Annotated in this window: 164 protein-coding genes, 1 rRNA gene, 5 pseudogenes and 6 riboswitches; of the genes and pseudogenes, 117 read left to right on the forward strand and 53 right to left on the reverse strand. The window is 50.1% G+C overall.

Features of this window, described 5'->3' with window-relative positions:
* Nucleotides 1-601 (forward strand): annotated as a pseudogene (locus tag AC0YNV_RS29855) (transposase); the annotation flags it as partial.
* Nucleotides 602-1,180: 579 nt separating this feature from the next.
* Here AC0YNV_RS29855 and AC0YNV_RS29860 read toward each other — a convergent pair.
* Nucleotides 1,181-2,069 (reverse strand): annotated as a pseudogene (locus AC0YNV_RS29860) (IS110 family RNA-guided transposase); the annotation flags it as partial.
* Nucleotides 2,070-2,903: 834 nt separating this feature from the next.
* Between AC0YNV_RS29860 and AC0YNV_RS29865 the strand changes: the two are divergent.
* The 4 genes from AC0YNV_RS29865 to AC0YNV_RS29880 all read left to right on the forward strand — a co-directional run bounded on the left by AC0YNV_RS29865 (nt 2,904) and on the right by AC0YNV_RS29880 (nt 7,071).
* Nucleotides 2,904-3,911 carry a LacI family DNA-binding transcriptional regulator gene (locus AC0YNV_RS29865; protein ID WP_475771281.1) on the forward strand — a complete coding sequence of 336 codons (1,008 nt, stop codon included), beginning with the start codon at nt 2,904-2,906 and terminating at the stop codon, nt 3,909-3,911.
* 125 nt (nt 3,912-4,036) lie between these two features.
* On the forward strand, nt 4,037-5,314 hold the full coding sequence (locus AC0YNV_RS29870; RefSeq protein ID WP_475771282.1) for an ABC transporter substrate-binding protein: 1,278 nt from the start codon (nt 4,037-4,039) through the stop codon (nt 5,312-5,314).
* Nucleotides 5,315-5,380: 66 nt separating this feature from the next.
* On the forward strand, nt 5,381-6,247 hold the full coding sequence (locus tag AC0YNV_RS29875) for a carbohydrate ABC transporter permease (protein WP_475771283.1): 867 nt from the start codon (nt 5,381-5,383) through the stop codon (nt 6,245-6,247).
* Entirely contained in the window at nt 6,247-7,071 is an 825-nt protein-coding gene (locus tag AC0YNV_RS29880; protein WP_475771284.1) for a carbohydrate ABC transporter permease, read from the forward strand. The genes AC0YNV_RS29875 and AC0YNV_RS29880 overlap by 1 nt, the downstream gene beginning before the upstream one ends.
* A 703-nt stretch (nt 7,072-7,774) precedes the next feature.
* On the opposite strand, the gene AC0YNV_RS29885 is transcribed toward AC0YNV_RS29880, so the two are convergent.
* Nucleotides 7,775-8,467, reverse strand: coding sequence for an FMN-dependent NADH-azoreductase (locus AC0YNV_RS29885; protein WP_475771285.1), 693 nt, complete (start codon nt 8,465-8,467; stop codon nt 7,775-7,777).
* 908 nt (nt 8,468-9,375) lie between these two features.
* Here AC0YNV_RS29885 and AC0YNV_RS29890 point away from each other — a divergent pair.
* The 4 genes from AC0YNV_RS29890 to AC0YNV_RS29905 all read left to right on the forward strand — a co-directional run bounded on the left by AC0YNV_RS29890 (nt 9,376) and on the right by AC0YNV_RS29905 (nt 15,533).
* Nucleotides 9,376-12,027 carry a hypothetical protein gene (locus tag AC0YNV_RS29890; protein ID WP_475771286.1) on the forward strand — a complete coding sequence of 884 codons (2,652 nt, stop codon included), beginning with the start codon at nt 9,376-9,378 and terminating at the stop codon, nt 12,025-12,027.
* Nucleotides 12,028-12,046: 19 nt separating this feature from the next.
* Nucleotides 12,047-13,609, forward strand: coding sequence for an extracellular solute-binding protein (locus AC0YNV_RS29895; RefSeq protein ID WP_475771287.1), 1,563 nt, complete (start codon nt 12,047-12,049; stop codon nt 13,607-13,609).
* Between the two features lie 89 nt (nt 13,610-13,698).
* Complete coding sequence (locus AC0YNV_RS29900; RefSeq protein WP_475771288.1) at nt 13,699-14,649, forward strand: ABC transporter permease; 951 nt, start codon at nt 13,699-13,701, stop codon at nt 14,647-14,649.
* Between the two features lie 2 nt (nt 14,650-14,651).
* Nucleotides 14,652-15,533, forward strand: coding sequence for a carbohydrate ABC transporter permease (locus AC0YNV_RS29905; RefSeq protein ID WP_475771289.1), 882 nt, complete (start codon nt 14,652-14,654; stop codon nt 15,531-15,533).
* Nucleotides 15,534-15,707: 174 nt separating this feature from the next.
* Here the strand turns inward: AC0YNV_RS29905 and AC0YNV_RS29910 are convergent.
* Nucleotides 15,708-15,826, reverse strand: a pseudogene (locus AC0YNV_RS29910) (IS30 family transposase); the annotation flags it as partial.
* A gap of 10 nt (nt 15,827-15,836) precedes the next feature.
* Between AC0YNV_RS29910 and AC0YNV_RS29915 the strand changes: the two are divergent.
* From AC0YNV_RS29915 to AC0YNV_RS29935, 5 genes and pseudogenes are all read left to right on the forward strand, one after another.
* A pseudogene (locus AC0YNV_RS29915) lies at nt 15,837-16,175 on the forward strand (transposase); the annotation flags it as partial.
* A 318-nt stretch (nt 16,176-16,493) separates the two neighbouring features.
* Complete coding sequence (locus AC0YNV_RS29920; RefSeq protein ID WP_475771290.1) at nt 16,494-17,891, forward strand: hypothetical protein; 1,398 nt, start codon at nt 16,494-16,496, stop codon at nt 17,889-17,891.
* 64 nt (nt 17,892-17,955) lie between these two features.
* Nucleotides 17,956-20,244: a helix-turn-helix domain-containing protein gene (locus AC0YNV_RS29925; protein WP_475771291.1), complete on the forward strand. Its 2,289-nt coding sequence runs from the start codon at nt 17,956-17,958 to the stop codon at nt 20,242-20,244.
* Between the two features lie 850 nt (nt 20,245-21,094).
* Nucleotides 21,095-22,726, forward strand: coding sequence for a spore germination protein (locus AC0YNV_RS29930; RefSeq protein ID WP_475771424.1), 1,632 nt, complete (start codon nt 21,095-21,097; stop codon nt 22,724-22,726).
* Between the two features lie 130 nt (nt 22,727-22,856).
* A complete protein-coding gene (locus tag AC0YNV_RS29935) occupies nt 22,857-23,069 on the forward strand; it encodes a hypothetical protein (protein ID WP_475771292.1) in 213 nt (70 codons plus the stop codon).
* A gap of 222 nt (nt 23,070-23,291) precedes the next feature.
* Here AC0YNV_RS29935 and AC0YNV_RS29940 read toward each other — a convergent pair.
* The 6 genes and pseudogenes from AC0YNV_RS29940 to AC0YNV_RS29965 form a co-directional block, all read right to left on the reverse strand.
* A pseudogene (locus AC0YNV_RS29940) lies at nt 23,292-23,678 on the reverse strand (transposase); the annotation flags it as partial.
* 524 nt (nt 23,679-24,202) lie between these two features.
* Entirely contained in the window at nt 24,203-24,784 is a 582-nt protein-coding gene (locus AC0YNV_RS29945; RefSeq protein WP_475771293.1) for a TetR/AcrR family transcriptional regulator, read from the reverse strand.
* A 245-nt stretch (nt 24,785-25,029) separates the two neighbouring features.
* Nucleotides 25,030-26,121: a GerAB/ArcD/ProY family transporter gene (locus AC0YNV_RS29950; protein WP_475771294.1), complete on the reverse strand. Its 1,092-nt coding sequence runs from the start codon at nt 26,119-26,121 to the stop codon at nt 25,030-25,032.
* Nucleotides 26,121-27,179, reverse strand: a complete 1,059-nt coding sequence (locus AC0YNV_RS29955) for a Ger(x)C family spore germination protein (RefSeq protein WP_475771295.1) — start codon at nt 27,177-27,179, stop codon at nt 26,121-26,123. Before AC0YNV_RS29955 ends, AC0YNV_RS29950 begins: the two co-directional genes overlap by 1 nt.
* A gap of 26 nt (nt 27,180-27,205) precedes the next feature.
* On the reverse strand, nt 27,206-28,678 hold the full coding sequence (locus tag AC0YNV_RS29960) for a spore germination protein (RefSeq protein WP_475771296.1): 1,473 nt from the start codon (nt 28,676-28,678) through the stop codon (nt 27,206-27,208).
* 165 nt (nt 28,679-28,843) lie between these two features.
* Nucleotides 28,844-29,956, reverse strand: a complete 1,113-nt coding sequence (locus AC0YNV_RS29965; RefSeq protein ID WP_475771425.1) for a GerAB/ArcD/ProY family transporter — start codon at nt 29,954-29,956, stop codon at nt 28,844-28,846.
* A 154-nt stretch (nt 29,957-30,110) separates the two neighbouring features.
* Here AC0YNV_RS29965 and AC0YNV_RS29970 point away from each other — a divergent pair, with 154 nt between their 5' ends.
* The 3 genes from AC0YNV_RS29970 to AC0YNV_RS29980 all read left to right on the forward strand — a co-directional run bounded on the left by AC0YNV_RS29970 (nt 30,111) and on the right by AC0YNV_RS29980 (nt 34,021).
* Entirely contained in the window at nt 30,111-30,515 is a 405-nt protein-coding gene (locus tag AC0YNV_RS29970; RefSeq protein ID WP_475771297.1) for a hypothetical protein, read from the forward strand.
* A 272-nt stretch (nt 30,516-30,787) separates the two neighbouring features.
* Nucleotides 30,788-32,857: a serine hydrolase domain-containing protein gene (locus AC0YNV_RS29975; protein WP_475771298.1), complete on the forward strand. Its 2,070-nt coding sequence runs from the start codon at nt 30,788-30,790 to the stop codon at nt 32,855-32,857.
* A gap of 207 nt (nt 32,858-33,064) precedes the next feature.
* Entirely contained in the window at nt 33,065-34,021 is a 957-nt protein-coding gene (locus tag AC0YNV_RS29980) for a phytanoyl-CoA dioxygenase family protein (RefSeq protein ID WP_475771299.1), read from the forward strand.
* Between the two features lie 322 nt (nt 34,022-34,343).
* Here AC0YNV_RS29980 and gcvPB read toward each other — a convergent pair whose 3' ends face one another.
* The 3 genes from gcvPB to gcvT are packed head-to-tail and all read right to left on the reverse strand — an operon-like array spanning nt 34,344 to nt 38,335.
* On the reverse strand, nt 34,344-35,807 hold the full coding sequence (gcvPB, locus tag AC0YNV_RS29985; protein ID WP_475771426.1) for an aminomethyl-transferring glycine dehydrogenase subunit GcvPB: 1,464 nt from the start codon (nt 35,805-35,807) through the stop codon (nt 34,344-34,346).
* A 50-nt stretch (nt 35,808-35,857) separates the two neighbouring features.
* On the reverse strand, nt 35,858-37,216 hold the full coding sequence (gcvPA, locus tag AC0YNV_RS29990; protein ID WP_475771300.1) for an aminomethyl-transferring glycine dehydrogenase subunit GcvPA: 1,359 nt from the start codon (nt 37,214-37,216) through the stop codon (nt 35,858-35,860).
* A 6-nt stretch (nt 37,217-37,222) separates the two neighbouring features.
* Nucleotides 37,223-38,335 carry a glycine cleavage system aminomethyltransferase GcvT gene (gcvT, locus tag AC0YNV_RS29995; protein WP_475771301.1) on the reverse strand — a complete coding sequence of 371 codons (1,113 nt, stop codon included), beginning with the start codon at nt 38,333-38,335 and terminating at the stop codon, nt 37,223-37,225.
* Between the two features lie 107 nt (nt 38,336-38,442).
* Nucleotides 38,443-38,540: riboswitch (glycine riboswitch) on the reverse strand.
* A 3-nt stretch (nt 38,541-38,543) separates the two neighbouring features.
* Nucleotides 38,544-38,648: riboswitch (glycine riboswitch) on the reverse strand.
* Between the two features lie 135 nt (nt 38,649-38,783).
* Nucleotides 38,784-38,902: riboswitch (glycine riboswitch) on the forward strand.
* A 295-nt stretch (nt 38,903-39,197) separates the two neighbouring features.
* Here gcvT and gcvH point away from each other — a divergent pair.
* The 4 genes from gcvH to AC0YNV_RS30015 all read left to right on the forward strand — a co-directional run bounded on the left by gcvH (nt 39,198) and on the right by AC0YNV_RS30015 (nt 43,692).
* The gene (gcvH, locus tag AC0YNV_RS30000; RefSeq protein ID WP_475771302.1) at nt 39,198-39,590 is read left to right on the forward strand and encodes a glycine cleavage system protein GcvH; all 393 of its coding nucleotides are present in this window, start codon (nt 39,198-39,200) and stop codon (nt 39,588-39,590) included.
* Nucleotides 39,591-39,838: 248 nt separating this feature from the next.
* On the forward strand, nt 39,839-40,864 hold the full coding sequence (locus AC0YNV_RS30005; RefSeq protein WP_475771303.1) for an alpha/beta hydrolase family protein: 1,026 nt from the start codon (nt 39,839-39,841) through the stop codon (nt 40,862-40,864).
* Nucleotides 40,865-41,302: 438 nt separating this feature from the next.
* Nucleotides 41,303-42,298, forward strand: a complete 996-nt coding sequence (locus AC0YNV_RS30010) for a copper amine oxidase N-terminal domain-containing protein (protein ID WP_475771304.1) — start codon at nt 41,303-41,305, stop codon at nt 42,296-42,298.
* Nucleotides 42,299-42,678: 380 nt separating this feature from the next.
* Complete coding sequence (locus tag AC0YNV_RS30015; protein ID WP_475771305.1) at nt 42,679-43,692, forward strand: aldo/keto reductase; 1,014 nt, start codon at nt 42,679-42,681, stop codon at nt 43,690-43,692.
* A gap of 110 nt (nt 43,693-43,802) precedes the next feature.
* Here AC0YNV_RS30015 and AC0YNV_RS30020 read toward each other — a convergent pair whose 3' ends face one another.
* Complete coding sequence (locus AC0YNV_RS30020) at nt 43,803-44,915, reverse strand: AbrB family transcriptional regulator (RefSeq protein ID WP_475771306.1); 1,113 nt, start codon at nt 44,913-44,915, stop codon at nt 43,803-43,805.
* 233 nt (nt 44,916-45,148) lie between these two features.
* Here AC0YNV_RS30020 and AC0YNV_RS30025 point away from each other — a divergent pair, with 233 nt between their 5' ends.
* Nucleotides 45,149-46,036: a TetR/AcrR family transcriptional regulator gene (locus AC0YNV_RS30025; RefSeq protein WP_475771307.1), complete on the forward strand. Its 888-nt coding sequence runs from the start codon at nt 45,149-45,151 to the stop codon at nt 46,034-46,036.
* A 54-nt stretch (nt 46,037-46,090) separates the two neighbouring features.
* Here AC0YNV_RS30025 and AC0YNV_RS30030 read toward each other — a convergent pair whose 3' ends face one another.
* Nucleotides 46,091-46,969 (reverse strand): helix-turn-helix transcriptional regulator, encoded by an 879-nt coding sequence (locus AC0YNV_RS30030; protein WP_475771308.1) that lies wholly within the window; start codon nt 46,967-46,969, stop codon nt 46,091-46,093.
* A 112-nt stretch (nt 46,970-47,081) separates the two neighbouring features.
* Between AC0YNV_RS30030 and AC0YNV_RS30035 the strand changes: the two genes are divergently transcribed.
* From AC0YNV_RS30035 to AC0YNV_RS30060, 6 genes are all read left to right on the forward strand, one after another.
* Complete coding sequence (locus tag AC0YNV_RS30035) at nt 47,082-48,212, forward strand: glycoside hydrolase family 88 protein (protein ID WP_475771309.1); 1,131 nt, start codon at nt 47,082-47,084, stop codon at nt 48,210-48,212.
* A 521-nt stretch (nt 48,213-48,733) separates the two neighbouring features.
* A complete protein-coding gene (locus tag AC0YNV_RS30040) occupies nt 48,734-49,501 on the forward strand; it encodes an ABC transporter permease (RefSeq protein ID WP_210044810.1) in 768 nt (255 codons plus the stop codon).
* 27 nt (nt 49,502-49,528) lie between these two features.
* Nucleotides 49,529-50,416 carry a carbohydrate ABC transporter permease gene (locus AC0YNV_RS30045; RefSeq protein ID WP_210044811.1) on the forward strand — a complete coding sequence of 296 codons (888 nt, stop codon included), beginning with the start codon at nt 49,529-49,531 and terminating at the stop codon, nt 50,414-50,416.
* Nucleotides 50,417-50,472: 56 nt separating this feature from the next.
* Complete coding sequence (locus AC0YNV_RS30050) at nt 50,473-52,101, forward strand: type 2 periplasmic-binding domain-containing protein (protein ID WP_475771310.1); 1,629 nt, start codon at nt 50,473-50,475, stop codon at nt 52,099-52,101.
* Between the two features lie 352 nt (nt 52,102-52,453).
* Nucleotides 52,454-55,549 (forward strand): alpha-mannosidase, encoded by a 3,096-nt coding sequence (locus AC0YNV_RS30055; protein WP_475771311.1) that lies wholly within the window; start codon nt 52,454-52,456, stop codon nt 55,547-55,549.
* 39 nt (nt 55,550-55,588) lie between these two features.
* Nucleotides 55,589-57,787 carry a heparinase II/III domain-containing protein gene (locus AC0YNV_RS30060; RefSeq protein WP_475771312.1) on the forward strand — a complete coding sequence of 733 codons (2,199 nt, stop codon included), beginning with the start codon at nt 55,589-55,591 and terminating at the stop codon, nt 57,785-57,787.
* A 78-nt stretch (nt 57,788-57,865) separates the two neighbouring features.
* On the opposite strand, the gene AC0YNV_RS30065 is transcribed toward AC0YNV_RS30060, so the two are convergent.
* Entirely contained in the window at nt 57,866-59,449 is a 1,584-nt protein-coding gene (locus AC0YNV_RS30065) for a response regulator transcription factor (protein ID WP_475771313.1), read from the reverse strand.
* Between the two features lie 37 nt (nt 59,450-59,486).
* The gene (locus AC0YNV_RS30070) at nt 59,487-61,193 is read right to left on the reverse strand and encodes a sensor histidine kinase (protein ID WP_475771314.1); all 1,707 of its coding nucleotides are present in this window, start codon (nt 61,191-61,193) and stop codon (nt 59,487-59,489) included.
* Between the two features lie 225 nt (nt 61,194-61,418).
* Between AC0YNV_RS30070 and AC0YNV_RS30075 the strand changes: the two genes are divergently transcribed.
* Both AC0YNV_RS30075 and AC0YNV_RS30080 read left to right on the forward strand, forming a co-directional pair.
* The gene (locus AC0YNV_RS30075) at nt 61,419-61,730 is read left to right on the forward strand and encodes a DUF1806 family protein (protein ID WP_475771427.1); all 312 of its coding nucleotides are present in this window, start codon (nt 61,419-61,421) and stop codon (nt 61,728-61,730) included.
* Nucleotides 61,727-62,443: a PIG-L family deacetylase gene (locus AC0YNV_RS30080; RefSeq protein ID WP_475771315.1), complete on the forward strand. Its 717-nt coding sequence runs from the start codon at nt 61,727-61,729 to the stop codon at nt 62,441-62,443. Before AC0YNV_RS30075 ends, AC0YNV_RS30080 begins: the two co-directional genes overlap by 4 nt.
* Before the next feature lie 87 nt (nt 62,444-62,530).
* On the opposite strand, the gene AC0YNV_RS30085 is transcribed toward AC0YNV_RS30080, so the two are convergent.
* Nucleotides 62,531-63,691, reverse strand: coding sequence for an acyl-CoA dehydrogenase family protein (locus tag AC0YNV_RS30085; RefSeq protein WP_475771316.1), 1,161 nt, complete (start codon nt 63,689-63,691; stop codon nt 62,531-62,533).
* Nucleotides 63,692-63,833: 142 nt separating this feature from the next.
* Nucleotides 63,834-64,046 (reverse strand): hypothetical protein, encoded by a 213-nt coding sequence (locus AC0YNV_RS30090; protein ID WP_475771317.1) that lies wholly within the window; start codon nt 64,044-64,046, stop codon nt 63,834-63,836.
* A 387-nt stretch (nt 64,047-64,433) separates the two neighbouring features.
* Here AC0YNV_RS30090 and AC0YNV_RS30095 point away from each other — a divergent pair, with 387 nt between their 5' ends.
* The 3 genes from AC0YNV_RS30095 to AC0YNV_RS30105 all read left to right on the forward strand — a co-directional run bounded on the left by AC0YNV_RS30095 (nt 64,434) and on the right by AC0YNV_RS30105 (nt 69,968).
* The gene (locus AC0YNV_RS30095; RefSeq protein ID WP_475771318.1) at nt 64,434-65,441 is read left to right on the forward strand and encodes a zinc-dependent alcohol dehydrogenase; all 1,008 of its coding nucleotides are present in this window, start codon (nt 64,434-64,436) and stop codon (nt 65,439-65,441) included.
* 125 nt (nt 65,442-65,566) lie between these two features.
* Nucleotides 65,567-66,445: a helix-turn-helix domain-containing protein gene (locus tag AC0YNV_RS30100; protein ID WP_475771319.1), complete on the forward strand. Its 879-nt coding sequence runs from the start codon at nt 65,567-65,569 to the stop codon at nt 66,443-66,445.
* A 292-nt stretch (nt 66,446-66,737) separates the two neighbouring features.
* Nucleotides 66,738-69,968 (forward strand): CheR family methyltransferase, encoded by a 3,231-nt coding sequence (locus tag AC0YNV_RS30105; protein ID WP_475771320.1) that lies wholly within the window; start codon nt 66,738-66,740, stop codon nt 69,966-69,968.
* A 134-nt stretch (nt 69,969-70,102) separates the two neighbouring features.
* On the opposite strand, the gene AC0YNV_RS30110 is transcribed toward AC0YNV_RS30105, so the two are convergent.
* On the reverse strand, nt 70,103-70,990 hold the full coding sequence (locus AC0YNV_RS30110) for a hypothetical protein (RefSeq protein ID WP_475771321.1): 888 nt from the start codon (nt 70,988-70,990) through the stop codon (nt 70,103-70,105).
* A gap of 471 nt (nt 70,991-71,461) precedes the next feature.
* On the opposite strand from AC0YNV_RS30110, the gene AC0YNV_RS30115 reads away from it, so the two are divergent.
* From AC0YNV_RS30115 to AC0YNV_RS30145, 7 genes are all read left to right on the forward strand, one after another.
* Nucleotides 71,462-71,776 carry an antibiotic biosynthesis monooxygenase family protein gene (locus AC0YNV_RS30115; protein WP_475771322.1) on the forward strand — a complete coding sequence of 105 codons (315 nt, stop codon included), beginning with the start codon at nt 71,462-71,464 and terminating at the stop codon, nt 71,774-71,776.
* A gap of 126 nt (nt 71,777-71,902) precedes the next feature.
* Nucleotides 71,903-72,361, forward strand: coding sequence for a hypothetical protein (locus AC0YNV_RS30120; protein ID WP_475771323.1), 459 nt, complete (start codon nt 71,903-71,905; stop codon nt 72,359-72,361).
* Nucleotides 72,362-72,607: 246 nt separating this feature from the next.
* Nucleotides 72,608-73,516, forward strand: a complete 909-nt coding sequence (locus tag AC0YNV_RS30125; RefSeq protein ID WP_475771324.1) for an ABC transporter permease — start codon at nt 72,608-72,610, stop codon at nt 73,514-73,516.
* Complete coding sequence (locus AC0YNV_RS30130; protein ID WP_475771325.1) at nt 73,517-74,389, forward strand: carbohydrate ABC transporter permease; 873 nt, start codon at nt 73,517-73,519, stop codon at nt 74,387-74,389.
* Between the two features lie 38 nt (nt 74,390-74,427).
* Nucleotides 74,428-75,951 carry an extracellular solute-binding protein gene (locus tag AC0YNV_RS30135; RefSeq protein WP_475771326.1) on the forward strand — a complete coding sequence of 508 codons (1,524 nt, stop codon included), beginning with the start codon at nt 74,428-74,430 and terminating at the stop codon, nt 75,949-75,951.
* Between the two features lie 160 nt (nt 75,952-76,111).
* Complete coding sequence (locus tag AC0YNV_RS30140; RefSeq protein WP_475771327.1) at nt 76,112-78,487, forward strand: helix-turn-helix domain-containing protein; 2,376 nt, start codon at nt 76,112-76,114, stop codon at nt 78,485-78,487.
* A 30-nt stretch (nt 78,488-78,517) separates the two neighbouring features.
* On the forward strand, nt 78,518-80,062 hold the full coding sequence (locus tag AC0YNV_RS30145; RefSeq protein WP_475771328.1) for a sulfatase: 1,545 nt from the start codon (nt 78,518-78,520) through the stop codon (nt 80,060-80,062).
* 143 nt (nt 80,063-80,205) lie between these two features.
* On the opposite strand, the gene AC0YNV_RS30150 is transcribed toward AC0YNV_RS30145, so the two are convergent.
* Nucleotides 80,206-81,408 carry an ROK family protein gene (locus AC0YNV_RS30150; RefSeq protein WP_475771329.1) on the reverse strand — a complete coding sequence of 401 codons (1,203 nt, stop codon included), beginning with the start codon at nt 81,406-81,408 and terminating at the stop codon, nt 80,206-80,208.
* Nucleotides 81,409-81,697: 289 nt separating this feature from the next.
* Here AC0YNV_RS30150 and AC0YNV_RS30155 point away from each other — a divergent pair, with 289 nt between their 5' ends.
* Both AC0YNV_RS30155 and AC0YNV_RS30160 read left to right on the forward strand, forming a co-directional pair.
* Entirely contained in the window at nt 81,698-82,333 is a 636-nt protein-coding gene (locus AC0YNV_RS30155; RefSeq protein WP_475771330.1) for a chromate transporter, read from the forward strand.
* Nucleotides 82,334-82,366: 33 nt separating this feature from the next.
* Complete coding sequence (locus tag AC0YNV_RS30160; RefSeq protein WP_210044830.1) at nt 82,367-82,897, forward strand: chromate transporter; 531 nt, start codon at nt 82,367-82,369, stop codon at nt 82,895-82,897.
* Between the two features lie 266 nt (nt 82,898-83,163).
* Here AC0YNV_RS30160 and AC0YNV_RS30165 read toward each other — a convergent pair whose 3' ends face one another.
* Complete coding sequence (locus tag AC0YNV_RS30165; protein WP_475771331.1) at nt 83,164-83,592, reverse strand: hypothetical protein; 429 nt, start codon at nt 83,590-83,592, stop codon at nt 83,164-83,166.
* 7 nt (nt 83,593-83,599) lie between these two features.
* Nucleotides 83,600-83,764: riboswitch (cyclic di-AMP (ydaO/yuaA leader) on the reverse strand.
* Nucleotides 83,765-84,163: 399 nt separating this feature from the next.
* Nucleotides 84,164-84,361: riboswitch (cyclic di-AMP (ydaO/yuaA leader) on the forward strand.
* A 92-nt stretch (nt 84,362-84,453) separates the two neighbouring features.
* Nucleotides 84,454-84,638, forward strand: a riboswitch (cyclic di-AMP (ydaO/yuaA leader).
* A gap of 116 nt (nt 84,639-84,754) precedes the next feature.
* On the opposite strand from AC0YNV_RS30165, the gene AC0YNV_RS30170 reads away from it, so the two are divergent.
* The 20 genes from AC0YNV_RS30170 (at nt 84,755) to AC0YNV_RS30265 (ending at nt 114,415) form a co-directional block, all read left to right on the forward strand.
* Nucleotides 84,755-85,165, forward strand: a complete 411-nt coding sequence (locus AC0YNV_RS30170; RefSeq protein WP_210044839.1) for a hypothetical protein — start codon at nt 84,755-84,757, stop codon at nt 85,163-85,165.
* Between the two features lie 120 nt (nt 85,166-85,285).
* Entirely contained in the window at nt 85,286-85,363 is a 78-nt protein-coding gene (kdpF, locus tag AC0YNV_RS30175; RefSeq protein WP_379114309.1) for a K(+)-transporting ATPase subunit F, read from the forward strand.
* Nucleotides 85,364-85,403: 40 nt separating this feature from the next.
* Nucleotides 85,404-87,083 carry a potassium-transporting ATPase subunit KdpA gene (kdpA, locus tag AC0YNV_RS30180; RefSeq protein WP_475771332.1) on the forward strand — a complete coding sequence of 560 codons (1,680 nt, stop codon included), beginning with the start codon at nt 85,404-85,406 and terminating at the stop codon, nt 87,081-87,083.
* Nucleotides 87,084-87,104: 21 nt separating this feature from the next.
* Nucleotides 87,105-89,138, forward strand: coding sequence for a potassium-transporting ATPase subunit KdpB (gene kdpB, locus AC0YNV_RS30185; protein WP_475771333.1), 2,034 nt, complete (start codon nt 87,105-87,107; stop codon nt 89,136-89,138).
* Between the two features lie 47 nt (nt 89,139-89,185).
* Nucleotides 89,186-89,800: a potassium-transporting ATPase subunit KdpC gene (kdpC, locus tag AC0YNV_RS30190; RefSeq protein ID WP_475771334.1), complete on the forward strand. Its 615-nt coding sequence runs from the start codon at nt 89,186-89,188 to the stop codon at nt 89,798-89,800.
* Between the two features lie 120 nt (nt 89,801-89,920).
* Entirely contained in the window at nt 89,921-92,245 is a 2,325-nt protein-coding gene (locus tag AC0YNV_RS30195; RefSeq protein WP_475771335.1) for a histidine kinase, read from the forward strand.
* A gap of 76 nt (nt 92,246-92,321) precedes the next feature.
* Nucleotides 92,322-93,272, forward strand: coding sequence for a magnesium/cobalt transporter CorA (gene corA, locus AC0YNV_RS30200; protein WP_475771336.1), 951 nt, complete (start codon nt 92,322-92,324; stop codon nt 93,270-93,272).
* 314 nt (nt 93,273-93,586) lie between these two features.
* Nucleotides 93,587-95,344 carry a sensor histidine kinase gene (locus AC0YNV_RS30205; protein WP_475771337.1) on the forward strand — a complete coding sequence of 586 codons (1,758 nt, stop codon included), beginning with the start codon at nt 93,587-93,589 and terminating at the stop codon, nt 95,342-95,344.
* Nucleotides 95,341-96,774 (forward strand): helix-turn-helix domain-containing protein, encoded by a 1,434-nt coding sequence (locus AC0YNV_RS30210; RefSeq protein ID WP_475771338.1) that lies wholly within the window; start codon nt 95,341-95,343, stop codon nt 96,772-96,774. The genes AC0YNV_RS30205 and AC0YNV_RS30210 overlap by 4 nt, the downstream gene beginning before the upstream one ends.
* Nucleotides 96,775-96,952: 178 nt before the next feature.
* The gene (locus AC0YNV_RS30215; RefSeq protein WP_475771339.1) at nt 96,953-98,713 is read left to right on the forward strand and encodes a type 2 periplasmic-binding domain-containing protein; all 1,761 of its coding nucleotides are present in this window, start codon (nt 96,953-96,955) and stop codon (nt 98,711-98,713) included.
* A gap of 95 nt (nt 98,714-98,808) precedes the next feature.
* Nucleotides 98,809-99,708 carry an ABC transporter permease gene (locus AC0YNV_RS30220; protein WP_210044848.1) on the forward strand — a complete coding sequence of 300 codons (900 nt, stop codon included), beginning with the start codon at nt 98,809-98,811 and terminating at the stop codon, nt 99,706-99,708.
* Nucleotides 99,709-99,725: 17 nt separating this feature from the next.
* Nucleotides 99,726-100,613, forward strand: a complete 888-nt coding sequence (locus tag AC0YNV_RS30225; protein ID WP_475771340.1) for a carbohydrate ABC transporter permease — start codon at nt 99,726-99,728, stop codon at nt 100,611-100,613.
* Nucleotides 100,614-100,866: 253 nt separating this feature from the next.
* Nucleotides 100,867-101,961, forward strand: a complete 1,095-nt coding sequence (locus tag AC0YNV_RS30230) for a zinc-dependent alcohol dehydrogenase (protein ID WP_475771341.1) — start codon at nt 100,867-100,869, stop codon at nt 101,959-101,961.
* 478 nt (nt 101,962-102,439) lie between these two features.
* A complete protein-coding gene (locus AC0YNV_RS30235) occupies nt 102,440-104,149 on the forward strand; it encodes a peptide ABC transporter substrate-binding protein (protein ID WP_210044851.1) in 1,710 nt (569 codons plus the stop codon).
* 134 nt (nt 104,150-104,283) lie between these two features.
* The gene (locus AC0YNV_RS30240; protein ID WP_475771342.1) at nt 104,284-105,210 is read left to right on the forward strand and encodes an ABC transporter permease; all 927 of its coding nucleotides are present in this window, start codon (nt 104,284-104,286) and stop codon (nt 105,208-105,210) included.
* A gap of 6 nt (nt 105,211-105,216) precedes the next feature.
* Nucleotides 105,217-106,131 (forward strand): ABC transporter permease, encoded by a 915-nt coding sequence (locus tag AC0YNV_RS30245; protein WP_210044853.1) that lies wholly within the window; start codon nt 105,217-105,219, stop codon nt 106,129-106,131.
* A 13-nt stretch (nt 106,132-106,144) separates the two neighbouring features.
* Nucleotides 106,145-107,173 carry an ABC transporter ATP-binding protein gene (locus AC0YNV_RS30250; protein ID WP_475771343.1) on the forward strand — a complete coding sequence of 343 codons (1,029 nt, stop codon included), beginning with the start codon at nt 106,145-106,147 and terminating at the stop codon, nt 107,171-107,173.
* Nucleotides 107,166-108,122, forward strand: coding sequence for an ABC transporter ATP-binding protein (locus tag AC0YNV_RS30255; RefSeq protein ID WP_475771344.1), 957 nt, complete (start codon nt 107,166-107,168; stop codon nt 108,120-108,122). Before AC0YNV_RS30250 ends, AC0YNV_RS30255 begins: the two co-directional genes overlap by 8 nt.
* A gap of 489 nt (nt 108,123-108,611) precedes the next feature.
* Nucleotides 108,612-113,606, forward strand: a complete 4,995-nt coding sequence (locus tag AC0YNV_RS30260; RefSeq protein WP_475771345.1) for a CehA/McbA family metallohydrolase — start codon at nt 108,612-108,614, stop codon at nt 113,604-113,606.
* A gap of 95 nt (nt 113,607-113,701) precedes the next feature.
* Nucleotides 113,702-114,415 (forward strand): hypothetical protein, encoded by a 714-nt coding sequence (locus AC0YNV_RS30265; protein ID WP_475771346.1) that lies wholly within the window; start codon nt 113,702-113,704, stop codon nt 114,413-114,415.
* A gap of 89 nt (nt 114,416-114,504) precedes the next feature.
* Here the strand turns inward: AC0YNV_RS30265 and AC0YNV_RS30270 are convergent, their stop codons facing one another.
* A complete protein-coding gene (locus AC0YNV_RS30270) occupies nt 114,505-115,269 on the reverse strand; it encodes an SDR family NAD(P)-dependent oxidoreductase (RefSeq protein WP_475771347.1) in 765 nt (254 codons plus the stop codon).
* A 265-nt stretch (nt 115,270-115,534) separates the two neighbouring features.
* Between AC0YNV_RS30270 and AC0YNV_RS30275 the strand changes: the two genes are divergently transcribed.
* The 8 genes from AC0YNV_RS30275 (at nt 115,535) to allC (ending at nt 125,491) form a co-directional block, all read left to right on the forward strand.
* Nucleotides 115,535-116,446, forward strand: a complete 912-nt coding sequence (locus tag AC0YNV_RS30275; RefSeq protein WP_475771348.1) for an ArsR/SmtB family transcription factor — start codon at nt 115,535-115,537, stop codon at nt 116,444-116,446.
* 349 nt (nt 116,447-116,795) lie between these two features.
* Nucleotides 116,796-118,556 carry an ABC transporter substrate-binding protein gene (locus AC0YNV_RS30280; RefSeq protein ID WP_475771349.1) on the forward strand — a complete coding sequence of 587 codons (1,761 nt, stop codon included), beginning with the start codon at nt 116,796-116,798 and terminating at the stop codon, nt 118,554-118,556.
* 59 nt (nt 118,557-118,615) lie between these two features.
* Nucleotides 118,616-119,569: an ABC transporter permease gene (locus tag AC0YNV_RS30285; protein WP_210044861.1), complete on the forward strand. Its 954-nt coding sequence runs from the start codon at nt 118,616-118,618 to the stop codon at nt 119,567-119,569.
* A gap of 16 nt (nt 119,570-119,585) precedes the next feature.
* Nucleotides 119,586-120,512 (forward strand): oligopeptide ABC transporter permease, encoded by a 927-nt coding sequence (opp4C, locus tag AC0YNV_RS30290; protein ID WP_475771350.1) that lies wholly within the window; start codon nt 119,586-119,588, stop codon nt 120,510-120,512.
* 13 nt (nt 120,513-120,525) lie between these two features.
* Nucleotides 120,526-121,509, forward strand: coding sequence for an ABC transporter ATP-binding protein (locus AC0YNV_RS30295; RefSeq protein ID WP_475771351.1), 984 nt, complete (start codon nt 120,526-120,528; stop codon nt 121,507-121,509).
* Nucleotides 121,502-122,467: an ABC transporter ATP-binding protein gene (locus AC0YNV_RS30300; RefSeq protein WP_475771352.1), complete on the forward strand. Its 966-nt coding sequence runs from the start codon at nt 121,502-121,504 to the stop codon at nt 122,465-122,467. The genes AC0YNV_RS30295 and AC0YNV_RS30300 overlap by 8 nt, the downstream gene beginning before the upstream one ends.
* A 339-nt stretch (nt 122,468-122,806) precedes the next feature.
* On the forward strand, nt 122,807-124,177 hold the full coding sequence (locus tag AC0YNV_RS30305; RefSeq protein ID WP_475771353.1) for an allantoinase: 1,371 nt from the start codon (nt 122,807-122,809) through the stop codon (nt 124,175-124,177).
* A 30-nt stretch (nt 124,178-124,207) separates the two neighbouring features.
* Nucleotides 124,208-125,491: an allantoate deiminase gene (gene allC, locus AC0YNV_RS30310; protein WP_475771354.1), complete on the forward strand. Its 1,284-nt coding sequence runs from the start codon at nt 124,208-124,210 to the stop codon at nt 125,489-125,491.
* 569 nt (nt 125,492-126,060) lie between these two features.
* Here allC and AC0YNV_RS30315 read toward each other — a convergent pair.
* Nucleotides 126,061-127,002, reverse strand: a complete 942-nt coding sequence (locus AC0YNV_RS30315; protein WP_475771355.1) for a helix-turn-helix transcriptional regulator — start codon at nt 127,000-127,002, stop codon at nt 126,061-126,063.
* 111 nt (nt 127,003-127,113) lie between these two features.
* Between AC0YNV_RS30315 and AC0YNV_RS30320 the strand changes: the two genes are divergently transcribed.
* The gene (locus tag AC0YNV_RS30320; RefSeq protein ID WP_475771356.1) at nt 127,114-127,848 is read left to right on the forward strand and encodes an alpha/beta fold hydrolase; all 735 of its coding nucleotides are present in this window, start codon (nt 127,114-127,116) and stop codon (nt 127,846-127,848) included.
* A gap of 312 nt (nt 127,849-128,160) precedes the next feature.
* On the forward strand, nt 128,161-129,027 hold the full coding sequence (locus tag AC0YNV_RS30325; protein ID WP_475771357.1) for a BclA C-terminal domain-containing protein: 867 nt from the start codon (nt 128,161-128,163) through the stop codon (nt 129,025-129,027).
* Between the two features lie 177 nt (nt 129,028-129,204).
* On the opposite strand, the gene AC0YNV_RS30330 is transcribed toward AC0YNV_RS30325, so the two are convergent.
* The 4 genes from AC0YNV_RS30330 to AC0YNV_RS30345 form a co-directional block, all read right to left on the reverse strand.
* A complete protein-coding gene (locus AC0YNV_RS30330; RefSeq protein WP_475771358.1) occupies nt 129,205-130,236 on the reverse strand; it encodes a YheC/YheD family endospore coat-associated protein in 1,032 nt (343 codons plus the stop codon).
* Between the two features lie 418 nt (nt 130,237-130,654).
* A complete protein-coding gene (locus AC0YNV_RS30335; RefSeq protein ID WP_475771359.1) occupies nt 130,655-131,761 on the reverse strand; it encodes a glycoside hydrolase family 88 protein in 1,107 nt (368 codons plus the stop codon).
* A 51-nt stretch (nt 131,762-131,812) separates the two neighbouring features.
* A complete protein-coding gene (locus tag AC0YNV_RS30340; protein ID WP_475771360.1) occupies nt 131,813-133,600 on the reverse strand; it encodes a cache domain-containing sensor histidine kinase in 1,788 nt (595 codons plus the stop codon).
* A 26-nt stretch (nt 133,601-133,626) separates the two neighbouring features.
* Nucleotides 133,627-134,886, reverse strand: a complete 1,260-nt coding sequence (locus tag AC0YNV_RS30345; protein WP_475771361.1) for a response regulator — start codon at nt 134,884-134,886, stop codon at nt 133,627-133,629.
* 120 nt (nt 134,887-135,006) lie between these two features.
* Here AC0YNV_RS30345 and AC0YNV_RS30350 point away from each other — a divergent pair, with 120 nt between their 5' ends.
* The 7 genes from AC0YNV_RS30350 to AC0YNV_RS30380 all read left to right on the forward strand — a co-directional run bounded on the left by AC0YNV_RS30350 (nt 135,007) and on the right by AC0YNV_RS30380 (nt 142,704).
* Nucleotides 135,007-135,960 carry a carbohydrate ABC transporter permease gene (locus AC0YNV_RS30350; RefSeq protein WP_210044874.1) on the forward strand — a complete coding sequence of 318 codons (954 nt, stop codon included), beginning with the start codon at nt 135,007-135,009 and terminating at the stop codon, nt 135,958-135,960.
* Nucleotides 135,957-136,799, forward strand: coding sequence for a carbohydrate ABC transporter permease (locus AC0YNV_RS30355; protein ID WP_210044875.1), 843 nt, complete (start codon nt 135,957-135,959; stop codon nt 136,797-136,799). Before AC0YNV_RS30350 ends, AC0YNV_RS30355 begins: the two co-directional genes overlap by 4 nt.
* Nucleotides 136,800-136,960: 161 nt before the next feature.
* A complete protein-coding gene (locus tag AC0YNV_RS30360) occupies nt 136,961-138,262 on the forward strand; it encodes an ABC transporter substrate-binding protein (protein WP_475771362.1) in 1,302 nt (433 codons plus the stop codon).
* Nucleotides 138,263-138,273: 11 nt separating this feature from the next.
* Nucleotides 138,274-139,104, forward strand: a complete 831-nt coding sequence (locus AC0YNV_RS30365) for a sugar phosphate isomerase/epimerase family protein (RefSeq protein WP_475771363.1) — start codon at nt 138,274-138,276, stop codon at nt 139,102-139,104.
* Between the two features lie 31 nt (nt 139,105-139,135).
* Nucleotides 139,136-140,320 carry a Gfo/Idh/MocA family protein gene (locus tag AC0YNV_RS30370; protein ID WP_475771364.1) on the forward strand — a complete coding sequence of 395 codons (1,185 nt, stop codon included), beginning with the start codon at nt 139,136-139,138 and terminating at the stop codon, nt 140,318-140,320.
* Between the two features lie 522 nt (nt 140,321-140,842).
* On the forward strand, nt 140,843-141,835 hold the full coding sequence (locus AC0YNV_RS30375; RefSeq protein WP_210044879.1) for a Gfo/Idh/MocA family protein: 993 nt from the start codon (nt 140,843-140,845) through the stop codon (nt 141,833-141,835).
* Nucleotides 141,835-142,704, forward strand: a complete 870-nt coding sequence (locus tag AC0YNV_RS30380) for a sugar phosphate isomerase/epimerase family protein (RefSeq protein ID WP_475771365.1) — start codon at nt 141,835-141,837, stop codon at nt 142,702-142,704. Before AC0YNV_RS30375 ends, AC0YNV_RS30380 begins: the two co-directional genes overlap by 1 nt.
* 46 nt (nt 142,705-142,750) lie before the next feature.
* Here the strand turns inward: AC0YNV_RS30380 and AC0YNV_RS30385 are convergent, their stop codons facing one another.
* Both AC0YNV_RS30385 and AC0YNV_RS30390 read right to left on the reverse strand, forming a co-directional pair.
* Entirely contained in the window at nt 142,751-143,395 is a 645-nt protein-coding gene (locus tag AC0YNV_RS30385; protein ID WP_475771366.1) for a PadR family transcriptional regulator, read from the reverse strand.
* Nucleotides 143,396-143,400: 5 nt separating this feature from the next.
* Nucleotides 143,401-144,978, reverse strand: a complete 1,578-nt coding sequence (locus AC0YNV_RS30390; RefSeq protein ID WP_475771367.1) for an MDR family MFS transporter — start codon at nt 144,976-144,978, stop codon at nt 143,401-143,403.
* 316 nt (nt 144,979-145,294) lie between these two features.
* Between AC0YNV_RS30390 and AC0YNV_RS30395 the strand changes: the two genes are divergently transcribed.
* A complete protein-coding gene (locus AC0YNV_RS30395; protein WP_475771368.1) occupies nt 145,295-145,960 on the forward strand; it encodes an HAD family hydrolase in 666 nt (221 codons plus the stop codon).
* Nucleotides 145,961-146,210: 250 nt separating this feature from the next.
* Here the strand turns inward: AC0YNV_RS30395 and AC0YNV_RS30400 are convergent, their stop codons facing one another.
* The gene (locus tag AC0YNV_RS30400) at nt 146,211-146,981 is read right to left on the reverse strand and encodes a helix-turn-helix domain-containing protein (protein ID WP_475771369.1); all 771 of its coding nucleotides are present in this window, start codon (nt 146,979-146,981) and stop codon (nt 146,211-146,213) included.
* Between the two features lie 117 nt (nt 146,982-147,098).
* Here AC0YNV_RS30400 and AC0YNV_RS30405 point away from each other — a divergent pair, with 117 nt between their 5' ends.
* From AC0YNV_RS30405 to AC0YNV_RS30415, 3 genes are all read left to right on the forward strand, one after another.
* Entirely contained in the window at nt 147,099-147,980 is an 882-nt protein-coding gene (locus AC0YNV_RS30405) for an AraC family transcriptional regulator (protein WP_475771370.1), read from the forward strand.
* A gap of 110 nt (nt 147,981-148,090) precedes the next feature.
* Nucleotides 148,091-148,948 carry a phytanoyl-CoA dioxygenase family protein gene (locus AC0YNV_RS30410; RefSeq protein WP_475771371.1) on the forward strand — a complete coding sequence of 286 codons (858 nt, stop codon included), beginning with the start codon at nt 148,091-148,093 and terminating at the stop codon, nt 148,946-148,948.
* Between the two features lie 203 nt (nt 148,949-149,151).
* Complete coding sequence (locus tag AC0YNV_RS30415; protein WP_475771372.1) at nt 149,152-150,810, forward strand: SGNH/GDSL hydrolase family protein; 1,659 nt, start codon at nt 149,152-149,154, stop codon at nt 150,808-150,810.
* Between the two features lie 139 nt (nt 150,811-150,949).
* On the opposite strand, the gene AC0YNV_RS30420 is transcribed toward AC0YNV_RS30415, so the two are convergent.
* From AC0YNV_RS30420 to AC0YNV_RS30430, 3 genes are all read right to left on the reverse strand, one after another.
* The gene (locus AC0YNV_RS30420; RefSeq protein ID WP_475771373.1) at nt 150,950-151,297 is read right to left on the reverse strand and encodes a hypothetical protein; all 348 of its coding nucleotides are present in this window, start codon (nt 151,295-151,297) and stop codon (nt 150,950-150,952) included.
* 26 nt (nt 151,298-151,323) lie between these two features.
* Entirely contained in the window at nt 151,324-151,749 is a 426-nt protein-coding gene (locus AC0YNV_RS30425; RefSeq protein WP_475771374.1) for a hypothetical protein, read from the reverse strand.
* A gap of 368 nt (nt 151,750-152,117) precedes the next feature.
* A complete protein-coding gene (locus tag AC0YNV_RS30430; protein WP_475771375.1) occupies nt 152,118-152,327 on the reverse strand; it encodes a small acid-soluble spore protein Tlp in 210 nt (69 codons plus the stop codon).
* A 204-nt stretch (nt 152,328-152,531) separates the two neighbouring features.
* Between AC0YNV_RS30430 and AC0YNV_RS30435 the strand changes: the two genes are divergently transcribed.
* The 7 genes from AC0YNV_RS30435 (at nt 152,532) to AC0YNV_RS30465 (ending at nt 162,440) form a co-directional block, all read left to right on the forward strand.
* Nucleotides 152,532-153,821: a DEAD/DEAH box helicase gene (locus AC0YNV_RS30435; protein ID WP_475771376.1), complete on the forward strand. Its 1,290-nt coding sequence runs from the start codon at nt 152,532-152,534 to the stop codon at nt 153,819-153,821.
* A gap of 205 nt (nt 153,822-154,026) precedes the next feature.
* Complete coding sequence (locus tag AC0YNV_RS30440) at nt 154,027-155,643, forward strand: response regulator (protein WP_475771377.1); 1,617 nt, start codon at nt 154,027-154,029, stop codon at nt 155,641-155,643.
* Between the two features lie 19 nt (nt 155,644-155,662).
* Nucleotides 155,663-157,528, forward strand: coding sequence for a sensor histidine kinase (locus AC0YNV_RS30445; RefSeq protein WP_475771378.1), 1,866 nt, complete (start codon nt 155,663-155,665; stop codon nt 157,526-157,528).
* A gap of 100 nt (nt 157,529-157,628) precedes the next feature.
* Complete coding sequence (locus AC0YNV_RS30450; RefSeq protein ID WP_475771379.1) at nt 157,629-159,050, forward strand: ABC transporter substrate-binding protein; 1,422 nt, start codon at nt 157,629-157,631, stop codon at nt 159,048-159,050.
* A 78-nt stretch (nt 159,051-159,128) separates the two neighbouring features.
* Complete coding sequence (locus AC0YNV_RS30455; RefSeq protein ID WP_475771380.1) at nt 159,129-160,031, forward strand: carbohydrate ABC transporter permease; 903 nt, start codon at nt 159,129-159,131, stop codon at nt 160,029-160,031.
* Nucleotides 160,032-160,037: 6 nt separating this feature from the next.
* On the forward strand, nt 160,038-160,871 hold the full coding sequence (locus tag AC0YNV_RS30460; protein WP_475771381.1) for a carbohydrate ABC transporter permease: 834 nt from the start codon (nt 160,038-160,040) through the stop codon (nt 160,869-160,871).
* Between the two features lie 102 nt (nt 160,872-160,973).
* Entirely contained in the window at nt 160,974-162,440 is a 1,467-nt protein-coding gene (locus AC0YNV_RS30465) for an alpha-amylase (RefSeq protein ID WP_210044902.1), read from the forward strand.
* 100 nt (nt 162,441-162,540) lie between these two features.
* Here AC0YNV_RS30465 and AC0YNV_RS30470 read toward each other — a convergent pair whose 3' ends face one another.
* Nucleotides 162,541-162,936, reverse strand: a complete 396-nt coding sequence (locus AC0YNV_RS30470) for a winged helix-turn-helix transcriptional regulator (protein ID WP_475771382.1) — start codon at nt 162,934-162,936, stop codon at nt 162,541-162,543.
* A 178-nt stretch (nt 162,937-163,114) separates the two neighbouring features.
* Between AC0YNV_RS30470 and AC0YNV_RS30475 the strand changes: the two genes are divergently transcribed.
* The 4 genes from AC0YNV_RS30475 to AC0YNV_RS30490 all read left to right on the forward strand — a co-directional run bounded on the left by AC0YNV_RS30475 (nt 163,115) and on the right by AC0YNV_RS30490 (nt 169,065).
* Nucleotides 163,115-163,888, forward strand: coding sequence for a DODA-type extradiol aromatic ring-opening family dioxygenase (locus AC0YNV_RS30475; RefSeq protein ID WP_475771383.1), 774 nt, complete (start codon nt 163,115-163,117; stop codon nt 163,886-163,888).
* A 236-nt stretch (nt 163,889-164,124) separates the two neighbouring features.
* Nucleotides 164,125-165,762, forward strand: a complete 1,638-nt coding sequence (locus AC0YNV_RS30480) for a response regulator (RefSeq protein WP_475771384.1) — start codon at nt 164,125-164,127, stop codon at nt 165,760-165,762.
* A complete protein-coding gene (locus tag AC0YNV_RS30485; RefSeq protein ID WP_475771385.1) occupies nt 165,755-167,554 on the forward strand; it encodes a sensor histidine kinase in 1,800 nt (599 codons plus the stop codon). The genes AC0YNV_RS30480 and AC0YNV_RS30485 overlap by 8 nt, the downstream gene beginning before the upstream one ends.
* A complete protein-coding gene (locus AC0YNV_RS30490) occupies nt 167,551-169,065 on the forward strand; it encodes a DUF3502 domain-containing protein (protein WP_475771386.1) in 1,515 nt (504 codons plus the stop codon). The genes AC0YNV_RS30485 and AC0YNV_RS30490 overlap by 4 nt, the downstream gene beginning before the upstream one ends.
* Nucleotides 169,066-169,290: 225 nt before the next feature.
* Here AC0YNV_RS30490 and AC0YNV_RS30495 read toward each other — a convergent pair whose 3' ends face one another.
* Both AC0YNV_RS30495 and AC0YNV_RS30500 read right to left on the reverse strand, forming a co-directional pair.
* Nucleotides 169,291-170,913: an MDR family MFS transporter gene (locus AC0YNV_RS30495; protein WP_475771387.1), complete on the reverse strand. Its 1,623-nt coding sequence runs from the start codon at nt 170,911-170,913 to the stop codon at nt 169,291-169,293.
* An 8-nt stretch (nt 170,914-170,921) separates the two neighbouring features.
* Nucleotides 170,922-171,365: a MarR family winged helix-turn-helix transcriptional regulator gene (locus tag AC0YNV_RS30500; protein WP_475771388.1), complete on the reverse strand. Its 444-nt coding sequence runs from the start codon at nt 171,363-171,365 to the stop codon at nt 170,922-170,924.
* A 344-nt stretch (nt 171,366-171,709) separates the two neighbouring features.
* Between AC0YNV_RS30500 and AC0YNV_RS30505 the strand changes: the two genes are divergently transcribed.
* Both AC0YNV_RS30505 and AC0YNV_RS30510 read left to right on the forward strand, forming a co-directional pair.
* A complete protein-coding gene (locus AC0YNV_RS30505) occupies nt 171,710-173,734 on the forward strand; it encodes a Na+/H+ antiporter (RefSeq protein ID WP_475771389.1) in 2,025 nt (674 codons plus the stop codon).
* Nucleotides 173,735-173,774: 40 nt separating this feature from the next.
* Nucleotides 173,775-174,230 carry a MarR family winged helix-turn-helix transcriptional regulator gene (locus AC0YNV_RS30510; protein WP_475771390.1) on the forward strand — a complete coding sequence of 152 codons (456 nt, stop codon included), beginning with the start codon at nt 173,775-173,777 and terminating at the stop codon, nt 174,228-174,230.
* A gap of 92 nt (nt 174,231-174,322) precedes the next feature.
* Here the strand turns inward: AC0YNV_RS30510 and AC0YNV_RS30515 are convergent, their stop codons facing one another.
* Complete coding sequence (locus tag AC0YNV_RS30515; RefSeq protein WP_475771391.1) at nt 174,323-176,404, reverse strand: ABC transporter ATP-binding protein; 2,082 nt, start codon at nt 176,402-176,404, stop codon at nt 174,323-174,325.
* 14 nt (nt 176,405-176,418) lie between these two features.
* Nucleotides 176,419-178,161 carry an ABC transporter ATP-binding protein gene (locus tag AC0YNV_RS30520; RefSeq protein ID WP_475771392.1) on the reverse strand — a complete coding sequence of 581 codons (1,743 nt, stop codon included), beginning with the start codon at nt 178,159-178,161 and terminating at the stop codon, nt 176,419-176,421.
* A 583-nt stretch (nt 178,162-178,744) separates the two neighbouring features.
* Between AC0YNV_RS30520 and AC0YNV_RS30525 the strand changes: the two genes are divergently transcribed.
* The 4 genes from AC0YNV_RS30525 to AC0YNV_RS30540 all read left to right on the forward strand — a co-directional run bounded on the left by AC0YNV_RS30525 (nt 178,745) and on the right by AC0YNV_RS30540 (nt 183,257).
* A complete protein-coding gene (locus AC0YNV_RS30525) occupies nt 178,745-180,109 on the forward strand; it encodes a spore germination protein (protein WP_475771393.1) in 1,365 nt (454 codons plus the stop codon).
* Nucleotides 180,110-181,189, forward strand: coding sequence for a GerAB/ArcD/ProY family transporter (locus tag AC0YNV_RS30530; protein ID WP_475771394.1), 1,080 nt, complete (start codon nt 180,110-180,112; stop codon nt 181,187-181,189).
* A complete protein-coding gene (locus AC0YNV_RS30535) occupies nt 181,179-182,300 on the forward strand; it encodes a Ger(x)C family spore germination protein (RefSeq protein ID WP_475771395.1) in 1,122 nt (373 codons plus the stop codon). The genes AC0YNV_RS30530 and AC0YNV_RS30535 overlap by 11 nt, the downstream gene beginning before the upstream one ends.
* A 159-nt stretch (nt 182,301-182,459) precedes the next feature.
* Complete coding sequence (locus AC0YNV_RS30540) at nt 182,460-183,257, forward strand: lipid II flippase Amj family protein (protein WP_475771396.1); 798 nt, start codon at nt 182,460-182,462, stop codon at nt 183,255-183,257.
* A gap of 116 nt (nt 183,258-183,373) precedes the next feature.
* On the opposite strand, the gene AC0YNV_RS30545 is transcribed toward AC0YNV_RS30540, so the two are convergent.
* Nucleotides 183,374-184,498, reverse strand: a complete 1,125-nt coding sequence (locus AC0YNV_RS30545) for a GntR family transcriptional regulator (protein ID WP_475771397.1) — start codon at nt 184,496-184,498, stop codon at nt 183,374-183,376.
* Nucleotides 184,499-184,862: 364 nt separating this feature from the next.
* Between AC0YNV_RS30545 and AC0YNV_RS30550 the strand changes: the two genes are divergently transcribed.
* From AC0YNV_RS30550 to AC0YNV_RS30580, 7 genes are all read left to right on the forward strand, one after another.
* Complete coding sequence (locus AC0YNV_RS30550) at nt 184,863-185,816, forward strand: ABC transporter permease (protein ID WP_475771398.1); 954 nt, start codon at nt 184,863-184,865, stop codon at nt 185,814-185,816.
* Nucleotides 185,817-185,833: 17 nt separating this feature from the next.
* Nucleotides 185,834-186,727: a carbohydrate ABC transporter permease gene (locus tag AC0YNV_RS30555; RefSeq protein ID WP_475771399.1), complete on the forward strand. Its 894-nt coding sequence runs from the start codon at nt 185,834-185,836 to the stop codon at nt 186,725-186,727.
* Between the two features lie 123 nt (nt 186,728-186,850).
* Entirely contained in the window at nt 186,851-188,479 is a 1,629-nt protein-coding gene (locus AC0YNV_RS30560; protein ID WP_475771400.1) for an extracellular solute-binding protein, read from the forward strand.
* Between the two features lie 81 nt (nt 188,480-188,560).
* Nucleotides 188,561-191,320 (forward strand): alpha-mannosidase, encoded by a 2,760-nt coding sequence (locus AC0YNV_RS30565; protein WP_475771401.1) that lies wholly within the window; start codon nt 188,561-188,563, stop codon nt 191,318-191,320.
* 97 nt (nt 191,321-191,417) lie between these two features.
* On the forward strand, nt 191,418-194,423 hold the full coding sequence (locus AC0YNV_RS30570) for a sugar-binding protein (RefSeq protein WP_475771402.1): 3,006 nt from the start codon (nt 191,418-191,420) through the stop codon (nt 194,421-194,423).
* A 73-nt stretch (nt 194,424-194,496) separates the two neighbouring features.
* Nucleotides 194,497-197,226 carry a glycoside hydrolase family 38 N-terminal domain-containing protein gene (locus tag AC0YNV_RS30575; protein WP_475771403.1) on the forward strand — a complete coding sequence of 910 codons (2,730 nt, stop codon included), beginning with the start codon at nt 194,497-194,499 and terminating at the stop codon, nt 197,224-197,226.
* A 69-nt stretch (nt 197,227-197,295) separates the two neighbouring features.
* Nucleotides 197,296-197,565 (forward strand): excalibur calcium-binding domain-containing protein, encoded by a 270-nt coding sequence (locus tag AC0YNV_RS30580; protein ID WP_475771404.1) that lies wholly within the window; start codon nt 197,296-197,298, stop codon nt 197,563-197,565.
* A 263-nt stretch (nt 197,566-197,828) separates the two neighbouring features.
* Here AC0YNV_RS30580 and AC0YNV_RS30585 read toward each other — a convergent pair whose 3' ends face one another.
* Entirely contained in the window at nt 197,829-198,377 is a 549-nt protein-coding gene (locus tag AC0YNV_RS30585; RefSeq protein WP_475771405.1) for a DUF6022 family protein, read from the reverse strand.
* A gap of 13 nt (nt 198,378-198,390) precedes the next feature.
* A complete protein-coding gene (locus AC0YNV_RS30590; RefSeq protein WP_475771406.1) occupies nt 198,391-198,801 on the reverse strand; it encodes a MarR family winged helix-turn-helix transcriptional regulator in 411 nt (136 codons plus the stop codon).
* A 271-nt stretch (nt 198,802-199,072) separates the two neighbouring features.
* Here AC0YNV_RS30590 and AC0YNV_RS30595 point away from each other — a divergent pair, with 271 nt between their 5' ends.
* Nucleotides 199,073-200,644, forward strand: a complete 1,572-nt coding sequence (locus AC0YNV_RS30595; RefSeq protein ID WP_475771407.1) for an FAD-dependent oxidoreductase — start codon at nt 199,073-199,075, stop codon at nt 200,642-200,644.
* 111 nt (nt 200,645-200,755) lie between these two features.
* Here the strand turns inward: AC0YNV_RS30595 and AC0YNV_RS30600 are convergent, their stop codons facing one another.
* From AC0YNV_RS30600 to AC0YNV_RS30610, 3 genes are read right to left on the reverse strand one after another with little or no spacing between them, the layout of a single operon-like run.
* Nucleotides 200,756-201,586: an aldo/keto reductase gene (locus tag AC0YNV_RS30600; RefSeq protein WP_210044920.1), complete on the reverse strand. Its 831-nt coding sequence runs from the start codon at nt 201,584-201,586 to the stop codon at nt 200,756-200,758.
* Between the two features lie 46 nt (nt 201,587-201,632).
* The gene (locus tag AC0YNV_RS30605) at nt 201,633-201,947 is read right to left on the reverse strand and encodes a hypothetical protein (RefSeq protein ID WP_475771408.1); all 315 of its coding nucleotides are present in this window, start codon (nt 201,945-201,947) and stop codon (nt 201,633-201,635) included.
* The gene (locus tag AC0YNV_RS30610) at nt 201,944-203,047 is read right to left on the reverse strand and encodes a branched-chain amino acid aminotransferase (protein ID WP_475771409.1); all 1,104 of its coding nucleotides are present in this window, start codon (nt 203,045-203,047) and stop codon (nt 201,944-201,946) included. The genes AC0YNV_RS30605 and AC0YNV_RS30610 overlap by 4 nt, the downstream gene beginning before the upstream one ends.
* 125 nt (nt 203,048-203,172) lie before the next feature.
* Here AC0YNV_RS30610 and AC0YNV_RS30615 point away from each other — a divergent pair, with 125 nt between their 5' ends.
* The 5 genes from AC0YNV_RS30615 (at nt 203,173) to AC0YNV_RS30635 (ending at nt 208,661) form a co-directional block, all read left to right on the forward strand.
* Nucleotides 203,173-204,069: a LysR family transcriptional regulator gene (locus AC0YNV_RS30615; protein ID WP_475771410.1), complete on the forward strand. Its 897-nt coding sequence runs from the start codon at nt 203,173-203,175 to the stop codon at nt 204,067-204,069.
* Between the two features lie 224 nt (nt 204,070-204,293).
* A complete protein-coding gene (locus tag AC0YNV_RS30620; RefSeq protein WP_475771411.1) occupies nt 204,294-204,683 on the forward strand; it encodes a hypothetical protein in 390 nt (129 codons plus the stop codon).
* A 10-nt stretch (nt 204,684-204,693) separates the two neighbouring features.
* Nucleotides 204,694-206,580: a transglycosylase domain-containing protein gene (locus AC0YNV_RS30625; RefSeq protein WP_475771428.1), complete on the forward strand. Its 1,887-nt coding sequence runs from the start codon at nt 204,694-204,696 to the stop codon at nt 206,578-206,580.
* A 235-nt stretch (nt 206,581-206,815) separates the two neighbouring features.
* Nucleotides 206,816-207,679: a helix-turn-helix transcriptional regulator gene (locus AC0YNV_RS30630; RefSeq protein ID WP_475771412.1), complete on the forward strand. Its 864-nt coding sequence runs from the start codon at nt 206,816-206,818 to the stop codon at nt 207,677-207,679.
* A gap of 94 nt (nt 207,680-207,773) precedes the next feature.
* Nucleotides 207,774-208,661 (forward strand): phytanoyl-CoA dioxygenase family protein, encoded by an 888-nt coding sequence (locus AC0YNV_RS30635; RefSeq protein ID WP_475771413.1) that lies wholly within the window; start codon nt 207,774-207,776, stop codon nt 208,659-208,661.
* Between the two features lie 233 nt (nt 208,662-208,894).
* On the opposite strand, the gene AC0YNV_RS30640 is transcribed toward AC0YNV_RS30635, so the two are convergent.
* Nucleotides 208,895-209,233 carry an ArsR/SmtB family transcription factor gene (locus tag AC0YNV_RS30640; RefSeq protein WP_210044927.1) on the reverse strand — a complete coding sequence of 113 codons (339 nt, stop codon included), beginning with the start codon at nt 209,231-209,233 and terminating at the stop codon, nt 208,895-208,897.
* Between the two features lie 308 nt (nt 209,234-209,541).
* Here AC0YNV_RS30640 and AC0YNV_RS30645 point away from each other — a divergent pair, with 308 nt between their 5' ends.
* Nucleotides 209,542-210,897 (forward strand): glycosyltransferase family 2 protein, encoded by a 1,356-nt coding sequence (locus AC0YNV_RS30645; protein WP_475771414.1) that lies wholly within the window; start codon nt 209,542-209,544, stop codon nt 210,895-210,897.
* A 137-nt stretch (nt 210,898-211,034) separates the two neighbouring features.
* Here the strand turns inward: AC0YNV_RS30645 and AC0YNV_RS30650 are convergent, their stop codons facing one another.
* From AC0YNV_RS30650 to AC0YNV_RS30685, 8 genes are all read right to left on the reverse strand, one after another.
* Nucleotides 211,035-211,337 (reverse strand): DUF2642 domain-containing protein, encoded by a 303-nt coding sequence (locus AC0YNV_RS30650; RefSeq protein WP_475771415.1) that lies wholly within the window; start codon nt 211,335-211,337, stop codon nt 211,035-211,037.
* Nucleotides 211,338-211,600: 263 nt separating this feature from the next.
* Nucleotides 211,601-212,032, reverse strand: coding sequence for a GNAT family N-acetyltransferase (locus AC0YNV_RS30655; RefSeq protein WP_475771416.1), 432 nt, complete (start codon nt 212,030-212,032; stop codon nt 211,601-211,603).
* Between the two features lie 8 nt (nt 212,033-212,040).
* Nucleotides 212,041-213,099: a pseudaminic acid synthase gene (pseI, locus tag AC0YNV_RS30660; RefSeq protein WP_475771417.1), complete on the reverse strand. Its 1,059-nt coding sequence runs from the start codon at nt 213,097-213,099 to the stop codon at nt 212,041-212,043.
* Nucleotides 213,092-214,162: a UDP-2,4-diacetamido-2,4,6-trideoxy-beta-L-altropyranose hydrolase gene (gene pseG / locus AC0YNV_RS30665; RefSeq protein WP_475771418.1), complete on the reverse strand. Its 1,071-nt coding sequence runs from the start codon at nt 214,160-214,162 to the stop codon at nt 213,092-213,094. The genes pseI and pseG overlap by 8 nt, the downstream gene beginning before the upstream one ends.
* Before the next feature lie 26 nt (nt 214,163-214,188).
* Nucleotides 214,189-214,920, reverse strand: coding sequence for a cytidylyltransferase domain-containing protein (locus AC0YNV_RS30670; RefSeq protein ID WP_475771419.1), 732 nt, complete (start codon nt 214,918-214,920; stop codon nt 214,189-214,191).
* 17 nt (nt 214,921-214,937) lie between these two features.
* Nucleotides 214,938-216,113 (reverse strand): UDP-4-amino-4,6-dideoxy-N-acetyl-beta-L-altrosamine transaminase, encoded by a 1,176-nt coding sequence (gene pseC / locus AC0YNV_RS30675; protein WP_475771429.1) that lies wholly within the window; start codon nt 216,111-216,113, stop codon nt 214,938-214,940.
* Between the two features lie 41 nt (nt 216,114-216,154).
* Nucleotides 216,155-217,987 carry a capsular polysaccharide export protein, LipB/KpsS family gene (locus AC0YNV_RS30680; protein ID WP_475771420.1) on the reverse strand — a complete coding sequence of 611 codons (1,833 nt, stop codon included), beginning with the start codon at nt 217,985-217,987 and terminating at the stop codon, nt 216,155-216,157.
* A complete protein-coding gene (locus tag AC0YNV_RS30685; protein WP_475771421.1) occupies nt 217,984-218,763 on the reverse strand; it encodes a glycosyltransferase family 2 protein in 780 nt (259 codons plus the stop codon). The genes AC0YNV_RS30680 and AC0YNV_RS30685 overlap by 4 nt, the downstream gene beginning before the upstream one ends.
* 334 nt (nt 218,764-219,097) lie before the next feature.
* Between AC0YNV_RS30685 and AC0YNV_RS30690 the strand changes: the two genes are divergently transcribed.
* The 3 genes from AC0YNV_RS30690 to AC0YNV_RS30700 all read left to right on the forward strand — a co-directional run.
* Nucleotides 219,098-219,778, forward strand: coding sequence for a Na-translocating system protein MpsC family protein (locus tag AC0YNV_RS30690; RefSeq protein WP_475771422.1), 681 nt, complete (start codon nt 219,098-219,100; stop codon nt 219,776-219,778).
* An 88-nt stretch (nt 219,779-219,866) separates the two neighbouring features.
* Nucleotides 219,867-221,120, forward strand: coding sequence for a sensor histidine kinase (locus AC0YNV_RS30695; protein WP_475771423.1), 1,254 nt, complete (start codon nt 219,867-219,869; stop codon nt 221,118-221,120).
* 452 nt (nt 221,121-221,572) lie between these two features.
* A 16S ribosomal RNA gene (locus tag AC0YNV_RS30700) occupies nt 221,573-221,682 on the forward strand; the annotation flags it as partial.

Raw genomic sequence — 221,682 nt, forward strand, 5'->3', positions numbered from 1 at the left:
ACTGATGAAACGGCATGCTGGTGAGCGAAAAGCCCGAGCCCTTATCGCTCTTGCTAGCCGTTCTGTGGGTTCTAAGCAGGCCTTGCATGCCTACAAGCTTCACTTGAAGCAGCTTCTCGATGAGTACGATCTTGCTTGCCTGCAGTTAGAAACAGTAGAGACGGAGATTGTTGCCGTTTTAGAACGGATTCCATTTGCGAAATTTATGCTTGCTGTCAAAGGGATTAATGCCATTTCACTAGCCGGTATTCTGGGTGAGGCAGGGGATTTAAGCGGCTTTGTTCATGGGAATGCCTTACTGCGGCATGCCGGTCTCAATCTCGCAGAAGCCAGCTCAGGCAAATGGACGGGACAGATGAAGATTAGCAAACGAGGACGATCTCGCCTTCGACGATTTATCTTTATGATGACGATGAGTTTAGTCGCGAACAATCCGGAGTTTAAAGCGATGCATGCCTACAATGTATAGGTAAAGAAGATGAAGAAGATGAGGTCCATTATGAAGTTATGCGGCAAATTAGCAAGAATATTAGTTGGAATGGCTCGCAGCGGCGAGGCCTACAACGCTCCTAAAACGATGCCGATCCAGCAAGCAGCTTAATCGATACTTATTACCGTTATGTTGCACGAATTTTGGCTTATTCGCGGGATTTCAAAGAAAGCACGGCGTACCGGATGCGTTAAACCAAAGGGCACCGACCCGTAACGATAGCAAGACCGGCCTCCACCCCTTGGACAGGTGTAACGAAGGAATGAGAGGGCATAGACCCGTTGAGACATGGGAGTGAGAACCTCCAGGGGCGGCGTGGAGAATACGTGCAGGATATGGAAGAATATGGGGTTTCAATCTCCCCCCTCTATTTCCTCACGCCTTCATGTTGTCCAGGTCTATGAAGTGGTCACCCGAACGTCCTTCATACATGTCTAACAAGGGTGAAATCCTGCGAATAAGCGAGCATTCGTGAGAAAACTTAATCGTACCGAGGGAGCTCAATAAACTCGAAGAAACGGCAGTCAGCTAAAGGCTGTCGTTTTCTCAACTAAACCAGCTAATATCTTGTCAAGATTTTTCAATAAAAGCTGGGGAAGATGACGCTATACTAATTAGTATGCATGCCAAATAACCCTCCAATGATGAGTTGGAAGGTTTTTCACGGGTTTCGTTTGTTTTCCAATTAAATTAACTCGAGGAAAGCTTCTTTCCGTTAAGCATGGCAAAGATCCAATGCAGCAACTTGTTCACACAGGCGATCATCGCTACTTTGTGGGGTTTCCCCTCAGCCATTTTTTTGTCGTAAAAGGCTTTGAGTTTCTTACTCCCGGTACGCCTCAGCCCGCACAGTACCGCCATGTACAAGGCATGCCTGAGTCTGCTGGAGCCACGTTTTGTGATCCGATTCATTGTGGCAGTAAACTTACCCGAGATATGAACACTAGGATCAACGCCAACGAAGGCAACGAGCTTCTTTGGGTGATTAAACCGATCGATCTCACCAACTTCAGAGATAATCGTTGCCGCGATTTTTTCTCCGATGCCGGGGATGGATTGAATAATCTCATATTCCTCTACTTCATTAGCGAGAGTATCTATTTGCTTTTCGAGGGTCGATAGATGCTCTTTATAATGGAGCAGCATGCTGCTGTACATATGCATACACACAAATGACTTTGGTAGGGTGCTTTGCGAAATGGATTTCGAATTGCCGCTGCCATAAGGAGCTGTGCCTTTTCTCTAGCCCATTCTTCCGTGCGGCGAGTACATAAAGCCGCAATCCTCTCCGTTAATTTAGCTTCTCCGGCACTAAAAGTACAGCCTCAGACGCCGGGAATTCCAACAAGGTTTGCAGAGACACCGCAGCGTACAAAGCCCCGTATACGCCCTTAAACTCTGGGAACACCTGATCGTATACCGCTTGGAATTGAAGTTTGATCTGAACAAACTGACCCGTTACCGATTCATGTTGTCTTGTAAGATGGCGGAGGTTTAATAATTGCACTCCTCTAGTCTTAGTATCATACCAAGGTATAATATTGTCTAACCAAGTTAGGTGAGAACATAACAAAAATGATATAGACTTGTACGAACCACCAAACATCATTAAAGGAGTTTTCGAGTCCTAAAATATTCAATAACAACCGGGTAACATCGATTGTAAATGCTCCGGTTGCCAACCCGATCGGCAGGAAGATAGCCAGGACGACCCACACGTTGACATACAAATTTAAGACGCTCTTCAAGTTCTTTCCTAGTCGTTCGATGGAAGTGCCTACGGCATAGTTGAAAACGATTAGCACGAAAAAGGTGCGAACTACCCCTGACAACTACTAACATAACATCGTCCTAGACAGCCTTCTAAGGTATGTTCGAGCCATCCATGATCCTACCAAAACCGTTCAGAAGCCCACACAGCTCTTTTCATGTCTCATTTTAATTTGCCAACAAGCATACTTTTCGGCACGTTGAAAAATAGGCTTGTTTTGCGTGCCAAGATATCATAAAATAATTTTTGGTATGTTCCATGAAATGATCTATTGGGACGAAATATGGAGGGGGTATTGACGAGTTTCTGCAAAATATCAGAATCCAGAGCGGCAGTATAACGTCGTCAATAATCACATCCATTTGTTGGCTAACGAAGCACGATAGCAAATAACCTAAACAACGACAAGGTTGCCGATCGTTCTCCGAGGCAGCCTCGTTGTGGTTTCAAATAGAGAGTTTCCAACGTTCTCCGACCCGCAACGAGGACATCACAACACGTTCTTCTACCTCATTCCTATAAGCCATATTCAGGATTCCGTCGTAGACGGACAGGGTATCAATAATTAACGGGTTGACAGATGTGAGGGACATACTTATTATTTAAGTAAACGTTTACGTTCAAAGTAAAGAAGGTTTTGATATGATACCAACCATTAAAGATGTAGCAAAAGCAGCTAATGTTTCAGTCGCTACGGTTTCAAGAGTTCTTCATAATCTCTCAGGTTACTCGGATAACACAAAACAAAAAGTGTTAGAAGCGATTGAGGAGCTAGGGTATCAGCCCAATGCCATTGCAAGGGGACTGATCAATAAGCGGACCCAAACGATTGGCGTTTTATTTCCTAATGTCTCTAGCCATTTTTCCGCCGGTTTGCTGCATGGGGTCGAGGAAGTTGCCCATGAAAAAGGCTTCAGCGTAATCGTATGCAATACGGATGGAAAGAGGACGATGAAATATTTGCAGGTGCTTCGGGAGAAGCAGGTAGATGGAATTGTCTTCGCGAGTGAGGAACTGAAGGATGAATATTATCAGGTGCTCAAAGACATGAGAGTTCCTGTCGTTCTGGTGAATAACCAATCTCACAAACACTTGATTCCTTATATTAAAGTGGATGATCGTCAAGCCTCTTATCAAGCGACAGAATATTTGATTCAGAAAGGCCATCGCGAAATTACCATGATTGCTGGCACGCAATCGGATCCCATAGCGGGACTTCCCCGGGTAGAAGGATATTGTCAGGCTCTGTCGGATAACGGCATTGCATTCCATGAATCTCGAATCGCCTACGGTGATTTCCTCTTGGAAGGCGGCCGTAAAGCGATGAGAAAGCTGCTGGATGAGGTAGCACCGTTTACAGCCTTGTTTGCGGCTAGCGATGAAATGGCGATTGGAGCCATGGGAGTCGCGCTCGAGAGGGGTATCCGTATTCCTGAAGACCTATCCATCATCGGTTATGATGACCTCGTTATCGCCCAAATGGTGTTTCCTGCTCTGACGACCATTCATCAACCATTGAATAATATGGGAAAGTTGGCTTCAGAGAAGCTCATTTCAATGATCGAGACCTCGAATCCCGTAACGAGCAGCATTGTGATGCATCATATTGTGGAAAGGAAAACTGTTAGGGAATTGAAACCTCACCTTTAGGGAATCATTAATAAGGAAGATATTCCGTTTTTTAGCGTTGAATCAGAGTTTTTTAAGGTGGTGAGGTTATCGATAGGTAATCGTTTACGTAAACAATTTAACATAAAACTTGGAGGGTAATGGACATGCGAAAGATAACATCGATAGTTCTTGTAAGCGCACTCCTTTTGTTGGCACTTGCCGGATGTGGAAGCAGTACGAAGGACAATAACGAGGGAAGCACCAATGCTGGGAGTTCCGCTGCCGGGGCTGACACCGGGAAAACAGTAAAACTGGAATTCTTCCAAAACAAGCCGGAAGCGAAAGCAACCTTTGACAAATTAATAAAAAAATTCAACGACGCCAATCCTAACATTGTCGTAACCCAAGTGAACCCGCCGGATGCGGAAACCGTCCTTAAAACTCGAGTGGCGAAAAAAGACGTACCCGACATCATTGGAATGGGTGCGACGGCTACTTACGCGCAGCTGGCCAATTCGGGATTATTCACAGATTTTACCGGTGATCCATTAACTACTAACCTTCAGCCCGCATACGTCGATATGTTGAAGAAATTAACGGGATCAGACCAACTGAATGGAATTCCGTTTTCCGCCAACGCAAGCGGGATCATTTATAACAAACAAATTTTCACGGACCTGGGTCTAACGATTCCTACAACCTGGGATGAATTAGTCACGATGGCTCAAAAAATTAAAGATGCCGGTAAAACTCCCATCTACATGACGAACAAAGATTCCTGGACGGTACTTAACTCATTCAACTCCCTTTCCTCCATTGTTGGAATCGATTTTTATGCAAAACGTGCGGAAGGCTCCGTTAAATTCGACAGTCCCGAGTTTCGTGAAGTCGCCGACAAGCAGTTGAAGCTGCTTGACTTCGGCCAGAAGGATATGGCAGGAAAGACTTACAATGACGGTAATGTCGCATTCGCTAAAGGCGAATCCGCCATGTATTTGCAAGGGGTATGGGCGATTCCGGAAATTCTCAAAGCCAACCCACAAGTTCAACTGGGCGTCTTCCCGTTCCCGGCAACGAATGATCCTGCTCAGAATAAAGTACTCTCAGGTGTGGATACGCTGTTGACCATTTCCAAGGATACCCCGAATCCAGAAGAAGCCAAAAAATTCATCACGTTCCTTCTGCAGCCTGAAAATATCCAATCGTACATCGATGAGCAAAAAGCATTCTCTGCTATAAAAGGCGTGAGTCAATCCGATGCAAGCGTGCAAGGTCTGAATACTGCATTCGAAAGCGGCAATATCGTTGATTTCTCGGATCATTACATTCCGACCGCTGTTAAAGCCGACACGATCATTCAAAGCTTTTACGCAAAGAAAGACGTGGATGCTTATGTGAAAGAGCTTGATACCGAATGGGATAAAGTTGCAAGTCGTAAGTAAGATTGCGGCTAAGATGGAGGAAGAGCGTCGTATGACGCTCTCCTCTTTTAACTAAGGAGGTTCATCATGACCAGACGACAAGCCGCGTTCTATAGTATGACCGTTCCGGCGCTTCTCCTGTTTTTCCTACTCCATACATATCCGGCCTTGCAAGGCATTTTTTATTCCTTTACGAACTGGGATGGTTTCAGCGAAGGATACCGTTTTATCGGATTTAACAATTACACCGCTTTGTTTAAGGACGACAATGTTCTAAACTCCTACTTATTTACTTTTAAGTATGCTCTAGTCATCACCGTCTTAATTAACGTCTTGAGTCTATTGATTGCACTCGGCCTCAACTCGCGCATTAAATTCCGCAATTTATTTCGAGGCATTTATTTTTTGCCTAATATTCTTGGGGTTCTAATCATTGGTTATATCTTTAATTACATTTTTTCTAATGTCTTCCCTCTGCTTGGGGAGAAATTAGGCAGCGATGTCCTGTCCTCCAATATTCTGGGCAACGAAAAATGGGCATGGGTAGGAATCGTCATCGTATCTGTCTGGCAGGGTATCGCATTTAACACGATTTTGTATTTGGCAGGACTTCAAACGATTCCGAAGGATCTCTACGAAGCATCTGATTTAGACGGTGCCGGAAAGTGGACAACGTTTTGGAAAATTACATTCCCTATGCTTGCTGGCTTTTTCACGATCAATATGGTGTTAGCCATGAAAAATGGCCTAATGGTGTTCGACCAGATCGTGGCTCTTACCGGCGGAGGTCCCGGCCGGGCGACTCAATCGATTGCTTTGTTGATTTACCAAGGAGGCTTTCAAGGCGGCGAATTCGCCTATCAATCCGCCAATGCCGTCATTTACTTTATCGTGATCGTCGCCATTTCCATTACCCAGCTTAAATTTTTGCAGAAACAGGAGATGGAATCGTAATGAACAAAGAACATTCCACGAACTGGGGAGTCACGTTATTAATCGCCATTGGTTCTGTGTTGATATTAATTCCATTATATATGACGATATCCATTGCCCTTAAGAACCCCGAGGAAATGGCGAATTCGATCTTTGCGCTGCCTACGGGGCTGCACTTCGAGAATTTCGCAAATGCGATCAAAGCGACGAATTTCTTCGGCGCTCTCAAGAACAGCACGATCATCACCGTATGTTCCGTGGGTATCATACTGCTCACTAACTCGCTCGTTTCTTACGCGGTTGCCCGCAATATGGACAAGAAATTTTTTAAGGGGCTTTACTTTTATTTTATCAGCGCGATGTTCATTCCGTTCCAAATCATTATGCTGCCAGTGGTCCAGCTGACGACGAAATTGCATATGAACAACATCCCCGGATTGGTCATCCTTTACATTGTTTATGGACTCGCATTCAATGTATTCGTATATGTCGGGTACATTCGCTCCATTCCGATTGAACTGGAAGAAGCAGCTACGGTAGATGGCGCTAGCACATATGGAACATTCTGGCGCGTGATTTTCCCTCTACTTGCGCCGATTAACGCAACGATAGCCATTTTGAGCTGTCTGTCGACATGGAATGATTTCATGCTGCCGCTTATCATTTTGGGTAAGCCGGAATCCTATACGCTTCCGCTCGTTCAGTATGTTTTCCAAGGACAGTTCAGCACTGATTTCAACCTTGCCTTCGCTTCCTACTTGCTTGCGCTGGCACCGATGGTTGTCGTCTATTTGTTCGTTCAGAAATGGATTATTAACGGGATTACCCAAGGCGCCGTGAAGTAAGAGATCAGAGATCGGCGGCAATAAATAGGAGATTTATTAAGAAGAGAACATGGTGGAAAGAAAGCGTCGTCCAATCACGACGGGCAGCCATTAGAATCGACGAGGGTTCCAAAGTCACCGAGCCATAGTCCCATTCCAACCCGCTAGCTATGCGGGTCTTTTTTTATTTTCGTCATCACCCAGATCGTCTATGACAATAAAGGTCAAGGAAGCCGCTCATTGGGCGCGTTCAACTGCCGTCATTTCCCGGGCCAGGTGCAGCTGACGTTATGACCGTTTACATTCATCGCCTATCTATCCTCCGTAAATGGGTAATACCAGCGTAACTGACACCACTTGCAATCGTATGGATTAAATTGCGAATTTATTAATTAACTCGTTATATTCGATTTGAGCATCCGTAATTGCCAGCTTCGAATAAACTTCCAACGATCAGAGCGTCATCGATGCCTTGCTTTTTAAGCCAGGTCAAAATGGCGCAATTTGTGGGAAGATAGGTTTATCTTACGAATGCCTCTATCCGTGTATTTCTTCTTCCAGGATGACTCGAACAAATAGTAAACGATTAATATTATGAGCTTAGAAATCACAGCTTCTACGTACCATGAGTAACCGTTTTTAATCACGTTGGTAACTATTCATTCAGATGCAGACATTATCAATAGAGAAGCGATCATTTCCTTTCGGAAACGATCGCTTTATTTTATCCTCGACTATAGAGATGGTCACAAATGGCATTAGATACGGCTAGACAGTTACTTTCTTTGCCAGACGCGCTGCCGCTTTCTTGGGCCTCATTTTTTGCTTTATCCAGCACGTTTGCTTTGTCAAGCAAGTTTGTACCTTGAGCTCGGATAATTTGGTAATCCTTAACGCCGAGGAAGTTAAACATAGATTTGAGGTACTTGTGTGAGAATTCGTTATCTGCATACCAGTCGTTATTCGTGTAGATACCGCCACTTCCTTGAATCACGAGTAGACTACGTCCGTCAGTTAGCAAACCTACTCCGCCATTTTCCGTATATTTGAACGTTTCGCGGGCGATCATGATGTTATCCATGTAATCCTTAAGCCGGGAGGGGATATTCCAGTTGTGAAGCGGCATGATGATCACGTATTTTTTCGCGCTATTGAATTGCTGCAAAATTCCGTTCATTTTGATGCTAACGCGTTTCTCTTCGTCCTTCAACTCTCCACCAGATGCAAATTTCCCCCAAGCGCTCAGAACGGTGCTGTTAACTTCCGGAATTTCTTCGCCATACAGATCAATTTGCTCGATCGATTCGTTCGGATTCATCTTGCGGTAGTTCTCAATAAAATGTTTGCCGACTTCAAGACTAACTGAATCAGGGGAATCAACAGTGGCATGCGCATTGATAACAAGTAATCTTTCCATTTTCCCACTCCTAAATTTGTTTTTAATTGGCGATGTATTTAGTCGCCGATACCATTCGACTCCAATATACAGCAATGCCGATTTTCCAGTGCTAGAACATTAAGGATAAGGGCTATCCATATCGCAATCGCGACTGTTCAGACTGTACAGTTTCCACGAGCTCCTGCTCAATTAATTTAGTTATGCTCCAAGCCGAAGAGACTATGCAAAATTATTTACGCAGTAAGAAATTGTCCTGGCTGGAGGAGGAGTTGGATTCTGTTTTGCCCGCGGAGACACGTAAGGATGCACGGGCCTTCTTTGCAAAGGACGATTCCATAAACAAAAGCGAATAAAAATATCAATAATGAGCATAACATCCGCAATATACAAAACATAGCAGACCGACGTTCAGGGCAATATCTAGCATCGGCAGGCGACATCTGGGACGCCTTTGTAACTTTAAAAATTCTTAAACTTCGTAAGATAAGCAATTAATTTTAAAAAATTAAAATTTAGTCATTTGCCGGTTATACAGTTAATGGAGGGTGTTTATGAAAAGATGACAGTTGTCTTAATTTACGGTTACTACCCTGAACTGAGTCCGAGTAAGTGTGACTGGAAACACTTAACGAGGCTGGTGTTACACTAGTCGATTCTGGGCACATGCCCGGCGCAAATATGACGAAGCGTTAAAAGCGTTGCCGGAAAAGAAGGGGTAATTGGACATGGCGGCGGGTCAGGGCTGATGTAACGCACAATATTTTCTTTAATGATTATGATCTTGTTAATAAATGCTTATTTGCCCACCAAAGTACTTAACGCCTGAAATATAAAAAAACAAAAATGATTATAGACGGTAATTTAGGAAAAAAAGTACACTTTGCATGAAAGCCAAAGAGACGATTCCTAATTAAAGGAGGAGAACAATGGTTCAAGAAACGTTTGATCAACATGTTGCGGTAGTTTGGGGTTCAACTGATACGGTTGCTTCAAAAAGAGCAGTAAACTGGGCTTTGGGATACTTCGTGAATTCATTAAAAAAGCATGACGTCGTCTTATATGAGGCTAATCAAGTGGAAGATGTTCCGCGTGGTGTACTGTGTGTTATCGTATCAGATATGAATACACAGCCAGCTCAACAAATTGTCCAAAAAGCTGGAGTTACCATTCCCGACAGAGCTGAATCATTTGGCATTGTCAGAGAACTATGGAACGGACATCCCTGCTTAGTTGTGTCCGGAACGGATACTCGGGGCTTTGTCTACGCTTTGCTTGAACTTGCAGATCGAGTAAATCATTGCTTTGATGCAGTTGGTGAATTAAATAAGATCACTCGTCTTGTGGATCAGCCGACCACTCCCATTCGCAGTGTAAAGCGACTTTTTTCCAATGAAGTCGAAGACAAACCTTGGTTTTATGATAAGAACTTCTGGAATGAATACTTGACGGAACTAGCCACTCACCGGTTTAATAAATTTAACTTAGCTTTAGGTATGGGACATGATAACGGTCATGATCCGAATATGCAGGATAATTACTTTTGCTTTGCGTATCCGTTCTTTGTCTCTATTCCTAATTATAACGTTTATGCTCGAAGGCTTCCGACCAAAGAGCGTGAACATAATTTGGAAATGCTTCGGTTTATTAGCCGAGAAGCTAAGCGCAGAGGAATTCAGTTTCAGTTAGCCCTTTGGACTCATGATTACAACATTAGTGATAGCCCCGATCTCAACTATGTTATTGAAGGTATTACTCCAGAGAATCACCCAGCCTATTGCCGTGATGCATTGGCCGCTTTACTAAATGAATGTCCAGATATTGATGGAATTACATTAAGGGTTCATTATGAAAGTGGAATTCCAGAGCCCGCGCATGAGTTTTGGAAGGTTGTTTTAGATGGAGTTCTCCAAACGGGACGACAACTTGAGATCGACCTCCACGCAAAGGGAATATATAATGAGATGCTTCAAGTGGCGCTGGATACGAAAATGCCGATTATAGTTTCCGCCAAATACCATGCAGAACATATGGGATTACCATACCACCAGGCTGCAATTCGGGAACTAGAACGGGTCGTGCCGGAGTCAACAGGGCTTCCTAAAGAATGGTCAACAACCTTTGGGGAAAGACGATATACCCGCTATGGATATGCTGACTTTTTACGAAATGACCGTCCTTATGGTTTAATATATCGAATTTTCCCAGGAACACAGCGACTATTGTTGTGGGGGGATCCTGCTATTGCTGCGGGTTATGGACGCTATGGAAATTTCGACGGTAGTCAGGGAATAGAAATTATGGAACCGCTTAGCTTTAAGGCAAGAAAAGGTTCTGGATACCCGGACGCACGAGACCCATATGCTGATCCCGCTCTTCAACTAGGGAACAACGATGCTTGGAAGAAGTATTCTTATTATTATAGATTATGGGGTAGACTACAGTACAATCCGGAGGCCGATCCTGAAACTTGGCACAGATACCTTAAGAGTGAATTTGGTGAAGCTTCCAAAGCTTGTGAAGAATCACTTGCTTTCGCGAGTCGAATTCTTCCACTTATCACTTCTTCCCATCTTCCTTCTGCAGCACATAATGGCTATTGGACAGAAATGTATACCAATATGACCTTGATCAAAGGGGGAAAACCTTCACCTTATGGAGATACCCCGAAGCCTAAAACATTTGGCTCAGTTAGTCCATTAGATCCTGCCCTCTTTTATGGTATAGACGAATTTGCGGATGACATTTTGCAGGGCAAACCCAAAGGTAAGTATTCTCCAATTCATGTTGCCAACCGTCTTGAGCATTTGGCAAATAAGGCGGAACTTCAATTGAAAGAAGCAATGGCAGTCATCCATGATCCCCAGTTACCTTCTTTCCGTCGATTATACATTGATGTTGCTGCTCAAATCGGAATAGGCCGTTTCTTTGCAAATAAATTCCGTGCGGGAGTAGCATACGCACTGTTTGAGCGTACAGCCAACCAAGAATTACTTCAGCGAGCAATAAGTTCTTACAATGCAGCAAAAAATGCATGGCTCCAAATTATAAATGCAACCAAAGACGTATACCGAGAAGACATTACATTTGGCTTTAAATCTCACATGCGAGGACATTGGAAAGATCGGCTGAGAGATATTGAAGATGATATTACTGCTTTGGAATCAAAATATAACCAAATAAAAGAGCAAAGCACTAACGAAAATAATGAAATTAAAGACGTACTGGAAGGTTTACAAATTGACTCTACGCTGACTCGCCCAGACTACTATCATTCTCAGCCCGGACCTTTCCAAAGGGGAGAACAGGTAGAGATTAAAATTAAGTTTCCAGACGATAGTAAAGGGATACGTGTAACCTTGCACTACCGTCATATTAACCAATCTGAAACGTATGTTGTAGCGGAAATGCAGGGAGCGGAAAACGAATATAAAGCGGAAATCCCAGGTAACTACACAGATTCAAATTACTCGCTCATTTATTTTTTTGAATTGATAAATGGCGCGGGAGAGGCCTGCATTGTCCCGGGATTTGAAGAGGATCTATCCAATCAACCTTATTTTACGCTGAGTCAACAATAAAACATGAGGAGGTCCGACTATGACTTTCAAGCGCGGCATTAGCTTGATGATTGCCTGCATGATGTTTATCACAATATTAGTGGCTTGTAGTAGTGGTACGGAGACAAACACGACAAGCAGCTCGGCTCCTGATTCAAATAATTCCAATAATGGTAAAGACGAAACGAAAAACTCAACAAATGCATCAAAAGAAGAACCGCTTAAACTTAATATATTTAATTTGTTCGATGGGAATGAGCCACCAGTTAATGGAGAAGTTCTGAATCGAATTCAAAAATTTACAAACACCACTTTGCAAATCAACTGGGCTCCCGGAAGTAATTATTCAGAAAAGGTTAACTCCATTCTAGCATCAGGTGACTTACCTTCATTGTTACTGATTACAGATCAAAAAGCACCTACCGTTGTTAATGCTATACAAGCAGGAGCATTTTGGGAAATCGGTCCGTACCTAAAAGACTTTCCTCATCTAAACAAAATTAATCCACTAGTTCTCGATAACATTAAAGTGGATGGAAAGTTATATTCGATTCCGAGGACACGTCCGATTGTGAAGGATGGGTTTATATTTCGCCAAGACTGGTTGAATGATCTAGGCCTACAGCGACCGCAAAACTTAGATGAGCTGTACAATGTCATTAAAGCGTTTACACTAAATAATCCTGATAAAAACGGACAGAATGACACCGTAGGTCTCGCAGAAATGAAAGACCTTAATCGGTTTGATTATCTCGTGACGACCATTGGAGGCGGCAACGGTTGGGATGTGGTTGATGGCGAGGTAACACCGACCATGTTCTCCAAAGAATATTTTAGAGTCCTGGATTTTTACCATAAATTATATGCAGAAAAGTTGATGAACCAGGATTTTGCTTTGATTGACTTAGCAGGAATATGGGATCTTGTTAATAAGAATAAAGCGGGGATGATTTTTTCCGACCCAGAACAGATCACCTATTTCGATCCTTTGAAAAAAATTGAACCCAAGGCTGTTATGGGGACTTTCGCTGGTTTGGAGAAAGAAGAAAAGGGTGTTCGGTCCAAACTGAATACCGGCAATAATGGCAGCTTCTTTATCTCGAAATCAGCAGTTAAAACGGAAGCAGATTTGAAACGGGTCCTGAAATTTTTGGATGATTTGTGTAGCGACGAAATTCAAAATTTATTTGTCTGGGGAATTGAAAATGTTCATTACACCATGCAGGATGGTAAAGCCACTCGCACACCCGAACAGAATGATGCTTACCAGAAGGAGGTTTATCGCTGGGAACGTGGTCTTAGAATTAGAGATATTAATGAGGCAATAGAAGGAAATCTTACCCAGGAACAAACAGAATACAATCAGGTCATTAAAACCATGACAGAAAAGCTGGTCCCGAACCCTGTAATTACCTTCATTTCTCCAACTTACTCACAAAAAAGTGGACAGATGGACATAATATGGAAGGATGCACGGACGAAGTATATACTGGGACAAATCGATAAAAAGGGATGGGACCAGGCTTTAGAGGATTGGGAAAACGCAGGCGGTAATCAAGTCATAAAAGAAATGAACGATTTGTATGCGAAGGCCGCAAAGTAATCGAATTAACTGAATTTTTTCTGAGGTTTCTTCTCTGGACTTAAGGGTTCAGAGAAGAAACTTCGAATATGCTTCAAGGAGGTGCGTTGATGGAAATAAAGCAGCAAATCACACAGAGCAAAAAATATTGGACTTGGGGAAGGAAAGTACAACAGATTTATAAGCGCAAATGGCTGTACATGTTACTATTACCTGGATTTATATATTTTATAATATTTAAATATTTGCCGATGTGGGGGGTATTGATTGCCTTTAAAAATTACTTGCCCTACACAGGTTTCCTCGGAAGCCCGTGGGTAGGATTTCAACATTTTGAACGTTTATTTATGGACCCGACGTTTTGGGCTCTGTTTCGGAACACCTTTATTCTTTCTATTTTAAATATCCTATTATTTTTTCCGCTTCCTATTATTATAGCTTTGTTATTAAATGAGCTGAAAAATGAATTGTTACGACGTTTTGTTCAGACCGCTATTTACGTACCGCATTTTATTTCGTGGGTCGTTGTAGTAGGAATGACATATGTACTCTTAGACATGGATAAAGGCATTGCTAATCAACTAATTACTACATTTGGTGGAGAACAAATTAACTTTTTGCTAAGTAAGGAATGGTTTCGACCTTTATATATTATGGAGATTATCTGGAAGGAAACAGGGTGGGGAACCATCATTTTTATGGCGGCTCTTTCTGGTATAGATCCATCCCTGTATGAAGCATCTAAAATAGATGGCGCCAATCGATGGCAGCAGCTGCTGCATGTTACCTTACCGGCCATTCGCAGTACCATCGTAATCCTGCTTATTTTGCGGTTGGGTACTTTCTTAGATACTGGTTTTGAACAAATCTTTCTAATGATGAACGCCACGAATAGGGAAGTAGCAGAAGTATTTGACACCTATGTATACGCTATTGGTTTGCAGCAGGGACAATTTAGTTATAGTACAGCAGTCGGACTATTTAAATCCGCTTTTGGTCTGATTCTAATTGTATTTGCCAACTCATTTGCGAAAAGGCTTGGTGAAGAGGGGGTGTTATAAACATGCAGCGGCAAGAATCGTGGGGTAGTCGTTTGTTTGACTTGGTGAATATCGTAGTGAGCATATTAATTGCTATGATCACATTTCTACCATTTTTATATATTATCGGCTCTTCTTTTACGGCTACACAAGAATATTTAAGTAAACCAATTGTTTGGTTTCCAACCCAGTTTTCACTTGATGGATACCGATATATATTCTCCACAAGTACATTTACGAACAGTATAGGAATATCCATTTACGTCACGGTATTAGGTACACTATTGAATTTAGCATTTACCTACACCATGGCTTATCCGCTGGCCAAAAAAGACTTAATCGGCCGTCAATATTTGATGGGTTTTATCGTTTTCTCCATGTTATTTAATGGAGGCATGATACCAACGTACTTGATTGTAAAAAGTGTAGGCATTCTGAATACGCTGTGGTCCTTAATGCTTCCAGTTTTAATCAGTGCATTCAATTTAATTATTATCAAAAACTTTTTTCAACAAATACCGGAGGAACTGGAGGAGGCATCTCGGATAGACGGATGCAGTGATCTTGGTGTTTTAATCAGAATTATTCTGCCTTTATCCAAACCTGTCCTTGCGACGTTTGCTTTATTTTATGCGGTCGCTCATTGGAATACGTTTTTTCACGCGATATTGTATATCAACGATAACCAGCTCTGGCCCGTTCAAGTATGGCTAAGACAGGTTGTCATTACTTCATCCGGTGGACTGGGGGATCTTAATGCAGTAGATAGTGATTTCGTTACTCCTCCCTCTAATATCATCAAGATGGGAGTCATCGTAGTAGCTACAATACCGATTTTGATCGTTTATCCGTTTTTACAAAAGCATTTTGCCAAAGGTGTTCTTCTTGGCTCAGTTAAGGGTTAAGAAAGGATGGATTATCATTGAACAATTTCATGAGTAGCTTACGGGGAACGCCTTATTGGTCATTAATTGATGGATTGTAATAGTAAGTGCGACAGCTAAAAACAAAGAAGTACATGAATGGATTCGTGTAAAATGAAGTCATTACAACAACCATTTTCACAGGAGGGTTCTCGAACGATCGATGGAGGAGTGATGACGACCAAGTTGCTGACCATGGCTCTCGTCGACCAACCAAGCCGATGCAACGTCTCTAGTTGCCCACATTCGATTATGCTAAGATGGGAGTAGCTCATGTTGGGTTAACTCGATACGGTCTTGCCCAGTTGTGGGCAGAGCAAGGCTTTGCGCAGCTACCTTCATTGAGCGAAAAACTCTGCTCTCTACTTCGCTGTGAAAATGTCGGATCGCACAGCTCGATATTATGGTTTACTTTGCAGATGCCGTATTCATCTTGACAGCGTGGTTCCAATGAGAATGCCAATGGACTGCTACGCGACTTCTTCCCTGAAGGATACGATTTGCTAGGGTATCGGATGAAGAACTGGCAGAGGCTATTCGCCTCATCAACCATCGCCTCCGTAAATGTCAAGCTGGAAATCTGCTTACGAAGCATTCACGGATGAGCTGTCGCACTTAGCTTGACAATCCGTTAATTCAATAACGAGTGTAAAGGGATATTTCCGGATCAAGATCATATTTTGCTTGGAATGCTCCCGGGATTTTGAAAATTCTCACCCCCAGTTGATCTTTGGAAATTGAAGTTGCACGGATTAGGTTACGTGCGAACAACTCCAATGTAAGGCCTGACGGGAAATAGCTAGCATTCATGGTGAATACGCTTACAGATAGACCAGGGTATGGCCGCGGACTAGGCTTGCTTAGTTTGGATGTCAGAGCAATGGGAATCGCCTATCCCCCAAAAAAGGTAAGAGTTACGGATTTCTGAGGAGGTGAGTGCTGATGGGATCTGATAAATTTGTTGGCATCCAACTTGGGTCACACAGTGTCTTTGATGAAGGAGCAGATCATTGTCTAGATATCCTTCAAGAGACAGCTGGTGTCAATGCTGTTTTTGTCTATCAGAATCATTATTTCAATTTTGTCAGACGAGAACAGGATGCCTTGGCAAACGACCACGGTCTGAAAGCAAAGTCCGATCTGGACCGAAACCTGACAATGTTATGGAATTCTCCTGATGAAAAATATTTCGCTGGCACTTTTTTGCGACATCAACGATCGCCAGATAAAGAGATGTATGCGGACCAAGATGTGTTTGCTGAAGTGATACCTCCTGCTCATAAAAGAGGGATTAAAGTATATGGACGTATTTTGGAACCGTTCAACAGTATAACATCCAGATACTTGGACAATTACATCAAAATATTATCCGTTGATTTCAACGGAATGATTTATGAAAACCCTTGTTGGAATAATGAGAATTACCATAACTGGTGGTTATCCACCATAGAAGATCTGTTTAAGCGGTATCCATTGAATGGATTTAAATATGGTTCAGAACGACCAGGGCCGATATCACAACTGCTTGGAGGGAAGCGGGTAGGCTGCTTCTGTCAAACGTGCCAGGCAAGAGGGTACCAACAGGGAATTAATGTAGAGAGAGCAAAAGTAGGATTTCAAGTCCTCTTTGAATGGATTCGTGATTTGAAAATGGGAAGAGCTGATGCTTCAGAAGGCATCATCCTTACTACCTTGCGCATTTTTATGGAATATCCAGAGATTCTACAGTGGGATAAATTCATGCATGAATCTCGCGAACAATTGACTGCTAAGCTTTCAGGTGCTGTGAAGCTACTAAATAACGAAGCTGAATTCGGAGTTCACATTCATCAATCTATTAATACGTGGGATATATCTTATAAGATACGTCTAAATTATACTGATATGAGTAAATATGTAGATTTTATTAAGCCTTCTGTATATTTTGATATAGCAGGGCTTCGATTAAGGGAATATTTAGAACGAAAGGCGGAAACTATTATGCAAGAGCTAACGCCAAATCAAATCCTTGACCTGTTTTATACTGTGTTGGGTTATAAGGCTGATACTCAGCCGGGTTGGGAACAATTAACTGAGCAAGGCCTCTCGGAACATTATACGTATAGAGAAATAAAGCGCTGTGTTGATGCCGTAAAGGGTAATGCAAAAGTATACGCTGGCGTTGGTTTCGATGTCCCTTGGAAAGAATCGTATTTTGAGAGCAAACCCGATGCGGTTTACACACATATTTGTAAGGCATTAGAAGCGGGAGCAGAAGGAGTACTTCTATCACGGGAATATGACGAAATGCGTCTAGAAAATCTCAAAGCGGTGGGCAAAGCAATTCGAAATTCAATTTAAAAACAAAATGGTAAAGCTGTTGGGCACTTTTGAGAAGGATGATGATAGGTAGGGTGATAGTGAAATGAAAAAATATTTTTCGATGTATTTCACTCAATTATTACTGCTATGTCTTCTAATCGGCTCGATTCCGATTGTTGCCCAAACTTTCTTCTCTTACATAAAGTCATCCAATTTAGTTCGAGAAAAAGTGGAGCAGAGCAATGTATCCTTCCTAAGGCAATCACAGATGCATATCGAACAACGCTTGCAAAACATTGAAACTGGAATCATTCAGTTCTCTAGCTCCCCCGTTGTCAGCCAATCTATGCAAACCGCATTAACCTCAAAGCAATTTTTATTAGCAAACGAATTATTCAGCGGCATCTCAGAGCAGCAAATTTTTCAATATGGGGTTCAAAATATTTTTCTTATCAATACTAATTATAATTGGATTTTGGATACGGGAGTTCATAACTTAATTGAAACGGGGAAGAAGGCAGTGTATCTTCAGTTACTTCAAGATTCCCGTCCCTCATTTTGGATTATGAATGATGAATATTTACCTCCTTACGTAGGTGGGGATAATTCGAGACAGCATTTGTTGCTAGTTCAAAAACTTCCGATATGGTCGAAGTCCCCACAGGGACTAGTTATTGCTGAACTCTATGCTGACGAATTAAACAAGATCCTCATTAATGAAGGAGACAATCGCATCACTCTTGTTTTAGACGAAAATCATCGCATTATTGCCCACTCACCGACGGACCAATTTCGGTTATATACGAATTTAGAGGCATTAGAAAAAAACGAATTAGAATTAACGAAAGAAGGTTATTTTGAGGAAAACCTATTTGGTACTGTGAGGGGGATTAATTATGTAAGATCAACTTACAACGGATGGACGTATTTATCCATTATTCCTTTAGGAGAACTTAAACGAGAAATACGTAGTGTGGGCTTTTTATCATTAATATTTGCAACAATTATCCTGTTGTTTACTTTCATAATTTCCTACTTCGGAACCAGACGCATGTACGCTCCAATCAACTTAATGATGAAACAATTGACGATTTTAGACCCGAAGGTTAAGAAAAAAAGAAACGAATTTGAAATCATTAGAGAAAGAATTGGTTTTATTCTTAAAGACCATAAAGCCATGGACGAGAAGACACAATATTATTTCAATCATCTGAAAAACTATTTTATCCATCGTTTGTTGAAAGGGGACCATCTGAGTGCTTCTGATACATACGAATATATGAATCGGTATAATCTTTCAGGTGATTGTGAAAGGTTTTCCGTAAGTGTTATGCAGATTGAAGATATGGATAAATCCCGTTATTCTCAAAAGGATCGAGATTTACTTATGTATGCTGTTCAAAATATTGCTGAAGAATTGTTTACAAGTGATGTCCGGTTTGGATCGGTGCTGGTAGATCATTATTTCGTAGCTATTTTCAAACATAGAAGTTCTTCTCCTGAACAGATTAAAAAAGAGGTATATGACATAGCTGAGAAAATTCAAGCAACTGTATCTAAATATTTAAAATTAGTCCTAAGTGTTGGGATTAGTCGTCCTTATGAATCTATCGAAGCTTCGCACCAAGCGTATAAAGAAGGTTTGGAGGCTTTAAAATATCAGGTACAATTCGGGAGGAAGGCTGTACTCTATTTGCAGGAATTACAACCTGCTGAACAAAATGTCGTTCGATATCCAATACCTCAGTTACAAATATTGAGCGAATCCATAAAAGTTGGAGATGCTAAGCAAGCAAAGGAGACATTGCATAAAATTGTATGGGAGTTACCTAATGAAAATGTAACTTTACAGGAATACCGATTTGTTTTACTGCGTTTGGTCATCGATATTCTTAAAATACCTGCTGATCTCGACATTTCCACTTATAATATAGTGAAAGAGGATATCATTGAGATTGACCATATCCTAACTAAAACGCGTGAAGAAATGGTGAACTGGCTAGATCTCGAATTAGTCAATCCGATAATTAAAGCCATTCATTCAAACCGAAATGCACAACGTATTCGCATTATCGACGAAGTAATCCGTATTATTCGTTTAGAATATGAACAGGATCTGACATTAGAATCTGTATCGGCGCGGTTGGATGTTCATCAGATGTATATAAGAAGGCTGATGAAACAAGAAATGGGGACTAGTTTCAGTCAGTATCTCTCGAATTTTCGACTTCAAATCGCGAAAGAATGGCTTGCAAACACCGACATGAAGGTTTTAGATATTTCAGATCGTTTATGTTATAACAATCCTCAAAACTTTATTCGATATTTCCGTAGGATGACAGGTATAACACCAGGACAGTATCGGGAGGACATAAGCACCTCTAAAAGATAACCTGTTCCATTTCGTTATAGAAGACATCCATTTCGGCTGGAATGGACCGAACTGACGGAATTCCGACCTTCATAAGCAATAGGCGGGAGATTCGGGAGGAAGAGTTGACGTCAGGATAACCTGTGCATTCCTGTTGGCAGCTGGAGAAGCACTGCAAGGTATGCGAAGTGGTTACTATAGCGTTCCTTTCGATCTTCTTCAGTCTAATATCTGAACTGATTTTGTGAGGTATTTCGCTCAACTAACTGGGCATGATAGCTCGGCACATTCAGACTTCAGACTAGACGATTAATCCCCGATGGCTAGTGACCATCGGGGTTTTTTGTTTATTTTTGAGATGCTGTTCCACAAAAACGCATTCTTCGGGGGGAACATCGGTGAAGGTTTGAATAATCGGTTGTCGAATAGTCCGGCCTTCATGGAGCCGCCATTCTGTAAAGTGAAAATGTAATGTATGACGTAACGCTACGATAAAGGGAGAGAGTTGGTTGTGGTTTTCGATGGAGGCATATGCGAACTGCTCCGAATGGTTACAGGTCCAAGACACATTTGCTAAGTATAGTCGGCCTTCCGGCAGGGTATATACGTAATGTAAGCCACCCACACCGTGCGTGAGCATAATACGAACCAGCAGGATAAGGATATAAAGGAATACTGGGGAATGCACGCATAATCGGGAAATAAAGTGGAAGCCTATTAGAATAAAGAATATACGAAGATCCATTCTGGCATTTGAGGGGGGATGTATTTGTCCGTGTGGGAATCCATGATTAATAAATCCAGACAACGATCCAATCAGATCCAAGACTCCAATCAGCCACAAACACTTTCTGTTCCACCCAACAAGATCATGGAACAGTTAAAGGATGAACCTACTCATCAGTCGATTGACGAAATGGTGCTTTTCATGCAGGAATTGCTGAAGAACAGCGATGACTTCGTTATCCGCTTATTCGATATTCACGGCTATTATCCGGCAGTTCTGTTCTATTACTTTAGTTTGGCGGACAAAACAGAAATCATTGAAGATGTGCTGTGGCCTCTAATGAAAATTGTGGAGACGGAAGAGGAGGATCGTAAAAGTCCGAAGCAGCTCGCTGACATGATAAAACGTCAGATACTAACGTATAGTCCAATCAAGACAACTTCCAGGCTCAGCGAGCTGGTGGATGGGGTTTCCAGAGGTTCATTGGTTCTGGCTATAGATGGCCTGGATGAAGTATTCATTATGCGTTGCACGAACATTGGGAAAAGGGCGATAAATCAACCTCCGACCGAACAGGTGATTCAAGGACCCAGAGAAGGCTTCATCGAACATCTGACCGATAATCTGGCTTTGATCAGATATCGGCTGATGACGCCTGATTTGCGGGTGAAGGTTATGACTCTTGGTCGGGTGACCAAAACTGACGTAGCGATTACCTATTTGGATGGAATTGTGAATCCGGAGCTGGTTGAGGAAGTAGAAAAGCGATTATCCAATATTGATATCGATGGAATCATGGATGCCGGGTACCTGGAGCAGTTCATTGAGGATAACTATCTGTCTCCTTTTCCCCAGGTTCAAAATACGGAGAAACCGGACAAGGTAGTCGCCAATCTACTCGAGGGCAGAGTTTCCATCCTGGTTAACGGAACGCCTTTCGCGCTTATTGTGCCAGCTGTGTTTAATCAGTTCTATCAGGTAACGGAGGACTATACAACGCGCTTTCTGCAAGGAAGCTTTATCAGGCTGGTTCGCGTGATTGCTTTGTTGTTCTCCCTGATTTCTCCTGCTTTGTATGTTGCCATCATCTCCTTTAATCCCGAACTAATCCCGACGGAGTTCGCGGTTGCCGTAGCGGGGGGAAGAGCCGGGGTGCCTTTTCCAGCGTTTATTGAAGTACTCATTATCGAGATATCGATGGAGGTGCTGCGTGAAGCAACTATTCGGCTGCCCCAGCAGGTTGGGGGAGCATTATCGATTGTAGGTGTGCTGATTATTGGCCAAGCCGCGGTTGCTGCCGGATTCGCAAGTCCTATTACCGTTGTCGTTATCGCGCTGACAACGATCGGGTCGTTCGCAACACCCGCCTATAATTCCGCGTTCGCACTGCGTATGCTCCGATTTCCGCTCATCCTCATGGCTGGCATGTTTGGTCTTTACGGTGTGGTGATTGGTTTGATTGTAATCGGGAATCATATGCTATCCTTGAAATCCTTTGGAGTACCGTACATGAGTCCGGCGGTTCCGGTTGAGTTGCAAGGGTTCAAAGACTTGGTTACACGTGCTCCAATCTGGTCGATGAAGAAGAGGCCTACCATGCTGCTTTCTCCTGATCCGACCCGAGTAGGGGGAAAGTCGGAGCCCAATCGTAGAGAGCAATCAAATGTACTTGATCCGATGCAGGAGCAGAATCGGAAGGGAGGGATCAGTACAGGACCTAGTCAGGTAACCCTGATTCAGGAGAAGCCATTATCACAAGAACCATCAATGGGGTAGGTGTGCTGGAACTTCCCCGGATGGCGGAAAGTCCCATATATCGGAGGAAACAGCTATCAGTTTGATGTTAGCTCCTTCGAGAACTTTCTGGACACGGTAACTATTTCTCAACAATTCGCACTATAGGATGATGATTCCGCTGCGCTCAATCAGCCAGCTGATCGGTGCAAAGGTGGGCTATGCTATCAAGAGCGAGACAGCCACGATCAGTATGGATGGTAAGACGGTCAAGCAATGTACATACATAAAACAAAAATGCCACACTTTAGGGGGCATTCAATGTATGTATGTATGTATATATGTATGTATGTATGCGATGCCGATAAAAGTGGTCAACCAGTAAAAACTGGCTGACCTCATAATACGAACGGGTACGATAGCTCAATAAACAGTTAATGAAGCTGCCGGCAAGAACGGCAGCTTCATTACGTTAAACCAGCTAATATCTTGTCAAGATTTTTCAATAGCCTTGAGCGAAATTGATGCTATACTAATTAGTATGCATGCCAAATAACCCTCCAATGATGAGTTGGAAGGTTTTTCACGGGTTTCGTTTGTTTTCCAATTAAATTAACTCGAGGAAAGCTTCTTTCCGTTTAAGCATGGCAAAGATCCAATGCAGCAACTTGTTCACACAGGCGATCATCGCTACTTTGTGGGCTTTCCCCTCAGCCATTTTTTTGTCGTAAAAGGCTTTGAGTTTCTTACTCCCGGTACGCCTCAGCCCGCACAGTACCGCCATGTACAAGGCATGCCTGAGTCTGCTGGAGCCACGTTTTGTGATCCGATTCATTGTGGCAGTAAACTTACCCGAGATATGAACGCTAGGATCAACGCCAACGAAGGCAACGAGCTTCTTTGGGTGATTAAACTGATCGATCTCACCAACTTCAGAGATAATCGTTGCCGCGATTTTTTCTCCGATGCCGGGGATGGATTGGATAATCTCATATACCCAGACCGATTACGTTCATTCCTGCATCACCCTTCATACCTGTATTTGCCGGTAGCCCCCTAGTCCTTCTTGCAATGTCATAGCTTCGCTTGTTATTCGAGATCGTTGTCTCAACCAGCCTCAAACATGTTTCTACAAGTAGGGGGGTGAACAGTTTAGCACACGTGATCACGGCCCCACGGGCAGTTACGTTCGACCCCGGCTACCGTAACTAAGCCTCTTAAAGACAAAAGAGGTCAACCAGTAAAAACTGGCTTACCTCATAATACGAATGGGCAGTTTAGCATTGTAACAGGGATTGTGATTGAGAACCCGAATAACTAAGGGAAATGGAAAGCGCCATCGTTGCTTCAAAATCAATTGGTTAAATGACCTTCGTTGTGAGGCTGGAGCAGCATTATACATTTTCAATTCCATAAAAAGAAATTAGGCTTCCATTAAAAAATGGCAGCCTATTGATGTTTGTTTCAAGATGAGTTATCGCCCTTTTGTTATCAGGTAATAAAAGGCGACGTTTATTGTTATGCTAGTCCTGCAAATAATGTATCCAAAACACGGTTTGCAAATTCAATTCGTTCTTCTTGAGACTCCTCTTTACCTAAAAAGTTCAACTGGAACGCATGTTGAAAGCAACTACCCAGCAATAAATCCGCTGCGGCTCTCGAATGTATTTCCCCCCGGATTCTGCCAAGGTATTTCTCTTTCAACAAATAGGCTTCCACGGCTTCGTTAGCCCTGTGCGGACCTTCGTTTCGCAATGTAAAACCTTCTCGGTGACGATGCAAAATTTCAGGTTCCGAGAAAATAGAACAGATCAAGGACATGGAATTGTTGAAATCCTCCAGCGCCGCAAGAGCTACCTGCTCTAAGTTTTTTCGCACCGTTTCGTTACCAGCAAGGCTCTGTAGTGATGTTAAGGTACTCATAAAATTTTTCAATTGTCCCCGTAAAACATGGAGAAATATATCTTCTTTGCTTTTAAAATGATTATATAACGATCCTTCAGAGCAACCGGCTGCCCGAGCAATTTCCTTAGTCGTAGTTTTGGCAAGTCCGTTTGTTAATAACACTCGCTCGGCTGAAAGCTTCGGCTTCCGTGACAACGGCGAAATCTTCGAAGATGAGCTAATAACCGCATTGCGACTCTTCAATGCACCATTTGGAGTATGCACCCCATGAAAGCTAATTTGTATCCATTTCTGGGTTCTTAAGGCTCAACTAACGGGCACAAGAACTCAATAAACCACCAGAATGAGGCTGCCGGATAAAACAGCAGCCTCATTGCGTTAAGCGGGCAGGATAATGAAATATAACCTTTTGGCAGAAGCACAATAAATCAGTTTCTAAATTATTTGACAACATCGGATTTGGAGTTTGATGCAACGCGACTGATTATAAATAGTAAAGGGATATAGGCAAAGATGAAATAAAATCCTAAGTCATTTATGATTTTTTCTAATGCCCCGATCTGCGTTTGTTCTTTGAACGTAAGCGCGGCGATGAAAAGGGCTGCCAGTATAACGGGTAGAGTCAGCCGGGGTTTAAGCGTAGCAACTCTTTTCATAATTCTAGTACAGCACCATATAGGGATACAAACCGTCGGGATGATAACCAAAAGCCACAAAAAAATAAAAAGGTTTTCGAACCTTGCAATGAAGGATAACTCGACGATTTTCGTCATCGCCAAGGTTGGCCAAATCGTATGTTTCAGCAGTCCCTGACTAAAAAACATCAGGGTTGCAATGATTATAGCCGTATGTTTGAATGTAGTGAAAAGCAAGGCGAAATGAGCCCATTTTACGTTTTTTTCGGGTAATTTTAAGAAAGGGAAGTAAATAAGCAAAGTTTCAAGTCCGAAGAAAATGAAACTGGAGGATTTAGATCCTTCAAGCAAATCAAGAAAAGAATGATTGAGTATAGGCAATAAATTATGGAGATTGCCTTGTCGCATCGGGAAGTAAAGCAAAAAGAGTAAGGGGATCAAAGCCCCGAAAAAGCTAAACCCGGCAACAACCCTGAACCCGCCGGATACGACATAATAAATGATGCAAATTAAGAGCCCGGCCAAAGCCCATGTTCTAACGGTTGGAAATACCCACACTTGAATGATTTCAATGTAAGTTCGGAAGTAAAATAGAGCCATTATGAAATAGTATCCGATTAATAGCAGAGAAACGGCATTGCCCATGAAGCTGCCGAGGATCTTTCGATGCAAGTCAATTACATCTTTAGCCGGATTGCCGAGCATCTTATAAACCATCCAGATGATTAGATGCAGGCTCAAACCCATGAGGATAATCGATATCCAGGCATCTTGACCGGCATCCTCAAGGACAAGACTTTGAAAATTTAGAATGTTAGCGGCCGTTTGGGAAACGCCGATTAAGAAAAATACAAAGTATCCGGAAATCGTGTAATTTTCCTTTACCCGATTCTGCACTAATGACCAACCCCTGAGTGTAAAATAATAATCTTCGTCTTCACTTCAAAATCCAGATTAGGGTAAATTGTTTCATTAAATCCGTTCTCGCTATACGTTCTATGCTGCCTCCTGTATTGCTCTCCGAAGCCGATAGGGTCGACGTTGTTCTTTTGTAGACGGATTAGCATCGTTTTAATTTCCGAAGCGAATTTTTCTTCGATTTGCGTCTTTACTTCATGAAAGTCGTCTTTTTTCTGAATGTTTATTTTTTTCGGAAATTGTCTGGGTACTATGGTTAACTTAAGGGATATCGTTGCCTTTCCGTTTTGCGCGATGGCTATTTTTCTCTTTCCGTGCAGAATGATAAAGGAATACATCTCTTTTGGACCGGTCTTGAAATCATATTCGCCTCTCAGGGCTCTGTCTTTAAGAAGCTTTAAATATAATCCTTCTTCGTTGTTTAACCAAAGCTTCAATTCTTCTCCTTTAAAGACACCTACACCATCCATATGCAATAAGCCCTGATCTATATTGATGACAGGTAAATAAATATCCTGGCCTTCTCCATAATACTGATTAACGAATGAATGATAATTTGTCATCGGCGTATTCCCATGGTACATGTTTTGTTCGATCAGCTCTGACAAGAAAAAGGGTGGTTTCTTTAAGCTCTCGGATATTATCGAGCTTGCCTTTTGTTTGGTGATAACAATGGTAGCATTGCTGCTTTTAATGGATTCCCGATTGATGATGTCGGCAAGCTCAGCGATGGCTCCTCTTGCGAATTTTTCGCTAATGACCAATGTGCGCATTTGACCGATTTCGATAGGCTGTGAAGACTTGGCAGCTATAGCTGTGAAAATCCCGTAAATGATTTTCGACTCCGCGGTTAATGGCGATACGAATTGTTTCCGGGAAGCTTTTATATACGTAGGATAAGAAGCGCTCATCTTATACGTTTCTCCTTCGATGTCTACTCCCATGCTTTGGATGATATTAATCCGGTCGATTATCTTCTCTTGCGCGCAGCCGGATAACAGGCAGCAGCAGAAGAGAGCCAGGATATGCCGTTTCATGATTTCATCCTCCTGTCCGCACAATACTATTCATTATTATAGTCGTCGCCGATATCTTTATTTTTTTGTACGGAATATCTTATTGCCGAGAGCGGACGCGTAAATAAAAATCGTTTAGAAGTAAGAGTGAAGGAAGAGCGGATAAAACTGTCGCTGAAGCCTTTGTGGCGAAAAGGGAACAGGGGCACGATATACGGCGTACCCAACGATTTCAATCGCAATAAATGGCCTAAAATAAACATTAACCCAATTATTATGCCTAAACCGCCCCACAAGGATGCCAAGACAATCAAGGGAAAACGCAAAAAGCGTATCGTGTTGGACATCTTGAAAATAGGCGTGGTAAAGGAAGCCAATGCCGAAAGAGAAACGATGATGAGCAAAATATTACTGGTTAAAGCGGCTTGCACCGCTGCTTGCCCAAGTATGATACCTCCTACAATGCCCAACGTTTGACTGACTTTTGTAGGCAATCTGGACCCGGCTTCGCGCAGCAGCTCGATGGTTATTTCCAAGAACAGGACTTCCAGCAAAGGAGGAAAGGGAACGTTTATCCTGGATTCGATTATCGGGCCTAAAAGATCCCTGGGAATGACGATATAATGAAAGGAAAGAATCGCAACATATAGGGAGCTTGCCAGAATCGAAAACGCAACCCCAAAATAACGTATGAGACGAAAGAACGAACCCAAAATCCATGGCAAGTAATAATCTTCGGGAGAAATAATAAAGCTAAATAAGTTGACGGGTCCCGCAGTTACTATAGGAGAACCGTTGCATAAAAGGGATACTTCCCCGCTTATCAAGGAATACATTATCCTGTCCAGGCGTTCAGTGGACAAAAATAACGGGAAGGGAGAATTCGAGTTGTCTGAAATAAGTTGTTCCAGAACAGAACTGTCAAATACCACGTCAAAATCCAGATCCAAGAGCCTCTGCCTTAATGTATCAACATGTTGAGGATTGGTAATGCCCTCCAAATAAGCGATAACGATTCTCGTTTTTGAAATCGAACCAACGATGTGTTCCTCAAATATGAGTTTTTCGGTTACAAGCCCTCTTCGGAGTAAAGCCATATTGGTATCTATATTTTCGACAAAACCGATTTTCGGACCGATTACGCTGTATTCATTTTCGGTATCATTATAATCACGCTGCCCCAGGTTAAAATCCGCGATGTCCACTATTAGTCCTTCATTCAGATGGGGTTCCATTTGAAGAAAGATTGAACCGCGAGCCAACCTTTGTAAAATTTCTTCGAGGTTTGAAGAAGCCTTGATTCCTTCAATGGGAATCAAGGCTTTTAGATCATGCAAATTATTGATTTCACAGCTCGATATTTGAAAGAAAGAGAGTAAATCATGGTGAAATTGTTCATGGTTTATAAGCGTTTTATAGTACGAAAAATGAAGAAGCTTATCTTTTATGCTTATGGTTATCTGTCGAAAATCATCTGATTTTGAGAGCTCTCTTAAAGCTTTATGTATATTGGGGAGCATAAGACGTACCACCTGTCTAAGAAAAGTAATTCGTCTTATTATGAGGTTCTGAAGCTGAAGTTATACCCGTTATTTTACAATAGAGCAATCAGGTAAGGGATAGTGATGAATTTGAGCTGAAGCGGCGACCGTCTGCTGAGAATGACCCATAGAACCAAGAATATGCTAACTTTTCCCGCTGCTGTCCCGGATAATATCCGGTTCTCCCCTTTTTTTACGAATGACCGCCATAATCCACAATAAAGCCGGATACCCGATCGTAATAAACAGTCCTATTTTTCCGACAAATTCAAGAATCTGGTACATTTGAAGAATGTTTTGCGGCAGCATGGCGATCAGAAAGATAAAAGGGAGTATAAAATAAACGAACATTTTATGATCACGCAGATGAAACATATAGGTCAAGGATCTGATGATAAAATAATAACCGGAGAACAGCGCCGTGAACACATTGGCCACGAATACCGCCAGAAGCGCCGCATCCAGCCGCTCCAATATATTGGCCGGAACCGAGGTTGTTTTTGCCAATTCCAAGGTGGGCCACATCAATAATTTGACTTCCTCAGGTCCAAATACGGCTACAGAAGCAATGACGATGAGTACATATGTGCCGCTCGGAACTACCCAGCCCCAAAGCATGGACACATAGGCTCTCTTGGGGGAGCGCATGAATGGGATGACCAGCGTCATGATGAATGAGCCTTGAAACAAGGCGGCAATCATTAATATCCCGGAAAACAATTGATGATGCTCGTTTCCCCATATCGGGAGCAAGTTCAGAATATGGGAATTTTTCAAAGACAAGCTTATAACTGTAATACCTGGCACCAAAATAAAAGGCATATAAAAAAGATGGGTATTGACGAAGGTCACAATGTCGGTTCTTGCGTAGATTGCGGCAAGCAGCAGCATGACAAGGACAGTCACTTCCAAGGGAGTCTGTCTTAATAGGGATGTGACGACAACTTCTCCGAATTCCCGGGAAATGAGCGCAGTCCATACGGTGAAGAACGAAACGATGCTCAGGCTTGCCACAAATGCGGTACCCCTTCCCAGAATATCCTCGCTGTACTGCATGATCGATTTTTCAGGAAAACGTACGCCAAGTACTGTAATAAGAAGCAGCCCGAACAATCCGACCAATGCCCCGAGTAATGTGATAAGCGGAGCTCCCGTATCAGCAGCAAAAACGGCAAGACGGGGAAGCGCGAATACGCCGGCTCCAACCGTTGTACTAATCAGAACTGCTGTCACCTGGATCGTTGTGAGTTGACGCATTTCCAAGTTGATTTTCTCCTTCCCAGAAACAAGAAATGATACAGGTAGGCTTCCATTTTTTTCATCCAAATATGTATCGCAACCCTGTTAATGGCGATTGAATACAAAAAATTGGGCACAATATGTAAAACATTTCTGTCGAAGAGGGATCAAATTGAAAAGAATTATGAACCGTGAGAATTACAAAAAATCTGTTGATGCTCTATATAAGCTTTCCTCCTGGCTGCACTTTGGGATCTACATCCTTATTCTCATTGCGTTGTGCCTTGGTATAGTTGGATTCATTAGCAAATGGTTTACATTATTAAACCAACCGTCTGATGTTCTGAATGATTTTCACCAAGTAGCAGAGGATATTTTTTCGTTGATCCTGGTCTTCGAAATAATGGAATTGCTGCGGCTGCGGAACCCCATGCGTCTCACAGATATTTTCTTAACGGTATTGGCACGTAAAATGCTTCTATCGCCAGAGGAAAACAACCTCATTCTTTTGCAATCCATTTCGTTTTGCCTTGTTCTTGTGTGCAGGATAGTATGCACCCGGTTTATGAAGGAATAAATACGCTTCAAAAAATGTAAAGGTCAGCCGGAGATTTCTGGCTGGCCTTTCTTAATGATCGGATCGGGAGAGGACCAGTCTGATAGAGTAATTTTGACTCGAACCTTATCAGAGCAACATTAATATTTTTACAGACACTTCAAATAATGGACTCTTTTAGGACGCTCTTGCGTATTAAATATAGATTCTGCCCCAAGCGTATGCTTTCGAAGGAGGATGGTCGATACGGTAAGCATCGCAAACAAACTATTTTACTATTTTAGGAGGTTCTAATGCGAAAAAGAGGATTGTGGATGACGGCTGCGGCACTTGTGGTGTCGCTGCTGATACCGACGGGAGCTATGGCTGCCGGTCAAAGCGATACGCCCGACTATGAGGCCACGCGGAAGGCTGCTGCTGAGAAAGCCGAGCTGCTTACTGGAACTTACAATACGACAAGCGTTCAGTATGCCCTTATTGATCAAGGCAGCATTGTCATCTCCGGCGAGTCCGGCCGCAACGACGAGCAGGGAAAAAAGCCGCTGACGGAGGACACGATGTACGGCATCGGTTCGACAAGCAAAATGTTCATAACGGCGGCCGTGATGAAGCTGGTAGACGAAGGGAAAATCGATTTGGACACGCCTGTCGTTCAGTATATCCCGGACTTTACGATGCAAGATGAGCGTTACAAGCAAATTACGCCGCGCATGCTGCTGAATCATTCATCCGGACTTTACGGTTCGACGCTAACCAACGCTTTTTTATTTGAAGACGACGATACTTACGCGCACGATATGCTGCTGAAGAAATTGGCGGATCAGAAGCTGAAGGCCGATCCCGGCGCGTATTCGGTTTACAGCAACGACGGGTTTACATTAGCTGAGCTCTTGGTAGAGCAGGTCAGCGGCATGGACTTCACCTCGTATATTCATCAATATTTTACGCAGCCGCTGGGAATGTCCAATACCAAGACCCCGCTGGATCAGCCTGACACATCCCGCATGGCGGGACTTTACTTCCCTACATATCAGGGACAGCTGCCGAACGAGACAGTCAACGTTATCGGAACCGGCGGCATCTACTCTACGGCGGAGGATTTGGTCCGTTTCTCGCAAATCTTCACCGGACAAGCCGAAGGCATACTCTCAGAAGATTCGGTAACCGCTATGGAACAGGAAGAGTATATGAGAGGAATGTGGCCCGAGGATGCGGATACGTCTGTCAATTACGGGCTTGGATGGGACAGCGTCAATTTGTTCCCGTTCGGCAATTACGGCATTAAAGCGCTGACGAAGGGCGGAGACACGATTCTCTATCACGCCTCGCTCGTCGTGCTTCCCGAGCATAACATGGCGGCTGCAGTTCTCTCTTCCGGCGGCGCCAGCACAACGGATCAGCTGCTGGCGAATGAAATTCTGCTGGGAGCGCTGCAGGAAAAAGGCGTCATTGCCGAAATCAAGCCTGAGAAGTCGTTCGGCGCTCCAGTGAAGGCGGCCATGCCGGCGGAAATAATAAATGAAGCGGGAATATACGGAGCGACGAATCAAGTGATCAAGGCAGACATCAGCAAGGAAGGCGAACTGTCCGTATCATCGGTGCAAATGCCGGAGGCTCCGGCAGAGAAATATGTGTATACAGCGGATGGATCGTTCATGAGTGCGGATGGAAACACGAAGCTCAGCTTCATGAAGGAGGAGAACGGACATACGTATCTGTGGATTCGGGCATATGTCTCGCTGCCGGGTCTTGGCCAGACGGCTTTGTCGCACTATTCCGCCGAGAAGCTTGAAGCCAACAGCATAACGGAAGAATCCGCTGCAGCATGGAAGGAGCGCAGCGGCAAGAAATATTACCTGGTCGATGAGAAATATACCTCGCTTGCGTATTTGCTGCTGCCGACCCTCAAGTTGGACTTGTTTCAAGAAACGCCAGGTTATGTGCTGGACCAAAAAATAACCGGTCCGAACACATCGGCCGGCGACTTGCAGATTCCGACGATGGCTGGCAGAGACACCCAGGCGTTTACCTTCTATAAAGAGGATGGAATCGAGTACCTCGAATCCGGAGGAAGCCTCTATGCGAGTGAAGCCGCCGTGAAGCCGATCTACCCGGGCAAAAAATCGACAGCGACGATCCCGGCGAGCGGTCTTGCCAAGTGGTATACGGTATCCGGCAAAGCCGCGGGCAAGACCATACAGGTGAAGATGCCTGCGCACGGCTCGTTTGCCATATATGACGAACAGGGTACATGCGTGAACTACAGCGTAATCAGCGGCAATCATAAATTCGTACTGCCTGAGAACGGCTCTATTGTTTTTGCCGGCGAAGCCGGATCGAAAATAGATATTTCCATAAAATAATACCTAAAACCAAAGAGGGGGATTGTCTGCTGTCCAGACATCTCCCTCTTTCGTTATGCCGGAATGTTGTTAATGAAATTTACTGGAAAATATTAGACATAACAAGTCATAAAACCGTTAATCCAATCCTTTTATTGCGTAGTGAATGCGGGGAGTACGTTTTATAGTATAAGTACGAGGTCAGCATTCACGATAGGATGTGGGATAATGAAAACTAAAGTGTTAACAAAATCGCAAATCGAGCAATTCATCGAACTCGGATATGTTCATCTGGAAGAGGCGTTTCCGCGCAAGTCGGCGCTTGCCGCGCAAGATTTTCTCTGGACAGAGATAGAAAAGCAGGGTGTGAAGAAGAATGACCGCTCTACCTGGAACCAGCCGATGGTGCACATTAAGGAACAGTTTGACGCAGAGGAATTTCAAGTATGCAACACCATGAGGCTGGCCAACGCCATTGAGGATGTGGTCGGAGAAGGCCGTTGGAAGGAACGCTCCGTATATGGGCAGGACGGTGACAAGACGCAGTGGGGCTGGTGGCCGATCAACTTCGCATCAGGAGCGGACATCCCTTGGGATGTGCCAACTAAGGGGTGGCACTGGGACGGAATGATGCGTCCGCATTACGTTGACAGTCCGGAGCAGGGCTTATTGCTGCTGTGCGTATTCTCGGAGATAGGCACACACAGCGGAAGCACACTGGTTGCCGAAGGTTCTCATAAAGTCGTCGCCAATTTACTGGCAGAACATAACTACGGTCCTATGGCAGGTGAAGCTATTCAAATAGCCAACCGCTCTCACCCCTGGTTAAGGGAGCTGACGGATACAAAAGAAAGTGATGCGGCGGTAGCTGATATTTATGCGAACGACACGGCTGCAGCGGCTGTGCCCGGAAGTAGTGACCGTATTAAAAGGTTCATGGAGCAAACGCATGTGGACAGCAACGGGGTTCATCTGCGGGTGGTTGAGACGCCTGCATCTCCTGGCGATGTGCTGCTCTGCCATCCGTTCCTTTATCATAGCGCGTCGCAGAATCATTCCGGGGTACCCCGATTCATGTGCAACCGTGCCACTCCCCTGGACAAGCGGATGAATTTGAACAGAGCGAATGCTGAAGATTATTCTCCGCTTGAGATCAGCGTCCTGCGTTCAATAGAGCGGACTTGAACCGCCTCATACACTCCAGGCTTTAATCAATAAGCCGCCGTTTCCTTCGGGAGATGAGCGGCTGTTTACTTGTTTATTGCCAATGGATTCCGCAGAAGTCCTCCATACAAAATGCCCCGCGCACAGCATTCGTCGCCAAGGGCCAAAGTTCACTCATTCCTTGAGGACACCGCTGAGGGCGGGGCATTGTTTTAACTATCAGAAAGTATAAAATTTGGCCTCTACTTTTCAGATAATTTTGAGGAAGATACTAACTTTTGCCGCCAAAAGACGGCTTCTGTCGTTTCTTCTTGGTGTTATGAGTATATGCTCCTTTAATTTGTCAGCTGCATGAACAGTTCAAAACAGGCTTGCGTGCTGCTGTCGTCTCGTCCAGTCTGCGGACAACCGTGTTATAGGGCGCGTTGATGACGAGCTCCGGGTTTGTCCTGGCTTCTTCAGCAATCCGGATCATGGTATCAATGAAGCCATCGAGCGTCTCTTTACTCTCGGTTTCGGTAGGCTCAATCATAATACACTCCTCCACGTTAAGCGGGAAGTATATGGTCGGCGGGTGGTATCCGAAGTCAAGCAGCCGCTTGGCAACGTCCAGCGTCCGAACGCCGAAGGCTTTCAGGCTGCTCCCCGACATAACGAACTCGTGCTTGCATAGGCCTGGATAGGGAATCTCGTAATGCGAAGCAAGGCGGTGCATCATATAGTTGGCATTTAGAACCGCGCATTCGGATACACGCCGCAGCCCTTCCGGACCGTATGTCCGGATATAGGTATACGCGCGGACTAGAATGCCGAAGTTGCCGTAAAAGGCTTTGACGCGGCCAATCGATTCGGGACGTTCGTAATCAAAGAAGTATGATCCGTTTTCTCTGCGGCTGACGAGAGGCTTCGGCAAGAAGGGGATAAGAATGCTCTTCACGCCGACCGGACCCGAACCGGGGCCGCCGCCGCCATGCGGCGTGCTCATCGTCTTGTGCAGGTTAAGGTGCACGACGTCGAACCCCATATCGCCCGGACGGGTAATTCCCATAATGGCGTTAGAGTTTGCACCATCGTAATAGAGCAGGCCGCCCGCCTGGTGAACGATCTCAGCGATCTCCACAATCTGCTCCTCAAACAGGCCGAGCGTGTTTGGATTGGTAAGCATCAGGGCTGCAGTATCACTGCCCACCTCCGCGCGAAGGGCATCCAAATCGACCATGCCGCGTTCATTTGACTTGATCGTAACCGTCTCGAAGCCTGCGACGGTCGCACTTGCCGGATTTGTTCCGTGCGACGAGTCGGGAACGATCACCTTTGTCCGTTTATCGCCTCTGCTCTCGTGGTAGGCGCGGATCATCATCAGGCCGGTCCATTCGCCGTGGGCGCCCGCCGCAGGCTGCAGCGTCACCTGGTCCATGCCGGTCAGTACAGCGAGATCATTTTGCAGCGTGTACATAATCTCGAGCGCACCCTGGATGCTTTCCTCCGGCTGATATGGATGTATCTTGGCGAAGCCGGCAAAGCGCGCTGTATCCTCGTTGATTTTGGGATTGTACTTCATCGTACAGGAGCCAAGGGGATAAAAGCCGTTGTCTACGCCGAAGTTGCGGCGGGACAGCTCGGTGTAATGACGGATGACGTCCACCTCATACACTTCAGGAAGCTGCGCGGGGACCGCCCTTAGCATCGAAGACGGAATATATTCAATATGATCCGCTTCCGGCACGTCGCAAGGCGGGAGAGAATAGGCCGCGCGGCCCGGCTTGCTCAGTTCGAAAATAAGTAATTTTTCATGTTTCGCAGACATCTGGTTCACTTCGTTCCTGTTCGTATCGCCGGTGCCCGACGTTGTCGTTGTCATATCGATTCCCCCAGTCGGCTTACAAAGCTGTCGATTTCGGTACGGGTGCGTTTTTCAGTGACTGCGACCAGCATATGCCCTTCAAGCTCCGGATAGGTGAGACCCAGATCGTAGCCGCCGAGAAAGCCGGATTCGAGGAGCTTCAGATTTATATTTTTCACTGACGCCCCGTCCGGAAGCTTTACAACGAACTCGTTGAAGAATGGAGTGGAGAACGGAAGCTTGTATCCGGGTTGCTGCTTAAATTGTTGGGCGGCATAGTGTGCCTTCTGCAGGTTCAGGTTGGCCGCTTCCCGTAAGCCTTCCTTGCCCATTGTCGATAAGTAAATGGAAGCGCACAGGGCGAGCAGCGCCTGGTTCGAGCAGATGTTGGAGGTCGCCTTCTCGCGGCGGATATGCTGCTCCCGTGCCTGAAGCGTCAGCACAAAGCCGCGTTTGCCGTCGATGTCGGTCGTCTGACCGACGATCCTGCCTGGCATACGGCGCATGAGCGGCTCCGCGACAGCGAAAAAGCCGCAGGTAGGACCGCCGAGCGATTGCGGGATACCTAGCGGCTGCGCATCGCCGACGACGATGTCTGCGCCGACCTTGCCAGGCGCCTCGAGCAGACCAAGTGACATCGGATTGGCGCTGACGACGAATAGCCCTTTAACTCCATGAATAATCGGCTTGATGGCGGAGAGGTCTTCGACAGAACCGAAAAAATTTGGCGACTGGATGAGCACCGCCGCCGTCTTTGAGCTGACGGCTGCCTGAAGGGCAACGAGGTCAGTAACGCCGTTTGCATAGCCGATCTCCAGGATCTCCAAATTCAGGCCCTTGGCCATGGTTTGCACCATTTGCCGCGCTTCAGGGTGGACGGTGCGTGAGATGACGAGCTGTTTTCTTTTCGTCGCCCCGGCAGCAAGCGCACCGGCTTCGGACAGGGCAGTAACCCCGTCGTACATGCTCGCGTTGGCGACAGTCATACCGGTCAGTTCACAAATATACGATTGAAATTCGAAGATAGCCTGAAGCTCGCCCTGGCTTATCTCTGGCTGGTAAGGCGTATACGCGGTATAAAATTCGGAGCGTGAGATCATATGGTTGATGACAACCGGAATATGGTGATCATATATGCCGGCTCCGAGGAAGCTCTTATAGCGGTCCGTGTCGGCGTCCCGGCCGGCCAGCTCCTTCATATGCTCAAGCAGCGAAAATTCGTCGAGTGCGGAAGACATAGGCAGCACCCCACGGTATCGGATCGATTCGGGAATATCGCGGAACAATTCCTCTGTCGTTGAGGCGCCGACCGTCTTCAGCATGTCGGCTTGGTCCTGATCGGTCATCGGAATATAACGGTGAATACTGGTCATTATCGATCACTCCTTTGGATGCCTTTTATAAAATGGCGTCTTGACGACCTCAGCCCTCAGCCGCTTGAAGCGAATTTCTACCCACAGCACAGTTCCGGGATAGGCATAGTCACTATCGATCAAGGCAAGACCCAGATTGCGTTTCAACGTCGGGGACTGGGTTCCCGATGTGACTTCGCCAATCAGAGAGTCATTCATGTAGACGGGGTAATGAGAGCGGGGAATTCCCCGGTCGATCATTTCAATGCCGACCAGTTTGCGGCGGAGACCTTCGTTTTTTTGCCTGAGCAACGCATCGCGTCCAATGAACATTTCCTTGTCAAGCTTGACGAAATATCCGGCGCCCGCCTCAAGCGGCGTAATCGTCTTCGAAAGTTCCTGTCCGTACAGCGGCAAGCGGGCTTCAAAGCGAAGGGTATCGCGCGCTCCTAACCCGGCAGGAACCAGTCCGTGCATCTCGCCTGCAGCCATCAAAGCATGCCAGACATCGCCAGCCCGCTCCGCTGCCACATAGATTTCGAAGCCGTCTTCGCCGGTGTAGCCTGTTCGGGATACAAGCGTGCTTGCGCCGGCAATAGATACCTCATTCCTGAAGTGGAAGGGGGCCAGCTCGAACACCGCCGCTCCGATTCCTGCGGATGCAAGGACAGCGGCCGCATTAGGCCCCTGCAGGGAAAGCAAAGCCATCTTGTCGGAAATATTATCCAGAATGACGTCTCCGATCAAATGTTCCCTCAGCCACTCGAAATCCTTGTCGATATTGGATGCATTCACGACAAGCATATATTGATCCGCTGTTAGCCTATAGATAAGCAAATCATCGACCACGCCTCCATCCGGATAGCACATCAGCGTGTATTGCGCCTGTCCGTCTGCCAGCCTCGACACGTCATTCGTCGTCATTTTCTGCAGAAAGCCTTCCGCGAATTGACCGGTTATCATAAATTCACCCATGTGCGAGACGTCAAATAACCCGGCTTGCCGCCGCACGGCGTCATGTTCTGCCTGAATGCCGGAGAACTGTACCGGAAGCTCCCATCCGCTGAAGTCGATGCAGCGGATACCCGGATAGCCGGCATAAACCGGGTATAGCGGGGTTTTTCTTATTAATTCGGTCATCCTCATTCACTCCTCTTTTGGTTCGTGATTGCAGGCCAATGCAAATAAGGACAGAAGCAAAAAGAATGCCGCACAAAGTAGAAGTTACTTTCTTGCGTTTCTTTTTGCTCTGTCCTTTGTACCTGAGAGTTACCCCGAATAATAGATCCGGCTTTCCCCTTGGGTGACGCCGGCCTTTACAGGATGCCGTGCGTTCTCTCCAGAGTCGCGTCCGATAAATGTCCTTTTGCCTGAGAGATTCACCTCATGTGAGGTTTACTCCTTCGGCGCCGCCTCCATCCTGCCGATGGGCGATCTCTCCCTTTATCATCATCCGCTTATTTGGTTGTCATAGTATATTCTTACAGATTTTAAGAGTGTGAGTCAACAAAATATTTTTTTATAAAAAATATTCGTCAGATTTATTGACATGGTGGTGTACCTGCATTAATCTATAAACGATTAGCGGATGACGATGGCAGGGAGAGACCAAGCGGGTGTAACGACCCGCCGGCACCGAAGGGGCAAGTCGACAAGGCCAGCCAGCCGATCGATTAATCTCTCAGGTAAAAGTACCTTCATCCGACGCAACTCTGGAGAGTGCAAACTTGAGGGAGCGCAAGCGGTAATGACGCTTAAACTCTCAGGTACCCGGGACAGAGAACACGGCATAAAGCCTGTTCTCTGTCCTTTTTTGAAATCTTAGAAAGTATAAACTACCTCCACACTTGCTTCCATTACAGAGGGAAGAAACTTGCTGCCGCTGTCAACAGGACGGCGAAGCCGTTTCTTCTTGTGTATGAAAACGACTTACGTCAGATGCCTGGTTCCGGCAGGATCAGTCTCACGGCTTTGGACAAATAATCAAAAAGAGGGTGCAAATATGAGCGAGGTAAAAGCAGGGCTGCGGTATTCGGAGGAGCATGAGTGGGTTGAGGCGCATGGAGCCACGGTACGAATTGGAATAACGGACTTCGCGCAAAATCAGCTCGGAGATATCGTGTTCGTGGAGCTGCCAGAGGTCGATGCCCAGCTGGAAGCCAATCAGCCAATGGGAACGATCGAATCGGTCAAAACCGTTTCCGATCTATTCAGCCCCGTAAGCGGTAAGGTAACGAAAGTGAACGAGAGTCTGCTGGACTCACCGGAAAAAGTGAATGAAGATCCTTACGGCGAAGGCTGGATTATTGAGGTTGAGGTGGATGGTGATGCCACGGAAATGGTAGCCGGACTTCTGAGCGCGGAGAGCTACGAAAAGTTCATTGCTTCCAACTGAGTAGGAATGGAGATATTGTAAGGATTTGAGGAATGCCCATTCGCCTGGGGGCGGATGGCTTCCTCGAAGAACATAAGGAATGATCCGGCTCCACTATTTTGTAAACGATTTCAATCCCGGCCTCTCGTTCCTGATTCCACCGGACAGCTGTCCCAAATAAATGCTTCCTGACTTGAAGGGATTGGTCTATCAATCTCGAATGAGTTTCGAAGGATGAATTTGAGTACTAGAATGCAGGAGGGATTTTTATGTGGAACCCGGATTTGTATCTGAAGCAATTATATGACAGTATCCAACCCGTTGAAAGCTTTCGCGCGGATTCGCAGCAGGAATGGGAGGAGTGGAGGAGTCGTCTGCGGAAACGATTGGTTCAATTGCTGGGCGGATTCCCCGAAGAGGTGCCAAGTCTTTCGCCGGTGCTGCTGGAATCCGAGGATTGCGGAACGTATATTCGTCAACGCGTTCAAATTCAGACCTATCCACAGCTGTATATGCCAATCTATGTCCTTATCCCGAAAGAAAGCAATGGCCGACCAGGGGCGGTTATCACCTGTCACGGGCATGGATATGGCAGCAAGGATATAGTGGGTCTCAATCCCGACGGCACGAAAAAAACGGGCCATCCAGGGTACCAGAAGGATTTTGCCGTCGAGCTCGTCAATCAGGGTTTTCTCACCATAGCGCCTGAGCTGCTGGGATTTGGGGACCGTAAACTAAAGGAGGATGAGGATGCCCAGGCTTCGAACTCCTGCCATAAGCTATCAACCTTTCTTCTGGCAGTCGGCCAAACGATGGCGGGTTACCGGGTATTTGAGACGCTGCGGTGCGTGGATTATCTGTTCACCCGTCAAGATGTTGATCTGGAGCGTATTGGATGCATGGGCATCTCCGGCGGAGGTCTCGTATGCTCGTATGCGGCCGCCATCGATGACAGAATCTCTGCTGCGGTAGTAAGCGGGTTTACCAACACCTTCAAAGACAGCATTTTATCCATCCATCATTGTGTCGACAATTATGTCCCGGGATTGTCTCTAACTGCAGAAATGCCTGATCTGCTCAGTCTCATCGCCCCCAGGCCTTTACTGATTGAAGCTGGAACGCAGGACCCGATTTTTCCTGTTCAAGCCACCAGGGAAGCTTATGGGAAGCTTCAAAGCGTTTATGAATTATTGGGAGCTGCTGACCGTCTTGAATTGGACCTCTTTGAGGGAGAACATGAAATATCGGGCAGATTAGCCTACAACTGGTTTCACCGCCAGGAGCATAATTTGTGAAGGTTTTAATTGCGAATTATTTCTATTGAACCTTCTCGGCAAAAAGGAAACTAATTTAGAAACTTAGCTTGCTTGGGCATATCGGTAGGGGACTAATCGAACGACGAACCCTAATTTAACCAATAAACGGAAAACAGACCGATTTGAAATAGATATCGGTCTGTTTTTCCATGGAAATGGAAGAAATCACGCGGTTATATTTTAGCTTAGCAGCGCTCACGAACGAATTTGGCCAAATTCCGAGCTCGATTTTCTGGTCACTGTTCAGTGAAAATAAACTGTTAGACTGCCGATAAGCGTTAAGCCAACTGGCAGATTAATTGAGTAATCTCCTTTCCAGAAAGGCTGTTTTTTGGAACCTTTAACTGGTTAGCTGCGTCTAAAATGCATGGTGAACGGCTGTTGCAATAATCACAACTTAAAAGGAGAATCACAGTGATGAGGATGGCTCGAAAAAGAATTACTGTTGCGTTCGCCACGCTCTTATTTGCGGGCGTACCGTTCATGACGTGGCTGGGAATGACGACGCAGGCCGAAGCCGCCTCAGCCGGCGTTCAAATTACGGTAATGGGAAAGGCGGTACAATCGGATTTGCCGTTGATTATCGACCGGGGACGGGTGCTTATACCGCTGCGCGTGGTTGCTGAAGCATTCGGAGCTGCGGTGCAGTGGGATGCCAAAACAAGTACGGTGACGGTTCGCAGGTGGTCCGATACGGCCCAGTTCAAATCGAACAGTCAGGTCGCCGTTATCGACCGTGAGATGTCCGGCGGCACAAGTCACAGCACCGTGCAGCTTGATGCTCCAATGAAGATGTACAATAACCGGGCGTATGTGCCGCTGCGGTTTCTCGGTACCCAGTTCGGCTATAAAGTAACCTGGCACGACCATATCGCCGCCCTTGACTCGAAATTGAGTGCGAAGGATCAACGTACATTGTTCGAGGGTGACCTTAAGGATGCGCGAAAGATTGCGAATGGCCTTGGTGGCGATCTGTATTATACGCATGATCCGCTCACGCCGCGCAGCTATGTTGGCGATAGGGACGGCGTTACGACGCTGTTTCCGGAAGGCGAAGCGCTCCGTTTCTATAGGTTCGAGGACGATATTGTATCGCAGGTCGAAATCAAGGACGATTTCGCCTTGGTAACCTGGCAGGGGCGCCTAAACTGCACGGCATGCACCAAAGAAAATGCGTTTCAAAGCTTCATGAATCAGCAATGGACCGACGGTCAAGGTATCGCTCCGAAGCCGAGTGGAGATTACGTATATTCCCATTTTCGAATTTTTGGACCAGAAGGCTGGTCGGAATACGGCTATGTAGATGCGGACGGGAAATTGACGCAGACGGGCTACAATCACGGGGAAACAAAAACCGGAACGCTGGAAATCATGAAGACCGGCGAGCAACGTACCGATTCCGTCATTAAGTGACGGACTAAGTAAATGGTACGATAGATGCTGTGGTAACCAGTCCTTTGAGGGGCTGGTTTTATTTCTTAAAACCGAGGGACGGGTACGGCCGGGCACACCACGGACAGCCGGACAGGACCGGGGTTTTCGCTTTATTCCCCTTTATGAGATCAAGGATGAGATCTATACGGTTTATTTTCCAAGCGGAAAATCTGAGCGGATAGACAAGTAGATAGGAAATAATTCTTGACATGGAGCATACTCCATCAGATAACATTTGTAAATGAAAGCAAGCAAGCTAAACCGGATCGTCAAGGAGCCGGGAGAAGAACGAGGGATGGAGCCTGCATTCCCTTGGGAATAATGTACGGCAAGATCGTAAAAATAAGGAGGAGAAGCCTATGAAGCATAGAATTCTCGGCGGAACCGGCATATCGGTTAGTGAGTTCACGCTTGGAACGATGATGTTCGGAGCAATGGGCAATCCTGATCATGACGAGTCGGTGCGCGTTATCCATACGGCTTTGGACGCAGGAGTCAACTTCATCGACACGGCTGACGTCTACTCCAGAGGTGAGTCGGAGGAGATCGTCGGCAAGGCGCTCAAGGGACGCCGGCATGACGTGGTTCTCGCAACGAAGTTCGGTCTGCCCATGGGCGAGGACCTCAACCAGCGCGGGGGCTCGGCCCGGTGGATCAAACGCGAAGTAGAAGACAGTCTCAGGCGGCTCGGCACGGATTATATCGATCTCTACCAAATCCACCGTCCGGACCCGAATACCGACATCAGCGAGACGCTGTCAGCGCTCACGGATCTGGTCCGGGCCGGAAAAGTGAGAGCGATTGGCTCATCCACCTTCCCTGCCGAGCTGATCGTTGAGGCGCAATGGGCGGCACAGCGCGGCGGCTGCCAACGCTTTCTAACGGAGCAGCCGATGTATTCCATTTTTACACGGAAACTCGAAGCCGCGGTGCTGCCAACCGTGCAGCGCTACGGAATGGGTGTGCTCACGTACAGTCCGCTGAACGGCGGTTGGCTATCCGGGCGTGCTGATCAAATGGCGAGTCACCGGGCGTCAGGAAGACCGACACTTTACGATCCGGCGATACCGGCCAACCAGGTCAAAGCGGAAGCTCTGCGGAAACTTACCGCTCTTGCCAATGAGGCGGGGCTGCCGCTGCCGCATCTTGCGCTGGCGTTCGTCCTCTCGCATCCGGCAATCACCTCGGTGATCATCGGCCCCCGCACGCAGGTGCAGCTTGAGAGTCTTCTGGCTGGCGCGGACCTGGAATTGAATGGGGAGATGCTCGACCGTATCGATGAGATTGTCCCTCCGGGCACGGACCTCAATCCGTCGGACAACTACGCCGCTGAACCGCCTGCTCTTACAGATAAGCGCCTGCGGCGCAGGTGATTTCTTCAAATTGATGGCAATAAGTACAGCCCCCAGCTTGCTGACAAGCAGGGGGCTGTTTTGAATTTTACTTATGAAAAGCATGCTTCTCCCGAAAGGCCGATGATCCGTCAGGACGTCTTTTCCGCTGCCCTGCGCCGAAGCATTCCTTTGAAAATAACCTTCAGCACCGGCGGCACGACCAGAAAAATAAATAAGGTCCGGAATAGCTGGTAACAGGTTACGAATGAGAGATCGGCATCCAGCTCTTTCGCAATAATTCCCATCTGATCCATCGCCCCCGGCGAAAGGCTTAAAAAGCTGGTCGAGAGCGGTATCGTATGCAGCCCGGTCAATATGAGGCTCAGAACAACCGAGCAGACCAGCAGTGCAATTCCGCTCAATAAGGCAAGCACAATGATTTTAAATTTATTCTTCAATTTCTCGGGCTGCAGGATAAGACCGAGATATCCGCCGATCAACAGCTGAGAAATGCTCACCAGCGATGGTGGAAGGGCAGGTCCTGAAAAACCGGATAGATGCAGGACAATCGTTGCAAACATCGGCCCCAGTAAAAATGCGGTTGGAAATTTGATTTTTTTCCAGAGCAGCGCACAGCCTGTACACACCACGGCATAAACCAAAATGTGGGGAAATAATCCTCCCCAGCTCGCTGCTGCTGCAGATTCTGCACCAGGAGGCGAATGCTGGAGCGAAGTTCCGAATAACGGACTAAAAATCAGCAAAGGGACAAAGAATATGATCATAATAATCCTGGAGATTTGCATAAAAGTGATAACCGTCAAATCAACGCCTTTTATCTCCTCAGCCAAGGCGATCATTTGATTCAGTCCCCCCGGGATACTTCCCATCAATATGGTTGGAAAATCCAGACCCGAGAATTTCGCCACCAGCCAGGCAATCAGATAAGAGCAAATCAACAGCAGGACGGTAAGCAGGATCATCGAAGGCAGCTGCTTTCCAATTAGCCTGAACGTATCAAGCGTGAATGACAGCCCAAGCAAATAGGCTACGATGATCATTCCGGTATCGCGCATTGGCCCCGGCCAATAGGGCTTTACGGCTGTAAACAGCCGCGAACCGGCAAAAACAACAATCATGGGGCCGAGAAGCCAGGGAATGGGACAATGAATCCATTGAAACAGGAAACCGCCAATAACGGCAAGCACGACGGACAACAGAATTTGCACCCATTTCATATGAAACCAGTGCTGGTCTTTCATGATTGATCACTTCTTTTCGTTTGTTTCTGGCTCCTTCAGGCCTGAAGTCAGTGTCGATTTCAAAGACTTTCAATTTGTTTTATTGAGCGGATTGCCTCATCCATATCGGGCGATATTCTCAGGTTTCGTTCCTTAGAACTCATGAGTTCATTATATGACTATAGAGTTTTATGTGTCAATTCCTTTATTGACCCTGCCGTCGAGGCATGTCAGAATAATAAGGGGTGAATGTTATGGAAGAGTTTGAAGAATTGAAGAGACAACAAATTTTACATACGGCCAAAGCCGTTTTTATAGAAAAAGGCTATTTCTCCGCTTCGATGAAAGATATAGCGGAAGCGTGCGGCATGGCCAAAGGCAGCATCTATAAAATTTTCGATTCCAAAGAAGATTTATTTACGGCGGTTTTCGAGGCTTGTCATCAAACCATGTTTGAACAAGCCAGGGAATTGGACCGTCTCCAGCATAATGACGTTCCGCCCAAGGAGATATTACGGCGCAAGATCGAATTCCAGCTCCAATATACGTTTGAAAACTTCTTTTTCATGAGCGAGTTCAGAGAACTGCCTATTACTAATAACGAGAAGTTCATTGTGGCCTGGAAGAACAAACGGGCCGCACTGCTTACCTGGCACCGCGATTGTTTTCATGAAGCTTACGGGGATCGTATTGAAGATTATATCTGGGATATCGTGGCTATATTTAGAGGACTGCAGAAGGAGTATATTGCCTTTGCGCATCAGAGGGTGATTGCGCTGCCGATGTCAGAGCTGGCTTTTTTCTTCGTTGAACGAATGGACGCTGTTGTCAGCGATATGTTACGGAGTAAAACCAAGTCTGTACTGAACGGGACCAATATTTACTTTAACCATATCAATCCTGCAGATCCGCACACGCAAAAGGAAACGGTTCACGATTTTCTGAATGCCTTCGCCGCCAGGATCCAGGAGCTGCAAAAGCCGGAAAATGCCCGCCAGGAGCTGCAGGAAGTGATCGGTTTGCTGCAGCAGGAGCTTAAGCAGGAAGCTCCCAATCGGACCTTGGTTCATGTATATACAACCTTTCTTGAAACGGCTGTGGAACTGAGGCCGTATGTCAGGCAGCTTAACCTGCTGATTTAGAGGCGGGTTGTTCCTGCTTATTGATGGATAAGAAGGGCAATGCAGCGTCAATCCTTACATCTTTACCTGTAAATCGTGAATGGTTCTCCGGTAATTTTCGGGAGTGATCCCTTTATTCTTCTTGAACATCTGGCAGAAGTAGGATGAACTCAGGCCGCCCACCTCAAACGCAATTTCCCGGATCGTTTTGGAGGTGTTTGCCAGAAGCGAGCAAGCCTCCCTGATCCGGCGGAACGTAATATGATCCGAGAGGGTAATGCCTGTGGACGCTTTGAACAAATGCGACAGATGATACGGGGACAGGAACAGATCATCGGCCATTTCTTCCAGGCGGAAGGGGCGGTGATAATTTTTTTCCACCCATTCCGTTATGTTCTCCACATGTCTTAAAGCACGCGGACTTGCATGGGCACCGGCACCGGAAAGACTTTCCGCAAATACGTTTTGCTGCAGAAAACGAAGCAATCTCAGCATGACAAGACCAAAGCTTTCTTCATACTCTGCAGACGGGGCATGACGAATCTGCTGCACTTCTTCCAAAATGCCGGTCAGAGGATATCCTTCCTGAAGAGAAAACACCTGTTTAGGCAAATTGCCCTTCCACAGTCTTTCATAAAACCGCAGCAGACCGGGAAAGGGAGCCAGATAAGCGGACAGCGAATGAGGATCAAAGGTCAGATTGGTACGCACATATAGAGAATTGGAGCTGGAAGGCACATCGACAAGATGCAGCTGATAGGGCTGAATCCAGATCACGGTTCCCCTGCCAAGCGGATAATATTTGCCCTCCAGCATAACCTCGCCTTCGCCTTCGTAAATATACAGCATTTCAATTCCCCGGTGGGCATGGTACCAGCGGGATTTTTCCGTTTTTTGCTTATAGCTGTAGGAGAATGACCCTAATTCAAACTCGATCCGCTGCAAGAAGGACATCAGGCAGGTTTCCTTTCAAATTCGCAATTTACCTATATAATAGCACAACAAATCAACGGTAGACTGCTCCTATAATAGGTGCTGAAAGTAAAAAAGCACATAGGAGGCATTCATGAGCTGGAAAACCGCAATCGAACAAACCATCCTTTCAACAACCGCCAATATGAACCGTTTCAAGGACAAATTTCCGCATGTAAGCAATGGGGACGGCAAGTATGAGCTAGTGAACAATACAGGCTGGACGGAAGGCTTCTGGTCGGGGATCTTATGGTTGAGCTATGAATACAACCAGGATCAGGCGATGCGTGAGGCTGCTGTTCAAAGCGTTGCTTCCTTCAAAAGAAGAATGGAGCAGGGGAGTCATCTGGGTCATCACGATATCGGATTTCTGTATTCCCTGTCCGCCAAGGCGCAGTGGATTGTGGAGCAGGATGAATCCGCCAGGGAATTGGCCCTGCAGGCAGCGGATGTTCTTATGAAACGGTGGAGGCCGGAATCGCAGCTTTTCCAGGCATGGGGACCGGAAGGAGATCCGGAGAACGGCGGCCGGATCATAATCGATTGCTTGATGAACCTCCCGCTGCTGTGCTGGGCCACCGAACAGACGGGAGACCGGAAATATGCGGAGGCAGCCTATATCCATGCCGAGAAGAGCAGGCGCTTTCTTGTACGTGGGGATGACTCCTCCTACCATACGTTTTATTTTAATCCGGTGACAGGCGATTCCATCCGCGGTGGAACACATCAGGGCTTCAAAGACGGTTCGACCTGGACCCGTGGCCAAGCCTGGGGGATTTATGGCTTCGCGTTGGCTTACCGCTATTTCAAGGAGCCGCAGTTTCTGGAAGCGTCCAAACGGCTCGCGCGGTATTTCATCGCCCATCTGCCCGAGGACCATGTGGCCTACTGGGATTTCGACGCTCCTCAGACCGCTGGCACTCCAAGGGACAGCTCGGCTTCCGCGATTACCGCATGCGGCCTGCTCGAGCTTATCGAGCACCTGCCGGACGATGATACGGAGCGGGAATTCTTTCTGACGGCGGTGCAGCAGTCCATGACTTCCCTTATTAATCATTACTTTACAGCCGGAGACAGGGACGAGCAAGGCTTCCTGAGACATGGCTCGTATTCCGTGAGAAGCGGCGCATCGCCCGATGATTTCGTGATTTGGGGCGATTATTTCTTCCTTGAAGCGCTGCTGCGGCTCGACAAAGGGATTCCCGGTTACTGGTACGGACGCTAATCCAGGTGAATTGTGGCCCGCAAGAAGGACGCTTTGCAAAAAGCGGCTCTCTTGCGGGCCGTTTTTGCATGACCAGGCCCACGCCGATTTTGAGGACGGATGCGGAAGGGCGGAGCAGGGGAAATAGTCTGGAGATGCGCAAGGAGTAAAAATACATCAAGTTTTGTAAAGAAAAATCATTCCTTTAAAATATGAAAGCGTTACAATAAATACAGGCAATGAAGTGAAGGGAAAGAAACGAAAGCGATTCCATTGCTGAGTGGACAGATTCATGCGGCATGAAATATAAGCGCTTTCTTAAGGTTAACAAACAAGAGAGGCAGGAGATGAGCGTGAGTGCAGTAAATGGGGGAATTGGATTAAATATCCATAATTCTAAAAAAAGAACAGGCATACTTCCAACTTTAATGAAGCAGAGATTTCTATTCTTGCTGCTGCTGCCCGGTCTCATTTATTTCTTACTGTTTAGATACGGTCCGATGTATGGCATTCTTCTTGCTTTTAAGGAGTATGACCCGCAGGTGGGCATATTCGGAAGTCCGTGGGTAGGCTTCAAGTATTTCCACCAGATGTTTGAAATGAAATATTTTTGGACCGTCACGGGAAATACAGTGAAAATTAGTCTGTTGAAGATTCTCGTAGGTTTTCCTACACCGATCATTTTTGCCCTGCTGTTGAATGAACTGGTTTCCAACAAATTCAAGCGCATTGTGCAAACGATTTCATATCTTCCGCATTTTCTTTCCTGGATTATTGTAGCGGGCCTGATATTTCAACTGGTATCGCCAAGCTACGGTTTATATGGATTATTGGCGGATACCTTTAGCTGGAAGCCTCAAGTGCTGCTCGGCGACAGCAAATCTTTTCTGCAAATCTTGCTGGTTTCCAATGTATGGAAGGAAATCGGGTACAGCAGCATCATCTATTTAGCCGCCATTGCCGGGATAAACACGGATATGTATGAATCTGCGACCATCGATGGCGCAGGACGGTTTAAACAATGTCTATATATTACGATCCCCAGTATATTGCCTACCATAGCCATGCTTTTTGTCCTTGGACTCGGCGGGATTCTGGACGGCGGCTTCGATCAGATCTTTAACCTTTACAATTCCATGGTCATGCCAACGGCTGATATCATCGATACATTTGTATACCGGGTCGGCCTTGTGGAAATGCAATACAGCTTCTCCACGGCAGTCGGCATAGCGAAAAGCGTTATTGCGCTCATACTTGTATTGGCTGCCAACTGGATCGTAGGCAAGCTTTCTAATTATACGGTCTTCTAGCTTTTAACGGAATAAAGGAGTGTACACATGAAAAAAAGCATAGGGGCAAGAGCATTTGATATTTTTAATATCTCCCTAATGGTGTTCATATGTCTGACTGTTGTATTTCCATTCGTCCAGCAAATCGTGATTTCGCTTAGTCCGTCCAATGAATCGGGCGAAATCGGCCTTCACCTGTTTACCAGCAACCCTACCTTTGACTCCTATACGCAGATTTTTGCAACGGGCTCCATATTGGAAGCCTATTACTGGACCATCCTGCGCACCGTGCTGGGAACCGTTCTTACGGTTGTGGTTTCGGCCATGCTTGCCTATCCGCTGTCGAAAAGATATCTGCTCGGAAGAAAAATGTGGATGGGCTTGATTATTTTCACGATGTTTTTTGGAGGCGGACTGATTCCGACCTATTTGCTTGTGAAAGAGCTGCATATGCTCAACTCGATATGGTCACTGGTACTTCCCGGGCTTTGCAGTGCGTATACCATCGTAATCATCCGCAATTTCTTCACTTCTTTGCCTGTTGAGGTTGAAGAGAGCGCTTATATGGATGGGGCCAATGATTTTACCATTTTCTTCAAAATTGTTTTGCCGCTGTCAACGCCTATTATCGCAACCATAACCTTGTGGTCCCTGGTAGGCCAATGGAATGCCTGGTTCGACGCGATGATTTATATATCGAATGGCGAAATCAAGGTATTGCAAATCCTCTTGAGAGATGTGCTTAATAATGCCCAGGATGCTGCGATGGCGAGTGTAAGAGGAGGAGAGATCGTAGACAGCTCCGGGCAAAATTACACCGCGGAATCGGTAAAAGCGGCCATACTGCTCGTTACTACCCTCCCGATCATTATGGTTTATCCTTTCCTGCAAAAATATTTTGTCAAAGGGATTATGATCGGCGCCGTAAAAGGTTAATTGGGCTTCAATGTCTTCACATATAAATCATATCCAAGAAGAGGGGAAAATCATCGATGAAAAATGTCAAATGGCTTTCAGCATCACTTTCTATGGTCATTGCCGGCACGATTGTTATTTCGGGTTGCACGTCATCGAGCAATAACAAGAATCAGGCTGCAGATCCGGCAGTGCAGGCGGCGGACACACAATCAAGCCAGACCAAGAACGATTACACCGTCAATGTATTTACCACAAGAATTCAGCCTGATCCAAATTCTGAAGTCATGAAGCAGGTGAATGAAAAGCTTGGTCTCAATCTGAAAATAACCGCCGTTCCCGATGCCGATTACGATACCAAGCTCAACCTCTTCGTGGCATCGGGCGATATGCCTGATGTGTACAGCGGCTATACATCCAGCAGCGACGCTCTCTTTAACACAGCCGCAAATTTGACGGAAGACGAAGTCAAGCAGTATGCCCCCAATATCTATGCGTCATTTGTCAGCAGAGCGGGCGCTCAAAAAGACCATGTCCTGGATTTATGGTCCAAGGACGGGCAGCTTAAAGGCTTCAGCAATGGCGCTCTGGGCAACTCCTTGCCCTATGGCGTTGCGGTCCGTTCGGATATATTGGCGGAGCTTGGGGTCGGTATGCCCAAAACGATTGCGGATTGGGATAATGTGTTGAAAAAGTATAAGGAGAAATATCCCGACAATTACCCGATCACCGTTCAAAACGGCGGAGAAGGCCAGGCAATGTATTACTTCCTGTCCGCATATGGCGTAAGGCGCGACGCATGGGTCTACAAGGATAACACGATTCAGTATGCGCCATTTATGCCTGGAATGAGAGATGCGCTTATTCAGCTTAACAAGTGGTATGAAGCCGGTTACATCAACCCTGAATATTATACGATGTATCAAAACACATCGGCGCCGGTGAATGAATTTGTAAAGGGAAATGCGCTCTTTTACCAATACTACAACACCACTTTCCAGATAAGCCCGCCTTTCGATGAAGGAAGCATCGGCGCCCAGTTAACGGCCAATTTCCCGAATGCCAAGCTCGAATGGGCGCCATTCCCAACCCTGGGAGACGGAAGCAAGGCGCTTGTTGCGAATGCACCGATGTTCACGAATATAACCTTCTTCAGCAAAAAATTAGAGCAGGACAGAGACAAGCTGCATACCATCCTGACAGCATGGGATAAAATATTCAGCGATCCGCAGATGTATACGCTTGTCAAATATGGCTTGAAGGATACTCATTATACGACGGTTAACGGCGCTATGGTTACGAAGCAGGAGTTTTCAACCAATGACGCCAAAGCCAAAGAAGGCTTCGGATGGCCCTTCAACAGCGGGTTCGATGCGACAGATGAAGTGAACAAAGTCGTTCTTCCTCCTTTTGTTCAAGAAAACAGGCAGAAGCTGCTCTTTGACGATAACGGATTATACAGCCAGAAGAATGTCGATTATCTGGTTACAACGGATAAACCGACAGTAGAAGGCCCGATTACGTCCGAAGCCGGCGAAAATCTCGATGTCCGCAACCAAACGTACCTGACCCAATGGAACACCATGTTCACCTCCGTCATCGTGGGCGAGAAGAAAATCGAAGATTTTGACAGCTTTATTGCGGATTGGAAAAAACAAATCGGCGATGAGCTGGTCTCAAGCGCCAACAGATTGTATAACAAGTAAGTCCGGTGATTAACCGGCGGAGCAGCATGGTTTTAAAGGTTTTAGGTCGTTTTTAATCAAAAAAAGGTAGTATGAGATCAGCTTTCTACCGATCTCATACTACCTTTATATTTCTCGCAAACCGGTGAATAACAGGCGGAGCAGGCGGAAACAGTCTGGAGAAGCGCAAGCTGAAAGCTTTCGCAAGAAAGCTGCTTCGGAAGCATCCACTTACGACCTTTGTACCCCGAACAGCTCCTCGACAAGTGACAAGCGGCTAACCCGCTTGTAACACTTGCGAGTATCGGAAGACGTTTCCGCAAGAGCAGCCCGTCCTTTTCACCGTATCAGTAAACGAAATGAGGAGATAGATATGCTGAACGAAAAACAGACCGAACGAATGCTGGGTAAGCTGAAACGATTTGAGCACACGATTGAACCCTACATCTTCACCAAGGTGGATACCTTCGAGGTTGAAATGTACCGGACGCCGGAAAGACTCCATCAAATACCGCAAAGCCATCTGTTCAGCAGGGCCGATTCAGGCGAGAGCTGGGGCGGCGAGGGGAACTATTGCTGGTTTAAGGGCGAGTACCGGGTGAAGGACGGATTGGAGCATCAAGCCCTCTTTCTTAAACCGCATGTCGGAGGACATGAATCGCTTCTGTGGGTCAATGGATCGCCTTTCGGGATATTTACGGCAAGCCATGGCAATCACTACTGCGATCTGCTCAAATCAGATGCAGAGCGCGGAGAAATCATCGACATTGCATTGGAATCCTATGCAGGTCATTTCTCCATTGCGAGCCAGCCCCTGGCCGCAACACCGCGCTCCGATTATATGCACAAATACATATCAATGGAAATCTGCGTGAAAAACGATAAAATGGCGGATTTTTACTTCGATCTGAAAACCTTCAATCAAATGGCCGGCGCATTGGACAAGAACAGCTTTGTCAGGGCCAACATCATCAAAACATTAACGCAGATCCATGAGATTCTTTATTATTCTCCCGACAGTATCGAGCAGGAAATATTCAATGATGCCGTCAGACAGGCCAGCCAATTAATCAAAACCTTATATCAATACAAGAATACCTCACTCGCCCCCGTAGCGGCCGTTATCGGCCATTCCCATATGGATACGGCATGGCGCTGGACCATCGAGGAAACAATCAAAAAATGCACCCGCACCTATTCCAATCAAATCAGCTTGATGGAGCAGTATCCGGAGTACAAATTTGTACAGAGCTCCGCTTATCACGGAAAGTTGATCAAGGACCATTATCCCGAGTTGTTCGAAAAAATAAAAGCTGCGGTAAAAGCGGGCAGATATGAACCGAATGGAGCAGTCTGGATTGAGTGCGACGGCAATCTGGTAGGCGGGGAAATGATGCTGCGGCAGTTTCTGTGGGGGCAGCGGTTTACCCGGGAGCATTTCGGCTACACGTCCAACTGCTTTTGGCTGCCGGATACGTTTGGATACAGTCCTTCCATTCCGCAAATTATGAAGGGCTGCGGGGTCGATTATTTCCTTACGACCAAAATGGCATGGAACGATACGAATAAATTCCCTTACGATACCTTTTACTGGCAGGGACTGGATGGTACGAGAGTGCTGACGCACTTGAACAAAACCCATTTGTGGCCGGATCCGGAAACCTGCATTGACTCCGTATTTGACGGCCATAAATCGAGAGACGCAATAACCGACAAGACGGTATCGAATATGCGGCTGCTGGCGTACGGTTACGGCGACGGCGGAGGAGGGCCGCAATTTGAAATGATTGAGATGGCCCGGAGATCGGCCGATCTGGAAGGTTGTCCGAAGGTGGAGACGATGTTCGTGGGCGAATTTATGCAAAGGCTGGAGCAGTCGCTGACAAACCCTTCCGTATATGCGGGCGAGCTCTATCTGGAGCTTCACCGGGGAACGCTCACGAACCAGCATACGATTAAACGCAATAACAGATTGTCGGAAGTACGGCTGCATGATCTGGAATATCTCACCGTCCGGAACGCCGTCCATCATGATGCCATATGCATCGATACGCATATCAAGCCTCTTGTCGAGACGCTTCTTGTCAATCAATTTCATGATATATTGCCAGGCACGTCCATTCCGGCGGTCCATGACCGGAGCATCGAGGAAACAACGCATATCATTCAAGCCGCCGATGAATTAATCAGACAGGCCGTTCCGGCCAAAGCCGCGGAGAACAGCATTTCGGTCCTCAACACCTTATCCTTCGACCGCAGCGATGTCATCTATCTGGATGATGTGGAGGGGTATATTGTAAAAGGAGGCTACAAACAGCAAATTGTAACGGATATTTCGGGCTATCGCAAGCTGGCTGTTTCGGGCGTAAAGCTGGAAGCTCTATCCTCCGCAGTGCTTGAACGGGTGGAAGGCTATCCCGCTGAAGGCTCCTGCTTTACCTATGACGGCACTGTCCTGGAAACGCCATTATACAAAGTGGTTCTCGATGAGCGAAAATACATGGCGTCCATTATCGACAAGAGTCTGAACAGGGAGCTGAGAGGCCAGGGCTATGCCCTGAATACGCTGCTTATCGCCGAGGATGTGCCCACAGCCTGGGACAGCTGGGACATCGACGCCGATATTGAGCTTAAGTTCAAGGATAGCGCTGTTCTTCTGGGTAGCGAAGTCATATCGGATGGTCACGTCGAGTTCAGAATCCGCAACCGCTATAAGCTGACCGCCAAATCAAGCCTGATTCAGGACATGATTTTTTACAGCGGCAGCAGGCAGGTGAAATTCGAAACCTTGATGGATTGGCAGGACGATCACAGACTGCTGAAGACCGTATTCGATACGAGTGTGTTTGCGGATTTTGCGAGACAGGAGCTGCAATTCGGGTACATCAAGCGTCCGACAACACGGAATACGGATATGGAGAAAGCAAAGTTCGAGGTTTGCAACCACAAATATACCGATCTTTCGGAAAACAGATACGGCGTCAGTATCTTGAATGACTGCAAATACGGCATATCCGTCCATCATTCACAGCTTGCCTTGACCTTGCATAAAGGCGGCTGCCGTCCGGATTACCGCGGAGACAAGGGGGAGCATATGTGCTCCTATGCTTTTCTGCCGCATAACAGCGGATTTGATGCGGATTCCGTAATCAAGCCCGCCCACGAATTTAATTACAAGCCGCTTATTATTCCGGGCGAATGCAGCTTTGAAAAGTTTATCAGCGTCAGCGCGCCCAATATCATCATTGAGGCGATCAAGCCATGCGAAGATAATGATAAAGCCTATGTAATCAGGCTGTATGAAGCGGAAGGCACGTATACGAATTCATCTTTGGTCTTCGGTCAAGCTGTCAGGCGGGCCGCAGTGACCAACATGCTGGAGGAAGAAATTCAGGAGCTGGAGGATAAGAATGATATGCAGCTGAGCTTTAAGCCGTTTGAGATCAAAACGATCAGGATCAGCTATTAAAGCCTGGAAACGGCTTTGGACGAAAGAGGGAGGATGAATATGTTATTTGATCATCATTCGATCGCGCGGATTCGGGACGCTATCCGTAAGGATCCCTATGCGGCCAATAGTTTTGAGCTGCTGAAAAAAGACATCCTGTCCGTTGATTATACATTTGTCCAGGAGAAGCATAAGCTTCTTCTGGAATTAAACCATCGGGCGGCTGACGAGGAGAAAGCGTATTATGAACGTACTGCCTTGACAAGAGAGCTGTCGGAATTAAGCGTCAACGCCTCTTTTCTTTATCTTCTCGAACCTGACAGCAGCCTTCTGTCGATTGTGAAAGGATTGATTTCTGCGGTATGCAGCGCTGACAGCTGGTCCAATCTGGGGCCAAACTTCAAGGTGTGGAAGTCGGATCTGACTACGGCTGATATAGGCGTGCATATTGCGATTGCATTAGAGAATATAAAAGCTCAAATGCCGGAGGAGTATATTCAGGAAGTAACCTCTAGATTGCTCCATAACAGCTTTTATCCCTTGTACGAGGAATGGCTGTCACCGGAAAACCATGTGAATGCTCTGGATACGATGGGGCATAACTGGTGGAATGTCTGTATAAGCGGAATGGGCGTAGTTTTACTTACAGCCGGTAAAAGCAGAGTCCCCCAATTTGACTCCTGCCTGGATCAAATTATGGATTCGTTAAGAGAATGGATGAATTACCCCGGGAATATCCTGCAAAATAAAAAGGCCAATTTCGGAAGTGACGGGGACTACATAGAGTATGTCGGGTATTTTATGTATGCCTTCTCCAATTACTGTACATTCAATGAAATGTTGAAAAAAGATGATCGACTGGATGCTTTGGATTTCAGCGAGTTGGAGGAAAAGACGGCGGATTTCTATTCATCCTTTTTTCATAGACTGTGGGATGGACCGAGGCTTGCCGATTTTGGAGACATCTCTCTTCAAGTTGAGAAGCACAGCCAGTATATTTTTTATTTATGCGGCAAATTCAACAAATCGTGGACGCAGGAGAACTTCAAACAACTGAACGCCCGGCTTGCTTTGCCTTATGAATTTTATTTTTACAATCCCGATATAGCCTCGAGCGGTTGGCTGCCGCCCAGAGAAAAGATCTTTCATGATACGGGATATGCCATCATACGCAGCGGTTTTACGGCGGACGACACTTCTTTTATGATGAAAACGGGAGAAAGCTGGAATCACAATCATGATGATGCCGGAACGTTCGAGCTTGCCTGCAGAGGACAGCTGTTTATAACGGATTCGGGCAACTGCAGCTATGGCGATCCGAATTATGTGCAGTACTATATTAAGCCCCAAGCGCATAATGTGATCCATTTCAACGGCGGTCAGGAGCCGGACGATATCAGATATCATGGCACCAAGTATATGGGCAATTTCCCGGCCTTTCTGTCGACGGAACAGTATAAATATCTTCTCGCGGATTGCGCCGGCCCCTTCATTAACCAGTTCCAGCGATATTACCGCCATGTCATCTTTATCAAAGATATGATTGTCATGATCGACGATCTGTTTACCTATGAAGAGGGAAATCTGCATTATAATCTTCATGTGAACGGGAAAGTGGAACTGGATGCGAACCTCGCTGTTCTGACCAGCCATGGCGTACAGCTTGAAATACACAGCTTGTTCCCGCGAAATAAAGAGTGGCAGCTGCAGTCCGGATATGCCCATGAAATCAAGAACGGAGGTTCCGCTGCACCGGTCCAGCCGGAGGTTGAATATTTGCAAATATCAACGCCTACGGAGGAACGGCGGGAGAAGTTCATTCATTGCTTCAAGCTGCCTTCGGGCAGCACCAGCGAGGTTCGAATCACGGCTGACGAGGGCGAATGGGCCAAGGAAGTCATTATTGAAAGAGAAGACGGCACGGAACGCATCATATACAATATGAGCGCAGACGGAAGAGTCATGCATCAGAATTCCTCCCTTACGTACAAAAATATAGAGACAGATGCGTTTATCATTTACATCAAGAGCAGCCATGACGGTAAAATCCTTCAAGTCGCGCAGCATAATGGCAGCCTGTTGAAAATTGACGGCATTTGTTACATCTCTTCCATGCTTAAAAATGACAGCCTGTTGAATCTGGAGGACGGCAGCATTACGGTACACAACACTTCCGATGCCAGCTGTTATTTTAAGACCTCGCCGGCGCAGCCCGGAAAATTCAAACTCAAGGCTGGCACAAGCACTATAAAAATCTAGCACGCCGGAGATTACAAGCTGCTCGCCTAAACCGCAATACAAAAAATCTGCCGAATTTGACTTCGGCAGATTTTTTTGTTATTCCCGCCCATCCATGAACTGCTTCGGGCTTTTTCCCGTAATTTTTTTGAAGGTTCTGCTGAAATGCTCTGGTGAAGTATAGCCTACTTTTTCACAGATTTCATATATTTTCAGATTCGATGTTTTGATGAATTCGATCGCTTTGGTAATTCGGATATGCGCTAAATAATCGATGAAATTGGTATTCTCTGTTTCCGAGAAAAGGCGGCTGAGATAACTGCTGTTGATATTAAACTTAAGGGCGACAGATTGCAGGCTGATATCGCAGGTATAATTCTCTTCAACAAAGTGCTTTACCTGATTGATGACCGAATTCTCGCCCTTGCGGGCCTGAACCCGCGACATGACGGAAGCAAGCCACTTGTTCAACGAGTTCAGGTCGCCGTAAAATTTCAAATGCTTTTCATACTCATTGCTTAAAGCGCGAATTTCGCCATGCAGTCCATTTTGCAGCGCAAAGTCGATCAGGATAAAATGATATTTCATATAAAGGTCCATAATGGCATGAATATGGCTGGCGTTCACAGATCCGGGAACGACCATAATTTTGCTTATATCCGCTTTGCCGTTATCAAAAAGGATGGAATTGAGCAGCTTCTTCAGTATGGAAATTTGCTTCATAACATCGATTTCCAAAGGAGGCGTTTCATCCAATTGTGCCGTATACCGGATGATCGACCCGTTGCCTGCAACAAAACAGTAATCGGTGGAAATCCGCGCCTCATGAATGAGCTCGGGAAGCCGGGCGAAATCAGAAGCGATACGGCTCAAGCCCAGATTAATATTGAAGCCTGGGGGACGAAAGCTGTCATATACATGTTTTAAATGTTTCATGATCGAAGAGTCTGATTCCTGCCTGGAATAGAGCAGAAGGATTAAATACTCATAGGGTGAAGTCTGAACAATTTCATAACGCACTTCACTCCCGGGGGCCAGCAGCTCTTCGGTATGGGATAGATATTCTGAAATTTCATGCTTGAAGGATGCTTCGGGAAGGGCGGCATGAATATCCATTTTATTCAGTTTCAATATCGCCAGCGCTAATCGTTTTTGTTCATTTTTGCACAGTAATTCCTGGAGAGTACCGATATCGCTAGTCTTTATATTTCCCGCAGCCAGCCTGCTGAGCAGGTTTTCCTTCATTAGTTCTCCGCTGGAATAGGGCTCCGCTTCCCGGCTGGAAGTGTCCGGCTTGAATTCAAGTCCGGCTGCAGAGGTTTTGCTGTCGTGTAATCGCAGATTGGACAAGGTATTATAAATATGATCCTCAGTCATCTCGGACTTCAATAAATAATCTTTGGCGCCAAGCATGAACGCTTCCTTGACTAAATGAAAATCGTCATAGGCGCTGATGACCATAAAGTTTAATTCGCTCCGGATGGCTAAAGCCTCTTTGATCAGAACCAGTCCATCCATGACCGGCATCCTCAAATCAGTAATAACCAGCTCTATGCTGCTGTCCTCAATGATCCGCTTATAGGCGTCTTCGCCATTGAAGAACTCGCCCACCAGCTCCAGCGATAATTCCTTCCAATTAATCATGCTTTTGATCATCTGTCTGACATAGGGCTCATCATCCACAATAATAACGTTAACCGTGATCCTTCACCCGTTTCTATTAGGAATAGTTTTCGATGTGTTCAAACGAAATGGGAAGCTCATCCTCGATATTCTTTAGTACAGGCAAAATGATTTTCACGTTGGAATATTCGCCTGCTGCGCTTTCCAGCTCGATTCCATAGGGCTCTCCGTATTGGAGTCTGATTCGTTTATGAATATTGACTAAACCGATCTGCAGGGAATCCGAAACAATCGTTGAATTATGCTCCAATATATTCTCCATGATAGAGTCCGCAATACCGACCCCGTTATCGTAAACAGAAATGATATGGATATGATTATCTTTTAAATAGGAAGAGATGATGACGCTTGCAAAAGCCCCCGAGTTTAATTTCTGATTTAATCCATGCATGATGGAATTCTCGACGATAGGCTGCAAAATCATATGGGGCACAAACAAATGTTGTGTGTTTTCTCCTATATTATACGCTACATTTAATTGGTTATCATACCGAAGCTGCTGCAAAATAATATAGTCCTTGATGTTTTGGATTTCTTCCCCCCATTGAATAACATGGCTTGTATGGCTCAGGGTATTCCGAAGCAGACGGCTCAAGGTTACCAGCATCGTGGCCGTTATTTCATCCTTGTGATTCATGGCAGAGAAGCGGATGGAATTGATGGTGTTATATAAGAAATGCGGATTGATCTGATATTTGAGCATGTCAATCTCGGACTTTCGCTTCTTGCCTTCGATTTCAATCGTAAGTGTAAACAGATTGTCAATTCTTTTTACCATCTGATTAAATCCGCTGATGATTTCCCCGATTTCATTTTTTGAATGCTGTACGATTTCAATTTTAATATTCTTCTCGCCAACCTTTTTCATGGCATGGGCCAGGCGCTTGATGGGAAGTATAATCTCTTTGGAAATAAAGAAAGAAAACAGGAACATGATGATCAGCAGACCCGCTATCAGAAAAATGGTAAAGAAAATAATGGATGAGGATGCTTTTGTTACATGCTTGGATGGAGACAGCTGAACGATATGCCAATTGGAAGTGGTTGAAAAGCTCTGTAAAACGAGATAGTTATCGATATATTTCGTATGAGTTGAATTTTGATCGGAAGGCATCTGTTGGATAATTTTATTAAAATGCTCTTCGCTTGTCTGGGGAACGCTGTCATTGCCGGCAATTATGTTACCGTTTCCATCAATAACTCGAATGATGCTGTCCGCAAATCGAAGATGATCGTTTAACAGATCGGTAATCTTTTGCTGATTAATCAGGATGACAAATTGACAGATGCTCTCCGTCGGGTTGTTACCAATGATGTCATAGATGTTTTTAGTAATGATCGTATAATTCCCGTCGAACAAACCGAAAGGGCTGGACTGATTGCTGAACCAGTGCATGTTGGGCGTATTTTTTGTATTTACAATAATTGGGTTATCTTCGAAATTATTCATAATGGATACAAAATCCTTATAGCTGTATACGACCCGCCCGTCAATAACGACCATTGCGGCAGAGATCACATCGTCCGTTGCAAACAAGCTTTTGATTTGCGGATCAAGATTAATCGCACCGCTGTACTTGGCCTGCTGGATCTTCCCATTCTTCATATCATTGGATGTGGAGATCACCGCATTGTAAAACGTGGTGGAGTTGGACAGGATATCGGTATATTTTTGAAACCTTGTATACAAATTATCGAGGGAAGACTGGCTTTGCCGCATATCAAATGAAATCGTATTGACCAAATCCTGCTGCGTGTTTGTCTTGATATTATAGTAGGAGTAATAGGAAAGAGCCAAAAGCGGTATTACGGAAAGAAAAAGATAATATAAAAAAAATTGGGTTTGAATTTTGGTTTTGATCGCAATCAGCTCCATCCTTTGTATGAATATGAAACAGATTTCATATGAATATTGTGATATTATTATGTTGCAATAAAAAATCCCTTTAAGAAAAGAGAACCAAACGTGATGATCAAAATAATCAAGCCTCAGGTGGAGGCCGAGCTTCGAACCTTCGTCGGGGCTGACGCCTATATTCACAGCGAGGCGACTTCATTTGTTTTCGTCCGCAATTTCAAGGTCAAGGTTACCCATGCGTACGTGGCTGGGGATGGTCCCTTTCGCGCCGCAATTCGCTTCGATGGACACGGGTGGCTCCGTATGGAAGCCCTCACACATTATGAGGTAGACGGGAACGGCCGTCTTCTGCTGGCTGGCTATGACGACAGAGGGCGGATGAATGTCGCCCTGCACCTGGGAAAGGAGCCATTTCCGGAATGAACAACATCGAAAAAGCACCATTGCGCAAGCTTCTGGCGGTTTTTGCGCATCCTGACGACGAGTCGTTTATTTGCGGCGGCACCCTAGCGAAATATGCCAGCGAAGGAGTCGACATTACGCTGGTGAGCGCCACCCGTGGCGAAATGGGGCGCCGAATGGGCAATCCGCCGTATCTCAACCGGGAAACGATGGCAGCCGCCCGCGAAATAGAGCTGCAGCAAGCGTGTACAAGCCTGGGTATCGGGCGTCTGATCTTCCTCGATATCCGCGACAAGACGGTTGAATTTGCCGATGAGGCCGAGCTGACGGCGCGAATTGCCGGCTTGATCCAAGAAGTCGATCCGGACGTCATTCTTACTTTTCATGAAAAGCTGGGCGGACACCCGGATCATTGCGCGATCGGAAAAGCGACGACAGCCGCTTTTCAACAAACCGGGCAAAGGGGAAATCTGTACTTCATTACGTTCGGCGATGCGATGGAGCGTCCGGAGCGGTACGGTTATACCCGCAAAGACGTCGTCAAAATCGACGTGCATGCTCATCTGGAGGCGAAGCTTGCGGCATTCCGCGCCCACCGCTGCCAGACCGAAATCGACGAATGGGTATGGCAGCCGGATCAAGAGGCGCTTGCCAGATTCGGCGGACATGAATATTTTCTCAAGGGAAACACTGGGGAACGGGCGCAAGCTCTCCATGATTTGTTCAACGCATAACACTTGAATTTCTATAGTTCAGAAAGAAGAAACTTGCATCGTCCAAAGGATGAAGCAAGTTTCTTTTTGCAGCGTTTCCTCCCCGTGTCACAGGGACTTCTCGCCTAAAGCGGCAGCGGCCAAGCTGTTAAGGACCATATTATCCATCGGCGGATTGTGCAGGCCGGCGCGAACGTCCCGGTAGTACCGTTCCAGGGGCTGCTTGCGGGACAAGCTTGAAGCACCGACAATCCGCATCGCGAGGTCCACGATTTTGAGGGCGTTATTGGTGACTGCATACTTGGCCAAGCCGAGCTCCGGTTTCAGGGAGGGCCGCGTCTCCTTCTCCCGGTCCCAGCGGTCCGCCGCTGCATACAGGAGCGAACGGGCGGTTCTCAGTTCGACTTCCATCTCCCCGATCAAGTGCTGGACCGAGGGGATAGAGGCGATTGGTTCGGCCAGGCTATTTGGACGGTAGGAGCGGGCAAATTCAAGGGCGTAATCCCGTGCAGCCAGGGCAATGCCCATATAGCATGCCGGAATATGCAGCAGCCAGCCGCCCCCGTCGTCCATGCCTTTTCCGGAAAGCCGCATATCCGTGCCTGCAAAAACCTCGTCCAACACCACATCATGGCTCCCGGTTGCGCGCATCCCGAGCGTGTCCCAGGTTTCCACAACGGTCACCCGGTCTGTCCGATGAACAAGAAAGTCGCCCGTACAATCTTCATCCGGGATATAAGCCGATACGACAAAACGGTCGAGAATCGGCGAAAGCGTGCTGAACGTTTTGCGCCCCGTAATCCGCCATCCACCCTCTATGGCGACTGCCGTTGTCTCGGGCCGTCCGCCCCGGCTGGGACTGCCGGTTGCCGCTTCACTGGCAAAGGTATTGATCATGGTCCCATCCTTCACGATAGAGCGGCACAAATCGGCAAAAATGTTCTGCGGCCATTTTCGGGTTGTCCGGAGATGAAGAACCTGCCCGATATGCCATCCGACGGCCAATGCGGTCGAACCATCCCCATACGCGAGCCGTTCCTGCAGCATCACGAGGTCGTACAGCGAGAGCCCGTCCCCGCCGAATTCCTGAGGGACTGTCAGCTTTAAATATCCGGCCTCCCGCAGGTCGGCAAAATTCTCAAACGGGAAAGATCCTTCATGGTCATGCCGCGCGGCCCTTTCCGCGAAACGGGCAGCCAGCTCCTCTACTTTGCCGGCCCGCATCCGCTCTTCCTCACTGCGAATATATTGATCAATATATCGAATCATCAGTCACACGCTCCTTCCCTCTTATTATACCAATTGGCACAGGGTCATGTACAAATTGAAAGAGTGCTCCAAGCGCGGTTCAAAAGAAAAAGCAGCATCCCCGGAGTTCCTCCCGGGATGCTGCCTTTGCGGTAATAACCGCCTAGTGTCTGTACGGATCCGGCGGCACAATCTTGATGATGGGAAGGTACGGATCTGGTGGTACCATGATGGGAAGGTACGGATCCGGCAGAACAAGCACGATGACCGGGGGATTGCGATCGGGTGACAGGAGGGCGTCCGATGCAAAGGCCAAGCCTGCGGTTGATGCAAAAAGTCCAACTGCCACCGTAAAAACAACCATTATCTTTTTCATTTGTTCATTCACCTCTTTGCGTTATGTGTTCTCTTCTGTAAAATACTTTACTCGCGTAATAATGGGTTGGCTATACTCAAAGAATTGAGTATATCTATCCTGCTCTTGTGGAAGTAAATTGGACGGATGTTTCGGCAGCATACTGGAACTATGATGCGATTATGGAAGCCTCCATCCCTCATCGGTTCGGAAGTCTGGGGGACGGTATGGAGAACTGGACGGAGTAGAGCTCAAGTTTTAAAAGAATAGCCCAAGTCCGAATCCCCTGCTGAATCCCTTTTGCCGGATCAATCGGTTTTTTCGATAAAAAATCAGAGTTCTCCTCAAAGACTTCCCTTCAAAAAACAATTATATTGTAAGGAGACCAAAAATAAGGGAGCGCTTACAATGGAGAATAAAAAAGTTGTTTTCGTCAAACCGTGGCAGGTTGAAGTGGTGGAGGAGGCATTTGATCCGCCTCCCATTCTGGCTGAAGAGGCAGTCGTGAGGAAGCTGTTTACGCTGATCAGTCCAGGAACGGAACTGGCCTGCTTGTCCGGGGACGAGAGCTGGTTTCAGATGCCGGGAACGCCGGGCTACGCCTCGGTCAGCGAAATTGTCGAGATGGGAGAAGGGGAGTCTGCCCTGCGGAAAGGGGACATCGTTTTTCATTACGGGGATCACTCGAGGTATCAGGCCGTTTCGACCCGCGGAACGTTCCTGAAGGTCCCGGAAGGGCTGGACTTGCGGTGGGTGCCTTTTACGCGCATGGCTACGGTGGCCGCTACCGCCATTCGGGTGTCCAATATCGAGCTTGGCGATTATGTGAGTGTTACGGGGCTCGGACTGGTTGGAAATATGGCAGCCCAGCTGGCCGGACTGCAGGGGGCTAATGTTATTGGAATTGACCTGTCCCGCAAAAGGCTTGAAATTGCCGAACGCTGCGGATTATTCGATACGTACAACAGCGGTGAAGGGGGAGCCAAGCGGAGGGTGGAGGAAAGGACGGACGGAATCGGCGTCTCCACACATATTGAAGCCACGGGCATTGCCCGGGTTGCCGCTCAGAGTCTGGACTGGATCGCCAGATTAGGGGAGATCGTGTTCCTGGGCAGTCCAAGGGGGGAATTTAATACCGATTTGACTGATGTGTTAAACTATTGCCATCTTTATAACCGTGGATGCATTACATTCAAAGGGGCTCACGAGTGGCGTTATCCCGTTGAGCCGAATGAATTTCTCAAGCATTCCCTGGTGCGCAACTCGCAAATTGTATTCGAGCTTATGAAACGCGGCAAGCTGCAGATTGAGCCGCTGATCAGCCATGTGCTGAAACCGGAGGAAGCGGCATCCGCATATGAAGGATTGCGGAATGACAAGGATCAATACCACGGGGTTTTATATGATTGGACCTGATTCCGCCGGCTTGGCAGAATAGGCTCCTTTTCTTTTATAATAGTGATAGGAGACAATCGAATGTGAAGCCTGCCGCGCAGGGGCGGATCAGTATCACAGGTGAAGCGGGTTCGGAGGGATAGACGATGGAAGCATGGATGAATACGATTTCTCCCTTTGTGAGAAAGGTCAAAATTCTGAAATCCTCCTCCCTGTCGGGAGAATGGGTGGATTATGATCATGTGTTTACGTACATCGAGCAGGGCGAAGCGGATTTTATATTGAACGGGGTGAAGTATCTCGTTCAAGAGGGCGATGTTCTCCTGATGAGTCCATTCATGTCACATATCATCCGCACGACATCGGCTGCTCCTGTTATTCAATACATCTTTCATTTCGATCTCTACTATGACGGCGAGCGAAGCGCCTGGACGGAAACCGGAATCACGATGGACAAGCAGAGACAAATCCCGGAACGTGAGATGCGGATGGCTAGCCTTCTGCCCATCTCCCACTTGCGTCCGGCAGACCGTATAGACCTGAAAAGAAGCTTCCTCATGATGCACAAAGCATCCCTTGATGAACGCGGGAATAACGCGCTGCTCATGAAGGCGGTTTGCATCGAGCTGCTGTTCCTGTTCTTAAAAGGCCAGATTAACAGCGGCTCCCATGAGGGCAAGATGACCAAAGGCTGGCTATTCATTGAGAGAACCATCAGCTTCATTAACGGGCATTACTGGGATCCGCAGCTGGACAATGCTTCCATTAGCAAGCATGCCGGCATCTCGACCAATCATTTATCTTTTTTATTTAAGGAGCAGCTGAATATTACGATTCACAAATATTTGACGCATGTCAGAATCGAACAGGCCAAGCAGCGAATTCTTGAGGGCGGGAAAACGCTGACCGTTATTGCCAGGGAAGTAGGATTCTCGGGCATTCACCTGTTCAGCCGCGCCTTCAAGGCAATGGTCGGTGTTACACCCAGTCATTTTCAAGCTTCGAACTCTAAATTATGGAAATGAATAAACATTAACTGGCGGAGCAGGCGGAATATGCGCTGTTGACTTCACGAATGGCGCATACAGTTCAGAACTTTATTTTCAGTTCCGGACTGTCAATTATCGACAAAAAACTATAGTCATGGTAAACTGATTAAGCGACAAGAAATTATGGTCAATCGGATCGTATTCTATTCAACTGCATACTATGATGTTCCTGAAATAAAGTACTGCTGCTTTATTTCTTTTTTTATTTTGAGAGTGATGATAATCAAGCGTAATGAAGTGTCAACGGAAAGGAAAATGATCATGCCTAATGGAAACAACCGTAAACCATGAGAGTGACTCTGCAAATGATCGGATAAAAGAATTTAGCGTAGTCGGCATCGCCGCTTCACCAGGGAAGCTGGAGGGTTTGGTCCAATTTTTGCGGCATGTGGATCTCATCCGCGGTCTTTCCTATATTATTGCGCATCACGATGGGGCACAATCGAAAGACTTTCCGCTGGCACAGCTCTCCAAGCATACAAAGAAGCAAATTTTTTATGCGGAAGACAATATGGAAATCCGGCCGGATTGTATTTATTTACTGCCCCCTCAGCAGGATTTCAAATTCCGCTCGTGGAAAATATTCCTAAACAACTATCCTTCCGTTGAAGCTGAAAATCAGCTCTTGCCTGCCGACCGCTTTATGCTGTCGCTTGCCGAAAGTTTTGGAAGCAATACGATCTGTATCCTCTTGTCCCGGGAAGGTGTCGACGGAGCAGTGGGAATTGATGCGATCACAAGAGCCAACGGGCTGGTGATGGTGGAGGAAAAAAACACGGTCAGCTCCATCCGTTCCGCGGGTAAAGAGCTGGAAGTCGACTGGAATGATTATTTTCTCGCTCCCGGGGATATGCCTCAGCACATTCTGGAGTATATCGGATTTTATACGAATCAGACCAAAGACTCCATTGCCGAAGAGCTCAGAACCTTGTTTGCGATTCTGAAGCAAGCTTCGGGCGTTGATTTCTCCATATACAAGCAGGCCAGCATTATGCGGCGTCTGCAACGGCGGATGGGGATTCAGGAGCTCGATAATCTCAAGGCATACAACTATTTTTTATATCATCATTCGGATGAGGTCCTCGCGCTGCAAAAGGATTTATTGATTGGGGTGACGCAATTTTTTCGGGACCCGGGCGCCTATACGGCTCTATATGAAAAGGTGCTTCCTGCGATCTTCGAGCAGCAGGGGGTTGAGAAACAAATCCGGGTCTGGGTAGCGGGCTGCTCTACCGGTGAAGAGGTATATTCGCTCGCGATCCTCTTCTCCAAATATATGGAGGAAATTGAAGAAACTTTTGAAGTCAAAATATTCGCGACGGATGTGGATCAGGATTCTATCCGCTTCGCAGGCAAAGGCATTTACCCCGAATTCATCTCCAAAAATGTACCGCCGGAGTATTTGCAGGCTTATTTCACCAGCCAGGGAAATGAATATAAAATAAATAAAGAAATCCGGCAGATGGTGATTTTTGCCCAGCATAATTTACTTCATGATCCCCCTTTTACTCAGCTGGATTTGGTCTCTTGCCGCAATCTGTTAATTTATTTGCAGCCCGAAATCCAGCAAAAAGTGATAGCCCAGTTTAATTTTTCCTTGAAGCCGGAGGCCTACTTATTTCTGGGGCCCAGCGAGACATTGGGGAAATTAACGAAATTATTTAAATCCCTGGATAACAAATGGAATCTTTATCAACATAAATCTTCTACATCCACACCTGGCGAATACGGACAGGAGAATACAGAGAATAGGAAGAGGCTTAATCACAAAAATAAAGTAATCTCCAGATTAAGGGAAAATGAACGAATTCATAAATTGGATACAATTTCTGCGAGGTTGATCGAAGAATATGTAGGCGCATGCATTATTATCGATCAGAACAACGACATTATCCATATCAACGGCAATGCCAATCAACTCCTTATCATCCCGAAGGGGAAGCCAACCCATAATCTATTGAAAATGGTGCCGGAATATTTGGCGGTGATCATTGAAACCGTACTGCATAAAGTAAGAAAAGAACTGAAGGAAGTCGTGTACCGGGATATTGCGATCAAAGACAGCTTCAAGGGGCACTCCATACATATAAGGGCGAAGTCGTTTGACGTCGATACGATCAACGATAAATTGATGATCCTTTTTTTCGAAGAAGCGGAAATGCAGCAGGAAGAAGCTCCTGTTCACGTCAAGATGGAGATTCAAGCTCCAATTAATCTTCAATCGGAAACGGAGATCGAGCAGTACATCCATGAATTGGACAGGGAACTGGTCAATGCCAAGCGATCTCTGCAGGCTGCCAACGCCAAATTACAAATTTCCAATGAAGAGCTGGAAACCTCCAATGAAGAGCTCGGTATGACTAACGAGGAATTGATCGTTTCCAATGAGGAATTGCAAAGCACCAATGAAGAGCTGCAATCGGGAAACGAAGAATTGCTGGCGGTGAATCACGAGTACCAATTCAAGATTCAGGAATTGACCGATTTGAACCTGGACATGTCCAACTTTTTCAACAGCACCAATGTAGCGACTGTTTTTGTGGATGCCAAATTGATTGTCCGCAAAATTACACCTGCCATGACCAAAGAGATTCATTTGGGAGAATTGCTTATAGGACAGTCCATCGCCGAGATCTCGCCGCATCTCAAATATGATCAATTGGTGGCTGATGCGAATAAAGTTCTTCTCGCGGGCGTGACGATAGAGAAAGAGATCCAGAGCAGCCTGGACGGTAAGTGGTTTCGTTTGAAAATACTGCCTTTTCTTACGTTTGACTCTGTCAATCAAGGAGTTGTTATCACATTTATTGACATTACGGAGCTCAAGAATGCGAGAATGCCCGATTTGCACACCTCTGAGGTGCTTACGACCGTGAGCCTTCTGGCAGCGAGAATTGCACAGGAGATACGCAATCCGTTAACGACGCTTAAGGGGTTTACGAAAATGCTTGTGCCGGGTTCAGCCAAAATACAGCATATTGAAATCATGTCCACCGAACTGGAACAAATTGAAGCGATTACCGATGAATTGCTCATTCTTGCCCGCCCTCAAAATCTGCATTTTGAGAAAACGGATCTCATCCTCATTTTACAGGATGTGATTTTACGCTATGAACTGGAGGCCGCTGCAAAAGGCGTGGACATCATTACGAAATTTGCGAATCAGATCCCCCTGGTCCGGTGTGTACCCAATCAAATCAAACTCGTGTTCAGCAATATTCTTAAGAACGGCATCGAAGCTATGACGGAAAGCGGAAATTTGTTCATCAAGGTGAAAGTCGATGCGAATGAATCGGTCATTGTCAGCTTCAGCGATACGGGCATCGGTATTCGCGAGGAGGAGATGGCCAAGCTAGGGGATATCTTCTACACGACGAAAGAAGAGGGCTTAGGGTTAGGCTTGTTGATATGTTATAAAATTGTTGAGAATCATCACGGCAGTATATCGATTAAAAGCAAATCGAACAAAGGGACTCTTGTAGAGGTTAGCCTGCGCTAAATTTCTTCAAAACCGTGACTGGCGGAAGGCAGAATTCGTGCTTCGCGACAAATGCATAGCGGGCAATTAAAGAGGGACGCCGGATTATTCGGCGTCCCTTTCTTTGCATGAGGCTATGGGGAAGAGCAAATTGTTTAGTAGCGGTCCAGAATCATTTGGGTTTTCAATTCATCGCCGGCCAGGAACCAGCCCTGCTGCGTCAGCTCGTTTTGGAGCTGCGTTTTCAGCGAAGCGGCATCCGTGCGGCTGTCGGTCTTGAATGAAGCTTCGGCAATATAATCATAGCCGCTTCCGTCAGCTTGAAGGATTTCATACACTTCGATGTCGATGTCGTCACCGCTCCATGTGCCGGTCCAGCGTTTGCCGTCAACCGGTCCGTACAGATGGGCATCCTCGAGCAGATCGGTGCCCCAATTGCTCGAGCTCCAGTCTTCGAATTTGCCGGGAGCTTCATCAATCGCGATGTCGATCGCATCGTCCTTGGAGAGGTTGTCCATGCCGTCATACCCGTCTTGATCGACCGACTTCTTGTTGCTGAAGCTAAGTGTCTGCTTTTGATAGCCCCAATCAACCTGTGCGTCGTAATCGTCCTCGCCGGCATCGAAGCCGTCAAGTGCTGCTGCCGCCAATGCGGCGTCAATATTGCCATTTGTAATCGGATAGCGCTTCTTGTAGGTCAATTCGAATTCCTTGTCGTCGAAATCTTCCATCTTACGCACCCGGACGTTCCAGCCTTCAGCGTTCAGATCCTGATCGTCCGAGTCCAGAAATTCCGTGCTCATCTTGGTCTTTGTGCTTGGCATACCGAAATGGCTTCTCACACTGCTGCTCAGATCGTGGTTCGAGTCGAGCACAGCGCCTGGATTAAGCATCAATTTGACTTCATAATCGGGAACGGCCGGTGAAGGAGCGGCTGACGCCTGATGGCTGTTGAAGGACAGAGTAAGCGTGCTGAGCAGAGCGGCAGCGAGGATTGCAGATTTGGCGGTTTTGAGCAGGCGGAATTGACCTTGTTCGAACATTATAAATGCCTCCTTGGATTGTGGGCGGGCTTCCCGTCCCATTGTTGTTACTGCTGTAAGGCTTGGCCGGATCGGTCGGCAGGAATGCTTACTGTCCGGTCGGCTCTCCATGAATCAGGCGAAGACGCTGTTGACGCCGGTACCAATGCCGGATCGGCCGGTGCCATGCCATAAATTCAAGCGGTTTCATTCATAAATGGACATCTGCCGGTTTGGCGGCGGGCATTCCCTCCTTCAGGACAGGCTGTAATCGGTACTGTCTTAGCATAAGGGAGCAGTGTTAGCCAAAGGTTAACGCTATGAGAAGGTTTTATTAAGTAAAATCTAATAATATATATATTAGTATAGATGTTGTCTATATTAATTTCCTTTTAAATGGTAATCAATAGATATCTAAGGATCCCCGATCTGTTTCTTGTAGTATAATCTGACGTATACAACTGACATCTATAATAGAAGGAGATGATAGCAATGGTTCCAGAAACAAACGGATCGTATTATGCCGTCATATTCTCAAGTGAGCGTACAGAGGGGGATAACGGATACAGCATCATGGCTGATAAAATGGAGCAGTTGGCTGGCCAACAGCCTGGTTTCATCGGGGTGGAAAGTGTACGGGATTCCTCGGGAGCCGGGATCACAATCTCCTATTGGGAAAGTCTGGAGGCAATAAGGAACTGGAAGCAAAATCCGGCTCACCTTGCCGCCCAGGAGAAGGGCAAGCAAGAATGGTATCAAAATTACAAGGTTAAAATTTGTAAAGTTGAAAGGGAGTATTCTTTTTAACGGGGAAGCAGTCCTGGAGGACCTGGATGAAGGGGTCTCGCGATTATTTCTGCATGAATAATAAGTTATCTGACCATACTTGAAATTAATGAGACAGCCGCGTTAATGGAGATGAGGTGCAGAATTTTGCTGTTTATGACAATCGCAACAATCCTGGCCATTCTTGTTGTCTGGTTTATGCCCAAACGGCTGACCCGGCAAGAAATGTACTGCACATGGTTGTTTATGGTGGTTGCAACACGTACCGCTGACCAATTGCTGGACCTCTACTTCAAACTTTATAATCAGCTTGGCCCTGGCGTAGAATGGCAGGCCGTTGTGCTCCAGTCTATTTTTCCAGGGGCGGTAGGAATACTGATCCTGAATTTTATGCCAGAGAGCAGCCGGCATTTTTTCTACTATCTGATCGGATGGACGCTTCTATCCGTTGCGTTTGAATGGTTAACTTTGCGGGTCGGTTATTTGACCTATATCCACTGGCTGCTTTGGTATTCAGCCGGTGTGTATATCATCGGGATTATTCTGCTGCGGCTGCATCTTTCTTTTTTACGAAGAAACAGAAAAGCCGTCATTTATAATGATTGACTTCAGCGGGAAGAATCGCTGATGCCCGCCTGGCCGGATGGATTCCGGTCGGGCTTTTTGGTATGGATGGAAGCGGATCTCCGGGGAATGAAGGGAACAATCCAATCGCAGAATTCCGGGCATGGGAGAAAAGTCCAATGCGATAAAAAGTGCAAGACATGGCTTGCAGGCCGGGAGAAATGTATGATTGCCGGCAAGAACCGCTCTCTCCTATGATTGCGCTATAACGTGATGAGGAGGAGCACCATGACCAGCAGTTGGCTGTATTCGTTGAAGCGTGATAAGTATTTATATATTTTGGCGCTGCCGGGGGTTTTATTTTTTCTGATGTTCAAATACGTGCCCTTATGGGGACTCAGCATTGCCTTTAAGGATTATTCTCCCTATCAAGGCATCCTGCAAAGCCCGTGGGTGGGCCTTGAGCATTTTCAGCGTTTCTTCTCCAATCCCGATTTTCTGAATCTGTTCAGAAATACATTGGCCATCAGCTTCATGAATCTGTTTCTGTTTTTTCCCCTCCCGATCGTGCTGGCGATTCTGCTGAACGAGCTGCGGAATCAACGGTTCAAGAAAACGATCCAGACCATCGTGTATATGCCCCACTTTTTGTCGTGGGTCATTATTGTCGGCATCACCTTTCTGCTGCTCTCCCAATCGGAGGGTGTGATCAACGAATTGCTGGCCGCGGCGGGATTTGCGAAAATCGACTTTTTGACCAATCCGCGTTTGTTCTGGATCATCCTTACGATTCAAAACATCTGGAAGGACGCCGGATGGGGGACCATCCTGTTCCTGGCGGCAATTGCGGGTACCGATCCGCAGTTATATGAAGCGGCGAAGATGGACGGGGCCGGCCGGTTCCGCCAAATGTGGCATATTACGCTTCCATCCATCCGCAACGTCATCGTTATTCTGCTGATCCTCCGGATTGGGCATACAATGGATGTCGGCTTCGAGCAGGTCTTTCTGATGATGAATGGCGCTGTTTCCGATGTGTCGGATGTCTTCGATACGTACGTCTATCGTGCCGGTATCCAGCAGGGTGAATTCAGCTACAGTACGGCGATCGGATTCTTCAAATCGGTCACGGGCCTCATTCTGGTAATTGCCGCTAACCGGTTTGCGAAGAAGATGGGCGAGGAAGGGGTGTATTAGATGAAGCCAACCGTGGGAGACCGCTTGTTCATTACGGCCAATGCCGGCATTTTGTCGATTATCGGGCTGGTTACCCTGTTCCCGCTCTACTATGTATTTGTCGTGTCGTTCACGGACCCGCAGGAGTATATCGACAGAGGTTTTGTGCTGTTTCCACAAGCCTGGAGCACGCTTTCGTATCAATACATTTTCTCCACAAAAGCATTCGTCAATGCGATCGGTGTCAGCGGTATTCTGGCGACTGCCGGCACGGCGGTTTCGCTGCTGCTGACATCCAGCTTCGCTTATACGCTGTCGCGCAAGAGACTGAAGGGCCGCAGGATCCTGATGCTGCTGGTGCTGCTGACCACGCTTTTCCAAGCGGGCATTATCCCTGACTATCTGCTTGTCAAGGAGCTCGGCATGATCAACAGCATCTGGTCCCTGATCATTCCGGTCATGACCAGCGGCTGGTTCGTACTTCTGATGAAGGGCTTTTACGACAGTATCCCGGATGCGCTGCAGGAGGCTGCGACCATCGACGGGTGCAATGAAATCGGCGTATGGATGAGAATCATTCTGCCGCTGTCCATACCGTCCATGGTGGCCTTTGGCCTGTTCTTCGCGGTGGGGTATTGGAACACTTTTTTTAACGCGATGCTGTATATCAACGACTATACGAAGTGGCCCTTGCAAATGCTGCTGCGCAACATGATCGTCGATTCATCGACCTCGATGGGAGGTTCGATGGCGTTGGGCAACGATTTGCAGCTGCCGAGCGAGACGATCAAGATGGCGGCGGTCGTCGTGGCCACTGTCCCCATTCTTATGGTATATCCATTCCTGCAGAAGCATTTTGCAAAAGGAGCCATGATCAGCTCCGTGAAGGAATGAGATCCTATACAATAGAAACAATAGAGGAGGAGTCATCCATGGCAGGAAAGAGCAGGATCACAATGCTCTCATGTGTAATCATCATGGCATTATTACTGGCTGCTTGCGGCCAGAACGGAAATCAGGAGAACCAGGCAGCAAACGGGGAAAGCAGCAGCAAACCGGTCGAAATCAGCATTATGTCGGACTATTTCAGTCCGGAGCCGCCAAGCGACCAGGATCCGATCCGTCAGGAAATCGAGAAGAAAACGAATACGAAGCTGAACATTACATGGGTATCGTCCAACAACTTTACCGACAAGACGAATGTGACGCTGGCATCGGGCGACATGCCGGAATTGATGCTGCTCCGCAGTCCCTATCAGGCACAAGTCAGGAAAATGGCCGAGCAGGGCGCTTTCTGGGATCTTACGCCTTACTTGAAGGACTACAAGAATTTGAGCGCCTTCCCGGAGGAAAGCTGGAAGAACACGAGCCTGAACGGCAACTATTACGGAATCCCGTTCGTCCGTCCGCTCTTCGGCACGGAGGGAATGCCGATTGTCCGCAAGGACTGGCTCGATAAGCTGGGCCTCCAGCCGCCCAAAACCCTGGATGACATGTACAATGTCATGAAAGCGATCACGGAGAAGGATCCTGACGGCAACGGGAAGAACGATACGGTAGGACTGACCGCCAACGTGACGCAGACGGATATGGGCAGCCTGTCATGGGTAGAGAATGTCATGAACGGAAACTACGGCAAGTGGAAGGATCAAGGCGGCAAGCTGATCGATACGACGTTCGAGCAGGGAACGAGAGATGCTCTCCTGTGGCTGAACAAAGTGTACAAGGAGGGCCTGCTGGCTGCTGACTTCCCGACGCTGAAGAATACACAGGTAAGGGAAAGCATCACGACCAATAAAGCGGGAATATTCGCCGATGCGATCAAGCCGACCTGGCTGCTTACCGGTCAAATGCGCGCGGCGAATCCGCAAGCGGATTTATTGTACCTGCCTTATCTGGAAGGTCCCAAGGGGAAATTCGCTCCGAAGGGCAGCGGCGCATATGGCTTCTGGGTCATTCCGAAGACCGTGCCGGAAGCGAAGATGAAGCAGATTCTGGCTTTCATGGATTACGGAGCTACAGAGGAAGGCAGCGTCATGGCGAACTTCGGGATTGAAGGCGAGCATTATCATGTCAAGGACGGCATGTACCTGTTTACGGAGAAAGCAAAAGAATACACCGGCGTCATTTTCCCGATTTTCCAAAGCATCGACAAGTACGCCTTCGCATACCAGACCGGTATTCCGGAGGATTTCCTGAAGCGCAACATGTCCATCATCGACGAGCAGGCCAAGGATGGCATGGCGAATCCGTCCGTCGGTCTGAACTCCGATACGTACAACAAGGTCGGAGCCGATTACGACAAGCGCACGCAGGATATGAAAGTAAAAGTCATCCTGGGCCGCGAATCCATTGAAGCTTGGGACAAATATGCAGCCGATCTGAAGGTGGATCCCCAGTATCAGCAAATCATCAGCGAATTTAATGAAGATTATCAGAAGAGACAAGGCAGCTAGGCACTGCTTTTGCGAAACAGCTTCACGGGACGGGGCAGGGCAATTTTCAGCCCTGGAGACACCAAAGGACGTCGCAGTTTCTTCTTGGCGGTCATGGTGGGTTCAGAGATTTGGTGATAGAATGGCGTTAGCTTGAGCCGAAAAAATGGAGAGATCGCACTTGAAAAATTGGAAGGCCGCCTTTCATTCGTTCCGTATATCATCGCTGTTTCGCAAACGGTTTTACCGGAGAAGCCTCGTCCTTGTTCTATTGGCAATCTGCCTTCCCACCATCGCTGTGGGCAGCGGCGTGAAGTGGATCGGCACCCGGCAGATGGAGAAAATGGTGCTCTCCTCCCGTCAGCACCAGGTAGCCCAGACTGCGGTGCGCCTGGACGATTCACTGTCGTTTCTGGAGAAAGCCGCCACGCAGTGGGCATTCAATCCGGAGTTCGGACTGAAGCTGAAGAACCTGGAGACTCAGTACGATTACGAGTTCATCCGCAGTATCTATACGAATCTGCTGCTCCTGAAGGAGTCCAATCCGTTAATCGAGCAGGCGGATATTTATTTGGATCGTCCAGGCGTCGTATATTCGGACAGCAGTGGAACCTTGGCCCTGGGGGATGACGACAAGCTGCGGTTCCATGAATTATTGAATAATCCGCAAACAGCCTTCTGGCTTCCGGGGTTTCTCCCGGCAGCGAATACCGGCTCGGGAAAAGAGACGCTTACGCTTGTCTATCAATTGCCGGCGAGCAGCGACGTCGAACCGTTCGGCGCTCTGCTTGTGCAGGTGAACCGGGGCCAGGTTTCCCGGATGCTAAGCGGCTCGACATTGGATGAGAACAGCGCCGCGTTCCTGTTCGACGATTCGGGGCAGCCGATTGGGAGCTCCACGGAGAAGGCGCAATCGCTGCAGCTGCAAAGCGGGTTGATAGAGCGTATCGGCAGCAGCGGGAAGGCCGGCGGCTCTCTGATTTATGAAGCGGACCGGAGCATGTATTCCGTCACTTACACAGTCTTCAAGCGGTTGGGCAAATATTGGACCTATGCGAGCGTCGATTCGCTTGAAAAAATCAATTCTCCCGTTGTGGCAGCCTCCAATTTCGTTTATTTATTCGGCGGGGCGGGGCTGCTTCTGGCTATTGCGGTTGCTTTCCTGGTGTCCCGCAAGCTGTATCAGCCCATTCATACCTTAAACAAAATGTTCGGGATTCATCTCTCGCCTGGAAGCGAAACGGCGGATGAGGTTGAGTTTATTACGGAGCAGTGGAAGCATTTGAACTTCCAGAGCCGCGCGCTGGAGGATCGTCTTCAGAAGCAGCTTCCGGTGATGAAGGAAGGCTTCCTACTTCAGCTGCTGCAGGGCCATTTTCAATTATCCAGGCCTGATGAGCTGAAGGAGAGGATGCAGCTTTTCGGTTGGAACACAGAGCGGCCAGGGTATGCCGTTCTTGGTATTCAGATGACAGGATCGCCGCAGTCCAAGGAGCGGTTTCATAAAGGGGATCAGGAGCTTATCTCGTTCGCAGCCGTGAACATGGTGGAGGAAGTGCTCAAGGATCGCGAACTGCGGAGCGAGGTTATCAATCTTCACGATCTCTCCATTGGCGTCATTCTGGAATATCCGCCGGATGAATCTCCCGATGGCAGAAGAAACGATTTGCAGCTTCTTGCCGAGAGGCTGGTGGATATCATTTACCAATTTCTGCAGATGCCCACTACGTTATGCATCAGCCGTCGGATAGAGACCGTGACCGAAATCCCGCAGGCATGGGAGGAAGTGAACCGGCTTGTCCGCTATCGGAATTTATACGATTCCAAGCAGGTCATTCAAGCGGAGGATTTTATGCCGCAGCTAAACGATGGGATACGCTACCCTTTTGCAGCAGAATCCGAGCTGATGCAGGCCATCCGCAATTTGGACGAGAAGCTGGCCGCCCAGGTTCTGGAGACGTTCTGCAGTGAGCTGGAGGCCAATACGACGAAGGAATATCTGTTTCAGCAGGGGCTTCTGCAGCTGCTGGGCAACCTTAGATTCGGAATGCTGAAGGCGGGCTACAACCCTTTTGAAACAGAGCCCTTCAGTCTCCAGGAGGAGCTGGATAGAGGCATTGAAACCTCAGAGATCGCAGCTCTGCTCAGAGAGCGGGTCATCAGCCCGTACATCCGGAAAATCAGACAGGAATCCGAGGATCAGGACAGCCGGTTGAAGCTGACGATTGAGCGGATTGTGGAGACGATCCACAGCCGGTATGGCAATGCGGATCTCTCGCTCGACATGCTGGCGGATGAGCATGAGCTGACTCCGCTTACGCTGAGCAAAGCCTTTAAGAAGATAACCGGCATCAACTTTGTAACCTATGTAACCGACGTCCGTCTTAACAAGTCGAAGCAGCTGCTCCTCGAAACAGACAGCAAAATCAATGATATCGCGGAGATGGTCGGCTATCAGCCGACCTACTTCAACCGCATTTTCAAGAAGAGCGAGGGCATCACCCCTAGCCGGTACAGGGAAATGATGCAGGATGAGGGGCAGAGGCACAAGCTGTAAACCGCTTGATCAAAAGGAGGCATTCCTGATATGAAAGCCGTCATGTTGATGTTTGACTCATTGAACCGGCATATGCTGGCCCCGTATGGATGCGATTGGGTTCATACGCCGAATTTCCAAAGACTGGCCGAGCGCTCCGTTACGTTCGACCGGTGCTACTCGGGAAGTCTTCCGTGTATGCCGGCAAGAAGGGATTTACAGACAGGCCGCTGCAGCTTCCTGCACAGAAGCTGGGGGCCGCTTGAGCCCTTCGACGATTCGATGATCGAGTGCCTGAGGAAGAGCGGGGTATATACCCATCTCACAACCGACCATACGCATTATTTCGAGGATGGAGGCGCCACCTACCATACCCGTTATAACACCTGGGAATATGCGCGGGGGCAGGAGGGAGACCCCTGGAAAGGACATGTGGGGAATCCGGAAATACCGGAGAGCCTGAGCGGACGGACCGGCGATTTATGGCGGCAGGACTGGGTCAACCGCCAGTACCTGGATGCCGAAGAGAAGCAGCCGCTCGCGGTTACGGTCGACCGGGGCATCGAGTTCATGGAGCGGAATCACGATCAGGACCGCTGGTTCCTGCAAATCGAAGCGTTCGATCCGCATGAGCCTTATTTTACGCAGCAGAAGTACAAGGATTTGTATCCCCACTCCCCGATCAGCAAGCATTTTGACTGGCCGGATTATGGGAGGGTCAAGGAGCAGCCGGAGGAGGTGCAGCACGCTATCTTCGAGTATGCCGCGCTGGTCAGCATGTGCGATGCGCATCTGGGCAGGGTGCTGGACACGTTCGACCGTCTCAATCTATGGGAAGATACGCTGCTGATCGTCAATACGGATCATGGCTTCCTGCTCGGGGAGCATCAGTGGTGGGGGAAAAATATTCAACCGTTCTATAACGAAATCGTGAATATTCCGCTGTTCTTGTGGGACCCCAGAAGCGGACAACATAACCGGCGTTCCGATGCGCTGGTGCAGACGATCGATCTGCCTGCGACGCTGCTTGACTTCTTCGGCGCCGATCTGCCGGCGGACATGCAGGGGAGGCCGATCAATGAGGCAGTCGTTCAGGGCAGTGCAATCCGGGAAGCAGCACTGTTCGGGATCCATGGCGGCCATGTCAATTGCACGGACGGGCGGTATGTATATATGAGAGGGCCGAAGGATGCCGGCAACCGGCCGCTGTACGAGTATACGCTGATGCCGACCCATATGAACCGGATGTTTGCTCCCGGGGAATTCGAAGGTCTGGAGCTTCAGGCGCCGTTCTCCTTTACCAAGGAGTGTAAAGTGATGAAAATTCCGGGCCATACATTCGTCAATCCTTACCAATATGGAGATCTATTGTTTGATCTGAGTCAAGACCCGAAGCAGGAGACGGTTATGGACGATCCGGAGGTCGAAGCGCGAATGGTTGGATTGCTGGCCGGACTGATGAGGGACAATGACGCACCACTTGAGCAGTTCGAACGGTTAGGGATACCGGTGGACGGAATCGTTACAGCAGAGGAAGTAATCCGGGAGAAGGAACGGAGAAGACGGCAGGACGCAGAAACTGGAGGAACAACGTAAAGGAGCTGGGCGGCATTCGGGGAAAGTGCTCAAAAGCCACCATGGCACAGAATTGCTTGCGGACTAACCGGACAGCCCATTTAAAAAAATCCTGAAAGGCCCGGGGAACAATTCTTGGGGCCTTTCGTCTTGCGTACTGATCCTTACAGCTCCATACTGTTCCTTACGATCAGGGCGGCCCCGGTAACAACCGCATCCTCCTTCAGCTGGCCTTTCGAGAACCTGGGCTCATAGGCTGGATAATTATACGTGTTTTGCCTGGCAATCTCCGTCGCGGTCTGATAATACATGGGGTTGGAATTAATCAGAGCGCCGCCCAGGATGACCTGCTCCGGAAGAAAAATATTAATCAGATTGGCAAGTCCCACGCCAAAATAAACGGCGGATTGGTGGAACATTTCCCGGACGGAAGGGTTGTCGGATGACAAGGCCTGCACCAGGATATCGAAGTTTAGCTGTTCAGGTGTGATCCGGTATTGCAGGAGGAGCGCATCATCGCCCATTTTCGCCCGGGCTCTGGCTTGCTTCTCCAGAGCCTGCACGGAGGCCAATGCTTCAAGAGCCCCATAATTTCCGGAAGGATGAAGCCTGGGCCCGTCCGTTTGAATAATCATTTGCCCGATCGATCCTTCCATATCGACTGTTCCATGGACGATCCGGCCATAAGACATCATAGCCGAACGCAGGCTCACGCCGGCGTGGATATAAAGAGCATGCTGGACATTCTCATGGCGCATCGACCACTGCTCGCCAACCAGGGCCATATTCGCCCCGTTCTCAAGCGTGCTCCTGACCCCGGCTGCCTGCTCGAACATACGGCAAATTGGAACCTGGGTCCAGCCTCTGGCCGGAAAATAAAGCGGGCTTAGAATCATGCCGTTAGTCCGGTCCAGGGGCCCGACAGCCCCGATGCCCATGCCTAGGATTTGATTGGGCCCGATCTGGTGATCCCTCAAGATATCCTGCATGAGACGGGCCACGTATTCGACCGTTCTCTCCGGTGTCATGGCCTCATCCATGCGCCAGCGGACGAGCGACTTCGGGTTCATCTGCATGTCGAATAAGCCGAGTGTCGAGGAGATCCTGGAAATATCCAGCCCGAAAATATAGCCGTAATCCGCTCTGATCTGATAAAGAATGGGCCGCCTTCCGCCATTGGAAGGACCCCGTCCGGTTTCCTGAATCAGCCCTTCCGCCACCATATCATCCAATAAACGTGTTAACGTGCTGCTTGTAAGCTTGCTCGACGTTAATAAATCCGCCTTGGAAACGGTCCCCCGCTCGGCCACCTCGGTGTAAATAAGCTTTTTATGCGAAGGAACAGCTCTCTCGGGTTTGTTCTTCATCGTTAATCCCTACTTACACAAGTATTATAATCGTAAATATATAATTCTGATTATACCCGAATAGAATGCCTTCCGCTATCGCAGTCAAATTCGCCCGCCTAACTTTAAGCCATAATGAATTAAATGAAGGTGATTAATCGGAATTTGGCAAATTGAAGCTAAGGGATACCTATTAAATAAACCTTTAATTAGCTATAAAATGAATTTATAACCCATTTGCCGATTAGATAAATCCAAAATGAAATAAATGTGATAAAATAGAGAAAAGCGATTGAAAGAGGGTAAAACAATGGCGCAGGCTTGGAAAGAACGACTGGGAATCCTCCTACAGCTGTTTTGGGTATTTTTTCGGATTGGACCATCGACTTTCGGTGGCGGTTATGCCATGATGCCGGTCATTGAGCGTGAGATTGTCGGGAGGAAGAAGTGGATCGACAAGGCGGACATGACCGATATGATATCCCTTGCCGGTTCTGCTCCGGGCGGGGTCGGCGTCAACGCGGCGGCTTTCGTGGGCTTTCGGAAGGCCGGCTTCCCGGGAGCGGTTGCGGCGGTTATGGGCGTGACGTTCCCTACTTTTCTGATCGTTATTATACTCAGCCTGTTCTATTTATATTTTAACGATAATCCGAAGGTCGAGGCGGCTTTGAAGGGGATACATGGCGCCGTCGTCGCGCTCATCCTCATGGCCGCCTACAGAATGCTCAAAACGTCCGTTTTTGACGCTGCGACGACATTCGTATCGATTGCTGCACTTATGTTTCTGTTTGCGAATATCAATCCCTTGTATATCATTGTTTGCGGACTGCTGGGAGGGATTGTGCTTATACAGATGAAGAGATTGATGGGACTTAAGACGAATACGGAGAAAACGTCCTCGGAAGCTCAGAAGCCGGAGCCGGTTTACCTTGAATATTACATCTAAGAGCGACATGGTTTAAAAGGGAGGGATGAAGGAATGATTTGGGGGCTGTTTATCACATTTTTGAAAATAGGTCTGGTTTCCTTCGGCGGCGGTTACGCGGTGATCCCCATGATTCAATTCGAGGTATCGGCTCATCAGTGGATGACGGGCGGCGATTTTCAGCAAGCCGTGTCGCTGGCAGGCATGGCGCCCGGTCCGATTGCTACCAACACGGCCACCTTGATCGGCTACAAATCAGCCGGCATCCTGGGAGCCGCCGCCTCCACTTTGGGGATGGTGCTTCCGTCTCTCACCGTGGTTGTGCTGATGGCGGCTTTTTTCTTCCGGCTGCAGCATAATCAGTGGGTAAAATCCTCATTTTACGGATTACGGCCCGTTATTACGGGATTGATAGTATTCGCCGCCATCCATTTCGGGTTTCCGGACGGCGAGACGGGCTTCACCTGGGTGACGGTTTGCACGCTCCTGATCTGCGCCGGATGCTTATATCTCCTGCTGAAATACAAACTCCATCCCATTATGGTCATCATGGCTGCCGGGGCCGCCGGAATTATATTGTTCTAATTCAATTAAAGTATCGCTGCTGCTTGTTAGGGCGGACGATGCTTTTTTTGATTTTATCTGCACGGGAGTTATTAATACGATTTATTATGCTGCTGTACGCCATAATTATGTGTTTTTGTACACGTTATTCTGGATGGCTTGATCGACAAGCGGCACGGTCCACACTCCTGAAGAATCCTCTGACTTTAGGGCATAGAAAATAAGCCCGAAGAGCACAGAAACTCTCCGGGCTTCCCTTCCCTACAATATAAAAAGAGGTTTGAATGCTAGAACAAACTAATATAAGAAGATGCACGGTCAAACAATACGGTTTTTATCGCTGACTGATTATGACCGGGATTGCTTTTCAACTGCTCCAGAGCTGAGGAGACCAGTACACTTTGGATGGTATCTTCATGATAATGCTGCAATAACCAGCCGAGATTATGAGGCTCCCTGGAATCCAGGATGTCCCGGAAACGGTTGGACCATGTAATCCAGTCCGCAGGCTTTTGCCAATTCTCCAGCACCATATCGCTCCATGCTTGTCCGGCGTTTGTAGTCAGAAACAGGATGACCTGATAACGGGTCATTTTGTTTTCATTGAGTGCCACAATAAACAGTTCCATCCTTTTGACTTGAACAATCTGCAGGCGGAGTTCCGGTTCAGGCAGCGGGTCAGCTTTGGGCAGTGGGTCAACGGTTTGAACAGACATCTTTAAATTCTCTCCCTTTTTTCGCTTACGAGGTTAGCTGTCGGATTCGGACGAGAGAGCCGCCCTGCCAGAGCCGTCAGGCATCCGGATTCACCCCTTGAGCGCCAGAAGTCCCAGACGCTCACATGGTTCCCCCGCTGCTTCCTTTGGAAGCACTCAGCGAATAAATGATAGCCGTAATCAGGCTTGCCATTTATCATATTCCGTTCCTTTTCTTCTGTAAAATGACCCGCAGCCTGATAAACACTTCATAACGCCATATTTTTCATTTAAAGTGAAAATAAGCGGCTAAAACCAGTCATTTTGCGCAATTACTCGTTCCCTCTTCATGTTGCTAATACGCTGCTCCATTCTTCATATAAGCTCCCGAAGGGCCTGGTTGCGTTTTAAGCGGAGATAAAGAAAAACGGCGAAATACCGCGATATACAGAGCATAAAGAAGCATTGATCCTCTGAAAGCGCTTGAAAATATGTCCAGCGGCGTTATTTGTGCCCATAGCTGTTCTGGACATGCTTTACACGCCGTACGGCTGGGAGTATGATTCATATCGTGCTTAACAGCATATATCCATTTTTTTGATCGCTGAGTTTCCGCCTTCGGGTGGAAAGCGGGGGAACCATAGAAGCGTTGTTGGTATCCGATGTGAGAGTCGGATCGTACAGCGCAGGGGTGAATCGTTGCAGGAGTGTCATGAAACTCATGCAGCGTAGGGCGACTCTCACCGCCCGAATCCGACAGCTAACCTCGTAAGCGCAGGTGGAGAGAGGAATGGTGAACGAAGTGATCGATTAAATTCGACCGCAGAGCGTCACGTGCCTCTGCGGTTTTTTGTTGTATAGATTTTTGTATAAATCTTGAATTTGTTTCATTCGCTGAATATTGCGCAGCAGCTGCAGTAACGGGGGAACCAACGACCGTCCTCGTCCATCGGGACGAAGGCGACGGTCACGGGGTGAATCATCCGGCATTCCAAAATGCCGGGCGTAGGGCTACTCTCATGCCCGAATCCGACAGCTAACCTCGTAAGCGTACCGGGAGAGGCAACACTTATCGCGAGCGATCAGGACGTTTGTCATGGTCAAAGAAGCCGCAGGTAAAGGTTACTCTTTTCCTAAGGCTTCTTTTTTGTTGCCTTCTTCCCTGAATTTGGAGGAGAAAAGTATGGAACAACGGCCAATATTGGTGGCTGCATCGACTGAGGCAGGGAGAAAATTCGTACGGCTGCTGCTCTACAAACAGCAGCCTGTGGTCGCCCTCACGAATAATAGGAGGGAAGAAAAGCTGCTGCGGGAACTGGGCGTTAATGAAATTATACGAGTGAACACGACCCGCAGCAAAGCGGGAGCGGCTCCCCAATTTTCGATCGGACGCGTTTATATTTTTGAGTCGAGCTTGCCGCTCAGCTGTCAGTATCTGCAGCTCATGGCCAACTGGTCCTGCCAGGAGATTACCGTTATTACGACGGTATGGCATCCCGAGGTTATTTATAAAAAGCTTGGGGCTGCCTATATTGTGCGCACGCAATCCGGAGATGTCGGGTTCTTGCTCAGCCGCCTGAATGATCAACCATAAAGGGAGTGCTGTTATGTTGGATGTATGGATGATTTTGACTTTGATCGCATCTTTCCTTGTTATCGCCGGATTCTTGGTTTGGTGCGACAAATCGATCGACGAGACGGAGGGAGAACGCTTATGACGCTGGTATTGATTTTTACAGGCGCGTTGCTGATCTACCTGGTGTATGCCCTGCTTCATCCGGAGAAATTTTAAATGAGCTTGAGAGTCGATTAAGCCCCAAGGAGGAACGGCTATGGACATATTGCAAATTATTATTGTGATCGGCGTTCTGATGCTGATCGCCAAACCGCTCGGGAATTATTTATATCATGTATTCTCGAATGAACCTAACCGCACCGACAAGGTGTTCGGTCCGGTGGAGAAAGTGATTTATATGATCATGGGGCTGAAGAACAGGGCGGGGATGAGCTGGAAGAAGTACGCCATCAGCTTCGTTACCATCAACTTCATATTCGTAGCCATCAGCTATGTGCTGCTTCGGGTGCAGAGCGGGCTGCCGCTAAATCCGAACGGAATCGGCGATATGGAGCCCACGCTTATCATGAATACGATAATCAGCTTCATGACCAATACGAACCTGCAGCATTACAGCGGTGAAAGCGGGCTGTCGTATTTCACGCAAATGGCGGTCATCATGATGATGATGTTCACGTCGGCGGCGACCGGCTTCTCGGTTGCAGTCGCATTCGTGAGGGGAATCACAAGCAAAGGCAAAACGGTAGGCAACTTCTTCGAGGACTTCGTCAAAGCGCACACGCGGGTCTTTTTCCCGCTGGCGATTATCGTCACCCTGGTGCTGGTCGGCCTGCAGGTGCCGCAGACGCTTGATCCCACCTTGTCCGTAACCACTCTGGAAGGCGCGACCCAGCAGATCGCAATCGGACCTGTAGCTTCATTGGAATCGATCAAGCATCTGGGCACCAACGGAGGCGGGTTCTTCGGCGTCAACTCGGCGCATCCGTTCGAGAACCCGAGACCACTTACGAATGTCATCGAGATTTTGTCGATGTGGATGCTGGCTGCGGCTCTGCCTTTCATGTACGGCAGGTTCGCAAAAAGCCGCAAGCAGGGCTGGGTTATTTTCTCGGCCATGATGATCCTGTTCCTTGTATTCCTCTCTGTCGTCTATTCGGCTGAGAAAAGCGGGAACCCTGTCATGAACGGGCTTGGCATTGATGCATCACAAGGCAGCATGGAAGGTAAAGAAGTACGCTTCGGGATTGCCCAGTCGTCCCTGTTCACAGCGGTTACGACGGCGGCGACAACGGGATCGGTCAATAACATGCACGATACGCTCACACCGATAGGCGGTCTTGTACCGCTTGCAGAGATGATGCTTAACGTCGTATTCGGCGGTAAAGGCGTGGGGCTGGTCAATATGCTGATGTATGCCATTCTTGCCGTATTCATCTGCGGTCTGATGGTTGGGCGAACGCCGGAGTTTCTCGGCAGGAAGATTGAACCGCGGGAGATGAAGCTGATCGCGATCGCTATTCTGGCGCATCCGTTTATCATTCTTGCACCGACGGCCATTGCCTTCCTGACCGATCTTGGAAAAGGGGCCATTACGAATCCTGGCTTCCACGGCATCTCGCAGGTGCTGTATGAATACACCTCATCCGCGGCTAACAACGGCTCCGGATTTGAGGGACTCGCAGATAATACGCCGTTCTGGAATATTACCACGGGCCTTGTCATGTTCTTCGGAAGGTATATTTCGATGATTGCGCTGCTGGCCGTTGCCGGGTCGCTGACCCGCAAGCAATGGGTGCCGGAGACGATCGGAACGTTCCGCACGGACAATGCGCTGTTCACATTCTTATTGATCGGGACTGTCATTCTGATTGGCGCGCTGACCTTCCTGCCAGTTATCGTTATGGGCCCGATCGCCGAGTATTTGACAATTCGTTAAAGGAAATGGGGTGAGCCGAGAATGAATGGAAATCGTAAAAAAAGCATGTTTTCTGGCGATCTTGTCGTCCAGACGCTGAAAGCCAGCGTAATCAAGCTGAATCCCGCAGCCATGATCAAGAATCCTGTCATGTTTGTCGTTGAAGTCGGCACCGTCATCGTGCTGCTGATGACGATATTCCCGGGATATTTCGACTCAAGGGACCGCATCGGCTTCAATTTGACCGTGTTTGTAATCCTGCTGTTCACGGTGCTGTTCGCCAACTTCGCAGAGGCTTTGGCTGAGGGCCGGGGCAAGGCGCAGGCGGATTCGCTCAAGAAAACGAAGCAGGAAATTATGGCCAACAAGGTCGTAGGCGGCGGCATCAAAGTCGTGCCTTCCACCGAGCTTCGCAAAGGGGATATCGTCATTGTCTCGCAGGGGGAGATGATTCCCGGTGACGGCGAAGTCATCGAGGGTCTCGCATCTGTCGATGAATCGGCGATTACAGGCGAATCCGCGCCCGTCATCAAGGAGGCCGGCGGCGACTTCAACTCCGTCACCGGCGGAACAAGGGTCGTCAGCGACCGCATCAAGGCCCGGATCACAAGCGATCCCGGCGAAACGTTCATCGACCGGATGATCGCGCTCGTCGAAGGGGCGAAGCGGCAGAAAACGCCGAATGAAATTGCCTTGAATACGCTTCTGATCAGCTTGACGCTTATTTTTCTGATTGTCGTCGTAACGCTTGGACCGATTGCTTCCTACGTGGATGTCGATCTGGAAATTCCGGTTCTCATCGCTTTGCTCGTCTGTCTCATACCGACGACAATCGGGGGACTGCTGTCGGCGATCGGCATCGCCGGCATGGACCGGGTCACGCAGTTTAATGTACTGGCGATGTCCGGTAAAGCGGTGGAAGCCGCAGGGGACATCAATACGATGATTTTGGATAAAACAGGGACGATCACCTTCGGAAACCGGATGGCCAGCGAAATCGTACCGGTGGGCAAGGCGAATGTGAACGAGACGGCTGCCTGGGCGGCGATCACCTCTGTACAGGATGAAACGCCGGAAGGGCGCTCCGTACTGGAATGGATGAAGAAGAACGGCAAAACGTACGATGCCGCGCTTGGCGAAGGCGGAAGCTTTGTGGAATTCAAAGCGGAAACCCGGATGAGCGGCATTGATCTGAAGGATGGCCGCATCGTGCGCAAAGGCGCAGTCGACGCGATCCGTAAATGGGTGCTGGCCCAGGGAGGCGCTATTCCGGCGGATCTGGGTACTCAGGCGGACCGGATCTCTTCCGAGGGCGGTACGCCGCTGGCCGTAGCGGTAGACAAAGAGATCTTCGGATTGATTTATTTGAAGGATACCGTGAAGCCCGGTATGCGGGAACGCTTCGACCAGCTTCGGGCAATGGGCATCAGGACGATCATGTGTACGGGGGATAACCCCTTGACGGCGGCTACGATTGCCAGAGAAGCGGGCGTCGACGATTTCATCGCCGAGAGCACCCCTGAAGACAAGATTGCCGTTATCCGCCGCGAGCAGGCCGAAGGCAAGCTGGTTGCCATGACAGGCGACGGCACGAATGACGCTCCGGCACTTGCGCAGGCGGATGTCGGACTTGCGATGAACAGCGGCACGACAGCCGCCAAGGAAGCGGCAAATATGGTCGATCTCGACTCCGACCCTTCGAAGATTATCGAAGTGGTGGCAATCGGGAAGCAGCTGCTGATGACACGCGGAGCATTGACTACGTTCAGTATTGCCAATGACGTTGCCAAATATTTCGCAATTATTCCAGCAATGTTCATGCTGGCTATTCCGGAGATGGATGCTTTGAACGTGATGCGGCTGGGTTCGCCGCTGTCGGCGGTATTGTCGGCCTTGATCTTCAATGCGATCATCATCCCGCTGCTCATCCCGCTGGCAATGAAAGGGGTCGCTTACCGTCCGATGAGCGCTTCGCGTCTGCTAAGCCGCAACCTGTTCATCTATGGATTGGGAGGAATAATTGCTCCGTTCATCGGTATTAAATTGATTGATTTGATCGTCCATGTATGGATCTGACGAACGGCGCAAGGCTATAAACTCAAATGGAAAGAAGGAATCGTACCATGAGTACACCACTTACGGATAGCGGGAATGAGAAGCAGTCCGGAGGATCGGTTTTCGGGATTGCCCTGCGGGCCGGCGTGCTGTTCATCGTACTGTGCGGAATCGCTTATCCGCTTGTCAGCACGGGACTTGCGCAGCTGCTGTTTCCCTCCCAGGCGAACGGGAGTCTGCTGAAGGATAAAGGCGGTAATGTAGTCGGCTCCGAATTGATCGGGCAGAACTTTACGGATCTGAGCTATTTTCAGGGACGCGTATCCAGCATCGAATATAAAGCGGAGGCTTCCGGCACCAACAACTATGCGCCATCCAATCCGGATCTGCTGGCGCGGACGAAGGCTTCGATCGAGCAGTGGCAAAAAGATAATCCTAACGTGCCGCTTGCGCAGCTGCCGCTTGCGCTGGTGACCAATTCGGGATCGGGTCTCGACCCGGATATTACCCCGCAATCAGCCCTGGTGCAGATTCCCAGAATCAGCAAGCTGACCGGCATTTCCGCTCCGGAGCTGGAGGCATTGGTCGATGAGCATACGCAAAACCGGGACTTGGGCGTATTCGGCGACAAGCGGATCAACGTGCTGAAGCTCAATCTGGCTTTGTCGGAGCTGAAGAAATAAGAGTAACCGTACCCTGTCCGCACGGCATTCCGCGGACGGGGCGGTTTCTTTTTCGGCAGAATCAACGGCATAATAGGCATATAAGCAATTCGATGATTGGCTGCGGGAGGGGGAGGGAACGTGACTCAGTTCAGACGCAAGACACCGGAAGAAATCCTGCATTCTATCTCCAGGCTGCACCGGGGACGCTTGAAGGTCATTATTGGCGCGGTCAGCGGATCCGGCAAAACCTATCATATGCTTCGGGAAGGCAAGCTTCTGAAGCAGCAGGGGATCGATGTGGTCATTTGTGCGGTATCGACGATGCAGCGGTCGGAAACCGTCCAGCAGGCGCTGGAGCTGGAACGCGTGCCAAGCATCCATTGGCAGCGGGCTGGCAAGGAGCAAAAGGACCTGCCGCTGGAGGTTTTGCTTGCCCGGAATCCCGAGGTGCTGCTCGTCGACGGTCTTGCCCACCGCAACCGTGAAGACGCCCGCTTCAAGACCCGGCTCGAGGATATTCAATTTCTGATGGACCACGGGATCAGCATTATTACCACGATTAATGTCTATGAGCTTGCTGGTGAAGACGAATTTGTCTTCAAGATGACAGGCATCAAGGCCGAAGATACTGTGCCCTCGAATACCCTTGAATTGGCGGACGAAGTCCGGTTGATCGATGTTTCGCCGGAGACGATACTGAAGCGCATTGACGAGGGGGTATTGGGAGACAGTACGCATCCCGCCTTGTCCCGCCGCGGAAATCTCGGCGTGCTCCGCGAGATTTCGCTCCGGCTGATGGCCGAGGGCGTCAACGATTCGCTGGAGAAGCACCGGGAGGAGCAGGGGCTTATTGGCCCCTCCGGGGCGGCGGAACGGATTCTTGTCTCCGCACAGTATCACTGGAACGGGTCGCTCTACGTACGCAGGGGACAGCAGGTCGCCAAGCGGTTGAACGGGGATCTGGTGGTGGTCACGTTTGTTCTGCCCCGGCAGAAGCTAAGCCGCAACCAGCAGGCGTTCAAGCTTTCGATCCAGAAGCTGGTGGAGAAGGTCGGGGCCAAATTCGAGGAGCTGCCTCTGCCGCATCTGCGCAAGCTTCCGACTGAGCTTGTGCGTTACGCCACACAGCACAATGTGACCCGGATCGTCATGGGCCATTCCAAGAAGAACCGCTGGCAGGAGCGCTGGCAGGGCTCGATTGTAAACAGAGTGCTGAGACGGACGAGGAACATCGATGTATTTCTCATGGCGGACCGGGCAGAGCATGAGGGCGAGCGCATTCTGCCCGTCAAGCCCAATCCGGCCGGAGGAGAGGACTCGTTCCGCCGGCTCAGCTCGAGGGAAATCGAGGAGAAAATCGAGACGATCCGGCGCGGTACCTTTAAGGTGTATATCGGAGCTGCCCCGGGAGTCGGCAAGACCTATAAAATGCTGCAGGAGGGCAATATTCTCCGCAGCAAGGGCATCGATGCCGTCATCGGCCTGCTCGAGACCCACGGACGCAAGGATACGGCTGACCAGGTAGGCGGGCTGCCTGTTATTCCCCGAGCGAAGACCAGCTATCAGGCGGCGCAGCTGGAGGAGATGGACACGGAGACGATCATCTCGCTTCGTCCTGAAGTGGTGCTGGTCGACGAGCTGGCGCATACGAATGTGCCCGGCAGTCCATTCAAGAAAAGATACGAGGATGTCATCCGGCTGCTGGAAAGCGGGATTTCCGTTATTTCCACTGTAAATGTTCAGCATCTGGAAAGCTTGAACGATGCCGTTCTGCAGCTGACCGGCGTGCGTGTCAGGGAGACTGTGCCGGATGCCATTCTGAAGATGGCGGACGAGGTCGAGCTCATCGACGTCACGCCGCAGATGCTGCAGAGCCGGATGCGGGACGGGAAAATCTATGCGCTGGAGAAGGTGGATCAGGCGTTGGGATCGTTTTTTAAAATCGGCAATCTGATCGCCCTGCGCGAGCTCGCTCTGCGTGAAATCGCCGACGATGTGGACGAGCGGCTGGAGGCGTGGGACCGCAATACCTCGCTGCGGGGGCATTGGCGCAGACGCGAGGTGATCTTCGTCTGCGTGGACACGGGCAGCCGCTCCGAGCGTCTGATCCGGCGCGGGTTCCGGATTGCCCACCGGCTGAAGGCGGAATGGCATGTGCATTATGTGCATCATGGCGCGGTGAAGACGGAGGAGGAGCAGAAGCGGCTCGATACGCTGCGCCAACTATGCGAGCGGCTGGGAGGGAACATGCAGGTAGCCGAGGCGGACAGCCGCAAGAGCATACGCAGGGCCTTGCTGCAAAGAATGAATGAAGTGCACGCCACTCAGCTGATAATCGGGCAATCCCGCAGGCCGCTCTGGTACACGCTGTTTAAGGAAACGGTAGTTCATTATCTGCTCCGTACCGCCCGCCATATGGATATGCTGATCGTTGCGGATTTTGATCCGTCGATTAAGGAGTGAGCGTATTGAACAGCAGAAATCCCTCCTTAATCCGGATGGGATTTTTGTTTTTTGCTGGCTAAGGGGGAGATGCACTGTGATCAGGATAATGGCTGTTAACAACGAACACGAGATTCTCCATCAACCGTCATTAGATGATCTGAATCATGCCGATATACGATGGTACTGGGTGGATTTCAATGCGCCCTCAGAGGAAGAAGCGCAGCTCCTTCAGCAGCACTTTCATTTTCATCCGCTGGCTATTGAGGATTGCCATCACTGGCTGCAGCGGCCTAAGCTGGATCATTACGATGACATTCATTTTTTTGTGCTGCATGCCATGAATCCGGACACGCTGGCCGCGGAAGAGATCGATATGTTCTGGGGCAGCAATTTCATCGTGACCTTTCATTCCAGGCCGCTGAAGGAAATGGACGAGGTGTGGCAGCGGATGGCTGAACATCAGAGGCTCCGTGAGAAAGGCAACGTGTACCTGGCCTATTTCATCATAGACAAACTGGTGGACGAATATTTCCCGAGTCTTTACCGGATCGAAGATCAATTGAACGAGATTGAAATAAGAGGGAAGAATGTTCCCCTTCATATGCTAATGAACGAAATTTTCGAAATCAGATCCAAGCTTCTGAAAATTCGAAAAACGATCGTTCCGATGACAGAGCTGCTCTACCGGGTCATCAATTCGGAAAGAATCGAAGGCCTGAAGGAGCGGATCGTCTATTTCACTGACATCTACGATCATCTTCTCAAGCTCTCTGAAACGATTGAAGCCAATCGGGAACTGACGGCTGATATACGGGACAGCTATGTTTCGATAAATTCTTACCGTATGAATACCATTATGAAAACTTTAACGGTCATTACGACGATATTCATGCCTTTGACCTTTATTGCGGGGGTTTACGGGATGAATTTTCAGAGAATGCCCGAGCTTGCCTGGCATTGGGGCTATTATATGGTTCTTCTTATTATGCTCGGCATTGGCGTTGGTATGTATCTGTGGTTCCGGTTTAAGAAATGGTTTGATTAGCGCTTTTATTTGACAGAAATCCGACAAGGGCTGCCAGCGATTGGCAGCCCTTGCTGCATGACGGAACGGCCGCAAGAGCTGCTGCAGCTCCTTCGGAGCTCTTGCAGCGAGGCCGTGGCCGTGATACAGGATAGCCGACAGAAGACAAGTAATGTCAAAAAGGGCTGATGGAGGCTTCTGCAATGGCTTGATCCAATGCCCGCACGGGCGTTTAAAAGCGTTTTCATTTTTATCCCTGAATAATCCTCTCCTGTGTTACAATTGGTTTAGTTTTGCTGCTTCGTTCTTCCGCATTCAAAAGGAGGAGCTTACCCATGAACCCAATCCGCACCGGAATACCGCTCCCGCATTCTCTCAAATCCCGATTGATTATTGTTTTGCTGCTCGCTTCTTTTATCCCCGTTTCGCTCATCGGCGGCATTTCCTATTATACAATATACAACCTTCTGGCCAACAAGCTGGAGAAGGGCGTGCAGAGCAATCTGGAGCAGGAGAAGCAAAACCTTGACATTACCCTGAACAATCTCGACTATGCCTCGCAGCAGCTGGCGCTGTTCGGGGATATCCGGAACCATTACAACGCATTTATCAGCCAGTCGGATCCTCTTGAACGGGGAGCGATCGAGAAGGATGTATATAAATTCACCACGATCGTCAATTATACCAATCCCGATCTCGGACTGATGACGTATTTCCTCCCGGACGACGATACCTTTCTTTTTTCCAATATGAATGTAAACCCTGATCTGCATATCCGTCAGTTTCCCCATATCGCAACGCCCTATGCAGGCCTTGAATTTCTAGGGCCGCACCGCACGCTGTATCCGTACAGCGACAACCGGGTGCTCTCCGTGCTGCGGACGGTCGGAGGCGGCACTGCCGGGGAGAAGCGGATTGCCGTCTATATTGAGACCAATTTCAAGGTATTTCAGGACCGGTTGAGCAGCCTGCCATACGGACTGCCGATCAAGCATATCCTGCTCAACCGGGACGGGAAGACTGTTTACAGTGAGGAGGAGAAAGCATTTCCGCTGCAGGCATCGGTCCAGCCCCGCAAGGTCGACGGCCGTTCGTATTACAAGCAGGGCGATTATGTGCTGTTCACCTCGCAGGGCGCACATGGCTGGACGCTCATTACGGCGGTCGCGAAGAACGAGTTCTTCCGTGAGACGAACGAATGGATCATCCGGTTTGTGGCGGTCGGCATACTATCCATCGGCGCCAGTCTATTTCTCGCATGGCTCATCTGGCGGACCATCTACCGTCCGCTTATCCGGCTCAACCGGTATTTGCAGCATACGGCGGCAACCCGTTTCAACGAGCCGGTCCGCTATACGGGAGTTTTGGAATTTGACGAGCTGCTTGGCACTTTCGGCTATATGAAAAGCGAAATTGTCATTCTGTTGACAGAGATCGGGGAGAGAGAGCGCAACAAGCGGAAACTGGAGGTTGAGAAGCTGATGTACCAGATCAATCCGCATTTTATACATAACACGCTTAACACCGTACAGTGGATGGCCAAAATGAACAATCAGCGCGACATTTTCGAGCTGGTCTCCTACTTCATTGAAGTGCTGGATTACAATCTGGGCAAGGAAGGGAAGATCGTCACCATCCGGCAGGAGCTCAAGGCGCTGGGCGATTATGTCCGTCTGCAGCAAATCCGCTATCAGCATTCATTTTGCGTGGAATACGAGGTTGACGACGATGTGCTGGAGCTTCCGTTCCCCCGCTTTCTGCTCCAGCCCCTGGTTGAGAACTCGCTTTATCACGGATTCCGCAACAAGGACGGCTTCGTTGTGGTGCGGATCAGACGCGAAGGCAGCGGCATCTTCTGCGTGCAGATCCGGGACAACGGCGAAGGGATGTCTCCCGAACAGCTGAATCAGCTGTTCGGCAAGCCGGACGATGTGACCCGAAAAGTGGGTCTGGGCATCGGCCTGCAATTCGTCCAGAATACGATTCACACCTATTATGGCGAGCCGTATCGACTGGAGGTCGTCAGCGAAGCGGGCTCCGGGACAACGATGACCATTCGGCTGCCGCTGGAAATCGGAGGGGATAACGAATGATCAGGACGCTTTTTGTCGAAGATGAGTATTTTGTCCGCCAGGGCTTTGTATACTCGCTGCCATGGGAGAAATTCGGCATACAGATTATCGGGGAGGCGGACAATGGGGAAGCGGCGCTTGAGTTCCTGCGCGATCATGAGGTGGATCTGCTCATTACCGATCTGACGATGCCCGTCAAATCGGGTCTGGAGCTGCTGCATGAAGCCAAGCTGCTCTATCCGTCTCTATCCTCCGTCGTATTGACCTGCCACCGCGATTTTGAATTCGTCCAGGAAGCGCTCCGGCTGGGGGCGCTGGATTATATTGTGAAGACGCGTCTGGATACGGCGGAGCTTGAACAGTCGCTCTACCGCATCAATGAACGAATGTCCGAGCGCAAGCAGGAGCCGCGCCATCCTGCCCCCGGCCTGCTCCTGATCCGGATAGCGGAGACGGCCCTGAACTTGCCTGAGCGTCTGCGGCTGGAGAGCGGACCCGGCTTGACCAGACTCGAAGCGGACACCTGGTTCATGCCTGAGACGGGCGATTTATTGCTCGGGAAAATAACCGCGGAAGCGGCGGCGGCGGGCTGGGCTGCCGTGCATGTAACCGACCATTGGAATGAAGACAGCCGGATTGTCGATGAATTGCTGAGCGGCTACAGGCGGCATTCGTTCCCGTACCGGTGGACGCCGGACGCCGGAACCATTACCGTATCGCTTGTGGAATTAAAGCGCCTGCATTCCGGCAGGCAGCCGGCTGCCGCCGTTATGGCCGAGATCCGAAAAAGCTGGCACAGCTGCGGGTGGATTTTCGGGGAGGAGCTCTTCGGGGAATGGCTGGAGCTTGTTGCGCAGTGCGAGCCGCCTGTCGGGGAGCTGACTGCCATGACGGATGCCTCCTTGCTCGGCTGGCGGCTGAGCGACAGCCTGCAGGCTTCGGGCATGCCCGCGCACGGAGCCTTGCAGACGAATGGGTTGCCGGCATACGAGCCCGCAGCCTTTTCCTGGGACCAGTGGACCCGGGAGCTGCGGCTTGCCCGGGAGTGTCTGCAGAGGCGGTATCATGCGCTGCGTTATTCCAAAGAGGTATATACGAGCGCGCTGAAGTCGCTGGAGATGATCCGCCTGCATTTGAAGGAGGGGCTGTCCCAAGGCGAGGTCGCCCGGCTTGTGGGCTTAAGCCGAAGCTATTTCAGCCAGGTATTCAAGGATATCTTCGGCATGTCGTTTAACGAGTATGTGAAGGCGCTCAGTATATGCACGGCGCAGAGAATGCTTGCCACCACGGAGCATCCGATCTATTGGATCGCGGAGCAATCGGGTTTCCAGGATGAGAGGTACTTCAGCCGGGTTTTCAGGGAGCATGCCGGTCTTCTGCCATCGGAATACCGGTTCCGCTGTCTCGCTCTTCGAAATGCGGCCGTAGAATCCTGTTCGGAGCCGGTGTGAAAATCGTCTGGCGCAGTCATCAGCTCGCAACGGTTTTCGCTATACCTGAAAACGGTCTTCCCTGATTGTTGAGAGCGTTTCCATTGTACACTTTCTATGGACGATAAAACCGTGGCCGAAAGAGTCAGGTCTTACTTTCTGAAGCGATCGTCAATATTTGGTGAAAGAAGGGGTAGGCATGAAAAAGCTTCGCATGGGTCTTGCGGTCATGATGTCCGCCGTATTCATCCTGTCCGCATGCTCCAATTCAAACAGCGGAAGCGGCGGAAACAACAGCAGCAGCACGCCGGAGCCGGACAACAGCAGCCCGGCGGCGGCAACCGCCGATCCGGCGTCCGCGCCGGAAGAGAAGGCCGATCCGTTCGGCAAATACCCGGAAACGCTTGAAATCAGCGTCATCTACGACCGCAACCCGGAGACCGAGAAGTCCTTTATCCCCGGCAGCTCTTATGAGACGAACTGGAACAGCGATTTTTGGCTGGAGAAGCTGAACATCAAGCCGGTCGTCAAGTGGAGCGCGCCTGCAGGCGACCAGTATAACCAGAAATACAATCTGATGTTCGCGAGCAATGATCTCCCCGATATCTTCCTGCTGCGGTCCACCGACAACAAGCAATCCGCCCGCAGCATGCTCAAGAAGCTGGTGGATGCGGACATGGTCGAGGATTTGACCGCGCTGTACAGCCAATACGCGTCTGACGAAGTGAAGGACTACTATCAGACCTTTGACAACAAAGCGCTGGATTACGCCACCTTCGATGGCAAAATGTACGGCCTGCCTTCGCAGGGCGACACCTATGCCAACGTCCAGATCCTGTGGGTCCGCCAGGACTGGCTGGATAAGCTGAGCCTGCAGGCGCCCCGGACCATTGATGACCTGGTCACGGTCGCCAGGGCGTTCAAGGAGAAGGATCCCGACGGCAACAGCAAAGCCGATACGATCGGGCTTTCCATGCAGAATCAGTTCATGGACCCGGGCTTCACAGTGGCCATCCCTATATTCAACGCGTACAGCGCCTATCCCAAGAGCTGGGTGAAGGACAGCAGCGGACAGCTCGTATGGGGCGGCATTCAAGAGCAGAACAAGCAGGCGCTGCAGGTATTGGCCGATATGTACAAGGAAGGGATGATCGATCCTGAATTCGCGCTGAGCGACGGCAACAAAGCCGCCGAATTCATTACATCGGGCAGGTCGGGCATGCAGCTGGGATCCTGGTGGAACGGCAGCTTCCCGCTCACCTTCAACATCGACAACGACCCCAAAGCCGACTGGAAAGCCTATACGCTCACGACCGACAATAAAATCCACGCCGTCATGAATTTCCCGACCGACCAGTTTCTGGTCGTCAAGAAAGGCTTCAAGAATCCGGAGGCGGCTGTCAAAATCCTGAATTTCTCTACAGCCCTCAGCCACTCGAAATATCCGGAGACGACCGACCGGCGCAATGAGCTCAACACGCAGTTCGGCACCGATAAAGTCGATGCGCCGACCATCATCCCGAATTTCGGCATCTCCTATCTGGATACCACGCTGCGCAGCGTAAAGCTGTTCGAGGATATTTTTGCCGGAAAAGCGACTGTCGATGACTTGACGGTGGGGGAACGGCAAATTTTTGAAAATTCGCTCAAGCCCAATCACGATAACCCGCGGAAGGACCCCGGCAAATACAAGGACTATATCAACTGGATGTCGGCGCTGTCGGCTATCGCGCACTCGGACCTGGATATCCAATGGAACGGCTTCAGCGGCACGACGCCGACCTACGACGCCAAGATGGGCTCGCTGATCGACAAGCAGCTCACCGCGTATACGAAGATCATCATGAATAAAGAGCCCATCGACTACTTCGATACCTTCGTCAAGGAGTGGAAATCGCAGGGTGGCGACCAGATTACCCAAGAGGTGAATGAATCGGCTGCCCAGGAAAGCGGCAGCTAACGAATATAGGGCGATCCGGATTTTGGGGGTGCCAGGCTGGGAGGCTGGCTTGGCGCCGTCGGAGCCCGATTCGCCGCAGGCGGAGCGTGAAAAGAATGACCAAACTCTTCAAGAATGATCAGTTCCATTATCACATCATGCTGCTTCCGGTATTTGCGGTATTCATCCTGTTCAACGTGCTGCCTATCTATGGCATCGTGCTGGCATTCAAGCACTTCATCCCGACCAAGGGCGTGCTGGGCTCGCCATGGGCGGGACTGGAGCATTACAAGTTTCTGGTGCAAAATCCGGAAATCTGGCGTGTGCTCCGAAACACGCTGCTGATCTCGGTCGGCAAGCTGGTCACGCTGCTGGTGCTGCCCATTATGCTGGCGCTTATGCTGAACGAGCTGCGGGTGAAATGGTTCAAGCGTTCTGTGCAGACGATCACCTACTTGCCTCATTTCCTGTCCTGGGTCATTCTGGCGGGCATTTTCCGCGATATTTTCTCCACGCACGGCATCATCAACTATATGCTGGAGACGGTGTTTCATATCGAGCCCATCATGTATCTGGGCAGCAACTTCTGGTTCCGTCCGATCATTATCCTGTCCAATATGTGGAAGGAGCTGGGCTTCTCCACAATCATTTATTTGGCCGCTTTAACGAGCATCAACCCGGCCTTGTACGAGGCTGCGGAAATGGACGGCGCCGGCCGTTTTCAGAAGATTTGGCATATCTCCATTCCGGGGATCGCCATCATCATCGCCTTGCTGGCGACATTAAGCTTGAACGGCATCCTGTATGCCGGTTTCGATCAAATTTACAACCTGTACAATGTCATCGTATACGATACCGCCGACGTGATTGAAACCTGGGTATTCCGCAACGGTCTGGTTGGTGCGCAGTACGAGATCGGCACGGCGGTTGGCCTGGTCAACAGCCTGATGGGGCTTTCCCTGATCGCCCTGACGTATACGCTCGCCTACCGGTTCGCCAATTACCGGATCTTTTAGCCCGAGGAGGACAGCGCATGATTCATTCCAAAACGCTCGGTTCACGGCTGTTTGACGGGTTCAACATCACGATCCTTGTCCTGATCTCGCTTATCACGCTGTTCCCGATTCTGCATACTGTCGCCGTGTCCTTCAGCAATCCGGCGGTAGCCGGGAGCGGCACGATTACCGTGCTGCCCAAAGGGCTGTCGTTCAATGCGTATGCCAGAGTGCTGGATGACAAGCAGTTCTTCATCTCGCTGTGGGTGTCGCTGGAGCGGATTGCATTGACGCTTATCCTGGGAACGGCAGTGACGTATCTGGCCGCCTTTCCGTTCTCCCGGGAGACGAGAGATTTTCGCATGCGGAATATATATCTGTGGATTTTGCTCATTGTCAGCAGCTTTAACGGAGGCATTATTCCGGGGTATATGAATGCCAAGAACCTTGGTCTGCTCGATAATTTCTGGATTTTGATCCTGCCATACCTGTTTAACTTCGGCAACATTCTCCTGGTGTTCAACTTCTGGCGGAATCTGCCCAGGGAGCTCGACGACTGCTCGAATATCGACGGTGCGGGCCCTTGGGTGAAGCTGACGCATATTTATTTTCCCTTGTCGCTGCCGGTGCTGGCAACGATATCGCTGTTCACGATCGTCAACACCTGGAACGAGTATTTTCAGGCGATCGTCTTCATAAACGATCCCCATCTGATGCCGCTGCAGACCTATCTGCAGCAGATCGTCGTCACGATTGATCCGACAAGACCGCAGGATATTGGAGAAGGCGGAGTGCTCTCGGAGGTCTCGAACCAGACGCTGAATGCAGCGAAGATCTCGCTGACGATGCTGCCGATTCTGTTTATATATCCCTTTCTGCAGCGGTTCTTTATTCATGGGATCACATTGGGCTCGGTGAAGGAATAGCGCGGATTGTATAGTTTTTGACAAGCAATCTTTGAATCCGAACGGCTCATTTGTTATACAAAGCTAAAATTTAGAATTCGAATATATTTCGGGTTTTGTCATTATTTCTTCCATGACGAGTCGGCAGTATGGCCTGCTTTGCAAAAAAAAGATGACAAGGCAACAGCTTTTCACACAAAAATCTCCAATTCTTCATAAAGATGAAACTGAGCCGTTAGTTCTGCGCCGTCATTCAGCGCAGGAGGCTGCAGCAGTGGGAAAGGTACTGGTATTCGACCGGAACGCTCGCTTCCGCATCGAGGAGTATGAGGAGAGGCCTCTTGGGCCGGGAGAGCTCAGACTGCGGACGCTATACTCTGGAATCAGCGCAGGCACACAGCTGACCGCCTATCGGGGGACGAACCCGATGGTCGGCGGCATTTGGAACAGGGAACTGCAGCTGTTCGAGAAGAGGCAGCCGGGCAGCACGTTCTATCCTGTTGTCGGCGGCTGGGCCTACGAGGAAATTGGCGAGGTCGCCGAAGCATCGCCCGATGTTCAGGAGGTAAGGGCCGGCGATCTTATTTACGGTACCTGGGGACACCGCAGCTCGCATATTGTCACGGAGTCGTTTGCCCGCGGGCATCGCCTTGCTCCGGGTCTCAAGCCGATCGTTGGCATATTTTCGCAGATGGGCTGCATTGCATTGAATGCCGTACTGGATGCCCATCTTCATGTCGGTGAGACGGTGGCGGTATTCGGCCAGGGCGTTCCTGGGCAATTGGCCGCCCAGCTGGCCAGAAGAAACGGTGCGGCAGTTATCGCGGTCGATCTGGATGATTATCGTCTGGCCAAATCAAAGGATCTGGGCGCCGACCATACGATCAACAGCGGGACCTGTGATGCCGCAAAGGAAATCAGGGCACTCACAGGGGGCTGCGGCGCCGATGCCGTTATCGAAATATCCGGCTCCCCGCATGCGCTGCATCAGGCTGTCCGTTCTGCGGTATATAATGGACGCGTTGTGGCGGCGGGCTTCTATCAGAGGCAGGCGGAAGGGTTGTACCTCGGTGAGGAGTTCCATCACAACCGCATCCAGAACGTGTGCTCACAAATTAATGCGGTAGATCCCGAGCTTGGCAACCGCTGGAACCGCACTCGGATGGAGCAGACTCGGTCAAGGCGATCTGGAGCTGGAGGCGCTCATTACACGAATCATGCCGTTCAGCGAAGCTTCGGACGCTTATGCCATGTTGGACAGACAGACGGAGACGAATCTTCAAGTCGTGCTGAGTTTCGAGGAATAGACGGCAATTCGAGGCTCACGCAGATTTCAATAGAGGTTATATTTCCCGTTGTTTCGAAATAATAACAACCGCAAAAATGCGAAATGTCGAAAAAAATAATCAAAATATTGCCATATTTGGGATTATGAAAATTGTAATAGTAAAAAGGGATCATAAAAATCTGGTTCCTTTTTTTGTGTTGGTGGTAAGTTTTAATTGCTGATAGCGCTTTCCCAATCCCTTAATTTCCACATAAATAGATATAGGAGATTAATATATAACATCCAAATAACCCCAACATGTAATATCTATGTTATAAATAGACGGTATTAAAAACGAGAACATTTACTGTGCAAATGCTACAAATTCTTTTATAATATCCTTATCGTAAAACGCTTACAATTTTTGGTGAATGGGATAGCTGCGTCTAATAATCAAAAATAATGATAGATATCGTCAAAATGATAGGTTATAATACTGACGTTGGGATGAGGTTCTCCAAAATAAATGGAAATTACCACTGTTAATCCTTAACAAATCATCAATGGGGAGGTTTTATTTATGAAGGTAAAAGGTTTTTTGTCAGGAATGATTACATTAGTTCTACTCGGTACCATTTTGGCGGCATGCGGCAACAATAGTAACAATGGGGGCAATGCAGGCAACGCGGCATCCGATCCCGGCACTACTACGAACACCAATGCCAATAGTCCCAGTGACAGCAGTACAGGTAAAAAAGATCTGGTCATGAACTACCGGGCCGATCCTCCCGCACTGGACGTTTCGATAGCAGAAGCTGCTGCTACGTTCACGATCCTTGGAGCCATCAGCGAAGGTTTGTACCGTCTGGATAAAGACATGCAGCCGCAGCCGGCACTGGCAGAATCGATGCCGGAAATCTCGGCTGACGGATTGACATATACCATTAAGCTGCGTTCCGGCCTTGTCTGGGCAGACGGAAGCCCGCTGACCGCGAATGACTTCGTATATTCTTACCGCAGAACGCTTGACCCGAACACGAAAGCGACTTACGCCTTCATGCTCGCATGGATCAAAGGCGGCAACGATGTCCTGAATTCGAAAACTCCGGAAGATATTGAAGCCAATAAGCAAAAGCTCGGCGTCCAAGCGAAGGATGACACCACGCTCGTTATAACGCTGGATCACCCGATTCCGTTCTTCACGGCCCAGCTTGCATTTCTGAACTTCTACCCGCAGAATGAGAAGTTCGTAGAAGCCCAAGGAGACAAGAGCGGCGCTGATGCCGATAAAGTCCTTGGCGCAGGTCCGTTCAAGCTGACTTCATGGAATCACGAGCAATCGCTGGTTCTCGAAAAGAACGACAAGTATTGGGATGCCGCTAATGTCAAACTCGACAAAGTTACCCTGAACATCGTGAAGGATACGAATACCGGTCTGAATTTGTACGAAACCGGCGAGACTGACTACGCGGATGTTAAAGGCGACCAAATGAAAGCCTATGACGGCAAACCGGATCTGCAAATGAAGAAAGAGCTTGTAACCGGCTACCTCAATTTTCAACAAACCAAAGTTCCTGCTTTTGCCAATCTTAAAGTCCGTCAAGCATTCAGCATGGCTGTCGATCTTAAAGGCGTAACGGATCTCGTACTGATCAATGGTTCCGTACCGGCAACCGGCTTTGTACCTGCAGGAAATCAGGATGGCAACGGTAAAGAATTCCGTGGTGTTGTCGGCGACACGCGCGATGCGTTCGATGCGGCCAAGGCTAAAACCCTGCTTCAAGAAGGTTTGGCGGAGTCCGGCACGACGCTGCCGAAGCTGTCCATTATTGGTGACGATACAGAAACCGGCAAGAAGCTTCTTGAATACATTGTTCAACAATGGAAAACGAATCTTGGCGTTGACGTAGTGGCTGAACCGCTGCCGCATGCGAATCGTCTGGATCGCGAATTGAGCAAGAACTACACGATCGTCTCCACATTATGGGGCGCTGACTATAACGACCCGATGACATGGCTTGATATGTTCCTGACCGGCGGTTCGCTCAATACACAGGACTGGTCGAATGCCGATTACGACAAGCTGATCAAAGACGCTCAGATCCAAACCGATCTGGCCAAGCGTGCTGATGAAATGGTGCAGGCAGAGAAAATTCTGATGAGCGAAGCAGCTGTTATGCCGCTTTACTTCCGTTCGTCGCCGTTTGTCATCAATCCAAAATTGAAAGATCTGATTCTGCCTCCTTACGGTCCGGATTTCGAATTGAAATGGGCCCATTTTGAAGGTTAAACAAGCAGAAGTTATTTAACGCATCCAGGAAACAAACATCATACTTCATAACATGGGGAGCCGTTCACGGTTAACGACTTGAACGGCTTCCTTCATGTTGCTTGCAAACTTTCAAATGCGGGAGGGAGGCCATCATGCTTAAGTATGTGCTGCGCAGATTCTTTTATATGCTTGTGACGCTGTGGGTTATTGTCACCATCACTTTTTTCCTGATGAAGCTGCTGCCGGGTAATCCCTTTGGCGAGGCTACGGCGAAGCTTACTCCGGAAAACTTGCAAATTTTGATTGAACAATACGGTTTGGATAAACCGATATGGCAGCAATATCTGAAATATATAGGACAAGTGGTACAGGGTGATCTTGGGATTTCCTATCAATTCCCGACACGCTCGGTTGTGAGCGTAATCAAGTCAGCTTATCCGGCCTCTTTTGAGCTTGGTCTGGAGTCTCTGATATTTGCTGTTATTGTCGGTCTGCTGCTCGGGATTATTGCCGCGCTCAGACATAACAAGCTAGGCGATTACTCCGCAATGTTCATCGCCATCATCGGGGTGTCCATTCCATCATTTGTTATTGGACCGCTGCTCTCCTACTTCGTAGGGGTTAAATTGCAATGGCTTCCGCCAGGCTTGTGGACGACTCCGGAGCACCGGATTTTACCGGCTCTGGCCCTGTCGCTCGGAACGATTGCGATACTGGCGCGGATGATGCGGGCTTCCATGCTCGAAGTTGCCGGCCAGGATTATATCAAGACAGCGAAGGCAAAAGGAATACCGACGGTTTCCGTTGTGGGGACGCATATGATCCGTAATGCGATATTACCGGTTATCACCATTCTGGGACCGATAACCGTCAATGTATTAACCGGGACACTGGTCGTGGAGAAGATATTTTCCGTTCCGGGGATAGGCTATCAATTTGTGAGCGCCATTCTGACGAACGATTACACGATGATTACAGGATTGACCATATTCTATGCGGCTATTCTTGTTGTGGCTATGTTTATTACTGATATTGCATATGGCTTCGTCGATCCGCGTATTCGGTTAGGGAAAGGGTGATAAGGGATGGAAGTCATCGTTAAAGATCAATTTCAACCGGCTCCGCAGACTAGCAGCAAAGAAGCGATTCTGCGTCCTTCCCTGAATTATTGGCAGGATGCGTGGAGGCGGCTGAAGAAAAATAAATTGGCTATGGCCGGACTGGTAGTCCTTGTGATCATCGCCGCTTTTGCTATTATTGTTCCGCTTGTCAGCGGTTATGATTACGAGACGCAGAATCCGTCAGCCGTCAATCTGCGTCCGTCAGCCGACCATTATTTCGGCACCGACGATTTTGGGCGGGATCTCTGGACCCGCGTATGGTGGGGAGCGCGCATTTCCTTGACGATCGGAATTACAGCGGCGCTGCTCGATCTGGTGATCGGGGTTCTTTACGGCGGAATTTCCGCTTATTTTGGCGGCAAAGTCGATACGATTATGCAGCGTTTTATCGAAGTGGTATACTCTATTCCTTACCTGCTAATGGCCATTCTTCTCTTGATGGTTTTGGGTCCGGGGATGAAATCGATTATTTTTGCCTATGTCATTACCGGTTGGGTGTCGATGGCGCGGCTGGTCCGCGGGCAGCTGCTCGTTCTCAAAGAGCAGGAGTTCGTCCTGGCGGCACGCACATTGGGTGCAAAACCATTTCGTATTATCCTGAAGCATTTGATTCCGAACGCCCTTGGCGTGATTGTCGTTCAAATTACGTTTGTTGTACCGACGGCTATTTTTGCCGAAGCGTTTCTTAGCTTTATCGGACTTGGCATACGGCCGCCTCTGGCTTCACTGGGGAATCTGCTTAGCGATGGCGCCGGAGTAATGAGATATCATCCGCACCGTCTGCTGTTCCCGACTGTGATCTTCAGTTTGATATTGCTCAGCTTCAACCTGTTGGGAGACGGTCTGCGCGACGCTCTCGACCCGAAAATGAGAAAATAAGGAGGAGAGTCGAATGAGCGCACCTTTACTGGAAGTCAACAACCTGCAAGTTTCGTTCAAAATGTTCTCCGGCGAAGTCCAGGCGGTTCGCGGCGTCTCCTTTAAGTTAAATAAAGGCGAAGTGCTCGCAATCGTCGGTGAATCCGGCTGCGGCAAGTCAGTGACGGCCCAGACCCTTATGCGTCTTACGCCGTCTCCGCCGAGCTATATCAAAGCAGGCTCGATTATGTTCAATGGCAAAACGGATATTACCAAGCTGTCCGAGAAACAAATGAAAAAAGTGCGCGGAGAGGAAATGGGGATGATCTTCCAGGACCCGATGACTTCCCTCAATCCGACGATGACGGTCGGCGCGCAAATTGCCGAAGGGATCCGCAAGCATGAAGGCGCCAGCAAATCCGTGGCGCTGCTTCGCGCGGTTGAACTGCTGAAATTAGTCGGCATGTCCAATCCGGAGGAGCGGATTAACCAGTATCCGCATGAGCTGTCAGGCGGGATGCGCCAGCGGGTGATGATTGCAATTTCGCTGGCCTGCAATCCGAAGCTGCTGATTGCGGATGAACCGACAACAGCTCTTGACGTGACGATCCAGGCGCAGATTATGGATCTGCTGCGGGATATTCAGAAAAAGACGGATACGGCTATTATTCTGATTACCCATGATCTAGGCGTGGTTGCCGAAATGGCGCAGCGGGTCATCGTTATGTATGCGGGCAAAGTGGTGGAACAGGGCGAATTGAACGATATCTTCTATCGTTCGCGGCACCCTTACACATGGGGCTTGCTCAGCTCCGTACCCCGTCTGGACAGCGACGGCCATACCGAGCTGTCTTCCATACCCGGTACACCGCCCGATCTGTACGCTCCGCCGAAGGGCTGCGCTTTCGCTGCCCGCTGCCCGCATGCCATGCGGATATGCAGGGAGACGGATCCCGATCATTTCAAAATATCCGATACGCACAGCGCTGCCTGCTGGCTGAATCATCCCGACGCGCCGAAGGTGGAGCAGTCGAAGGAGACAGGAGGTAAAGTATATGCCTGAAGCGCCTATTCTGGAAGTGAAAAACTTGCGGAAGCATTTTCAACTGAAAGACAACCGGACGCTGAAAGCGGTCGACGGTTTGAACTTTTCGATCAATCGCGGGGAAACCTTCGGTCTGGTAGGGGAATCCGGCTGCGGCAAGTCAACGGCTGGCCGCACGATTATCCGGCTTTACGAGGCTTCGGAGGGGCAGGTTATTTTCAACGGCAAGGATGTCGGGAAACTGAAGGGCGACGATCGCCTGAAATTCAACCGCGAGATGCAGATGGTGTTCCAGGACCCGTACGCTTCGCTTAATCCGCGGATGACTGTAGGCAAAATTATCGCCGAGGGAATCGACATTCATAAACTGTACACGGGTAAAAAGCGGACAGAGCGCGTGCATCAGCTGCTCCACGCCGTCGGTCTGAACGAAGAGCATGCGGGGCGTTTTCCCCATGAATTCTCAGGCGGCCAGCGCCAGCGGATAGGCATCGCGCGGGCACTTGCGATCGAACCGCAGTTCATTATCGCCGATGAGCCGATCTCGGCGCTTGATGTGTCCGTTCAGGCGCAGGTCGTGAATTTGTTCAAGAATCTGCAGCGCGAGCATGGGTTGACCTATCTGTTCATTGCCCATGACCTGGCGATGATCAAGCATATTTCCGACCGGATTGGAGTCATGTATCTGGGTAAGCTTGTTGAAGTGGCGGCGGCCAGTACGCTGAACGCGAAGCCTCTGCATCCTTACACGCAATCGCTGCTCTCGGCGATTCCGATTCCCGATCCGGAAATCCAGAAATCGCGGGAGCGGGTTATTTTGCAGGGAGAAATTCCAAGCCCGGTCAATCCGCCTAGCGGCTGCCCATTCCGCACCCGCTGTCCAAAAGCGATGCCGGAATGCGCGGCTTCGATGCCGGCCTTCAAAGAGATCGAGCCGGGTCATTTTGCGGCTTGTCATCTGTATTAATATGGCGGTGCAGCTATTCATTTATCCGTGCCAGCCGCAGCTGTTCCGTTGATTTATGATCGGCATGATAATAAATTAAATAAGTGAACCACATGCGAGCCAATGCTCCATGTGGTTTTTTGCTTTTGGCCGGCTGGGCTTGCAGCCGTTAAGGAGCACCCGGGAAGCCTGATTCTTGAATAAGCAGCAAGAATATGAATTTAAAACTGTATATATTTTACTCTTATGACATGTGAAACAGATTTTGCAGGATCATTAGCCGTCAGGTTGATGGTCTATTTTATATGAAATTTTCGAAATTTTCAGATCATATATAAATTCTTAATAATTTATTATTATTTTGAGAACACAACGGTAACAGTCCAGACTTATTATTAGCGCTGTGCAAAAATTTACCGGCAAAGTAGAGGGGATTGTTGGAGATCACTAGGAATTATTTGCGTCAAACCTGTCACCATTATAAAAACCGAAAGGAAGCTAAACAATTTCATGTGGAAAAAATGGATTAATATTACTATTATGGGGACGATTGCGTTCAGCATGCTGCCAATCGGGAAGTCTTACGCATCCCTGGATGCGCAAGCGGGTCAATCGACCGAGGATCCGGGCTTCACTTATGATGGAACTGCGAATACCGGCAAAGACGTAGCGGAAGGCGATACATACTATTATCTGCAGAATGACGAGGCTATCGCGATCATTTCGAACAAAGTCGGAGCAAATAACAAGCAGGGCAGCTTCAAAAAGGGCTGGCCTGTTGATTTCGTCTCCAAAGACCCGAAAGCGAATATGAAGGAAACGCTGGATTGGTCGGAGCTTGTTCTGAGCCCTACCATGAACGGCGACTACAACCAGAAGGGTGTTCAGCTGTCCCTTGATAATATTCAAGTCGTGGACAACGATAAGATCGTTGCCTCTGGCCAGTGGGATCAGAATGCCAAGATCAAAGGCTCCGTTACCTACCAAATGCTGCCGGACCAGCCGGTCATGAAGATGACCCTGACGTTGAATAATCAGGATACAAGCGACTTCGCCGGTTATTTCCTGTATTCCATGGATCCCGATGTTCCGGGCGCTCAATCGTCTTATGCGCCTGGTATTGGCTGGCTGCCCGGTCTCAGAACATCAGGCTGGTCGGAGAACTATCTCTATGACGGCACCTCGGGTTCGTCAGGCGAACCGGCTCACTCCATCGCCTGGCTCGATGATCAGCCGACCGGGATATACGGCAGCGATCTCTATTTCGGCGCCTGGTTTGACGCCAGCGTAAAAGCCGGAGAGAGCAAACAAATTTCCTGGTATCATGTCACGGAAATTCCGTCGGAGCGCGGCAATCCATATGATAATTTCTCGACTTATGCGAAGCAGTTGTCCGTGATGGATCCAGAGGTTCCCGATTACAGCAAAGTAACCGGGCAGATGACGGACCCGACTACGGACGCCGGCATTCCGGGTGTCACTCTCGTTGCCAAGAACATCAATTCCGAGGTAGCGGGCACGGCTGTAACGGATGCCGAAGGCAAGTACGAGCTGTATCTGCCGGCAAATACCTATACGCTGACAGCCTCCAGACCCGGCTACGAGATGGATTCAAACTCTGTAGAGATTACAACGGATTCAACGATTGTCTACCCGATCGACTTTGATATGAATCCGATTTCGGTCTCGGCGGGAACTGGCGTCCGGCTCCCCGGTACGCTTGCCGAGGGCACGGTGGATGATGTCGTCATTCAGAACTCCAAGCTCGCCATGACAATTGCCAAGACCTACGTCGATTCCCAACTGACGAATTCGGTAGGACGGCCGATCGATTTCGCGGTTCAGGGGCTGGATGATGATCTGGACTGGATCAATCTTCCATATTTGCGAATTGCTCCTCTTCCCGCGAAAGAACAGTGGAAAGTATTAACGGTTAACAACTCCAGTGTGGACGTCACGGAGAGCACAGCCGGGCAGGCAACCGTCAAAGTAACCGGGACCTACTCAGAGGTGCCCGGCGTAAATGTGGAGACGACTTATTCCCTGCAAGCCAATCAGACGTGGATCGACACGGAAACGGTGTTCAAGAACACGACGGCAAGCGATGTCGTTGCCTATGCCGGTGACGTGATGGACCATGACGGGGAGGGACAAACCTCCTTCGTGCCGGGTGTTGGAACGATTCCCGATGTGGCAACGTATACGCCGAACGCGCCGTGGTTCTCTCAATACGGCAGCTCGCAGCAGGCATACGGCATTATCTACGAAGGTGATTTTGCCAGCGGCTTCACGCTTAACGGCAATAATACAAATGTGCTTAGCGAGAAGCAGATTACGATCCCGGCTGGCGGAGAATACCGGCTTACACGCCATCTTGTGGCAGCCAGCACAGAAGGGCTGACTGACAAAAGCCAGGCCATCAACAACGTTTATGACGAGATCATCAGCCACCAAACCGGTATCAGCATGGAACTGGCCGTAGACAAGGAGACTTTGTCCGTCAATGAGCCGTTCCAGGTATCGCTTACGGTCAAGAATGATTCGGACGATATCGTGTCCGGGCTGCAGGCCAATCTCAACCTGCCGGCCAATGTAACCTCAAGCGATATGGCAGCGAAAGACATTCCGGAACTTGCTGCTCACAGTTCTACAACCGTCACATGGAATGCTGCGGCGGCAGGCGGGGGTCACGGAGATATCCAGCTTGAAATCAAGAAATCCGGCAATCCTTATATCACCAAGAACAAGCAAATTTTCGTGAACGGACCGGGCTGGTATGCCGGCGACAACCATACGCACAGCCGTTACAGCGACGGCAGCGGTTCGATTAACGACAACGCTACGGTTGCACGCAACAAGGGACTGGATTTCCTTACGGCAACCGACCACAACTCAATCAAGCAAAAAGATGACGTGGCCAAAGAGAACCGCGCCGATTTCGTGGAGCTGCTGGGCGAGGAAGTCACAACCGGCACCGGCCACTCGCTGGCCTACGATATTTCAAGCCTGATCAATTGGGCGCAGCCGACCCAGGATTACATCAACGAGACCCGGGCGAACAATGATGGGCAGGGGATGCATTTTATCGCCCATCCGTATTATCCCGGCCTGGAGTGGGAGGACTGGAGCGTCAAGAATTATAACGGGATCGAAGTGTGGAACGGCTTCTACCCGCCCAAGCATACGGTTAACGCCCAGGCGTTCGCCAAGTGGGATGAGTTGAACAAAGCGGGCCGGCATATTATTGGTCTTGCCAACTCCGATGCCCATAACCCGGGCAAAGTGGGCGATCCGCACATTAAAGCCTATATGGACAACCTGTCCAAGGAAGAGATTTACCAAGCCATCCGTGGCGGTATGCTATACGGTACGAACGGCGATATCGACCTGGAGCTCAACATTAACGGAAAAATGATTGGCTCCGATGTTGCAGTGGACCGACAAGGCGGACAGGCAAACATCGTATTGAACGGTTCTGCGCCTGGAGGACTGACGACTGCCCGCGTAATCAAGAACGGAGTCCTTCTGAAAGAGTGGACCGGTCTAACGGGTACAACCTTTAATCAGAACCTGCAGGATAATGCATTGCCTGGTGATTTCTACAGGATGGAGCTGGAGGGAGCCAACGGAAAATTCGCTTTCTCCAACCCGATCTGGATCACAGACGGAATCAGCGTTCCGCAAAGCATGAGCTTTGATGATGAGAATGTGACGCTGCGGGTAAACAAATCGGATGTGCTGTCCGTTACCGGCACTTACCTCGACGCCAGCAAGCTGGAGCTTCCGGAGACCGGGAAGCTTGCCTTCATCAGCAGCGACTCCTCGGTTGTCTCAATCGACAGCTACGGCCATATGACGGGATTGAAGACGGGCAAAGCGGATATTACCGTTTCAATCGGGAATCTTGAAATTATCACAACCGTCACCGTTGTGCCGAACAAAGCGCCTGCCGCCTCGACATCCGAATACAATACGGCTGCCGGCACGCCGATCAACGGCGTAATGGTCGCTTCGGATGAGGACCGCGATCCGCTTGCTTTCCGAATCGTGAAGCAAGGGACGCTTGGTCAGGCAGCCGTAACGGATGCGGTATACGGCGGATTTACTTACACACCGAACCCGGGTGTCACGGGAACGGATACGTTCACCTTTATAGCAAGTGATGGCGAAGCGGATTCCCAGGAGACAGCTGTCACCGTCAATATCAAGGAAGTTCCGGTATCCAACCAGGCACCGGTTGCCGAAGGTGGAACCTGGAGCGTTGCGCAGGGCGGATCTTTGCTGGAGAAGCTGAAGGCAACGGATCCGGATAACGATAAACTGACCTATTCAATCGTGGCTAATGGTACTATGGGCACGGCAACCGTCATAGACGCGGTATACGGCGGTTTCAGCTATACGCCGAACATTGGCGCGGCGACGGGAACCGATACGTTCAGCTTTAAAGTAAATGATGGATCTGTCGATTCGAATACGGCTACCATCACTGTCCATATTACACCAGGCAATCATCTGCCGAAGGCCGAGAATCTCTCCTTCAATACGACAATCGGCATCGCGATCGATGTCAGTCTGAAAGGAACGGATTCAGACGGCGATCCGCTTACGTATACCATTGTGCAGAACGGTACGAGGGGGAATGCCGTCATCAAGGATAGTCATACCGGCAGCGTAACGTATACGCCGAATGATGAGCAGCCCGGCGAGGATACATTTATGTACATGGTGAACGACGGCAAAGGAAGTTCAAATCCGGGTATCGTATCGATATCCATTAAGCTGCCGGGACCGGGTCATCCAGATGACGATGACAACACACCTCCGGCGGACGGATCTGATAATCCTTCGTACCCTCCGGCTGCGCCGCCTGCGCCTCCTGCAGAGAAGCCGCCAGTTGAGGAGCCGGAAGCTCCTGAAGCTCCGGCGTCAGGCGGAGGAGAGAATCAGCAGCCAACGAAGCCTGTCGATCAGCTGTTTACTGACGTGTCGAATAACTGGGCAAAAAGCTATATCCAGGAAGCCGTTGACAGCGGTCTGATTAGCGGATACCCGGACGGCACGTTCAAACCTAATGAGACGATCAACCGGGCCGAATTCCTGGTTATTCTCACCAAAGCGATGGGATACGACGATTCCGACGCAGCATTAAGCTTTGCAGATCAAAGCAGCATTCCTGCCTGGTCCGCCGATGCGATCAAGAAGGCAATCAAAGCTGGCATTATCAAAGGCTATGACGACAACACCTTCCGTCCGGGTCAGATCGTGAGCCGTTCGGAAATGGCCGTTCTGCTGGCCAGAGCGCTGGGCCTTCCTGACAATGCCGGATTGAAATCGACATTCGGCGATGCGCCTGATATCCCGGTATGGGCACAAGGCATGGCGGAGCAGTTGAAGCAGCTCGGTATTATCCAGGGCCGCGGCAATGGGGAATTCGCTCCGAAAGCCGGCACTACACGCGCTGAAGCGATTAAAGTTATTTTGACAGCCATGCATCTGATGAAATAAACAAGGATACATCAGTTCGGGAATATGGGCGCTTGCCTGTATTCCCGGCTATTTGTTTAATGAGTGAAATCCATTCCTGAGAGGAGAGTATTGCTGTGACTGCCAAGAAGATAAGTGCATATGTGAAAATCGCGATTCTCCTGCTTGGCCTGCTGCCGGTTCTGCCCCAGATTTCGTCCGCCCATTTTGAGCCTATCGGCTACTCGGAGATCGTCGTCGGAACAGACTCCATTGAATATTCGCTCTATATGGACCCCTACCAGCTTCAGGAGTTCGTCGAACTGGATCTGAATACGGACGGTTATGTCGACGCGGAGGAAGTGAAGGAACAGGAAGCGGTACTGGATGCGTTCATGGGTTCCAATCTTCAGGTATTGAGCGGAGGCGTGGCCGGCGAGCCATTGATCAGGCAAACAGTAATGACGGAGAAAGGCAAGCTGCCGATGATCATGGCCCAAATCGAATATAAATTTGCGAAGCCGGTTGAAGATTTTGAGATTAATTACCGCTTTTTTCAGGTAGAAGGGTTCGTCCATCATATTAATATGGCCCATATTCAGTTTGCGGACCGGGAGCAGGAAGTTGTCTTTAATCAGACCAGCACCCAGTTCAGCTGGAGCAGGGATGGGGAAAATAACACCTCCGGTCATGTTTCGGCAATCGCCAAACCAACGCTGATCAGGTGGGGGATCATTCTTGGCTGCTTGCTTTTATTCTTCCTCGGCGTACTGATGTGGAAACGGCGGAATTCCGCCAAATCCGTGAATTTGCAAACCGGCAATAAGGCTGTACGCAAACCGGCCAACTGAATAATCCGAAGGCTTTGGAATGAATACAGACCTAAATTGTATAATGATTGCCGCCGCTTATCCGCCGTCATACCCATGCGGCTTACTCGTTAGTGAATGGTCTTGACCAATCCGCCATCGATAATATAATCCACCCCTGTAATCATGGACGCGTGACCGGAAACAAGGAATACGACAAGACTGGCAACTTCATCGGATTCGGCAAAACGCCCCAGGGAGATGCCCAGATCAAGAGCCATTTTCCTGGAATCCTCATCGTTATCCGGTATTCTTCCCGCCCACATCTCCGTACGGGTCGGTCCCGGTGCGACGGTATTGACGCGAATGCCTCTTGATGCGAACTCGCCGGCTAAATTTTTGGACAAATTCGTGACAGCGGCTTTGGCTGAGCTGTAAGCGATGATCCGCGGATTAGGCATGACGGCGTTCATCGAGGAAATATTCACGATTGCCCCTCCTGGCGACGTCAGATGGGGAAGTGCAGCACGGGCTGTCCTCACGACGCTCATCAGATTAACGTCCATCATCTCCGCCCAGTCGGCATCGGACAGCTGAAGGAAGCCTTCCCCGGAACGGGTATCCGTTGCGCCAATATTGTTAACGAGAATGTCCAGCCGTCCATAGCGATTTAGCGTCTCCTTCACGACCTGCTCCGCTCCTTCCGCCTTTGCTGCATTCGCTATAACCGTAAGCACCTTTCCGGTATCCTCAAGCTCCTTTAACTCTGCCGTTATCTGACGCGAAGCCGCTATGACGTCCGCTCCGGATTCAGCCAGCGCTCTGACGGTTGCAAGTCCGATTCCGCGCCCTGCGCCGGTGACAATGGCGACTTTGCCGTTCAAAGAAATGTTCATTGTGTTCATCCTCCCGCAGCTTTGGTTGCCGTATGTTCTTACAGCCTCATTATTGGCGATAATCGCGGATTTGCAAAGTACGCCGTTTATTCATACCAGGTATGGTTAACAGGACTAATGCGGCCATGCCGGTACCTTTGAACGGCATACGGACAGGGAGTTTGCATGGGTCTGTAACGCCGATGGTTACACATTCCTCTTGCGTTTTTCGTGAAGTCTGCTGTAGAATACGCCTAACAGAAAGCGAAAGAAAGGAGCGTGAGAGATGGACTATCAGATAGATGTGAAGTTTGGGCCCATATATGAACTTCTCAATAGTCTGCATACGTACATATGTCGAAAATCATATAAGAAGATTGATTTGGCCCCCCAATGGGCCAAAGATACCCGTCAGCGGTTGACGCCAGAATTTGCTTCCTTCCTCGATCAAACGGAGATCGACGGGGATTGGAAATTAACCTCTCTGCTCGTTCATCTGTGCCCCGGCTGTGGAAGCACCGAGGATTTCCTGGCTTGGCTGGAAGGATTGTCGTCCGGCGACCTTTACGAGCTTATATCGGAGTACAGCAACCAGTTTCCCGATAACAAAGGAAAATTCCGTTCCCGCACCTTGTCGATGCTGTCGCAGTGGGAAGAGCAGTATTTCCGGCATATCGATCCGGCTATCATTGAATCGTTAAGGGAGGAGACTCTTGACCGCAAGAAAGCGTTATTGGGGCTTGAGCAGGATGAGTTTATCGACCAAACGACCAACGGGCTGCATTTTAAACCGGCGAACGGGCTGGAACAGTTGATCCTCATCCCGCAGCATCATTTTCAGCCGTTGAATGTGATCTGCAATTTCGGCAAATTAACGCTCTGCCATTATTCCGCAAGAATCTATTTTGCCGATGACGATTATTTTCCCGCGCCGGAATACCGGATGATCCGAAGTCTCGGAGAGAAGAACCGGCTGAAAATATTACGCTATCTTCACCAGGGTCCCCGCAGCTTTATAGAAATCGTGAGGCATTTGAATTTATCCAAGGGGATTACGCATGATCATATTGCGAAGCTGCGGAGCGCAGGGATGATCCGGGCTTATTTTGAGGGCGAGACACTGGTTGAATACACCCTGAGGCCTGGCGCATTGGAGCATATGCAGCGCAGACTGATCGCATATATTGAGCAGAGATAGTTCGTAAAAATAGCCTCTCCGCCCTTCAACACCGGGCTTCGGGAGACAAATAAGAATGCCAGCAAACCATTTCCGGAAGGAGTGGTTTTTTTGTTTTTAAAATATTTTCTCTTTTTTAGGAAATGTTTTTCAGTTCTCTATTTACAGAACCGCAATTGGTTTCTATAATATAAATAATTGAAGTTAATTCATACTTATATTATCGGAATTATCGAGAAGAACGGTTTCGCCATCTTTATGAGTGCAGCTAGGACTTTTTACCTTGGAAATATAAGCAACGTATAGACCAGATTTATACTGTCTTATATTTTGAGAAAAAGAAAATTTAATTGAAATGGGAGAGGTTGTTATGAAGAAAGGCGCTGTTTTATTATCCACCGTATTGATTATCGGCAGTTTATTGTTATCCGCATGCTCGGATAAGAGCGGCAACACACCGGCTGGCAATGCACCTGCTGACAATGCACCGGCAGCTCCGGCGGCAGCGAACGGCAGCAATGCAAGCACAGAAGAACCTGCCGATGCGGCGCAAGGTACAGCCTCGACGATTCAGGCTAGCGACATGTCCAAACTTCCCGCTGCGGCCCAGCAGCGTACAGATACGATCATTGTAGGCCTGACGGATCCAAGCGGCGCGTTCACGCCTTATTTTCAACAAAGCGGTTATGACGGCAATGTGTCTTCCCTGCTTTATACGCCGCTTGTTACGGTTGACGATCAAGGAGTCCCGCAGCCTGCTCTTGCGGAAGGCTGGGATGTTTCTCCCGATAATCTCACGTACACCTTCCATCTTCGCAAAGACTTGAAGTTCAGCGACGGGACGCCGATTACCTCTGACGATGTAGCGTTCACCTGGACGATTCTGCATGACAAGGCCTATGACGGCGATTCTCAATTGCCAACGCTGCTTGTCAAAGGCGGCCAGGCTTACAAAGAAGGCAAAGCGGAAAGCATTGAGGGCATCAAAGTGATTGACCCCCTGACGATTTCCGTCACGCTGGAAAAACCGAATGCGGCAGCGCTGCTGACGCTTGGCTCCGATGTGCTGTCCAAAGCCTATTACGGCAAGGAATATAAATTCGGCCAGCTGGATTACATCAAGAAGCTGCATGAACAACCGGTCGGAAGCGGCCCGTACAAGCTGGAGAAGTTCATTCCCGGTCAGGAAGTCCGGCTTGTAGCCAATGAGAATTACTACAAAGGCAAACCGGCAACGGAGCATTTTATCTATAAAACGTCGGAAGGCGATGTGTGGCAGTTCATTGAAACCGGTGAAGTCGATTATGCCTCGTTCACAGCAACGCAGGAAAATATTGATAAGCTGAAAAGCCTCGGGTTCGTTAATATTCTCTCTTACACGCCGAGCACTTACGGATATCTGCAGGTTAACCTGGAGCATGAAGCGTTGAAGGATAAAAAAGTGCGGCAGGCGATCACCTATGGACTGGACCGTCAAAGTATTTATGTTGACGCCAACCAGGGAGCCGCTTCCATCGCCAATATTCCATCGTCACCGATTGCTTGGTCCTATACCGAGGACGGAATCAATCCGTACAAATACGATCCGGATCAGGCGAACAAGCTGCTGGACGAAGCGGGCTGGGTTCCGGGCGCGGATGGCATCCGCGAGAAGGACGGCAAGAAGCTGTCCATTCATTACCTGGGCTCCAAAAGCAAAAACACCGATATCTTTATCGCTGTCGCCAAAGAAAACTTTCAGGCGATTGGCGTCGACTTCCAGCCGGAAGTGTTCGCGGACTTTAATGCCTTGTCATCCAAGGTGGAAGGCGGAGACTACGATCTCGTATCCTTCTCGACGCCGCTGTTGACCGACCCGTCCGATGGCTTGCTGATGTTCGTGGACGGAGAGATCAAGGGCTACGACAATCCGAAATTCAAGGAATTGTACGACAAAGGGCTGGCGACGCTCGATATCGAGCAGCGCAAAGCCATTTACAAAGAAATTTATCAGCTTCTGAACGATGAACTTCCGGTAATTTTCACCAACTACAAGAAATCGGTGTATGCCTACAACGGCCGGATTCAGAACCTGTCTGTAAGTCCTTTCAACGGACTTGCCGCCAGCCTGCCGAATTGGACCCTGAAATAAATAAACCGTCCCCTGCCTTATATGCTTAAGGGCGGGGGATGCCATTTAAGGAGCCGGTCATGAGCGCTTATCTAACGAAAAGATTGACATACATGGTCGTCATACTGCTCGCAGCTACATTTCTGATCTTCAGCCTGTATGCGTTGACTCCAGGTGATTTCATCACCGGCAACATCAAGCTGACGCCGGAGCGCAAGGCGGAGCTGCGGGAGATTTACGGCCTCAACAAGCCGCTTCTGGAGCGTTACGGCACATGGATGAAGCATGCTTTTCACGGGGATTTCGGTTATTCGCTTGCGCAGCAGAAGCCCGTTCTTACGCTGTTTAACCAATATGTCTGGAATTCCTTCCTGCTGGCGGTTGTATCAACGTTCCTGACCTGGCTGATCGCCGTGATTGTCGGGGTGGTCGCGGCTTACCGGCAGTACTCCTGGTTCGATACGCTGGTGATGGTCGGGATATTCGCCGCCATGTCGATCCCGTCCTTCTTCATCGGCTTGTTCCTGATCAAAATCATGGCGGTCGACTGGAAATGGCTGCCTCCCGGCGGAATGCTGACGACGGGAAGCAACGCGGTCGGAATGGCTTATGTGAAGGAAGTCATCCATCATATGGCGCTTCCGGTCATCGTCATGACGCTATTGGGACTCGGCTCGCTGACCCGATATTTCCGCAGCAGCATGATCGACGTCCTCAAGCAGGACTATATCCGTACGGCGCGGGCCAAGGGGCTGAAGGAAAGAAAAGTGCTGTTTACGCATGCGCTGCGAAACGCGCTTCTGCCGGCTATTACTTTGGTCGGCTTCGAGCTTCCGGCGCTGTTCGGCGGATCGCTCATCATTGAGAAAATATTCAACTGGCCGGGAATCGGACAGCTGTATATGCAGTCCTTCTCGCTGCGGGATTATCCGCTGCTTATGGGCTTTACTGTATTTATTGCGATTCTGACGGTCATCGGCACGCTGTTATCGGACATTTTATATCGTGTTGCCGATCCGCGCGTCCGGTTGTAGAAGGGGGCTGTCATGGATGTCAACCATTAGCAGCGGTTTGAGCAAGGTCAATCAAACTAAGCCGGTTCCGGTAAAATCATCGCTTTGGAAGCAGTCGCTGCGCCGTCTGCTCAAGAATAAGCTGGCGGTCTCCGGCTTTGTCGTCGTCGTCCTCATGTTTGCGGCGTGCTTCATCGGACCGCTGTTCTCGCCTTATACCGACAACAAAATCAATATGGCCATGATGAACAAGGCTCCTGGCCTCAAGCACTGGCTTGGCACGGATGCGCTTGGCCGGGATGTATTGACCCGGGTGCTTCAGGCCGGCCGGATTTCACTGACTGTCGGACTCGCGTCCATGGTGCTTTCGGTCTTTATCGGAGCGCTTCTGGGCACGATTGCCGGCTATTATCGGGGAATTGCGGATCAAATTATTATGCGGATCGCGGATCTGATGCTTACGATTCCGAGTCTTCCGTTATTGTTCATATTCGGTGCGATGCTTTCGGAGTGGAAGGTGCCGACCGATTACCGGATGTATATTGTCATGGTGATGCTCAGCTTAGTCGGCTGGCCGGGACTTGCGCGGATGGTGCGGGGGCAGATGCTCAGCCTCCGCGAACGCGAATTTATGCAGGCCGCGGTCGTGCTCGGCTTGCGCGACCGGCGCAAATTGTTCAACCATCTGCTGCCGAATCTGGTTCCGCTGCTCATTGTTATCGCGACGCTCAATATCGGCGGCGCCATCCTGAGCGAGTCGGTTCTGAGCTTCTTCGGTCTCGGCGTCATGCCGCCGACGCCGACCTGGGGCAATATGATCGATTCGGCCAACAACATGATTGATTTTCAGGAGCGGCCATGGCTCTGGATACCGCCGGGTTTCTCGATATTCGCGACGGTCATCGCAATAAACATATTTGGCGATGGGCTCCGGGACGTACTGGACCCCAAACAGAAGAGGTAGGTGACAGACTTCCATGAAAGAGCTGCTTGAGATCAATCACCTCAGCACATATTTTGATACTGAAGCGGGCACGGTCAAAGCGGTTGACGATGTGAGCCTGCGGGTCAAACGTGGAGAGACCGTGTGCATTGTCGGGGAGTCCGGCTGCGGAAAAAGCATTACGGCCATGTCGGTGATGGGACTGGTAGAGGGACCAGCCGGCAAAGTCGTGGGCGGAGAGATCGGGTTCGACGGGCGTGACCTGCTCAAATTGGACAGGAATGAGCTGCGTACCATACGCGGTCATGATATTGCGATGATCTTCCAGGAACCGATGTCGTCGCTCAATCCGGTTCTGACGATCGGCGAGCAGCTGATTGAACCGCTGGTCGAGCACTTGAAGATGAGCAAGAAAGCAGCCCGGAAGCGTGCAATTGAACTCATTACGGAGGTCGGCATCTCCAGGGCCGAGCAGATCGCGGGCAGCTATCCGCATGAGCTCAGCGGCGGTATGCTGCAGCGGATCATGATTGCCATTGCGGTATCCTGCAGTCCCAAGCTGCTCATTGCCGACGAGCCGACGACCGCGCTCGATGTGACCATTCAAGCGCAGATTCTGGATCTGCTCCGCAAGTTCAAAGAAGAGTCGAATATGTCCATTCTGCTCATTACGCATGATCTTGGCGTGGTGGCGGAAATGGCCGATTATGTCATCGTTATGTATTCCGGCAAAATCGTTGAAGAGGGCGAGGTTGTCGAGCTGTTCGAGAATCCCAAGCATCCGTATACGCGGGGGCTGCTGAAATCCAAGCCGGTACTGGGCCGTCGGCAGGATGACTTATATTCGATCCCGGGACAGGTTCCCAATCCGCTCGATCTGACGCCGTCCTGTTATTTTCATGACCGATGCGAAAGCTGTATGGCGGTCTGCCAGACGAAGGAGCCGCAGCTCAAAGCTGTAGCGGATAAGCAAAAAGTCGCCTGCTGGCTCTATGAGGAGGCGGTCGTTCATGTCTGAGGCGCTGCTTGAAATCAACCATCTGAAAAAATACTTTCCGATCAAATCTGGCCTGCTCAATCGGACGGTAGGGCAGGTCAAGGCGGTAGACAATATCAGCATTACCCTACAACCCGGCGAGACCTTCGGTCTTGTCGGTGAATCCGGCAGCGGGAAAAGCACAGTCGGGCGGACGGTTCTGCGGCTGACCGAGAAAACGGCCGGAGAAGTGAAGTATAAAGGAATCGATCTGTACAGCCTCTCTGCGCAGGAGCTTCGCAAGCTGCGTCCGAAAATGCAGCTGATTTTCCAGGATCCGTACAGCTCGCTGAATCCGCGTGTTCGCGTAGGCGACGCCATCGGTGAAGCGCTGCTGGACCACGGTCTGGTTCCGGGCGGGGAAGTGCGGGAGCGCGTGGAGGAGGTGCTGGCTTCCTGCGGATTGTCATCCTATCATATCGACCGCTTCCCCCATGAATTCTCAGGCGGGCAGCGTCAACGGATCGGCATCGCCCGGGCGCTCGTGCTGAATCCCGATCTGATTATCGCCGATGAGCCCGTATCCGCTCTGGATGTATCGATACAGGCCCAGATCATCAACCTTTTCCGCAAGCTTCAGGAGACTCGGGGATTGACCTATCTGTTCATCTCCCATGACTTGAGCGTGGTCGAGCATCTGTGCTCCCGGATCGGCGTCATGTATTTGGGTTCCATGATGGAAACAGCATCCCGGGATGAATTATTCCGCAATCCGCTGCATCCTTATACCAAAGCGCTGCTGTCGGCGGTTCCGGTCCCGATTCCGAAGCTGAAGCGGGAGAGAATCGTGCTGAAAGGCGACATTCCAAGTCCGGCCAATCCGCCGTCGGGATGCAAGTTTCATACAAGATGCCCTTATGCCACGGATATCTGCAAAGAACAGGTGCCGGAATTCCGCGACGCAGGCGGCAATCACTATGTTGCCTGCCATCTGGTTTAGCGGGACATCTTGCGGCGGGAGATCACTCCTGTGGAGCCGAATAACAGTCGAAGCCGCTTCGCGAATGGCACAGACGCCAGAGATCGCATTAATAATGCCAGTCAGGTCAAATCCATGACCTGACTGGTTTTTTTGCGCTTCTGGAAGAACGGCGGAGAAACACCAGAACAGGTGAGGCGATACGCTTACGTTGCAGCTTGGCAAGCATGAAGGCCATGACAAAATGGGCAAATATAGATAATGACTTTGGAAGACTTAATCTTTATTATGTAAGTATATATAACATATGTGGTAAATGGGATTCCGTGAAATGGCAGGAAGAAGAGGAGCGGATGAAGCATGCAGCGTTTTGATTTGATTGTCAGGGGCGGAATGGCGGTTCTTGCGAATGAGGTAAAACGGCTCGACATCGGGATTATCGGTGGTCGGATTGCAGAGCTGTCGGAACGGATCGATGGAGAAAGCGACCGCCAGATAGATGCCTCGCAGCTGCATATTATGCCGGGGATGATCGATGTGCATGTACACTTCAACGAGCCGGGGCTGGGGGAATGGGAGGGATTCTATCATGGCTCCTCCTCCATGGCCGCAGGTGGATGCACTACCTACTTTGACATGCCGCTCAATGGCGTTCCTCCGACCATCCGAATCTCCGCGCTTCAGCAAAAGCTGGAAGCGGCCAAAGGCCAATCCTTCGTCGATTATGCCTTATGGGGAGGACTGGTCCCCCGAAACAGGGATGATCTCGCGGCGCTCGCGCAAAGCGGCATCATCGGCTTTAAGGCATTTATGTCATCCCCGTCGTCATCGGAGGAGGATGAATTCAGAGAAGCGGATGATCTTACGCTTTATGAAGGCATGCAGGAGATTGCGAAGCATCACAAAATTTTGGCCCTGCATGCGGAAAGCGAAGCGATAACGGGCAGGCTGGCTGGGCGCTGTAAGAGGTTGGGCTTGTATTCGGCGGCCGATTATATCGCTTCGCGCCCGGTCATTGCCGAGATGGAAGCTGTGCAGCGCGCATTATTCTTTGCAGAGCAAACCGGCTGCGCGCTGCATTTTGTCCATATCAGCAGCGCCCGTTCCGTTGAATTGATCGATGCCGCCAAGCAGCGCGGAATCGATGTAACGCTGGAGACCTGTCCGCATTATCTGGCTCTGACGGCGGATGACCTGGATACGCTTGGCGGCCTTGCCAAATGCTCGCCTCCTTTAAGAACCCGGAAGGAGCAGGAGCAGCTGTGGGAAGCGCTCCGCGAAGGCAAAATAGATATGATTTCTTCGGACCACTCCCCTTGTCCGCGCTCGATGAAGGAAAATGCCGACGGCAATTTCTTCGCCTTGTGGGGCGGAATTTCCGGCGGACAGAGCAGCATGGAAATTATCATCGACGAAGCGCATATCAAAAGAGGAATTCCGCTGCAGCGGGTGGCGCAGTGGCTGTCTGCAAACCCCGCCAAACGATTCGGGCTTCACCCGCAGAAAGGCGGGATCGCCCTTCATGCCGATGCCGATCTTGCGCTGGTCGCGCTGGATCGGACATATGTTTTGCGCGAATCCGATCTGTACTACAGACATCCGCACAGTCCCTATGTCGGGAGGAGGATGGGCTGCCGGGTCGAAGCGACGATCAGCCGGGGGCGCCTTGTATATGAGAACGGCCGGGGGCTGCAGGGAGATCCGGACGGACATTGGGTGAGTGTGCATTGAGTCTAAGCAGGAAGGAGGGGGAGGCGGACGATGGGAGAAGGAGCGGATACCCCGGTTTCAATCGGAGAGAAGCAGCTGGCGCAGTTCGCGGCGGAAGCGGAAACGATCATTAATGAGCTGGCTTCGTTCGGAGCTGAAGCGGACGGGGGAGTTACCCGTCTGCTCTACTCTGAAGTCTGGCGCGGCGGGCAGGAGGCGCTTGCCGGGCGGATGAGGCGCATGGGCCTTGAAGTGCGGCAGGATCAGGCGGGCAATGTCTTAGGCCGATTAACCGGAATGAATGCGGCAGCGCCCTCTATTCTGACCGGATCGCATGTGGATACCGTGCGCTGCGGCGGCAGCTATGACGGTATTTACGGGATTGCCGCCGGGCTGATTGCGCTGCGTTATTTGAAACTAACCTGCGGGCAGCCGCAGCGCAGTCTCGAGGCGGTTTCGTTCTGCGAGGAGGAAGGGAGCCGGTTTCCCATTGCATTCTGGGGGTCCGGAAGCATTACCGGCTTTCGCGGGGAGGAGCATATCCGGGGGATATACGACGATAACGGCATTGCTTTTCGTGAAGCCATGGAGGCGGCAGGATTCGGAAATCCGCAGCAGCCTGCCAGCCGGCGGGACGATATTGCGGCTTTTATCGAGCTGCATGTCGAGCAGGGCGTGATCCTGGAGCGCATGGAGCAGACGATCGGGATCGTCGATGCGATTGTCGGGCAGAAGCGTTATGTCATTGAACTGAATGGCGAGGCCAATCACGCAGGGACGACGCCGATGCGGATGCGCAAGGATGCGCTAAGCGGCGCTGCGGAGATGATCGTTTATTTGGAGCAGGAGGCGCTCCGCCTCGGAGAGCCGCTTGTCGCTACCGTCGGAAAAATCGAAGCGGTGCCCAATACATCGAATGTCATCGCTGGAAAAGTGACCTTCACGCTGGATATCCGGCATCCCGGGGAAGCGGAGCTGGAAAGCTTTTGCGGGGCTTTATTGACCCGTTTTGAGGAGATAGCACAAATCCGGGCATTATCAATGGACTGCCGGAAAAGCCTGGATGTTGCGCCTGCCAGGATGGATCACGATTTATCGCAGAGACTGGAGCAGATTTGCCAGGCCAAGTCGCTCTCCTATCGCAGAATGGTCAGCGGCGCCGGGCATGACGCACAGGTTTTTCAGCGGTATTGTCCGACAGCTCTGCTATTCGTTCCAAGCTCCCGGGGCATCAGCCACTCGCCTGAGGAATATACGCTGCCTCAGGATATGGCGGCGGGGATTGCCGTCCTGATCGAGCTGCTCTATCAGCTTGGGTACGCGCAAGGAGGATAACAACCTGTTGGGATCGGCCATGTGCTTTGCCAAGCAGGCTTTGCAAAGGCGTTCAGTGAGCGCCTCAATCCCAAGCAATGTACAAGACGCCTCAAAACCACTCTGACAGTGGCGATGGAGGCGTCTGTTTGCATGGAAATTGAGTTATTTACCAATAATCTACAGTTAATAAGAACATCAACATCCTTACGAGACTAAACAGCATCCAGAAACCGATGCTGTGAGGTTATTCCTTGTTAGAGATGAAGAAATCCGAAATGAGAGCATGTAAGCAGGAATATGCTTATAAGAGCACCACTACGAGACTGAATGGTACCCTGAAGCGGGAACAGTGAGGTTATTCCTTATTAGAGGTGAAGAAATGCTGCGTGAGCGCATGCAAGCAGGAAAATCCTTATAAGAGCACCTTTAAGTGACTGAACGGTATCCAGCAGCGGGTACAGTGAGGTTATTCCTTGCTAGAGGTCCAAAAGATACCGAATAAGAGCATGAATTTCCTTATTGGAGGATATCCTTGGGATCAGGGGGATCAATGAGATATCCGTCTGACATTGTCTGCTGTGTAGCAATCAGAGATATTGCGAATTCATGGCCTGGAGCTTTTGTTTTGTATACGCAATGGCCTGAGCGGGATACAGAATCCTGGCGTCTCCCCCCAGCTTCCAGATCAGATCCACATAAAACTTCAGATTTTCAACAGGGACCAGAATAGTTGCCGTGCCGCTGCCGTCTTCGCGGCGTTCAAGGGCAGAACCGAACCAGATATCCGCTTCGAGCGCCCACACACCATTAGGAGTGAGCTCGATGGTCAGAGAAGTTTGCTCCGACCGGCTTTTTTCAGGCGTATTCTGCAGATTCCATTGCTCCACATCATCCGACCACGGTATGGCATCGTTCAAGGTGGCAGAGAGAATCCGGTCTGCACGGAACAATCGCTGCTCGCTGCGCAGTATACAGTAAGCGGGACAATACCAGTAGCCATCGCTCGAATAGAGGCCGATCGGCTGAATATTCCGCTCTGTCGTGCCGCTGCGCGAGCTGTATTCGATCGTTACCACTTTACGGATCATGATGGCCTGCAGCAGTGTTCGCAGACAGTCCGGAGACATTCTGCGGTGAGGGCTCCAGATGGCCACTTTGTTTTGCAATCGGTCTATTTGTTCCTTGACGTCAGCAGGCAGGTAATGATAAAACTTGTGAAGCGCGGAGCTTGCTCCCTCGTCAAAAGGCAATGAGCCGAAATACTGCAGGGACTGGCAGGCGAAAAACAGAGCCACCGCTTCGCTTTCCGTGAATGCGATCGGCGGCAGTATCCGGTCCTGCAGCAGCTTATAGCCGCCTCCCCTCCCCTGGACGGAATAGATGGGAACGCCAAGCTCACTGAGCTCCAGCAAATCGCGGGTTATCGTCCGGTAGGACAGTCCGAATTCATCCGCGAGCTCCTGAACGGTAAAGGATTTTTTGGCGTTAATTATCATAATAAGCCGGATAAGCCGCTGCGCCTTTAACAAATACCATCCCCTCCTCCGTTTTTTTTATTTTACCATAATAATAGGACAGAAATTGACCGGTTTATACGATAAGATCTCTATGAAGAGATATCAACTGGAGGGGGAATCGGGATGAACGTTAAACAACAATCCGGAGACAGGATCGGTCTGGTCTTTATTTATGGTGCGGGCCTGAATCGCGGAATTTGGGAGCAGGTCGTTGAAGGATTGGAAAATCCCTGTTTATTGGTTGACTTCCCGCTGCGCGACGGCAATAACGAAACAGCGCAAGGACTTTCACTGGATCATTATACGGCCTATATCCGGGAACAAATAGAGGAATGGGAAGTAAAAAAATTCATTATTGTGGCCCATTCGCTCGGGGGAATTCCCGCTCTGAAGGCTGCCGCGGGGTTGTCCGGGCGTCTGGCCGGATTCGCGGCCGTCGGAGCGGCAATCCCCGGGAATGGCGGGTCCTTTCTTTCCATTTTGCCATTCCCCAAACGTCTTCTCATGTCAATCCTGCTGCGAAAGCTGGGCACACGGCCCCCCGAATCTGCCATCCGTTCGGGTTTATGCCATGATTTGTCGCCGGAACAGGCGGCAGAGGTTGTGCGGGAGTTTGTCCCGGAATCGGTCCGCGTCTACACGGACCGATCAAATGCGGATATTCCTCCGGTGCCGAAGCTGTATATTAAACTGCTGAACGATAGAGAGCTCAGTAAGGCTCAGCAGGACAAAATGATTGCAAACTTTACCCCTGAGCACATTGCCAGCTTGAACACAGGCCACCTGCCAATGCTCAGCGATCCGGACGGATTGCGCCTTGCGTTGCAGACCTTTTTGGCGAAGCTGCCCCTCCAATAAAAGGGGAGCACGCCGCAACCGGATGCCGCCTGGACAAAAAAGAACCCTCACTTAAGTTCATAAAGGAGGGTTTGTTGAGATGCTTTATTGAGTTGTCCCGTTGGTAGTATATGATTCTATTAAAATAGTCGTGCCGGGATAGATAAACACTTTTATGTACTTTACGGATGAATGTACCTTGTACAAACGCCTATTTTCAATAGAAATAGATAGGAGTCTATGAGCTGTAAGACAAATGTCCATGCCTTCGATAGATCGATGGAGTACTATACATCAAATCTAACTGGAGGTGTGTGTGAATTGGGTTGTCCTGTGATAAAACCAAAAAAAGACTGTAAAAAGAAAACAGTCAAGCGAAAAATCCGTCGCCCGAAGAAAAATTGCTGCTGCAAGAAAATCGTCGTCAAAAAGCAAGTGGTGGTTGTCAATCTTCCTCAAGGAGCTGAAATAGGGGCTGCGGGAGCGGTAGGGGCCGCAGGCAGTGTAGGAGCTGCAGGCAATGTAGGAGCTGCAGGCAATGTAGGCACAGCAGGCAGTGTAGGATCTGCCGGTTCAGTAGGCAACGTAGGAGCTGCCGGATCTGTTGGTACGGCAGGCAGTGTAGGCAGCGCAGGTGCGGTAGGCCCCGCAGGCACAGTAGGCTCCGCGGGAAGCGTAGGCGCAGCGGGCACTGTAGGCGCTGCAGGCAGTGTAGGAGCTGCAGGCAGTGTAGGAGCTGCGGGAAGCGTGGGTGCTGTTGGAGCAACAGGAGCTACAGGCCCTGCCGGAGGGATTTCCCAGTTCGGGTATGTTTATAACCTGGCATCCCGAGTGGTTCCTATAGAGGCGGATGTTATCTTCGATACGAATGGTCTTCTGACGCCTGGAATTACGCATGCCCCCGGAACAACTCAGATCGCAGTTACCGATGCGGGTACCTATGAGGTTACTTTTTCCGTGTCGGGTGTGGAGCCTAACCAGTTCGCACTATTCCTGAATGGGGCTCTGGTTGCCGGAACTATATACGGCTCCGGTGCCGGCACGCAGCAAAACAACGGGCAGGCTATAATCGCTTTGGCTTCCGGCGATGTGCTCACGCTTCGCAATCATAGCTCATCTGCCGCAGTTACCCTTCAGTCGCTGGCAGGAGGCACGCAAGCCAACGTGAACGCCTCTGTTGTTATCAAGAGATTGGCTTAGACCCGCGAATAGATCAGGTACAGCCGGAAGCAGCTCTTTTTCCCGGAGCTGCTTCTTTGCTGATTTGTCTTGGAGATGCGGTTTCAGGGTGAAGGTTTGTCCATTCTTTACAAAAGTCCTGTCGGTCTTCTCTTAAGACGGAAGAGGTGACACCCGCATAGCTTTAAAGCATGGGGATCAGCGATTCTGCAGAAAATGGGCATATTCCAATGGCCTCTTATAGACGGTGCTTTTATTGCGGAAAGCTTGATACAGACTCTTTTGCGGTTTGCCGTTTACTTCAATAATCCAGGGATGACAATCGTTGTCCAGCGCCAAATCGACGCTAAGCTCCCCTAAATGCAGGCCGCTGCCTGTCTCGATGGTTTTTGCGGCCTGCAAGCTGATCTCATGAATCCGGTTTAAAATGGCGCCGGCTTGTTCTTGCGGATATAAATAATTGAACGCCTCTATAGACGAGCACATCTTCTCAAATATGCTGGTGTTAAAGCATCCTTTATAGGCCACTCTGCTGATTACACTGGTTACAGACCATATGCCCGTCTTATTTTTTTGCACAAGCACGCGAATGTCGAAGATTCTCCCGGCTAATCGCTGTGTAGGGACTCCCCTTTGTATGATGTACGGTTCGGAGCCGAGAAGAGTTTGAACGCTCTCCAGAAACTGCGGAATATTGCTGGCTATGATACTGGGTTGAATATAATGCTCGCCGATGTGGATTTCACCGGAATCTTTCAGTTCTATTCGATATACCCCTTTGCCCTTATTGCCGTAACAAGGCTTGAGATAGAGAAGTTTATGAGCAGCAAGCATATCGGCCGCGTTCTTCCGGTCAAAAGGAAGGGTCTCGGGCAGATAAGGAACAAGCGACTTGGTTAGATGATTGTGAGTTTCATATTTATTGAGATGATTGATATGGTTGAAGCATTTGTTTCGTCCGATTACGGCTTCCAGTTGTTCAATCATCTCTTGTTTCAGCTCATAACAGCGGTTGTAGATCACCTTCGGAAAAGGAAATATGCTAATCGCCCATTTGCCTCTGGAGCGGTGAAGTCCGGTAATCCTGTTCCGCTGCCAGTCGATATCGGCCGGTGTGAAACAGAAAAGTTTGAAATGGGTTGTGTTGTGCCGAAGATAGTTGATAAGCGAAGATTTTCTTATTTTGCGGGTAGCGACCATAATGCCGAGTAAAGTTCCGGTTCTGTACATTCTTTATCTCTCCTATTCCCGAAAAGCCTGTCAAGAACAGGGTATGTCTCAAATAAGGAAACGCTTGGACAACAATACACTTGAGGAAAAATATGTGTTTGCACCCTTTTCCGCGATTGGGAAAAAATTGATTCGAGCAAAGCCTTTCTACTACTATAAGAAAAGGCTGTTTTGTGCGGATGGTTTATGCATTTGATATTATGCAGGCAGTTGTATTCATTTATGAGGAGCTTGCGTCTTAACGGGTAAATGATCAGGCCCTCCCGGGCTCCGGGACCACATAGAAAAAAGGGCTGCAGCGATAGAAGTCTCCTGCTCAACCCTTTGGTTATAGATATTGCGGCTGGATGGCCTGCAGTCCAAGGACTGTGCTGCAGGCAACGGCCAGCCCCTGCTGTGTGCCGTCATCTTAAGCCGATTAATAAATCCGATGCTTCCAGCCGCTTAATTTGGCGACTGCTTCCACATAGTAATAGTCTCCATATATGAGAGAGACATCAATGAAAGAGGTGCCGCTTCCAGCACCGTGGAGCAGAATAGCTTCATGCTCCGGCAGTTCCCATGTGGCGTAATTCTCGGTTAGAGAACGAAGGATCCGCCCGGCTGCTCCGAGGTACAGCTGTTTCTCCCCTGCAGGCACGACTTCCGCGATTTCCAGCAGGCCGGAAGCTGCAATAGCTGCGGCCGAGCTGTCTCTTGACTGGCCTTCCAGCGACTCCAGCCGGAAATCCCAGTACGGGACATGATCCTCCGGCAAAGCTGCGATAAAATAATGCGCGATCCGTTTGGCCGTGTTGAGGAAACGTACATCGCCAGTGTTCCGGTAGGTATTGATAAAGCCGTACAGTCCCCAGGAAGCGCCGCGGCTCCAGCAGGATTCCACTGAATGGCCCTGCCCCCCGAAGGATTCGATGAATCCGCCGTTCTCCGGATCGAAGGACAAAATATGTTTTGTGGACCCGTCTTCGCGGATGCCATATTCCATGGTCGTCTCAGCATGCGCAATGGCAATATGCTTGTACCGGGGGTCTCCGCTTACTTTGCTTGCCCAGAAGAGAAGCGAGATATTAATCATGCAATCGATAATGGCCCAGCCATGCCTGTCGGCATTCCACGCGCGGATGAAGCGTCCGACGGGGTTATACCGGCCGGCAAGAAAATTGGCGGCTTCGATGCCCCTCCGGAAGCCGTCCGCATCCCCCGTCATTTTATGCTTGATAACCGCGGTCGACAAGAACTGAAAGCCGACATCATGGTGCAGCTCCTCGGTCGGTTTGACGAACCATTCCTCCAATACCTGATCATAATTCCAGGCCGCTTCCCTGTAGCGCTCCTTGTCTGTCATGTCGTACATAATCCAGAGCATTCCCGGATAGAAGCCGGTTGTCCACCAGTCCGAGCCGATGTTATCGAATTTGCCATCTTCTCCGGCAAAATGGGGATAGGTCCCCGCAAGCTTGCCGATCGAATTGCCGATCTTGGCATCAAGACGGCTTATTACTTCCTGCCAGTAGGACGGGGTCATTCTCTCTACCTCCATAGGTTGGTTTATATGATAAGTGTAGCGCTTTCAGAATTAAAAAAGTGGCGGTAGATTGTGAGAAAACGTTCCTATATTGTCATGTTGATTGCTCAGCAAGGGAATCCGGATGAATACCACTACCCCGCCGCCGGGCTCCTTGTTTCTGATTTCAATCCCATAGGCCGCCCCGAAGAAGGCCTCGAATCTTTCTTTCACATTGCGGATTCCGTACCCGCCGGTCTTGCCGTTCTTGTCGGAATTCCAGTTCGCTTTGAGCCCGACTCCGTCATCCGCTATCGTTATCATAATGGCTTCCGCATAGGGCTCTCTGGCCGCATGGATCCTGATGCTCCCGGCTGCTCTTCCGTCGAAGCCATGCATAATGGCATTCTCGATAAAGGGCTGCAAAGTCATTTTCGGAATATAAAAGGCTTCCAGATGCTCCGGCACCTCGACCTGCACGGTTAAACCTTCCTCCCAGCGCAGCTGCTGAATTTGCATATAGCAGCTTGCATGCATAAGCTCTTCGCGGATCGTTATCAGGCTTTCGCCGTTGGACAAGCCGATCCGGAACATTTTGCCCATGAGCTCCAGTATTTCGCTCATCTTATCGTGACCGGCCCCAAGGGCCATCCAATTCAGCTGGTCCAGGGTGTTGTAGAGAAAATGCGGATTGATCATCGCCTGCAGCGCCATGATCTCCGCTTTCTTTTGCCTTTTGTACTGATTTTCCAGGGATTGATACAGCTCCTGAATGCGGTCCATCAGCTTTCTGTAGCCCGAGAACAATACGCCGTATTCATTCGTATAATCCTCCGGGAGCTTCACTTTATTGGCATTCGTCGTGTATCGGCCCATCTCATGCAGCAGCAGCCGGATCGGCTTGATAAACTGGTTGGAGAACAATAAAGTGAAGAATAACGCCAGAAAGATGGTCAGTATCCCGACAAGGGACAAAATAAACGCATTATGAACGCTGCTCGAAGTAATCTGCTTCCAGGGCGTGAATTCCACGATTGTCCAATCCGAATTAAAGTGCTTGGACCACACCATCAGATGGCTGTTGGCGTTGGCCAGCGTATAGCCTTCCGTTTTCACTCTTAAATATCCGGACTCGTCGTTCATGGAAGGAAGAAAATCGCCTAAATTATCCCGGAGCTCCGGGTCTCCTATAGAGGTAATTGCCCTCCCCCCGGAATCCAGCAGAATGCGGTTGGCATCGGCCGTCTCCCCTTGGACCAGAGCCTGAATGGCTGCGGCTTTAATGTTCAACAGCAGTAATCCGCTGTATTCGCCGGAGGGGGAATAGACCTTCCGGGCAAAGCTGATAACGGCAAATTCGCCGTTGAACAGCGTGATCATCCGCTCGCCGATCCAGGTGAAATCCGCCTTCTGGACCCAGTCGTACCAGATCTCTTTCCTGGCTTTCTCTTCTTCGATAAATACGACCGGAGTCTGCGATTGGCTGGGAATGGCATTCTTCGTGTAGAACTGGATGGAGGATATCATCGGCGTAGCATACGTGATATTGGCGAGAAATTCTTCAATCTCCGCGCTCCTGGTATGATCGGAATAATTGTCTTTGGACTGGGAGTAGTCTGATAATAGAGGGTTTCTTGAGGCCGCGAGGGAGGTCTGCTCGAACGAACGCATTTGAATGCCGATTTTGCTGTTCAGCTCGTTCAGCACATTTTGCTGATAATAAGACGTGTTCTTCACCATTTCCTGCGCGGACAGCGAATAAGCAAGTCCGATCACCACAACCAGAAGGATGACCATAAAGCCGGAAAATCCGCCGTACAGCAAATAATAAATCGGATATTTTTTGAATATATGCTTCATTTATTCTCACACCCTCAAAAGTGACTTTATCTGCTCAGTTCCGCCGGGGTGACACCAAAATGCTTTTTGAACGTCGTACTGAAATAAGGAATATTCTTGTACCCGACACTCTCCGCAATCTCGTAAATTTTCAGCGTCCCCATCAACAGCAGGCTTTTGGCCTTCTCCATCCGCACCCGGATAATGTAGTTGTTGATCGTTTCCCCGGTAGCATTTTTAAAAATCAGGCTTAAGTAATTCCGCGAGATAAACACCTTATCGGCGAGCTCGGCCAATGTGATTTCCCGCGTGTAGTTCTCGTGAATATACTGCTTCATAAAATCGACAGCCTGTTTGTGGGAGCGCTTGCCCGAATCGTGATATTCGTACAAGCTGGAGGCGGGAATGACGGAAGCCTCCTGGGTCAGAAAGTGGAATGCTTCCTCCAATGAATCGGACAGCTTGGACCAATGCTTCTTGAGGCCGCCGATACCGATACGGAGCGAAACATATAGATACTTATGCACGCATTCGATAATTCTCCCGGCGATTGCCGTAATGCCGTCCTTAAGCTCCTCGTATGTGGCGTCCTGATCAACATGTATGATCAATGCCGCATGATAGCCATGCAGTTCGACGAAGTCGAACGAAAGATTTTCTTCGCCCAGAATTTCCTGAATGATGTTCTGAATGGCAAAACGGAACAGAAAACGGTCGGAAGTGCCAACCTCGGCAATGCGCGTTGTCCTCATGATTTCAATTCCGAGAACCAGATGGCTTCGGTCAATGCCGCTGCTGAACAGCGGATGCTCTTTGTTCCAGTGATCCATGCTGCCCGTAACCGCGGTTTTCAGCCACTCCTTATGGGCTAACGGCTCGTACAGGCCGACCTTTTCCTTGAGCTCGTTTTGCTCCTTCCGGAGCTGGTTCTCCTGCTCGACCGCCTGGATAACGCGCTGAAGCGCTTCGCGGAGCGTGTGTCTGGACACGGGCTTGGATAAATAGTCTTCCACGTTCAGCCTCAATGCCTTGCGGGCAAATTCGAAATCGGAATAGCCGCTGTGAATGAGAAACTTGCCCCCAAAGCGTTCTTCCCGCAGCTGCTCGATCATTTTCAGCCCGTCCATGACAGGCATATAAACATCCGTAATGACGATATCCGGTTTCGTTTGGCGGATCAGCTCAAGCCCCTTGGCGCCGTTCGTGCTTTCTCCCGCCCATTCGGCGCCGATCTCCTTCCAGGGAATCACCTGCTTCATTCCTTTAAGTACCTGCCGGTCATCATCGATGATTGCGATTTTCCACATGGATATCCCTCCCGCTGAGAATGTAGGACTAATTTGAAAGAAATAGTGATATACCCTCATAGGTTTGCAGCCTGCTGAAAACTATAATTAGAGAAAATCACAGTAAATGAGGTGGACTTCATGAAAGACGGTTCGACATCGACAATACCCCTGCCATCGGCCAAGCGCCACAAACCCAGGATCAAGCGTTGGGAGTCGCCGATTGCCGGCTATTTATTCATTTCGCCGTGGCTGGTCGGCCTGCTCGGCCTGACCTTGTATCCCATTGTGCAGTCTCTCTATTATTCCTTTACCGATTTCTCCCTCCTTGAAAAGCCTAATTGGGTAGGGCTTAGCAATTACAACAAAATATTAACATCAGATGATAGCTTTATACAAGCGGTCAAGGTGACATTCCTTTATGTTGCGGCTTCAACCCCGTTAAGACTGATTGCTGCCTTGTTCGTGGCTATATTGCTTGCAAAAAATGTAAAAGGTATGTCAGCTTACAGGACGGCGATTTATTTTCCTTCCTTAATTGGAGGCAGTATCGCCGTATCGATTCTATGGAAAAACATTTTCGGGAAAGAAGGCTTCATTAACAATATACTGGCCGAATTCGGCATACAAGGGGCCGGATGGGTGACCAATCCCGATACAGCGTTATGGACGCTGGTGCTGCTCGTGGGCTGGCAGTTCGGTTCCGCCATGGTTGTTTTTCTTGCCGGGCTGAAGCAGATACCTGGTGATCTGTACGAAGCATCGTCTGTTGACGGGGCGGGCAAGGTGAGGCAGTTTTTTAGGATTACACTTCCTATGCTTTCGCCCACGATCTATTTCAATACCGTGATGGGAATTATTGGAGCCTTCCAAATGTTCACCCCGGCGATGATCATCACGAACGGCGGACCCGCCAACTCGACTTACGTCTACTCGCTTTATCTATATGAACGCGCTTTCAGCAGGCTTCAAATGGGATATGCCTCGGGCCTTGCCTGGATCATGCTCCTGATTATAGTAGCTTCAACGGCACTTATATTCCTGACCTCGAAGTATTGGGTGTTTTATGAAGATGAAGGGAGGAAAAGACGATGAACGTGAGACGGAATATCCTGTTCAGGCATTTGGGACTCATTTTGCTCAGCTTGATTATGATTTATCCCGTCATCTGGTGGGTCGGCGCTTCCCTGAAATCGAATCAGGAGATGAGCCTGCCCGGTTTGTTTCCGGCAAGTCCGCTGTGGAGCAATTTCAAGGATGGCTGGTACGCCATACCCGGCCACTCCTTTACCGATTTCTATCTCAATAACCTGCAGCTGGAGCTTGGCATTCTGATTACGACGGTTCTATCCTGCAGCCTTGTCGCTTTTGGTTTTGCCAGGCTGGATTTTCCGCTTCGCAATTTCTGGTTTTCCATTTTGATGCTAACGCTCATGCTTCCCGGACAGGTGACGATTATCCCGCAATATACGCTGTTTCACAGCCTTGGCTGGGTAAATACTTATTTGCCCTTCATTGTTCCCCATTCTCTTGCAGGCGGGTCGGGGGGCGCATTCTTCGTATTCCTGCTTGTGCAATTTATTAGAGGGATTCCCAGAGAACTGGATGAATCAGCCAAAATCGACGGCTGCAGCTGGTTTGGAATTTATTGGAGAATTGTCATTCCTTTAACAAAACCCGCGCTTGTTACCGTGTTCATCTACTGCTTCCTGTGGAATTGGGACGACTTCTTCGGCCATCTGCTGTATATTAATTCAGTTGATAAATATACGGTTGGCCTGGCGCTGCGCATGTTCAATGATTCGCAGTCGGTCCAGGAATGGGGACAGCTCTTGGCCATGGGTCTGGTGTCCGTCATCCCTTCGGCGATTATCTTCTTCCTCGCCCAAAAGCATTTTGTTGAAGGGATCGCCACTTCAGGCATCAAGGGTTAGATCTATATTCTGACAATATTGAAACAAATTGTGTTTTAGTATTATATTAATGGGCCTGTCATGTTGCTATGATGGGGCTGTAAGCGTTTAACTTTCCGGAAAAGTCAAACAGGAAGTTGTGCCAGGCAAGTAGAATACTAATCAAAGGGGACATGCCGTTTATGTTGAAAATGCGGAAAAAAGTCATTCTCACGGTACTGACAGCTGTAATGGGAATATCGCTGACCGCCTGCGGGGGCGCATCGCCGGGAGCGGAAACGACGGGAAACAATCAACCGGCGGAGACTGGCAGCAAGCCGGTGAAGCTTCGCATCAATTGGTGGGGATCCCAGCCCCGGCATGACGCCACCCTCAAGATTCTCGATTTGTACACGAAGGAAAATCCGAATGTCACGTTTGAACCGGAATATTCGGGATTCGACGGGTATATTGATAAACTGACCACGCAAGCCGCAGCCAAAAACACGCCGGATATTATCCAGATGGACGCGGCCTGGCTGGCGGACTGGAATGCAAGAAACCAATTGGCCGACCTTAGCAGTATCAATATCGCGGATATCGATCCGAAGCTCGCGGAAACGGGGCAGTTCAATGGCAAGCAAACCGCCATACCGCTCGGCAATAATGCGTGGGGCATCATTTATGATAAGGCATCGCTGGAAAAGCTCGGCTTTGAGCTCAAGGACGGCATCACCTGGGATGAATATTTCCAGCTGGCCCGTGACATCAAGGCGAAGCTTGGCAAAGACCAATACGTCATGCAGGATGGAACATCCAGCAAAGAGGCTTATTATTCCTATCAATTGAGCAAAGGAAAAGGCCTCCCGATTACGATGGATGGCAAATTCAATTTCGACAGGGATACTTGGTTGGAATGGGTTAATATTTTCAGTGACTTTAGAAAAGAAGGCATTGTCCCCCCTCCGGATGTGCAGGTTGGCGATAAAGAGCTGGATCCCAAGCTTGATCTTATGATCAACAGTAGAATTATTTTCAGAAATGCTCATGCAGCCCAAGCCTCCTCGTGGGAGAGCTTGAAGCCCGGCAGTATAGGCGTCTCCGCCATGCCCAAAAGCGAGCAAGCGGGCAGTTGGCTCAAGGCGACATTCTTCTTCAGTGTAAGCCAGGACTCCAAGAATAAAGAGGAGGCGATGAAGTTTATCGACTGGTTTATCAATGACCCCGAAGTCGGGGAAATTTCAGGAACCACACGCGGCGTACCGGCATCCAGTAAAATCGTAGCTGAATTGGAGCCCAAGTTTACTCCAGCAGATAAACTGACAGTCGAAATGATCGAGAAAGCCACTCCGGGAGCGCAGCCGTTCAACCCTGGGGCCAAGGGATGGATCAATTTTGAATCCAAAGAGTACACTTCAATCACCGAGTCCTTGATGTTCGGCAAAACAACGCCGGAGCAGGCCTTTGACGATTTGAAGAGTAAAGCGTCCGAATACGAAAATTAAGGATAGAGGAGATGTCCGCCTTGCTGACGATTACCGGTTTTGCCGATGAAATTTCACCGGACCTGGAAGAACAGATGGATGTAATGGAAGCCGAAGGAATATCCCATATTGAATTCCGGGGCGTGGACGGGAAGAATGTGCTCAAGCTGTCGGATACGGAATTAAGCGAGGTTAAGGAACGGCTGAATGCACGCGGCTTCAAAATTTCCTCCATTGGCTCGCCCGTGGGCAAATACGGGATTCGCGATGATTTTTCCGTCGAGCTGGCGAGCATCAGGCGGGCTTGCGAGATTGCCAATTACCTGGAAGCTCCATATATCCGGATTTTCTCCTACTTCATTCCCGAAGGGGAGGAGCCGTCTTCCTTTAAGGAGGAAGTGATTTCCCGGATGAAACAGCTCATTGAAGTTGCCGCACAGAGTCAGGTGACACTGCTTCTGGAAAATGAAAGCCATGTGTATGGAGATATCGACGAGCGGTGCCTGGATTTGCTGGATGCCTGCGGCAGCCCAAGATTGCGGATGGCTTTTGATCCCGGCAATTTCGTCATGAATGGTGTCAAGCCGGTTTCGGATGCCTGGCCTAAATTGCAGTCTTACCTCGAATATGTTCATATTAAAGATGCCATGGCGGAAAAGCGGATTTTCGTGCCGGCAGGCGATGGAGACGGAGAATTCATTGCTTTCATCCGTAATCTGAAAGAGACAGGGTTCTCCGGTTTTCTCTCGATCGAGCCGCATTTGCACAAATATTTGCCGGAGCAGGACGGACCAGGGCGATTTGTCCATGCCGTAAAAGCGTTGAAGAAGCTGCTTGAAGCAGAATCCATGGCTTGGAATTAATCCTTATATCAGACTGGAGGAGATGGGAAGCATGAGTACGAACAAGAAGGTTAAGGTCGGGTTAATAGGACTCGGCAACATTGGGCGGACCCATATCGGGTATTTGCAAACGATGGATAATGTTGAGCTTGTCGGCGTATGCGACGTTAAGAAGGAAGTGGCGGACAGGTTTGCCTCTGAAGCGAATACGGCCGCCTATTACAGCCATAAGGAGCTGTTTGAACAATCCGGGCTTGAAGCCGTCATTATCGCGGTTCCTCATTATGATCATACCCCGATCGCGATTGAAGCTTTCGAGCGCGGCCTCCATGTGCTGTGCGAGAAGCCGATCGCCGTCCATGTCAATGATGCCAACAAGATGATCGCGGCCTATCAGAAGGCTAAGACAAGTAACCCGGCTCAGTTATTCGGAATTATGTTTCAAGAGCGCACGCTGCCATTCTACAAGAAATTGAAGGATATCGTGGACGGCGGAGAACTCGGGCAGCTGACCCGGGTGACCTGGATTAACACGGCATGGTTCAGATCGCAAATCTACTACGACAGCGGGGATTGGCGGGCAACCTGGGCCGGAGAGGGCGGAGGCATCCTGACGAATCAGTGTCCGCATAATCTGGATATGTACCAGTGGCTGTTCGGCCTTCCGGCCCGGATAAGCGCCCATGCCCATATCGGCAAATATCATAATATTGAAGTCGAGGATGAAGTGACCGCCTATTTCGAGCATGACAACGGCATGATTGGCCACTTTATCGTGACCACGGCGGAATCCCCGGGAACCAACCGCTTCGAAATCGTGGGGGAGAACGGCAAGCTGATCTATGAGAACGAGAAGCTCGTATTATATAAAAATCGTATTTCCATGCTCCAGCATCTGCGGGAGTCCCAGAGCGGCTTCGGCAATGTGGAAAGCTGGTATACGGAAATTCCGGTCAAAACCAATGTGCCAACCGGACACCGCGTTGTCGCCGACAAGTTCTTCAATGCCATTCTAAGCGGAGGCGGAGACCTGATTGCCCACGGCGAGGAGGGGGTCAAGGGGCTGACTCTCGGCAACGGCATCATGCTTTCTTCCTTTAAGAAAGCGATGATTGAGCTTCCGTTCGACGCGGATGAATATGAAAGCAAGCTGCAGGAGCTGATCAAGTCCTCCAAGTTCACCAAGCAGGTGAAGGAAAATGTAGAAGCGGATATATCCAAGTCTTTCTCCGTTTAGACGGGCTGCGCATGCGGAAACGTCTTCCGACACTCGCAAGTGTGACAAGCGGGTTAGCCGCTTGCCACTTGTCGGGGAGCTGTTGTACCCCTGAATTTTTTTATTTTGGATACCTCTGGTGCAGAGCAATCCACAATAAACACCGTGGATCGCTATGTCACCCTGGTTCAAAACCAATCGCGGTATAAATGTGATTGGTTTTGAACCCTATTGTTAAATTCGGGGTACAAAGGCCGTAAGTGGAAGCTTGCGAAGCAGCTTTCTAGCGAAAGCTTTCAGCTTACGCTTCTCCAGACTATTTCCGCCTGCTCCGCCAGTTAATCACCGGACTTGTAGAGACGCACCCGTTCAATAAAACTATGATAAACCGCCAGCGGGATTAAAAAAGCTGGCGGTTTTTTGGATTGCTAGAAGGCGCTTACAATTCTATAATGAGAGTGTTGTGAATAATTCGGCAATTCTGGTGGAGCTGGCCTGATAACATGATTATGCACTGCATTTCATTATGGGAGGTACTTAGTTATGAGCAAAGTTCGCGTGGGAATCATCGGCACGGGAGGCATAGCCGGATGGCATGCCAGACAGCTGCTGCAGCTGCCGGAAGTCCAGATAACGGCTCTTGCGGATACGAGCGAGGTGAACCGGAATGCTTTTGTGGAGAAATACGGCTTGCAGGATGCGGGCCTGTTCTCCGATTATGAGGAAATGCTGGAGCAGGCGGAGCTGGATGCGGTCGTGATCTGCTCTCCGCATACACTGCACTTTCAACAGGCCAATGACGTGCTGAACAAAGGTCTGCATGTGCTGATCGAGAAACCGATGACCTGCTCATCCGCGGAGGCAGAGCTGCTCATCCGCACGGCCGAGCAGGCGGGCAAAATCATGCAGGTCTCCTATCAGCGCCATTTTCAGCCTGAATTTCTATACATCCGGGATGCCATCGCAAGCGGGGAGATCGGCAAGCTGACCTCCGTCACCGCTTCGCTCTATCAGGAATGGCGCCAGGGGACACCTGGCTCGTGGAGGCAGGACCCGGCGTTATCCGGCGGCGGCTTCCTAATGGATTCCGGCAGCCATATTATTGACGTGCTGCTCTGGACCACCGGTCTTACCCCAGTGGATGTCAAGCCGCAGCTGCATATGCATGGCGCGCCGGTGGAGATCGATACATTCACTTCCATCCGGTTTGCGGAGGGTGCTGTAGCGGGTCTGAATCTGGTCGGCTTTGCCCCCTGCTGGCATGAGACCTTCGTCTTCTGCGGGGAGGACGGCGGGATTTTCTACGACAACGGCAAGATCACCCTGCGCCGCTTGAAGCAGGAAGCGATTGTTCCGGATCTGCCGCAGCCAACCACCAATCAGGACAAAAGCTTCATCGATGCGATTCTGGGCCGTCATGAAGTGCTCGTCCCCGGCGAGTTCGCCCTCAAGGTTGTCAAGCTGTCGGAAATGATCTATCAGGCAGCCGGTTATGTGCCGGATGCAGCGCTTATACAAGAGGAGGAAACCGCCTGATGAGCTATCAAATCGGCATGCGTATCCCGCCCAAGATCGGTGCGGAAGGAATCAGCCAGACCGCCAGGTGGGCTGCAGAGGCTGGACTGGATATTCTGGATGTTCCGCAGCTGACTCCGGAGATTAAGCAGGCATGCGAGCAGGCCGGTATTGGCATCGGCTCAGTTGATGCCCAGCAGACGTCGAAGCTGTTAAGCCGGGATGAAGCCGTGCGGGGAGATGCGGTGGAATCGGTCAAGCAGCAGATGAGCGCCATTTCGGAGCTGGGCGGAAGCGTAATGTTCATGTGTCTGGTGCCCGAGGATCTTGCGCTTCCGCGCAAGGAAGGGTTTGCGATATGGAAGGATACCTTCCCGGAGCTGGTCCGCCACGCGGAGCAGACCGGCATCTATATGGCAATCGAAGGGTGGCCCGGACCCGCTCCGCATTATCCGACGCTTGGCTGTACGCCGGAAATGTGGAGGGCGATGTTCGAAGCCATTCCTTCCAGGCATTTCGGACTGAATTATGATCCTTCGCATCTGGTGCGGCTGGGGATTGATTATCTCCGCGCGCTTACGGAATTCGGGGACCGCATTGTTCACTGCCACGGCAAGGATACGGAAATTCTGCATGACGAGCTGTATGAATGCGGAGTTCTTCCTGCAACCTTTGGTCCGAAATACGCTTTCTCGGAAGGCTCATGGCGGTACACTATACCGGGGCATGGCGAGGTGGAATGGAGTAAAGTCGCCGTCCGTCTCGATCGTATCGGGTATAAGGGAGCGGTCAGCATCGAGCTGGAGGACCACCGCTACTGGGGCTCGCTTGAAGCGGAGCGGCTGGGTATCGTGAAAGCCGCCGAGCATCTGTCGAAGTATTTCCGTTAAAATCAAACGACCGCTTCCCGGATCAGTACCGGAAAGTGGTCGTTTTTTATTTTTCTCTGTACCCAGGTGAGAATGGCGGTTCCATGTCCCCGTTTTCCGCAAGCGACTCAAGATAGGATTGAATCTCTTCCAGAGACATTTTTACTCCGGTGAAGAGCGTCCCTTCGCGGGCATCATTCAGCATCTCGCCCAGCCATTTTTTCTCGGTTTCACTAAATTGGATAAAGCCTTGAATCATAAGCTCGGAGCCTCTGGGAAGGAAAGTCTGCTTCAGCTTCAGCACCACCTGCATCCTCTGGATCCTGGCCTCACAGTGGGCTATTTGCTTCTCAATCAAGGCTTCGACCTTCTGCGGATTCCCGTAACGGACGAATGGCAGCGTCAGAAACAGCGGATGCTGCGGATAAGAAATTTGATTGAACTGCGCGTACAGAAGCTCTTCGAACGACGATTTTCCGGATTCTGTAATCCGGTATATCGTCTTGTCCGGTCTGTTGACGCCAGGTACGGAGACAATCTCGGCGGCTTCGATAAGACCATCCCCGCGCAGTTGATCCACTGCGTAATACAGTGAACCATCCCGAAGCTTGAAGCTTTCGTTCCAATTCCGTTGCTTGATCGTCTGGCGGATTTCGTAAGGATGCCGGTCGCGCTCCATCAGCAGTCCCAGGATAAGCAGCTTCATCGACATCGCAATTATCCTCTTTTTAAGGAAGGATTCGGTTTTACAGCCGTTTCACCCTGCTGCCCGGTGGGGCTTGGCTGGGCGCTCTTGGCGGTTTCCAGCCGCGCACGGCCCATCAGGAAAACGAATACCAGGGCAAGTATCGGCAGAATAACGGACCACTGGAAGATAAAGATGATGGAATCCGCAAGCTTGCCCAGAAGCGTGTTGACAAGCTCCGGGGACAACCCCATTTGGGCCTGGACGGTTGGATCCAGAAGCGCCTGCCCTCCCTTGATCTGAGCGGCCATTCCGGGATCAAGATCCGGAATTTCCGTAACCCCGGTTTGAAAGGCATGCTTTTGCAGCGCTCCTAATACCGTTACACCAAGTGCGGAGCCGATCGTCCGGAAGAATGTGATCAAAGATGAAGCGGAGCCCTTGTATTGGGGCGGCACCGCATTAAGCGTCGAGATATTGAGCAGCGAGAAGGATACGCCCATGCCAAGTCCGACAATGATCATGAACAACGTAATGACGAGGCGGCTGGTGGAGGTATCCATCGCGAATCCGAGCAAGGATGTGCCCACCAGCAGGAACAGGGCCGAGACGATCATGACATCGCGGTACCGGAATCGGTTGACGATCCGTCCGCCGATCTGGCTGCTGGCGACAACGCCCAGCATCATCGGGGTAAGCACGGAGCTTGTTTCCGTAGCCGTCTTGTGGAATACCCCTTGAATAAAGATCGGGATATACGTCGCAGCGGCGATCATGACGCCGCCATACAGCAAGCTGATCATCATGCTGCTCGTAAACAACCGTTTCTTGAACAGGCTGAGCTGGATAATAGGATCCTTGGCGATTCTCTCTACCAGCAGGAAGATAACGAGGAGCACGCCTGAGGCCACGAATAACGAGACCGTATTCCACGATCCCCATGCCCAGCCTTCAGATCCGCCAAGCTCTAGTCCGAACATGAGGCACAGAATAGTTCCTGTCAGAAGAATAGCGCCGACCCAGTCCACGCTTTGCTTGCGGTGATTCTTGGACTCGTGATAAGCCTGGAAAATAAACAGAAAAGCAAGAATGCCGATTGGCACATTGATGTAGAATATCCAGCGCCAGCTGATATTATCCGTGATCAGTCCGCCCATGATAGGGCCGAATACGCTGGATACGCCAAACACCGCGCCGAAAAGTCCCATCATTTTGCCACGCTTCTCCTGCGGAAATAAATCATAAATGATGGTAAATACGATCGGCATCAAAGCTCCGCCGCCAATCCCCTGAATGGCACGATAAATAATGAGCTGATCCATGTTGGTAGCCGTACCGCATAGAATCGAGCCCACCATGAATAACAACAAACCGGATAAAAAAAACCGTTTCCGGCCGTACATGTCGGACAGCTTGCCGAAAATCGGTGTTGAAACAACCATCGCGATCATATAGGCGGAGTAGACCCAGACGAATTTATCCAGCCCTCCAAGCTTCTGAATGATTTTTGTCATGGCTGTGGAAACGATCGTCTGATCGAGTGCGGCCATAAACAGACCAAGCAGCAAACCGGCAATAACCAGTTTCGTATTGCTTTTTTTGGCGTCCATTAATAACTTCCTTCCCCTGCTGAGTCCCCTATGTACTCAAATTTGAATTGCCTTCACCTATTCTACTCAAATTTGAGTAAAAATCAATGGCTGGGATCGATTTACAATAAATATATTTTGATTCTCTGGCGGGCGAGCTGCGGAGTATTGCGCGATTCATGTTTACTTTTCTATAATGAAGAAACGGCCAAGGCTGTCCTCTCCGGCACTGAAGCAATTTTCTTTACTTATACCCCGTAGGCATAGGGGCGTAAGGCTATAAGGCGGGCACAAGGACATTAGAGTTTATAAGGACACAGAATGGGGAGTTAGCCATATGAGTAATATCAAACACATCATATTTGACTTTGACGGTACGTTGGCGAATACATGGCCTGTCATGTTTCATGCCTGTGTATCTGTTTTTGAAAAATACGACAACCGGAAATTGATCATTGAGGATCTGTATGAAATGACGGGTCCGACCGAATTGCGCATTATCCATCAGTATCTGGGCAATCGGGATATGGTGGATGCTGCGGTAGAGGATTTTGTCGCTCATTATGAGCAGCAGCATGAAGAGCTGGTTGAGCGCGATGAAGCCATCACGGATCTGCTCGCGGATCTGCAGCAGTCGGGCGTAGGACTGGCCCTGTTTACAGGCAAATCCCGACGGACGCTGGATATTTCCATTAACAAACTGGGCTGGAATGTCCCTTTTAATCATGTAGTTACAGGGGATGATGTGGAGAATTCCAAGCCTTCGCCGGAAGGCATCCACCGTATTATGGATAAGCTGGGCTGGAGCCCCGAGCATACGGTTTTTGTCGGCGACAGCAATGATGATATGCAGGCGGGCCGGGATGCGGGCGTGCGCACCTTCGCGGCCAGGTGGATGTCCATGGTTCAGGATAAGGATTACCGGGTTCCGCCTGAACGGTCATTTGAGAACCTGGAGGATTTCCGCTCTTATCTGGCGCAGCATGGGGTTCATTTCAATTAGTGGACCGTCAGTAGAACAGGCTGACTATACGCCATTTGACGGCGCGCCAATAAACCTTGCTGCAGCGCCGACTCGACCATCATCGGGCGCAAACGGTGTCTCCACCAAGGAAAAACCGGCTTACAGGTGCCGCGTCATTGGGTATTGGCGTTGCAAGCCGGGGAAACCTTGCTGGAGCGCAGATTCGCCGCTCCAGACCGCGATGCATGTTCCGGAAGAATTCCTCCACCTTCAATTCACTCAGGTCTGCTTAATCTTCAGCAGCAGGCCATGCGAGCAGACGGTGCACATCGCCGGGTGAAAGGCCGCTCATGCCGCGAATATGCTTGATCAGATGCGACTGATCGAAGTAGCCTGCATCGTGGGCGAGATTCGTCAGCGTTTCCGCTGTGCCCATTGATTGCAGCACATGCTGGAATTTCACAATCTGCACGAATGATTTGGGCGGGACGCCAACCCGTTCCACGAAGCGCCGTTCAAACTGCCGTCTGCTGACCGTGGATTCCTCGGCTATTTCCTCGATTCGGATCAAGCCATGGGATGCGCGGATCCGCTCCACCGCCCAATTGGCCCATGTATCGATCTCCAGCACCCTGCACCACTCCCAGACCATGGCTTCCACAGAGCAGAGCAGCTCACGCGGCTCCATCGGCGCCTGCATCAGCCGCTCCCAGTCCGACATGCTTCCTCCAAGATCGGTCAATCCAACGCTCTGGTTCGCGATCTCCCGAGAGCTGTAGTTCCGCATGCGGAAGAGCGCCTCGGGCTTGAAATATACGAGTACGGAGGATAGATGCGGCGTAGTCTGAAATATTCGCGTCTCCTTATGGAGACCAGTAAGTCCGGCCGGCGCAAGCGGCCGGGTATGCCCGCCGCTCACAAGCATGACACGGCCGACAGTCTGGAAACCCATCACATGATAAATATCGGGGTATACCGTAAAAGGCTCGCCCGTTCCTCCGCCCTGCCATACGATTTTGTCGACATACGGCTTAAGCCGCTCAGGACGTATCGTAATCACAGCCGCACCGCCTCTCGATGTTTGGCAGCAATAAATGATAAAATAAAGATAGTCTACAAACATTAAATCATACAGCCATCAAGAAGGAAATTGTGAACGAAGGAAGTTGAAGCCTGCATGAAGAAGCTGGAGCAGATTACGCCGTCCATCCGCATCGCGCATCACTATCGGTTCAGCGAGAATCGATTCTCGGAGATGAACAGGGTGGGATACTGCTATGCCCTGCACTTGTTTGATTCCGGCCGGGGCAAGGTGCAGATTGACGGAACGATGCATAACGCTGCGAAGGGCACGCTGATCTTCCTGCGGCCGGATCAGCCGCATTCCTTCTTCCCGGATCCGGTAAATCCGTTCAGCTCCTTCAATATCTATTATGAGCCGTGGCGCAGGCCGGCTTTGAACACTAGCATGCATTTGGTGCGGGACAAGTCGGAGTACGACAAGGCGATGCTAACACCGGTGATGGATTGTCCGGAACTGGAACATATGCCAAATGCATTGCAGCTGGAGAACCAGCCTGCCGTTTTCGAGATGATGGCGCTTATTGTGAAATCTCATCAAAATACCGGGGAGCCGTATGCGGAGGCAATGGAGAACAGTCTGCTCTATGTTCTGCTCCTGCAGCTGTTTATGTGGCGTGCCCATCAAGCTGCCTACGATTCCCGCATCCAACGCATCAAGGAGCGGCTGGATATGGACTCTTCGTTGAACTATCTGGACCTGATGGAGCAGGAGGGGCTGAAGAAGTCACAGTTTCACCGTTTGTTCCTGGAGGTGACGGGACTTCCCCCAAGAGCCTACTGCCTGCGCAATCAGATGAAGCAGGCCGTGACCGAGCTGCTGGAGAGCCGGAAATCCATATCCGAGATTGCCGATTCGCTTGGCTTTCCCTCTATCCATTATTTTTCCAAACGGTTCAAATCCTATTACGGCGTTTCGCCCAAGGCTTACCGTGAGGGCGAGCAAATCCGCTGGGATGGACCATCGGAATCGCAATAATAACCGGAAAATATGACAAATTTGCAAGCTTTGTTTAAATACGCTTTACCTGTCCTTCTTTATAATAGACCTATCAGCTATTACAAAGTATAGAGAGGCAGGCGGATGTAATGAAAACGAATCAGGGAAGTCTGACCAAGGAGCAAGTGGACTTTTATGATACCGAAGGGTATCTCGTTATTTCGGAGCTGTTGAATGCGGAAGATATGGCAGCGCCGAAGCAGGCGATGGAAACGAAGGTTTCACAAATCGCCGACGAGCTTTTTGATGCCGGCCTTATCAGCGACAAGCTGGAGCATCTGCCTTTTCCCAACCGGCTCGCGGAGTTGTTCAAGGGCTTGACGGATGAACATTTCAATAAACACGGCCGCAGCTGGCGCGACCGTATTCCGGGTTATTTCACGTTGATGAGCAACCCCAAAATCCTGGATGCGGTGGAGTCGCTGATCGGCGGGGAGTTGTTCTCCAACCCCGTATATAATGTCAGGCCGAAGGTGCCGCTTGTCGCTTCAGGAGCCGTTCCCTGGCATCAGGACAAATCGTATTGGCCGGATGCGAATGCCAATCCCGTTATTACGGTCTGGATTCCTCTGGTAGACGCCACTCTGGAGAACGGCTGCCTGCATATCAAGCCGCGTACCCATAAGAAGCGCGTGCTCAAATGGCATCAGGAATCCTACACCGGCACCGGTTATACGGCGCTGAAGGAAAATCAGCTCGGCAAAACGGAAACGGTCGTGCTGCCGGTGAAGGCGGGCTCAGCGATCCTCTTCAATGACCGCTGCCTGCATATGTCGACGCCGAATCTGTCGGACAGCGTGCGTTGGAGCGTTGACCTGCGTTACCAGCCGACGGATCAGGATCCCATGCCGCAGCATGGAGCGGGCTTCCTGGCGCGCAGCTACAAGCATCCGGAGCGTGTTGCCACGCTGGAGGATTGGCTGAACAACCAGCCGGAGCATCAATAAATGCAAATTAACCGCCCAAGGCACAGAGTCCCATATCCGACCCGGATATGGGGCTTTTGCCCGTATATAAGTCTGGAAAAGTTCGAATAGATCAGCTATTCTCATAGTAGCGAGATTTGGCGGCTGCGGTTCACCGGACAACCGGACCACGGCGGCCGGCATCGGGCATTTCCTATTCAAACATAGTGATAAGGAGCGAAGCAATGAAGCCGCTATTCGAGCAGGATTCACGGGTACCCCTAAGCAAAAGGATTGTTTTTCTTGGAGACAGCATAACCGACGAAGGCACATATATTGCCTACATGGAAGCTTATTTCCGCCAGCATATGCCAGAGCATGATATGACCCTGATCAATTTGGGCGTTAATAGTGAAACCGCTTCCGGCTTAAGTGAGCCGGATCATCCGTTTCCGCGCCCCTGCATTCATGATCGTCTGGACCGGGCGCTGAAGGAGAGCAGGCCGGACTGGGTCGTCTTATGCTATGGAATGAATGATGGCATTTATTATCCCTTTTCCGAAGAAAGATTTCAGGCATACCGGCAGGGCGTGCAGGAAGTCATTCGACGTGTCCGCCAAGCCGGAGCTCTGGCGATTGTGATGACACCGCCGCCATTCGATCCAAAGTCGCTGCAGGGGGCAAATCTGCTTCCTGCAGGGCATGAGAAATACAGCTATATGACACCGTATGCCGAGTATAACGGCGTATTGAGACGGTATGCGGACTGGATGCTCACACTGACAGCCGAAGCAGATGGAATTATTAACATCCATGATCCTCTGACTACGTATATTGAGAGCAGGCGGAGCGCCGATCCCGCTTATATTTCCGGCGATGGCATTCATCCCAACAAGCAGGGGCATTGGATCATCGCGAAGACACTGCTGGCAGGATTATTCAATATTACCCTGGAGCGGGAGCCTTCCTATGTGGAGCATCCGGAGCAATCGGAGCTGTATCAGCTGGCATGGGAGCGTCATCTGCTGCTAAGCGCGGCGTGGAAGGAGCATGTCGGGCATACCCATGTCAACAAGGTCGAGGCATTGCCGCTGAAGACGGCTCTGGAGCAAAGTGAGCGCCTGGCCGGCCGGATCCTAGAGTCAGCCGAAGCCCGGCCGGAGAACAGGCATTCGACAGCACGGTCATTGTGGAAGGGTTATGAGCGGATCGATTTCTATGTGGGCGGCAGGGAAGGCTTCATCATTGTTCCCAATACGCCAGCAGCAGGAAAACCGTGGATATGGCGGACCGAATTCTTTGATGCTTTTCCATCCGTGGATATGGCGATGCTGGAGCAGGGCTGGTGTATTGCCTATTACCGGCTGAGCAATATGTACGGGTGCCCGTATGCGGTCCAGCTGATGCACAGGTTCCAGAGCTACCTCGTCAGCGTCTGCCAATTGGCGGAGAAGACGGTGCTGTTCGGCTTTAGCCGGGGAGGGTTGTACGCATTAAACTACACTGCGGCATATCCTCAGAGCGTGGCTGCACTGTATCTGGATGCTCCCGTGACGGACATCCGCAGCTGGCCGGGGGGATTGGGATCTGGCATACACTCTCCCCGGGAATGGGAGGAATGCCTGACGATTTACGGAATGACGGAGGAGAGCTCCGCGGCCTATCTGCAGAATTCTCTGGAGGGAGCTGCCACGCTTGCCGCTGCTGGCATCCCGATTATCATTGTGGCGGGAGACGCCGATACGGCAGTTCCCCTGGATGAAAATGCCGCCATACTGGAGAGGCATTACCGGCAGCTGAACGGAACCGTGAAGATGATCGTGAAACCGGGAGTCGGCCATCACCCGCACAGCCTGGAAGATCCGGGGCCTGTTGTCGACTTTATTGTTGGGGCGGTTGGATAGGTCGCCATAGCCCATTGCCAGATTTTATCCAGGCAGGATTTACATGTATAATTTGACGATGTGTTATATATATGCGCTGGTACAGAGCATGACCATTCTCTCACCGGCGCATTTTCTCTTTAGATTGAGAATAGGCAGCTCAATTGGTATTAAGCACCAAAGCTGTGAATCCACGACTATTAATTGAACCTTGAGATATTCCAAACGGAGCTAAAGCAATAATTGTAAATGAATAATTATAAGTTCCGGGTCCAGGGGTATCCACCCAAGTGAGACTGGTCGTAACCGTTACTTGTTCAAAATTCGGCTGACCTGCACTTTGAAATACCGACTCATTATCAACCGTGACAACTTCTCCGGGATTTCTCGAAATAAAACTATTCACCGAATAACTTTGAACATTGATAAAATCAATATTAGAAAAAGCGTCTAATTTCACGACTTGATTCGATTCCAGAATAATAGGTGGTAGTGTAAGTTCAATCATTGCAAATGGTATTTCATCCGGGTTACTCACAAACGGAACAGGGTCATTGCTTCCTGTAAATCTAACGTCAACAATTCCTGCAGGACCACAGCTGGTCCTATAGGGCCGACAGCTCCAACTACCCCTGCGGTGCCAACAGCCCCGGCTGCTCCAACTACCCCTGCGGTGCCAACTGTACCGGCTGCTCCAACGCTGCCTCCTGACCCTACGGCCCCTGCGGTTCCTACTGAGCCTGCTTGACCTATGGCACCGACGCTGCCCGCCGAGCCAACAGAACCTACCGAACCTACCGAACCTACCGAATCTATGGAGCCCAAGGCCCGTTCCGGAATAATTACCTTTAAAAATTGTTTTTTTACGACAATTTGCCTTCGACCCCTCGGACGTTTTTTTCTTTTTGAAGGGCAGGCTTTAGCTTTTTTTTTCTTTACAGATTTTTTGTTGATTAACATGAGGACGACCCAATGCAACCGCCTCCTATAAATTTTCTGTATACTATTCCTTTTGTCTAGTAGGGGGCACGGACGTTTGTCTTGCGATTAATAGACAAATATTTATTTCTTATAAAAACTTGATTGTTGACAGGGGCCGATTCGTTTTATGTAATTTCCGGCTAGTTGTGTGTGAAATCAAAACAAGCACGAGGCGGCCGGGTATTTTTTTAATATTGGGATTACTGATTGTTGACTGCCAGGAGCAAGTAAATGAGTTTTCGTATGCCTTCTTTGGTTCAAAACTTGTCTCATCAAACGGGTCAAAAAAAACAAAATGCAGCCCCTTTTCCAGGGCTGCATTTTCATTGCTTGATGTTTTTTTACGGTTAGGCTTCGTCCTTCTTTTCCTCTATAAAGCCTTCGATACTGTTTTTACGACGTTCGTTTTTAGCTTCAATTTGCTGCTTCTCTTCAGAAGTAATCTCTTCTGCGTGCTCGTCAAGGTAATCCTCGGCTTCTTTCAAAGTAGCCTCAGTGTGATCGATATGTTTCTGCAGGTGAACCTCATTATCCTCACGATTATCCGGTTTGGCCAAAGTAATTCCTCCAATGCTTCATAAATTCCATTTTATGATGTCCTGAGTTGCGGATGTTATGCATACATAAATGCTGCTTATGCGCTTTAGGAAGTACTGTAATTAAAATCCCGCTTCTTTTTATACACACATTTGTGTTATCCTTATATGTCACAACGTAAAGAATGAATGAAGAATATATCGTTGTCGAACTAAGGAGATAAAATGACATTTAATGAATTGAACCTTATACCTGCGATTCTGAAAGCCTTAACCAAAGAGAATTATACGACGCCTACGCCGATACAGGAGCAATCGATTCCGGCGGTGCTCGCCGGCAGAGATTTACTGGGCTGCGCCCAAACCGGAACGGGGAAGACGGCCGCATTTTCTCTGCCGATTATCCAGCTATTGAGCCAGCAGCAAAGTAAAACCCATACGCAGCGCCGCATTCGCTCCTTGATCCTGACACCGACAAGAGAGCTTGCGCTTCAGATTGCGGAGAATATCGGGGCGTACAGCCAATATACCACTTTGCGCTGCTCGGCTATCGTGGGCGGCGTTTCGCAAAAAGCCCAGGAGCGTGCGCTGCATCAAGGTGCGGATATTATAATTGCCACTCCCGGCCGGCTCATCGACCTGATGAATCAGAAGCGTATTGATCTGCAGCATGTCCAGATATTGGTTCTGGATGAAGCGGACAGAATGCTGGACATGGGCTTTATTCATGATGTGAAGAAAATCATCGCCAAAATTCCCGCCAAACGGCAAACGCTGTTCTTCTCGGCTACAATGCCGCCGGAAATCACCAAAATGGTCAAAGCGCTGCTGGTGAATCCAGTGAAGGTGGAGATCATTCCGGAGTCCAATACGGTCGACAGGATCCAGCAATCGATCTATATGGTGGATAAGGCTAACAAGCAGAATCAGCTGATTCACATTTTGCAGGATAAATCCATCGCTTCGGCACTGGTATTTACCCGCACCAAGCACGGCGCTGACCGTGTCGTGCGCGACCTGATGAGAGTGAACATTTCGGCTCAGGCTATCCACGGGAACAAATCCCAGAACTCGCGCCAGCTGGCCTTGAGCAATTTCAAGAGCGGCGCAACCCGGGTGCTGGTCGCGACCGATATCGCCGCAAGGGGAATCGACATCGATGAGCTGTCACATGTGATCAACTTCAATCTCCCGAATATCCCGGAAACCTATGTCCACCGCATCGGCAGAACCGGCAGAGCGGGACACAGCGGGGTCGCGATCTCCTTTTGCGAAATGGATGAAATTCCGTTTCTCAAGGATATTGAGAAATTGATCGGGAAGACCATTCCCGAAGTAAAGGATCATCCTTATCCGATGCAGATGACGGCTCAGCCTGCCAAAATGCAAGGATCAACGGCATCAGCTGTCGCGACGAAACCGGCAAGACCGGCAAGACCCGCCAAACCGAAGGCAAATCCGGCGCTCAAGCCCCGCTCGGAATGGTTTAGAAAAGGAAGCAAGACAAGCAGATAAGATTAGATTTCATAATTACACCTAAGCCACACTTCGCTGAAGTGTGGTTTTTTCTGTATATAGACAGCCATGACCCAATTAGATTACTCCTTTCTCATGATTTTCCCCACTTGCGTCCGTTTCCCGTGTACCGGAATTCATTTAAGATGGAAGTTAACAGACAAGGAAGCAACTTGGAAGCTAAGGCTGAAGGAGGGAATAACGAATGAATGAAGCGGCCATGAATGTGCTTGTTGTGGACGATGAACCCAAGCAGCGCCGGGGGCTGGCGGCTATGATCCGTTCGCTGAGGCCGGACTACCGGATATGGGAAGCCAGGAACGGCCGGGAAGCCTTGGAGTTCTGTGAGGCGCGGACCTTCCAAATCGTCTTCACAGATATCCAGATGCCGCTCTTGGACGGATTCCGGTTCGCAGAGCTAGTGAAGAAGGAGGGCTGCCTGCTGCCAAAGCTTGTGTTTGTTAGTGTTTTTCACGAGTTCGGCTATGCGCAGCAGGCCATCCGTCTGGAAGCTGCGGACTATCTGGTTAAGCCGCTTGATCCCACACAGCTGATCCAGCTGCTCGGGAAGCTGGAGAGCGTGATTGCCGATGAATTCTCCGCGAGGCTGGAGAAGCAGCAGTTGACCACACAGCTGGCGCAAACCCTGCCTGTTTATCTGGAGCGTCTCTTGTATCTATGGATTACGAGGCGGCTGCAGCCCGCAGATTGGCAAGAGCTCCAGCGGCATTTTGCCTTGAGGGGACGAGCAACCGCGCTCATTGCCGAAATATCTGTAAACGCAAGCAGCGATCATACCGAGGAATTGAAATATGTTTTCGGACGAATGCTCGCGAAGAACGTGGAGCACAGTTGTGACCCTATCGTGTTCACTCCTCCTGAAGAGAAGCGCCGGCTGATTATCATTCTAAAATGGAAGCAGGATGCCGACCCGGCTGAAGCTCTGCAGCGCATTCGTACCATGCTGCCGCAGCTGCAGGCTTTATACGGGGAAACGATCCGGATAGGAGAAGGAAACGCATGCGATCAAGTGGAGGCCGAAGGAAGCCGCTCTTATGAGATGGCCAAGTCCATGCTGGAAAACCGCTTTTACCTCCATGAGGAGATTTGGTTCAATGAAGAGCTCCTGCAGACGAAACTTATGAAAGCGGTTGCTAAAAACAATAATACCTCTGCGCGAAAAGAAGCCCAGGCGCTGGCTGAAGCGGTCATGGAGGCTGATCCGTTGAAGGCGGCTGATGCGCTGGATATGCTTCTGGACAAACTGTCTGCGGCATTCCCGGTGCCCTTTCATTTGAAATGCGATGTGATTCAGAGGCTTCTCTCCTGCCTGCAACCGGCAGAGACCGTTATGGAGGAGGCTGCCTACCGAAGCTTAATCTCGCGGTTGGAGGAGGGAATCATGCGTGCGGAATTGTATGCGGATGTAAGAAGAATCGCCCATGAGCTGTTGGATGCCGCGCTCCGGGGAATGAAGACGGACAGAGAATCGCGCAAGGACATCATTATGCAGAAATGCAAGGTCTTCCTGGAGGAAAATCTTCACGAAGATCTGGGTTTGGATATCGTCGCGCAGCGGTTTTTCTACAACCCGTCCTATTTCAGCTTTCTGTTCAAACATCATTTCGGGATGTCCTTCACCGATTATCTGGTCAAATCGCGTATGCAGAAGGCGAGAAGCCTGCTGCTGCAATCCGATGATAAAATTAACGAGATCGCGCGCAAGGTGGGCTATAAGGATATCAAATATTTCAACAAGGTGTTTAAAAAATCATTCCTGTGCGCGCCAGAGGAATTCCGCAGAATGTTTAATCAACCCTAAGAGAAAGAGGCTGACAGCTATGTCCTTGCCGCGCAAGTTGGCCGAATGGATCGTCAATTCCAGGTTTCGCATCAAATTAATGCTGTCCTATTTCTTCCTGGTAAGCTTCATCATTCTGATTCTGGGGTTCGCCTATTATCAGACCAGTGCCCGCAATATGCTGGATAATGTCAAGGAGAGCGTCAGTAATGTCGTGATGAACAATAATCTGCTCCTGGAGGGCAAGCTGCAGGCCATTCGGGATAATACCGACGTGCTGCCGATCGATAATGAACTCTATGAAGTCCTTGCCGGGGTCGATCCGAAGAACACGGAATTATTGCTGAAAACAGACCGCCGCATCACGCAAATCCTGTACAAGTATTTCGGACGGAGCCCGGAAGTGTATTCCTCGTTTGTCATGACCCGTTTCTACAGCTTCGGCAATAATGCCCAAATGTACGTGCCTGCGGACGCATTTTATGGAACGGATTTGGTCCGGCAAGCCCGGAGCGGGCAGGGCAACCTGATCTGGATCCCCACCTACTCCTTCGCCGACATCTATAAACAGAACGATATGAGAACGCTCAGCTTCGATTACAATGAGCTGTTTTCCGCAGTCAAAGAGCTTTACCAGACTTATATCGACAATGATGGAGCTTTTCTCACGCTGCCGGCTGGTGTAGAGAAGCCTATTCTGCTGTTGAATTTCAAGCCGGAATTTATCCGGCAGGTATTCGAGGATTATGCCCGCAAGAATGAATATGCCAATGTTTCCTTCGGCGTGATCAGCAGGGAAGGCTCCGTTGTGACCGATTCCAATGAAGAAGGCACTCCGCGAGCGGGCAATTCCGCCCCTTCCTGGTTGAACGAGGCCCGTTCCATGCGGGAGGGCAGCTTTATCAAATCCGTCGATGGCAGGAAGACGCTGATCTGCTTCGATTTGATGGAAAGCACGGACTGGCTTTCCTATATCCAAATTCCCGTCGATGACGCGCTGCATGATCTGAACGCCCTGAAGCTGTATTCGATTATTTTTCTGGTGCTGATGCTGCTCGTATCTGCCCTATTCGCGTATCTGCTCTCGATCTTCATCACGAGGCCGATTATCCGCATCAAGAAAGGAATCAAGCTGATGGAAAGGGGCAATTTCCAGGTATTTATTCCAGGCGAAGGCCGGGATGAATTCGGCCATCTGATCCAGAAATTCAATCAAATGAATGAGCGGATCCACGAGCTTATCGAACAAAATTACGCCTCCCGGATCAGGGAAAAGGATGCCGAGCTGATGGCGCTTAATTTGCAGCTGAACCCGCATTTTTTGTATAACACCTTAACGACCATTTACTGGATTGCGGTTGAGAACAAGCAGGATGAGATCAGCCGGATCATGCTCAGTCTGGCGGAGATGCTGAAGAGCACGACCCGGAACAAGAACGAGACCTGGCCCCTGCGTACGGATTTGGACTGGTTGAACAGATATATCTACATTATGGGAAGCCGCTTTGAGGACAAGTTTACGGTAACGATTAAGATGGAGGAAGACATGCTTGAGGCTGAGGTTCCCAAGCTGTTTCTCCAGCCTTTTGTAGAGAATGCCATCATCCATGGTTTCGAGGAGATAGAGAGCTGCGGATCTATTCATATCAGCGGATGGCTGGAGGGGAATTCGCTCCTGTTCTCGGTCGAAGACAATGGAAAGGGGTTCGACCAGCCAAGCCTGGAGGGCTTTCGAAATGGGCAAAGCCGCTTAACGGGCATGCAAAATGTGGACAAAAGGATCAGACTGCTTTATGGACCGGAGTTTGGCGTCGAAGTCATTTCACCCCCGGGAGGGGGAGCCACCATTCTTGTCCGTATCAACGGCCATAACCGTAAATCCAATGAAAAGCTCCAAATCCAATGATTTTCGAATTGAGCATGATGAAAACGCTTGCTAACATGGAGAAGCCAATGGCTGCAGCGATGGCAAATGTACGTTGACGATGGAGGGGGAGCGAAAGCGGATGCGAATGCAACGAATATGGAAAATGAACAGGTGGGTTCTCGCGTTAAGCATAGTGCTGTTATTGGCGGCATGTGGAACATCCAATTCAACCGATCCAAGCAGTGAAAGCGCTGCATCCACAAGTGGAGAGGATGCCGATGCGCCGGCAAACACCGGGAAGCAGGAAGAGGTTACCTTGACCTATGCAACCTGGGGATCTCCGAACGAGAAGAAGGTTCAGGAGGAGATGGCCAAGAAATTCACGGAGCTCCACCCCCATATAAAAATTAAATACATGCATATCCCCGGCGATTATGTCACCAAGCTGACGACGATGTTTGCGGGCAATAATGCGCCGGATGTATTTCCTCTGTACAAAACCCAAACCCTGCAGTGGGCGGAGCAGGGAAAGCTGTATAACCTGAATGATTTTCTGGCGAGCGATCCTGACCTGAACAAGGATTCTCTCATTCCCAATGCCATCATGTACTGGGACCAGGATAAGGTAGCAGGCATTAAGGTGGCGGAGGAAGCCTTTGCTCTATTCTACAACGCGGATATGTTCACGGAAGCGGGAGTGGAGCTTCCACCAACCTCGGCCGAGCAGGCCTGGACATGGGATGAATTCCTGGATACAGCCAAGAAGCTGACGATTGACAATAAAGGGAATAATGCGCTTAGCGCGGAATTCGATCCCGCCAATATCAAACAGTATGGCGTCCGCTTCAACACATGGATGTGGCATTTGATGGTTCCCTCCAATAATACCAGCGTTATTGCCCCTGGCGGTGACAAGCTGAATCTGGAGGATCCTGCCGTTATCGAGGCCGTGCAGAAGCTTGCCGATCTGGTGCATGTGCATCATGTAGCGCCTTCGACGACCCAGGAGAAGAATATGCCTTCACCGGCCATTGCGCTGCAAAGCAAGAAAGTGGCCATGGATCTGGACGGCCAGTGGGTGCAGCTTGATCTGGGCGCGGCCAAGGTCAATTACGGGGTAGGCGTGCTGCCAAAGCTGAAGGAAAGCAAAACGATTCTGTTCGGCGAGCCCGAGGTCATGTCGGCGACAACCAAACACCCGGAAGAAGCATGGATGTTCTATAAATTCCTGCTTAATGCCGAGAGCGGTCTCGAGATGCATTCGAGCGGCTTATGGATGCCGGTCATGCGGGACTGGTACACGCAGCCGGATCTGATTGCCAAATGGGCTGAGGTCAAGCCGGGCCATCAGGATGGCTTTAAGGATGCCGTCATGCGGCAGACGCTGGAGAACGGTGAGAATTCATTCGACTATTATCTGAAAAACTCGGATAAAATCAATGCCATTCTTACGCCGGCGCTCGATCAGGTATGGCTCGGCAAGAAAAGCGTCGAGCAGGCCTTCAAGGAAGTTTCGGCCAAGGCCAATGCGGAATTTAAAGGAACTTACCCCAAGGGATAAGGACGCCAGGCATTCGCCCGCAGCGGGCGGGTGCCTGGCTGTTACATGAATTCATTCAATAGAAAGCGGGGGATGAGGGTGCAATCTTTATCGGCGCTAAGGAGAAAAGAAAACCGTCTTGGCTGGCTGTACGCTTCGCCTGCCATTCTGGGCTTTGCCATTTTTGTGCTCGGCCCCATGGCTGCCAGTCTCTGGTTAAGTCTGACCGACTACCAGGTGGCCAGCAGCCCTCATTTTGTCGGCTTCGATAATTACGCCAGCCTTTTCAATGGCACAGACACCTTCTTCTACAAGTCGATCGGCGTTACCTTCTATTATGTCATGCTGAGCGTGCCGCTCCAGATCATCATGGCTTTCTTCCTTGCTGTTCTGCTCAATCAGAAGGTAAAGGGACTTGCCGCGTTCCGGGTAATCTTCTATCTGCCGACCATTGTTCCGCTTGTGGCTTCATCGATGGTATGGCTGTGGCTGCTGGACCCGGACCTGGGATTCCTCAATACGATACTGCGTTCCTTTCATTTGCCGGAGAGCCAGTGGATTTACAGTGAGACAACGGTCATTCCTACACTGGTAATGATGAGCTTATGGACCGTCGGCGGCACGATGATCATATTCCTGGCTGCCCTTCAGGATATCCCGAAGCATTATTATGAAGCGATCGAAATTGACGGAGGCAGCTCTTTTCACAGACTCGTGTATATCACCATTCCGCTTGCGACCCCAAGTATTTTCTTCAATGCGATAATGGGCCTTGTAGGCGGTTTCCAGGTGTTTGTGCAGCCGTATACGATGACCGGAGGCGGCCCGAACGATTCGAGTCTCTTTTATATTTTCTATTTGTTCCGGGAAGCGTTCACCTTCTCGAATATGGGCTATGCCTGCGCCATCGCCTGGGTGTTGTTTATCATTATCATGCTCTTTACCTTCCTGCTCTTCAAATCGTCGAAGAAATGGGTTTATTACGAGAATGGGGGGGCGTAACCGGAGATGGCACTCAGACGCGGTTTATACCGGACATTTCTGTATGGGGTTCTGGTTATCGGTTCCCTGATCTGTTTGTTTCCCTTCTACTGGCTTCTGCGCAGCTCGCTGATGGATTTGAGCCAGATTTTCGTGGTACCGCCCAAATGGATTCCGTCGCCGTTCAACTTTGATAATTTCAGACAGCCTTTCGAGGTGCTGTCGTTTGAGCGTTATTTTCTGAATACCTTTATCGTGGTGGGCGGCGTTCTGGCCGGGGTACTGCTCTCAAGCACCATCTCCGCCTACAGCTTTGCACGGATGAAATGGACGGGGAGGGACAAGATGTTCGCTCTTCTGCTGAGCAGCATGATGCTGCCCTTTGCGGTGACGCTGATTCCGTCCTTCATTGGCTGGCAGGCGCTGGGTCTTGTAAATTCGTATGCACCGCTCATTGTGCCGGCTTTTTTTGGCGGCGGGGCGTTCAATATCTTCCTGCTGCGCCAGTTTTATATGTCGATCCCCAAGGAACTGGATGAAGCCGTATTCGTCGACGGGGGTTCGCATTTCACAATCTTCAGCAGGATCATTCTGCCGCTTTCCCGTTCTGCCGTGCTTGTTATCGGTTTATTTTCCTTCCTGGGGACATGGAACGATTTTCTGGGGCCGCTCGTTTACCTGAATGATGAAGTGAAGTTTACGCTTGCACTTGGGCTTCAGCAGTTCCGGGGCATGTACAATGCGGAATGGGGGGTTCTGATGGCGGCCTCGCTGCTGGTGCTGCTCCCTGCGCTGATTGTATTTGCGATTGGGCAGCGTTATTTTATGGAAGGAATCGCGTTGACCGGGATTAAAGGATAATGGATGCAACACAGCTTGTGATGGCCGCTGTTTGGGGGAAATTAGGACTGGGTATAATCTCTTATAAATAGATGATCAATTTATGAGGGAGCAGAAGCCGCGATGGATAGAAATCATACGATGATGCAATTTTTCGAGTGGCATGTCGAGTCCGACGGCAAGCATTGGAACCGGCTCAAGGAGCTTGCCCCCAAGCTGAAGGAGCGGGGGATCGATTCGGTCTGGATCCCTCCTGTAACCAAAGGAACCTCCGTCAACGATACGGGGTACGCGGTATATGATTTGTACGATCTGGGAGAGTTTGACCAGAAAGGGACGGTCCGCACGAAATATGGTACGAAGCAGGAGCTGCTGGAAGCTATTTCGGTCTGCAGGGACCACGGCATCGCCATCTATCTGGATTTGGTGATGAATCATAAAGCGGGCGCCGATGAGAAGGAAGTGTTCCAGGTGATTGAGGTCGATCCCAACGACAGGTTGAAGGAAATCTCGAAGCCCTTCGACATCGAAGGCTGGACGAAATTCACCTTCCCGGGCCGGGGGGACAAATACTCCTCCTTCAAGTGGAGCTTCGAGCACTTCAACGGGACGGACTATGATGCCAAGGCCAACCGGTCGGGCATATTCCGGATCACCGGCGAGAATAAGGTATGGAATCATAACGTCGACGATGCCTTCGGCAATTATGATTATTTGATGTTTGCCAACATTGATTACAACCATCAGGCAGTCAGGAACGAGATGATTTCCTGGGGCAGGTGGCTGGCGAATGAACTGAAGTGCAGCGGGTACCGGCTGGATGCGATCAAGCATATCGACCGCAATTTTGTAAAGGAATTTGTGGAGCAAATGAAACAGGAGCATGGGGAGTCTTTTTACGTGGTGGGCGAGTTCTGGAACTCCGATCCCGGCGCCTGCCAGGAATTTCTTGAAGAAGTGAACCATGGGCTTGACTTGTTTGATGTCTGTCTGCACTACAAGCTTTTTGAAGCCTCGCGGGCCAAGGGCGAATTTGATTTGACCAAAATCTTCGAGAATTCGCTGGTGGCCACTCATCCGCTTAACGCGGTGACGTTCGTCGATAACCATGATTCCCAGCCCAATGAAGCGCTGGAATCATGGGTCGAGGACTGGTTCAAGCAGATCGCCTATTCCCTGGTGCTGCTGCGGAAGGATGGCTATCCGTGCGTGTTCTATGGCGATTATTTCAAAATCGGCGGGGATGAGACGATCGAAGGGAAGAAGGAGGCGATCGATCCTCTTCTGTATGCCCGTTACCATAAAGCGTACGGGGAACAAAAGGATTATTTTGACGATCCACATGTTGTGGGCTGGGTGCGGATGGGCGTGAGTGAATTTGCCGGCTCAGGCTGCGCCGTCGTCATCTCCAATAAAGCGGAAGCATTCAAACGGATGTTTGTCGGTGAGCGCCGCGCCGGCGAGATATGGGTAGATCTGACCAATACGCGGAAGGATCATATTGCCATTGAGCAGGATGGAAATGCGAATTTTCCGGTGAATGGGGAAAGTGTTTCGGTGTGGGGACTTCCGGAAGTGCCGGTTAAATAAAGCTGAAGATTACACAGGCAGCGGCCTTCTCCATGTGGAGAGGGCCGCTGTTTGCGTGCGATTGGATTATGTCGGGGACCTGCCTGATATTAATCGCTAATCAATGCGGAGACGTTTCGCTGCATGTGCAGTCTGCTTTTGAAGCGGCAGCGCAGGAGTCTTTCAAGTCCTGCTTATCATTCGGGAGTTCGACCCACCGGGAAGCCCAGGTGGATATTACGGTGAAGAGCGGCGCAAGGGCATAACCTTTATCCGTTAATTTATATTCAATCCGAACGGGTGTTTCAGGATAAACATCACGACGTATAATGCCTTCAGCCTCAAGCTCCTTCAGCCGGTCCGAGAGGACCTTCCCACTCAAATTCGTGACCGAGTTCTCAAGATTGACAAAGCGGTGCGGGCCGGAAAGCAGCTGATAGACGATCATGGCATTCCATCGTTTGCTTAACAGCTCAATGGCCTTTGCGAACCGGGGACATTCCTGCTGATCTATCATCTTCATCACCTCATCTGACTTTCATTATACCTCTTTGAACCCTGAAATAAATAAACCTGCGTATTTTAAATCAAAAATTTGACGAACTACACTTATTTAAATATACTTAATTACATAAAGTAAGTAAATAGCAGGTTAGTAAGAAAAAATCTTCTGATAAAAATGGAGGGCTTCCAAGATGATACCGTCCCTGTTTATTAACCATGGTTCGCCCCTTATGGCGCTGCAGGAATCCGATTATACCCGTTTTCTTGAAGAAACGGGAAGAAGATTCACGCCCAAGGCAATCGTTGTATTCAGTGCCCATTGGGAGGAGCGGGTTACGACCATCTCCTTTGCGGAAGGACCGCTTGCGACCATTTATGATTTTGGCGGATTTCCCGATGAGCTGTACCGCCTGACCTATCCGGCCCCCGGGGACCCTGAGCTGGCTGCGAGGATTGAGCAGATGTACAGCGGGCATGGCATTCAGACCAGAAGAGACGATAAGCGCGGGCTGGATCACGGCTCATGGATCATGCTCCGCTATATGTATCCGGAAGCCAATATTCCGGTTGTGACGATCTCGGTGAATCCTTTTCAGACGGCTGCCGAGCAGTTCCGGATCGGCGAAGCGCTGAGAGGTCTTGGCGAAGAGAATATTCTGGTTATTGGCAGCGGCACGACGGTGCATAATTTTAATTATATTAAATTCGGCCAAACGGATGCCGAGCCCTGGGCGGAGCAGTTCGATGACTGGCTGATTGATAAAGTTGAGCGGCGCGACCTTGAATCGCTGTTCCACTATGCGGAGCTTGCGCCTTATGCTTCGCGCGCGGTTCCAAGGGCCGAGCATTTTATTCCCCTTCTTCAGGCGATGGGCAGCGCGGACAGCTCGAACGCGGTCCAGCCTGTTCTGCTGTACCGGGGCTATCAGTTCGGCACATTCAGTTATACCTGTTTTGAGTTTTAAGAAGGAGCAGACGGTTTGAAAATGGGACCAGTCACCCAGGAGGCGTTAGCTGCCGCCTTGGGACGACTGGTCTTTTGCATGCCAGTGATTAATGGCAGACCATAAACTTTAGGATTGCCCCAGTGTAATCCTAAACAAGGTAGGCTAGTATGAATGAAAGGGCATTTCCCAATTAATTCCCTGTGATAAAATAGCCTTGTACAAGTTGGAGGACACTCATAAAGGGAAGGTGAATTATGCTGCGTGTACTGATTGTCGATGACGAGTTTGAGATCCGTGAAGGTTTGCGTAAGCGCTTTCCTTGGAACAGCTTTGGTATTGATGAGGTGTATGCCGCCGATGATGGAGATACGGCTCTGGCCCTTGCTCTGGAGAAGCGGCCGGAGCTGATTGTGACCGATATTAAGATGAACCGGTTATCCGGTCTCGATTTTCTCCGCTCTCTCTCCGAAAAAGGCGAATATGCCTGGAAGGCGATTGTCGTCAGCGGATACGATGATTTCGAACTGGTCAAGCAGGCTATGCAGATCGGGGCCATGGACTATATTCTGAAGCCGATTAATACCGAAGAGCTGGGTCAGCTTACGCGCAAGGCTATCGATCTGATCCACAAGGAACAGCTCGACCGGCATAATCAGCTGCTGCTGCGGAATCAGGTGCAGTACGCCGTACCCAAGATGCGCGAGGAGCTGTTCCGGGAATTGATCGGCCATGATTATGATCCTTACCGCGAAACGCGTATGCAGCACCGTCTTCAGACTCTGCAGCTGGAATGGGCGGCGCAGCATCCGCTGCAGCTGATGCTGCTGGAGGCGGATGATCTGAAGGCCATCGGCAACCGCAAAGGATACCGGAGCGAGAAGGAGCTTGTCGTCTTCGGGATCGGCAATGTTGTAAACCAGACGCTGGAGGAGGATTTTCCGTATCCATTCGCGCTGTTCACCGATACGCAAAGCCGCTGGGTTGTGCTGCTCAGCTGCGCCGATGCAGAGCAGACGCCAAGAGGCAGGGAACTGGCCCTGACCTGCATCAAGCGGATTAACGAATTCGTCAAGGTGAAGGCCAGCGTCAGCATATGCGCGTCCCCAAAAACATTGAAGCATGTTCATGAGATGTTTATGGAAGCCTCTGATATGCTGGAACAGAAGGCGGTTTACGGCGGCAACCGCCTGTTCACGGAGCAGGGGTTCTGTATGGAATCCGAACGGGAAGACCTTTCGCTCAGGGAGCTCGATGAAGTGCTAGATTTGGTCAAATACGGCACGGATGCGGAGATTTCGGTGGTCATGGACCGCTTTGTGGAGATGGTACAGGCCTGGGGGCTGATACAGGTAAGGGATATCCAGCAGCGGATCTTCGAATGGCTGTTCGAGGTATTCAAGCGTGCGGCCGCTGCCGGCTGGCAGAATAAAAGCTGGGGCAAAAACCCGATCACCCTGTGGGAGCAGCTGGAACAGTATGATACCCTTCATTCGCTGCGTGTGCAGACGGAGACCTTCCTGCTTGAGATTGCCGGGGATTTCCGCAAGCTCTCGTCCAATCCCTGCCAAATTGTAAGCGAGGCCGAGAAGATTCTCCACAAGCAGTTTGCCGATGGCCCCACGTTGCAGAGCGTGGCTGCAGAGGTGCATGTCACGCCTGTCTGGCTGAGCAAGCTGTTCCGGAAAGAAAAGCAGAAGACGTTCCTTGAATATTTGACGGATATCCGGATGGAGCAGGCCAAGGAGATGCTGAGCGACGTGAGGTTTAAGGTGTATCAGATTTCCTACCAGGTCGGCTACAAGGACCCGGTGCATTTCTCCAAGCTGTTCAAGAAGCAGGTGGGCTGTACGCCCAAGGAATACCGCAGGCAGAAGGGAATAGCCGATGAGTAAGACTTATATGCGTTTGGCCTACTCTTTCCGGAACCGGATGATTATTATCTTTTTCGCTATTATTATCGTTCCGTTCCTGCTGTTTGCCTACTACGCGCATATCAAGTCAATCGAGGGTATCTCCAATGCGAATTCGACGTTCTCCATGAGCTATTTGCAGCAGGCCAAGACGAATTTTGAAGCCTATCTCCATGAACTGAATGATCAGATCAATGCTCTGATCGGCAACAAGGACCTTCAGCAGGCGCTGGAGCAGATGCCGGGTACCACGGTTCATGAAGAGGATTTTACCGTTAGCATGGTCTCCACGTTATATAAGAACACGCCGCTGATCGACGCGCTTCGTGTGCGCGTATATCCGCTGGATCCTTCCCGGTACCCCACTTATATGAGTACGATTGGGGAATCCGATCAATTGGGCAGGGAGGACTGGTTCATCCAGTCCAAAATGGAAACGCTGCCAAGATGGCATCTGTTTATGCCTCAGAAGGGACGTTATGCAAGGCCGCTGCTCTCCTATATCAAGCGGTTCTCCGGCTTGTACGACCAGAAGGCGCGGGGCATCATTGTGGCTGATTTGTCAGAGAACCAGCTGCAGCGCTTCTTCACCCCTTCAGAGAAGATGAAAGGGCAAAAATTTCTCGTTCTGGATGAGATGGGAGAAGTGCTGTATGATTCCTCCAACAATGCCTGGACAGGCAGTCCCATTCCATCCGACAGTTTTCCGGCATGGACGGGGCAGGCAGCGGAAGGCTCGAAGACAATCGACATCGGCGGGGATGCCCATCTGGTCACCTATGTCAGGATGGACAGCGAGCCTTGGCTCATCGTCAGCCTGACGCCGCTGCACACCCTCATCGGTCCGATTAATGAGCTGAACCGGCTGCTTGTCCTGTTTCTGGTTATTTATCTTTTATGCTGCCTGGGGGTTGTCATGTACATTACGCTGTATTTCACACAGCCTATTGCCAAGCTGGTGCGTCATATGCGCAGGCTGGAGACAGGCGATTTCCGTTTTCTCTTCCCCTGGTCGGACAGACGGGACGAAATCGGCTGGCTGTACCGCGGCTTCGGCAGCATGAGCCGCAAAATCGAAGGGCTCATCGAACAGGCATCCCGGTCGGAGCGGAATAAGAAGGAGCTCGAATTTCAGGTGCTCAGCCACCAGATCAATCCCCATTTTCTGTACAACACGCTGGAGTCGATCAGATGGAAGGCCGAGAATCATGGACGAAGCGATATCAGCGAGATGGTCTCGGCCCTTGGCAACCTGCTGCGCCTGAGCTTGAATGGGGGCAAGGACATTACAACGGTCGCCCGCGAGCTTGAGCAGGTGAAGGCTTATGTGCAGATTGAACAGGCCCGGATGGGGAAGCCGGTGCGTATGCTGGTTGCTTTTGACGAGGATATACTTGATCTGCCGTTTCTGCGTCTCCTGCTGCAGCCGCTCGTGGAGAATGCAATCCAGCACAGCATCCGCGAGAATTTCGAGAAAGGCAAAATATTCATCTCCGGCTATCGGGAAGAGGAGAATCTGGTGATTGAGATTTCTGATAACGGCAGGGGAATTCCGCAGGAGGTGCTGGACCGTCTGGACAAGGATTCCGGTTCCGGAGACAGGCGCGAAGGAGGGCATCGGGGTGTGGGACTGCGAAACGTCAATGACCGGCTCAAGCTGTACTTTGGCGACGCCTGCAAGCTGATCATTGAGACAGGGCCAGGCATGGGCACGAAGATTGTGATCCGGCATCCCATCCTGAGCAGCGAGTCCGGGCAGGGAGGTGCAGCATGATGAAGCCGCTGCTTGTCTGCCTGCTGCTGGCAATGATGTTAATCTCATGCCAGATGAGCGATAAGTCGGCGCTGCAAACCCGTTCAAACGGGCAGCTTCCTCTTGCCGAGCAGGAGGTGACCCTCAAGCTTTATTTCAGCGGAGACAAGAAGTCCGCGACCGACGAGGTTTGGTCAGCCATTAGCGACTATGTCAGGGGCAAGGGGCTGAATGTGAAGTTCAACGTTTATTTTATTCCCGTCGGCGATTACCGCGACAAGATGCTCGTGATGTCCGCTGCTGGCGACCGGTGGGATATGAATTTTGACGCGGATTGGCTGTCCTACAAGCAGATGGCGGCGAAGGGGGCCTACATGCCGCTGAACGATCTGCTTCCTAAGTATGCTCCTCATCTGTACAAGAAATATCAGGAGCTGGGCACGCTCTCAGCTGCCACCGTGGATGGCAGCATTGTGGGTCTCCCATGGACAATGAAGATGAACCAGCGGCCTTATGCGCAGTGGCGTTCAGACAAGACGAAGGAAGCCGGGCTTAACCCGGAGCCCCACTCCATTCAAACGATCGAAGAGGTGGATGCGTTCCTGCATGCGCTCAAAGAAGCCTATCCCAATGAAAAGCTGACCCGCACCCTGCCAATGCCGCTTTTTCAGCTGCGCGACGAATGGGTGGATCTGGGCTTTCATGGCATGGGCTTTTATCTGAATGATCCGCTGGTTCAGATCAAGCCGCTTGAGCAGCAGCCTTTCTTCATGGAAGCGGCCATCATGGCCAGAGAGTGGTATACCGCCGGAATTATCAATAAGGATATCATGTTCGACAAGGAAGACGGAGCGGCGGTTTGGCGCAGCGGCCATATGTATTTCACCCTGCAGTCGCATGAATGGGTCCTCGCGAACCAGGGTTTTGCCGACAGCTCGTTCACCCAGGAGAGCTCCCTGCTGTACCCGGACAAGAAATTCGTTAACAGGACGCCGCTTGCTAACGTCATTGCCATCAACAGGAATTCGGCTCATGCCGATCGTGTGCTGAGATTTCTGGATATGCTGGAGACGGATCAGACGCTGTACGATCTGGTGCAATACGGCATAGAAGGAAAAACCTATGTACGGGATGGCCATTCGGCACTTTACCCGGAGGGACTTGATACGACGACAAGCAATTATATGGAGTGGGGAGGACAATGGGCGCTGTGGAAGCCCGGGTTCATGCGCGAGAATCCCACCTACGGCAAGGATTTCTGGACGAATGAGGCTGAATTTGCCAATGCGCCCAACAATGTAGATTCACCTGTTGACGGGCTGTTTATTTCGGAGGACAGAATCAAGAGCGAGCTGGAGCGGCGAGACCGGACTATAGAGGAGCTGGATGGGAATATTGAGTCCGGGATGAACCAGAATCCTGAAGTAGCGGTGAAGGATTATATCCGGATTCAAAAAAATAACGGTTTGGATGTCATTCTCAAGGAAGCGCAGAGGCAAATCGATGCCTATTTAGAAAATAAGAAAGGTTAAAAGCTGACCTGACCTTTTCTGATATCTTTGGGGAGCGATTCTCGGCGGGATAGGAGTTGCTTAGCTGCTCCTAGTTTATTTAAACCGACGTGGGCAGGAGGCTACGGTAAAGATAATCGCCCTGTCTTTTTGGAAAAGGACAGGGCGTTGTATTAAACAGCAAAAATCTTCCCGGTCCGGCTGATGAGGGCGGCATCGGGAAGATTTTTTTGCTTTATTTGCGGATCAGGATGGTTTCGGCACGGCAGTGTGGGGCTTTGGCTCCACTGTTTCCGTATCAGCTGCCGCTGGCTTGGGCGCCGAGCTGCGGAGCGGCAATTCCTTCATGAATATGACCAGCACCAGGGCGATCCCGACCAGAACGGTGCCGGATATGAAGACCGTCGTCAGCGAGCTTCGCAGCGCATGGCGGAGCATATCAATCAGCTGGGTAACCAGCGGCTGCAGGTCCTGAGGGAGACTTGCCTGAAGCTGCTCGAGCTGTGGTTTATCCAGCAGGATTTGCGGATTTTGCAGAGGCGCCAATTTACTGAGCACCGCCGGATCCACATTCGACAAGTCCGGTCCCTGCGGGGCTGCAGCTTTAATATTGCTCGCAAGTCTGGAAGTCATAATCGATCCCATCACGGCAATACCGATGGTGCCGCCCATGTTGCGGAAGAGCTGAGAAGCAGCTGTAACAACACCGATCTCCGTTGGCTTCACGGCATTTTGCGCGGCCAATGTGAAGACTGGCATACCAAACCCGAGACCCATACCGAAGAACACCATAATGGCAACCGCCACAGGCACGCTGTTCATGAAGGCCATCATTAGCATACCCGCAGACATAATAGCCATCCCGATAAGGGCGAACCTTTTGTATTTTCCGGATTTCGTAATCCATCTGCCCGTCAGGGTACTGAGAATAATCATGCTGATGGACATGGGCATGGTCACATAACCCGAATACGTTGGGGATATGCCTTCAACGCCCTGCACGAAGAAAGGAAGATAAATCAAGGCTCCGAGCATGCCGGCATTCATCATGAATCCGGCTACGCTGGCTATCGTTACAACGCTGTTGCGGAACAGGGACAAAGGCAGAACCGGATTTTTCACTTTTCGTTCAATAAGAATGAAAATGATCAGGCTCACCAGGGTAACGGCGAACAATCCAATCGTCTGTTCCGAGCCCCAGGCATATTTGGTGCCGGCCCACGAGAAGCCCAGCAGCAGCGGCACGATGGTCAGGGTCAGGAATAAGGAACCCCAATAGTCAATGGTCTGATTGAATTTGCGAACAGGTTTCGGGAATAAAATCATGATCAGGACCAGGGCAATAATGCCGATAGGAAGGAAAATCCAGAAGATCCATTCCCAATCCATATGGTCGACCATCCAACCGCCAAGCGACGGTCCGATAACACTGGAGAAGCCGAAAATCGCCATCAGCAGTCCCGTCCATTTGGCCCGTTCCCGCGGAGCGAACAAGTCGCCCACAGCGGAGATGGCGCTTGCCATAATAATACCGCTGCCCACCCCTTGAAGCCCGCGATACGTGATCATCTGCGAAATGTTGGCAGAGGTTCCGCACAGAAACGCCCCGATCATAAACAAAATGATACCGACGATTAGGAACGGCTTGCGCCCGTAAATATCGGACAGCTTTCCGACCAGAGCCGTCGATATGGTGGAGGTCAGCATATAGATGGTGACGACCCATGTGTAGCTGTTCATGCCGTTCAATAGAGCGGCGATGCGCGGCATTGCCGTGCTGACAATCGTCTGGTTAATCGCTGCGAAGAACATTGCGGCCATAATGGCGATCATAATCGTAACTTTTTGTTTACCGGTCAAGTGTTCCATTACTTTGCTCACAACCCCTTTTCTGTCGTATTTAAAGTCTCAATCATTTGCGTAAAGATCCGCTTCAAATGGGCGACGTCCTCGGAATCAAGCTGGTCAACCAGTCTGCTGTACAGCAGCACCTGTTTTTCCGATAGTGTTTCCATTAACGCTTTGCCGCTATCCGTAATATTCAGATAGACGACCCGGCGGTCATCCAGATCCCGGTTACGGTCTATATATCCCCGCTCAATCAGCTTGTCGGAGATCCCCGTAATGGCTCCGGATGTCACATGCAGACATTCTGCGAGGTCGGCCATTTTCTGGGGGCCCCTTAAATTCAGCATATATAACATCCGAAAATGGGATAAGGAAACAAGGCTCTCCGTCTGTTTATTCCATTCCTCGGTTACTTTTTTCGCTAATGTTTTGAACAGACCATGGATTTCCATCGCGTGTTCATTCAGCGGCATTTTCGGCACCTCCTGAATCTTCCATTACCCCTTCACTATACTAGTAAAAAATATAATAGAATATAATTTAGATATATATTGTTTATCAGTAAACTAATAGTACTCCCCTTGAAAAGCTCTGTCAATCCTTAGTTTCGCAATAATTGATCAGCCCGGTTATAGAAATTGACGCACTAATTATAGAAGGAACCATACATCAAGAAGTGCGGCATGGTGACAATCAAAATATAGATAGGTTGCCAACCTATTTAATTTATGTTTTAATTCATTCATGGTCAAACTAACAGGGGAATAGGGCTTTGTATCCCGTTCACGCCTTTTTTATGAAAGGAGAGCACGCAAGGATGGAATTATTTTATACGGTTCTGATTCTTCTCGCACTTATCGCAGTTTCCCATGTGCTGAACCGCCGTATCCCGGCTGTTCCCGTCCCGCTGATCCAGATTGCCTTGGGAGCTGCCGTGACCCTGATTCCATCCGGGATACATATGCCCCTTGAGCCCGAGCTTTTTTTCCTGCTGTTCATTGCGCCGCTCCTCTATAATGATGGCAAACATACGCCGCGCAGCGAGCTGTGGCGTCTGCGGGCGCCTATTCTGCTGCTGGCAGTCGGTCTTGTTTTCGCAACGGTTTTCGTTATCGGATATGCCATTCATTGGATGATTCCGACGATCCCGCTTCCGGTCGCATTTGGACTTGCGGCTATTCTGTCGCCCACGGATGCCGTAGCTGTCAGCGCGCTTGCGGGGAGAATCCATTTGCCCAAACAACTGATGCATCTGCTCGAAGGGGAAGCTCTGATGAACGATGCTTCAGGATTAGTGGCCTTTAAATTCGCTATTGCAGCCGCCGTGACCGGCGTCTTTTCACTTCCCAAGGCAAGCGTAAGCTTCCTGATCATCGCCATCGGCGGATTGGTGGCAGGGGCTGTTTTGGCATCCATGATTACCGGGTTCCGGTACCTGCTGCGCCGGTCCGGGCTTGAAGATGAGACGATGCATATGCTCATCCATATTCTGACCCCGTTCGCCCTGTATCTTGCTGCGGAGGAACTGGGCGTGTCGGGCATTCTGGCGGCAGTTGCGGGAGGGGTTATGCATGCGGTTGAACGTGACCGCTCGAACAAAGTAAGGCCGCAGACCAACGAAGTATCCGACAATACATGGTCGGTCATACTGTTTCTGTTGAACGGGCTCGTATTTGTCATTTTGGGCTTGCAGATTCCCGATGTTTTCAGGACTATATTTGAGAGCCCGGTCTATAACAACTATGAGGCAATCGGGTATGCTTTGGTTATTTTCGTTCTGCTGATTGTCCTTCGATTTTTGTGGACCTTCGCGTTCTCTCAAGGCCGAATATTCGGTCCCGACAAAGGGAAGGTAAAGCTTTCATTTAAAATATTGGCCATGACCTCGTTATCCGGCGTGCGCGGCGCTGTCACGCTCGCAGGCGCTTTCTCGATTCCGCTGTTTATTGATAATGGCGCTCCTTTTCCGGAGCGAAGCCTGGTTATCTTTCTGGCGACAGTCGTCATCCTGCTGTCTTTGCTGGCGGCAAGCATTCTGCTTCCCCTATTGGCCAAAAACGACGGAGTCCGCGATGAAGAGGAACTGGCAAACAAGAAATACCGGGGCGAGATGAAGATGATGGGCGCCGCCATCCAGGCGCTCCATCATGCGACGAACGAAGTGAATGAAGCGGAGACCGCAGCTGTCCTGGCTGACTACGGGCGGTGGATGCGGCAAATCCGTCAGCCGGACGTACGAAGATCAGGGAATCTGCGTCTCTCCGGGAGAGAAACAGAGCTGCGTATCGAAGCTCTTGGAATTGAGCGTGAAGAAATACAGCGCTTGCTTGCGGAAGGGGAAATAAGCCGTGAACACGCCGCTCTGTTCCTCAAAAGCCTTGAACAGCTGGAACTCGTATTATCACAGCGGAGTCTGTTCTTGCTCGTTATTCTGAGAAAATTGGCAAGAGGGCTGAAGGGAATCCTGTTGAACAAGATGCGCCTGCCCAAGCTCTCCAAGGCAGATCGCCAAGTGCTCAGGCAGATTAAACAGCGGACCAGCGCCGCGGTCATCGAAGCTTTTGAAAGCCGGCGTTCTGATCCGGGCCGTCAGGAAGGGAGAGACATCATTAATCATTACCATTTCCTGAAAGAACGGTTATCGAAGCCTTATCCGGGAATGGAGCAGACAGATCATGAGGGCAATGAGGATGTCCGGCTGGAGCTGCACTGGATTGCGGTCCAGGCGGAGCGGGACGAGGTACAGGCCTTATACGAGCGCGGAGAAATTACCCGGGACATTGCCAATGGCCTCAGGCGGATCATCCGCGACCGCGAGGCATCCATATTGGAGCAGGAATAAGAAGCTGGTTTTCTGCTTCTGCGAAATCGAGGTGATGGTTATGGAGCAAGAGCATGTATCCCCTCTGGTGAAGGAAATGAGAGAAACCTTCGAGAGATTCGCCAGAGCGGAATGGCGCAAACAAACGTCCTTTGGCATCAAATCGAGCGAAATTCGGGTTCTGCTCTGCATCAAGGTTTTGGCTGCCGAAAATGGCCATGGCGTCAATATTTCCGATATCAGCAGGAAGCTGGACGTAACCTCTCCCACTGTCACTCAAATGGTCAAACATTTGATTCACGAAGGTTATGTGGAGCGGGCTGCGGATCCCAGGGATAAGCGGATCTCGCTGCTGGGGCTGACAGATAAAGGGGATGCGGCCGCACAGAAGGCATACGAGCGGTTTACAATAATATTCTCCGGTCTCATCGAGACATTGGGAGAGGAACAGAGCAAGATGCTGGTCAATTTGCTCAACCAGGTCTATCAGTATCTGCATCATCTTGATATTGACTAAGCTTGGCCAAGAAGGACCGATTCCGATTCAAACATAAATAAGAAGCTTCCAGAACCACGGATAAAGTGGAACTGGAAGCTTCTTTATTCCATTTATCCTGCTGCGGCACCGGCTTTCTCACCCTGCTGCAGCTGATACATCTGATAATATTTGCCCTGGAGCCGCATCAATTCCTCATGGCTGCCGCGTTCCTCGATGACGCCGCGGTCAAGCACGAGAATGAGATCGGCATTCCGGATCGTGGAGAGGCGGTGGGCAATGACGAATGTGGTCCGTCCCTGCTTGACGACCTCAAGCGCTTCCTGGATCACCGCTTCCGTCTCTGTGTCGATATTCGAGGTCGCTTCATCCAATATGAGGATCGCCGGATCAAAGGCCAGCGCTCTTGCAAAAGAGATCAGCTGGCGCTGCCCGGCGGAGAGGGTGCCGCCTTTCTCGATGACCGGCTCGTCGATGCCTTTGCGGAGATGCTTCAGCTGCCGGTCTGCGCCGACTGCCGTCAAGGCCTGCTCGACGCGCTCGCGGGAGATGGACGGATCGTCCATGGACACATTGGAGGCAATCGTTCCCGTGAACAGGAACGGATCCTGCAGCACGATCCCCATATGCTCGCGTATCGTCTGCCGCGGCATGGTATTGATGTTCGTACCGTCGATGGTAATCCGGCCGCTGTCCACGTCGTAGAAACGGAAGAGCAGGTTGATGATCGAGCTTTTGCCTGAGCCGGTATGGCCAATCAGCGCCACGGTCTGACCCTGCTTCGCCTCGAATGTAATGCCCTTGAGCACCTTCTCTTCCGGCTTATAACCGAACCATACATTCTCGAACGCCACATTGCCCTTGTAGCGCGGTATGCGCTCATCGGATAAGGGCTCTCCGGCTTCATCGAGCAGAACGAATACGCGCTCCGCCGATACAAGCGCCGACTCCAGATTCGGCAGCTGGTTCACAATATTGACGATCGGCTGGAACAGCCGGTTCAGGTAGTCGACGAAGGCGTATAATACGCCCAGCGTAACCGCTCCCTGCGCGCCGCCGATGGCTCCGGCGCCAAAGTACCAGATCAGCGCGACATAGGCGATATTCCGTATGACATTGACCAGATTATGTCCGGTCCAGGCGTTGAGCGAGAGCAGCTTGCTCTTGTAGTTATAATTCTCTTCATTATATTTCTCGAACTCGGCTTCCATCTTCCGCTCCTTGCGGAATGCCCGGATGATGGCCATGCCCTGGATTGTTTCATTGATCCGCCCGTTGATTTCGCTCAGCGTGGAGCGGATGATCCGGTTATAGCGCTTGGCAACCCTGCCGTACAGATAAATCCAGACAGCCAGCACAGGGAGGATGAACAGGCAGATGGCGGCGAGCCGTGCGTTCAGCAGGAACAGCGCCGCGTATATGCCGATCATATTGATTCCGCCTGTGAAGAAATTGGCCAGCACCGTCACATAGAGCTCACGGATGGCCTCCGTGTCGTTGGTAATCCGCGAGACGATTTTACCTGCCGGCAAATTGTCAAAATAACGCACAGGCAGGCGGTTGATGTGCTCGAACACATCGTTTCGCATTTTGCGGATGACCCGGTTGGCCGAAGCCTGCAGATAATAACGCTGCCCGTATGCGAACAGGGCGGAGATCAGCACCAGTCCAAAATAATACCAGCAGAGCCGCAGCAGTCCGCCAAGCTCGGGCTGGAAGAACCGGTAAAGCTCAGCGTTGCTCAGCCTCTCCGCCTCGTAATTGGCCGACTGGGCTCCCCGGGTAATGGCGATGCCGCCGCCTGCAAGAGCTTCCCTGCGGCCATCGAAGGCTATAGGCCCTGGAACAAAATAATAGTTCCGGCCGATCTGCAGCACACGGACTTCGCCAATCCGTTCCTCTTCAGGGGCAAAATGGTCGGCCCGCTTGTAGGAGCCGTCCTTATAGTCAGCCGCGAAGCGGTCGCCCGCCGAAGCTGAATACCACGGCTTCTCGATGCCGGTGATATGTACATCGATCAGCCGCTTCGCTACCAGCGGTCCTGCCAGATCGGTCGCCACCGCGACAGTCAGCATCAGCAGTGCAAACAGAAGCGGGCGCTTCACCTGCAGCGCATACCTCAGCAGCCGCTTGACCGTGGCTTTCTTGTCTCCGGCCGCTGCGTCAATATCCAAATCGTAATGCTCGTTGTCCACTTCGTTTCACCGCCTTATTCAATCGCCTGCTCGATTTGCTGGCGTTCATATTGTTCTTTGTACCAGCCCTGCCGGCGCATCAAAGCTTCATGTTTGCCCTGCTCGATGATTGCGCCCTCGTCGAGCACCAGAATCCAGTCCGCATGCTGGATGGCGGACAGCCGGTGTGTGGCGATCAGGGTGGTTTTGCCGGCCCGTTCGCTGCGGATATTCGCGATGATCTCCGCTTCGGTTCTGGCGTCGACCGCCGACATGGCGTCGTCGAGCATCAGGATGTCCGGATCTGCGATCAGCGCCCGGGCGATGGATACCCGCTGCTTTTGTCCGCCGGACAAGGCCACGCCGCGCTCTCCCACGAGCGTCGAGAGCCCTTCGGGGAGGAAGGAAAGATCCTTCTTGAAGGCGGAAGCGGCGATGGCGCCGTCCAGATCCTCATCCGAGGCGTTATCCCGCCCGAACAGGATATTGTTGCGGACGGTCCGCGAGAACAGGAACTGCTCCTGCGGCACATAACCGTACCATGATTTCAGCCGGTCCATATCAATCCGCTCAATCGGAGTTCCTTCGATTCTGATGGAGCCTTGACCCGGCGGATATTCCCGCAGAAGCTGCTTGATCAGCGTCGTTTTGCCGCTGCCGGTTCTGCCGACGATGCCAAGCGTCTGACCCTGCTCCAGTGTAAAAGCGACCTCCTTGAGGTTGTCGACGGAAGAAGAGGGATAGCGGAAGGTAACGTCCCGGAATTCGATCCGTCCTGACCGGGCCGAGGCGACCGGATCGGCCGGATCGGGTACATCCGCCTTGGCGCCAAGCGTTTCGATTACCCGGTCGAGGGAGGCATTGCCCCGCTGCATGATGTTGATCATCTCGCCGATCGCGAACATCGGCCAGATCAGCATCCCGAGATAGACATTGAACGAGACCAGTCCGCCGACAGTCAGCTCGTTGTTATAGACAAGATAAGCGCCGTAGCCCAGACCGATGAGGTAGCTTGCGCCTACGAAGATTTTGACAGTAGGCTCGAAGAGCGCATCGATGCGGACGACCGCAATATTTTTGGCCAAAACATCGCCTGTCACCTCCGCAAAACGTTTCTCCGCTGCCCGCTCCTGCACATAGGCGCGGGTGACCCGGATGCCGGAGATGGTCTCCAGGACCCCGTCATTCATATCGCCGAATGCATTTTGCGCATCGGAGAAGCGGCTGTGTATCCATTTGCCGTAGAGGCTGACCAGTATGGCCATCAGCGGCAGCGGGAGAATCGACACCAAGGTCAGCTTCCAGGAAACGAGCAGGGACATCGTCACCAGCAGCGTCGCCATCCACAAGGTGGAATCGATAAAGGTCAGGAGGCCGAAGCCCACTGTTACCGATAATGCCTGCAGATCATTGGTTGCTCGTGCCATCAGGTCGCCGGTCCGGTTCCGCTCATAGAAGCTTGGGGTCATGCGCAGGAACTGCCGCATCAGGCGGGAGCGTTTCATTTTCTCCACGACGAATGCAGCGCCGAACAGCTTATACTGCCAGATGTAGGACACCAGATAAGTGACTACGGTAAGTACGGCGAGCTGCAGCAGGACAAGAACTATACTGCCATGCGTCATGCTGCCGAGCTGGATATTGTCGATGGACCGGCCCACCATCATGGGGGGCAGCACCTCCAATATGCCGCAGATAATGAGCAGCGAGATGGCGAGAATGTACCGTTTGCGCTCCAGTTTGAAGAACCAGCCTAATTTCTGTAAAACAGCTAGCATAAGAACGACCTTCTCTCTAAACAATTGGGATGAAGAAGAAACGGCTTCGCCGCCCTCTGGCGGGGCATGCTTCTTCTCTCTGAAATATAAGCAAAAAATGGAGAAAACCTATATTTTGCTTATATGATAAAAAACAAAAGCACACCGCGCGGATACGGTGTGCTTTGCTTTGGCAATAAAAAAGCGCACGCCACGAGGATTCGTGACTTGCGCCCGGAATGACGTTACGCCTTGCGAACGTCGAACGGATTTCAGATCCGTTCCTTGAGGGAGCCACGATAATTATGCAATTGGGCAGTGCGCCGATCATACATGGTGATAGTGTGCTGATGCATTGCGATCATGATTAGTGGCTCCCTTCTGATCCGAGATTTGATTTCGATACTACGTAAGTTATCACGCGGGCTTAAGCATTGTCAATCCATTAATGGAAAATTAAAAAAAGCAATTTTCCATACGGAGCGCGCCAGCCGGCAGTAATCCATTTAGCAGGAACAACGATGTTATGATGCACAACGGAATATAAATGGAAATTTCGCTCATAATAAAAAGACCTGTCAGAAGAGAAAAGGGGGAGTAGCCGATGAATGAACAGATTCAGTTGATAGCCAGCTCCCTGGATACCTTCGTTGAGAATAATGCCGATGCGCGCAAAGAGCAAATCACCGGAGAACCGGAATTTATCTTGTATTATATCTCGACCATAACCGACTCGGCGTTTATTGACGATCAGCTTAAAGCTCCCTTTTTTCGTTATTCCGGGGTTCAGTTCGAGCAGCATATCAATTCTATCAGCCAGACCATCGGCAAAACCGATGATCTGCCTGCCGTATTGTGCAAAGGCAGCGCCGTTATTTTGTACAACAATCAGGTCTATACCATCGAGAAAGCGTTAAAATATAAAACGCGCAATGTGGACACTCCCCAGGTTGAAGCTTCAATTGTAGGTCCCTTGGAGGCTTTTGTGGAAAGCATGGCCGTCAATATGAATTTGATCCGCAAGCATTACCAGAGTCCTACGCTCAGAATTGTTAAATTTGAAATAGGAACCATAAGCCGAATTACCGGTTATATGCTGTATGACAGCGAATTCGCCGATCAAGCTTTCGTAGAACGCGAGCTTGCCCAAATCAAAAATCAGAATTCCAGGAATGCCCAGGCTGTATCCAAAGTGCAGCAATATTTGCCCAAGAAAAGGCCCCTGTTATTTCCGAGATCAGTCGTAACGGAGCGTCCGGACCGGGTAAGTGAGGCGCTTTCCAAGGGGAAATCCGCCTATCTGATCGAAACGACCCCGTTTGCCAGTTTGGCTCCTATTAATTTTCATGATTTCATGGCTTCCATGGATGATTCCTATATGCTTCCTGTATACAGCTATTTCCTGATTGCGCTTCGATATTTCGCCTTATTCGCCACAGTCATTTTGCCTGGAGCCTATGTTGCCTTTACAGCGTTCAACCCGGAAGTGTTCCGCGTGCAGCTGGCTTTATCGATAGCAGGCAGCAGGGCGGGACTCCCATATCCGGCTTTTCTTGAGGTCGGCTTTATGATGATTATGACCGAATTATTGGTGGAGGCTTCTCTGCGTGTGCCCAAAACAATTGGTCCCGCAGCTACGACAGTTGGCGGGCTCATTCTGGGGGAAGCCGCCTCGCAGGCCAATCTGGTCAGCGATATTATGATCATCGTCGTGGCGGCGGTGGCCATTGCCAACTTTGTGATCCCCATCAATACGATGTCGCTGACCGTCCGCGTCTTGAAGTATGTCCTGCTCTTCCTGGGAACCATCGCCGGCTTCTTCGGGCTTACGATCGGCATCGTACTGCTGATCAGCTACTTGTTTACCATGCATGATGCCAAATATTCGATGGTCCAGTCCTATACAGCACCGGTAAAGTTCAACACCCAAAGATCGCCAAAACGTTCAGCCGGCGGGAGGCAGACATAAGTGAATATTCTCTTCTACATTGCTCTGTTGACCTATTATATGATTAATCATGCCATATTCAATGCCCCGAATGTCACGGCCAGAAACTATTTGCAAACCGGTTTGACGGCAGTTCCAATAGGGTTATTGCTCGCGGGAATCAATGCATGGCTGCTCCTGTCTGTTTACAACCGGTATCCTAAATTGACGATGGTTGAAATTAACCGCCACTTATGCGGGAAAATTGTCGGGGGGATCATTTCCGCCTCGTATGTGCTCTTGACTGTCGTTATCGGCTTCTTTATGTTCAGGGGATCGATGGAGGTTATTATCGAGTTTCTGATGCCCGAAACTCCTGTCTGGTTTCTCGCGGTATTATTAATCACCGTTCCGTCATGCGCTTTGCTGCATACCGACAGCTCCATCTTGTATCTGGTCGCCTTTTTTACCGCATTCGCTTTCATTCTGATGCTCATCATCTTCTGGCTGGGCTTCAAAGAAATCGATGTCGTTATGCTGAAGGGAGTCATGGTCCATAGCTGGAAGTCTCCCACGTTTCAGGGGATAGCAGCGTCCGCTTTCGTTTATGGAGGATACACCTGCCTTTCCATATGGAATCCTTATTTTGCACGGACCAGCCTCAAGGTAACCTATATCATCTTTGTTGCCGTCGGGCTTGTCGTTACTCTGTGCGGCACGGTTATCCCTTTATCCGTATGGGGGCCGTGGGCGATTCAGAATCTGAATCTGATTTGGGTCATGACCGCTGAGACCTTTTCCCTCGATTTGTTCGTAATGGAACGCGGATTGTTTCTCATTGTTCCCCTTCTCCTGGTCACGGGTTACATGGGAGTGCTTCTCTATACGTATAAGGGATACCGTCTGCTTAATCTGATGCTGAACAAACAGAAGCCAGCCAAAATCATAATGGGCTGCGTCCTGCTCAGTTATGTGGTTCTCTCTTTGTTCGTCAATGAGCTTAAGGTCATTATCAGCTACCGGGAACAATACATGGTCGTTTGGATCATTCTCCAAAATGTAATCGGCATTCTGTGGTATGTGCTTGCCAAAAGAAAGGAGCGTGGCCTGCGTGCGTCTTAGCAGAGCAGTCGCAATCAGTCTGAGCTGTCTGGTTATGCTGCAAGGCTGCCGCTCTGATTACAAGGATATTGACCGCAGGCAGTTCGTTGTGACCATGGGGCTGGATAAAGACGAGGAAGAAGGGGAATTCCATATGACGCTCAGAGGCGCTATTCCGCAATCGCAGAATCCGGGATCCGTCACATCGGCGGATACATTTGAAAGCTACGAAACCTCCGCAGCTTCTATTGGTCAAGCCATTCAGCAGATCACACAGCAGTTTTTCCTGGAGCCCGATTATTCCCATTTGAAAGGCGTGATATTCAGCGAGGAATTAGCCAGATCGGACAATATATTGCAATATATCGATTTTTTCATCCGCCGCCGGGACTTTCAAGACTTGGCCATGGTTGCCATAGCCGAGAACGCAGAGGAAATTATAAACCTCCATCAAAAAGGGGAACGTACAGCAGGAGACAATCTGTTCATGAAATTTGGCGAAGGGGTGAACACCGAATATACGCCTGCCATCGAATTGCAGGAAATCTACAAATATTCATTGACGCCCGGACTCACCTATTATTGTCCGATTCTGCATGTCGAAAAAAACAAGATTACTTCCGGCGCAACCGCGCTGTTTGACCGCAATAACCGGATGATAATCAAGCTGGACGGGGAGGAAACGAAATATTTTAACCTCTTGAGAAGGGGGGTGGAAAGAGGGTTTATCGTACTGGGTCCCGAGCAGCAAAACGGTCTTGGCATCAGGCGCGGGAAAGCGGATTTTCATATAAAAAAACAGAAAAACGCTCTGGTATGTGATGTACATGTGCAGGTCGAAGCCAGTATAGAAGATTCGGATCAGTCGGACTATACCCCTGCGGATCTGAAACAGATGGCGGAGAAGAAATTGAATGCGGATATTTCCGGACTACTTTTAAAAATGCAGGCCAATCAGGTTGATCCGCTTTTTATAGGATTAAAATACTGGTCGATGAGCTCCGGGTTCAAGCTGGATCGGGACTGGCTGGCCGAAATATATCCGGATATGAAAATTCAGGTTCACTCCGATGTAACGATTACCAGAACAGGAACTCTCCGGTGGAGCAGCAGCGGGCAGCAAACGAAGTGATTGGAGCTGATTGATTCTTTCTTGATTCTTTCTTGATTCTTATTGCCAAATGCCGGATGATAGAATTACTTTCTATTGCACATGGCACAATACCGTCCGGCAGCTTCCAAAAGCGGAATAAGCTCTCAAGATTTTACGAAATAAGCGGGGAGGATCCTTGTGCTCCAGCAGATTATGGTTGTGTTCCTGTTTACATTCATTATTCATTTATCCGAAACGCTCACCTACTCACTGCGTCTGGCAGGCGTCCGCCTGGGCAAGCTGGCGGTTGCTTTGTCCCTCTCGGGAATCATTCTTCTGGTTTCGCGGACAGCGAACATGCTGCAGGGGCCCTTGACGGGCAAAATCATCGACTACGCAAGGAATCATCCGGAGTTCAACCTGGTTGAGCATTTTCGGCTAGTCATCGGCGCTTCAACCCTGGGTACGCTTACAGCGATCCTGCTGTTTCCGTCCGCGGTCTTTCTCTCCTCCAGAGTTATTGCCCATCTGGAAGTGGCCGGCTCCATTCCGCTCATGGTCCGCTCATCGGTATCCATCCAGAAATTGAAGCATGCGCGGGCCCATCTGCGGTATCCCAGACTGGAAATGCTGTCGCGTCTTCGAATTGGAGGAATTCCGAAGAGACTGGTTGTGATGAACGTTCTCGTAACGGCCATTTATACGATCGGAGTATTGGCGGCGCTGCTGGCGTCAACCCTGACGGCGGAGAATTCCACAGCTGCGTCACAAGCGTCCGGATTAATCAACGGGTTTGCGACAATCCTGCTTACCATTCTGATTGATCCGCAAATTGGACTTGTGACCGACAAGGTGCTCAGGGGAGAGAAGGAAATCAAGGCCTTGAACAAAATGTTCGGACTGCTGATGCTCTCGCGGTTGACGGGTACACTGTTAGCGCAGCTGCTGCTTGTTCCTGCGGCCTATTGGATCAAATGGATGGTTGCGATAATGTAACTCCTGATGCAGCGGAATTTCTGACGAATCGGATTCAATACCTTCATAATACCGCAAACAAGCCGCCCGGATTGAGGAGGCTTGTTTGTTTATTTCTTTAACTTCTCCGTCAACAGCTATTCCGCGAGCAGATGGACCGTGGACTGGCCTTCCACAAGCGATACCGGAATTTTGATCCGCTCAAGCGTGGAAGCATCTTCAATTGCGCGGATGAGAAGCTCAACGGAACTCCCGCCCATCGTCTCGATATCCTGCCGCATATGCGTGAAATAATGCTTCTGCAGATCACTGATTCCCGGATCATCGAAGGAAATGATGGACAGCTCTCCAGGTACGGAAATGCCCAGCTTCTCGGCAACGGTCGCAACATAGATGGCGTCAATGGAGTTGGTGGTGAATATGGCGGTCATTTCACGATGCTCGGCAAGCCATTCTTCGATGATTTCCACAGCGGAGATCTCATCGTGGAAAGGCGCATCTTCATCAATCCGTGTGAGCCATTGGTGAGGCTGAACCTGCAGCGTCTTCGATCTTACGACATCGAGATAACCCTGGAAGCGGTCCTCGCTGCTCGAGGTTTTGGAAATCGGCGAGGAAACAACGCCAATTTGCTTGTGGCCAAGTCCGATCAGATACTCTGCTGCCATCATACCGCCCTTATAATTGTCGGAGTAGACGGCATTGGTCAGAATCCCCGGAAGATAACGGTCTACCAGCACGAAAGGGAACTGATCCGCCTTCAGCTTCAAGATGGCTTCATTGTAGGCTTCGCCGTAGAACGGATGGATGATTAACCCCTCTACTCCCAAATCTATCAAATCCCTGATCGCCTGAAGCTCATCATTCTGCGAGAAGGAAGAACGGATCATCAGCCCGTAGCCAGCTTCACGGCAGGCTTCCTCAATTCCGAGCAGAAGGCGGTACATGAACAAATCGCGCGCGGGGTGCATAATAAATCCGATGACGGACTTCTTAGCCTGCAGCGAAATGTGATCGACCGCCCGGGAAGAAGGGAGCTCTTCCGACTGGACAAAGGTTCCCTTGCCGGCAACCCGGTACAGCAGGCCGTCCTCCACAAGATGGCGGATCGCGGTAATGATCGTGACGCGGCTAACCCCGAATTGATTCATCAGCTCCACCTCAGTCGGTACCTGATCTCCCGGCTTCAGCTTCCCGCTATCAATTTGACTCTTAATATATTCTCTTATTTTGGCATATAACGGTATTTTGTTTTTCTTCATTAACATACCTCAATTCCGGAACCGGAGGTTTCCTATGATTAATACAATATAACATTAAAATAATTGCAAAGGAAAGCATAGCCGCTTCTCTTCTGCCATAAGTGTTAAGAATATCGAAAAGATCTAAAAATAAAGGAAAACTGAACTAATTGTTATATTGTATTATTATATTGACATAAAATTAATCATCGATTAAGATAATCCTATGTTTCACCAGTCAATATGCTGTTCAATTGAGCCAAGAAAGAGAATCAGATGAAAATGTAAGCGTTTTATTATTTTTATTTACATGTAAATGACATATTGTATGTTCAGAAGTATTTAATTCTCGGAACAAGCCGGAAAGCGAGGTTTCATGATTCTTATGAACATAAGCAAGCTCTCAGCGGGCAGGCCAGTAAAGACGAGGCAAACAAACCAAGCCTTCAAGCGGATTTTGAAAAACTGGCAGTTGTACCTATTCGTTCTCCCCGCCTTGGCCGCAGTCGTGATCTTCTCCTATTTGCCCATTTACGGAGTCCAGATCGCGTTTAAGAACTTCGTCCCCACCAAAGGAATTTGGGGAAGCGACTGGGTCGGGCTCGATCATTTCATCCGTTTCTTCCATTCTTATTTCTTCTGGGATGTGATCACGAACACGCTTGGCATCAGCATCTATTCGCTTCTGGTCGGATTCCCCATTCCGATTCTGCTCGCATTGGGACTTAATGAGCTGCGGAACGGTTTTTTCAAGAAGACTGTGCAAACGGTTACATATGCGCCGTATTTTATTTCTGTTGTCGTTATGGCGGGTATCGTGATTGCGTTCCTCTCTCCGGAGACAGGCATCATCAACCGCTTCATTGCGTTGTTCGGAGGAGAGCCGATTCCTTTCCTTTCGGAAGCAAAATGGTTCAAGACGGTCTATGTGCTCTCGGACGTATGGCAGAACATGGGGTGGGGAACGGTCATCTATATGGCTGCCCTGGCGGGCATTGATCCGCAGCAGCACGAGGCCGCCATTATTGACGGGGCATCGCGGCTTCGGCGTGTCTGGCACATCAATCTGCCAGGAATTGCCCCTACGATGATTATTCTTCTGATTCTCAGTACGGGCAATCTTCTCAATGTCGGCTTTGAGAAGATTCTGCTGCTGCAAAATCAGCTGAATATGGATTCTTCCGATGTCATCTCGACTTATGTTTACCGCAGCGGTCTCAGGCAAGCGCAGTACAGCTTCTCGGCGGCCGTCGGGTTATTCAACTCCATGATCAACTTCATTATTCTGATCGCCGTCAACTGGCTTGCAAGAAAGAAAAGCGAAACGAGTCTTTGGTAAAGGAGGAGTAGGCGTTCATGAAAAGGGAAACCGCCGGCGACAAGCTGTTCCTATCCATTAATGCTATTATCATGTTCCTGGTCATGATCATCGTGCTTTATCCGCTGATCTATATTGTCAGAGCATCCATCAGCGACCCCATGCATGTGAACAACGGCCAAATGTGGCTGCTTCCGAAGGGGATCACGTTCGAGGGCTATGAGCGGGTGTTCCGCAATATGGAAATCTGGATCGGATACCGCAACACCATTTTTTACACGGCGGCCGGAACCGCAATCAATCTCCTGCTCACCATTCCATGCGCCTATGCTTTATCCCGCAGGGATCTGGTCGGACGCAATATCTTCATGGCTCTCTTTGTATTCACGATGTTTTTCAGCGGGGGATTGATTCCGTTCTATCTGCTGGTGAAAAATCTCGGCATGGTGAATTCGCCTTGGGCCCTGCTGCTTCCCGGCGCGGTATCGGTGTGGAACATCATTATTACGCGGACCTTCTTTCAAAGCACGATTCCCCGCGAGCTGGAGGAAGCGGCGGAAATCGACGGCTGCTCGAATGTCACCCTGTTTATCCGCATCATTCTTCCATTGTCAGCGCCCATTATCGCGGTCATGGGATTATTCTACGGTGTTGCCCATTGGAACAGCTACTTTGGTGCGCTGATCTTCCTGTCCGACCGCGATTGGTTTCCGCTTCAGCTCATTCTGAGGGAAATTCTGATTATCAACCAGATGAGCGATTCGGCGATGATGGGAGGCGCCATGGCGGAAGCGCAGGCGGAGCAGGCGAGAGTCGCGGAAATCGTCAAATATGCGGTCATCATTATTTCCACGCTTCCCATTGTAGCCGCCTACCCGCTGCTTCAGCGGTATTTTGTCAAAGGCGTTATGATTGGCTCGATCAAAGGCTAAAGCGGTCTGATGCCTGGTCTGGAGAGGAGGCGATATAAGACATTTTGCCGGGCTTGTATCCCCCAGTTTGCCGGATGGACGTGCAGGTGGAAAGGCACTTATTTAATTAGGGGGGGAAGTACAATGCCAAGCAGAAAAGGGCTGCGTTTTCGTATGTTGACTATTTTTGTGATTATAGCTTTTATCGTATCGGCCTGCTCCAACGGTGGAGGCACTAACAACGGCAAGAGCGCTGATCGTCCATCCAATGCAGGCAGTACCAATAATAAGTCCGGAGAAGAAGCGGCAAGTGGACCGATTACGATGACGATGATGGGCTTTAAGCATCCCATCCAGGGGCCATGGGAGGAAATGACCTTCTTCAAGGAAATGGAGAAGAAAACGAATATCAAATTCACCTTCGATACGCCTCCTGCGGAAGGCTTCGATGAGAAGAAGAATCTGGCTTTCGCAAGCGGCGAAGTGCCTGACGTATTCTTCGGCGCCAATCTGACCTCCGGCGAGGAAGTGAAGTACGGCGCGCAGGGAGTATTGATCCCGCTGGAAGACCTGATTGAGGAGCATGCGCCAAATATTAAGGCCATGTTCGAGGAAATGCCCGAGGTGAAGCAGTCGATCACCGCTCCGGACGGACATATTTATGCGCTGCCTAATATCAACATGGCACCGATCGCCGTAACCTCCACCATTTGGGTGAATGGGGACTGGATGAAGAGTCTGAATATAACCGATCTGCCGCAGACCACCGACGATTTGTATACGCTGCTTAAGAACTTCAAGGACAATGATGCCAACAAGAATGGTGCTGCAGACGAAATTCCACTGGGAAGCCACGATAAAGCGAAGGAATTTCGTTCGGGTATTCTGCCTTCCTTTGGCGTGCTGGCAAGAGAAGCGGTGGTGGACGATGCCGGGAAAGTCAGCTTCGGCGCGCTCTCGGATGGGTACAAGGCGTATCTGGCCTTCATGAACAGGCTGTGGAAGGATAAGTTGCTCGATACGGCCACCTTCACCGAAGGTTTTACGGAAATGAGCGCCAAGGGCAAAGCGGATAAGCTCGGCATGTTCCTGCATGCGGGTCCCTTCCTGGCCTATAATGTCGTCAAACCGGAAGACAATCTGAAGTACCCTGTGCTTCCCGTATTAACCAGTCCCGAGAACAGTACCAAGATGACGCCGATCGGAACGGGAATTACACGGGGGGTATTCGCTATCACCAGTAAGAACGCGGACCCTGTGCGCACGATTAAATGGGCGGATTACCTGTATTCGCTGGAAGGCAGCCTCTTTATTCATTATGGACCCGAGGGCGACCTGTGGGAATTTGCCGACAAGGAGAAGGGACTTCGTCGCTACATCACGCCGGCTAACGGGATGAACAGCGAAGAATACCGTGGGACGTTAACGCCGGATGTCGGTACGGCCACGCCCAAATGGGTCCGCCCCGAGGTCGAACAAGGCTGGGACGATGTCGGACACCAGCACCGGATCAAGGAAACTGCTGAGAAGATGACGCCATATGCGAAGGTTCCGTTCCCGCTCGTGTATTTGACGGCGGAAGAGCAGGATCAGGTCGATGCGATCTTCACCGATATGAAGACCTACATGGACTCCATGGAAGCCAAATTTATTACCGGCCAGGAGCCGCTGAGCAATTGGGGCAAATTCACGGACACCCTGAACAAAATGGATGTGGAATCCTACATCCGGATTCACCAGGCTGCATTTGATCGCTGGAAGGCGGCGAAATAAGCGAGGCGTGTCGGGGCGGAAGCAGGGCTCTTCCCTCTCCCTGCCCCATCACACAAGAAAGAGACAGGAGAGAAAACACATATGGACAAACAGACAAAAGGAATTGAAAAAATACATGTGGTTTCCCAGACGCACTGGGACCGGGAATGGTATCAGGATTTTCAAGGCTTCAGAGCCCGGCTTGTTTATATGATTGACGAGCTGCTGGATCATATGGAGAACGACCCGGATTATAAATACTACACGATGGACGGCCAGACGATTGTCCTGGATGATTATCTGGAAATCCGTCCCGAGAATCGCGGACGGCTTGGAGCGCTGATCCGGAGCGGGAGAATTGCGATCGGTCCCTGGTATGTCATGCCCGATGAATTTCTCGTCAGCGGGGAATCGCTGATTCGCAATCTGCAGAAGGGCATGCAGCAATCCCGCTCGTGGGGCGCGGAACCGATGCTGTCCGGCTTCATCGTGGACATATTCGGCCACAACAGCCAGATGCCGCAAATTTTGCAGGGCTTCGGCATAGATAATGCCGTACTGTTCCGGGGCTTTGAAGGCAATGCGGATCCCTCCGAGATTTGGTGGGAGGGCGCAGACGGCAGCCGCGTGTTGGGCCTGAAGCTGGATGAGGACCGCGCCTACAGCGACTTTTATTTCAGCGTGCGCTGGCCGTTCTTTGACCGGAATAATGCCTACGGCGAGCATAAGGAGGAATTAATCAGGCGCGTTAATGAGTGGATTGCTTTCAAGAACAAGCGTACGACGACTACGATCGGCATCGGCATGGATGGGGTCGATCATGTGGAGATTGAGCCGAAGCTGAGCTGGCTGATCAAGACCCTTAATGCTTCGGATCAAATCGATGTGGAGCTTGTCCACTCTACTCTTGAACGGTATCTGCAGGAGCTGCGCGGGAAGCTGGGCGAGCTGCGTGTGTATAAGGGCGAGCAGAAGGCGCTGGGTTTAAACGGATTAAACAACTGGGTACCGGAGAATACACTGTCCTCCCGCATTCATCTTAAGCAGCATAACCAGCATTGCGAGAACTTGCTTGAGAAATGGACGGAGCCCCTGGGTGTGATGGCTTCCCTGGAAGGCCGCCCCTATTCGAAGGGCTTTATCGATAAGGCTTGGGAGCATATACTGCAGAACCATCCCCATGATTCCATTTGCGGCTGCTCCATCGACCAGGTTCACAGGGATATGATGTACCGTTTTGATCAATCCCGCCTGATCAGCGAACAGATGATCAAGGAGCAAACGAGCTTTATCGTCGATCACCTGAACTGCGCGGATTTGAACGGCAATCAGGCCTTTACAGTGTTTAATCCATCACAGTTCCCGGTGGAGGGGGTGATTGAAGCGGAGCTTCCGCTGCCGGCTGGAACGGATGCTGCCGTAGGAATGAGGGCGCTGGACGGCACTTCCTTCCGCATATTCGATCATGCGCACAAGGAGGTTCCTTACCAGCTGCTCGGCATCCGGACGGACAGCATGAGCAGATACAGACCGTATCGCGAGCTGCCGCGCGGGGAGGTTGTGGACCGGCTTCGGATTGCATTGCCCGCAGATCTGCCGGCAATGGGTTATTCCACCTTCACCCTGGAGAAATATACGATTGAGAATCACGCTCCTCTTGAATACAGCGCACCAAAGCTGGTCGGCCCGGTCCGGTTCCCCGGCACCATGCAGACCGGCGAGAACCGATGGAATAACGGCCGGGTCATAGTTGAGGTTGGAGCGGGCGGAACGATCGATGTGACGGATCTGGGTTCCGGCCATGTCTATAAGGGGCTGCTGCTGTTTGAGGATGAGGCGGATATTGGCGATGGCTGGAGCCATATTCCTCCAGTCGGCAATGCCAAGGTTCGCTCGACCGGTCTTGAGGCGGTTGTCACGACAGAGCATGACGGACCCTATCAGGCAACAATTCGGTTACAAATGAGCCTGAAGCTGCCCAAGAGCATCAATGCACAGGAAACCGCCAGAAGCGGGGAGCTTATCGATGTTCCGGTGACGACCTATATCGATTTGAGGAAGAACGATCCCGTTGTTTATTTCCGCACCGAGATCATCAACAACGCCCGGGATCACCGCCTGAAGCTGCTGTTTCCGTCTGGTCTTGACACGGATCATTACTTTACCAGCACACCGTTTGATCTGGTGAGGAGGGAGATCAGCGTCCCCGATCAATCTCATTATTTGCGCAAGCCGTATGAGGTCGTGCCTCATAACGGTATTGTTGCCCTATACGAGCTGGGGAGGGGGCTGGCCGTTTACAGCAAAGGCATGTATGAGGTGATCGTACGGGACAACGCTCAGCGTACGATTGCCTTGACGTTGTACCGCAGCACCTATAAGGAAGTATTGAGCGACGGCAGCGATGGGGGCCAGCTGCTGGGACCGCTGACGTTTCAATACGCCCTCAGCTTCATCAGCACGGATAAGCCTGTGGAACCGCGCCTGTGGAGGGAGCATCAGCAGTTTATTACCGGCATTAAAACCGCACACCGCAAGCAATCCAAGCTCTATAAGGAGACACCGCACAGCAGGGAAGCGAGCCTGCCCTTGCGCAAATCCTATCTTTCTCTGGAGTCGGCAGGGCTGATCATCAGTGCTTATAAGCTGGCAGCCAGCGGAAACGGTTATATTGTCCGGTTGTACAACAGCCGCAGCGAAGCGGTAGAAGGTGTGCTGACCTTCGCTCAGCCGTTGACTTCCGCAGTGATTGTCAATCTGGACGAGGCGGAGCAGGAAGTACTGCCGTTCGAGAAGAACCGCGTGAAGCTCCTGGCACTGCCAAAGCAAATCATCACCCTGCACGTAACCTTCGCAGGGTGAAACCGCGGCGTGTGGGCGGATGGTCAGATTGGCGGTGAAGCAGAGTGGCCTCCGCCTGTAATCAATAATAAAACCTGAATGGGAGAGTGATGAGATTATGGGTTTACGTGTCAGATGGAAAGGGTTAAGTATCATGCTGCTGGTTGCTGCTTTGACGATGGGGACGGTGTCCGGTTCGGCACTGGCTGCACCGGATGCAGCTAATGCGAAGGCTGGCAGTGAACACAAGGATGACAAAGGCGATAAGGATAAGAAAGGGAAGGCCTTGGTCGTTTTTGATATGAAGGAATTCCTTGATACTCTGCCAAATTCGCAGACCGCCTATGATTATTTCAAGCTGGCGACTGCGCTGCAGGGACTCGTCAACCGGAAAGCCTCTGATTTGTATTATTTGTATGAATCGAATTACGTGGCCAAGGCGGAAGGGATGGACAGCGATCAGTTCTGGCTGGATGAGCTGCGCAAGAAGAAAGGCTTCCTGGCTTCAAGAACGATCAAAACCCCTCAAGCCTTCTCCGAGGTGCTGGATTATTTTACATCCGCCTACAACGGCGTGGTAGTCTGGGATTCCAATGTCCCGGCTACGGCCAATGTGGCCTCTACCGCTGCAGGGGTGAAGAGCTGGCTGCCGGTTCGCTACGATCTGTCGGCTGGGAGCGCCTATACGGAGCTCGTCGTGAAACGGAAGCTTCCGGTGAAATTAAATCTGGTAGGCAAATTCACCGGGCAGGGAACGATTCCGGATACCAGTCTCGCTTCCTCGGGCAGCGCTAAGAACGATGCCTACCTTTGGGCAAAAGCCAAATATCTGGATACCGGACTGACTAATCCGCAGCTTATGACTTATGCGCTCGATGGGGTCTCCTGGGAATTTGATCAGACCAAAGAACTGAGCGCCCGGCTTGTCTCGCTGACGATTCCGAAGAGGATGAAAGCGGGGGAGAAAGCGGAAGTCTCTTTTACGCTCCAAAACAACGGAACCGCTGCCTGGGCTTACAGCAGCAATGACCGATTGGGGACGACAAGCGACAAGGCCAACCAGTTTCAGTGGGAGGATCTGAACGGCGGCTTCTCGCAAAGTCCTGCCGATCAACGGATCTTCATGGATTCGGGGGAGACGGTAGAGCCGGGAGCGGAAAGGACGTTCACCTTTACAATCGTAGCTCCGGCAGCCGCGGGCACTTATACGTTAAGCGCGGGGATGGTGCGTGACGGCGTTTCTTTCTTCGGCGGCAGCATGGTCAGGAAGATAGAGGTGACGACCGAAGAAGTGGAAATCCAGCCTCCCGTTCCGGAAGCAGGCTCCGGATCGGATTATGTGTATCCCGATCTGTTCAACTCGTTCCTGCCTAACGCGGATTACTATATTGCCAATAAAGCGTTCTTCTTCGATTTGAGCCCGGATGAGCTGTCTCTTCCCAATGACGACCGGAATCAGCCGATGGGCACCGACCATCGTACACTGGTCGAGCTGCTTCGCTCGCAGAACCGGCAGGCCGGGAAGAATATCATCACCATCGGCGGGTTTGTCCCCTGGTGGATCAAATATACGAAGCATGCCGACTCGCAGGCAAGACTTGAGCCCGTTCAAGCGGAATGGAAATATGCCGATGAGATTTCCAGATACAATGCGCAGAAGGATGCCGATGCCTTCGGCCTGGTCGGGCTGTCCAACGCCTCGCTGCTCCAGCATGTTCCGCTTGATAAGAAGCTCAAACAGAAGAACGATAAAGGCAAGAGTACGGTGGGCCAGTATGATCCCGATAAGAAATATATCACGTTCTATATGGGCGATTATGATTCCGGCGCCTGGACATCGGGGGCTCTGCCGGCGCTCTGGAACGACCCGAAGCGGGGAGAGCTGCCGCTGGCCTGGGCGCCTGTTCCGGGCTTGTCGGATCGGGTGCCTCAGGTATTCAATTACCTGTACGATACGATGACGGCCAACGATTATTTTGTAGCGGGCGATAATGGCGCAGGCTATTTGAATCCCATGATGCTGCTGAAAGAGAATCGTCCCGACGGGCTTCCGGATTTCCTGGAAGTGTGGGAGAAATACAACAAAGCGTATTATAACCGCTTCGATCTGGATATTACGGGTTTCCTGATCAGCGGCAACAGCGGATATGTGCCGCTGAAGGTACAGGAGGCCTACAGCCGATTCTCGCCGATGGGCGTCGGCAATAACGCCGGCTTCGAGCAGCCTGTCGTGAATGGCACGCCGTTTGCACAGGTACTGGATTTGTCTAATGAGCCGGATGCGGCTGCATATGGAGAAATATTAGCCGACCGATTGGGCAAAAACCAGCAGTTTCAGATGTTCCGCAACATTTTGTTCAAGCCCACGACCATTGTGGACGGGGTGAATTATGTGAAGGAGCATTATCCCGATCTGGACTTCGAGGTCGTTGATCCTTATACGTACTTCCGTTTCTATAAGGAATCCGAGTCCTGGAACCAGGGTATTAAAATCTACTCCTCATTCAAAGCGTCAGCGATTCAGGCCGATGGCGTCGCTCAGCCGGGTGAGTGGGAGGGTGCCGAAGAAATCATGGTAAGCAGGGAGTCCGGGGATGTAAAGCAGTACGGCAATGTTTGGGGCGAGCCCGGCAGCCTTCAGGCCAATTACCGGATCAAATGGGATGACCAGAATCTGTATGTATTGGAGCAGCGGCAGGATGAGCGTTTTCAATTTACGGAAACGGGCAATAAAATGTACCTTTCCGATGCCTCGATGCTGTTTCTGAACCTGAACGGCCGGAAGGTCGGAAGCGCCTATCAGGATGGCGATTATGCGCTGATGTTTACGGCAGGCGGCCCTGACGGGCAGCCGCATATGTTCATGAGGGAAGGCCATGACAGCGGCGTGACGGAAGCTCCGTTCACTGCGGGCACCATCGCATCGGCAGTCGACGGCGGCCAGTTCACTGTGGAGCTCGCGATTCCTTGGAGCGCGCTGCAGACGGTACCTTTTTCTCCTGAGCTGGGGAAAAGCATTGGCATGTCTGTCCTGGCTACGCACGGACCGGATTCGTGGGGACAAATTATGTGGGTGGGTAACGGGGACGACCAGTCAAAGTGGGCCGACTTAAAATTCCAATAATATAGGGAATACCGGGAGATCTTACAGTCTCCCGGTATTGCTATGGAATGAACAAGCGAAAGGGGTGAAAGGAATGGCTTCAAAGAAAACGTATCACTTTATTTCACATACGCACTGGGACCGGGAATGGTATTTGCCATTCGAACGCTTCCGTTACCGGCTGGTCAACCTGATTGACCGCCTGCTGGATTTGCTTGATCGCGATCCGGCGTTTCATTATTTTCATCTGGATGGACAGACGATTGTATTGGAGGATTATTATGCGCTCAGGCCGGGCAACCGGGAACGGCTTGAAGCCCATATCCGGCAAGGCAGGATATTGGTCGGCCCCTGGTATCAGCAGAATGATCTGTTTCTCACAAGCGGAGAATCGACAATCCGGAATCTGATGACGGGCATTGCGCAGTCCCGGCATCTTGGAGGAGAGATGAAGGTTGGGTATCTACCCGATCATTTCGGGCTGATTGGGCAGATGCCGCAGATTTTCCGTGAGGTCGGACTTGATAATTGCGTATTCGGCCGCAGCTATGATATCGCCGGACATCGCCTGCCTTTCTTTCATTGGCAGGCTCCAGACGGGTCGACGGTGGATGGATTGCTGCTGTATTACTGGTACAACAGCGCCCAACGGCTGCCCGCAGAGAAAGAACAGCTGGCGAGCGTGTTTGCTGGCATGCGCGAACGCGAGGAAGCCGTTAATCCGTCCGGGCATTATCCGATGATGAACGGCGTGGATCATTTGGAGGCCCAGTATGATCTGTCCTGCGTGCTTGCAAGCCTTCGTGAGCTAACGCCTGAAGATATCGAGGTGGTCCACAGCACACTTCCAGAATATGTGCAGGGTGTGCAGGGTTATATGCGGGAGCAGAGGGGAGGTATTCTGGAGACGGTGCAGGGTGAGCTGCGGGAAGCCTTCGAATACAGTATTCTGGCGGGCACTCTATCAAGCCGTATCTATCTGAAGCAGGCGAATGCCCATTGTCATGATCTGGTGGAGAAGTGGATCGAGCCTTTGTCGGTCTTCTGCCGGATGCTAGATCTGGATTCCTATGAACATGAAACGATTGATTATTATTGGAAGCTGTATATGGAGAATCATCCCCATGACAGCATATGCGGGTGCAGCCAGGACAGCGTTCATGATCATATGATGGATCGCTTCAAGCGCCTGGAGGAGCTCGCCGGTGAAATCATAGATCGGAAGATGAACGTAATTGCCAGGCAAATTAAGGGAGACGGCTGCAGCTTGGATGACCAGAAGCTGGTTGTGTTCAATACCTCCCAGCTATCCTCCAAAGCTGTACAGCGCACGGCGGTTTATTTTCTGGAGGAGGATCAGGTGACTGAATTCACGATAGAAGACGAGGATGGCAGAGTGGTTCCTTACAGAATTGTCTCCGAACAGCTCAGCCGCAAGCAGGTGATCAGTCCTGTTAATCTGCCGGGCGTTCTAAGGGTAAGGCGTTTTGACATTGAGTGGCAGCCGCTCGTACCTTCACTTGGCTATGCTGCCTATCATGTGCATCCCAACCGGCAGGGAGCCGTCATCCGCGATCTCTCCCATTCCTTGCCGAATCTCACGCAGCCTGCTGCCCCTGCTCGGCCTCCGGTGATGGAGAATGAGTGCTTAAAGGTGGAGCTGCAGCCCGACGGATCGTTCCATCTATACGATAAGCGGACGGGCGGCAGCTATTACAATCAAGGGCGTTTCCAGGATGCGGGCGACGCCGGAGATCTATATGTTTTCAAGAACGTTGACGGAGATGTGCCTGCCATTTGGGAGCATGCCGTCACCTTTTCGGGCTGGACTCAAAATGAGCTTTATCAGGAATGTGTCTACACTTTTACCTGGGAGCTGCCGGAGTGCCTGGATGCATCGCAGATGAAGCGCTCGGCTGACAAGCTTCCCTGCGAGTTCCGCATGACCCTCCGTCTTGATCATGGCGCTGCGTATATTCAGATGAAGATTGGGCTGGATAATCGGGTGAAGGACCATCGTCTGCGCTTGCTGTTCTCTGGGATGGGCGCGGCTGATTATGTGCTGGCTGGCGGTCAGTTCGATGCGGTGAGGCGGAAGTGGAACGCAGGCTGCGAATTTCAGCGCGACGCCAACTCCCAGCCTTTCTGGAAATGGCTGGCTCCAGTCTATGGGGAGGGCGGCTGCGCTATTTTTGCCAAGGGGCTCCATGAATATGAAATGATTGATGGAGGGGAGACCGCCGGAATTACCCTTCTAAGGGGCGTCGAGACGATCAATATGAGAGAGGCTATCGGGATGGAAGAGGATCTGCAGCCTAAGGGACAGTGTCTGGGCAGGACCGAGATTGAGCTTGCTATACGGCCTTTCTCATTGAAATCGGTCACATCGACCCAGCTCTATCAGGAGGCGGAGCTGTTTCACCAAGGGGTTAGGACAAAACTTCTGGCGGGAGACAGTGAGCGCTGGAACCGGGGCAGGGCTTGGGTGCAGGATACGGTGCACAAAGGACTGTTTGAGGAAAACGATCCGAATAGGCACAAGCCTTCCTTGCCGGTAAGCGGCAGCTTTCTGAAGATCCAGGGGGACGTGGTGGTTTCGGCGTTAAAGTGGTCAGTGGATCAGGAGGGTCCGGTGCTTCGCCTATATAACGTTGAGGAGTCGTCCTCGGCGGTTATCATTTCTTCCGGCGCTGTAAAGGATGTAGTGGAAATCACCAATCTGCTCGAGGAAACGCAAAGCACGATAACGGCGGAGTCCGGCCAATTCCAGACAGTGGCGTCAGCGAAAAAAATAATTACCTATCGTTTGCGGCAGCCTAAATGACCTTGCTATTTGCTGGCTCCTGCCTTATCATTGTTCTGCAAAGGAATATATTGGAAGGTGGCTGCCGGTGTGAGAAGAATTGCTGCGATTTTACTGGCTTCAGCACTCGTCATTGGTTTATCTATAGGTTCAACGGGAACGGCAGAAGCAAAAACAACAGCCAAAACGTTCAAAAATTGTACGGAAATGAACAAGACTTACAAAGGCGGCATTGCCCGTACGTCCTCGGTTAAGAATAAAGGCGGCAAAACGAAAAACAAGCCGTTTGTTTCGAAGGAGCTGTACGACGCCAACAAGAAAAGCGACCGGGATAAAGACCTTATTGCTTGCGAGAAATAGCCGGGAAGCCGCGGCCCGACCGTGAATGAATAACAAAAGCCCTGTTCCGGGAGGAACGGGCTTTTGTTATTCATTATGCAGTATATCTTAGGTACGCTGTATGGCGCGATCATGAACGGTGGTTCTGTTTCTTCCAGGTAGCTTGAGCCTAATGATTGCCTGTTGACATTAATCGCCGAATAAACGCCAACAACAGCACAGCAAAAAGAGCAGCCGCTTTCGTGGCTGCTCCCGCTCCGGCATATTATTACAGCAAATCGTTGTTACCCGCCGCTTTGCTGCTTGCGCAGATATTCTGCGTATTCGACCGTAAACTCCTGCGCATGCCTGAAATCTTCGGACAGGAGAGAGAGGGCTGATGTGACGTCCGCCTTCGCTGTCTCTATCAAAGCGATCATCCCGGGCTTGCGGGGAATGTGAAACCGCGTATGGTCGTGATGCACAATGGTGACGAGGGTGCCAAGCGCTTCCCCGTCCTGAGTATGAATGGAGCTCCACATCCAGCGCTGCTGGTCCGTTTCCTCCGCATTGCCCCATTCTCTGGAGATGTCGAATTCACCCGGGAGTCTGGGCTCAGGCCGGATTCCGGCTTCCTTGAACTGTTTGTGGACAGGGAGATAAAGCAGGTTCAAATACGTTCCGTATGCCATATCGCCCGCCTCGTTATAGGCTTTGAGCAATTGCTCCGCATTGTTCCTGAGCACGGCCTGCCAGTTTCCGTCGATATATTCCACAATATGCTGCGCGATCGCATCGATGCGGTTCCCCCTGGATTCCTGAAGAATTTCTTTAAGCGGCTTCGCCTGTGTCATGGTTTATCCCCTTTCAAATCTCTTCATTCTGTGATGGAGCGGCATTCTGCTCAAGACGATCAGCTACCTGAAGCAGCAGTCTGGCTGCCTCCTGGAGATTGTCGAGTGTGTAACTCCCTCCTGCTTCATTGGCCCAGTCCGCATGCCGCTGCTCCACATAAGCGAGTGCCTCACGTCCTCTCTGCGTGATCTCCATCAGCTTGGAGCGGCGGTGATGCGGATTCTCGTGATACATAATGTGACCGTCGCGTTCCAGCGTATCAGCGGTTTGCTGCACACTCTGGCGTGATAATCCCATGATGCGGGCAACGTGAGCGACTGGAGCCGGGCCATGCTCGACAACGCCGAGCACCTGCCAGCGGGCACTTGTGAGACCAACGGGCTGCGTAATGCGGTCCCCTGCCTCGAGCAGAAGACCGTTCACCCGGAATACGGCTAGAACAAGTTCAGTGAATGTTTCTCCATGTGGGCTTAGATTGTTCATGTGACAGTAGTATGACGAATTGACAGGGTATTGTCAAATGGATTGTAGTGATTTAATTATGGAGACCGGAGGGCTTATTCCCCTCCAGGACTCTTTCTTCATATCCTTGAACAAGTAAGCTGCAACTGATTGAACAATGAATGGTTTGGGGTACATATAGAGGTTAGTGGGTTAAGCTGTAAAAGTTTCCAAATTCATGAGGAGGAGTCACATGAAAAAGCATATTGAAGCGGATGTTGTCATTATTGGCGGAGGAACAGGAGGATGCGCCGCCGCGCTGGGAGCAGCGAGATCGGGGCGATCGGTTGTCATGACCGAGGTCTGGGACTGGATTGGCGGGCAGCTGACCAGTCAGGTGGTGCCGCCGGATGAGCCCCGCTGGATTGAGCAGTTTGGCTGCACGGCCAGCTACCGGTCCTATCGGAATGCGGTGCGGGACTATTACCGCAGAAACTTCCCGCTGACGGAGCAGGCCAGGTCCCGGGCGGCCTTCAACCCGGGGAATGCATGGGTCAGCAGGCTGTCCCATGAGCCGCGCACAGCGCTTGCTGTGCTGAGAGATATGCTGGCGCCTTATGTGCACAGCGGACGGCTGCAGATTTGGACCGGCTACGAGCCTGTGAAAGCCGAATCGGATGGGGACGATATCGTCTCGGTGACCGTACGCGGCAGGGAAGGGGACCATCTGGTTTTGACAGGCCGTTATTTTCTCGATGCAACGGAGGAAGGGGACCTGCTGCCGCTCGCCGGCGTGGAATACGTGACAGGAGCGGAATCGGCAGACGAAACAGTAGAGGCCCATGCGCTCTCAGGTCCGGCAAACCCGCAGGATATTCAGGCGTTTACGCATTGTTTGGCACTCGACTATGCAGAGGGGGAAGATTACACGATCGCAAGGCCCAGAGAATATGACTTCTGGAGAAATTATCAGGCAGATTTCTGGCCAGCTCCGCAGCTGGGCTGGACGGTTCCTTCGCCATCCACGCTTGAGCCTGTAACCTATGTGCTTATGCCAGGCGAGGGTGCGAACCCCTTGTTCACCTACCGCAGACTGGCAGACCTTAGCAATTTTCTGCCGGGGACCTATCCGGCGGACATCAGTGTGGTCAACTGGCCGCAAAACGACTACTGGCTGGGCGCCATTACCGACGTTTCTCCTGAAGAAAGACACCGCCATCTGGAAAGTGCCAAGCAGCTCAGCCTTTCTTTTCTGTATTGGATGCAGAAGGAAGCGCCCCGCCCTGACGGAGGGATTGGTTATCCCGGCCTGCGGCCGCGTCCTGATGTCACCGGTGCAGCGCATGGTCTGGCCCAGGCGCCGTATATCCGGGAAGGACGCCGTATTCGCGCCGAATTTACCATTCTGGAGCAGCATGTCAGTCCGGAAAACCACTCCGACGGAAAAGCGGAGAATTTTAGCGATACCGTCGGCATCGGAAGCTACCGGATCGATCTGCATCCCAGCACCGCGCTGCGGACATTTATCGATATCCCCTCGCTGCCGTTCCAGATTCCGCTGGGCGCGCTCATTCCGGTCCGGGTCAATAATTTGATCCCGGCTGCCAAAAATATCGGTACAACCCACATCACCAACGGCTGCTACCGTCTGCATCCGGTGGAGTGGAATATTGGAGAAGCGGCGGGCATGCTGGCAGCCTACTGCGCAGAGAAAAATATAAAGCCCCGCGAAGTGAGAAACACGCCGGACCTGCTGGCAAATTTCCAGACCCGCCTGCGCAATAACGGGTTTGAGCTGGAATGGCCGGTTATTGGAGCGGTCTGATCGGATCAGGCGGAAGCTAATGGATCGAATACAAAAAAAGCAGGCCGCAACGTTGCCGTTGCTGGGCCTGCCTTATTTTTGAAATAGCAGTTATAAGGTTCTCTCATGGATCTAGAAAAGCAGCTCGTCCGGATTTGGACCGAAACGGCTGTTCTTGTTCAAGCCTTCCAAGGCCTGGACGTCCTCTGCCGAGAGGGTAAAGTCAAACACATTGGCATTCTCCCGGATACGTTCCTCGCGGACGGATTTGGGAATGGTGACAACGCCTTGCTGGAGATCCCAGCGCAAAATAATTTGTGCCGGCGTTTTATTATATTTACTGGCCAGATCCGTGATCAGCGGAAGATCCAGATTGCCCTGCATCAGCGGACTCCATGCTTCGAGCTGGATCTGATTCTGTCTGCAGTAGGTCAGCAGCTCCCGTTGGCTAAGCAGGGGATGGAACTCCACCTGATTGACCGCCGGAACGGTATCGCTGTCCTGCCTGAGGCTCTCCAGATGATGAACTTGGAAATTGCTTACCCCGATAGCGCGGATATATCCATCCTTATGCAGCTTCTCAAAAGCCTTCCACGTTTCCTTATACTTGTCTTTCCCGGGCCAGTGAATGAGGTACAGGTCCAGATATTCCAGATCAAGCTTCCGGCGGCTTTCTTCAAATGCGCGCAGCGTGGCTTCGTAGCCCTGATCCGAATTGGCCAGCTTGGTGGTCACGAACAGCTCTTCCCGCGGTACGCCGCTTTGCTTGATTGCAGCGCCGACACCCGCTTCGTTCCTGTAGCCCGCCGCGGTATCAATGGAGCGGTAGCCTGCTTCGATGGCGTATTGTACGGCATGAATGACCTGCTCACCTTCTTCAACCTGCCATACACCAATTCCTAGCCATGGCATATGTACACCATTGTTCAGCACTGTTGTGTCCGTGATTTGTTGAATACTCATGAATCATTCCTCCCATACAATTAAAATACACCTTCCATTATAAACCTTATTCATCATATTTGTCTTCGTCGATTCTGCTGATGTGATCCACGATGAGCTCAGCCTCGGTTTCAAAATTCAGATGCAACGGGGCCGGCAGCAGTTCTAGAATATGCCGAACCGCCGGTAATTCCAGAAGCTCCTCCAAGGTTTGCGGCTGTTGATCCAGACCGTGAAACCACTCGCGGACAGCATCAATGAACAGGTAAAAGGAGGCTTCAAACTGATCGGCAGCTTCTTCTGCACCCTCATTCCCGGATCCGGACATGGCTTTCCAGTATCGTAAAGCGTTTTCCAGAGTCTGCTTCATTTTTGTCGTCATCCTGTAGTCTCCGTGATCGCAGTATCCGAAGGTTCACGGTTGACCTGGACCATCCAGCCGAAGGGATCGGGTAATTGGCCATTTTGAATGCCGGTTAAAGCATCGTACAGCCTGGCTGACAGCTCGCCGGTCCGGCTGCCGTGGATTACGAGCTTATTGTCATTCCAGTTAAGCTCCCCGATTGGCGAAATAACGGCTGCCGTGCCCGTTCCGAACGCTTCCTCCAGATGATCGCCGGCCTCGTACAACTCCTCGATCGATATTTTCCTCTCTTCGACCGGGATCCCCCAATGCTTCAGGAGCTGGATAATGGAGCTGCGCGTAATGCCGTCCAAAATACTTCCGTTTAACGCCGGTGTAAGAATAGTCCCGTTGATTTTGAAAAATACGTTCATACTGCCAACCTCTTCGATATAGGTCCGGTGAACGCCGTCGAGCCATAACACCTGGGAGTAGCCGTTTTCCTTGGCGGATACCTGGGCTTTCAAACCTGATGCATAATTGCCGGCGGTCTTGGCTTCGCCGAGTCCGCCCTTCACGGCGCGGACATACTCCGATTCCACATGAATCCTGACTGGATTAATGCCCTCCGGGTAGTAGGAGCCGACTGGCGACATGATAATGATAAACTGATAATGCGCGGAAGGGTCTACGCCCAGAGCAGCCTGAGTGGCGATGACAAAAGGCCGGATATAAAGCGAGGTTCCGGGCTCTGAAGGAACCCAGTCCTGATCCGCCGCGACCAGCTGCTGCAGGGCGTCAAGCGCAGCCTCCTCGTCAAGCGGCGGAATCCCCAGACGCCCGGCGGAAATGTTCAGGCGTTGCAAATTCTTCTGCGGTCTGAACAGCAGGATCCGCCCGTCTCCGGTCTTGTAGGCTTTTAATCCTTCGAAAATCGTTTGCCCGTAGTGGAAGACCTTTGCCGCAGGGTCTATGGACAGCGGCTGATAAGGCACAATTCGCGGCTGATGCCAGCCTTTCTCCAACGTATAGTCCATGATAAACATATGATCGGTAAAATGGACGCCGAATCCCAGCTGCCGCTGATCCGGTTTATCCTTCTTCATAGTCGTCCGCTGGATCTCCATCGGTTGAATCATATTCATCTCTCCTTAGATGTAAAGCGCATTAATCCTCTAATTGAATGCTATCATCTCATGATATATATTAAAAATATCTATTTTATTGATTTATCATACCTTATCGGTATATATGGGGTGAAATCATGGATATTCGCCAGCTGAGGTATTTTCTAAGCATCGCCAGAGAAGGGCAGGTTACACGCGCGGCCAGGCAGCTGAACATGGAACAGCCTCCGCTGAGCCGGCAGCTCAAGCTGATCGAGGAAGAACTGGGTGTACGATTGTTCGACCGGAGCGGCAAGCGTTTAAAGCTGACTGAGGCCGGCAAGCTGCTTCAGGAGAAGGGCGAGCTGCTGCTGAATCAGTTCGAGGAAGCGGTCAGGGAAGTAAAGGAAACCGGGGAAGGCATAAGAGGACTTCTCTCTATCGGCTCGGTCGTGTCCTGTATTTCACTCCTGCCGCCGCGCATCCAGTCGTTCCGGGACAAGTATCCGCAGATAACCTTCAAGATTCTGGAAGGGGACCATGCTTATTTGGGGGAACAGCTGGAGAAGCGGGCTATTGAGCTGGTTGTGGCCCGGCTGCCTTTCGAGGCGCTGCACGACCCCAGGCGGTACGACGTGCTTCCGCTGCCCTCCGACCCGTTCGTTGTTGTAATTCCAGGCTCATGGACGGCCTATTCGGAAGAGGAATCCATTCATATGGCGGATTTGGCGGACTTTCCATATCTGACCTTGAAGACGGATCAAACGACATGGATGCATGAGCAGGTAATGAATGAATGTCTCCGTCACGGCTTCGCGCCGGACATTATTTGTGAATGCTCCAGTGTGGCCATTATAATGTCGCTCATTGCCGAAGGGATCGGCGCCACCATTTTTCCTAAATCGGTCATGTCTTCCTTCCCGTCGGATGTTGTACGGATGCTGGAGATCAACGACGCGGACTTTCAGTCCGAGGTGGGTGTAGTCTGGATGAAGGACCGCTATTTATCGGCGGGCGCCCGCCATTTTATCGACAGCTTTCGGAATGGGAGCTGACTGGTGATTCCAAAAGTACGTCGTCTGAGGGAGATGGGCTGGGTATCGGGAGTTCGTAAGCTGTCGTCGGAGCCTCTTGTCATTCAGTGAATGAAGCGCAAGCTATGGGAAATTAATCGCATTCTTCCTGCCGGTTTAAGGAAAAGTTAAGAACTGCATAACCATAACCTTAAGATCGCTCCGGTAAAATGTCCTTAAAAGCAAGAGATGGGGGCGATGAAGGAATGGAGTTTATTTTCAGAAGAATTCGTTTCAAATTCTTGTATGTCGGAGCAGCCAGCGCTCTGATGAGCGGGATACTGCTCTATTTGGGATACCGCATAGCCGCTTTTTTTTATCATGCGGGTCTGCAATACGATGCGCCCTATGTGAAACTGTTCAATTGGATCATTAATCATATCGGGGCGTACCCGACTGCTTTGCTTGCCGGAAGCCTGTTGTTTCTGTTGTTCTTTTATTGGCGCTCAGGCAAAATTCGTTCCGATTTGGCGGAGCTTTGCCAGCTCTATGCAGCCGGCGGGGATAAACCTGCAGCCGCAGATGAAGACGGTAAAATGGATGAGTTAACCGAAATCCGCATACTGCCCATGCATCACGCGAAGGAGCTGCATTAAGCCGGTGGATATGCATTTGCGGCGGCTGCATCAATGGCGGGCAATGGTAAACCAGATTTCCCGCAGCTTTGCCAAGCGGCGGCGGCGGTATTTTGTTTTTGATTTATGCATCCTTGGCATCGTCGTCATGCTCCTCGGTTATCTGGGCATGACGATGACAGGCGGATATATTTTGCGGAGCCAATCGGAGCGTTTGCTGGCGGTGACAACGAGCGTGATCACGGACCGCAGCGGCGCTCCTGTCAAGAAACTCATCTCCCCGGGGCACGGCAACCGCCTGGCAGCAGCGGGCGACGAAATTCCTCTCCTCCTGCAGCAGGCCTTTCTCGCAACCGAGGACCGCCGCTTCTATAAGCATGGCAGTTTGGACTGGATCGGTATTGCCAGAGCGGTGCGCGTCAATCTGGCATCGGGAGGAATCGAACAGGGCGGTAGCAGCTTGACGCAGCAGCTGGCCAGAACCGTATTTCTCACTACAGATCAGACGCTCTCGCGCAAATTTCTGGAGACGGCGATTGCCGGAGCGCTGGAGAAGGCATACTCCAAGCAGCAATTGCTGACGCTCTATCTCAATCATGTCTATCTGGGCAGGCAGCAGTACGGGGTGAAGGCTGCGGCAGAGCGGTATTTCGGCACTGCCGATCTGCGCAAGCTGAAGCTGTGGCAGATTGCTTCGCTAGCCGCCATTCCGAAAGGTCCTTCGGTTTACAATCCCGTTGATGACGCCATGCGGAACAAGGAACGGCGGGCTGTAGTGCTCACTCTGATGCATGAGCAGGGGTATATCGGCAAGGCTCAGATGCTGGAGGCAAAGAGCGTCGAATATGTGCCTCCTGAATCAGCTGCGCCGGAGCGTACTTATGCCGCCTATACCGACTATGCGCTTCAGGAAGCGGAAGCTGTAACGGGCTTGACCAGGGAGAAGCTGATGACAGGGGGCTACACCATTGTAACGGGACTGGATCCGGGCTATCAGCAGGCTGCGGAAGAGGCTTTCCGGCAGGATCGTTATTTTCCGAAGGATGGAGCGACGCAGCAGGTGCAGGGGGCGGCTGTTATCCTGGATAACAGCACGGGGGAAATAAGGGCGCTTGCCGGAGGGCGGGATTATAGGCAGGGCGGTCTCAACCGCGCGGTGAATATTTCCCGTCAGCCCGGCTCGGCCATCAAGCCGATACTGGTTTATGGGCCTGCTCTGCAATCCGGCGAATTCCGTCCGCAGACCAGACTGCAGGATAAGCCTGTTGCTTACGGCAGCTATAAGCCAGCGAACCTTAGCGGCCGTTATCTGGGCTCGGTGACGATGGAGCAGGCAATGGAGCAATCGATTAATGCCCCGGCGGTTTGGCTGCTCAATCAGGTAGGGCTACCGGCGGCAGCTGCGTTTGCGGAGAATCTGGGCATCCGCCTGGGGAATCAGGACCGCAATCTGGCTGCCGCTCTGGGCGGCTTTCATGACGGGGTGTCGCCGCTTGCCATGGCCCAGGCTTACAGCGCATTTGCCAATAACGGCAATTTCAACGAAGCGCATGCTGTCAAGCTGATCAAGGATGCTAAGGGTTATACGGTCTATGCCACTCCACTGCTGAACAAGCAGGTCATGACTCGTCAGACGGCGGCCGATATGACCCGGCTGCTGACAGAAGTGGTCGATCATGGCACGGGGCGGAAGGCGAAGCTCGGAAGCTGGACAGCCGGCAAGACCGGAACCACCCAGTTGGATATTGACGGCGTAACGGGACAAGCCAACCGTGATTTGTGGTTTGTCGGCTACACCTCCAAACTGACGGCTTCCATATGGATGGGCTTCGATACCAGCAGCAGGGATAATTATATGACGGCTGGCAGCGGGACGGTTGCCGCCATGTTCGCAGCTATAATGAAGCAATGCCAATAAAGCACCGCGCGCAGTTCCCAGCGCGCGGTGTGGCGCTGCATGACGGCGGTCGACCACATGAGCGTTCGAATCCGTCCTGCCCTGCTCCAGGGACAGGACTTTTTTTTATTTCTGTTCGCCGCGGCCCTCGGCATGAAGCACGCAGTTTTCGTGCCCTGCTCTTTTATGCTAGAGTAAGGAAAGAACGTCTGGCCATGATCCTTATCCTTTCCCGATGCGGAGGTTTATTCGAAAAATGAGCATTCGTGTTCTAATGAACGGCAGGGAACTGCGGGTTGAACATGTTACGACAGACAAGCAGCAGCATCGCACAGGCAGTATTACCACACGGCATCGGCATCCCGTATTTCATTTCATGTATATTACGGAGGGCGAAGGCAGCTTTGCGGTGGATGACCGGCGCAGTAAAGCGGAACCGGGGCTGCTTTATATTATAAATCCCAATGAATGGCATGAATTTCAAGGCGGCGAGGCAAGGCCGCTCTCCAATCTGGAATGCACCTTTCTCGTCCTCGATGGTGAGGGACAGCCATTTGAGGCCAATTTTTTGGACTGGATTTCGGAGAAAAGAGGCTCGGCGCTGCCGGACTCGATGAGAGACGGGCCGGTTCCGGTGCCGCCGCTTTTGCAGCCATTCCTGCTGGAGGGCTTTCACCGGCTGCTTGAGCCTTCGATGAACTATGTTACACCCGAGCATTTGTCGCTGATGGTGATGGATCTGATGCTGCGGACGGAGGAAACGCTCTGGCGCATTGCCAGGCTCGATATGGAAAGCGCGCGATCCGGTGCGGAGACCGTTGCGGTATTGAAGCATTATATGAAAGCCCACATGAAGGAGCATATCACGCTGGAAGAGCTGTCTCATTTGGCGCATTGGACGCCTAATTATCTCTGCCGGATATTTAAGGAGCATACCGGAGAGACTCCCATGACTTATTTGCAGCGGACACGCATGGCCGAAGCCGAGAAGCTGCTGTTATATACCGATTTGCCTGTGTATGCCATTGCCGAGATGCTGGGTTACGAGGATGCTTCCTATTTTGCCCGTGTTTTCCGGCAGCAGCATGGCAGGGCTCCGACGAACTATAGGATAATATAGTCCGCATATGCGGGTAGATTTTACCTTCAACGTCCCTCGCATACTTGTTATGATGCCATTATAACCGCATCTTTCATGAGAAGGGGAGAAGGAAATGAAGGGACTTACCATTGATCAAATCATTCATTATCAGACAGAAGGTTATCTGATTGCCGAGGATGTGCTGACGGACGAAGACCTGCAGCCGGTTATTGACGAGCTGGAGCAGGAGATCGATAAACGGGCAAGGGCCCTGCTTGCCGAGGGGAAAATCACTGAGCTCCATGAGCATGAATCGTTCGAGCGGCGTTTTGCCCTGCTGCATGCCCAGTGCCCTGCTATCGGCAAAGGCTTTGATATCAGCGATTACCTGGGTGATGCCATCTTCCGCTTTCTCGGGAACGAACATCTGCTGAACGTTGTGGAATGCCTGCTCGGCAGCGAGCTGAGCTGCAATCCGATTCAGCATCTGCGGGCCAAGCTGCCCTGGAAGCCGAAAGCGAATGCGGAGCCGGATTACTTCCAGAATGTGCCGTGGCACCAGGATTGCGCCGTTACGAGCGAGGATTCCGATGCTTCGGAAATCATCACGTTCTGGTTGCCGCTTGTGAATGCAACCGCCGAGACGGGCTGTATGGAAGTGATGCCGGAGGTCTCCAAGCTGGGATATCTGAAGCATCGCAAAGAAGGGGGGACGACGATTGTTCCCGAGCAGCTGCCCCATGTTCAGCCGGTGCTGGCCGAATGCCGCAAGGGCAGCATTGTCATTATGAGCAAATATACCCCTCACCGCGGGACGACGAATACCTCGGATATCGTACGCTGGTCGCTTGATTTGCGCTACCACAAGCTCGGCGCGCAGTCCGGGCGCTCCATCCATCCATCCTTTGCGGTAAGAAGCGCGAAGCAGCCTGAGCTGGTGCTGACACAAGCTGATGAATGGCGTACGCTGTGGCAGGAAGCCAAGCTGCACCGGGCAGAGGGCAAGCTGCATCGGGTTTAGGGATCTGCCTTTTGCAGCTAGCGTTGAACATCCGCGACAGTAACGACAAAATCAGGCTGCCGTCAACAACGGCAGCCTGATTTGTGCGCGAAATCCGGGTAATGATTGGATTCATGCAGATGCTCGGTAAGGGAATCCCTTGTTTCGCCCTTGCCTTTTTCGCCCGAGAAGACATCGAGGAAGAAGATATGCTCCGGCGGGGTGATTTTTTGGACAACAGTTTGATCTGGAAACTAATCCTTCTCTTTGCTGTTCTTTTCCTTTTCTTGCAGTTCGCGCAGATACTCATCCAAACGGTCGAACCTTTCCTCCCAAATATGGCGGAAGGACTCCAGCCAATCGTCCAGCTCCATGAGCGATTTGGGACGCAGCTTGTAAATCCGCTTATTGGCGACCGGCTGCACCTCGACGAGTCCGGCATCGCTTAATACGCGAAGATGTTTGGATACTTGCGGCTGGTTGAGCCCAAGCCGATCGGCAATTTCCCCCACGGGGAGAGGAGCGTCGCGCAGAAGCTCGACGATGTCTAAACGGTTGGGCTCAGCAAGAGCACTGAAAGTCAATGCATTCATAGCCTCAACCCACTCTCAAACGATTTAAATGCCCAAGTATTCATTATAGCGAGGCCTAGTGTTCCAGCACAAGCTTACCGGGACTGATCGATGGAATTTATATACTAAATATACCCCTTTTGGAATATTCCTGTCAAGGAATATTAAATGGTCAAGCTTTAACCATGGCGTTTGGAAGATTGTTTATTCCCGCACTGGGTTTAGCTTTGGGTTAAAAGAAATAGTGAACCAATCTCCGCAGATAGCCATATATTAGATAAGAAAGAAGCCGCCGTTATGTCTTCTGCCATCGGAGGGAAAGTGGGACTGTGAACGTATTCATCTTAAATCCGGAAGGCCGTTCCCTTATGGCCGGAATGACAGAGGAAACGGTTATACATGAAGCGCCCTGCTGGTCCATTCATAAGATTGAAGGCCATCCCGGCGAATTCCTGAATGAAGCCATTACGTGGGATGCCGAGCCCTTTTTTCTTACTCTATTGGCAGGAGAGCGAATGGAATCCGGTTTCCGGTCGGAGCTTCAATCCTGTCTGCATGAGCTTGCCTTCCATCATGCAGGACTCTGTCTGAGCGGATACACTTCCTTAGGGCCAGGACATGACCGGCATGCAGCTTCCAGGGGACCGGTAGTTTGGCGCAAGGCTGCGGTGCTGGACGCCGGAGGCTTTGCCGCCATGGACTGGCTTCCTTTTGGCGGCTATGTACTGTATGAAATGATGCATCGCTTGTCGGCGGACTGGAGCTGGAGGGAATTCCCCGCGGCGCTATTGAGGAGCCAGCCCAACTCATATTCTCCATCCTGGAGAAAAGAGAAGGACCAGTGGCCACGCATTGCTCCGCTTCTGACAAGGGATAATTCGCCTGTCAGCCCGGTTGAGCAGGACCCCATTTTCTCTATTGTTATTTGCACATATAACAGCGCTGATTTCCTTCCCTGGTCCATCCGCAGTGTCTTTGAACAATCCTTTTCATCGTGGGAGCTGATCATCGTGGATGACGGGTCCGGCGATGCGACGGCCGAGAAGCTGGAGCCGTTTCTGGAGAATCCCCGTGTGCGGCTTTTGCGCAGCGAACATAACCAGGGCAAATCCTGCTGCCTGAACGAGGCGGCTGCAGCTGCGAGGGGGAGTTGGCTTCTGGAGCTGGATGCCGACGACTGGCTTGCTGTTGACTGTTTGCAGACCCTGGCTGCATCCATTGCGGATGCAGACGGTATAAGCGTTCTTTACGCCAACCATGATGAATGGCTGATGCGTTCCAATCAAGAGCTCCTTTTCAGCCGAACCATGTCATCCATGTCCGAGTTTGACGAGAAGCGGCTCCTGGATGAAGCAGCGCCCATTGCTCCCCGTCTCTATCGCCTGACCGCTCTAAGAGAGATCGGCGGCTGGTGGGAAGAAGGCATATTTGATGGGCGGCTTTATGAGGATTTCCAGATGCTCAGCCGCATGTCCCGTTCTTTTTCCGCCCGGCATGTCCCTGATGTTCTCTACCACCGCAGACTCCGCCATACAAGCATCACCCGCTCCAACCAGGATAATTATGCGCAATGGAGACACTGGTTTCGGTCAGCTATGGAAGAATGCGGACAAAATGGATATTCGGAATCAGCACATGAGCCTGCCCCGACACCGGGGAGTAGATGTTCTGAACCACCTGAATGATCAAGTTTCCTTCGGAAACGCCGACCAGCTTCCCTGTCAGAAATTGTCCCTCCTGAAAGCTCTCAACGTTCCGGCCGATGAAGGTTGTCATAGTTCCGGAAAAATTCATGATTAAGATCCTCTCTCCTTAATTGGAATCAGCTGAAGGAATTGATTTTTGCAATCCTGACAATTGCAGTCGCTCCGGAGGTTTCCAGAATTTCCACATAATCATCGCCAACGGCGATGAGCAGACCAGTCACGGATCCGGCAGATGTTTCGATATTAATCGTCGTGCCTATTCTGGCTATGAGCTGTTCTCTTATATCCTGATTCGTTGCCGAGAAAGCGGTGAACTCATTTTGCAATACATTCACGTCATTCCGGGTCTGGTTCACGAATGTTATTATGGACGAAACGCTTGCAGTCAGTTGCTCCAGGCCGGCCGACGAAGCCAGCACCTGCGCCTGAAGTCTTCTCAGGCTTGAATTGCAGGTTTGTTTACTTCTTTTCCTGCGCAATTTTGATTTATGGCAGCTGGAGACAATCCTTATTTTTCGATAGCCCTTTGGTTTACGGCAAGTGGAATGGAGACGTGACTTACGCAAACCCATGTTTTTCACCACTCCTTTTTGGTGGATAGTCCAGATAATGACAGAATATGCTATGGGTCATGCTCAGGGAACTCGTCTATATGAATTGGTTCATCCACCTATAAGGCATGTCAACAGCGGAATTCCATTATATAAGCATCCAGCTGGTAGCCCGCCTTGGCAAAAGCTTTTTGCGAAATGCTGTTCCCGGCTTTAATACAAGCCCGGATTGTCACGCTGCCGAAATATTTTTTGCAAACTGCCGATGCAGCCTGAATGATTGAAGGTCCATAACCCTTCCCCCGGGATGAAGGCGATAATATGATGCTGATGAGGACAAGCGACGGGGCCAGACGCTCCAGTCTGAAAGTGCCGATCGGCTCTTGTTCCTCCAAAACCATCAGAATTTTCAGATCTTCGTTCAGGAGTGCCTTCTTAAGCCAGCGTAGATGGGTCTCCCAATCCAACGGACCGCTTTCCAAGGACATTTCTCTAACCGCAGGTTCATTGCGCCAATCGAATAGCTGCTGTGCATCCTCCGCCGTCGCCTCCCGGATATCCATATACAGCTTCAGCCTCCTATTATCAGATCCCAGCTCAAAGGGGTCCCTCCATCAATATCCGCCACAGCCCTGGAATCCAGAATGAGCTCATAATATTTGGGAGGAAGGCCGTAACCCGGCCGGATTATTCTTGTATTTTGCCTGGTGAAGGCTTCCCCTTTCTTAATGTCCGCAGCCGCGTACAGGGATCTTCTGAATTGGAGCGATGCCTGCTGGGCTTCATCAGGGCCATATGCAATTTTTCCCATCGCCCGCCAGGCTTTATCCGACTCTTCAACCAGCAGCTTCATCTCGGCCGGTTCCATGGAAAAAGCCGAATCCACTCCGCCCTCCTGCCGCGACAGCGTGAAATGCTTCTCGATAACAGAGGCTCCCATCGTAATACTGGCAATGGCTACGCCCATGCCAAGCGTATGATCGGACAAGCCGACAGGGCAGTCAAACAGCTGCCGCATATGGGGAATCGTCGCAATATTGCAATGGTCGACCGGCGCCGGATAAGCGCTGGTGCATTTTAATAAAATGATTTGCCCCGAGCCCGCCTCCCTGCATGCCGTTACAGCTTCATGCAATTCAGAGACAGTGGCCATTCCGGTTGAAATAATAACGGGCTTCCCGGTCGAAGCTGCTTTGCGTATGAGCGGGAGATCCGTATTCTCGAAAGAAGCAATTTTGTAACAGGGGGCGCCAAGCGTCTCCAGAAAATCAACAGCCGTTTCATCAAACGGGGAGCTGAACACGATCAAGCCCAGCTTGCGCCCGTATTCAAAGATGGCTTGATGCCATTCCCAGGGGGTATAGGCCTGATTGTACAAATCGTATAAGGACTGACCATTCCATAAGCTCGCCTTGTCATTAATATGAAATTGGCCGGAATGAATATTCAAGGTCATCGTGTCTGCCGTGTAGGTTTGGAGCTTCAGCGCGTGCGCGCCGGACAGTGCGGCCTGTTCTACTATTTGGAGGGCGCGGTCCAGTGACTGATTATGATTGCCGGACATTTCCGCGATGATGAAGGGCTCCGCAGCAGAGCCGATTTTTCTGCCTGCGATTATGATTTCATTCATCCGTGTTCACCGCCTTATCGTTGGATAACCATGCGGGAATGAGCATGGCTGCATGCCGGTCGTAGTCTTTCATAAAGCGTCTGGCTTTGACAGACATGTCAGCAGCAATCGAAGGCTGCTCCATGACATGTCTCACCGATCGGGCGATATCGTCCTCTGTGACGTTCTCAAACCAACCAAGATGAATAACGGCTCCTGCCTGGTGCAGGAATGCTGCTGCATCCGATTGATTATGGGCCACAGTCAAACAAAGTGCCGGAAGTCCCAGATAGCACCGCTCCCATGAGGTGGTCCCCACAGCGCCTATACAAAGATCGGCCTTCTGCATCAGGCTGGCCATGTCATCGCTGTGAAGGTGTACCTGCACCTGGGGCAGATCGGCGCATAAAGACTGAATTTCCGCTTGGTACGGGTTGGCCCTGCCAAGGGCAACATCAATGTGGACAGAAGAAAATCCCGGCTGCTTGAAGGCTCTTAATACTTTACTTGTCTGATTCGTATGGTCGCTGCCTCCGAAGCTTACAAGAATACGGCGGATGCTGCCGTCCCTGACGCGGGGTATCTTGGCCGTTTCCCTGAATTCGCGCCGCAGCAGGGCATGGGAGGGGCCGAGTAAGGTCAGGCAGCCGGGAGGCACATTCGCTCTCTGTGTATGAGCTGCAGACTCATCGTAAATATTGGCATTAATAAGCAGGTCGCATGCATGCCGCCTGTGAACCCAATCATCAATGACAACCAGTTTGTTTACGAAGGGCTTGATCTTCAGCTCCCATGCAAGATCCAGATTATAATGGTCCACCAGAATCCAGTCGACGGGAGCATAAGGAGCCAGTATGGCAATGGTTTGATCCGCATCCTCCTCCCATCCTGCCGAAGCATCGAGACCGGCAAGGGAAATGACCGTGAACCCCTGCTGCGTAATAAAATGATTCAAATCAGCTGGCAATGCCCGGGTAATAAACTGGCACTGAATTCCTGAATTCCTCCACATTTCAGCCACTGTCAAGCATCTCATAATATGACCCGTTCCCATTTCAATGGAAGCATCAGCACGGATAAACATGTATCCTCACCTCCATAATGGCCTGTTTACCATTTTTTTTGATCAATATGCGAGTTTAATCGGCTCCAATCCTTGTTCTGGTCCAGAAGCTGCAGAATATCCTCCATGCCAAAAAGGGGATTTGACGGGTAGAGCGCCTCCAGAATCAGCCGAATGAGTTGAAAGTCCTCTGGCGTATCGACGGTCAGGCGATAGCGGCTCCAATCCTGCTTGTTGGTGAGCTGCAGGATTTCAAAGGAATCGGGATGCCTGTAAATGTACGGAGTAACATGCTCGCGATCCGTTTCCTCGATGGCTTCCGCATGGGCCTTGGTCAAGGCTTTCATAGAGAACACCTCTGTGTCAAGACCGCGCGGGAAGGTCCGTTGGAGAGTATTGGATACATAATCGCAGGAAGCAGGGGAGTCCAGGTAAGCTTGAATGACCCGATCGATGATGCCGGGATCGTGCAGCGGGCAATCTCCCGTAAGACGGACGACGATATCAGCGCCGCTTTGCAAAGCCGCTTCGTAATAGCGCTCCAATACATCAGATTCAGAGCCGCGGTAAAGGTTGACTCCAAGCGATTGGCATAACCCGGCAATCGGGTTATCCGCAGCTGAGACAGACGTGGCGACGATCAAATCGCTGATGAATGCCGATTCTTTCACACGCTCCAGCTGATAGCGGAGCAGGGGTTTGCCCAGTACCTCCTGTAGGACTTTTCCGGGCAGCCGGGTGGAATTCATTCTTGCCTGGACAATAGCCGCTATTTTCATAGGACCTGCTCCCCTGCTCACAATTTAGAATAATAATGCAGCACTTTTTTTAGTGCCGTGATCACGTCATTAACATCCTTTCGCGACATCATGGGAAATAAGGGTAGAGTGAGCAGCTCCTCGTACAGCTGTTCCGCTTTAGGGCAAAGGCCCGTCTCATATCCGAGCTGCTCATAGTAGGGATGCAGATAAACGGGTAAGTAATGAACATTAACGCCAATGTTTTCCTTCCATAAAGCGTCATAGATATTCCTTCGGTCCGCATTCAAGTAACGGGTATTCAAGCGTATCGTATAGAGATGCCAGGACGACAGAGTAACTGGAGACTGGGAAGGGAGGCTCAGCTCCCTCATATCCTTGAAAGCCTCCGTATATAGAGCCGCATATTCGCGGCGCAGCCCGAGAAAGCGGTCGACCTTGCGGAATTGGCTGATTCCGAGAGCGGCCTGGAAGTCAGTAAGCCGGTAATTATAGCCGAGAAACTGCATTTCGTGATACCATGCCCCGGACTGGCGCGTAAGGCTGCCGGGGTCCCTGATAATGCCGTGGCTCCTGAACTGAACCAGCTTCTCGTACAAAGCTGCATCATGGGTGGTGACGGCTCCCCCTTCGCCTGTTGTTATATGCTTGACCGGATGAAAGCTGAAGCAGGCCATATTTCCCCCGCTTCCAATTTTTTGGCTGCCGTACTCGGCCCCAAGCGCATGAGCCGCATCCTCAATCACGATCAGGCCATGCCTTGCGGCAATTTCCATAATGGCTGACAAATCAACGGGCTGGCCTGCAAAATGCACGGGCAGGATCGCTTTGGTCTTATTCGTTATTTTGCTCTCAATAGAGGCAGGGTCGATATTATAGGTGTTTTCGTCGATGTCGGCGAATACCGGACTTGCCCCGCAGTACAAGATGCAATTGGCGCTTGCAGCGAAGGTCAGGGAAGTGGTGATGACTTCATCGCCGGGGCCGATTCCCGCCACGCAGCAGGCGGCGTGGAGAGCGGCTGTTCCGCTTGAGAAGGCTACGGCATAGGGGGCGCCGACATACTCCGCCAGCATCTGTTCGAACTCCGCCACGGAGGGGCCGGTGGTGAGAAAGTCGCTTTTCAGGATGTTCATAACCGCGCGGATATCATCATTTTCAATCCACTGGCCGCCATATTTCAACAGCTTTTTTCTTACGGGCTTCCCGCCCATTATGGCTAACTTATCGATCGCAAACACATTCTTTCCACTTTTTATTTCCGGAGGAGTAAGCCCGTTGGTATCCGCTGCAGAATCCGGTCGTCGATGTGATAGACGACCTCCGCCGGAGCGTCCAAGCGAAGCAAATCCGAATCCACAAGCAGGCGCTTCAAACCTGATTCGATCTGATAGACTTCAGGCCCTGAACCTTTGATCAAGCACCCTTCTGTAGAGAACAGCTCACGGTGCGTATCGAATGGTTCTGTCCCGGGGCTGTCCGCATAAATCATTTCACCGGCAGGTATTTGCGACAGGAGCCGATCGTCGATCTGATACACATCATCCCATCTGTATCCGGATTGCTGAAATACATCGGTCGATGAGAAGGGCCGCAAACAGCCGTTCTCAATTTTGCTTGCCTTCTGACTGCCGTTCTTGACCAGCATTCCTTCCTTGACTATAGAATTGGAAGGTGAGCGTGAAGGGGGATGTCCAGATAATTCATGAAGCAGCTTCAGAAGCTCAGGTCCCGCTAATTTCAGGGGATAGGCATAATCGGCAAACTGCTTTATTTTCAATTGGAGCTGCTCCCGCAATGCTGCACTGCCGACCGCTTCCTTGATCTGACCGGCAAGACCCTCCGGTGTCAGCTGGATGAAGGGATGCATATCGTCGTAATAGCTGTACTGTTTTTCCGCATCCGGGTCCCTGAACACGATAACGGCTTTGCCGAATAACATAGCTTCCAGTCCCACCGTAGAATTTTCCATAACCACGATGTCAGTGTGGGGAATCAGGTCGTATAGATCCACTTCTGAAGGGACGATCCGGACTGTGGGGAATTCCGTTTCCAACTGCTGATATTCCGTAATCAGGCCTTTCTTCTTCTCCCAGGGATGCGGCTTGATCAAGACTTCCACATTCAGGGATTGCATGATCAGTTTTACCGACTGGGTGAATAAGGCTTTGTTCGTCTGCGGCTGCGTAATCATTAGTATTTTGGCTGTATCCGGCTTTAACGACAACGAATGGAAAATATTCAAAGCCGGCATGCGGGCCCGCGTATAAATGACATCGTAACGGGGATGCCCCACCATTTTGATTTGCTGGGGACGGGTCCCCTTGCCGGAATACCAATCCATTTCATACTGCCCGTAAACCGTCTGGACAGTCGCAAATACAGGAAGGAAGGCTTCTTCTCCCATAATGACTCCGTGCTGGAGACATACCGAGGGAACTCCCATGGATGCCCCGACCAGGCAGAGAACACGGCTTGTAAGATCCTCTGTCGTACCGACGACTGCGCAGGACACCGGAACGTTCTGGAGCATCTTTTCCACAGACGACATCGCTTTAATCATCCGCGGAATATCATCCAGCGTTCTGGTTTGAAATTGCTGGTCGCGAAAGACCGGATGATCGGCATATTGTGCAAACAGGCCGGCGCAATCCTCCGTTAATTCCCGCACTGTATCGGACACATCCGTTTCATAATGACTCAAGGTAACAACCGGAATTCCCAGATAGGGTTTGCCGCGGGATAACAGCATGGTGGTTTGCGGGTCAAAGCGCTCCAGAAAAACGCTGGGCTGAAAACGGTGATACGTTCCGTTCACGAGAATTTTCCCGCCTTCACAGGGAGTTTTCTGTTTTACGAATGGCGTTATATACCGGTCAAATAGAGGCTGAATTTCCTGGTCGTCGGTAACGGGATTTTTCAAAACGGCCTGAAACTGTGCTTCACTCATTGACCTTTTGATGTCATCGCTCAAATATTGATAGAAATTGGATAACAGTCCCAAAGGGATATGCTTATATCTGATGCTCTCAAAGGCTTCGATGAATTCGTTGAACAATGCCCAATAATGACGCAGATAGATGCTCATCCGATTTTTCCTGACTGCTGCTGCCTGAGCGACTCACGCAGCTCCCTGCAGTCTAACTGCTGGGGGAGAAGCTGAATAAATTGCGATTTTTCCCTGGAGAACAACTGGCTGTGAAAGGATCCCTCCGTCATATAGTTGTCGTCCAGCACTTCATCCAAAGGATGAAAAGGCCAATAATGATTCAATCTCCAAAAAAATCTGGCATCGCCAATCCGGTAATATTCAGGATTCTCATCCCAATAGGAGCCCCAGCGTTCATAAATCCTGGACAGGATGGAGCTGCGGTGCATAATGGAGCAATGATCCACCGCACAGGGAGCGAGCCAGGTCAGACGCCCGGCAGGCCGGAACACCGATTTGGTGATTGTGCCGTCATCTTTAATATGATTGGTAATGGATGAGGAGTAGACGATGTTCGCTTCGGGATTCTCGCTCAGGAAAGCTGTCATTTTCTCAAGTCTCTGCGGACGATAAACATTATCATCCGTAATATACGTGATATAATCTCCGGTTGACAGGTCAATTGCCTGATTGATAAGAGAAGCATACCGGATGGTAGCCGCCCTTTCGGCAATATCTTTTGTTTGACTTTTAACATAGCGGATCCGGTTGTCCTGCAGATAAGCTGCGATGACCTGATCGGTTTCCTCATTTGAATTGTCATCCATTAAAAGGAGTTCGAAATCCGCGTGGGACTGACCAAGAATGCCTTCGATGGCTTTTCCGACAAAGGCCGGTTTGTTATAGCTTGTCATGATAACTGAAACTTTGCTCAAATGAAGTCTCCTTTCTATGATTAGTTCTTTTTCATATGAAACTTCCAATCTGGTGAAGCTGGCTGTAAGATGCTTGCACGATCCTTCAGTTTATTCAGTTTTCCCTTATTTGGTTACAGGGACAAGGGGATATGGGATAGTGTCAAGCCGTAACTTCCAAATTTAAAAACGTGAACCTATCAATTTTTAGTAGAAACAAAGAATCTGCCATGAACGCTCGCGCGGAACAGATATCCGGACAGGGCCAAAATGACGGATCTGGTTGTCAGCCCATTAATGATGTATACTGAATGATGGCACGGGGCATAAGTCTGGAGCTAAAGGACGGGTATTCTTGGAAGAAAAAGAGATATCAAGCCAATTATCAAGTTTTATCAGCAAGCTGCTGCGGGATCGCTTTGGCAAAGGACCGGAATCCATCCATATCTCTTATGATTCACGGTGCATTACCATGCATCTTCGCAATTTTATCGGACCGGTCGAGAAGCTGATGCTTCATCAGCAGAAGGAAGAGGCCTTTCGGGACACGCGCAAGCTGGTAATGGATTCGATAATCCCCGATTTGAATGAATATATTAAGGTCACGCTTCATCGGGAAATTGAGGATTTTTTTTATGACTGGGATTTGGAGCATCACTCGGGAATTATGGTGGGATTGTTTTCCGGTGAAAAAAATAATGAAGATGACAGCTACGAAGGCAAAGATGCAATTCATGAAAGAGTGGGGCATATAACCCAAATTTGCGAGAAAATTCCGGACCGCATCCATTCTTACTGGACGAATTCCCGGACGCTGATCATCATCCGCTATGGATTGCTGATCAAGATCGAGAAGCAGCTGCTGGATTTAGGTTATGAAGCAACGCTTCGGATATCCAAACGCGTACTGGAGAAGCATCACTTTGCCCATGACGTGGATATGAAGCAAATTCTCGGGAAAACCGTTGAAGGCTTGTTCCTCGATTGGAAATTTGAGAGGGACAAAAGCATTCTTGTGTATACATTTAAAAATTAAATACGTGGTCAAATTGACAAGATATATTTTTCATATACGCTAGTCAGGAGCCAAAGAAAAGCGGGATCGCTTTCTTTGGCTTTTTTTTGTGCTTCGGCCAACATTAAAGAAGGCAGGTGACGAATTGGATTATCGTGGACTGGATGAGACAGTAGAACAAGTATGGAGGACCATGAATCAATTACTCCAGGCAAGCACGTTTTACTTGGCGGCAAGCGACAAGGTATCGACGATCATGCTGAAAGTCCACAACCGCAAGGAAGCTCTGCTGGATGAAGGTGTAATTCTGCCTTATGAGCACTCCTATTGCTCGCTTCTTATAGAAGGGAGCATGGAGGCACTGATAATCGGGAATGTATCTGAGCATCACTTGACGTCCGCCAAGCCGTTGACTACTGCGCTGAAGAACTGCTCCTTCATAGGTGTGCCTGTTACACTCGGCGACGGCCGCATATTCGGCACGTTGTGCGCATTGGACGACAGCTCCTCCCGTGTTTTTGATGACAAGGATGCAGTGCTGTTAAGCTCCATGTCCGCGTTGATTGGCTATGCTGTGGAATGGGATCTCTTGCAGGGAGAATTGCAGCTAATGAAGGAACTGGCAGCGAGGGCACGGGAAAGCGTTGAACAGGCAAATGCGGAAAAAAGCCTTTACCTGAAAATGATCAGCCATGGCATCCGCACGCCCCTGAATGGAGTGATCGGAATGACCAGCCTCCTGCAGGATACGGATCTGTCGGAAGAGCAGCAGGATTATGCCAGAATCGTTCAACTCGGCGGCGAAGAGCTGATGGTCTTTCTGAACGATGTGGTGGATCTTGCGGAGATCGAAGCAGGTACCATGCTGCTGGACCATCTTCCTTTCGACCTGTATGGCTGTGTCGATGACATTATGGACAGGTTTGCCGGTCAATTGACGGGCAACGGGATAAGGTTGGAGAGCAGAATTAGCCCGCACATGCCTGCTGCCCTTTTCGGGGATCAGGCGCGGATCTGCCAGATCCTGGTCATGGCGGTGGGAAATGCGCTTAAATATACGACCAAGGGCATAATCTCACTATCGATCGAACCCGGTGAGTCAAACGTTAGCGAGCATGAGATGGAACTGCTTATTAGGGTAGGAGGAACACATACCCGGATTCCAACTGAGAAAATAGAGCTGCTGATGCATAATTTCGCAGCACTGAGCTTTTCACATCGAGGCACCGATCAGGCAGCACTGGGACTAGAATGGGTTATTTCCAGACGATTGGTGGAGATGATGAATGGCCGCATATGGGTCGATATTTCGGAAGAGCAGGGGACGACACTCTATTTTTCCATAAAAGTAGATACCAGCTAATGCTTCTTCATAAGCGGAAAGCTGCTAGGTAAAATTCCATCTATATCCGGCAGCATCTGGCCTGTCTATACCTGTCTATAATAGAAGAGGATTCGTGACAGTGGTGAACGCCTGCTCCTATCTCTTGCCCTGAATCTGATATATAAGCTCATACGATTCGGTCCTGTGCAAATACATGGCGACCTTTTCGTCTACAGCTTCTTGTCATAATAGCCATTCCCATGGAATTTCTTATTCCGCAGGCAACTGTGGAAAGAAGGAATTTTAATGAAAATTTCAATTTATTGAAAAAAGGGGTTGCATATATTTCTGGGCCATGGTATATTCTTATTCCGGCCGCTAAAACGGCAGGCAGCAAGATAGAATTTGTTCTTTGAAAACTGAACAACGAGCGATCTGCCCTTTCACTTTTTTAAGTGAAAGAATAGCAATACTAGTACGTAATGAGTCATTTTATGGAGAGTTTGATCCTGGCTCAGGACGAACGCTGGCGGCGTGCCTAATACATGCAAGTCGAGCGGATTTCGTTGAAAGCTTGCTTTCAACGGGGTTAGCGGCGGAC

It is taken from the genome of Paenibacillus sp. JT31N11 (genome assembly GCF_056269285.1).

Excerpts from the sequence above, each read along its gene's own strand:
- AC0YNV_RS30170 (WP_210044839.1), top strand. The coding sequence starts at position 84,755 with ATGGAACAACGGCCAATATTGGTGGCTGCATCGACTGAGGCAGGGAGA.
- AC0YNV_RS30575 (WP_475771403.1), top strand. The coding sequence starts at position 194,497 with ATGGCTTCAAAGAAAACGTATCACTTTATTTCACATACGCACTGGGAC.
- AC0YNV_RS30395 (WP_475771368.1), top strand. The coding sequence starts at position 145,295 with ATGAGTAATATCAAACACATCATATTTGACTTTGACGGTACGTTGGCG.
- AC0YNV_RS29890 (WP_475771286.1), top strand. The coding sequence starts at position 9,376 with ATGGTTCAAGAAACGTTTGATCAACATGTTGCGGTAGTTTGGGGTTCA.
- AC0YNV_RS30045 (WP_210044811.1), top strand. The coding sequence starts at position 49,529 with ATGAAAAAAAGCATAGGGGCAAGAGCATTTGATATTTTTAATATCTCC.
- AC0YNV_RS30285 (WP_210044861.1), top strand. The coding sequence starts at position 118,616 with ATGAGCGCTTATCTAACGAAAAGATTGACATACATGGTCGTCATACTG.
- AC0YNV_RS30495 (WP_475771387.1), bottom strand. The coding sequence starts at position 170,913 with ATGGAACACTTGACCGGTAAACAAAAAGTTACGATTATGATCGCCATT.
- AC0YNV_RS30080 (WP_475771315.1), top strand. The coding sequence starts at position 61,727 with ATGAACAACATCGAAAAAGCACCATTGCGCAAGCTTCTGGCGGTTTTT.
- AC0YNV_RS30220 (WP_210044848.1), top strand. The coding sequence starts at position 98,809 with ATGACCAAACTCTTCAAGAATGATCAGTTCCATTATCACATCATGCTG.
- AC0YNV_RS30595 (WP_475771407.1), top strand. The coding sequence starts at position 199,073 with ATGAAAAAGCATATTGAAGCGGATGTTGTCATTATTGGCGGAGGAACA.
- AC0YNV_RS29880 (WP_475771284.1), top strand. The coding sequence starts at position 6,247 with ATGAACAAAGAACATTCCACGAACTGGGGAGTCACGTTATTAATCGCC.
- gcvH (WP_475771302.1), top strand. The coding sequence starts at position 39,198 with ATGAGCGAGGTAAAAGCAGGGCTGCGGTATTCGGAGGAGCATGAGTGG.
- kdpF (WP_379114309.1), top strand. The coding sequence starts at position 85,286 with ATGACGCTGGTATTGATTTTTACAGGCGCGTTGCTGATCTACCTGGTG.
- AC0YNV_RS30520 (WP_475771392.1), bottom strand. The coding sequence starts at position 178,161 with ATGCTAGCTGTTTTACAGAAATTAGGCTGGTTCTTCAAACTGGAGCGC.
- AC0YNV_RS30165 (WP_475771331.1), bottom strand. The coding sequence starts at position 83,592 with ATGTCTGTTCAAACCGTTGACCCACTGCCCAAAGCTGACCCGCTGCCT.
- AC0YNV_RS30025 (WP_475771307.1), top strand. The coding sequence starts at position 45,149 with ATGGAAGAGTTTGAAGAATTGAAGAGACAACAAATTTTACATACGGCC.
- AC0YNV_RS30110 (WP_475771321.1), bottom strand. The coding sequence starts at position 70,990 with ATGTTCGAACAAGGTCAATTCCGCCTGCTCAAAACCGCCAAATCTGCA.
- pseG (WP_475771418.1), bottom strand. The coding sequence starts at position 214,162 with ATGTTTATCCGTGCTGATGCTTCCATTGAAATGGGAACGGGTCATATT.
- AC0YNV_RS30655 (WP_475771416.1), bottom strand. The coding sequence starts at position 212,032 with ATGGATATCCGGGAGGCGACGGCGGAGGATGCACAGCAGCTATTCGAT.
- AC0YNV_RS29870 (WP_475771282.1), top strand. The coding sequence starts at position 4,037 with ATGCGAAAGATAACATCGATAGTTCTTGTAAGCGCACTCCTTTTGTTG.
- AC0YNV_RS30035 (WP_475771309.1), top strand. The coding sequence starts at position 47,082 with ATGAGCTGGAAAACCGCAATCGAACAAACCATCCTTTCAACAACCGCC.
- AC0YNV_RS30470 (WP_475771382.1), bottom strand. The coding sequence starts at position 162,936 with ATGATAGATCAGCAGGAATGTCCCCGGTTCGCAAAGGCCATTGAGCTG.
- opp4C (WP_475771350.1), top strand. The coding sequence starts at position 119,586 with ATGTCAACCATTAGCAGCGGTTTGAGCAAGGTCAATCAAACTAAGCCG.
- AC0YNV_RS29965 (WP_475771425.1), bottom strand. The coding sequence starts at position 29,956 with ATGCGTCAACTCACAACGATCCAGGTGACAGCAGTTCTGATTAGTACA.
- AC0YNV_RS30630 (WP_475771412.1), top strand. The coding sequence starts at position 206,816 with ATGAGCATTCGTGTTCTAATGAACGGCAGGGAACTGCGGGTTGAACAT.
- AC0YNV_RS30605 (WP_475771408.1), bottom strand. The coding sequence starts at position 201,947 with ATGACGACAAAAATGAAGCAGACTCTGGAAAACGCTTTACGATACTGG.
- AC0YNV_RS30130 (WP_475771325.1), top strand. The coding sequence starts at position 73,517 with ATGAAGCCAACCGTGGGAGACCGCTTGTTCATTACGGCCAATGCCGGC.
- AC0YNV_RS30240 (WP_475771342.1), top strand. The coding sequence starts at position 104,284 with ATGCTTAAGTATGTGCTGCGCAGATTCTTTTATATGCTTGTGACGCTG.
- AC0YNV_RS29875 (WP_475771283.1), top strand. The coding sequence starts at position 5,381 with ATGACCAGACGACAAGCCGCGTTCTATAGTATGACCGTTCCGGCGCTT.
- AC0YNV_RS30380 (WP_475771365.1), top strand. The coding sequence starts at position 141,835 with ATGAGCTATCAAATCGGCATGCGTATCCCGCCCAAGATCGGTGCGGAA.
- AC0YNV_RS29865 (WP_475771281.1), top strand. The coding sequence starts at position 2,904 with ATGATACCAACCATTAAAGATGTAGCAAAAGCAGCTAATGTTTCAGTC.
- AC0YNV_RS30680 (WP_475771420.1), bottom strand. The coding sequence starts at position 217,987 with ATGAGCATCTATCTGCGTCATTATTGGGCATTGTTCAACGAATTCATC.
- AC0YNV_RS29980 (WP_475771299.1), top strand. The coding sequence starts at position 33,065 with ATGAAAACTAAAGTGTTAACAAAATCGCAAATCGAGCAATTCATCGAA.
- AC0YNV_RS30640 (WP_210044927.1), bottom strand. The coding sequence starts at position 209,233 with ATGAATGCATTGACTTTCAGTGCTCTTGCTGAGCCCAACCGTTTAGAC.
- AC0YNV_RS30445 (WP_475771378.1), top strand. The coding sequence starts at position 155,663 with ATGTCCTTGCCGCGCAAGTTGGCCGAATGGATCGTCAATTCCAGGTTT.
- AC0YNV_RS30365 (WP_475771363.1), top strand. The coding sequence starts at position 138,274 with ATGTCCGCCTTGCTGACGATTACCGGTTTTGCCGATGAAATTTCACCG.
- AC0YNV_RS30375 (WP_210044879.1), top strand. The coding sequence starts at position 140,843 with ATGAGCAAAGTTCGCGTGGGAATCATCGGCACGGGAGGCATAGCCGGA.
- AC0YNV_RS30600 (WP_210044920.1), bottom strand. The coding sequence starts at position 201,586 with ATGAGTATTCAACAAATCACGGACACAACAGTGCTGAACAATGGTGTA.
- AC0YNV_RS30525 (WP_475771393.1), top strand. The coding sequence starts at position 178,745 with ATGAATGAACAGATTCAGTTGATAGCCAGCTCCCTGGATACCTTCGTT.
- AC0YNV_RS30330 (WP_475771358.1), bottom strand. The coding sequence starts at position 130,236 with ATGTACAGAACCGGAACTTTACTCGGCATTATGGTCGCTACCCGCAAA.
- AC0YNV_RS30625 (WP_475771428.1), top strand. The coding sequence starts at position 204,694 with ATGCATTTGCGGCGGCTGCATCAATGGCGGGCAATGGTAAACCAGATT.
- AC0YNV_RS30615 (WP_475771410.1), top strand. The coding sequence starts at position 203,173 with ATGGATATTCGCCAGCTGAGGTATTTTCTAAGCATCGCCAGAGAAGGG.
- AC0YNV_RS30510 (WP_475771390.1), top strand. The coding sequence starts at position 173,775 with ATGGAGCAAGAGCATGTATCCCCTCTGGTGAAGGAAATGAGAGAAACC.
- AC0YNV_RS30360 (WP_475771362.1), top strand. The coding sequence starts at position 136,961 with ATGTTGAAAATGCGGAAAAAAGTCATTCTCACGGTACTGACAGCTGTA.
- AC0YNV_RS30385 (WP_475771366.1), bottom strand. The coding sequence starts at position 143,395 with ATGTCGATGAAGCTGCTTATCCTGGGACTGCTGATGGAGCGCGACCGG.
- AC0YNV_RS29935 (WP_475771292.1), top strand. The coding sequence starts at position 22,857 with ATGATTCCGCTGCGCTCAATCAGCCAGCTGATCGGTGCAAAGGTGGGC.
- AC0YNV_RS30270 (WP_475771347.1), bottom strand. The coding sequence starts at position 115,269 with ATGAACATTTCTTTGAACGGCAAAGTCGCCATTGTCACCGGCGCAGGG.
- AC0YNV_RS30015 (WP_475771305.1), top strand. The coding sequence starts at position 42,679 with ATGAAGCATAGAATTCTCGGCGGAACCGGCATATCGGTTAGTGAGTTC.
- AC0YNV_RS30460 (WP_475771381.1), top strand. The coding sequence starts at position 160,038 with ATGGCACTCAGACGCGGTTTATACCGGACATTTCTGTATGGGGTTCTG.
- AC0YNV_RS30635 (WP_475771413.1), top strand. The coding sequence starts at position 207,774 with ATGAAGGGACTTACCATTGATCAAATCATTCATTATCAGACAGAAGGT.
- AC0YNV_RS30475 (WP_475771383.1), top strand. The coding sequence starts at position 163,115 with ATGATACCGTCCCTGTTTATTAACCATGGTTCGCCCCTTATGGCGCTG.
- AC0YNV_RS29925 (WP_475771291.1), top strand. The coding sequence starts at position 17,956 with ATGAAAAAATATTTTTCGATGTATTTCACTCAATTATTACTGCTATGT.
- AC0YNV_RS30550 (WP_475771398.1), top strand. The coding sequence starts at position 184,863 with ATGAACATAAGCAAGCTCTCAGCGGGCAGGCCAGTAAAGACGAGGCAA.
- AC0YNV_RS30505 (WP_475771389.1), top strand. The coding sequence starts at position 171,710 with ATGGAATTATTTTATACGGTTCTGATTCTTCTCGCACTTATCGCAGTT.
- AC0YNV_RS29885 (WP_475771285.1), bottom strand. The coding sequence starts at position 8,467 with ATGGAAAGATTACTTGTTATCAATGCGCATGCCACTGTTGATTCCCCT.
- AC0YNV_RS30020 (WP_475771306.1), bottom strand. The coding sequence starts at position 44,915 with ATGAAAGACCAGCACTGGTTTCATATGAAATGGGTGCAAATTCTGTTG.
- AC0YNV_RS30420 (WP_475771373.1), bottom strand. The coding sequence starts at position 151,297 with ATGATTGAACTTACACTACCACCTATTATTCTGGAATCGAATCAAGTC.
- AC0YNV_RS30250 (WP_475771343.1), top strand. The coding sequence starts at position 106,145 with ATGAGCGCACCTTTACTGGAAGTCAACAACCTGCAAGTTTCGTTCAAA.
- AC0YNV_RS29960 (WP_475771296.1), bottom strand. The coding sequence starts at position 28,678 with ATGCTCCCCAATATACATAAAGCTTTAAGAGAGCTCTCAAAATCAGAT.
- AC0YNV_RS30340 (WP_475771360.1), bottom strand. The coding sequence starts at position 133,600 with ATGAAGCATATATTCAAAAAATATCCGATTTATTATTTGCTGTACGGC.
- AC0YNV_RS30245 (WP_210044853.1), top strand. The coding sequence starts at position 105,217 with ATGGAAGTCATCGTTAAAGATCAATTTCAACCGGCTCCGCAGACTAGC.
- AC0YNV_RS29920 (WP_475771290.1), top strand. The coding sequence starts at position 16,494 with ATGGGATCTGATAAATTTGTTGGCATCCAACTTGGGTCACACAGTGTC.
- AC0YNV_RS30235 (WP_210044851.1), top strand. The coding sequence starts at position 102,440 with ATGAAGGTAAAAGGTTTTTTGTCAGGAATGATTACATTAGTTCTACTC.
- AC0YNV_RS30350 (WP_210044874.1), top strand. The coding sequence starts at position 135,007 with ATGAAAGACGGTTCGACATCGACAATACCCCTGCCATCGGCCAAGCGC.
- AC0YNV_RS30320 (WP_475771356.1), top strand. The coding sequence starts at position 127,114 with ATGAACGTTAAACAACAATCCGGAGACAGGATCGGTCTGGTCTTTATT.
- AC0YNV_RS30390 (WP_475771367.1), bottom strand. The coding sequence starts at position 144,978 with ATGGACGCCAAAAAAAGCAATACGAAACTGGTTATTGCCGGTTTGCTG.
- AC0YNV_RS30105 (WP_475771320.1), top strand. The coding sequence starts at position 66,738 with ATGGAAACAACCGTAAACCATGAGAGTGACTCTGCAAATGATCGGATA.
- AC0YNV_RS29930 (WP_475771424.1), top strand. The coding sequence starts at position 21,095 with ATGGAACAGTTAAAGGATGAACCTACTCATCAGTCGATTGACGAAATG.
- AC0YNV_RS30135 (WP_475771326.1), top strand. The coding sequence starts at position 74,428 with ATGGCAGGAAAGAGCAGGATCACAATGCTCTCATGTGTAATCATCATG.
- AC0YNV_RS30465 (WP_210044902.1), top strand. The coding sequence starts at position 160,974 with ATGGATAGAAATCATACGATGATGCAATTTTTCGAGTGGCATGTCGAG.
- AC0YNV_RS30125 (WP_475771324.1), top strand. The coding sequence starts at position 72,608 with ATGACCAGCAGTTGGCTGTATTCGTTGAAGCGTGATAAGTATTTATAT.
- AC0YNV_RS30075 (WP_475771427.1), top strand. The coding sequence starts at position 61,419 with ATGATCAAAATAATCAAGCCTCAGGTGGAGGCCGAGCTTCGAACCTTC.
- AC0YNV_RS30225 (WP_475771340.1), top strand. The coding sequence starts at position 99,726 with ATGATTCATTCCAAAACGCTCGGTTCACGGCTGTTTGACGGGTTCAAC.
- AC0YNV_RS30565 (WP_475771401.1), top strand. The coding sequence starts at position 188,561 with ATGGACAAACAGACAAAAGGAATTGAAAAAATACATGTGGTTTCCCAG.
- AC0YNV_RS30160 (WP_210044830.1), top strand. The coding sequence starts at position 82,367 with ATGATTTGGGGGCTGTTTATCACATTTTTGAAAATAGGTCTGGTTTCC.
- AC0YNV_RS30205 (WP_475771337.1), top strand. The coding sequence starts at position 93,587 with ATGAACCCAATCCGCACCGGAATACCGCTCCCGCATTCTCTCAAATCC.
- AC0YNV_RS30610 (WP_475771409.1), bottom strand. The coding sequence starts at position 203,047 with ATGATTCAACCGATGGAGATCCAGCGGACGACTATGAAGAAGGATAAA.
- AC0YNV_RS30260 (WP_475771345.1), top strand. The coding sequence starts at position 108,612 with ATGTGGAAAAAATGGATTAATATTACTATTATGGGGACGATTGCGTTC.
- AC0YNV_RS30155 (WP_475771330.1), top strand. The coding sequence starts at position 81,698 with ATGGCGCAGGCTTGGAAAGAACGACTGGGAATCCTCCTACAGCTGTTT.
- AC0YNV_RS30030 (WP_475771308.1), bottom strand. The coding sequence starts at position 46,969 with ATGTCCTTCTTGCAGCGGATCGAGTTTGAATTAGGGTCATTCTCCTAC.
- AC0YNV_RS30215 (WP_475771339.1), top strand. The coding sequence starts at position 96,953 with ATGAAAAAGCTTCGCATGGGTCTTGCGGTCATGATGTCCGCCGTATTC.
- AC0YNV_RS30090 (WP_475771317.1), bottom strand. The coding sequence starts at position 64,046 with ATGAAAAAGATAATGGTTGTTTTTACGGTGGCAGTTGGACTTTTTGCA.
- AC0YNV_RS30145 (WP_475771328.1), top strand. The coding sequence starts at position 78,518 with ATGAAAGCCGTCATGTTGATGTTTGACTCATTGAACCGGCATATGCTG.
- AC0YNV_RS30555 (WP_475771399.1), top strand. The coding sequence starts at position 185,834 with ATGAAAAGGGAAACCGCCGGCGACAAGCTGTTCCTATCCATTAATGCT.
- kdpA (WP_475771332.1), top strand. The coding sequence starts at position 85,404 with ATGGACATATTGCAAATTATTATTGTGATCGGCGTTCTGATGCTGATC.
- AC0YNV_RS30060 (WP_475771312.1), top strand. The coding sequence starts at position 55,589 with ATGTTATTTGATCATCATTCGATCGCGCGGATTCGGGACGCTATCCGT.
- AC0YNV_RS30560 (WP_475771400.1), top strand. The coding sequence starts at position 186,851 with ATGCCAAGCAGAAAAGGGCTGCGTTTTCGTATGTTGACTATTTTTGTG.
- gcvPB (WP_475771426.1), bottom strand. The coding sequence starts at position 35,807 with ATGTCTGCGAAACATGAAAAATTACTTATTTTCGAACTGAGCAAGCCG.
- AC0YNV_RS30050 (WP_475771310.1), top strand. The coding sequence starts at position 50,473 with ATGAAAAATGTCAAATGGCTTTCAGCATCACTTTCTATGGTCATTGCC.
- AC0YNV_RS30670 (WP_475771419.1), bottom strand. The coding sequence starts at position 214,920 with ATGAAAATAGCGGCTATTGTCCAGGCAAGAATGAATTCCACCCGGCTG.
- AC0YNV_RS30355 (WP_210044875.1), top strand. The coding sequence starts at position 135,957 with ATGAACGTGAGACGGAATATCCTGTTCAGGCATTTGGGACTCATTTTG.
- AC0YNV_RS30480 (WP_475771384.1), top strand. The coding sequence starts at position 164,125 with ATGCTGCGTGTACTGATTGTCGATGACGAGTTTGAGATCCGTGAAGGT.
- AC0YNV_RS29955 (WP_475771295.1), bottom strand. The coding sequence starts at position 27,179 with ATGAAACGGCATATCCTGGCTCTCTTCTGCTGCTGCCTGTTATCCGGC.
- AC0YNV_RS30095 (WP_475771318.1), top strand. The coding sequence starts at position 64,434 with ATGGAGAATAAAAAAGTTGTTTTCGTCAAACCGTGGCAGGTTGAAGTG.
- allC (WP_475771354.1), top strand. The coding sequence starts at position 124,208 with ATGGGAGAAGGAGCGGATACCCCGGTTTCAATCGGAGAGAAGCAGCTG.
- AC0YNV_RS29900 (WP_475771288.1), top strand. The coding sequence starts at position 13,699 with ATGGAAATAAAGCAGCAAATCACACAGAGCAAAAAATATTGGACTTGG.
- AC0YNV_RS30620 (WP_475771411.1), top strand. The coding sequence starts at position 204,294 with ATGGAGTTTATTTTCAGAAGAATTCGTTTCAAATTCTTGTATGTCGGA.
- AC0YNV_RS30275 (WP_475771348.1), top strand. The coding sequence starts at position 115,535 with ATGGACTATCAGATAGATGTGAAGTTTGGGCCCATATATGAACTTCTC.
- AC0YNV_RS30345 (WP_475771361.1), bottom strand. The coding sequence starts at position 134,886 with ATGTGGAAAATCGCAATCATCGATGATGACCGGCAGGTACTTAAAGGA.
- AC0YNV_RS30335 (WP_475771359.1), bottom strand. The coding sequence starts at position 131,761 with ATGACCCCGTCCTACTGGCAGGAAGTAATAAGCCGTCTTGATGCCAAG.
- AC0YNV_RS30435 (WP_475771376.1), top strand. The coding sequence starts at position 152,532 with ATGACATTTAATGAATTGAACCTTATACCTGCGATTCTGAAAGCCTTA.
- AC0YNV_RS30405 (WP_475771370.1), top strand. The coding sequence starts at position 147,099 with ATGAAGAAGCTGGAGCAGATTACGCCGTCCATCCGCATCGCGCATCAC.
- AC0YNV_RS30440 (WP_475771377.1), top strand. The coding sequence starts at position 154,027 with ATGAATGAAGCGGCCATGAATGTGCTTGTTGTGGACGATGAACCCAAG.
- AC0YNV_RS30485 (WP_475771385.1), top strand. The coding sequence starts at position 165,755 with ATGAGTAAGACTTATATGCGTTTGGCCTACTCTTTCCGGAACCGGATG.
- kdpB (WP_475771333.1), top strand. The coding sequence starts at position 87,105 with ATGAATGGAAATCGTAAAAAAAGCATGTTTTCTGGCGATCTTGTCGTC.
- AC0YNV_RS30300 (WP_475771352.1), top strand. The coding sequence starts at position 121,502 with ATGTCTGAGGCGCTGCTTGAAATCAACCATCTGAAAAAATACTTTCCG.
- pseC (WP_475771429.1), bottom strand. The coding sequence starts at position 216,113 with ATGGGCGGGAAGCCCGTAAGAAAAAAGCTGTTGAAATATGGCGGCCAG.
- AC0YNV_RS30255 (WP_475771344.1), top strand. The coding sequence starts at position 107,166 with ATGCCTGAAGCGCCTATTCTGGAAGTGAAAAACTTGCGGAAGCATTTT.
- AC0YNV_RS30100 (WP_475771319.1), top strand. The coding sequence starts at position 65,567 with ATGGAAGCATGGATGAATACGATTTCTCCCTTTGTGAGAAAGGTCAAA.
- AC0YNV_RS30500 (WP_475771388.1), bottom strand. The coding sequence starts at position 171,365 with ATGCCGCTGAATGAACACGCGATGGAAATCCATGGTCTGTTCAAAACA.
- AC0YNV_RS30490 (WP_475771386.1), top strand. The coding sequence starts at position 167,551 with ATGATGAAGCCGCTGCTTGTCTGCCTGCTGCTGGCAATGATGTTAATC.
- AC0YNV_RS30370 (WP_475771364.1), top strand. The coding sequence starts at position 139,136 with ATGAGTACGAACAAGAAGGTTAAGGTCGGGTTAATAGGACTCGGCAAC.
- AC0YNV_RS30585 (WP_475771405.1), bottom strand. The coding sequence starts at position 198,377 with ATGACACAGGCGAAGCCGCTTAAAGAAATTCTTCAGGAATCCAGGGGG.
- AC0YNV_RS29975 (WP_475771298.1), top strand. The coding sequence starts at position 30,788 with ATGCGAAAAAGAGGATTGTGGATGACGGCTGCGGCACTTGTGGTGTCG.
- AC0YNV_RS30055 (WP_475771311.1), top strand. The coding sequence starts at position 52,454 with ATGCTGAACGAAAAACAGACCGAACGAATGCTGGGTAAGCTGAAACGA.
- pseI (WP_475771417.1), bottom strand. The coding sequence starts at position 213,099 with ATGAATGAAATCATAATCGCAGGCAGAAAAATCGGCTCTGCTGCGGAG.
- AC0YNV_RS30425 (WP_475771374.1), bottom strand. The coding sequence starts at position 151,749 with ATGTTAATCAACAAAAAATCTGTAAAGAAAAAAAAAGCTAAAGCCTGC.
- AC0YNV_RS30570 (WP_475771402.1), top strand. The coding sequence starts at position 191,418 with ATGGGTTTACGTGTCAGATGGAAAGGGTTAAGTATCATGCTGCTGGTT.
- gcvT (WP_475771301.1), bottom strand. The coding sequence starts at position 38,335 with ATGACCGAATTAATAAGAAAAACCCCGCTATACCCGGTTTATGCCGGC.
- AC0YNV_RS30410 (WP_475771371.1), top strand. The coding sequence starts at position 148,091 with ATGAAAACGAATCAGGGAAGTCTGACCAAGGAGCAAGTGGACTTTTAT.
- AC0YNV_RS30010 (WP_475771304.1), top strand. The coding sequence starts at position 41,303 with ATGAGGATGGCTCGAAAAAGAATTACTGTTGCGTTCGCCACGCTCTTA.
- AC0YNV_RS30005 (WP_475771303.1), top strand. The coding sequence starts at position 39,839 with ATGTGGAACCCGGATTTGTATCTGAAGCAATTATATGACAGTATCCAA.
- AC0YNV_RS30150 (WP_475771329.1), bottom strand. The coding sequence starts at position 81,408 with ATGAAGAACAAACCCGAGAGAGCTGTTCCTTCGCATAAAAAGCTTATT.
- AC0YNV_RS30305 (WP_475771353.1), top strand. The coding sequence starts at position 122,807 with ATGCAGCGTTTTGATTTGATTGTCAGGGGCGGAATGGCGGTTCTTGCG.
- AC0YNV_RS30295 (WP_475771351.1), top strand. The coding sequence starts at position 120,526 with ATGAAAGAGCTGCTTGAGATCAATCACCTCAGCACATATTTTGATACT.
- AC0YNV_RS30115 (WP_475771322.1), top strand. The coding sequence starts at position 71,462 with ATGGTTCCAGAAACAAACGGATCGTATTATGCCGTCATATTCTCAAGT.
- AC0YNV_RS30210 (WP_475771338.1), top strand. The coding sequence starts at position 95,341 with ATGATCAGGACGCTTTTTGTCGAAGATGAGTATTTTGTCCGCCAGGGC.
- AC0YNV_RS30545 (WP_475771397.1), bottom strand. The coding sequence starts at position 184,498 with ATGAAGAAAAACAAAATACCGTTATATGCCAAAATAAGAGAATATATT.
- kdpC (WP_475771334.1), top strand. The coding sequence starts at position 89,186 with ATGAGTACACCACTTACGGATAGCGGGAATGAGAAGCAGTCCGGAGGA.
- AC0YNV_RS30280 (WP_475771349.1), top strand. The coding sequence starts at position 116,796 with ATGAAGAAAGGCGCTGTTTTATTATCCACCGTATTGATTATCGGCAGT.
- AC0YNV_RS30085 (WP_475771316.1), bottom strand. The coding sequence starts at position 63,691 with ATGATTCGATATATTGATCAATATATTCGCAGTGAGGAAGAGCGGATG.
- AC0YNV_RS29895 (WP_475771287.1), top strand. The coding sequence starts at position 12,047 with ATGACTTTCAAGCGCGGCATTAGCTTGATGATTGCCTGCATGATGTTT.
- AC0YNV_RS30415 (WP_475771372.1), top strand. The coding sequence starts at position 149,152 with ATGAAGCCGCTATTCGAGCAGGATTCACGGGTACCCCTAAGCAAAAGG.
- AC0YNV_RS29905 (WP_475771289.1), top strand. The coding sequence starts at position 14,652 with ATGCAGCGGCAAGAATCGTGGGGTAGTCGTTTGTTTGACTTGGTGAAT.
- AC0YNV_RS30450 (WP_475771379.1), top strand. The coding sequence starts at position 157,629 with ATGCGAATGCAACGAATATGGAAAATGAACAGGTGGGTTCTCGCGTTA.
- gcvPA (WP_475771300.1), bottom strand. The coding sequence starts at position 37,216 with ATGACCAGTATTCACCGTTATATTCCGATGACCGATCAGGACCAAGCC.